This is a genomic window from Corynebacterium qintianiae (assembly GCF_011038645.2).
GTDB lineage: Bacteria > Actinomycetota > Actinomycetes > Mycobacteriales > Mycobacteriaceae > Corynebacterium > Corynebacterium qintianiae.
Window position 1 is genome coordinate 1,993,807 of the sequence record NZ_CP064955.1, and the last position, 208,630, is coordinate 2,202,436.

Consider the following 208,630-nt stretch of genomic DNA (forward strand, 5'->3'; position numbering starts at 1 on the left):
TAGCGCGGGGAGCACCCTATCAACGTTCGGAAACTTTCCGCAACGCTGGGCTCATCCCCGCTAGCGCGGGGAGCACCCCTTCCTGAACAGGAAGGACGAGAGCCTGCAAAGCATTCTAGACCCGACTTTAAAGCAACGCTACCGCCCCTTATAAGTCCTCCGCTGCCGCCTAGCGTTGCTCCAACCGGTGCGTCTAGCGTTCTCGCTCTGTGGCTTCTGTCGGACCATCAACGTAAAACCATCAAAGTCCTCTGGAACCCAATCGTGTCGGTGCGTCCTAAACTCCATCCCCTGCTCGTTATCGGAGGAATAGACAAGCAACGCCCTCCCGTCTTTGACAAGCAGCTCCGTACGCTCCCACAGCAAATCGCGCACGCGTGCCGACGGCCGCCCCACAAAGACCCCCGGGGAGATCTCGGCAAGCCATTTGGTCAAGTCCCCTCGGAGTCCGGCCGGGCATGCAGTGATGACGAGAACCATCATGATTCTTCAGACCAATTCACCCCGGCAGCGATTGTTTCCAGCTCGCTCCACAGCATAAGCTCGACGTCAGTGATGAGGTCGGCGTCTGATACGTCCATGAGGTACTTTAAGTCTGCAACCATTCGAGGCATGAGACGACGTTCCACCACTTTATCGCGGACTTTTCGTCGCGCCTCAACCCCGGGACTCGATGCTCCGCAAGATGCGGCGTCAAAGGCAGCGGGGATGGCAACTTCGGCTTTGTATAGGTCTGCGATGTCGTAGACAAAAGAGCGATCCGTTCCACTGTGTACGACACCGAGGGCAGGCACAAAGCCGAGGCCGGCAATTACCGCATGAGCTACTCCATATAGTGCCGCAGAAGCCGAGGTAAGGGCCTGATTGATCGGGTCAGAGGATTCGTAATCACTCGGATCATACGACCGCCTAGTCCAGCTCACGCCAGTTCGTTCTGCTTCCCTCGCGTAGATCTTTTTCATGCGTGCCCCCTCACGCCCCCGCAATTGAGCCATCGTCAGCTGTGAGACGTCCTCATCAGGGAAGCGCAGGCCGTACATCTTTCTGGCGCAATCGAGGCGCCTGCGCTGATTGGTCACAATCGCCGCCTGCGCCTCAGCCATCCGCGCCGACTTCGCGGGCGGGCGACCCGACGCGTAGAAACGAACTCCCCGCTCCCCTACCCACGTGACGGAACATCCCGCGTCCCCGAGCAGAGCCATCGCAGCATACGTCACTCGGCTGCCTGGACCCAGAAGCAGGGCTGCAATGGTCGTCGCCGGGACGTACGCAACGCCTCTCTGATCAGTAATGGTGAGCGCGTTGTTATCTCGATTAACCACGCAACGCTCCGCATAAAGGAAGCTCACCCGATCACCCATGCGAGCGAGCTCCTTGCGGGTCAGCGGAACCTCCCCTGGGGTAGCCACTAGCGCTCCACCCGCGCAAGCGTGAGCAGCCCACAGCCATAGGCCCGCGAGCGCCCGAGGCCGTCCACAAGCGTGCGTCGCAACGAGTCCGCGTCGGTGACCTCAAGCGTTCCTGTAAAACGCGCCTTGGCAATGTGGACTGCGCGTCCTTTGCGCTCAGTTCCGCGGTAGAAGCGGTCGGTCCCGCGCTCCACGACGGCCGGAACGTCAACTGCGGTCCAGCTACTGTCCTCCAAGGTCGCGGGCGCAAGCGCAAAACCTGCAGCCTCGGCTCTCTTGTACAGCCACTCGAGCTGGTGCGTTTCCGACACGTGCGCCTTTACCTTCCCGCGCTTGCCTGGCGTGGGCTCGGAGTACGTCGGGTTCGCTACCAGTTCGAAGCGCCACCTCTGTCCTTTCATAAGCGAATCGAGCATCCGACCGTAATCAGCGGACTCACCCGGGCGTGTCTCCCACCCTGCCTGTTCGACGATGTGGCGGGTGGTGGGCTTCTCGGGCCCCACAATGTAGAGCACGTGCTCGTGTTCATGCTTGTCGACGCGCCATAGCACCCGCCCGTCCGATTCATCGAGATCCGGAGGAAAGGCGGCGCGCACAGCCGCGTGCATCGCTTGGGGGTTGGTAAGCAACTTTGCCCCGCCACGGCACTTTGGGTTGATGAGTACTCGAGTAAAGGTTGTCATGCCGACACCACCGCGCTGAAAAAGTCATCGTCCGCACGGCCTAACTCGTTGTCGAATTCGACGTAGCTGGCAAGGATGACGTTTCGCCACCCGTACTTCCGGTGCCGCGGGTCGAACGATAGGGGGACGTCTTGCCGTGGCACCGCACCTGCCTCGCCCGGCGACGCATCGCGGTAGATCGGCAGCTTGACGCGCTTTTCCCGCTCCTTCTTGTGGGACGTTGTCGCGTGCCACGTGTGGTGCTGACTAAGCGCTTCTTCTGCCGGGGATTCGACCACGCCGAGTACCAGATCAGGTGGGGCAGGGCAGGAGCGGCGCCCGAGGAACAGCGGAAACGCTGGTGCATTCAGAGCCTCTGCAAGACCATCGAGAAGTTCCCGGCGCGGGGATTCGACGGCTGCGACGAATGCGGCGTCGGAAAGAAAGTAGCGCGTCACCAGCGACGCGTTAGCCGTCGGATCGACGAGCCACGGCTGGGCCGTCTGATAATCCCTAAGAAGGCTACCTGACTGATCAACCCGCACCGCCAAGGTAAGCTCTGCAAGGTCTTCCACGGGGTCCGTCCTGCGCCTACCTTGTGCGGCCGCCAACAGACCCACGATCCCGGATTTCGTCGGCGTTGCTGCCGTCGCGCGCGTTTTGAAGCGAGACTCATCGCCCCACGACTGCATAGGCCCCTTTAACAGGAGCAAAAGAGAAAATGCCGACATCGCTACTCCCCTTGAGCGGCTACAAGCGCGTCACGAGTCAGGTCCAGCAGCTCCATAAGGTTTGCTTTCTGCGCGATGCCCTCGAACGGGTTGCCGAGCTCACCGAGCGCAGCGACGAACGCCGCACGAGGCACAAACCCGTAGGTCTGCTCAATCTGCTTTTCCTCCCGCGCGAGCGACTGCGCACCGGCTAGCCGCCGCCCCACGGCCGAGGAGGTTTCCACCGGTTCCTCGAAGGCGTTGACCAGGCTCACCGGGCGAGTATCACGCACAGCGACGTATACAAGCTCCGGCAACGTCTGGTTGGCGAAAGTGTTGACCTTGCCGGTTGGAAGCGCCTTAGCAAATGCGTCGATGAAGCTGACGGCGGCCTCGCGTGCGGCTTCCGCAGATCCAATGTTCGCCTCAAGGCCGTCGACGTTGACCGAAGCGTAGCGATACAGCGTCGACGACATCATCTGCACAGTACCGATCATTCCCGCGCCGGTCTCCTGACCTTCGGCGGCGAGATCGTCCACCGCCGTGAAGTAATCGAATTCGGGGCTGGATGCGTGAATACCCAGGGCATGAGCGACTTGGACGGCAGCATCGACGTTGAAAGCGGCATCATCAGCCACCATGCGTCCGAACATCGCTACATCGACCGAGTTGTCGCCGTTTAGTGCTTCCTTTGCAGCCTTTTTGTCGATCTTCTCTCCGTCCGCCTCCATGAGCAGGTTTACTGCCTTTTCGATCTGGTGGGGGCTGAGGAACAGGAGGTAGCCAGTGCGCGGGTACGGCGACGTCTCCACCGGTTCACCCTCATCGGACTTCTTCGGCTTGACCACGGCGGTCTTGATCCCGGCGGCTTTGAAGAGCTCCTCGACGCGGGCGATGGATGTGGCATCGTCCCAGCCTGCCCTCTCATGCACAGCTTTGGCGATCTTTTCGGGAAGACGGGTCGAACGATCACCGATGGAATCGGCGGCGCCGCTTTCGTTGAAGTAGCGGCGGATCGCGCGCTTCCAGGACTGAGAAGACACGCGCTGGCGCGGCACTCCTCCGAAGATCGCAGACTTCGGCGCACCAGTGTCGTCGCGGTTGATCAGTGAGGGCGGGATGGTCTGAAGCGCGTGGACGTCAATGACAAGAGACATGATTAGATTTCCTTTTCAGTATCGATGGTGTTGGAGTTGGGGTCGGTTTTCGGCGCATTGCTCAGGCCTCGGGAAAATTCACGGCCCCAGCGGAGGAGCACACCGTTCCTGTTCTTGGGCGAGGACAGCGCGCGGAGGTCCCCCGCGAACGCCCCGTAGTCGAACCCGAGCTCCCGGGCCTTGAGAAGGTCAACCAGCGAGCGGAGGTGTACTGCGCGCGCCTCCTCGGTCGCTGCGAGCTGCATGGCGTCGAAACGCGGCTTGACGGAGTTGGAATCGCTCAGCGCTACGAGCCTCCCGCACGCCTGGGCGAAGGATTGAGCCTCGATGTGCGCTGGCCTCTTCGCGCTCTGCATGTGCCGGGCGAATAACGACAGAGCCGTGTATGCGGCGTACTCGGAGGGAGATGCGGAATCGGCCTTGCCCAGTTCAGAATCAGACAGCTGAGGGCTCAAGACCATAAGGGTCTCCTGCAGCCCGATGGGGTTCTCGTTCGCCGGGCGGGAGGAGTTCTTGCGCAGCTGCGCGAGAATCCCTCGAGCGATTGCGGCCGCTCGATCCCCCCGGGACCCGAGGTAAGACTCCTGCAGGCGCTTCGCTGTGTGGCCAACCGCTGCGCGAAGCTGCGGCCTGTTGTCCGTTGTTGTATCTGTTGTTGTATGGGTCACGTTGCGTTTTCCTCCTGTTGCTGTGTGGGCCGCGGATGAGCGAGGGGGAGATCCTTTTTCAGCTTTCTGGCTAGGGCGTCCCTGAGCCCCCCGGCGCTCACCACCGTCGGGTTATCACCTTCATTGCGAGGCGGCACGACCCTGCCGGCTATCGCCTTCGGCCCCGCGCCGGCAACGAGCTCGTTCGCCTGAAGGCGGGCGTCAGCAAGAACCGTGCGCTGCCACAGCTCGCCGGAGGTCTCGAGGCTGTCCCAATCTAGCGTGGCTAGCCAGCGATTGAACTGCGGCTCGAGGCGGGCGAGGAACTTGTCAGTCGCGTCAGCCCCGAATACGTAGTCCGCCCCGGCCGCGACGTGCAGCTGGCCAGCGAACCATCCCATGCTAGTTGCCGCCCTCATCGTTGCCTCAGCGGCGCTCCGCGCGACAAATCGTGCTTCTTGAGCCAGGTCATCATCCTCGAAGAACACCAGTGGGAGGCTGACACTCGCGCTGATGATCGTGCCAACGGACGAGGCCTGAGGGCCGTACTCCATCGAGACAATACGCAGGTCGAGGACCTCGCGTTCCAATGTGCCCTCGCGGCTCAAACTACCGAGGTTCTCTAGCGTTTTAGGCCGGATCGGCGCCAGATTCTTCTCGGTAAACCCGGGGTCCGACTGCGTAGCGATGAGCGGGTCGAGCGAGCGCCACATCGTCCTATTGAGGTCATAAGGCCGCGCGTAGTAAACGGGCTGCCCTTTCTTCGACTTGTTGGAGCTGTAGCGGTACGGGGTCATCGGGTCTTTGAGGATGTTCTTCCCTGCCTCCGGAATCTGGTCTCCGTTGCACACAAGGACCGCCGTGACGAAGCCGCCTTCGGAAAACAATCGCACTCGCCTGCTTTGCCACGTAGCCAGGTCTGCGGGGCCCATGGGGATGGGGTGGGGACGCTCGGCAGGGCCATCCGGTTGACGTTCCCAGGCTGGGAGGTCGTCATCGTTCCCGGCAAAAATCGTCTCCGGGGTCGAATTAAACAAGAGTGTCTCCAGCAGAGTCTCTCGCGTGATAACGGTTCCACCGGTCATTCCCGTCCACCCGGTGCCAATCGGATACCCTTTACCGCCTTTGACGCGGGGATCGGCGATTGCGCCCGACTTGATGCCCGAATAATCGAAGGCCTGGGTATGCACGAGCCACCGCGCAGCCTCCGCGAAGGTGAGCGAGGCGCGCCCGGAGCCGGTGCGCATGGTGAAGTAGTCGTGCTCGGCCTCAGGCACGATCCGCGAAATAGGACTGCGAGTCTTCTTCGTCGTATCCAGCGTAGCCACCTGCATGAACGGCGCGTGATCATCGAAGAGGTAGAATCGGTCCTCGTAACGATTGAGGTAGTCGAGAACGTCCTCGTCGGACCCCTTTGCCCTAAAGTGTTTCCGCTTTTCGGTGAACCATCGAGACCAGCTGAATTCGTCTCTTACCTTCCTGGACGCAAGCTGGGGCGCAAGCGCATCATGATGGGCTCGCCAAAAGATCGCGAGCAGCACGCGCAGTATTGCATAGTCCTGCGTCGGCGAATCCCCGACAATGGAGCTGGCGCGAAGGGAGCCATCAAAAAGCTGGCGGATGCCGACCGTGTGGGCCGTCCCCTCGTGGTCGTGCACCACTATCCAAGGCTCGTCCAGCAGGTTAAAGCGTGGGTCTGTCATGCAGAAGGTCCTCCTTTCTTTCGAAATGTGTGTTGGTGGTGGATGACTGTCCGCGGTTGAGGCGGTGCCCGCAGACTACGCAACGGTTCAGACATCACTGCCCCGTCCATCGCTCACGATTTCGATTCCGAGCTCGTCGGTGTAGCGCACAGTAAACCTCCCGATTGTGATCTCGCCGTGCTGATCAAGAGGAAGGGCTAGTTGCCCCTTCAGTAGGTTGCTCTGCTGCCAGCCGATAGGCGTGATCTGCTCTAGGCCGCCGACAACCGCGTCAAAGTCGTCGTCCCACCGTGTCATTCGCGCGGGTAGCCGCACGGTGCTGGCGGCGAGGTGCCGGGCCTCTTTATATGGAGGTTCCTCACTATCCTCGAAGTCCTTAAAACCACCACCATACGGGCGGTAGACGGACTCGCCCGCTACGATTGGAATGACCTCTACGGAGGGTTCTGCGTCGCGGACCTGGGCATTTCCGGCTTCCTCTCGGTCGAGAAACGCCATCGCTTGGTCGGTCAGCCCAAATAGTGCGGTAAATTGCTTCGCTTCTTCTGGAACCGGAAGCATGTATGTTCCTGCACGCGAGTGAGCTTCCACCTGACGCTGGTCGTCTTCCGCGACGGCTTCCTCCCACGCCCGCGCCCAGGCAGAAGGGATTCTGGAATCCGCAGAGTAGACCGTACGAACAAGCCCGGGGATGTCGTCGGGTCGACGGAACGTTTGCGGAAGGTTCGCGAGGGTCGCGAGTAACAGCTTGGTTCCGTAGATAGCTGCCGCGCCGGAGTCGAACTCAGGGACAGGATCGCGTCCGACGATGGCCCGCACGATCACCTGCGGAGACTGCAGACGCTTTGGGCGATCCGACTCCGGGCGTCGGTGGCGGTGAACGCGCCCGATGCGCTGAATTATTAGGTCGATAGGCGCGATATCGGTGATGAGGACGTCGGCATCGATGTCCAAGCTCTGCTCGGCAACCTGGGTCGCTACCACGATGCGCCGATACGGCCTGCCCTGTCCACGATGGGCATCGGGACCGAGCGCGGCGCGCAGCCCATCTTCCTTCTCCGCGCGCTGCCAGGCGACAAATCCCGCGTGGTGGAGCTCGGTATCGTTGGGGTACCCGGAGGCGATGCGCCGGTATGCCTCCTGAGCTCGAGCGATGGTGTTGCATATGACGAGCGCACAGCCGCCGTCGACAAGCAGCTCCCCAAGCTCGGCGGTTAAGTCGTCCAGCTCGTCGCTAAGGTAGCGGATCTCGGCGACGAGATTCGTCGGTGCGGGATCGACAGAAATGGTTTCGACGGACTCCTGAGTTGCCACGGTGATGAGGGGGTATGCGTCGCTCGGGATGTCGGGCAGTTCGGCCTCCGTGTAGGCGGCCACAAGCGCTTGGCGACGCTCCGGCGGCAGCGTCGCTGTCATCACAATCACGCTCGCCCCGTAGTACGCAAGCCAGCGAATGGTCCTCATGAGGTAATCCGATGTGTACGTATCAAAAGCGTGCACCTCGTCGAAGATCACGACCTTGCCGGCCAGCGCCACGTGCCGCAGCATGGAATACCGCTGCTTAAGCGCCATCATGAGCACCTGGTCGATGGTGCCGACGACCACGTTGGAGAGCAGACCGCGCCGCCTCCCGCTCATCCACGAACTGGCCACGACGTGCCCCTGTTTTCCGTGGTCCTTCCCGACGCCGTAATAGCGCAATTTTTGATACGACTCGGAGAGCTGGTTTTTCGAGTGCGCCAGATACATCGACGAGACGTGATCGTCTTCCACCGAACTCTCTGCCCACTTCATGACACGTTCGAGCAGCCCGTTCGCCGTCGCCATCGTCGGCGCAGCGAAGTAGATGCCTTGCGCCCCCTTCCCCATCGCCATGGCTGCGGCTAGAGCGCCTTCTGTCTTTCCGACGCCCGTCTCGGCCTCTAGAATGAGCAGGCCAGGCTGCTTAAGGTGCGACGCGGCGTCGAAAAAGGCGCGTTGCACAGGCCTCGGAGCGAACCCGAAGGCGCGCTCGAATACCCGATCTGAGCCAACGTCGGTCTTGGCCGGGGACCACGGGCCGGTAAGATCGGTGGCCTCCATGCCGCGGCACAGCCGCTCCTCCTGGGACTCGCCGACCACCATCGGAAACGCGTCCTGGTTGGAGGCGATCCAGTCTGCCATGACCACAAGGCCCGTGAGGATCTGAAGCGCCTTGACATTGTCGCCGCGGGCGTGTTCCAAGGCTTCCCGAGCGTTGGTAAGGTTTGCCATTTCGTCAAGAAGTTCGGCGTGGACCGCCTTCCACGGTGACTTGTATCGAGTCAGCGAACGCTCCTCGTTGGCCCCGTCTCCAGACGAAGGTATTCCGTGGTGCGCATCAACTACTCCGCTAAATCCGGGGTCATAACCACACTTGCGCAGCCACTTCTTGAGGATAATCCCCGAGGCCACCCCATGCGGGAACTTAGTAAGACTACGCTCGTCAGAGTTCATCTCAACTGGAAGGCCGGAGTCCCTCACGGCTGAGACAAGGTGCTCGAATTCTTCCTTGTAGCTCTGCGACTGGAAGGTAACCGTCGCCTTTCCAATGTCGTGAACGCCTGATAGCCACAGGTAGATCCGCCGCACGTCATCCTCGTCGATCTCGAGGCGGCCCGCGAGCCACTCCTTCATCCGGCGCGGCACCCAGACATCATAAACCGCCGCAGCTGCGCATGCCGTGTCGACGAGGTGCTGCGGAAGGCAGAGGTGCCCGGTTTCGTCCCCAGACTTCGCCCAGAGAGCCTTCGCTTGAGGCGATCGACGTGCAGCCCAGCCGTTCGCGCGCTGGGCAAACTCGAGGGTTGAAGGTGGTAGGTGCATTCTGCCTCCGAAGCAACGGAAAGGTGGGAGGATCAAGGAGGAGCCAGTCCCTGTGGACGTTGTCTACCTTAAACGAAGTTTCCTTTTCTGCAACCCTTTGCATGTTGCTTTCTTTAATCACTCACCAAGACCAGGTAGACTGCCCCTGGGAAGCACCAGCAGGGATGAGCCGATGCACAGGGTCGCATGGACCCGTTCCCCGCGACAGCGGGGATGGGCTCCATCTCCCCGCAGGTGGCCCCGCCGGCCTATTTTGCAAAATAGGCCGGTTTCGAAAAATAGGAAGTGATCGCCGGCGCAGACACCGACCGCCGCGAGCGGCTACCCGCGCCCTAGCGCCCGCACCTTCCAACCGGCGGCCTGCCAGGCCTCGGTGGGCAGGACGTTGCGGCCGTCGATAATGAGGCGCTGGTCCACGAGCTCGCCCGCGGCGGCCGGGTCGATGTCCCGGAACTGCTGCCACTCGGTGGCGAGGATGACGAGTTCGGCGTTTGTTAAGGCGTCATCAAGCGAAGATGCGTAATCGAGCGTGGGGAAGACGCGGCGGGCGTTGTCCATGGCCTCCGGGTCGAACACGCGCACGGCCGCGCCGGCGAGGGAGAGCTGGCCAGCCACGGCAAGTGCTGGCGAGTCGCGCACGTCGTCGGAGTTCGGTTTGAACGCCGCACCCAGCACGGTGACGCGCCGGCCGATCAGCGATCCGAGCTCCTCGCGGGCGATGTCCACGACGCGCTGGCGGCGCCGCATGTTGATGGCATCGACCTCGCGGAGGAAGGTCAGGGCCTGATCAGCGCCGAGCTCGCCGGCACGCGCCATAAACGCGCGGATATCCTTGGGCAGGCAACCGCCGCCGAAGCCGAGACCGGCGCCTAAGAACTTGCGGCCGATGCGGTCGTCGTAACCGATGGCGTCCGCCAGCTGGGTCACATCCGCTCCGACGATCTCGCAGACCTCGCTCACCGCGTTGATGAACGAGATCTTCGTGGCCAAAAACGCGTTCGCGGAGACCTTCACAAGCTCCGCGGTCTGCAGGTCGGTGAGGACGAAGGGGGTGCCGTTGGACAGGGGCGTGGCGTAGACCTCGCGTGCGATGTCCTCGGCGGTGGAGTCCTGCGCGCGGGTGCCCAGCACAATGCGGTCCGGCTCGATGGTGTCCTTCACGGCGTAGCCCTCACGCAGGAACTCCGGGTTCCACGCGATCTCGACCTCAGTGCCCGCCGGGGCAAGCCGGTTCGCGCGCTCCTGCAACGCCGCGGCGGTACCCACCGGCACCGTGGACTTGCCGAAAATGACGTGTCGGCCGGTTAGCTGGGGCACCAGGTCGTCGATAACCGCTTCGACGTAACGGGTGTCCGCGGCGTAGGAGCCACGCTGCTGCGGGGTGCCCACCCCGATGAAATGGACGTTGGCGAACTCGGCGACACGCGCGTAATCGGTGGTGAAATCAAGCCGGCCGGACGCGATGTTGCGCTCCAGCACCTCCGGCAAGCCGGGCTCGAAAAACGGCACCTTGCCCGCCTTGAGCTGGTTGATCTTGTTCTCATCCACGTCCACGCCGAGCACCTCATGGCCAAGCTCGGCCATGCAGGCGGCGTGGGTTGCACCGAGATACCCGGTGCCGATAACCGTCATACGCATGACGGCGAGTCTAGTCCCGGAAGTTCAAGTACGCCTTGGAAGGAGTGGGGCCGCGCTGCCCCTGGTACTTCGAACCGAGCCGTCCGGAACCGTACGGCGTCTGCGCGGGCGAGGACATGCGGAACAGAGCCAGCTGGCCGACTTTCATGCCCGGCCACAGGGTGATCGGCAGGTTAGCCACGTTAGAGAGCTCGAGGGTGATGTGGCCGGAGAAACCGGGGTCGATGAACCCGGCCGTCGAGTGGGTTAACAGTCCCAGGCGGCCGAGCGAGGACTTGCCTTCAAGGCGGCCGGCCAGGTCGGCCGGGAGGGTGATCTTCTCCAGCGTGGCGGCCAAGACGAACTCGCCGGGATGCAGCACGAACGCGTCACCGTCCTCGACCTCCACCAGCGTGGTCAGGTCCGGCATCTCCTGCTTTGGGTCGATGTGCGTGTAGCGCGAGTTGTTGAACACGCGGAAAAACTTGTCCATGCGCACATCGATTGAGGACGGCTGCACCAGCTCCTCGTCGTACGGCTCGATGGCGAGGCGACCGGAATCGACGGCGGCGCGAATGTCTTGATCGGAAAGAAGCACGGGACAGAGTTTACTGGGTAGGTGGTTTGTTGTTGCCGGGCCCCACGGTGCTACTATCACCTGCATTGCTTCACTGCCGGCGTAGTTTAGTGGTAGAACATCAGCTTCCCAAGCTGAGAGTGCGAGTTCGATTCTCGTCGCCGGCTCCACTTTTTCCTGCGGGTGCGCGGCGTTCCGCCTAAACCCCAACACCCCGAACTTGCAGCAAGTTTAGGGGGAATACGAGCAAGTTGACCCGTCAGGGTTTTGGGGGGAGCGGGGCACCGCCCAATTAGCGCCACCACACGAAACCCGCTACGGTGTTGTGCTGGCCTGGAACACGAGACATGTGGCGCACTGAGACTACAGTGCGCGTAAATCTGATGACGCCACCGAAGCCACTCCCCTGTACTCGTACTCCCAGAGAGGTTTCATGGCTTCCCCTACAACGCCGTCGTCAAGCGAACACGCACGCGGTTCGCAAACAATCATGGTGGCCGCCGCGCTCGCGGCTTTCATCGCCACCTTCAACGAAACGTTCCTCAACGTCGGTTTCACTCCAATCATGGCTGACCTGGGCATTAACGTCGCCACGGTGCAGTGGCTCGCCACCGCCTACATGCTGGGCGCGGCCGTGATGACCCCAACCGCCGGGTTCTTCATCACCCGCTTCGGCACCAAGCCCCTGTTCTTGGCCACCACGTCAGCGCTGATCATCGGTGGCGCCGTCACCGCCCTGGCCCCCAACTTCACCGTGCTGCTCATCGGCCGCATTATCCAGTCCATCGGCACAGGTCTGCTCGTGCCCATCGGCATGATGGTCGCGCTGACGGTCGCGCCGAAGCCGAAGATTGGCAAGTACATGGGCATCATGGGTTCGATGACCACGCTCGGGCCGTCAATAGCTATCTTGGCGTCTGGCGTGGTCCTCGAGCTCACCGGCAACAACTGGCGCGCACTGAGCTGGGTGTTCACCGCTCTGTCCGTCATCGTCTTCCTGGTTGGCCTGACCACCGTGTACAACATCTCGGACAACGCGAAGGCTCGCCTGGATTACCCGTCGCTCGCACTGGTTGCCATCGGTCTGATCGGCTTGCTCTACGGCATCTCCACCATCTTCGGACCGGCTAAGATCACGGCCGAGGCTACGTTCGTTGTTGGGCTCGTGGCGATGTGGCTGTTTGTCAGGCGCCAGGAGGTCGTCGATAAGCCGCTGATCAACCTCGCGCCGCTGAAGGTGTATCCCTTCGCCGCGGGTGTGCTGGTCAACGTCGTCGCGCTGATCATCGTGTTCTCCATGAACATCCTCGTGCCCACGCACCTGCAGAACGTGCAGGGCACCTCGGGGCTGACCGCGTCGCTGGTCCTCTTCCCCGCCATCCTGCTCGCGGCAGTCTTCGGCCCGATCGCGGGCAACATCTACGACTCGAAGGGTCCGCGCTGGCTCCTTCCCGTCGGTATGGGGCTCATGGCGGTGTTCGCACTCGCCACGGCGTACCTCATGCGTGTCGACGCACTGTGGCTGATCACCCTGGCTTACATCCCCGCCATTCTGGGCTCGGCGCTGACCATCGGCCCGGTTCAGTCGTTCGCGCTGGGTTCGCTGCCGCGCCAGCTCAACCCGGACGGTGTGACGATTTTCTCCACCAGCTTCCAGATCGCCGGTTGCGTCGGTACCGCCCTGTCCACGGGCATCTACGGCGCGGTTCTCGCCCAGGGTGACGGCGCGGGGGCGGCCAACAACGCTTTTCTTACCGTCGGCGTCGTCCTGTTTGTGCTTGCCGCCGGTGCGGTGGTCCTCGGTTATACGGGCACCCGGGCGCATACGCCTGCCGCCACCGCCCCTGCTACGGTGCAACCCGCCGATTCGCTGGTCAACGAGCTCATGAAGACCGACGTCTACCACCTCGCGCCCACCGCGACAATCCGCGAGGCCCTCCACATGTTCGTGAACAATCGCATCTCGGGTGTGCCGCTGATCAGCGACGGGCAGCTGCGCGGGTTCGTCTCCGATGGCGACGTGTTGGACGCCATCGGCGATTCAGTCCCCACCTTCACTACTCCGTACGCCTTGCTGAAGAACGAGGATTCCGCGGAATTCTCCACCGATGTGGCAGCGGTGCTTTCTCGCCCGGTGTCCACCATCGCCACCGAGTCTGTCATCACCGTCAACGTCAACGACGACCTCGGACATATCTCCTCGGTCCTGGCGGACAGGCACCTGAAGAAAGCGCCGGTGGTGGACGATACCGGCCGCGTCGTGGGCATCATCAACCGTTCCGACATCAACCGGTACCTGGTGTCCACCTACGTGGGCTCGTAGGCGATCACGCAGTACACGGCGTAATCGGCGTGCGGGAATAGGTGAACACCGCACGCCGGCCGTCGCTGTCGGGCCCGCGCAGGATGCCCCACCTGGGGTTGTAGTCCACCGCAGTGGCGCAACGCAGGGGCTCGTGGTTGTAAACCACGATCGTTTCGGTTGGGGTTTGAAACGTCACCCGGTTGCCCTCCACCGCAACGGCGTCCACCGGGAGCCAGTCCGAGGCGGGGCCATTGCCGGCTCGCAGGGCGGGAATCCAGTGGGGGCGGTGGCCGCTGCAGATGAGCGTGCACTCAGCGGCGCTGACACGCGTGCGCTCCACACCCGGTTGAGGCAGCACAACCACCTCCCCACCCTTAAGGCGCGCGGCGTTGCGGGAGGGTGAGTAGTCGAAACCCGGCGCGATGAGTGCCGTGAGCGAGAACGCCGCCTGTGCGCTGGCGAACTCCCGCACGGCCGTCTCAACCGCGGTACTGAAGGTCAGGGTCGTGGCATCGATGTTGTCTAACTGCGCCGGAACCCAGTCGTCGGGCAGGCCTGCGGGCAAAAAAGCGGACATGTCGATAGACATAGGGGTCATAGGTTTGCTCCAATCAAATCGCACTTCCGGCGCGCGGTCGCGCAGCCGGCCGATCTTCCCCCGGGAGCACCGTGCGCGACAGCGCGGTTGCTAGCCGACGAGCCGGGAGGCTTTTGAGCGTCGGACTTCTTGATCGCGAATCAAACAATAACAGACAGCTTGGTCTAGTGCAAGCCCGGGGTGGGCGGCGCCTCCGTTTTCCTCCCCCCAAATAGCTAGGTGGTCACGGATCCCTTGGCTGTGACATCTCAAATGTCACGGTGGACGAAATCGGGGTTGCGTTTCCCCAGGTGGTCACGGTCGAGAATTGCTTCACAGTGACATCTGGCCTTATCAGCGGCCTAGCCCGGCGCGCGAGGCGTCTATAAGCTGGGGTGCCATGCGCCTGACCCACCTAGCACTGCTCGGCTTGTACGCTGCCGGAGCATACATCGGTGTGAAAAGCCGACCGGTCCTGCCCTTCAACGACACCGACTTCGCGCCCGAGCACCCCACCCCGGTGCTGTACGTGCACGGGTTCACCAGCGCGACGAACACGTTCACCGTGAATGCCGAATATTTGCGCAGCCACGGGTATTGGACCTGGGGTTACGACTACGGCACGACGGAGCGACACAGCCTCGCCGCCTCCATCCCCGTCCTGCACGGCTTCGGCGACCTCAACGACCTGGTCCAGGAGCTCGGTGAGAACGTGGAAAAGGTCAAGGCCGCGACCGGCGCGGACAAAGTGGACATCGTCGCGCACTCGCAAGGTGGACTGCTAACCAAGCTCTACATCGCCGGCGGCGGGGCGAACAACATTCGGCGCGTGGTCGCCATCGGGGCGAACTTCCACGGCACGGACATCGGGGGGCTGGCGGAACGCGTCATTCCCTTCATCCAGCGCCGCCCGGGTATTGCGGAAGCCGTGGCCAGCACGAGCGCGCTGCAGCAGCTCGCGGGCTCGCCCTTCCTGGAAGAGATCGCGGACCTGCCCGACACAGACCCGCGGGTGGTGTACACCTCGATTTACACGCCGGCTGACCGCACGGTGACGCCGAACTCGTCCTCGATACTCGACAGCATCGACGGAGCCGACGTGATCAACATCGACCTGGAGAAGGCCTACCCCGGCTTCGCCCCGGTGATTCACTCACTGCTACCGCGCGACCCCAACGTCGCGGAGCTCACACGGTGGGGTCTCGAGCGCGAGGCGGGGTCTGAAAGTGACTAGGCCGCGCAGCGGAAGCCGATATGCGTGGTGGCCGAGTCTTCCGACTGGCCCTGGCGCGCCGGCGGTCGGTAGCGGTGGCAGTACTCCGGCGCGCACAGGTGGGAGCCTCCCTTGACCACCCGGCGCGGGTGGGTCTCGGCGGTTACGGTGGCCAACCGGCGCGCCTCTTCCCGTGCAGACGACGGGGCGCAACAGGAAACCGCTGCCTCGACGATGCTACGATTGGGCCCGGTGGCGAAGTACGTCGACGTCCACTCCCACACGTTGCCGATCAGGTCGGCGAACCCCCACGGATTGCGCCCGAATACCCCCACCGGGGACGCGACACCCCACCCCTGGTTCTCGTACGGAAAGCGGCCCTGCCAGGTATTCGCGCGCACCACACCGCCCGGCGCGTATTCGTTGCCCCAGGCATACACCGTCCCGGGACGCCCGGCTCGGGCGGCGTACTCCAGCTCCAGCTCCGTCGGAAGGCGCCGGCCCGCCCACCGCGCGTACGCCAGCGCGTCATCGTAGGCGACCTGCACCACGGGCCGATCCGGGATATTCGACCAGCTCACACCCCCCGGCCCGTAAGGCACGCGCCACGAAGCGCCCGGCTCGAAGCGCCACCACTGCCGCCAGTCCCGCAGATCCACCGGCCCAGCGGTGGGGATGAACACGAGGGACCCGGCTTTAAGGAGGGCGGGATCGACGTTGGGGAAGTCGTCGAAAAGCGGGGTTTGCTCCGCGACCGTTACGTACCCCGTCTCCTCCACGAACGTGGCGAACTGCGAGTTCGTTACTGGGTCTGACTCAAGAGCGAACTTATCGACGCCCACCTCGCGCGACGGGCCTTCCTCCGGGTAGAAGTCGTTGGTACCGGCGTTGAAAACGCCGCCCGGGACGCGGATTAGCTCGGTTAACCTAGGCATTTACGCATAATATCGTGCAATATGACCCGACCCACGCCGCACCGACCCAACATCCTCATCCTCTGCATGGACCAGTGGGACATGCGCATGGAACTGCCCGACGGCGTGGAGCTGCCCGCCCTGAAACAGTTAATGAACCGCGGTGTCACCCTTGACAAGCACTACTGCACCGTCCCGCAGTGCACCCCGTCACGCACCGCGATGTGGACCGGTCAGCACGCGAAGGCACTGGGCACGTGGGACAACACGGACTTTGCCTGGATCAAACCGCTCGACCCCGGCACGCCGACCATGGGCGACATGATGCGCGAGCAGGGCTATTACACCGCCTTCAAAGGCAAGTGGCACCTCTCGGACACCGGTTTCGGCGAGGCCGGTGCGCTGGAGGACTTCGGGTTCTCCGATTACCAGCTCTGGGGCGACAACTGGGGCCGCCCGCTCGAGGGCCAGGTCAAGGACGGTACCGTGGCGATGGAAACCGTCGACTGGCTACGCCACAGAGCCCCGGAGGACCAACCCTGGCTCCTCATCTCCTCAATGGTCAACCCGCACGACATCATGTACTACCTGGCACAGAAAGACGAGCTCGGGCACGAGAACGGCATCATGCGCCCCAAGCTCCACGGCCTGCCGACGATGGGCGAGCTCGAGCACTGGTGGGACCCGGCCCTGCCGGAGTCGGTTAGCGATGACCTCTCCCAGCAGCCGCTCGGGCCGAACAATTACAAAGAGTTCGCGCAGCTCAACTACACGCACGTGCCCGAGGGCCGCGAGGACATCTGGAAGCAGCGGCGCAACTACCTGGTCAACTGCATGCGGCTTGTCGACGCCCAGTTCGCCACAATCCTCGACGAGCTCACCGCCCAGGGTTTATGGGACAACACGGTAGTCATTTTCACCTCCGACCACGGCGAGATGAACGGCGCGCACGGTATGACCCAAAAGGGCGGCATCCACTACGACGAGGCCACCGTGGTCAACATGACCGCGGTTGTCCCCGGTGGCGCGCAGGGTGTGGAAACCACCGCCGTAGGCTCCCACATCGACCTGGTGCCCACTGCGCTCGCCTTCGCGGGGCTGGACAGCGCCGCCCGCGCAGAGAAGTATCCGAAGCTCCCCGGCCGTGACCTGTCTGGAGTGTTCACCGACCCGAAGGTGACTACCCCGCCGCGCGGCAGCGCCGAGGAACCCGGCGACGGCGCCCTTCTCATGTGGGACGGCCTCCATCAGCTCGATCCGCAGTGGGCGGTCACGGGCGCACTCGGCCCGCTGGTGGACCTCCCCCTGGACACAGAACTGCGCGAGGCCCAGATGCGCGAAGCCGGGGCGAAGTACGGCGCGCCCGACTTCTCCCGCCGCTCTTTCTTCCGCGCGGTGGTGGACGGCCGCTACAAGCTCGTGCGCTGGTTCGCTCCAACAGAATACGGCACACCGGCGACGGTCGAGGAGCTCTACGCCACCTCGGACGTGTCGCTGCACGACCTCGTGGCGGACCCGAACGAGTTAGAGAACTTGGGCAACAAGAACCACCCGCGTTACGACGAAGCCCTAGTCGCGCGCCTCTTAGCCAAGCTCAACGCGCTCATCGAACGGGAGCTCGGCGAGGACTCCGCGCCGATGGACCTGGACATGTTCGGTACGCGCGACGTGACCTACCGGTCCTGATCCGGGGGTGTGGCCCGCCTAGACGCAGCGAACGATCGGCTGCGGGTCGTACACCGTGGTCGAGGTGTTGCGGCTGATCTCGTTGCCGCTGAGATCCCTCACGATGCGGGTGTCCGAGGTAGTGAAACCTTGTGCACCACCGGACGGGGAGCAGCTTCCGCTAGACACGGTCACGGGCTTCGGCGAGGTGTAGTCCCACCGCCCTCCGTTGACGGACTCCACCTCGGCGGTCTTTACACCCATGAGGCTCACGGTCACTTCGCCGCCGCCGACTTCCGAGGTGATCTTGACGGGGTATGGCGAATCGTTGCGGAACTGCAGGTCGATCGCACCCTCGAACACGGTGGCCTCCCGGCCCGTCGGGTAGCGGGAAATGTAGTACGAATGCGGGGTGGAGGCTACGTCCGTCATCCCGCCGAAGTAGGCGGCGTTGTAGAGCGTGGTGGCGAACTGGGAAATACCGCCGCCAACGGCCTTGCCGGGGCGGCCGTTTTCAATAATCCCGGATTCGACGTATCCCTGCGCGGTGCCGCGGGGTCCGGTGTAGCCGTTGAGCGAGAACGTCTCCCCCGGGTTGACGATCGCCCCCTCGACCTTGCGGGCGACAACGGCGATGTTGGTCCCCGAGGCTGCGCTGTAACCGCTGGTGGTGAACGACCCGACGACCTCGTCGAAGGTGGCGCTCTGCGCTTCCTGGGTGGTGAAGTCCGCCGGGCGGTCCTTGTACTGGGCGTCCCACGTGCGCTCGGCGTCCCCCAGCAGGCGCCCATCGAAACCGGACATGGCAGCCACCCAGTCGATGACGGAGCCGTCAACCGACGGTTCGACACCGCCGCCGGGGAGCACCCGCGCGTTGCGCATCTTGGTCTCTGTGTCGGCGAGCTGCTCGCCGAGGATCCCCTGAGCGCTCTCCGCGTTCACGGCCGGCTCAATCTTCCCATCCACATTGGGGAACTGCACCACTTCGCCGATGCGGTCTTGGGCGATCACGCCGTCGACCCCGTCGTGCCCCCGCAGCGTCAGAGGTCCCGCCAGCGCGGCTTTCACCGGGCCGTCGAGCGCCTCCTTGACAGCCTTCTCACCGATCGCGGGTTCCGTCGGGTCCGCCTCGACCTCCACGCCGGCAGGGTTGAGCCAACCGGTGGTCACGCGCTCGAACAGGTGCTTCGTGTCCACCTCCTGCCCGGGAACCGGGTCGGTCACCTTCGCCTGGCCGCCCTCGATGGCGATGGCGCCGTCCGCGGGGTCGCGCCGCAGCTCCCCGGCCACGCGATCTAGCTCGGGTGCCAACGCGGCCTCGTCGACGGTGGACACAATGTCAACCTCGTGGGTGCGCAGCAACCCGGCGAGGCGGGTCAGCGGGTTGGCGGACTCTTTACCCGCGCTTTCCACAGTGGCGTCCCAGTCGATGCCGAGCCCCGAGTTAGCGGGGATGAGCTGCGTGCTTTCCGACGCCGCCGTCACCGTCACGGGCTTAGCAGCCACGTCGCCGAGCTCGGCCTCGAGCGTGGACACCGCTTCATCGTGGCCCATGCCGCCGATTTCGACGCCGCCGACGGCGGTCCCGCGGGGAACGTTGCCGCGGTTCATCGCAAGGTCGGCGAGGTAAATCGCGAGCAGAACGGCGAGCAGGCCGAGAATCGCGCCGAGGACGATCTTCCCCGCGCTAACACCGCGCCGCTCACTCCGTGCCTTTACCGTAGTCACCCGAACAAGATTACATCAGAGCCCGACATCGATTAATTGCTGCTGCGTGCGGGTGGCGGCGGCGTCGATACGCTCGGGCGGAATGAGGCCGGCGCGGACTGCGGCGGTAACCGCGTCGATGATGTAGGCGACGTCCGCGCCGGAGGACCACAGCGCCTGGTCAGCCCCGGAGGCGATCGCGTCGCGCACCGCTTCCGGGGTGGAGCGGTAATCCGTGATCCCGCGCATGCCCGAGAGGTCGTCGGTGACGATCACGCCGTCGAAAGGCGTCCCGCCCGGATAGTCACCCTCGCGAAGGATGCGGTAAGCCTCGGGGTTGAGCGAGCTCGGCACGTTCCCGCCGCCGAGGCCCGGCACGACCATGTGGCCCATCATCACCGACGCCGTCGGGCGCGCTGGCAGCAGGCGCGCGTACGGCTGCATGTCGAGGGCTTCGAGCTCGCCGAGGGGAGGCGTCGTGGCCAGGGAAAGGTGCGTATCACCGGAGGCGCGGCCGTGGCCGGGGAAGTGCTTGAACGTCGGGGTGACGCCGGCGTCGATAAGCCCCTGCGAGAACAACCCGCCGACGCGAGCGACCTCGGCCGGGTCCCCGCCGAAAGAGCGGTCACCGACGATGGGCAGGCCGGTGACGTCGAGGTCGAGAAGCGGGGCGTAATCGACGTTGACACCGTGCGCCCGCAGGGAGCGGCCGATGTCGTAGCCCGAGCCCTGGATCACCGCGTCCGTCTGACCGGCGAGCGCGCGCGGCGGCATCCACTGGCCGAACACCTGCGGGTGGCGCTGCACACGGCCGCCCTCGAAATCAACCGCGACGCTGAACGGTCGCGTGTACTCCGCGCGCAGGGCGTTGATGTTGCGCCCCTCCTGCTCCAGCAGGGCTGGGTCGGCCCACGACGGGATAAAAAGGCCGCCCACCCCCTGGTCCAACGCGTAACGCGCCTGGTCGTAGTCGGACACGCCGACCACCATGAGCGAGGCGACCTTGGCGCGCAGGTCTTCCGGAACGCGCTGCTGCGCGGAGGGTGGCGGCGGCACAAGCGTAGTGGTGTGGGTGGAGGTCACGGTGACGGTCGTCTCCACTACTGCGGGGACCTTCGGCTCGGCGGCGCAGGGGCCCACGCAGCACACCAGCGCGGCGACGAACCCGTGTGACAGCGTGAGGCGGCGGGCCTGGAACATCGACGGCCTCCTTCGCGCGCTCCCATCCAGAACGGGACTTACTGTACTCGCGGGTCGCCGTCGCAGGCGGGGAAGCCTGGTAGTATCTGCGCCATGTCTTCCGCCGCGCCGTTCCAGGATCACACCCAGGTGATGTACCGGGAAGAGTCTGTGCAGCGCCGCGCCGTCACCCCCGTAGTGGCCAGCGCGGTGATGGGAATTGTCCTCGGCATCGTCGGCGTCCTCGGCATCGCCGCCTTCTCGGGGCAGAGCACCGTGCCGTCAGGCAACGCGGTCACCGCCGACGAGGCCGTCCTCGGCGGTCCGGAGTACGGCTCCCGCCAGTAGGCGCGAATGCGCGCCCTGTTCAAGCACCCGCTCGCCGCCCACGTCATCGGTTGGGTCGCGCTGACCCTGCTGTCGTTCGCACAACCGCCTGGCCGGGTCGCCGCCGACACCAAGTTCAACCTCACCGAGAACCCCGCCGCATTCCTGGCGGGAGCGACGCGCGCCTGGACGGACCAGTTCACACTCGGCCAAATCCAGAATCAGGCGTACGGTTATCTATTCCCGCAGGGCCCCTTCTTCCTGCTCCCCCTGCCGGACTGGATACTCCAGCGCCTGTGGTGGGCCCTGCTGCTGTGCATCGCGTACTCCGGCACCCTGTTCCTGGCACGGCGCATGGGCATCCCCGGTGTCGTGCCGGCGCTGCTTTACGCGCTTTCCCCGCGCATCCTGACCACGCTGACCGCCATCTCCTCGGAAGCGTGGCCGGTCGCGCTCGTGCCGTGGACCCTGGTGCCGTTGGTGGGCCGCCGTCCGCAGGTGGCGCCGGCGCTAGTGGCCGTGGCGCTCATGGGCGCGGTCAATGCCGCCGCCACGATTGCCGCGTGCGTTCCGGCGTTCGTGCTGCTGCTGTGGCGCCGGAAGTGGCCTCAAGCCGCCTTATTCCTGCTTGGCTGCCTGCTGGTCAGCGCATGGTGGCTGGGGCCCCTGTTAGTCCTCGGGCGCTACTCGCCGCCGTTTACCGAGTTCATCGAGTCCGCGTTTGTGACCACCCACTGGCTCAACCCCGCCGAAATTCTGCGCGGCACGACCAGCTGGGCGCCGTTCGTGGACACCGAGCGATCGGGCGGATTCCTCCTGGTCAGCGAGCCCGTCTTCGTCCTCGCCACCATGGCCGTCGCCGCCCTCGGCCTCGCCGGCCTGGCGCGCGGGAACATGCCGTGGCGCGGGTATCTGGTGCTGCTTTTCGCCCTCGGTTTCCTTCTTCTGGGAAGCGCACACTACCTGCCCTCGCTTTTCGACGGCCCCCTGGCGCCATTCCGGAACCTGCACAAGTTCGACCCGCTGGTGCGCCTCCCGCTGGTGCTCGGGGTGGGCTGGGCCGTGGCGCGGTTGCGTCCACCGGGGCTGATAGTGGTTAGCCTGGTGATACTCATCGCCGTGGCCCCTGCATGGTCACTGCGCCTCCTGCCATCCGGAACGTGGACACAAGTGTCGCAGGACTGGGTTGCCGCGGGCCAGTGGCTCGACGAGCACGCCGCCGGCACCCGCACCGTCGTCATCCCACCCGCGTCGTTCGCGCGGCAGACCTGGGGGTGGCCGCGCGACGAGCCGATCCAGGCCGTCACCTCCGCCCCGTTCGCGGTGCGCGACGCCGTCCCGCTGGTCGATCCGGAGGCAATCCGCGGCCTCGACGGCCAAATGGAGGCCCTCGACGCGGACGCGCTGCGCTCCATCGGCGTCGGCGCGGTACTCGTGCGCCGCGACCTCGCCAGCGGTGCCACCGCAACCTGGCCCGGTGAGCCCACCGCGAGCTTCGGCGATATCGACATCTACATGCTCGACTCCCAGCGCGGCATGATGATCACCTCCGACGAACCCGTGCGTGTCAACGGCGGTGGCGAGGTGCTCCCGTTGCTCTGGGAGCGCTACGGCTACTTCCCCGCGCAGCTGGTGGATTCCGTCGCGCAGATTGTCACCGACACCCCCGCTGCCGCGGCGCGCAACTACGGCACCCTCGACTCCCCTGTCTCCGCTCACCTGGCGTCGCCGGAGGAGGGCTCCGACGTGCACAACCGCCTCCCCGACTATCCCTCCGCCGGCACGCGCGTCGGTGTGTCCATGGAGGGTGGCACGGCCTCCGCCTCGAGCTCCGCGGCCGACGCCACCGTCTTCGGAGGCGCCGACCCCTCCCGTTCGCTCACCGCCGCCTTCGACGGTCGCAAGGACACCGCGTGGTGGCCCGCGCCGGGTGACGACGGCTGGATCGCCTCCACCGTCGAAGGAGGCAGCGTCACCGTCACCGCGACCGATTCCACGGTGGTACGCGTGCACTCCGGTGGTTCCACGCGTGAGGTCTCGCTCGTCGCCGGCCAGCCTCGCACCTTCAGCGTGCCGGGCGACACGGTGCGTATCGAGCTGACCGAACCCGTCGGTATCGCCGAGCTCGACACCGGGGTCACCCGCATTGTGGAGGTCCCCGGAACGGCCGACACCTATTTCTTCCAGCGACTGTTGCCGCGCACCGATGTGCTGCAGCGCCGCTTCACCACAGCCGAGGCGGCCGAATGGGAGCTTTCCGCCCCCGCCACCATCGACGGAGCCGACTACTCCGGACGAGTTTTCCTGGAGGCAGGCGCCCACGAGGTGGTCACCGATGCCGAGGCGCTGACCATCACCCGCACCCGCGTGCCCACGGCGGCGTGGGACGGATTCGGGGGCGTCGTGGGGGCGTCGGCAAGCGAGCAGCTGATTCTCACCACCCGCGGGTTCAACGACGGCCTGCGCGCCACAGTCGGCGGGGTGCCCGTAGCACCCGAGCGTATCGACGCCGGCATGCAGGCTTTCCGCGTCCCACCCGGGGTCAGCGGGCAGTTTGAGATGAGCTTCGCGGGTGATGCGCCGTACCGCTGGGGTTTGCTACTGGGCGCAGTGGTGTCGCTTCTGACTGTGGCCGGGTGCCTGTGGGTGCGCTGGCGGAGGATTTCGCGGTTCGACCCCGCGAGGCCGTCCACACCGGTATCTCCCCTGGCCGCGGCGTTGTGCGTGGGCCTGCTTCCCGGTCTGTTCGCAGCGGCGCTGGCGTGGGTGGCCCGCCGGTTCACTCTCATTCCCTCGTGGGTGCTGAGCTCAGGTGCGGCCGGGTTCATGGGCTTGTGGCTCGCACGCGCCCCGTGGCCGGCGGAGAACTACGCTGGATCCTCCGTCCTCGTGCAGTTCGCGGGCTGCCTGGCAGTGGCGGCGTTGGCGTTCCCGGACGAGTAACCCCGCCTGCGGCGGGGCGCCGCCCGGACGCTCGCCCTCAACCACGGCGGGCAAACTGTGGTGTGCTCCGCCTAAACTTGCCGCAATTTCGGGGTGGTGAAGTTGAGGCGGAAGCGTACGCGCCCTCTGATCAGCCGCGCGCCCGGCACCTCGACCACCTCGTAGGAGACATACGACACCGCCACGCTGACGACGACGGTGAAGGCGAGCACGAGCGCGAAACGCCCGCTGAATACGGGCACTCCCAGCACCGGGAACGCGAACGCGAGCACCCACACGTGCCACAGGAAGATGGAGTAGGACCACTTCCCCAGCGAACGCATCGGGCCGGACGCGAGAACACCGTCACCAAGCGGGCACAGTACAAACGGCGAGACGATCAGGGCCGCAAACAGCGCGCCCAGGATCACGCGCGCGTTGAACTCCGCCGGCGACGGGTGCTGCAACCCAACAGGGCCGACAACGCCCGCGAACCACGCCACGGGAAGCGACAGCAGCGCAAAGGGCCAGCGCGGGCCGCGGTAACCCACGCCGAGGCGCTCCAGCTCCGCCAGGATCAGGCCGACCGCGAACCACAGCACGTACGACGGCGGCCAGATCTGCATGTTCACAACCGACACGTCGGCAACCAACCACGGCCATAGTAAAGAGAGGGGGATGGAAATGGCGAGGGTGAGCGTTCGAAGGGGCGTCGATAAACGGAGGTAGAGCGGGAGGACCAGGTAGAAGGCCACTTCGACGCACAGCGACCACATCTGCGTCAACCCGGCGACCAGCCCGTCGGGCGCGTAAATCTGCACCATGAAGACCTGCGCCAACGCCTGGTACCACGAGATATGGGCGAGCTCCGGCAGCGTCGCCAGCACCACGGCAACGCAGACGAGGTAGGCCGGCGCGAGGCGCGCCAGGCGGCGCCGGTAGTACCCCGGGCGGTAGCCACCGCGCGCGAGCAGGAACGCGGAGAGGGCGTAGAACACGGCCACGAAGTAGTCGAAGCGCTCCAGCACCGGGTGGTAAGTCGCCGTCTGGAACGCGACGTGCGTGGTCACGATACCGAGGGCCGCGGCAGCGCGCAGGCCCTCGAGTTCGGGAAGTAGAGTGTTAGCGATATGAACAGTGTAGGAGTCAGGCGGACGTTGGCGAAGTGCCTTGTCGTGCTCGCCGTGTGCTTCGCGCTGAACCTCATCGCCCCGGTGGTGATTTCCCAGCAGCGCACGATCCACCCCCGTGAGAGCAGGACGATCACCTTCGACGGCCCGGCATCGCTCACGGTCGAGCTGACCACGGGCAAGGGTCCGAAGTCGGGCCAGGTTTCGATCCAAGCCGCAGTTTCGCTTGACGGTGCACCACTGGCCGATTCGATGACCGCCAGCGCGTCCTCCGCCCTCCCCGTCGACGGGCGAGCGGGCCTGACGTACCTGTTCCCGTACCGGCCCGAGCGCCTCTCGTACCCGTACACCGATCCGTTCGCCCCGGAAACCTTCACCGACCCGGCGCGGATGGACTACGTGGGCCCGGGCAGCGTCGGCGGCCTGGACACGTACAAGTACCGCGCCGGTATCACTGCCGACGGGCACTCTGCGGAGAGAATTATCGACCTCCAGGTCCAGACCGGTGAAGTGCTGGATGAGACGTGGTCGGTGGCTGAGGGCCCCGTCGAGGGCCTGTTCCGCATGTCGGAGCAGTCGCGCTTCGAGGCCCACGAGCGCGCCGCGGCGGAAGTGCGCGTGTTGCACGCGCTGCAGGTGCTGGCTTGGGTGACTCGGTTCGTGGCCTTCGTGGCGCTGGTGCGGGCGGCGGTGGCGGTTGCGCGCCGATAGGCTGCTCGGAGCGTGGGCGGCCGTGCTCGTCGTCGCGGTGACGTGGCCCTTGATGGTTCCCGGGCAATCCTTCGCGCTGCGCGACATGGTGGTGCTGCCGGATATGGCTCTGACCCACGCCTCCCTCGGCTTCGGGGACCTGCCGGCGCGCAACGTCCCGCAGGACGCCGTGCTGGCACTGGTGCCGTTTCCGGTGCTGCTCGTGCGCCTGCTCGTGATCGGCTCCGCGTGCGCAGCCGCCTACGCGGGCTACCGCGCTGGCGCGAGCGTGTTCGGCCGTGCCGCCGCAATGACGGTCGCGGTGTGGAACCCGTTCGTGGTTGAACGGTTGCTGCAGGGGCAGTGGTCGCTCGCCGTCGCGGCGTGGCTGTTGCCGTTCATCGCGTTCAGCGGATCGGTGGTTGCGATGTGGGTCGCGTCTCTGACACCGACGGGTGCGCTGGCTGCCGCGAGCCTCTCCACCTCCCGACGCCATCTCCTCGCCGCGGTGCTTTTCTGCTCGCCTTGGGTGGTCACGGGGTTCTTGACCTCCGGATCGGGCACAGCATCCCCCGCTTCTGCGGCCGCTTTCGCCCCGCGCGCGGAGGAGTGGGTGGGTACGGCCGGGGCCCTGCTCGGGCTGGGCGGGATCTGGAACGCCGGAGCCGTTCCGCCCTCACGTTCCGCCGGGTTCGCCGTATTTGGCGTCTTGCTCTTCGCCGTGCTCGCCTGCGGGTGGCGGGCCGTGCCGACACGCCTCCTCGCCCTCGCGGGGCTCGGCTTCGCGGTGGCAGTGGCCTCCTGGCTCGGTCTCGTCGGGGCCGTGGTCGAGTGGTTGCCCGGCGCGGGTTTGCTTCGCGACGGCCAGAAGTGGGTGATCCTCGCCGTCCCCGCCTACGTCCGTGCGGCTGGCGCCCTGCAACCGCGGCTTGCCGCCGCCGCGTGCGCGCTCGCGCTGCTCCAAGTGCCGGACGCGCCCCTGGCCCTCGCCGCGTTGAGACCGGTAGAGGTCGCGGTGCCCGCCATCGACGACCGGGGCCGGGACGTCCTCTTTGTCGGTCGCCCCACCCTTCTCGCCCGGCCGGACGGCGTGCCTGTTGTCGACCCCGCCACGAAAGCCATGAACGTGGTCGAGTCGGGTGAACTGCGTATCGACGGCCGCCTCGCCGACGCCCCCTCCGAGCGCTGGGCGCGCGCCCACCGGGATCCGCACAATGCCGAGCTGCTCGAACAGCTCGGCATTGGCGTTGTCGCCTACCCCGACGGGCGCGTGATCGAGACGCGTGCCCCGGCCCGGGCCCTGCCGCCGCTGGGCCTGATGTTGCTGGGATTGTGGTGCGGCACACCGCTGGTTGGTACCTCAAAGCGCCCCAAGTTAACAAAAAATTAACGCGGTTTTACGTTCCTGCGACCAGGCAAAAGGCCGTATGTGATATACATCGCATCGGCTGAAGGCGCGGTGACAAAAAGATTCTACCTGCATCTTTACCCATTTCCATTGGCCAGTTCCCATAAATGGCGGAACCCAAATGACGGGCATATTGACATGACCACTTGCCACCCCTAAAGTAAACCGCAGATGAACAAAAGATTACATGGAATCGTGTAGCTCGATCCGAACCGAAAGGGTGACAACAATGACCAACGCATTCATAAACAAGGTGATCTCAAACGTCCGCGAGGACCTCGCCGCACACTACGGAGCCGCATTCTCCGATGACGTCTTCGACGCCGTCCTTCAGCGGCACCTCGCCGAGGCCACGATCACCGATTTCGTTCCAGTCCTCGTCGAGGCAGAGATGGTCCACCTCTTGGACCACCACCTCGTCGCAGCATAAATCAACACAAACTTCCAAGGAGAAACATCATGGCTAACAACATCGACTTCAGCATCATCCGCGAGCGCGCACTGCGCAACATCCGCGAAGACCTCGTCACCGAGTGGGAAGACGCCTACCCGGCAGAGGAAATCCAGGAGACCTTCGACGCGGTGAAAACCGAACACAAGAACAACGCAGTCGTTGACGACTTCGTCCCGGTCCTCGTCGAGGCCGAGATGAAGGAGCGATTGCGCTCCGACGACCTCGACGTCCCCGCGTAACCCAACCGTTCATCTGGGTCCAGCGCCCGCCCCGCATTCACCGGGGGCGGGCGCTGACGCGCGCCAGCACCTCCGCGAAACGGCGGCCTGTCTCTTCCCATGAGAAGCGCGTCGACCACTCGGCGGCACCCGCTCCGAGCCGGGCGCGCTCTGCGTCGTCGTCAAGCAAGTCCGCGATGACCTCCCGGAATTGACCCTCGGAACACACGAGCCGGCCCGTCTGACCGTCTATTACCGAGTCTTTGAGCCCGCCCGCCTCGAGGTAGCCCACGGTGGGGACACCGTGCTGGGCGGCCTCGATGACCGCGATTCCCCAGCCCTCCTTGACGCTGGGCAGCAGATGGAGGGCGGCGCGCGAGAGAACCGCGTGCTTGTACTCGTCGTTGACGTGCCCGTGGAACACCACCCGGCCCTCCAGGTCCGCTGCGTAATTGCGCAACTCGTCTTCCCACCAACCGGATCCGAGCACGTCGAGCACCACACCGTCGAGACCGCGCACCGCGTCGATCGCGTGCTCGATGCGCTTGTGCGGAACGAGCCGCGAGAGGGTGACGACGTGCACCTTGCCGTCGTCCGGGATGGTTGGCTGGCGTTGCGGCACGGCGTCGACACCGTTGTGCACCACCGCGATGTCAGCCTCGCGCACGCCCAGCTTCACCAGGTCCTCGCGCGAGGCATTCGACACCGTCACGTACTGGGCGCCCCGGTATGCGCGCGGGGCCACGCGCTTTTCCAAAAACGCTCCGAGGCGACCGACGAACGGGCCCGCGACCGGCCACTGCCGCAGGTGGCTGTGGTGGGTAAGCAGCACCGTCTCCGCCCGCGAGTACAGCCGCGCGAAGAACGGAATGCCGTTCTGGGTATCCACAATCACGTCCGGCCGGTGCTGCCACACCGCCAGCGGTGCGAGCAGGTACACCCCGTACTTGCCACCGGCGCGCTCGATGCGCAGGCCGTTCTTCCTGGTCCGCCGCGGCGCGTCCGTGTGGGCCGCCGTGCGCAGCACCACGTCGTGGCCCTGCCGGGCGAGGTACTCCCCGACCCGCTCGATATAGCGCTCGGAACCGCCGCCCTGCGGGTGGGTCATGTCGCGCCAGCACAGCAGCAGTATCTTCATACGTGTGTACCGTACCCGCCGTCTAGCCACTCTCCGCCGTTCAGTGCAACTCCTGCGCTCGTTCACCTACGAGCAGTTCCGGCCGTGTATCTTCTACACCGGGCTCGCGCGGGACACGGCCATGCTTATCGACGCCCTCTCGCGCGACCTCACCGGCTCCCCCCTGGCCGGCAAGAACGTGCTCGACGTCGGCGGAGGACCAGGCTACTTCGCCTCCGAGTTCGCGCTGCGCGGCGCTGAGTACGTCGGCTTGGAACCGAGTGTGTCCGAAATGTCCGCCGCGGGCCTGAGCGGTTACGGCGCGGTGCGCGGCGACGGCGCCGCCCTGCCCTTCGCCGACAGCACCTTCGACGTGGTGTATTCCTCCAACGTCGCAGAACACATCCCCGACTGGCGTGCAATGGGCGATGAGATGCTGCGGGTCTGCGCCCCCGGCGGGCTGGTGGTGCTGAGCTACACCGTCTGGCTCGGTCCGTTCGGCGGCCACGAGACGGGGTGGTGGCAGCACTACGTCGGCGGCGAATTCGCCCGGCGCAGGTACGCGCGGAAAAACGGCCGCCAGCCGAAGAACGTCTGGGGCGTTTCGCTTTTCGACGTCTCCGCGGCCGACGGCCTTGCCTGGGCCCGCTCGACCGGGCTCGACTTCGCGGCGTTCCCGCGCTACCACCCGCGCTGGGCGTGGTGGGTGGCGCGGGTGCCGGGGATTCGGGAGTTCGCCACCTCCAACCTGGTGGTGGCGCTCAGAAAACCCGCTCCCTAGGCGTGCTTGGCGGCGGTGACGCGCTGCTCAAGCTTGTCCAGTTGCGCGAAGATCTCGCGCGGCACGCGGTGCCCGAGCTCCTCGAGGTAACCACGCGCGTCCTCGATGTCGGTCGCCCACAGCGCCGGGTCAGCGTGGAGGGCTTCCTCCACGTCGGCGGCCGGAGCGTCGAGGCCCTCGAGGTCGAGGTCCGCGGCGCGGGCGGTGTGGCCCACAACGGTCTCGTCGGCGCCCACCCGGCCTTCGATGCGGTCGACGACCCACTTGAGCACGCGCGAGTTCTCACCGAAGCCCGGCCACAGGAAGCGACCGTCCTCGCCGCGGCGGAACCAGTTGACCAGGAAGATGGCCGGCATGCGGTCGCCGCCCTTGGCGCCCATGTCAATCCAGTGCTGGAAGTAGTCGCCCACGGCGTAGCCCATGAAGGGCAGCATGGCCATTGGGTCGTGGCGCAGGCTGCCCACCTTGGCCTCGGAGGAGGCCGCGGTCTGGCCCGAGGACAGCATGGCGCCGATCATGGTGCCGTGCTCCCAGTCGTGCGCCTGGGTGACCAGCGGGACGGTGTCCGGGCGGCGGCCGCCGAAGAGGATCGCGTCGATCTTCACGCCGTCCGGGTCGTTGAACTCGGGTGCCGCAGTCGGGCACTGCTCGATGGGCACGCAGTAGCGGGAGTTGGGGTGCGCCGCGTCGTGGCCGGACTCCGGGGTCCAGTCGTTGCCGCGCCAGTCGATCAGGTGCTCCGGGGCGTCGCCGTCCATGCCCTCCCACCAGATGTCACCGTCGTCGGTCAGCGCGACGTTGGTGAACAGGGTGTTGCCCGGTTCCATGGTGCGCATCGCGATCGGGTTGGAGGCGTAGTTGGTGCCCGGCGCAACGCCGAAGAATCCGTTCTCCGGGTTGACGGCGTAGAGCCCGTCCTCCTTGAGGTGCATCCAGGCGATGTCGTCGCCCACGACCTCGGCGGTCCATCCCTCGAGCGTCGGGGTGATCATGGCTAGGTTGGTCTTGCCGCAGGCGGACGGGAAAGCGCCGGCGATGTGGTAGCTCTTCCCCTCCGGGGAGTTGAGCTTGAGGATGAGCATGTGCTCCGCCATCCAGCCTTCCTCCTTGGCCATGACGGAGGCGATGCGCAGCGCGTAGCACTTCTTGGCCAGAATTGCGTTGCCGCCGTAGCCCGAACCGTAGGACCAGATCTCCTTGGTCTCCGGGAACTGAGAAATGTACTTGGTGTCGTTGCACGGCCACGCGACGTCGTGCGCACCCTCGGCGAGCGGGGCACCGACGGAGTGCAAGCAGTGGACGAAGTTGTCACCCTCGATCTTGTCCAGCGCCTCTTGGCCCATGCGGGTCATAATGCGCATGGACATGACAACATACTCGGAATCCGTCAGCTGAACGCCCAGCTTCGGGTTCGGGTCGGTGATGGGGCCCATGCAGAAGGGGACGACGTACATGGTGCGGCCCTTCATGGAGCCGCGGTAATGCTCGAGCATCTCCTCCTTGAGCGCCTCGGGCTTCATCCAGTTATTGGTCGGGCCGGCGTCCGCCTCTTTCTCGGTCGCGATGAAGGTGCGGGACTCAACGCGGGCGACATCGGAGGGGTTTGAGCGCGCGAGGTAAGAGTTGGGGCGCTTCTCCTCGTTGAGCTTGATCAGAGTGCCCTTCTCCACCAGCTCGTCGGCGAGACGGTCCCATTCCTCCTGGGAGCCGTCGATAAAGACCACGCGCTCGGGCTGGAACAAATCCACTGCCTCGTTTACCCAGGCGATGAGGTGCTCGTTGTCGGTAGGCGCGTCCTGCGCCAGTCCCTTAATTGCGGTGGCCATGTAGTCTCCTGCGCTTCCTGTGCTGTTGTTGTCTCGGCTGTGTCGTGCGTGTCGTTTCGGTTGTTTCCGCGTGGTGCCACAGCTGGTTATCCCCGGATACATCCCACAGGGAACATTCCCGTAGGTAACTAGCCTATCGAAATCACGTCTCTACTGGCACAACGGGATCAGATCGCCTTGCGTTCCCGGTCATAACCAGTGACACATCCCACGTCACGGACACCCGCACGGGCCCGGAACACACCCCCGAAATGGGGTATCCAATCAACCCGCCCGGGGACGGATAGCGTGTTTAGCCTGCGGAAATACCTATCCGAGGACAGTCAAACACTCAACGTCTCCCCGCCTGACCGTTTTCCCACCCCGTTTGGGGGTATCGGCGCGCCATGCCGCAGCCCTGCTTCAAACCCCGCGGAGAAACTTGCATTTGCCCACGTCATGTGGACAATTAACGTGATGAATAATTCTGATTTCTCGCCCACCGAACGCCCCGGCACGGGCGAACTTCCCCACGGCAGGCCGATGCAAACCGAGTTTGACACCGGCCTGGACTACCCGCGCCTTGGTTCGGTGACCTTCCGCCGCGGCACGCTCACCGACAACCAAGAGACGCTTTTCGACGAGCACTGGCCCCGCCTCGGGCGCCTCCTCGACGATACCCCCGTCGATGTCGATGCCTGGTTCGGACGCACCGGGCACCCGACAATTCTGGAGATTGGCTCCGGCACCGGGACCTCCACGGCGGCGATGGCCCCGCTTGAGGAGGACACCAATGTCATCGCCGTCGAGTTGTACAAACCGGGCCTGGCCAAGCTCCTCGGCTCGGTGGTGCGTGGTGAAATCGACAACATCCGCATGATCCGTGGAGACGGCGTCGAAGTGCTGGCGCGCATGTTCGGCGCGGGAACCCTCGACGGCGTGCGGATTTTCTTTCCGGACCCGTGGCCCAAAGCGCGCCACCACAAGCGCCGTATCATCCAGTCGGGCACGCTCAACCTGATCGCCACCCGCCTTAAAGCAGGCGGGGTCCTGCACGTGGCCACCGACCACGCCGATTACGCTGAGTGGATCGACGAGCTGGTAGACGTCGAGCCGATGCTGGAATTCAAGGGTTGGCCGTGGCCCGACGCTCCGCTGCTGACGGACCGCCAGGTCATCACCAAATTCGAGGGCAAGGGTCTGGACAAAGACCATGTCATCCGCGAGTACCTCTGGGTAAAGAAATAGGACCGGGAAGCAGGACGAAGCCATGCACGACCTCCACGAGATGACACACCCTTACACCCCCGGTGCACAGGCCGGCCCCGACAGCTTGTTGCTGGTCTGGGACGCACCCAACCTCGACATGGGTCTCGGCGCGATCCTCGGCGGCCGCCCGACGGCGGCGTACCGCCCCCGCTTCGACGCCATCGGCCGCTGGCTCATCGCCCGCGCGGAGGAGACCGGCACCCACATCGGTGAGCGCGTCGAGCCGGAAGCAACCGTGTTCACCAACATTGCCGCCCAGGGCGCCGATGTCGTCCGCCCGTGGGTGGAAGCGCTGCGCAACGTCGGTTTCGCAGTGTTCGCCAAGCCCAAGAGCGACGAGGACTCCGATGTGGACAAGGACATGCTCGCCCACATCACCCGCCGTCGAGACGAGGGTGTCCTGCGCGGGCTGGTCGTCGCATCGGCTGACGGTCAGAACTTCATGCCGATGATCGAGTCTCTCGTCGGCGACGGAGTACCTGTCACCGTCATCGGCTTCCACGAGCACGCCTCGTGGGCTGTCTCGAACCCCGACATTACGTTCGTGGACCTCGAGGACATCCCTGGCGTGTTCCGCGAGCCGCTCCCCCGCATCAACCTCGACCAGCTCCCAGAGGAAGGCGCGTGGCTGCAGCCCTTCCGGCCGCTATCCGCGCTGCTCAACAGCTCCCGATCCCACACCCAGTCGTAAGGGGGCCGCACGTGTTCTACAACTGGGGCAATTTCGCCTACCGCCAGCGCAGAATCATTCCGTTGGTGATCGTCGCGATCATCATCATTCTGCAGGTACTCTTCGGATCCAAGCTCGCCGAGCGGCTTTCCCAGGAAGGCTGGGAAGATCCGGGAGCGGAATCCACCGCCGCGGCCACCATCGAGCAAGACACCTTCGGCCGGGACAACTCCGGCGACGTGATCTTGCTGGTGAGCTCTCCCGACGGCGTGTCCGAGGGTGAGGTGTTCGATGCGGCAAACCGGCAAATCTCCGCGCTGCAGGAGCAGTTCCCCGCCGAAATCGAGCGCGTCACCAGCTACTTCTCCTCCCCGAACCCCCAGCAAATTACCAAAGACGGCACCCAGGCGTTTGCGGCGATCGGGTTGGCGGGCGACGGCGAGCAGACGCTGAAAGACTTCCGCACGATCCAGCCGGCGCTCGAGGCCATCGAGCTCCCGGACGGCGCGCAGCTGCAGGTCGCCGGCGCCACCGCCGTCGCCGACGCTCTGGATAAAGGAATGGCCGACGACATCGCCCGCGCCGAGAAGATCGGCTTGATCTTCGTCGCGCTCATCCTGTTGTGGGTGTTCGGCGGTGTCGTCGCCGCCGCGATGCCGCTCATCGTGGGTATCCTGTCGATTATTGGTTCTCTATCCCTGCTCGCGATCCTCGCCCAGTTCCAGCAGGTCAACGTGTTCTCCCAGTCGGTGATCACACTGCTCGGCCTCGGCTTGGCCATTGACTACGGCTTGTTCATGGTCTCTCGCTTCCGCGAGGAGCTGGACAAGGGCCTCGACGTCGATGAGGCAGTCGCAGTGACCACTGCCACGGCCGGTAAGACGGTGTTCTTCTCCGCCCTCATGGTGGGGGTGGCGCTGTCCGGCCTGTTGATGTTCCCGCAAGCGTTCCTCAAGTCCGTCGCCTACGGCGCCATCGCGGCGGTGGTCCTCGCCGCGGTTATTTCGGTGACGATGCTGCCCTCCCTTTTCGGCCTACTCGGCCGCCGCATCGACATGTGGTCGGTGCGCAAAACTTCCCGCCGCGGGCGGCGCATCGAGGACACCATCTGGTACCGCATCCCGCAGTGGGCAATGCGCCACGCCAAGCCCGCCGTCGCCGGCACCGCGGCACTACTCATCCTTCTGACCGTGCCCGTCATCGGCATCACTTTCGGCGGCATCAACGAGTCCTACCTGCCGCCCAGCCAGGAAACGCGCCAAGCCCAGGACAACTTCAACTCCTCCTTCCCAGCCTTCCGCACCGACCCCGTCAAGCTCGTTGTCACCGGTGCGGACAATGCGCAGCTTGTCGACGTCGTCATGCAGGCGCGCCAGGTCACCGGCCTGGCGTCCCCGCTGGCGCCCTCCCACCCGACGCAGGACGGCACCACGATCCTGTCGGCGCCTCTGCAAGACCGTAACGGCGGGGCGGACGTCGTCAAGCAAATGCGCGCAATCGAGGCGCCCGAGGGAGTCGAGCTCTACGTCTCCGGCACCCCCGCGATGGAGGTGGAATCGATTGAGGCGCTGCTCGAGCGGTTGCCGTGGATGGCGCTATACATGGTCGCCGCGACGTTTATCCTGATGGCGCTGCTCTTCGGGTCCATGATCCTGCCCGCCAAAGCCGTGATCATGAACGCGCTCGGCATCGGCGCCACCCTCGGATTCCTCACCCTGGTCTTTGTCGACGGCGTCGGCTCCGGGCTGTTGAACTTCACGCCGGGCCCGCTCATGAGCCCCGTGCTGGTCTTGATCATCGCGATCCTCTACGGACTGTCCACCGACTACGAGGTCTTCCTCGTCTCCCGGATGGTGGAAGCGCGGCACAACGGCGCGTCAACAGATGGCGCGATCAAGTACGGCACCGCGCGCACCGGCGGGATCATCACCGCCGCGGCCGCAATCATGATCGTCGTCGCCGCCGCCTTCGCAATGAGCGAGATCGTCATGATGAAGTACATCGCCTTCGGCATGATCTTCTCCCTCGCCCTCGATGCCACGTTGATCCGCCTACTGCTCGTGCCCGCCGTGATGCATCTGCTGCGGGAGGACAACTGGTGGGCGCCGCGCTGGGTCAAACGCGCCTACGCCACCATCGGCGAGCACTCCGAGCACGTTCCGGCACGCGCCGGTGCGCTCGCCGCCGCCCCCGCTCCACTGGCGCTCACCGCCGGGGCGGAGGGTGAGCTGCTCGACGGTGACATCGCGATCGGCGACGCGGTGGTGGACACCCACCCCGTGCGCGGTGGGGTAACCGTCGATGAGAACCGCGACCTCATCCCCTTCCACGAGCTGATGCAACGGCTTTCCCGTGAAGAGGACGGCCGCTAACCCCGTGGGATCCTCCGTGTGGCGGTGGTTGCGCTGGCTGGCCCCCCTCGTCGTGCTCGCGCTCATCGCGCTGATCTTCCGCGGCCAGCTTTCCTTCCTCGGTGAGGCGTGGGATGCGCTGTTGGATGCGTCGCCCGGCCCCGTGGCCGCGGCCATCGCGTGCTCCCTTCTGTCGATCGTATGCATGGCGGCGGTCATGCAGCTGCTCATCAACGTCGAGCGGCCGGTGGCAAGTCTCGCCCAGACCACCGCTATCACCCTGGCGTCGAACTCGTGGTCCACCTCAATCCCCGGCGGCCCCGCGGTCTCCGCCTGGCTGACGTTTCGGGTCCAGCGCTCCTGGGGAGCGACCGCGGGCGTGTGCGGCTGGTTCTTCGTTGTCTCCGGCGCCTTGTCCACGGTATGGCTCGTCGTCATCGGTGTCTCGGCGGTGTTCTTCCTCGGTGCGTCGCTGTCCGTCTCGGCGCTTGCCGGCTCTCTCGTCGTAGCCGTCGCCACAACCCTGGCCCTGTACTGGGCCACCCGCCACCCAACGGTGCTGAAACGGTGGGTTAGTTTTGTGCCGGAGCGGGTGCGCGGCCGGCTGATCTCGGTCATTGACGAAGTGTCGCGCATCCGCATGTCCGCTAGCCGGTTCGGCCTCACCGCCGTGTTTTCACTGTTGAACCGGCTCTTCGACCTCGCCGTCCTCTACTTCGCCGTGTGGGCCGTCGCCGGCACCGCCCCCACGACGACGGCGGGCCTCAACGAGACGACCCTCTCCGGGGTCACTCTCGCGTTCGTCATGACCAAACTCGCCGGGGCCGCGCAGGTCACCCCCGGCGGGGTGGGCACCGTCGAGGCGATCGCGGCTGCCGCCCTGGTCGCCGGGGGCATGACGCTTATCGACGCCACCGCAGCGACCCTGATTTACCGGGCGATCTCTTTCGCCCTCGTCACCGCCATTGGCTGGGTCGTCTACCTCGCCGCCTACGCCGGGCGCGGGCACATGCTGGGCAGGCCGGCGCAGTAGGATTATCGGGATGATCAAGAAGAGCTATGCCATCGCGGCCGATTTCGTTGCCATCGCCGCCTTCGCGCTCCTGGCGCGCGCCGCCCATCAGTCCGAGGACATGAAATTCAACCTCGCTGGCTGGTTCGAGACCTTTATTCCTTTTGCTGTCGGCGTGGCATTGGCGTGGTTGATCACCCGCAAGGACCGTGGCTGGGTGATCTGGCTCATAACCCTCGTGGTGGGCCTTGTAATCTGGGGTTTTTACCGCGACAAGCTGCCCCACTGGTCCTTCGTCATCGTGGCGTCATCGATGTCGGCTCTGCTGATGCTGGGGTGGCGCGGCGTTGTCAGGCTCGCACTGAAGCGCACCTAGCGGATCCAGTGACAAATGTTGCGCTCCCAGCCCAACAATCGTCAGTTTTCCCAGGTCGCTGCTCGGCGGGAGTGAACATTTGTCACACACCCGCCTGCAGCCACCACCGCTTTACTGGAAGGTCGAACCCCAGTTGTACAGCGGGTTGCCGGAAGAGAGACCGGCGAAGAACCAGTAAACGTAGTTGAGCAGGTCGCCTGCGATGTCGAGAGCGCTGGAAATCATGTGGTTGCCTTTCGTCGAGATTTAGAGTGGGCTGATCGAATGCTTCTTGGGAAGCTCCGTCATGTGCTTTGTGGAAAGCTGGCGCAGTGCCCGTCGGAGCGCCAGCCTACTATCTGACGGCTGGATCATCGAATCAATGAAACCACGTTCAGCCGCCACGTAGGGCGAGGTCATGTTCTCGTCGTAGAAATCCATGAACATCTTCTTCATTGCGGCGCGCTGTGCTGGATCTTCCACCGCGGCGAGCTGTTTGCCCTGGATCATGACCACGGCAGCCGCCGAACCCATCACCGCGATCTGGGCGGTGGGCCACGCGAGGTTGATGTCACCGGTGAGGTTTTTGGACCCCATCACCGCGTACGCACCGCCGTACGCCTTGCGCACGATGAGCGAGATTTTGGGCACCGTCGCTTCCGCCATCGCGAACGCAAGCTTCGCGCCGCGGTGGATCAGACCCGCTCGCTCCTGCTCCACGCCGGGGAGATAACCGGGCGTGTCCACCACGAACACCAGCGGGATGTTGTAGGCGTCGCAGGTGCGGATGAAGCGCGCTCCCTTGTCGGCGGCGTCGGCATCGATGCAGCCGGCGTAGTGCATCGGATTGTTGGCGACGAAGCCCACCGTTTTGCCGTCGATGCGACCCAAGGCGCAGATCAGGTTCTCGGCGTAATTCGCCTGGATTTCCAACAGGTCTTCGTCGTCTCCAAGTTGAACCAGCAGATCCATCATGTCGTAACCTGCGTTGGTGTCGTCGGGCATGAAAGAGTCGAGATGGGAGTCGTCCAGCTCCTCGTCCGCCGGAGCCCACGCAACAGGCGCGTCGTCGAACGTCGATGTCGGAAGAAGAGACAAGAGGTCGCGAACGTAGTCGAACGCCTCTTCCTCGCTGGCGACGACCGCCTGCACGTTTCCGTTCTTCTCCTGCTGCGAGGCGCCACCCAACTCGGCGGAGCTAATGTCCTCGCCGGTAACCTCGCGGATCACGGCGGGTCCGGTGACGTACATCTCGGCCTGACCCTCGACCGCGACAACGAAGTCGGTGGTCACAGGGGCATAGACCGCGCCGCCGGCTGATTTGCCCAGCATGATGGAGATCTGCGGGGAACGGCCGCTAATCGGCAGCTGGCGGCGCGCGATCTCCGAGTACATTGCGAGCGAAGTCACCGCGTCCTGGATGCGGGCGCCGCCGGAGTCCTGGATACCGATGACGGGACAGCCGATCTTGATGGCCATCTCCATGACCTCCGTGACCTTACGTCCGAACGTCACGCCGACGGAGCCGCCATAGACGGTCTTGTCGTGGGCGTAGATGGCGACGGGGCGGCCGTCAACGCGCCCGTAGCCGGTGACCACACCGTCCGAGTAAACAGCGTCCGGGTCGCCCGGGGTGCGGGCGAGCGCACCGATTTCAACGAAGCTGCCCTCGTCCAGCAACGCGTTGATGCGCTGCCGCGGGGTGGTCTGCCCGGCGTCGTCACGCCTTTTGCGCGACTTCTCCGAGCCCGGGTCTTGCGCCTTCTCCAGGCGCGCGCGAAGTTCGGCGAGCTTAGCGGCGGTTGACATTCTCAATCCAATCGTTCATGTGCTTGCCGACGATTCCCACCGCCGGCTCGTCCACCACAGCGAGGTGGTCGCCGGGCAGGTGCACGATTTCCAAGTCGTCCACGATAACGCCCCAACCCCCGTCCTCGTCAATGTGGGCGTAGGCGGGCTCGAGCATGATTGCGCCGTCGTGCATGCGCTCGGCGCGGAACAAAAGCACCGGCACGTTGACCCCGGCCCAACGGGAGAAGTCGAGGTTGCCGAGGATCTGGTTGTCCACGAACGACGCTCGCTGGTGCTCGAGGACACCTGCGGCGAGTCCGTGCTCGGACGCGTCGGTGGTGGCGAGGAACTCCCCGAGCATGTTCAGCACGGCGTCCTCCCCCGCGGTGTCCAGCAGGTCGTAGGGCACGGGAAAATCGAGTCCGTAGGTGTCCTTGGCAAACTCTGCGTAGCGCTCCCAGCGCTTCTTCGTTTCCTCGGGCGTGTTCGGGGTGGGCTGCGACGGCTGGGTGGTGTCAAGCAGCGCGATGAACTCCACCTTGTCATCACCCAGCTGGTGCGCGACCTCGTATGCTAAGGCTCCGCCGAAAGACCAGCCGGCGAGGACCACCGGGCGGCCGCCAGACAGCCGCTCAATGTCCGCGACGTAGGCCGCGGCCCGATCCTCGAGCGTTCCTTCGAGGCGCTCGATGCCGTAAACAGGCACGTCGCCCGCCAGGCGGCGCGACAGCGGTTCGTAGACGGAGCTCGAGCCACCCGCCGGGTGGAAAAGGAAAACGCTCGGCTTATCGACGCCCTCCCCACGCTCCCGGAACACCCGCACGTTGCCGTCTACCGGGGTCTCAAGACCCTCACGGACCTTGTTCGCCAGCGGCTCGAGAGTGCCCGCGGCGCGGACCTCGGCGGCGGTGACCTCGATGCCGGAGCGCTCGCTCAGGTGCGCGGCGATATCGGCGGCGGCATCCGCACCGATGTCCGGCAGCTCGGACGTCACCCCGGCTGCTGCGGCCCCGGCATACTTTGCCCAGGCGCCGAACACCATGCGCTCGGAGGCATCGCGCGGGGCGACGCCTACGCCTGACTTCTCTGCGGCTCTGGCCTTCGCGACCTCGGAGGCCGGATCGCGGGTCGCGGAGTTATCCGCCATCTGCTGCGGGGCGTCGGTGTTTCCGGAAACGGCCTGCTCGACGATGGTGATCACGTCGGCCACGGAGGCGTCGCGAAGCGTCTGCACCTGCAGCGGCGGGATCTGGAAGTCGTTCTCCACGCGGTTTTTGATGCGCATACCCATCAGCGAGTCCAGGCCCAAGTCGATCAGAGGAAGCTCGTTCGGGAGATCTTCCGCGTCATACCCCATCGTCTCGGAGACGATGGCGCGCAGGCGCTGCTCCACCGTCTCACCGGAGGCGGGATCCCAGCGCACAACCTCGACCTCGGGGTCGTGGATGGGTGCTGCCCCTTGGGACGCCGCGACCTCCGCCACACCCTGCGGCGAGCGGGGATGCGCCAAATCGAGGGTGGTGGCGAAACCCTCCGCGAGGAGTGAGTCACCGTCGTAGACGGTGATGCTGGTTCCGCCGAGCGAGGACGCGACGATAGTTGTCAGCTCGCCGTGTGCCGGAAGTACGCCGTGCTCCTCGGTCGCCACCACGACCGCGCCCGGGTTGACCTCGTCTACCACGGCGTCGATCAGCTGGTGCGGGCTGAACACACGGTCAGCCTGGATGGCGTAGGCAATCTTGCCTTCCGGCAGCGTGACCTTGGCACCCAGCAGCGACCCGCCACCGGAGAGCGGGCGCGCGGCCGTCCACAAGTGGTTGCGTTTGAAGGTCGTCGCAGGGGCCTCGAGCACCGGGCCCGGGCCGTAGAACCCGGTGAAGTCCACGTCAATTCCCTGGACGTACAGCTTGGCGGCCAGGTCGCGCAGCGACTCCACCTCGTCCACCTTGCGCTTGGTGGAATACAGCAGCTGCACGTCGGGTTTGCCAGCCGAGAACGCGGTGTTCATCATGCCCATGATGGCAACGGGGTTCGGCGCGATCTCCACAAACGTGGTGTGGCCGGCCGCAAGCGCTGCCTCGGTGGCATCCTGGAAGTAGACGGGCTGGCGTGTCATGCGCAGGAAATACTCGTCGTTGTGGACCGTCTCGCCTGCGGGATAGACGACACCGCGGTCGACGGAGGAGTACAGGGGCACACGAAGCGGCTGGCCGGTTAGGCCCGCGAGCTCACCGGCGAGGTCGCCCATGATCGGGTCGAGCATGCTCGTGTGGCCGGCGCCCTTGACCTGGAGCTTGCGGGCGAATCTTTCCTCAGCCTCCAGCGCGGCCACGAGCACGTCCACGGCTGTGGAAGGGCCGCCGACCGTAGTCATGCCAGGGCCGGCGTAGACAGCCGGCTCCACCCCTTCAGCCTCCGGGTGGGTGCGAACGAACTCGGCGAGCTCCTCGCGGCCGAGCTCAACCACGGCCATCGCGCCCTCGGCGTCGGTGCCCGCAATCTGTTCCTCACCCTCGCTCATCAGGCGGGCGCGGTGGCAGGCGATGCGCACCGCTTCCTCGCCGGTCAGGCCACCGGCGCCGTACGCGGCGCCCATCTCACCCATGGACATACCCATGGTCGCGGCCGGGGTAATGCCGAAGCTGGCCAGCAGGTCCGTCTGCGCCACCTGGATCGCGGTGATGGCCACCTGGCCGGTCTGGATGTCGTACGTCTGCTCGTCGTCGGCGACGATGTCGAGTACGGACCAGCCGGACTCGAATTTCACCACCTCGTCGAGCTGCTCCATGCGGCGGCGGAACAGCGGGGAAAGCTCAATGAGCTTTTTCGCCATCTTGCGGTGCTGCGAGCCGAAGCCCGAGTAAACGAACACGGGGCCCACGGCAGACGGAGCATCCGCAACGGCGATGCCCGGGGCGGTCTTGCCCTCGGCGACCATACGCAACCGCTTGACCGCTTCCTCGATCGAGGAGGCCTGCACCACCGCGGCGGATCGGCCGTGGTTGCGCTTCGCCAGCGAGCGGGCGACAGGGAAGAGATCCTTGTCGGCGCGGTCTTCCAGGTAGTCGGCCAGCGCGGCGGCCGCGTCCTTGCGCCGCGACGGCAGATGGCCGGAGACCGGGAGCGCGACCCCGGAGGCGTCGACAAGCTCGGCGCTGGGGGCGACAGGCTCGGCAGGGTAGTCGGCCGGGTCGAAGTCGGCGACGACCATGTGGGCGTTCGTGCCGCCGAATCCGAAACCGGACACGCCGGCGATGCGGCGGCCGGAGTAACGCGGCCACTCGCGCGGATCCTCGACGACCTCGATGTGGTCGGCGTTGAAGTCGACGTACTCGTTCGGGCCGACGTAGTTGACCGACGCCGGGATGGTGTCGTGCTTGAGCGCCTCGACGACCTTGATCAGTGCGACGGCACCGGCAGCGGATTCCGAGTGGCCGATGTTGGACTTGGACGAGCCGAGCAGGAGCGGGCTCGCGTTCGTGCGGCCGCGGCCGAGGACGGCGCCGAGCGCGGTCGCCTCGATCGGATCGCCCAACAGCGTGCCCGTGCCGTGAGCCTCCACCAGATCCACTTCGGCGGGGTCGACACCCGCGTCGGCGTAGGCGCGGCGCAGCACATCCATCTGCGCCTCCGGGTTCGGGGCGGTCAGGCCGTTGGAGTGGCCGTCGGAGTTGGTGGCGGAGCCCTTGATCACGCCGAGGATGGTGTCACCGGCATTCATCGCGTCCTCCACCCGCTTGAGCACGAGGACACCGGCTGCCTCTGAGCGGGTGATACCGTCCGCGTCCGAGGAGAACGCGTGGATCCGGCCCGTCGGGGAAATTACACCGAGCTCCGAGAACATCAGGGAGGCGAACGGGCTGGCCAGCACGTTGACGCCACCGGCCAGCGCGAGGTCGCATTCGCCGTCTCGCAAGGCGCGCACCGCGTGGTGGGCGGAGACGAGCGACGCGGAGCAGGCGGTGTCCACGTTGACGGACGGTCCGCGGAAGTCGAACGCGTAGGAGATGCGGTTCGGGATGATCGCCGAGGACGACCCGGTCAGCGCGTACGGGTGCGCCTGCGCCGGGTCGGCGGACATGAGCATGCCGTAATCGTTGTTGGAGGAACCCACGAACACGCCGACCGACTCGCCGCGCAGCGAACTCGCCGGGATGTGCGCGTTCTCTAACGCCTCGAAAGCGAGCTCGAGCATGATGCGCTGCTGCGGGTCCATGTTGACGGCCTCGAGCGGGCTGAGCCCGAACATCTCGTTGTCGAAGGAGGCGATGTCGCTCAGGTACCCGCCGGCGGTGTTCTCGTCCTGCAGCTTCGTGCGCATGACCGGGTCGCCGAGGTATTCGGACCAGCGCCCTTCTGGCAGCGGGCCGGTGGTGACCCGGCCGTCGATAAGCAGCTGCCAGAACTCCTCGACGCTGTCCGCACCCGGGAAGCGGCCTGCGGTGCCGACGATCGCGATGTCGCGGGTGGCTGGCGAACTCGTCGCTTCTCGACGCCCGTACTCGCGCGCCGGGGCGGCCTCCGCCTTCGGGGCAGTCAGCGCAGCGGCCAGCGCGGCAATCGTCGGATGTTGGTATGCGATGGTCGGATCCACGCGGGTGCTGAGCAAGTTCTCCAGCTCACCGGACATGATCACAGCGTCGCGGGAGGACAGGCCGAAAGACTCCAGAGGTTTCCCCGGATCGATCTCTGCGGCCTCAATGCCGGTGGCCTGGGAGACCCAATCGCGCAGCCATGTGATCAGTTCGGTTTCATTCATAGGGATCCAGCCTAACGCTCGAGGTATTTCTTCATGTTGACGCGGCGGGCGATCTTGCCCGAGGACGAGCGGTCGATCTCGTTCGGGGCGAAAAACTCGACGACGTCCGGCGAGATGCCGTGGGTCGACGTCACCGCCGCGCGGATGGTGTCCTCCGCGGCAAGGTCGCCATCGGAGGAGGCGCCGTCGGCACGCTCGACGAAGATGACGAGGCGCTCAACATCCTCACCGGGGACGGCGAAAGCGGCGACTGAGTCCGGGCGGACATGGTCGGTCGCTTCCATGACAGTGGCTTCGATGTCCTGCGGGTAATGGTTGCGGCCCGCAACAACCACGAGCTCCTTCAGGCGGCCGGTGATGTATACCTCGCCGTCGTAGATGGCCCCGAGGTCACCGGTGGCGAGCCAGTTGTCCTTCGGCAGACCCTCGCGCAGCGTCTCGTTGATCGTGTTGTCGAAGGACTCGCGGGTCTCGTCGTCACGGTCGAGGTATCCCCCGGCGACGTTCGCGCCGTGGATCCAGATCTCGCCGACTCGCCCGTCCTCGACCTCGTTGCGGGTCTCCGGGTCGACGATGACCAGATCCATCCAGCGCACCGGGCGGCCTGTGGAAGCCATGGGCAGACCTTCTGCTGCCTCCACGACGTTGCGCTGAGCCAGCTGCTCGCGGTCGAAGCGCGTGAACCGCGGCTCATCGGCAAGCGTCACAATCAGAGTGGCTTCCGCCAAGCCGTAGGCCGGACGCAGCGAGCTAAAGCGGAGACCCGCGCCCTCGAAGGCCTCCATGAACGTGTCCACACCGGCCTGGGTGACAGATTCGGAGCCGATGATCAGGCCCTCGACGGCGGAGAGGTCGACGTTGTCGTCTTCGGCGAGACGGGCGTAGCGCGCCGCGACGTCGAGTGCAAAGTTAGGAATGACCGAGTAGACGTGGATGTTCTCCGGGTCGTCGTCGCGCCGGGCGATCTGGTCGATCCAGCGCTTCGGCTGCTGCATGAAATCGCGCGGGGCCATGAGCTCCACTTCGTTGCCCAGCACGACGAGCAGCATCGAGACGATGATGCCCATGTCGTGGTGCAGTGGCAGCCAAATCGGGGCGCGCAGCGGCTGCTTGAGCTTCGCGGCAGTGTAGATCTGGATCACGTTGGTCACGATCGACTCGTTGGTCAGCACGACGCCGGCGGGCATACGCGTGGATCCCGAGGTGTACTGCAGGAACGAGGTGTCGTGAGCGGTGTCGGTGCCCTCGGGGGTCTCGAGCGGGACCCAGGACTCGGCCAGCGAGTCCGGGAGCGAATCAACGGACAGGATACGGGGGCGCTCGGCGGCGGGCAGGTCGGCGAAGTAGGAGCGCACCGCGGGGGCGCCAGCCTTGTTCGTGAGCACAGTCTTCGCGCCCGAATCACCGAGAACCGCCTTCAAGTGTTCGCCGTGCCCCGGCTCGTTCGGGTCATACAGGGGAATCGGCACCTGGCTGGCGTACATCGCGCCCATGAAGGCGAAAAGGTACTCCGGCGAGTTGGAGGCGAGAATGGCGACGCGGTCGCCTGGCTGGCCGACCTGCATCAAGCGCGCGGCGACGGCCTTGACGCGGGTGTTCACCTCGCGGCGGGAGTACTCCACGAGCTCCCCCTCCGCACTCTGAGAGAAATCCCAGTACCGGATGTTCGTGTCATCGATTTTGCCCATCTGGGCGCCCATGAAGTGCAGCATCTCGGCGAGGGCCGGGATAGTGAAGTTCTGGGGCAGGACGATGTTGCCGTCCTCGTCGATGAAGCGCTGGATGATCACGCCGAGATCCATGGGACTCCTTCAGTTCAGTCTGGGGGCAGGTTTGGTAAGCCCATTACTATATTGTTTCGCTACTGAAATCGTTACTGGGCGTCAATGACGCCGCGCGCCCAATCTACCGTCCACTGCGACGCGGTCGTGCCGGCAATCACATTAGGGTTGGATGCGTACATGGCGTGGGTGCCGTTGGCCAGCATCAAATCCCCGGCGCGGGAGATCAGGGTGCCGATGTCCTGGGGCGCGTCGCACACGGAATCGTTCGGCGCGCAAATCTCGAACGCCCGGTCGGAGACCTCGCCGAACCCGCCGGGGCGCGGCCCGCGCATCGTGGCTCCCGGTGTCACAGCGTTGACGACACCCTGTACCGGCTGGAGCGCGATCTCGGCGCCGATGCCCGGAACCTCACCACCGGGGTTGACACCCACGCCGTTCTCGCGGCGGCCGTCCGCGATCATGACAGCGCCAAGGAGCTTCTCGGGCGGGACGGCGTGCTGGCGCGTGCCAATCTGGTTGGCGATGTCACCGGCAATGACCGCACCTTGGGAGAACCCGGCGATGATGAACTTGGTGCTGGGACAGGTCTGATTGACGAACTCGAGCTCGCCGTTGGTGCGCGCGGTGCCTTCGGTGCGGGACTCGTCGTACGTCATCTCCTGGCGGCCTTGCTCCGTCTGGATGTTGCGGAACTGCGCGGTGTACGGAGTTGTCCACACCCGCACGTGGCCGATGTCGTACGCCTGCTGGAGGGGCTGCGAAATGGACAGCATGAAGCTGTAGGGGTTGGCCTGCGGGTTGAACGGGTCATCCTCGCGGCCGCTCTCCCAGGTGCCGGGGATGGAGACGAACTGCACCGCAGGGCACCATTCCGGCTCCGCGGGCGGTTCCGGCGAGCTATCCGTCGGCAGCGCGATGGGCGGGTCCAGCTCCGGCAGGCCGCCGTCGCCCGAGCGCCACTGGGCAATTCCCAGGGCGATGAGAGCGACGATGACCACGACGGAACCGACGATGAGCGGCTTGCGCACTAAGACTCCTTAACTACGGCTAGCTGGACAGCGTCAACTAGCAGAGGTGCTCGTGCGCGGTGTCGTCGATAAGCTTTGCTACTGCGTTGACATCGAGCTCGGTGCGGCGCTGCTCGATGAGCTGACCAGCCACCGCGTCACGAGTGATACTTGAACCCTGGCACACACTAAAACCTGTGCCTGTGAGTTGGTCTTCAACGCCGTGGACGTTGATTCCCTCGTTCCTGAGCGCTTCCAGGTAGGCGTCTTCCTCGGGCGAGTAGGCGGACACCTGCGACGGCACCGACTCGACCTCCTGGGCCGGCTGGTCCGCGGCCGAACCAGCGGGGGCCGGCGTCGGCTTGCGGGAGCTCGTCATGGTTGCGGGCGTCTCTCCGCTCGCTGTCGTCGTTTCTGTTTCAGCGGTTGTGCTTGTCGACGCCTCGGTCGACGTCACCTCCGAGCTGTCAACAGTGCTGGACCCGCAGGCGGACAGGGCGAGCCCTGCCGCGACCGACAAGGCGGCGAGGCTTCGTTTCATGCTCTACCTCGCCCGCTCGACGACGCGGCCGAAGACCTCGTCCAGAGTGCCGTGCTGGAAGCTGATCGTCAGACCGCCGGCGGGAATTGACTTCATGTCGGACACCGGCCAGCCCAGGCGACCCTGCTCCCAGCCGTTCTTGCCCCACTCGTCGAAGATCGCACCGTAGTAGATCACGTGGGCGCCGGTGGCCGGCGACCAGTAGATGTTGCCCTTCTCGAACTCCTGGAAGAAACCACCGTTGATCCCGCGCTCGTTGCCCCGGGGGTAACCCAGCTCAGAGGCCGCGGTGTTCATCTCGCCGTACTTGGCGCCGATTGCGCCGTGGACGATGTTGTGGCTGCCGTCCGGGTTGCGGGTGAGGTAACCGCCCTGGAACTTCTGCACGAAGCCCTTGCCGATCTCCTGTGCCTCGGCCACCGGGTACTTCAGGTCGCCGTTCTCCCAGCCGTTTTCACCCCACGCTTTGAAAATGTCACCCGGGATGGCGTATGCGCCGGTGGACGGGGTCCAGTAGATGGATCCGTTCTGGAAGTGCACGTAGCGGCCGACCCCGTCGGGAGTGGTCATTTCACCTGTGGTGGGGAAGCCTAGCCAACCCTGCGGTCCACCCAGGCCGTTGTACTTGGCCAGGATCGCGCCGAACAGCGCGTGAGCGCCGGTGTCGGCGCTCCAGTACGCGGTACCGGCACGGAAGTCCTCCGCCTTGCCGCCGGCGATGTCGTACTCGTTATTCACGCAGGATCCGATGATGCCCGACTTGGTGGCCTCCGCAATGGCGCCGACAGGCAGGCAGTCTGCACCGCGGTCTTCCGTAGGCACGCCGAGGGCGTCGGCGATGTGCGGCCACGCCTGGGTCATCTCGAACTGCCAGTACTCCCAGGAGTGGACACCGGACGGGCGGAACTTCACGATCGGCTTCACGTTGGTGCGGGAGGCGTAGTCCACGAACGTCTGGGTGGACATGCGGGAGATGACCTCGAGGCCGATCCCGGCGAGGTTGGCCGGGCCGCGGGCCACGGCGTTATCTGCGCCGAAATCGTCACGGCCGGAACCGGCGGAGACGTAGACCGTCATTCCCTCGAGCTCCTTAATGCCCAGCTTCGGGTCGTGGTCAACCCAGTCCTGCGAACCGACAGGGCCCCACATGGCCAGGGAGTCGTACCTGCCCGCGTCCATCTGTGCGGCCTGGATGGCCTGCGGCATGCCCGGGGTGGTGGTGTCGAGGTAGCCGGAGAAGGAGCCGACGAAGTCGAACAGGTGGGGGTTGCGCTCCGCGAGGTTGACCGCGGCGGTGCCGCCCATGGAAAGGCCGACGACGGCGCGCTTGCCGTTGGAGCGGAACTCGTTGTCCAGCACCGGCACGAGTTCCTTGGTCAGGAAGGTCTCCCACTGATAGTTCTTGCCGTTGTTCGGGCGCTGCCAGTCGGAGTAGAAGGAGGACTCGCCGCCGACCGGGAGGATGACGTTGACGTTCTTGTCGGCGTAGTACTGCTCGATGTTCGTCTCGATGGTCCAGCCGTTCTCGTCATCGCGCGCACGCAGGCCATCAAGGGCCCACACCTCGGGGAACTTCGCCTGGGGGTTGGAGTGCCAGTCGCGGGCGAGCAGGATCTGAACCTGCATCAACTGCTCCGGCATGGCGGCGGACTTGATGAATACGGCGACGCGGCGGTTGGTCAGCCACTCGATGCGGTCGACCGAAACACCGGCAGGAAGACCAGGGATCTGCGGGTGGCTGTCTACCTCGATCGGGGTGCGCTTCGGCGGGTCCGACGGACGGATGTTGTCAGACAGCCCCGAGCTGGAGCTCAACCCCGGGAAGCTGCTCTGGCCTACCGCCGGGACAGCTGAAGCGCCGACGATCAGCGCAGTCGGGATTGCGGCCGCGGTGAGCCAGTTGCGCCGCTGAGCCTGGCGCGGGGAACGAAGTTCACGCATGGAGGTCCTGCCTTTTCCTTTTTCGGGTCTGAATAGTTCCGTCATGCGCTCGTTCCGGGGGTTCCCCTCCCCCGGTACGCATGCACAACGATGTAATCGGTTACAACGGAGTACTTGTTACGGTACACGGAAGCTTAAGTTTCACTTGAGAGTTTATAGGAGAGACACGCCGTGTTAAAGGAGTTATAGATTGTGTCTACGCGAGATCAGTGTGAGCATCCACTGCAACGGCACCACCCGCGATACCGGAAACGCCAGCCACGCCGCCGACCCGCACGCGTAAAGGGGTTTTGGCTTCTCAGCCGCGACCACTCGAGCAATCTGCTCCGCCACGCGTTCCGCGCTGATCCCTGACCGCTCGTTGGCGTCCAACTTGTTCAGCATCCGCGTGAACTCGTCCGTGAAGTCACCGGTTTCGTCAACGTATTTGGTGCGCCGGTCCGACAGTCCCGTGGCAATCGAACCCGGTTCGACGACGGAGAACCACACGCCGAAGGGCGCGAACTCACGGCGGGCCGCCAACGCGAACCCCTTGATGGCCGCCTTGGAGGCGACGTAGCTCGAACGGTAAGCCAGCGGAAAGCTGCCCAGCATGGACCCGACCATGACCACGCGCCCGCGCCCGGCGGCGCGCATCGCCGGGGTCAACCGCTGCGTTAGGTCCACGTGGCCGATCACGTTCACTTGGAAAAGGCGCTCCACAGCGTCGCGCGGAAGCTCCTCGAAGGGCCCGGACTGTGACTCCCCGGCGTTGTTGATCAGCACTTCGGGGATGCCGTGGGCGAGGATCCCTGTCGCGCACTCCTCAATCGACGTTGGATCGTGCAAGTCCAGCGCAACGTACGTCACCCCGTCAATTGGGTCGGACACGGTGCCGGGATTCCGGGTCGTGCCGATGACACGGTAATCGGCAGAAAGCCGCTGCGCTGTCGCGCGGCCGATTCCAGAGGTGGCCCCGGTGACAACAGCGAGCGGCTTCATTAGCGCGCCCCTTACCAGGCGTTCATCACATCGAGCACGCGAGGCTTAGTCGCCTCGAGCTGGCTGCCGAACTGCTGCCAGTTGTGGATGCCGGTCGGGGTGAAGGCTTCGGTGAAGTTGATGCCGGTGGCGCGAGCCTTCAGAGACCAGAGGCGGGTGGTGAAGTTGGAGTATGCCTCGAGCGCGACGCCGGCGGCGACATGCTGCGGAAGGTAACCCGCGTCCGCCGGGCCGGGCCGGGCAGAGCCCGCGGAGATATAGACATCCGTGTTGCGCAGGTTGCCCATGTTCAGGAACGGGTCGTTCTCGAAACGAGCCGGGCTGATGACGGAGCCGTACATGGCGTTGGTGTTGTACCCGCCAGCGTCAAGCTGGGCGAGGCGGAAGGCGGTCTGCCCGCCGGGAATAGTGGTGGCGAGGTAACCCGAGAACGACAGAACCTGGCGGAACTGGTCGGTGTGCTTCGCGGCCAGGTTCATCGCGGCAGTGCCGCCCATGGAAAGGCCCAGAATAGAGTTATTGTTCGGCGCCACACCGAAGTGCTGCTGGAGGTAACCCGGGAGCTCCCCGGTGAGGAAGGTTTCCCACTTGTACACGACGGGGTTGTTGAAGTCGTAGGTCGCCGGCGCGGTCCAATCCGCGTAGAAGGAAGACTGTCCTCCCACCGGCATCACGAGAGTGATGTTGGAATCGACGTACGTCTGCGCGGCGTTGACGTCATGCAGCCAGGCGTTGGTGTACTCCGTCGCGCGGAGTCCGTCCAGCAGGTAAAGACCGGCGTTGCCGCCGCGCACGGCGGGCTGGATCTGGACCGGGATGTTGCGGCCCATCGACGGCGACCACACGTCGCAGCGCTGCACCCAGAATCCGACGGCGTCCCACTCGCAGGCGCCAGTCGCATCAGGACGAAGCCAGTCCCGGTTGGCCGCGTTGGCTTTCGGCGCGGCCACGGTCATAGACGCCGCAATGGCAAAGATAACGAGCAGCGCCGTCACAGCGCGCTTCATGGAAATGCTCGCGTTCACAGGGCCCCCTAAGGCATTGACACTAAAAGGTGACGTTGACGTTATCAACCTGTAGTGTTTCGCGCCAATAATAATGGGAGAAATCCCGTTAAAAGGAGCTGGACCACGCGACCTGCGGCCCGCCCAAACCGACGTCTTCCCCCGCATCAATACTGTTCAGGGTGGGTTGATCCAGGTACGTGGAGGGGTCGTCGTCAAGCTGCAGGCTCCTACCCCCGGTCAGGGAAAACTTAACGTTTTTCAAGAACCGGCCGGGGCTCATCGGCTCGCGGGAGGAGGCGAGGAGCTCCCGTATCTCCGAGGTCCGCAGTGCGGCGCGGGCCTGCTTAACTCTTGTGCGGTCTATCCACTCCGGCAAAGCATCAGCATCCGCCGCAGTATCAGCGATCTGCCACTCCAGGCCCAACCATCTGTCGTGCCCGATGCGCCCGTTAGGGTCGCGCGGCATCCGGGCGGCCAAGGGCGTGGCCAGGCCGACGGTGTCCAGAACCCGCATGTCCAAACCGGCGTTCATGCCGGTCATTCCCAGGTTGATCCAGTACGCGGTGAGCGGATGGTTGCCTAAGTCGGAGTCGGAGGCCATGCGGGGCAGGTGATACCAGTCGTATTTTTCGGGCGCGCCCGAGGGTGTGTCAAGCTGCGCCAGCAGCAACTGCGCCCCACCGTCGCGTGTGGCCTCGCCAATGGCGGTCGGCCAGTCGGGCATGACCTTCCACGCGAGGAAATCCTCCGCGTAGTGCGGTGCCTGGCCGGGCTCCTGCTTGGTCGCCCAACCCCAGAACTCGCGCTCGTCGACAATGCCCAACTGGTCACCCGCATCCAAGCGAGCCGTGTCAATCGGGTGCGCCTTGGCCACGATGGCACCGGACCATGCGGCGACCACCAGCCCGACTACACCGATCCGGCGCGTCAGGGGAACGACCATCACGGGAAGCAGCAGCGCGAACAGCGGCAGCAGGAGCATGCGCCCATGCATGAAGTCCCCGCCGACGCGCAGCACGTAAACAAGGTGCACGAGCCCGCACCCCGCGACGAGCAGCACAATGGTGCGCTCCCGACCATAGGACCCGATCATCAAGGCCACGCCGACACCCAGCGCCGCAGCGGCGGCGGCCCACAGTGCGTAGGGTCCCGCGAAATCCCACAGGTAAGCGAACCCGCTGCCCCAATCCGAAGCCGCCGCCGACTTCGCCACGGCCGTGTGCGGGGTGAGCAAACCGTAGTAGCCCATGCGGAAAACTTGGTAGGTCGCGGGCACCGGGAGGGCGACCAACAGGATACGCCACCACTGACGCGAATGGGCGGCGAGCAGCACCAGCCCGGTGACGCCTCCGTACAAAGCAAGCTCGGGCCTGACCAGCCACGACAGGCCCGACAAAAACGCTAGCCAAGACGCGACCCGAACACTGGCGGGGCCGTTGACAGGCTTGGCCCACCGCACAAGGAGAGCCCACCACGCCGCGAGCCAGAAGATGGACAGCCCCCACTCCAGCCCGGAGGTCGCGAAATCTCGGGCCGGTGGGAGCGCCAGGTAGATGAGGACACCGAAGGGAAGGACCGTGTCGGACCAGAACCTGCCCGCCGCCCACACCGCGATAACGCACGCGGCGACGGTGAACCCGAGCGCGAGCCACATCGCGACGTCCTCCAGCCGCGCCCGCGTGACCCACGCCGCGGCGGCGATCACGTACTGCCACAGGGTGGAAGTGTTGGCCTCTACACGCTCACCGGCGTTAAATACCGGGCCGTTGCCGGCCAGGAGGTTGCGCACGGTGCGCAGAACGATGAGGCCGTCGTCGCTCATCCAGCGGCGGGTCCACCCTCCCCAGAACGCGAAAACCCCCGCTACCAGCATGGAAGCCAGTAATGACAGGCGGGCGTTTCTATTCATTCGCGAAAGTTTAGTCAGGCCATGGCCGGGATGACATACACGGCCATCACGATGCAGAGAATCCACAGCACCGCCAGCAGCTGGAGCACCCGGTCCTCCAGCGCGATCTCGTCCGGTGCACCGCCGTGGCCTGAATCCACTTTGGCGGCGTAGCGCAGAATCGCGATGACGAACGGCACCATCGAAATCTGGTACCAGATGGAGGCCGGGCCGTGGATGGCGTTGGCGAGTTGGAAGCCCCACAGGGCGTAGGACATGACCACCGCTGTTGCGGAGAGTGTCCACACGAAGCGCAGGTACGTGGGCGTGTACCCCTCCAGGGCCTTGCGGATCTTCGCACCTGTCTCCTGCGCCAGCAGCATTTCCGCGTAGCGCTTGCCGGAAGCCATGAACAGCGAGCCGAACGCGGCCACCAGCAGGAACCACTGCGACAGTTCGATGCCCGCGGCCACACCGCCGGCCATGGTGCGCAGCATGAACCCGGAGGAGACGAGCGCGATGTCGATCACCGGGATGTGCTTCCAGCCGAAACAGTAACCGAGCTGCAGCACGATGTAGATGCCGATGACCCAGGCCAGAGCCGAATCAGTAGCCAGGAAGGAAAGCCCGATCGCGGCGGCGATGAGCAGCCCCGCCATGGCGTAGGCAAGGTTGATCGGCAGCATGCCGGAGGCGATGGGGCGAAAGCGCTTCGTGGGGTGTTCGCGGTCGGAGTCGACGTCGCGGGCGTCGTTGACCAGGTAAATCGCCGAGGCGCCGAAGCAGAAGACCACGAACGCGATGAGGACGTCGATAAGCGAGCGCGCCGTCAGACCGTCGAAACCCGCGGCGAGCGGGGCGGCGAGGACGAGGACGTTCTTCACCCACTGCTTCGGGCGCAGGCCCTTGATCATCGCGTCCGCGAGGTTCTTCGGCGGGTTCTTCTTCCGCGTGATCTCGACGCCCTCGGTGTGCGGCTCCGACTTGAGGAACGGCTCATCTTCTGCTGGTCGCGGGTGTACCGTGCTCACCGTGTCTCCTTCTCCAGGCCAATGGCCGCCTTGGCTACCCCGGCCCCGATGAGGGATCCGATCAACGTGTCTGTCGGGTAATGCACGCCAAGCACCATACGCGAAAGCATCATGACGGGGATGCCGACATACGGCAGTTTCGACCCGGAAATATCCGCAAGGTGCACCATCGCGGCCGCCGTCGACGTCGAGTGGGACGACGGGAAGCTCAGAGTCGAGGGCGTGGACACGCCGATAACGATGCGGGGGTCGGTCGGGCGCTTGCGGCGCACGATCCGCTTGAGCACGACGGAGGCTGCGTGGGCGACGAAGGTTCCCGCGGCCATCGCGAGCCACTTCCGGCGGTTTCGCTTATCGACGCCCACCCCGACGCCCGCCGTGGCAAGCCAGCCCAGGTCGTGCTCGCCGAAGTGGCTCAACGCGCGCGCGGTCCGCGCGACGGGCTCGTTGAGCAGCACGTTCTGGACGCTTACGAGCAGGTCAGCTTCACGCTTGCTCATCGAAGATCCTTCCCCAATTCTCGTGGCTTGTCAGCTCGCCCATGGCGGCAGCGTACTCGCGCTGCAGGTCCGGCCAGCGCTCGCGGATCTGCTTGTGCAGGGCTTTCGTCTGCGCCAGCAGGTCGTCGGCAAGCTGCTTGTCGCGTTTGCGGAAGGCCGCACCCGTGCCGCCCGCCGTCGAAACGGTGGCGGAATCAACGCGCGAGAGGGTGAACCACCGCGCCTCCTCAGCTGTCAGGTTGAGCTGCGGCGCCTCCCAGTGGGAGCGGTCCTCCTCCTTGCGCAGGTGCAGAAGCGCCTTGACGGCCCAGGGGATCTTCTTGATCTTGGCCAGGCGTCCGCCGATGTTGGCGGTGGGCACGCCCGGCGCACCGGTGGGGGCGGGCAGCTCGGCCGCGGACGCGATGACCTGGGCGTCCGGGTAGTCCTTGCGCACGTTCTGGATGCGCGGCAGGCTCGACTCGAGGATGTCGAAGAGCTGGTCGGGGCCGGCCAGGAAGTCCTTCATGGCCTCGATCTGGATGGCCATGGTGGAGTACTCCATGCACATGATGTGCTTGTAGGTGGACTTCAGCATGTTCTTCAGGATGCCGCCGGGGCCGACACCCTCGTGGTACATCGCCGCGACGATGAGCCTGTTGCGCAGGTGGAAGTACGCCTGCCAGTCGATCGCGTCGTCCTTGTCGGCCCAGGCCATGTGCCAGATGGCGATGCCGGGCCAGGTGACCGTCGGGAAGCCCGCCGCCTTGGCGCGCAGGGCGTACTCGGTGTCGTCCCACTTGATGAACAGCGGCAGGGGCAGGCCGAGTTTTTCGGCGACAACGCGGGGGAAGAGGTTCATCCACCAGCCGTTGTAGTCCACGTCGACGCGGCGGTGCAGCGCGCGCGAGTCGCGCTTGCGCGGGTCCATCTGCTCCTCGGGCGTGCCGACGTAGCCGAGGGGGTAGGCGGAGAAGTCGTGGTCGTAGACCGCGCGGGGGGCCGCGCCCCACATGAAGGTGTGCGGGTCCACCGCCTCGCCGGTGGTGCGCAACTGGGCGCGGTCCTGCAGGTTGAGCATCTGCCCGCCCACAAGGATCGGGCTTTTCGCGTAGCGGGCGGCCTGGACGGCCCGCAGGATGGAATCCGGCTCGATGGCGATGTCGTCGTCCATGAACAGGATGAACGGCGCGTCCGTGTTGTTCACGCCCTCGTACATGATGCGGGAATAGCCGCCGGAGCCGCCCAGGTTGCCCTGCTGGAAAATCTGCAGCTTACCGTTCAGTTTCTCCTCTGCTTCGGCGAAGTCTGGCTCGTCGGCCGGGTGATGGTTGCCCTGGTCGGGCATGAGCACATGCGTGATCGCCTCGAGCACGACAGGGTCCTCGGACAGCGCGTGCAGCGCGTTGACCGCGTCGCGCGGGCGGTTGAAGGTGGGGATGCCCACGGCCACCTGCTTCGGCTGCGGGGGGACCTCGGTGCCGTCGGGCATGATCTGCGCCTGCGGGTGGCGGTCTGCGAACCAGCCGGCGTTTTCCACGGTGGTCTCGGTGCCGGCCGTGACGTCGAACCACAGCCAGCCGCCGTCCTCGAAGTTGCGCAGCTCCAGCGGGATCTCCACGTGCTCGTCGCGCACCTCGACGCTGGCCACGCTGATACGCACGCCGTCGTGACGGGAGCGGTAGACGGAGATGGTCGCCTCGCCCTCGACGTCGAGGGCGAGGATGACACGGTCGAGCTGCGACCAGCGGCGCCAGTAGGAGGCCGGGAAGGCGTTGAAGTATGTCTCAAAGGACACCTCCGCACCGGCCGGGATATTCAGCCGGGTACGCTCCGCCCAGCTCAGGCGCTCTTTGTTCTGCTCCGCCTCGATCAGGTAGAGCATCCGGACGTCGTGCGGTTCGCCCTTGCGGGGCATCAAAACACGCGCAAGCGCACGATCAGCCTGGGCGGCGTTCGAGGTCTTTTCCACAAGTCTCACTTTCCGTTTCCGGCTCTTTCGGTCCGGCACTGAAACATTCGTGATTAAGCGTAACGGTTCGGACACGGGTTCCTCGACCGGCTCGCGGTTGGGTGGGGTTAGCCGGAGAAGAGGAGGCGCAGGCCTTCGCGGAGGTCCGCTAAGATGCGGTCGGCCTCCGCTTCGGAAACACGCAGGTTATCCAGGGTGAGGCCGTTGATGAACGCGGTAACAAGGCGTGCCTTGCGTTTTGCTTCTTCCTCGCCTTCCTCGCCTTCCTCGCCACCGAGCGCAAGGACGACGCTGTTCTGGAAGTCTTCCAGCACCTCCGTATAGAGCTTCGCAATCCAGTCCCGGGTCGCAGAGGCGGAGCCGTAGGTGACCCAGATTGTGGCGTCTTCGGAACGCACACCTCCGATCGGGAGGAGCTCGGCAAGCCTCGCCACCCAGGTTTCAAGCTTGTCTCCCCGTTCTGGAACTGCCGTTACTCGCTCTACCTGGCGATGGATGGAGCGGATGAACGCGTGCGCAAGCAGGGTGTCCTTATTCGGAGCGTGATACTGCACCGAGCCGCCGGCGAACCCGGATTCCTTCGCCACCTCCCGCACGCTCACAGCGTCGAGTCCGCGCGACGCAATGATGCGGATGGTCGCGTCGGCGATAGTCGCGGCCGATTCCGAAAACTGATGGTCCAGGGATAAGTCATTCATGATTGCGAGCCAGTCTAGAGTACCGTACGTTCGTAAGACATAATACGTTCGTATGAGAGAATCGGAGCAACCCGTGAGCTCGGTCATCCCCGTTATTGGCTTAGCGCTGCTTGACAGCCTGAGTCTGGGCACCCTTGTCATTCCCCTTGCGCTCATCGTCCACTGGCGTGCCGTTAGAGTGCCGGCGCTTACCGCGTACTTGTTCACCGTCGCGGCGGTCTACTTCCTTCTCGGGCTTGGGATGCTCCTCGGGTTCGCAGGACTGGGCTCGGTCACAGAACGCGTCACGCAGACCGACGTCTTCCCGTGGATCACGTTCACGCTGGGCGCGGCCCTTGCGGTCTTCGGCATCTTCAGCCCCGACCCCACAAAGCCCGAACCCGGGCGGTTGCCTAAACGCGCTGCCGGAACAACAAGTAGTGTGCCGAGCATGGTCGCCCTAGGCCTCGGCGCATCCCTTACCGAGGCGGCGACCATGCTGCCGTACATCGCAGCAATGGGCATTATCGGCAGCTGGGATTTCCCATCCGTGGCAAAGGCCGGGGCAGTGGGTATCTACTGTCTCATCATGATCGTGCCAACAGTCATCCTCGCTACCCTGGCGCTGCTCTTCGGCCAAAAGTTCTTCCCGCGACTCGAGCGCCTTATCCCCCGCCTCGAGTACGAGGCAAAAGTGACGCTTCTCTGGATCGCCGCCATCGTCGGCATCTACATGGTGATCCATAGCGTCCCGATGCTCCGCACCGACCTTTCCGCTCTGGAATACTCGGCCCCATGAACAGCACAGGCAATTCCTCGGGCCGCAACTACGCCGCCGCCGTGGCGCTGATCGTGTTCGCCGTCCTGTCCTTTGTGTTCCTGTCCGGGCCGACGGCCGTGTTCATCGGCGTCGCCGCCGCCGTCGCGGGCGCAGTGTTTTTGGTTATGGGCATCCAAGCCGCCAGCGACCGCCACCCCGACACGCTCGAGCAGGGCCTGTACGGCCTGCCGGAGACCCACTACGCCGACGGCGACCGCCAGTTCGGCCACGCCTCCCCGCCTGAGACGGTTGGCGACGCGGCCAGCGACGTCGACTGGGACGGGGATTTCCGCCGCGAGTTCGGCGGGGGTGATACCGGCGGCGCGCCGGAGGCTCGTCGGTAAGCAATCGAGCCCGGAGTCTGCACCATGAACACACCAACGGTCCCAACCCTCGCCCCGGATGCGCTGAAAAACGTCGTGTGCAGGGTCTGCGCCGGCACCTTCGACCTGTCAGCCACGGGCGTGTTTCCCGAGCACTTCTTCAATTTCCGGGCACTACGAAAACCTTGCAAGGCCAGCGGGCAACGCTGTGCGCACGTGAACGAACCACCGGGCAAGAAAGCAGCAAAGGCCCCAAAGAAGCAGAACCAGCCTCAGGCGCGACCGCCTAAAGAAGCCCCGACTCCGAACCTGCCTATCCTCCGGCTTACCTCAAACGGCAAAGCGGAATGCCCCGCGTGCTACAGGTTGCTCACGCCAAGCACGAACAGCACTCTGCCTGTACACAAAAACAACGGGAAGAGTTGCCGGATGAGCAACCGGGCATTCGAGTTTGTGACGCGAAAAGGCAAGGCCGCGAAGCAACCCTCGGCCACCGTGCAGCACTACACGCAGAAGTACAAGGTGCGCTCGCCGGAGGAAATCCGGAAGGAAAAGAAGAAGCAGGGCGGCCCGAGCAACCGGAAACGGGAGCAGGAACGTGAGCGTCGGCGGCAGCAGCGACGATCCGACAGCTATGCGCTCGATTGCTACGACAGCTGGGGGCAGGACGACCACAGTGTTGATCAGGGGCAAAGCGTGCGGACGTACCGCGGTGGCCTACCGGGACAGGGCAGGCGCCGGTAAGAGACGGGCACGGCACACGCGTTCCGCCAATTGAGGCAGTGTTAAGTCCGGTGTCGAAAACGGCAATGGGTCACCTGCAACCGCAGCGGCAAGTGAAACCGACCCATCCGATTCCCCGGTTTCAAAGAGGGTCATAGTCGACATCGTCATTCGCGCGAACCGGCCCGCACCCGAGTGGCTCGTCGCGTCCGCCCCAGGGGCCGTGGACCCGGTGAAGATGAACTGCCCCTTCGCCTGACGTTCATCAATAACGTGCCGCGCGAAATCCCACAATCTCGGCTGCAACTGCCATTCGTCGATGAGTCGCGGTGTGGCACCTTCAAGCAGTAGCCGCGGACCGGAGAAGATGCCCATGGCTCTGATTATTTCACGCCGGTCTTTCTACTGCCCCAACTTTGCAACAGCACCCTGGTAACGTACTTGTTCTGCGCCCTGAAGAGGGTCAGCGCGGAGTTGATCACGGGGACTCCCGCGGCGGCGAACGCCTCCAGATGGGCCATCCCCGGGAACAACAGATCCTCCAGGACCCACCCGACCACCAGATCGGGTGTGAATTCCAGGCCCGCCGCAGAGAATGACTGCACCCCGTCCCGGATATTGACCACCAGCTCGTGAGGGTGGACGCGGATCACGGAAGTGCCCCGGTCGCGCAGGGCCGGGAAGAGCACGTTGTGGTCTTCTTCATCGGTGTCGTCGCTGAGAATCACGATCAACGGTTGGTCTGGGCGGGGCGGTTCGTCGAATCGGCTCAGCATCGCACTGGGTTACCCTTCCGAGCACTCCCGTGGTCATATGCCTACTTTCTTATGTTTCTAGACATGGTAGGCGGGTGGTCCACCCCGCGCCGGGCATCCGGGAAATTCACGGCACGCGTGCCTGCGGGGCCTGCGCTGGCCGAGTAATTTCGGATTGCAAGAACGATGCAGCCCGTGGAGGACATAATGAGCACGAATTCAGACCGCAATCCCGCCGAGGACACAAACGACGCGCGCGAGCATGACGCGACTCTGTCGCCGCAGGACGACGGCGCGGCCGGGACGATGAACGACGACGAGCGCATCGACGAATCGTTCCCGGCAAGCGACCCGCCCGCCTCCTACGAGGGTGTTGAACCTACCATTTAGGAATTCATGGTCGGGGAGTTAGATGACCTTCTAGATCATCACGCCCACGATGAAGAAGATGAGCAATTCCCGAAACTGCGCACCCATCTATCCCAGGAGCAGCTCAATGAGCTCGGCAAGAAGGTGGAAATGGCTAAGAAGATGGCTCCTACCCGCCCTCATCCCAGCGCTCCACACTCAGAACTGTTCCACAAGACTGTCGGTCCCGGTGTTGGGCTAGTTGATCGACTCCGCGACACATTGATGGGCCGTGAGGCCAACTAAGCACCACCCACCTGCAGTGCGCTGGAAATCGATACAATATGGGGCAACCCACAAAAGCTAGTGGGTGTAACATGAGGTACCAGTAGCACTGAAGCCCTTTCCGTTTTCTTCCCACCCAAGGGTCGAATCTTGGACAGACGGTGGGGGTGCACAGTATTGGTTGCTAAATCCTTGCCAGTTACAGGAGAGGTGGCAACTCCGAAGACTATTTTTAAGGAGATAACAACATGTTCTTTCACAAGCAGACGTTGCAGTACCCAGCAAAACCAGAAAAACCAGACGCTGTCTACGCCCGCAAGCTCCAAGAGGTGATCGGTGGTCAATACGGTGAGATTACCGTGGCCATGCAGTACAGCTTCCAGGCCTGGAACTCTCACATCCCGGGTAAGTACCGTGATCTGCTCTTTGCCACGGCCTCCGAGGAATTCGGCCACATCGAGATGCTGGCGACTATGGTCGCCCAATTGCTGGAGAAAGCTCCGCTGGGCATCACCGAGAAAGCCATCCAGGAGGACCCAGCGGTGGCAGCCATCATCGGTGGCACCGATCTACAACAAGCCATTGTTTCCGGTGCCGGCGCCCGCCCAGTCGACAGCATGGGCAACCCGTGGAGTGGATCGTATGTCACCGCCAGTGGCAACCTGCTGGCGGATTTGACCTCTAATATCAACGCCGAGATGCAGGGGCGCCTGCAGGTCGCCCGTTTGTACCACATGACCGATGACCGCGGAGTTAAGGACTTACTTGGTTTCCTTCTAGCACGCGACACCATGCACCAAAACCAGTGGCTGGCCGCTGCTCGGGAGCTACAGGCGGAGGGCAATGAGACCCTGCCGGTCCCCAGCAACTTCCCCAAGGGCAAGGAGCACGAGGAGTTCTCCTACCAGGCCCTCAACTTCTCTGACGGCGCACATATGTCCGAGGGATCCTGGGCGTCAGGTGAAGCACCGGACGGCCTGGGTAAGTTCACCTACGTGGACACCCCACCAGAAGGCGTGCCGATGGCACCGCCGACTCACCCCGATGCGCGTTTCTACGGCACCACTGAGCTTCCTAACACCGTGGAAAAGATCGCAGGCAAGGTCCAGGAGAAGTTCAACAAGGAATAAGGCAATTTCCTTCATCACAGAAAGGTGCCATTATGACAACTAAGAATCAGTCCGATACACATACACCACCTGCTAAACGCACACCCATCCAAATCGCCGCCCTCCTCTACGGCATCGTTTTCCTTCTGGTCGGTATTGCCGGGTTCATCCCCGGTGTGACTCAGAACCTGGGTGATCTGCAGTTTGCTGGCCATGAAGGCCACGCGATGCTGCTGGGCGTTTTTCATGTCTCGATCCTGCACAACATTGTCCACCTTCTCTTCGGCGTAGCTGGCATAGCACTAGCACGTACCCCAGGTTCTGCTCGCCAATATTTGTTGTGGGGTGGCATCATCTACCTGGGACTGTTCCTCTATGGACTGTTCATCGACTATGACTCCGCAGCGAATTTCGTGCCACTCAGTGATGCCAACAACTGGCTGCACCTGGGTCTTGGTGCGACCATGGTGGGTTTGTCTTTCCTTCCCCGTCCTAAGCGCACTGCCCGCGAAACCTCGGGACCTGTTGTCACGGGGTAAGTTCTGTTTTTCACCACAATCGACTGACGGCCCCGGTCTCCCCGGGGCCGTCAGTTTTATGAGAGCTGCTTGAACAGATATCAGAGCGGTCGAGACGCTGGGGGGCAGGAGTAGTCACCGTCCCACCATATCCAGCAACGCCACACCCGGAGCCGAAATCCGCCAGCGGTCGCGGTTCGACGAGAAGCGGCTTGTTCTGCCGGGTGACGACTGCCCTCTAAGGGCGCCCCTTAGGCAACCGTCGACTCACCGAGCGGTTACCTAAGGAGATCGACGTATTTCGACCGCGCTATCATTGCGTGAATCAGCAATTCGTCCCCGTCGGAGGCGACAACCACGACAGTCTCCAAAAGTCGGGCGTGGGTGTCAAACCCGAGACGTAGTTCACGCCATTGCGCGGGATCATCGTCAAGGGGTGCGACCCATGTTGGAAATAAAGCGGCATGGATGCCGTCTTCCTCACTGATGCCGTGCTTGGTGGCAGAGGCCGCCACCCTCATGCCACGGTGAGAGCGGTGATCGCCTGGCGCATCATCTCTGAACGCGACAGATGCTTTTCGGCTGCGATCCTGTCGAGCGCCTCCAACTCCTCCGGGGTGAGACGAACCGTAACCACCTGGGAAGCTTCGGGGCCACGACCCGGACGCCCCCGTCCGCGCTTCTTCAGCGCATCGACGTCATAGCCATCCTCCGCCTCGGCAAGCCAGGCGTTCAGCTGCTTCTCGGTGATATTAACAGGCATGCAATTATCGTATTACGGAATTGGGGGCATGTCGAGCATCTCACCCAATCGCTTAAAAGAAGCTCCCGGCAACACCCCTGTAACCCCATTACTGTCTCACCGAAAAAGAAAACAACATCACACTGCCGGGGGCCAGGGGAACCGTATATTGCTTATGGTGTGAGACCCCTACTAGGCGGGAAGGTCTCCGGATTCCTTTAAGGCAGAGACATGCCTCGCAACGGTGGCTCTGGACAAACCTGTTTCCGCTTGAATTTCAGCCCACGTCGGCAACCTATCCATTTCTACCCAGAACGCAGTGATGAATAGACCGACCCGCTGCCGATTGCTGACCCCTTGCGCCTTCTTCTTGCGGTGAGTCTTTTGCAACGTCGCCCGCCGGCCTTGGGCGTATTCGCCTTCGGGGTCTGTTTCCCACCGCTGGGCGGATTTCTTTCCGCCTCTGCGGCCCATGGTGGCCAGGGCCTTGCGTTGGCTTGTGGTGGCGTAGCGGGCGGTGGGTGTGCCGTAGGAGTCGGTCTTGCCCTGGGTGACGTAGCCGCGCACACGCCGAGCCATGGTCTGGCGGTCCCGCATCGGCGGCATCTCCGGTGCCCTGCCGTCCGCGCCTTCACGTTGGGCGATGTTGTAGGCGCGCTCATAGGCGTCAATAATCGCCGCATCGGTCATCCGCTCCCCCGCTGCCCGTAGCCGGTGCGCGGTCTTCAGCGCGTGGCGAAAGGCTGTCTCGTCGCGGGCGGCGCGTCCCGGGTTGATCCAGCGCACCAGGACACCATCAACGAGATCCGGGTTGTAGCGATCCGTCTCCTCGCCCATCTCGACTTCGATCTCGTCGGCGATCGCGCGGAAAGCCTGGGCTTGCTCGCGGCGTGCCTTGACCGTCTCGATGAGTTCGCGGCCACTGGAGAACTCCTGGCGGGGCAAGACATGTTGGGGCTCGTCGGTCACCTCGCGTACCTCCCTGATGAAGTCGGACAGCCGGTCAATGCGGTGATGCTGCCGGTACCAGATATAGCGATCTGGGCTATCCCCTGTGTAGAAGGGGCTGCGGCTGAACCGGTGGGCGAAGTTCGGGTCGTGGTCCAAAAACCCGCCCAGGGTCCGGCTCGTCGCCGCCAGAAGCGCCATATTGGGGGACTTGCCGTCCTCGTCGGCGTAGACGGGGTCAATCAGCCACAAGCACTGCGCTTTGCCGCTGAGTCGGTTGATGCCCACCCAGGCCGGCCCGAGACCGCGGGTAACGAGCTGGACAAGGGTCATTATCCATAGCGAGGGTGACTCCGGGATCAGTCTCTACATTAAGAAAACTCGCTGCTTGCTGTTTCGCCGTCTCTGTTTTCCCACAGCCTTTCGGCCCCTGTATAAGGACACCACCCTGTCTGCGGAGCGATCGCTCCAATTTGGCATCCGCCAATCGTGGAATATACCCGTTCACCATACGGCAGCATAGTAGCAGCTACGAGCATCTACTTGGCGTTTTGAAAGGGGCTTGCTTGGCGTTTTGAAAACAGACCACTTGGCGTTTTGAAAGCGGTTTACTTGGCATTTGGGAAACGGGGCGGGCCAGAGGCTCGTCGATAGGCAAAGGCCCCTTACTTCTCCCACATCGAACTCGGCGCGGCGAGGGCCTTGCGGTCGCGCGCGAGGATGAGGCGGTCCAGGTCCGCGATCACCGCATCAACGTCCGCGGGGTTGTACTTGCGCTCGCGGCGCGCCTGCTGCAGTTCGCGGCTGGCAGCGCGCAACGCGACCTCCTGCAACTGCGCAGCCCCCGCGCGGGCACGGTCGAAGGCAGCCTTGCGTTCCTCCGAACCCTCGGGGTCCTGCAGGCGCTGCTCCGCGATCGAGTCGAGGCGCTCCTGCATCATCGCGTACGCCTCCGGCGCGTACTTCTCGCCGTGCTCGCGGACCGCCTTGCGCGCCGCGTCGAAGGCGCGCTGGTTCAGCTCCTCGAGCGCCTTGTCGCCGGCGGGGCCGTTTTGCAGGTCAAGCTTATCGACGAGCCACGGCAGCAACAGCCCCGGCACCACCATCGTGCAGGTGAGCACGGTCAACGCGATGACAGAGAGCTCGTGGTGGTAGCTCGTCGCCGACGCCGGGATCGCCAGCACGAGCGCCAGCGTGACCAGCCCGCGCATGCCCGCCCACGCCATGAGCAAGACCTCCTGCAGGCGCAGCGGGGAGACGTTTGTGTGGTGCTTTTTCTGGTTGATCTTGTACAGCACCCACATCCAGACAAAGCGCACCGCGAACGCGACGACGGACAGGACCACGCCCACCTTCACCGCCTGCCAGATGTGCGTGCCGGCGGTGTCGATGGCGTCGCGCACGCTCATGCCAATCAGGCCGAACGCCACGCCGGTGAACAGCAGTTCCACCGTCTCCCAGAAAGAGTGTCCGGTGAGGCGGTCCTCGGCGGTCATGGCCGAGCGCGAGGACATCTCCACCGCGGCGATGACGATCGCGATGACGCCGGAGGCGTGAATGGCCTCGCAGCCGGCATAAATGGCGAATGGGAGCACCCAGGTAAACGCGGTGCGGATCACGGAATCGGGTACGGAGTTGGCGAACATGGCGGCCAACCTGCCCACGACCAGGCCGATCAGCACCGCGGCGATGGCGGCGTAAAGGAACTGCAGGGCGCCTTTGCCGAAATCGACCTCGCCGTGCGCGACCGCGGCTGCCATGGCGACGTTGAAGGTCACGATGGAGGCGGCGTCGTTGAACAGCCCCTCCGTCTGCAGCGTGCCGGTGATGCGCTTCGGGATGCCCGCCGGGCCCGCCACTGCGTCCACCGCCACCGGATCCGGCGGGGCGATCGCGGCGGCGAGCACCATCGCGATAGCTAGGCTCAGCCCCGGCAGCATCAACATCGCCGTGGCGGTCAGCGCCGCGACGGTGAGGAACACCAGGATGATCGACATGGTCAGCACCACGTTGAGCTGGGAGCCGATTTGCCCCCAGCTCGTGCGCCGGGCCAGCGACCACAGCAGCGGCGGCAGGAAGGTCGGCAGGATCAGGTGCGGATCGATGGACACCGTGTCGATGCCGGGGATAAAGATCACCGGCGCGACCACCACGGTCAGAAGCGCCGGCCACGGCAGGCCGGTGCGCTCACCTACGGCGGCGACGAGGACGGTGGCCAGCAGCAGGCCGATTAGTGCTATGAAAGTTCCCACGGTGGGTCAGTTTACGGTTTCCGATATACGCCCCGCTACTCTGGTTGACTCGGCTCGCTTGCGTTATTATCCTTGTGTCCATCAGCTGGCCAGGAGGCGTGGTTATTTTCCACAACCTGGTCGGCGTCTTGCCTTATAAGGGGAAATAGGTTTTAGATCCAGCGGAGTAGGAACTCGACGTTCTTTTCGGGGACGGTCGCATGGATCCGTTCATGCTTCACACCGAAAACGATGTGATTAAGGCGCAGCGCGCTTACATGTGGAACGCCGCGGTCGCATCGCGCTACCTGACACGAACCGGATTCGTCGAGGTCGGTCTGCGAAATATTCTTGACGGGTCCCTCACTCACATCACGGGTTCCGACCACTGGTGGGAGGACTGCTACACGGAGTTTTCTCCGCATTGCCAGAAGAGCATCGATAAAACACTGTCGCACAAGGTCTTCGAGGGCGACTACCCGCGCGACCGCTTTGTCGCCAAATCTGAGTTTGGGCTTTGGACCTCGCTGCTGCACAAGAACAACGCCACGAACTTCCACCAGCTGGCCAACCACGCGTTTGAGGCAAGACGCGGGGAGATCTACCACTGCATGAACAGCGTGCGCCTGCTCCGGAACCGTGCTGCGCACCATGTCTGCCTCCTTGGAGATGACCACCAGGCAAACCTTCAGAAAATTGATGTCGCTTTGGAGTACATCGATCTGGACCTTCGCCGGTTTGTCGGTCAAGCGGACGACCTACAAAAGCTGTTGAATAGTTACGGCGCTTTCCTCGCCGGCAACTGTCATCCTTAGAAGCGAAGAACTAACGAAAGGGGCCTTCTGGGCGACGGCACTCAGTAACCCATTTGGAAAAATGCAGGTCAGCCTCTCTGAGGCTCAGGCTCCGCAGTCCTTTCAATATCTTTGCAACCTCGCCACGGTCGCCCCAGGCATACGCAATCGTTCCCGGCGCCACTAAGCCGTGAAATGCGAGGTGCCTGATGCCCGTTGCCAGCGGCCGCACGTCAGAACCGCCTTCGACCAAGTCAGACAGCTGCTTCTTCAGCTCATCCCTCTTCAAAAAATCTTCCAGGGCCTTGCGCAACTTGATCGCCTCATCCGGGCGGTACCAGTGCGCGATTTCCGGTGAGTCCAGTCGCACCTTCAAGTATCGCTGTCGAGTTCGTTTGCTGCGGATTCGCCGAATCCGTTGGTCCTCATCCAGTGCCGCTTCGAGCGAATCCACGGTGGAATAGGACATAGCAACCTGCAGCAGGTCGCTGTACCCCTGTGCTGTGTCGGACGTAAACCCGAACGAAACTTCCATTGTGGAGGCTGCTCGATACCGGTTTGCAAAACGCGACACCTTCGTAGGGAGATCGTTTTTCCACGGCTTGCCGGGAAAGGAATCTACATAGGTCCTATGGGCTCCCCATGCAGACGGATACCCAACTGGATAGTCGGGTTTCACCGATTCCACCCCCTAGTGGCCGCGGGGCTGCGACAAAGGCTCGCCGTCTTCGAAGAACGGGCGCAGCTGGTTATCAAACAAGGTCAGCGCGGCGGCGATGGCCATGTGCATGTCCAGGTACTGGTAGGTACCCAGGCGCCCGCCGAACAGGACACCTTTCTCGGAGGATTCCGCGGCGGCGAGGCGTCGATAAGCGAGAAGCTTCTCGCGGTCCTCGGGGGTGTTGATCGGGTAGTAGACCTCGTCGTCCTCACCGGCGAAGCGGGAGTACTCCTTGACAATCACGGTCTTGTCGGCCGGGTAGTTGTCGCGCTCGGGGTGGAAGTGGCGGAACTCGTGGATGCGGGTGTACGGCACATCCGCGTCGTTGTAGTTCATCACCGGGGTGCCCTGGAAGTCACCGGTCTCCAGCACCTCCCGCTCGAAATCGAGGGTGCGCCAGCCGAGGCGGCCTTGCGAGTAGTCGAAGTAGCGGTCGAGGGGGCCGGTGTAGACCACGGGAATGCCTTCGTGCTGCTCGCGTACGTCGAAGTAGTCGGTGTTCAGGGCGACCTCGATAAGCTCGTGCTCGGCCATTTTCTCCAGCCAGGCCGCGTAGCCGTCGACGGGCAGGCCCTCGTACGTGTCGTTGAAGTAGCGGTTGTTAAAGGTGTAGCGCACGGGCAGGCGCGAGATGATCTCCGGCGGCAGGTCGGTGGGGTCGGTCTGCCACTGCTTGGCGGTGTAGTGCTTGACAAAGGCCTCGTAGAGCGGCTTGCCGATGAGCGCGATGCCGCGCTCCTCCAGGTTGGTCGCCTCGGCCGGGTCTTTGCCTTCGCGCTGTGCTTCGATGAGCGCGCGAGCCTCATCGGGCGAGTAGTACTTGCCGAAGAACTGGTTGATCAGGCCCAGGCCCATCGGGAACTGGTAGGCCGTGCCGTCGTGCATGGCGAAGACACGGTGCTGGTAGTCGGTGAAGTCCGTGAAGCGGTTGACGTAATTCCAGACCCGCTCGTTGGAGGTGTGGAACAGGTGCGCGCCGTACTTGTGCACCTCGATGCCGGTCTCGGGGTCCCTCTCGGAGTAGGCGTTGCCGCCGATGTGTCCGCGTTTTTCCAGCACGAGCACGCGCTTGCCCAGCTCGCTCGCGGCTTGCTCCGCGACGGTGAGGCCGAAGAATCCGGATCCAACAACGATGAGGTCGTAAGTCATGGCGCCTATTTTCGCACATTTGCTTGTCGACGCCCGGTTGCGCGACACACCGGACACACCTCAAGTCTCAATACTTCCTTTAGACTTCTCCCTACCCTACAATGCACAATGATTAACTGTTTTCACACACACAACAGGAGCCCTACCGTGCAACAACGTCGACGCATCGCCCGGCCCGCGCCGGGGAAGAACCCGGTCCTGGCCGCCCTGATGTCGGTGGCCCTCATCGCAGCAGCCGCCTTCGGCGGCAGCCAGATCGTGCAGGTACAGTCCCTCGGCGGCGGGAACGTCTCCGTCGACCTGGCGAGTGAATCCTTCGCCGCCGGCGACAACATCGCCGTCGACGACGCGGCCGTGATGACGCAAGGCGGTGAGCAGGTCGAGCACCGCGTGGTCAAGGAATTCTCCCGCGAGACCCCGTTCTCAATGGTGGCACTGACCTGGGAAGGCGAGCGCGACATCGTCGCCTACGTCCGCGCCGAGCGTGCCGACGGCTCCTGGTCGGAGTGGTACCAGATGGACCCCGCGACCAACACCGCGGAGACCGCGAAGCAGGGCACTGACCCCATCTACATCGAGAAAACCAACCGCATCCAGGTCTCCACGGGAAACGTCGACCTGCTTGAGGACGGCCGCACGGAGTCCGAAGCCCCCACCACCGCCAACGACCTTGAGGCCGTGTTCATTGACGGCGGCGAAGGCACGGTCGAGGGTGACATCGCACCCGTCGCGAACACGTTCGCCGCGGGCATGCCGAAGGTCGTCTCCCGCGCCTCCTGGGGTGCGCAGAACACCGGCCGCACGCCGTATTACACGGAGCCGACGAAGGCGATCACCGTCCACCACACTGCGGGCTCCAACAACTACTCCGCAGCCGAAGCTCCGGGCATCGTGCGCGGCATCCAGGGATTCCACATCAGCCAGGGCTGGGGCGACGTGGGTTACAACGCCTTGGTGGACAAATACGGCAACATCTACGAGGGCCGCGCTGGCGGCCTCGACCGGGGCCCGATGGGTGCTCACGTCGGTTCCTTCAACGACCACACCTGGGGCATCTCGATGCTGGGCAACTACGACACCGCGGAGCCGACCGCGGCCGGCATCCGGGCCATGGGCGAGATGATCGGCTGGAAGGCCGCACAGGCCAACATCAACCCGCTGGGCAACGTCCAGCTCACCGCCAGCGGCAACTTCAGCGGCAGCAAGTTCTCCGCGGGACAGACCGGCATCTTCCCCACCATCAACGCCCACCGCGACTTCCACAACAACGCCTGCCCTGGCCGGTACCTGTACAGCCAGATGGGCGCGATCCGCACCGCGGCCAACACCAAGTACCTCCAGTTGCGCAGTGGCGCCGTGATCAACCAGCCGCCCACGCCGGGTGCGCCGAAGACGGACACCACCACGAACCCGGACGGAACCATCACGAACATCATCAGCTCCGAGGGTAGTCCGCTGGGCAAGATCTCCCTGGCCAAGCTCGCAGAGGGCGACCCAGCGGCCATCGCCGGTGCCGTTGGCACCGTCGCCGGCGTGGTCATCCTGTACATGCTCCAGTCCGGTTCCGTTCCCCAGGGCGTGACCAAGGTCGGCCAAACCGAGATCATCCCGGGCCTGAGCCTGTCCTCGCTGACCCCCTACATCGGCCAGATCCTGAAGTTCGTGGGCGGCCAAGAGGCAGCGGACACGTGGAAGCAGTTCGAACCCTTCCTCGGTACCCTGCAGGGAGCGGCCGCGGGCATTGGCGGCAACAACTTCGCCTTCTACTCCAACGGCATTGGAGTGCAGAACAACGAGGGCGAGATCTACACCCTCGTGGGCAAGATCGCCGACGCGTGGCTGCAGCAGGGGCTCGACGCCGGACCGCTCGGCCTGCCTACCTCCCAGGAGTACAACCCGGCCGAGGACGAGGTCAAGGTCGACTTCGAGGGTGGCTCGATCACCTACAGCCCGTCGAGCAACGCGGTCGACATCGACCTGAGCTCGCAGCGTTAACTCCTAACCGAGACCGTAGGAGCGTTCCACGGCGGTCTCCCACCTTTCAATGAGCCGGTCCCGGTCGGGGCCGGCCATTGTGCTGTGCCAGGTGGTGGTCTCCCCGAGCGTGAGGGGGGCGTCGATAAGCTTTGCTCCGATCCCCGCGGCCGACGCTGCCCCCATCACTGTCGTCTCGATGTTGTCCGGGCGCGCGACGCAGGCGTCGAGCAGGTCGGCCTGCATCTGCATGAGCAGCTTGTTGTCGGTCATGCCGCCGTCGACACGCAGCTCCGCGATCCGCGTTTTCGCGTCTTGCTCCATCGCGCGCACGACCTCGCACGTCTGGAAGCACGTCGCCTCCAGCGCGGCGCGCGCGATGTGGCGGCGGTCCGCGAACCTGGTCAGGCCCGAGACCACTCCCCGCGCGTCCGGGCGCCACCGCGGGGCGAAAAGTCCCGAGAACGCAGGCACGATGACCACACCCGCGCTGTCGACGACCTCGGCGGCGAGCTTCTCGCTTTCCGCCGCGCTGCGCAGGATCCCGAGCTGGTCCCGCAGCCACTGAATCAACGAGCCGCCGACTGCCACCGAGCCCTCCAGCGCGTACACCGGCTCCTCCCCCTCCACGTGGTACGCCACCGTTGTGAGCATCCCATGCTCACTGAACTGCGGCGTAGTCCCCGTGTTGAGGAGCATGAACAGGCCCGTACCGTAGGTCATTTTCGCGTCACCCGCGTCTAGGCAACCCTGGCCGAACAACGCCGCCTGCTGGTCCCCGAGCACCCCCGTGATCGGCACACCGGACAGCGGGCCGCGGCGGCGAACCACCCCGAACTCACCGACCGAAGGCCGGATCTCAGGCAGGACCGCGCGCGGGACACCCAGCTCACGGCACAAGTCATCGTCCCAATCCAGTGTGTGGAGGTCCATCAAAAGGGTGCGGCTGGCGTTGGTCACGTCCGTGACATGCACCGCCTCGTGGCCTTCGTCCCCGCGGGCCCCGCCGGTGAGGTTCCAGATCAGCCACGTGTCGATAGTCCCCGCGAGCAGTTCCCCGCGCTCCGCCCTGTCGCGCGCGCCCGGCACGTTGTCCAGAATCCACGCCCACTTCGGCGCCGCCGGGTAAGAATTGTGCAGCAACCCTGTCCGATCCTGGTAGCGGGCCGGGTCCCCGTCGTGGTTGGTGCGGGTGTCCTGCCACACGATCGCATTGTAGATCGGCTTGCCCGTCGACTTCTCCCAGATCACGGCCGTCTCGCGCTGGTTAGTCACGCCGAGCGCGGCAATGTCCTCATCCGTGATGTCGTGGCTGGCCATGGCCTCGCCCGCCGCCCGGCGCGTGTTGCGCCAGATCTCCACAGGATCGTGCTCCACCCACCCCTGCCGCGGCATGATCTGCTTGTGTTCGTACTGGGCGTGGGCGACGACCTTGCCCTCCAGGGTGGTCAGGATGAAGCGGGTCGTCGTGGTCCCCTGGTCGATCGCGGCGATGAGTGGCATGGGGACAGTGTAGTGGCGGGGAATCCGCCCCGGCGCCTCATGCCCGCACGCCGTGGGGCGCCGCACCTTGGTCATCGGGCCGCTTCATCGCGGACATCCGGGCAATTCTGCGCGACATCCCGGCGCCGTCCGGCTCCTAGAACCAGCGTTCCAGCACGGCCGCGACGCCGTCCTCGTCGTTGCTCAGCGTGACCGCGTCGGCGTAATCGTGCACGACGGGGTTCGCGTTGCCCATGGCCACGCCGAGACCGGCCCAGGCCAGCATCTCGCAATCGTTGGGCATATCCCCGAAAGTGACCACCTCCTCGGCGGCCACCCCGTAGCGCGCGGCCAAGATGGACACCCCGGTCGCCTTGTTCACACCGGGGCAGGAGATCTCGATGAGCCCCTCGTCCATGGAGTAGGTCACGTGCGCGTCGGAGGCGTCGACAACCGGGGCGACGAGGTCGAACATCTCCGCAGAATGCATGGACGCGCATCTGACCAGCAGCTTCGCGGCGGGCTGGGAAATCAGCTCGGGCACGGGCACGACACCGAAACGGGAGTCCCACGCGTCCGGGTTGTAGTCCGGCGTGACCAGGAAGACCTCGTCTTCCGGGTCGAGAGCGGACTGGCCCACACGTTCGACGCCGTAACCCCACCCGGTCCCGAGCGGGCGAAACACGGCGTCGACGTCCGCGACGATCTGCTCCATCAGCTCAGGCGCGAGTTCGAAGGAGCGCAGCACCTCGTCGGTGGCGGGGTCGTAGATCACCGCGCCGTTCGCGCACACGCAGACCGGCGTGATAGGCAGCTGGTCCAGCACGGGCATGAGCCACCTGTGGGGCCGCCCGGTCGCCAACCCGAAATTGGCCCCGGAGCGCACCGCGCGCATCACTACCTCGCGCAACCGCGGCGTGACGCGGCCCGCGCTGGTGAGGAAAGTGCCGTCAATGTCGCTGATGATGAGCCGGGGTGCCATAGTTGCCTAGCTTATCGACGCCCCCGACACACGGCTCACTTCTCGCGCCGACCGGAAGTTTTCTCTGCCTTGCGAGCGGCACGCTCCGCCTTTTCCCTCCGGTAGATTTCCTCTGCCTCCTCGGGAGTGGGGGCGGAGCCGCCCAGGGCCGCCGGCATCCAGTTTTCTCCGTCCCCGAACGGGCCGTACTTCTCGGCGTACTCGGCGCGGTTGAGGTCCAGCAGTTCTTGGACAGCCTGCTTGAGGCGCTGCGTGACCTCATCCGGCGTCCCGTCGAGGGCGACGGGGGCGCCGTAGCGGATGATCACGGGGGTGTTGGTGCGGCCGAGGCGGCGGGGCAGATCCTTGGTCCAGATGCGCTGGGAGCCCCAGATGGCGCAGGGGATCAGGGGGGCGTCGGCTCGCTGCGCGATCCGCGCCGCACCCGTCTTGAACTCGCTGAGCTCGAACGAGCGCGAGATGGTCCCCTCGGGGAAGATCCCGACGAGGCTGCCCTTCTGAATCCAGTCGACGGCGCTGTCGATGCTGTCGGCCCCCGCGGCGCGGTCGACGGGGACGTGGCGCATGGCGCGCATCATGGCACCGATGACGGGGGCGGAGAACACTTCCTTCTTGGCCATGAACCGCACGAGGCGTCGGCCGGCAACGTGCGGGCCCATGCCCGTGAAGATGAAGTCGAACCAGCCGGTGTGGTTAGCCACGATGAGGGCTCCGCCCTCCGCGGGGATGTGCTCCAGACCATGCAGGACAGCCACGGTCCCCTGCGCACGGAAAACGTTTTTGATCACGCGGATCACACCGTGGTAGAACGGATCCCGTTTCGCTTCCGCGTGCTCGGGGGGTTGAACATAGTCCGAGGGGATCTCGAACAGGCGCTGAATCTTTTTCATGTTAAGGCTCCAAAATGTCTTTGCCGACCCAGGGGCGCAGCGCTTCGGGCACGACGACGGAGCCGTCCGCGCGCTGGTTGTTCTCAAGAATAGCCACGAGCCAACGCGTTGTGGCGAGAGTTCCGTTGAGGGTGGCCGCGGTCTGCGTCTTGCCGTCCGCGTCGCGGTAGCGGGTGGCCAGACGGCGGGCTTGGAAAGTCGTGCAGTTCGACGTCGACGTCAGCTCACGGTAGGTACCCTGCGAGGGCACCCACGCCTCGGTGTCAAACTTGCGTGCGGCGGATGAGCCGAGGTCGCCTGCGGCGACGTCGATGACACGGTAGGGCACCTCGACCGCGGAGAGCATGTCGCGCTCGAGTTGGAGTAGTTTCTGGTGCATCTCCTCGGCGTCCTCGGGGGCGCAGTAGACGAACATCTCCAGCTTGTCGAACTGGTGGACGCGCAGGATGCCCTTCGTGTCCTTGCCGTAGGAACCGGCTTCCCGGCGGAAACACGACGACCAGCCCGCGTACAGCAGTGGGCCGTCTTTCAGATCGACAATCTCGTCCTTGTGAAACCCGGCGAGCGCTACCTCAGACGTACCGACGAGGTACATGTCGTCGCGCTCGAGGTAGTAGATCTCCTCGTCGTGCGCGTCGAGGAAGCCTGTTCCGGCCATGATCTCGGGGCGCACCAGCACCGGCGGGATAACAACCTTGAAACCGGCTTCGCGCGCTTTCTGCGCGGCAAGCATGAGCATGCCGAGCTGCAGCCACGCGCCGTCGCCGACGAGGTAGTAGAAGCGCGCGCCGCCGACCTTGGTGCCGCGCTTCATATCGATGATGCCCAGTGCCTCACCCAGGTCGAGGTGGTCGCGCACCTCGAAGTCGAACTCCGGAACCTCGCCCACGTGCTCGAGGACGACGAAGTCCTCTTCACCTCCGGCGGGGGCGCCTGCAATGACGTTGGAGATGCTGTACTGCAGCTTCGCCACGGCCTCCTGCGCCTCGGCCTGCGCGGCCTCAGCCTCCTTCACGCGGGCCTTGAGCTCGTTGGATCCCTCGAGCAGCGTGGGGCGGTCCTCTGGAGCGGCCTGGCCGATCTTCTTGCCGAAGGCCTTCTGCTCGCTGCGCAACTCGTCCGCGGTCTGGATGGACGAGCGGCGCGCCTCGTCCGCCTCCAGCAGCTGATCCACCAGGGAGGGGTCTTCACCGCGGGCCCGCTGGGACTCGCGCACGACGTCGGGATGTTCACGCAGGAATTTGAGATCGATCACGGAAAGTCATCCTACCCTGCCCCTGGACACGAACATCGTGGATTGTCTGGTCATAACCACCGGGGGTAGGCTTGGGCCCATGCACATCTCGGACGGGCCCGTTCCCAAGCACGCGCAGCTGCGCGCGATCTTGGAGGAGGCGTGTGTCACCGAACTTAAGCCGGGTGATCTTTTGCCCGGTGAACGCGCCCTGGAAGAGAAGTACGGCGTCAGCCGCATTACGGTGCGCCGCGCCATCGGCGACCTGGTCGCGGCTGGCCGGCTGCGCCGGGTCCGCGGAAAAGGCACGTTTGTCGCGCCGAACCCGCTGGTCAGCCGACTGCACCTGGCGTCGTTCTCCGACGAGATGAGGGCACAGCACGTCGCGGCCAGTTCGCGCATTCTCCTGTCCGGCCGCGCGGCCCCGCCGGAGTTCGTCGCGGACTTTTTCGGTACCGCCCCCACCGTCCCCCATATCCATCTGAGGCGGCTTCGGCTCGGCGACGGCGAACCGTACGCGATTGACGACGCCTGGTATAACGGCACCCTCGTTCCCGACCTGCTCGAAAACGACGTGTACAAGTCCGTATACACGCTGCTTGAGCAGGATTACGGGCTGGGCATCACGGAGGCGGACCAAACGGTCACGGCGGTCGAGGCGAGCGATGCCAACGCCTCGCTTCTCGACGTCCCGCCCGGCGCAGCCCTGCTCCACATCGTGCGCTACGCCCGCAGCGGCGCGCACCACGTGGAACTTTGCTCGTCGGTCTACCGCAGCGACCGCTACCACCTGACCACGCGGGTGGCCCGGTCGGCTGAACAATAGCAATTAGTAGTAAGGCACAATAGACGCCATGGTAACGACCACAGCCAGTGTGCGCTCCGTCCTCCTCGCCGTCGTGGCGGGAGCGGTGGCGGCGGCCTCTTACACGTTCGTCTCTGAGTCGACATCTGCCTCGTCCGCCTCACCGGGCCAGACCCAAACGGGTGTCACCGCGACCACCACGGTGGGGACGACCGGCCAGAATTCACCTGGCGCCGCGGCCCCGTTCACCACCGCCGACCAGAGCGCCTGCCTGACGTGGCAGCTCAACGAGGGCGGTTCAATCGCCGGGTTCGAGCAGACCCCGTGCGAGCAGGAGCACCGCTTCGAGGTGTCCACGCGCGAGGATCTCGCCGCGTTCCCGTCCTCCGAGTTCGGACCCGACGCGCAGATGCCGAGCCAGACGCGCCAGGCCCAGCTGCGCGAGGAGCTGTGCGGCGCCTCCACCGTGAACTACCTGCAAGGCGTGTATGACCCCAACGGGCGTTACTCCATCGCCTCCATCCTCCCGCCCGCCGAGGCCTGGGCGCGTGGGGACCGGACGATGCTATGTGGCCTGCAGGTCACCGACGCTGCCGGCACCCCGGTGCTGACGTCGGGACGCGCTGCCGAACAAGACCAGGCCCGTGTCCTCGACGTCGGCCAATGCGCCTCCACCGACGCATCGAACACGCTGCGCGCCGTCGACTGCGGGGAGCCCCACCACCTCGAAATCACGTCCGTGGTTTCCCTGGCGGACACATTCCCCGACCACACCCCGAGTGTCGAGGAGCAGGACAAATACCTGGGCGACGTCTGCACTACCGCCGCGCACGACTACCTCGGGGGCGAGGAGAACCTGTACCGAATTGCGCTGCAGCCGTTCTGGACCACGCACTCGCCCGCGGCCTGGGAGGGTGGCAGCAAGAGCGTCAATTGCGCGCTGGTGTTCGCCAACAACGGCCAGTTCGCCACGCTCACGGGTTCGGCGACGCAGGGCCGTGAGGCTTTGCGTATCGACGGCAACCCGCCGCCCGAGCGCCCCGAACGCCGCCCCCTGCGCGAGGACCCGGCCAGCAAGGCGCCCGTCGCCTCCGCGAACCAAGAGCCCGGCGCGCAGTAGCCGATGCTGGTCACGCAGGGCGAGTTCGAGACGCTGATCAATGACGCGCTCGATGAAATCCCGGAGTCTTTCGCGCGCGCCATGACGAACCTGGTGGTCCTCGCCCGCGACTTCAACGCCAACGACCCGACAATGCTGGGCCTTTTCGAGGGAGTGCCACTGACCGAGCAGCACTCCAACCACACCGGCTACCTACCGGACGCGATCTTCGTGTACAAGGAGGCCCACGAGGCCATCTGCGGCAGCGTCGAGGAGCTGCGCGAACAGGTAAAAATCACGGTGTTCCACGAGGTGGGGCACTACTTCGGGATCGAGGAGCACGAGCTGCACGAGCTCGGCTGGGGTTAACCCAGCGAGTGTTTGCCCCATTTCACAACCCGCCACGACCCGAACTCGCCAACGGGATCAATGACAAGGTAGTGGCAGTTGGGCAGGTAGGCCATTTCCGCGAAGTCCGGGTCGATGTCGGTGGCGTTCGCGGCGAACGCCCGGATTGCCCCGCCGTGCGAGATGACCACGGTGTCGCCTGCTGAGTCATGCTCAACGAGGGGAGCCAGCGCCGCCCGGTAGCGGGCGAGGAAGATGTCGAGGGAGTCGCCGCCGTCGATAAGCGATTCGAGTTCGCGCCGGTAGAAGCCACGGAAGGCCCCGTGGTAGGTCTCATGCGCTTCGCGGGTGTTCATCATCTCCCAGCGCCCGGCCTGGACCTCGTGCAGCCCGTCGAGAGCGGGGATGTCGTCGAAGTGCGCCCCGAAGGCGATCTCACCCGTCTGCTGCGCACGCAGCGCCTGCGAGGTCACCACCCGCACGGGTGAGTACTCCGCCATGATCTCGCGGCCGGCCGCCGCGGCCTGCTCGCGGCCGAGCTCCGTCAGCTCCGCACCCGGCAGCGCCGTGTCGAGATGGCGCCCGACGTTGGAGGTGGTCTGTCCGTGCCTGAGTAAAACCAGCATCTACGTGCCTTTCCGGGCCGAGGCGACCCACTCTTCCGCGGCGCGCAACCGCGCTTCGTCGACCCCGGGCTCCCCCGCCGGCTCATGCGCGCGCGGCCAGGAACCGAGGAACGTGATCGAGCTCGCCCGCAGGTAGAGGCTGCGCAGAGCCTCGGCGAGCGGGGCGTCATCAATGTGGCCCACGAGGTCCACGAAGAAATTGTAGGTGTTGCGCTCCGCCTTGGTCGGGCGCGATTCGATGCGGCTGAGATCCACGCCGCGGTAGGCGAATTCCTGCAGCGCTCCGACGAGCGTGCCGGGCTCGTTGGGGAGCTGGAACACCACAAAGGTGCGGTCGTTGCCGGTGCGCGGGGCTGGCACCCCACTGGGCCCGGCGAGCACGAAGCGGGTGCGGGCCGCCTGCATGTCGGCAACGCCGTCGGCGTGCACCTGAAGGCCGAACAGGTCCGCCGCCCGGCGCGGGGCCGCGGCCGCGTCTACCTCGCCTTCGGCCACGAGCTCCGCGGCCGCGGCGTTCGAGGCGGCTGCGTGAAACCGCGCGTGCGGCGCGTTGTCGGCCAGCCACTTCTTCACCTGCTGGTACCCGACGGGGTGCGTGGCAAAGCTCCGCGCGTCCGCGAGCTCCTCGCCCGGCCGGGTCATGATCGCGAAGGCGATCTCGAGCTCCGTCTCACCGTAAATCTGCACGCCGCCAGCCTCAATGAGCGCGTCTGAGGTCGAGGTCACCGCGCCGTCGACGGAGTTCTCGATGGCTACCACGGCCCAGTCCACCTCTCCCGCGCGCACCGCGTGCAGCGCGGCGGAGGGAGAATCCACGGGGACCAGGGCGACGTCGTCAAGCTCGAACGCCCACACGGCTTGCTCAGTAAACGTGCCGTGCGGACCCAGGAAAGCGACGCGGTTCATGCCTTAAAGTTACTGCATGCGAACACGCCCTGAGCGGATCCGCCTGGAGATCCTCATCGTCCTCGCCGTCACCTTTGGCCTCTCCGGGGCCCGCGCGGGCTTGAGGCTTATCGACGCCCTCCTGGCGCAGCCGGCCTTGAACGAGCAGCAGGTTACGCTCAATGACACGTCGTCCGACGTCTCCTGGCTCGACCTCGCGCTCCAGGTCTGCTCGGCGGCCTCGCTTTTCGCCTGGGGCGCCCTGGCGCTGTTCTTGCTGGAAGCGACCCTGCCGCGGCCGCGGTGGCGTGACTGGTTGCACGGGGCTGGCCTGGCCGCACTCATCGGCCTACCGGGGTTGGTGCTCTACGTCGTTTCGCTGCAGATGGGATGGTCGAAGGAGGTCGTGCCTACAACGGAGGCGGTGCAGGTGCCCACGCTGTTGCTGTGGTCCTTCGCCAACGCCTTCGGCGAGGAGACCGTGGTGGTGATGTGGCTGATCACGCGGCTGCGCCAGCTTGGGTGGGGGCCGTGGCCCGCCATCGCCGCGTCCTCGGTGCTGCGCGGTAGCTACCACCTTTACCAGGGAGTTTCGGCGGGATTCGGAAATATTGTGATGGGTGTCGTGTTCGGCTGGTTCTACCACCGCACAGGCAAGGTGTGGCCGCTGATCCTCGCCCACTTCCTCATCGACGCCGTCGCGTTCGTGGGCTACCAGCTGCTTTCCGATTCCTTCCTTTCATTGCTGGGGCTGTAGGCGGGTTAAACTTCACCCATGCCTTCGACACCTCACTCGAACGACCCGAGGGACAACCTGGGCGATTACGTGCTGGGCAGGGACGGAAAGCCCATCGTGGACCGCTACGGTCGCCCCGTACGCCGCCGCGTCGAACGCGCCCCCCGGCCCGAGCCCCGCCCGCGCGAGGAGGTGCCCCGCTTCGAGCGGGTGCAGCGCCCGCCCATGGACCACACGCGCCAGTACCAGCCGCGGCGCACCCCGCAGCTGCCCGAGCGCGACAGGCCCGCACCGCAACCGCGGCCTGTGCAGCAGCCGCCGCGGCGCGTCAGCCGGCCGGTAGAGCCGGCGCCCATGGCCGTGTCGCGCTCGCGCGTGCGCCAAGCGCCGCCCGCGGCGGCGCAGGCTCCGGTGCGTGCGCGGAGGCGTCGAAAAGCACCCGGCTGCTTCTCCGTATTCGCGCTCGTTGTCGTGCTCCTCATCGCCGGGGTCCTCTTCACCGACGCGCGCCTGAACCGCGTCGACGCGCTTCCCGACGAGCGCATCGCCAACACCGCCGGCACGAACTGGCTGCTCGTCGGCTCCGATTCGCGCCAGGGCCTCAGCGAGGACGACATCGCGCGCTACGGCACCGGCGGCGACCTCGGCGTCGGCCGCACCGACACGGTGATGCTGCTGCACCTACCGCGCACGGGGCCGGCGACGTTGGTGTCAATCCCGCGCGACTCCTACGTCTCCATCCCCGGTTACGGCATGGACAAGATCAACGCCGCTTTCGCCTACGGCGGGCCGAAGCTGCTAGCGACGACCGTGGAGCAGAACACGGGGTTGCGCGTGGACCGTTACGCGGAGATCGGCATGGGAGGGCTCGCGGGCGTGGTCGACGCCATCGGCGGTGTCGAAATCTGCGTCACCGAGCCGATCCAGGACCCCTTGGCCAACTTGGATGTCCAGCCCGGCTGCCAGATGATGGATGGGCCCACCGGCCTCGGTTACGTGCGCACCCGCGCCACGTCGCTCGGCGACCTCGACCGGGTCGGCCGCCAGCGCGATTTCCTCGGCGCGATTGTCGCAGAGGTCACCTCGCCTGGTGTGCTGCTCAACCCGTTTAGGGCGATCCCTCTGATGTGGGCGGTGCCCGGGCTGTTTACCGTCAACACGGGCGACCACGTGTGGAACTTGGCGCGTATCCCGCTCGCGATGCGCGGCGGGCTGAAAACGGAAACGGTGCCACTCGGTGGCTTTTTAGACACCGAGGTCGGCAACGTCATGCTGTGGGACGAAGCGGGCGCAGAGGCGCTGTTTTCGTCGCTGCGTTAGTACGCCCCGAATCGCTTTCTACTCCTACAGGATGGTGAAATGCGCACCTCGAAGTATTGAGGGAGGATTCGTAAAGAGGGCGTTCTTGTTGTGACATGGACGGTAATCTGGCGATGTGGCCCCAAGGCAAGACGGCCACTTTCGTTAGCGTGGTGTATCCGTGACTTGTGGTCGGGGACCTCCTGGATGTGAGGCGATCCGGCCGGAAATAGGCACTACTAAGACGACTATCCAGAGGGGATAGCTCGCAGAAAGCCAGTTCCGGCATCTGACTTACTCTCGACTAACTGAACCGGGGGAGCCGCTCGGATCTGCCAGCCGCTAGACGCTTGGGGTTGATTTCCTACTTCGTTGCCAAACGAAGTGCCTCACATCATCAAATCGGAAAACCGAACATTGAGATATGCCGGACGGTATCCGCCAGGATCACATCAATTTTAGTCTTTAAGGACTAAATGTACTCCCAGATGATACCACCAACACACCCTATCGCTGCTCCTAAGCCAATACGGCGAATGACGAACTTCACTGCGGTGCGCACGTCATACACTTCTCGGAAGATTGCTTCCGCCAGTGGCCCACTCTCCCAAGAGAAGCCCAAGCAAGCGCCAATAATTCGCTTTACTTCATCGGGAAGAATCCCATAGAAAGTTATGGAAGGTTCCGATTCGGAATGGCTGGAGTTCTGCGCTGAGAGCGAACCTGCGTTTCCTCCGTCTTTATCCACGAAAACAGATTCACCACTATTCCAAGTGGCGAATACTAATGGCCGAGGCAGGAACGACGAATCCATTCTTTTCCATCGCAATTCGAAGGTCGCTGGTAAGAGGCTCCGTGATACCGTCTCCCAGCTCCTCTCCCCCATGTATCGCCACCGGTGGGTAGTCACTCCCCCGAGCACATGCTTGGAATTCACGGGCACCCGCCACTCCGGATTTTACAATCGGACGCGACACCTCTCTAGCAGTGGCAGTAGCCACCGGAGCTAGCGGCACTACAAGTGCCGTGGCCAGGGAGATTACTACCAGCTTATTTTTTTTCAGTTGTATTAGATCCTCCTTGGATCGTTGACCTCTCGTACGCCTGCACCACATTCAACGCACTTAGTGTAGCGATAATCGTTGCCACTAAGGACGAGGATACGATTTGATCGCGCATCAGCCAGTTAAAAACCAGAAATGCACCTACCCCAACGGCTAGCGCAATAATCCAAGCTAAGCTTCTACTTTTTGAAGTGGCATGCCCCCACCATGCTGGAGCATCAGACTGCGGCCCATCTAGCCCAAGGGTTCTTTGAAGAGACTTTGGAGCGTGAGACAAAACATAGTCCTTCCGTCTTTGGGTTTACACGGTGCGTCGAGCCACGAAAACGAAGTTCAACAAGAGGCACTCCTGTAATCCAAGCGACTTCGCGGGGTTTGATTATACTGTGAAGATGGTTTTCATCAAGCCCTAAGCGGCGCTGTTTGGACCCGCCCCCTGATTTTCGGCAGTCGAAACCGGCATTGCGGCAGCATTTCGACAGGAACTTGAAGGAGTTTGTCTCGATGACGCTCTTCGGCGCAGTATCGTCTCCGGCGGGTCTAACCAGCGAATATAGCTACACGATGGTGATGAACAAGCTTGAAGTTGCGTAGCTTATGGCACGGAGCATTAGCCCACGTCGCACCTATCCCAAGAACCAGCGGGCTCTAATTCCTCTTAATCCCCGCAGGCAGCTCGGTCCACGTGCCGGCCGCGACCATGTCGGCCTTGCGTTTGACCCAGAAGTCCGCGCCCTTGATGCCCAGCGCCTCGGGGTCGAACTGCGGGTCGAGGCCAGCCTTCTTCTGGCGGCGGTAGTCCCACAGGCACTTCAGCGCCGGGCCCTGAATAACCAGGATTGCCAGGATGTTCAACCACGCGGTCGCGCCGACGCCGATGTCGCCGAGTGCCCACGCGGTGCCCGGGGTCGTGGTCGCGCCAATGTAGACGGACACGAGGATCAGGGCGCGCAGAATCCAGATAATCGCGCGGCGGGCGGTGTCGTTGTGCACCCAGCGGTTCAGGTAGGCGAAGTTCACCTCGGACAGGTAGTAATACGCCAGCACCGTGGTGAAGGCGAAGAATGCGATGGCCAGTGCGACGAAGGACGGGCCGATGCCAGGGGCGATGGTGTTCATGCCCTCCTGGACGAACCCGGGACCGACAGCGATGCCGTCGGGAAGCGAACCGGCGTAGCGCACGGCACCGTCCTCGGACTGTCCCTCGAACACCTTGTACATGTCGGTGGAAATAATGATGAAGGCCGTTGCAGAACAGACGAAGAGCGTGTCCACGTAGACGGCGAAGGCCTGGACGAAGCCCTGCTTCGCCGGGTGCGAGACCTCCGCGGCGGCGGCGGACTGCGGGCCGGTGCCCTGGCCAGCCTCGTTGGAGTAGATGCCTCGCTTGACGCCCCAGAGGATCGCGGCGCCGAGCATGCCGGAGAACATCGCTTCGCGGTCGAAGGCCGAGCGGAAGATTAGACCGAAGACCTCGGGGATCTGATCGGCGTTTGCGAGCATGATCCAGACGGCGGCCAGGATGTACAGGATGGCCATGACGGGCACGACAAGAGAGGCAAACGTGGCGATGCGCTTGATGCCGCCGATGATGATGATGCCGAGCAGGACCACCATGGCGAGCGCGGAGATCCACGTCGGCACGTTCCACGCGTTTTCCACGGCCGCGGCCACGCCATTGGCCTGGATGCCGGGCAGGAAGTACGAGGTGGCCAGGATCATGCTGATGGCGAAGACGATGGCGTAGACGAGAGCGAACGGCCGGGCAGCAGTGTGCGCCGCCGCCTTCTCAATGTAGAAGGCCGGACCGCCGCGGTACTCGTCGGTGTCACGGTCCTTTTCTTTGTAGATCTGCGCGAGGGTGCACTCGACGAACGAGGTAGCGGAACCGAGCAAGGCGACGAGCCACATCCAGAACACCGCACCCGGGCCGCCGAAGGCAATGGCCGTGGCAACGCCGGCGATGTTGCCCACCCCGACTCGGCCAGCTAGAGAGATCATGAGCGATTGGAACGAGGAAATGCCGGCCTCGGACTTCTCGCCTTGGGTGATCTGCTTGAGCATGTCGGGGATGCAGCGGATCTGCAGGAACAAGGTGACAATGGTGAAGTACGCGCCTGCGCCGAGGCACAGGTACACGAGCCAGTTCGACCAGATCAGGCCGTTGAGCGTGTCGATAAACCCTTCCATAGCGGGTTCCTCCTGGGGGTAAGAGGTCGGTCCCGGCTACCGCGCGGAGCGCCTGAGCTGGAATTTCCCTGGATTTCGGACCATTCGTGTGCGAATGTTGGGTTTTATCATAGGCATCTACCTATCGCGCTATAGTCGTTTCGCGAATTTTTTGCCGCCACATATGCCGTCGGTGTGCGCACAGCGCGTGGTGCTTTCATCACCGTTCCGGTGGCGCACCTGGTCTTCTGAGGGCTTTTCGCTTATCGACGCCCACCCCAACGCACCCCTACCCGCGGGCGGAGAGGTGGGCGTTGACGATGTCGTCGATAAGCCGCGCCGCGGTCTTTGCCGTGCGTGAGTCGATGTCGAAGTCGGGGTTGAGCTCGACGACATCGACGAGCGCGACGCGGCCGGTCGCGGCCACGGCGGTGACCATCGCGCGGACCTTGTCCAGCGCGACACCGAGGCCCGCGGGGGCGGACACACCGGGTGCGACAGACGCGGGGAGGAGGTCCAAGTCGATGCTGAGGTGAATCGGCCGCTTGCCGGCGACACAGTCAAGGGCGAGTTGGGCGCACTCGGCCGCGGCGAGGGCCTCGAGATCGGTGTCGAGCACGGTCCGTACGCCAAGCGCCGCGGCCGTGTCGAAGAGCACGCGGGTGTTGTTCGGCCGCGAGATGCCGAGCACGGAGTAGTCGAACTCGTCGCCCGCCAGGTCGGCGATCTGCTTGAACGGTGTGCCGGAGGTAGGGCGGTCGGCCTGGCGCAGGTCGAAGTGCGCGTCGAAGTTGATTACGCTCAGCGCCCCAAGCGCCTTCCGCGCACCGCGGTGGGAGGCGAACGACGTCTCGTGCCCGCCGCCGAGGACGACGACGAGGTTGCCGGCCGACGCGAGGTCGCGCACACACCCCGTCAGTTCCGCTTGCGCACCCTCGAGGTCGTCGCCCTGGGTGGTGACCGTGCCGGCGTCGAAACGGGCGTATTCGTCGTGCACGGCGAGGCCCCCGAGCGCTGCGCGGAGCGCCTCGGGGCCGCGGGCCGCGCCTTGGCGCCCGCCGTTGCGCTCCACACCCTCATCGGAGGCGAAACCGATCAGTGCGACCCCGTCCGCGGGCGACGCAGACGAGATGGCGCTGTGCCATCGGGCGTGCTCTGGACCCGGGCCGTCATCACGCCCACTCCACGGCTCGGGGGGACTAAACAGTGGCGCGGTGACGGTGTTCATGCTGGCTAGTGTACGTATCCGCCGGGCACCGGGTTATTGACACCCTCGACCTTGTTGCGCCCGGTGAGGTAGTACATGGCGATGCAGGCAACGCTGAACACGGCGCCCACCGCGAGCGGGAGACGGAAGTCGGGCAGCCACGCCATCACACCGAAGGTGAACAGGATGAAGGCCAGGGCGAAGTACTGGCCGAACGGCCAGAACGGCACGCGGTATTCCAGGGAGGCTTCCTCTTCCTGTGTCATGTTGCGTCGCGACGCGACGTGCGCGATCAGGATCATCGCCCACACGAAGATGGTAGCGAAGGTGGCCAGCGCGGCGATGACGTGGAACACGGACTCCGGGATGACCGCGTTAAGCACCACGCCGAGGATGAGCACGCCGAGCATGATGATGGTGGTCATCACTGGCACCCCGCGCACCGTTTTAGCCATAACGGGCGGGGCGAGCCGCTGATTGGCCAGGCCGGTGAGCACGCGGCCGGCACCGAAGATGTCGGCGTTGATGGCGGACAGTGCCGCGGTGATGACGACGACGTTGAGCAGTGCGGCGGCCCAGTTGACGCCGAGGGCGGTGAAGATTTGTACGAAGGGCGACTCTTCGCCGTTGATGGTGTGCCACGGGTTGATCATGAGGATGATCAGGATGGCAAGCACGTAGAACAGCAGGATACGGGCCGGGACGGTGTTGATCGCCTTCGGCACCGCGCGCGACGGGTCCTCGGCCTCGGTACCGGCCACACCGATGATCTCGGTACCGCCGAAGGCGAAGAGCACCAGGATGAAGGACGCGACCATGCCCCCGATACCGTTGGGGAAGAACCCGCCGTGGTTGACAAGGTTTTGCGGCCCGGAGGTGTCAGCGGTGGACAGACCAAAAATCAGGACCGCCGCGCCAGCGACGATCATGGCTACGACGGCGCCGACCTTGACGATGGTGAACCAGAACTCCAGCTCGCCGAACACGCGTGTCGACGCCAGGTTCGCCGCGCCGACCACCAGAAGTGCCGCGACGACCCATACCCAGCGAGCGACGTCAGGGAACCAGAACCCCATGTAGATGCCGATGGCGGTGAGGTCAGCGAGCGCCACGATGAGCATTTCGAAGGCGAACATCCACCCGGTGAGGAAGCCCGCCGCTCCACCCAGGTGGGCTCGGGTGTATTCCGCGAACGAGCCGCGCACGGGGTGGCGCACGGCCATCTCGCCGAGCGCGCGCAGTACGAAGTACACCACGGCGCCGCCGAGCAGGTAGACCAGCAGAACCGAAGGCCCCGCGGCCTGGATCGCGCCGGCGGAGCCGTAGAACAACCCGGTGCCGATCGCGGAACCGAGCGCGATGAAGTGGAGGTGGCGCGAGGTCAGGCCGCGTCCCTCGGTGTGGACCGGGGTGCCACTGGGCTGAATCGTTGTCATGGCTGGGAAGTGTAAGTCACGTTTCAGCCCCGCTGTGATTCGTCTTTCTTTATCCTGTCTCACATGCGAGACTCGTCGTATGCCCCAAGTACCCGCTGCCCGCAACGCGCTGCGCATCCTCACGCTGCTTTCGCTTAGCGACGCCCCCTTATCCGCCGCCCGTATCCAACGCGAATTGGATCTTCCCCGCTCCTCCACCTACCACCTGCTGCGCGAGCTCGAGGCCTCCGGTTTCGTGGTGCACCTCTCCAACCCCGGCACCTACGGGCTGGGACTTGCCGCCTACCGGATGTCCGCGGCCTACACCACCCAGCAACCCCTGGTGCGCCTGGCCGCAAAAGACCTAGAGGCCATCGCGGTGTTTGTCGGAGGGTCTACACACCTGTCGCGCATGGCCGGCTCCGAGATCGTCTACCTCCACGAGGCCCGCGCACCGAAAGCAGTCTCCTTGGTCACGGAAGTCGGCGTGCGCCTGCCCGCCTTGTCCACGGCTTCGGGCCGGATCATGGTGGCGCACCTGCCCGAGGCGGAAGTCAAGGCCGTGTTTTCCGCCTCCGGCGAGCAGCGCGCATACCGGGAGGGGAAGGACCGCCTTATAGCGGCGCGTCAACGCGGGTGGGACGAGGAACGCGAGGAAGTCTCCCGCGGCCAGGAGACGGTGGCCGTGGCCGTGCTCGACCACCTGGGACGCCCCGCTGCCGCGCTCGCGGCAACGTTTGCGGCGGGATCCAGGGACGATAGCGAGCGCGCAGAGGTGGTGGGCCGCCTGTCGGCCGCTGCGCGGCGGGTGGCGGGGAAGTTTTTTGGTGGGGTGTAGGTATTTGAGCCACCCAATTCGACATCGCTTAGGCTTGTGTCCTCGATTCCCGTGCAAGAATCCGATCAGTTCCCAGTATGAAAATCGTTGGTCTTGCACTCTAAGGTCAATCAGGCGCAGCTATTCAACGTTCATTAACCCATGCGTGTGCGGGTGAGCGACCTCGGTGAACACCCCACTGAACCCGCTGTCGCGCGACGTGCCAGGCAGCGGAATACTCATCTGTCCCCTTGCGCCTAAGACATTTACCTCCTCCAGGCACCGCTTACAGTTGCTCGAGAATCTGAAAGAACTGCGAGCTCGTATATGCACCCTCCAGCGGTTCGACACCGTCTTGGAAGACCATATAGTAACGAAACCTCTCACCGGCCATGGACGCCCATTTGTTTCCGAGCCGAACCTTGCGCCGTGAGTCATCGTTCTTTAACTGCGCACCCTTGGGCTCAACGACGACAACGGTTCTGCTGGTGGTCATAAGGACGAAGTCCGGGTAGTGGTTGATCGGACCGTTGATGCAGAACCCTCTTCGCTCGATATTACGGTGCCACCACAGGATATTGTCCATTCCGGAGAAGCGCCCAGCGAACTCCATCTCATCGTTGTTCATCCGGTCTTCCGCCTCGTATAGCGATCCGCCAATCAATGAACTGGATTGAACCGGTTGAATGACCGGTGGGAACGTGAAAGATGGATGGACGGCAATGTGACGGGTTTCGATGTCCTGGTAGAACTTCTTGAATTTGTGGTCATCGAGCAAACCCCGGATCTTGGGCCCGAACCCCGGATAGTGAATACGGGGGATGCGGTTAGAAAACAGATTTCAGTGTAGCCGGACACCGTTGTTCGAACACCTCTGGCACGAGATATTTACACTAGGGCTCAGGCCCCCTCCGAGCTTCTCCCGCCAGAGGCGGCATAGGCCCACCGCGAACCGCTAAAGGGTGGCTAGATGCAGGAGGAAATTACGCGTCCCCACAGCAACCCCACACAGCACCCGACAACACTTGACCTAGATGGATGCGAGCTTCTGGTTGATCAGCGTGTTGAGAGAAACCCCCTCGGTCTTAGCCGCAATCACCAGCCTGCGGTGCAGCGACGGAGAGGTCCGAACGTTAAACCTGCCGGAATAGGACCTCCCCCCGAGAGGTGCGGGAATCTCCTCCCCTGAGAGCTCCATGTCTTCGACGACCTCGGCGACCAGTTCAAGCAGTCCTGCCTCAGCCTCCTGTCGATCGGGAGCCAGCCACGACAACGAGGGGAATTCGGCCACGGTGGCAACGTACTCTTGGTCCTCCTCAGACCAGGAGACCTGATAGGTGTACTTGTTAATATCCATTTGTTCTACTCCTCCTCTTCTCGATTGCTAGTGGACAGCTTGTCTATCGCCTGAAGCACCTGATTCACCTGGTAAGGCTTCGCCTTACCGTGGTCATTCTGGATGTTAACGCGGGGGTTTCCGGGCCAGGGTGTCTTGTAGGTCTTGTGAGATGTCTTCGTTGAGCTGCGGCTCTCAAAGTAGTGGTCACATACATTTTCCAGCTCGGAAAACCTTATGCCGGCGGGGGCTCTCCTCATTTTCGCCACAATCTCGTCAATACTGCTGCCCATGCGCCAATAGTACCGCATATAGCACCACGAAGCGTGGTACCAATTATGGCACTAGAGCAAAGCAGAGCTGTCGGTCGCCCAGCGGCTCGAATGGGCCCATACGTGCCACCAAGACTCCGAAAGAGACAAGGCAGCCCAACCCCTTTAACCGGCCCCCGGGTAGGCAGCAGAGTGACACTGTTCAAACACGCACCCACCGGCTACACTTAACCCTCGTCGCGTCTGGCTGTCGCGCGCTCACTATCCCCGGCCCGTATTGGGGCTTGTTTCCGCACGCAACTTTAAGGACAGTCATGACCATTACCTACCCCTCCACCGTCACCGTCGGCATCGGCGCCCTCTCCATTGACGAGGTCGTCGCCGTTGCCCGCCACGGTGCAAAGGTCGAGATCGACCCGGCGGCGCTGACCGAGGTCTCCGCCACCCGCGACCGCATTGAGGAGCTCGCCAACGACCCGACCCCGGTCTACGGCATCTCCACCGGCTTCGGCGCGCTGGCCCGCCGCCACATCCCCGAGGCCATGCGCGCCCAGCTGCAGCTTTCCCTCGTGCGCTCCCACGCCGCCGGCTCCGGCCCGGAGGTGGAGCAGGAGGTGATCCGCGCGCTGATGCTGCTGCGCCTGTCCACCCTGTGCACCGGCCGCACCGGTGTGCGCCCCGTCGTCGCCGAAACCTATGCCGCCGTGCTCAACGCGGGCATCACCCCCGTCGTGCGCGAGTACGGCTCCCTGGGTTGCTCCGGCGACCTCGCCCCGCTCGCCCACTGCGCGCTCGCCCTGCTGGGTGAGGGTGAGGTGCGTGTCAACGGCGGCGACATCGTCCCGTCCGCCGACGCCCTCTCCGCCGCCGGCATCGCCCCGCTCGCCCTGAAAGAAAAAGAGGGCCTTGCCCTGATCAACGGCACCGACGGCATGCTCGGACAGCTCTGCCTGGCCATCACGGATCTGCGCGCCGCGGCCAAGGTCGCCGACATCGCCACCGCCATGACCGTGGAGGGGCTGACCGGCACGCTCACCGTCTTCGCCGATGACCTGCAAAAGTTGCGCCCGCACCCGGGCCAGGCCGACGCCGCCGCCAACATCCGCACCGTCGCCGCGGGATCCGCCATCCTCGAAGCGGCCGCAGCCGAGTTCAAGGAGAAGCAGGTCCAGGACGCCTACTCCGTGCGCTGCGCACCGCAGGTGGCGGGCGGTTTCCGCGACACCCTCGCCCACGCCGAGCTGGTGGCCAACCGCGAACTCGCCTCCGCCGTGGACAACCCGGTTGTCGCCCTCGACGGCCGCGTCAGCTCCAACGGAAACTTCCACGGCGCGCCGGTGGCGTACGCGCTTGACTTCCTGGCGATCGTGGTCGCCGACCTGGCGTCGATTAGCGAGCGCCGCACCGACCGCTTCCTCGACACCGCCCGCAACCGCGGCCTCAACGCATTCCTCGCCGACGACCCGGGCGTGGACTCCGGACACATGATCGCCCAGTACACCCAGGCGGGCATCGTCAGCGAGCTCAAGCGCAACGCCAACCCGGCCTCCGCCGATTCCATCCCGTCCTCGGCTATGCAGGAGGACCACGTTTCCCTGGGCTGGTCAGCGGCCCGCAAGCTGCGCCGCAGCGTCGACGGCCTGCAGCGTGTCCTCGCCGTGGAGATCCTCACCGCGGCGCGCGCGATCGACATGCGCGGGGCCGAGGCCGCCCCCGGAACGAAGGCCGCCATCGACGTGCTGCGCCGCGTCGTGGAGGGCCCCGGTACCGACCGCTTCCTTTCCCCGGAAATCGAGCACTCCGTTGCTCTGGTCAAGGACGGCACCTACCTCGATGCCGTGGAAACCGCAGTGGGCGATCTGCGTTAATTAACTCTGAGCTGGAAAATTAGGCGGGTGTCTCATATACGAGACACCCGCCTCTGTTTTGCCCTTTCTCGTGTCTATAGCCCCCGCTACTCTCAACGCGAGACATGACAAGTGTCACACCACTCGCGCAGCTCGCCCACGGCAGAGGGGACAGCCCCGGGAAACCGGCCCGAAACCAACGGCACGACAGCGTCGCGAGCACGTCACGCACAGAAGGGAATCGACATGACCGAGAAGAACTGGTCCGAGGGAGCGCGCGAGGTCCGCGCACCACGCGGCACCGACATTTCCGCCAAGTCCTGGCAGACCGAAGCCCCGCTTCGCATGCTGCAGAACAACCTCGACCCCGAGGTCGCCGAACGCCCCGACGACCTCGTCGTCTACGGTGGCACCGGCCGCGCCGCGCGCAGCTGGGAGGCGTTTGACGCGATCGTCGATACGCTCAAGGACCTCTTGTCCGACGAGACCCTCCTGGTCCAGTCCGGCAAGCCGGTCGGCGTGTGGAAGACCAACGAGTGGGCTCCGCGCGTGCTCATCGCCAACTCCAACCTCGTAGGCGACTGGGCCAACTGGGAGCACTTCCGCGAGCTCGAGGACGAAGGCTTGATGATGTACGGCCAGATGACGGCCGGGTCCTGGATCTACATCGCCACCCAGGGCATCCTGCAGGGCACCTACGAGACCTTCTACGCCGTAGCCAAGAAGCGTTTCGACGGCACCCTCGCCGGTACCCTCACCTTGACCGGCGGCTGCGGCGGCATGGGCGGTGCGCAGCCGCTCTCCGTCACGCTCAACGGCGGTGCCTGCCTCATCGTCGACGTCGACGAGACCCGACTGAAGCGCCGCCAGTCCAAGCGCTACCTCGACGAGGTCACCACCGACCTGGACGAGGCAATCCGCCTGGTCACCGAGGCTAAGGAGGCCAAGAAAGCCCTGTCCGTGGGCTACGTCGGCAACGCCGCCGAGGTCTTCCCGGAAATCCTGCGCCGCCACCGCGCCGGCGAGCTGACGGTGGACATCGTCACCGACCAGACCTCCGCGCACGACCCGCTGTCCTACCTGCCGTCCGAGATCGCCTTCGAGGACTGGCACTCCGAGGCCTCGGCCGACCCGGTCACCTTCACCAAGAAGGCACGCGAGGCCATGGCCGCGCAGGTCCAGGCCATGGTGGAGTTCCAGGACTCCGGTGCCGAGGTGTTCGACTACGGCAACTCCATCCGCGACGAGGCCCGCAAGGCCGGTTACAACCGCGCGTTCGAGTTCCCCGGCTTCGTTCCGGCCTACATCCGCCCGCTGTTCTGCGAGGGCCTCGGCCCGTTCCGCTGGGTTGCACTCTCCGGCGACCCGGAGGACATCAAGGTCACCGACCAGGCCATCAAGGACGCCTTCCCCGACAACGAGCACCTGCACCAGTGGCTCGACGCCGCCGAGGAGTACGTCGAGTTCGAGGGCCTTCCCGCGCGCATCTGCTGGCTCGGTTACGGTGAGCGCGCCAAGGCTGGTGTGATTTTTAACAACCTGGTCAAGGAGGGCAAGGTTAAGGCCCCGATCGTCATCGGCCGCGATCACCTCGACTCCGGTTCCGTCGCCTCCCCCTACCGCGAGACCGAGTCCATGCTCGACGGCACCGACGCCGTGGCCGACTGGCCGTTGCTCAACGCCATGACCGCGATCTCCGGCGGCGCGACCTGGGTGTCCATCCACCACGGTGGCGGCGTAGGCATCGGCCGCTCCATCCACACCGGCCAGGTCACGGTGGCGGACGGTACCGAGCTCGCCGAGGCGAAGCTCAAGGCCGTGCTCACCAACGACCCGGGCATGGGTGTCATCCGCCACGTCGACGCTGGTTACACCCGCGCCTACGAGGTGGCCCAGGAGCGCGGTGTGCGCATCCCGATGGAATTCAAGGCACGCGACTAGGGTTCACACCATGGCTACCCTCTTTACCGGCATTTCCGAACTGCGCACCGTTTCCACCCTCGGCACGATCAAGAACGCGGCGCTCGTCGCCCGTGACGGCGTGATCGAATGGGTGGGGCCCGCCTCCGAGGCGCCAGCCGACTTCGACGGCGAGACCGTCGATTTCGGCGGCCGCGCCGTGCTCCCCGGCTGGGTGGATTCGCACACCCACATGGTGTTCGACGGCAACAGGGCCGCGGAGTTCGAGGCGCGCATGGCCGGGCAGTCCTACGCCGCTGGCGGCATCGCAGTGACGATGGAGGCCACCCGGTCGGCGGGCTTCGAGCGTCTCGACGCCCTCGTGGCCGAGCGTGTCGCCGCGGGCCACGAAGGGGGTACCACGACGTTCGAAACCAAGACGGGCTACGGGCTGGATGTGGAATCGGAGGCGGAGGCCGCTCGCGTAGCCTCTCGCCACGTCGGCGATGTGACCTTCCTCGGCGCTCACCTCGTCCCCCCGGGCGAGGACGCCGAGCGCTACCTCGACGACGTTGTCGGGCCGATGTTGGACGCCGTGAAGGACCACGTGCAGTGGATCGACGTGTTCTGCGAGCGCGGCGCGTTCGACGAGGCACAGTCGCGCCGCGTGCTCGAGGCCGGCAAGGCCGTTGGGCTGGGCGTGCGCGTGCACGGCAACCAGCTCGGCGAGGGCCCGGGTGTGGCACTGGCCGTCGAGATGGGCGCGGCGAGCGTGGACCACGTTAACTACCTCAGCGACGAGGACATTGCGGCGCTGGCTGGTTCCGAGACCGTGGCCACGCTCTTGCCCGCGTGCGACCTGTCCACCCGCGAGCCGCTCGCGCCCGCGCGACAGCTTGTCGACGCCGGCGTGACCATCGCAATCGCCAGCAACCTCAACCCCGGCACCTCGTTTACGTCCTCAATGAACTACTGCGTCACCACCGCGGTGCTGCAGCAGTACTTGGCGCTCGACGAAGCGATCGCCGCGGCAACAGCAGGCGGCGCGAAAGCGTTGCGACGCCACAACGTCGGCAGCGGCAAGGATCCCCAGGGCCGCCCCGCCAAGGGCACTCTGGTACCCGGCGCGGCCGCCGACCTGCATGTGCTGGATGCGGACAACGCCATCAATCTGGCCTACCGCCCCGGCATGCCGGTGACGTGGCAGACGTGGGTTGCGGGTGAGAAGGTGTACTCGGCTTAAACCAGCGCGAAGATCAGAATCTTCTTCTTGTCTTCAGGGTCGAAAGCTAGACGACTGAGTGTGTAGGCCACGAATAAAAGCGCGAGGAGCTTAACCCCGCACGCCCAGTACGGCACGTGGTCGTCGCCGAAAAGCGCCGGATCAACCGTCAGGATTCCGGCGGCGACGGCGGCCAAACCCCAACTAAGCCCCTCGCTTTTGCCAGTAGTTCCAGTAGCTTCCGTAGTCAATCGCCTCTCCTAACTGCTTTGAGCGATATCTGATTTCGCCGCCTCTTCGACGCTATAACCAGCTAGGAAGGGGTGCATGCCTACCCGTGAAGAGGGGACATTCGTGCACACCGATTCGGGGGGCGCTGTCTAAATCGTCACCTGGCGGGACTTGATGTTGTCTAGCTGCTTGCGCTCCTCGACGCTGAGCTGGCCATCATTGGTGTATTCGGCCGCGATCTCGGCATCCAACTTCTCAAGCGCGCTCGTGTAGCTTGCCGCCTCCACCGACGGGTCGATGTCCCACACCGGCACGACGACTCCGTGGGTGCGGAAGACACCAGCGAACTTGCTGCCCTCGCCCACGTGCAGCTCGCCGCGCGCGGCAATGCGCGCCAGCGCGGAAAGAATCTGGTTCTCGTTGTCCTCGGTGCGCACCCAGCGGATGTGGCCCTTGCCCCCGCCCGGGTTCACCCACCAGACGGAGCCCGGCACGCTGGCCTTGATTTGCGTTGACGGGATCACTGCGTCGTTCGCGCGCGAGAGCGCCTGCGCAACCTCGGCCGGCACGTTCGCACCCTCCGGGAACCACCAGGTGAAGTTCTGATGTTCGGTGATCGACAGCGTCGAGGCGGCGTCGATAAGCGAAGTGAGCTCGGGCTGGCTGCCGTCCGCAACCGTAGACTGCAGTGAATCACCCGGCTGAGCTGCGAGCACCCAGTTCAGCGCGTACGCGAGGTCGCGGCCCGGGTTTTGCGAATGCGACGCCACCTGTAGGGCAACGAATCGCTCGCCGCCGTCGGCCTCGGAGCGTCGCAACGCAGCACCGGCCCCGGGCAGCACCGTCACGATGTTGACGGGCTCGCCCTTGACCTCCACCTTGGCCACCGCCGAGGGCACAAACTCCTGCAGCGCCACGAGGTCAGCCTCCGCCGCGAGACCGCCGTAGGGCCGGGGATCCTTCTGCAGCGCCTCGCGCTCAGCGGCGCGGGCGGCGAGCTTCGCTTGGCGACGGCTCATGCCCTCCGGCAGCTCATCTACGCCAGCTTTTTTGCGGTTCTTCTTAGCCATGGACCCCGATGCTACCCGACCAGCGAGGAACCGACGCCAGCCTGGGCGAGCGTCTCTATTGCGAGGTGCGGCAGGTCGGTGGCGAAGACGTCGACGCCGTTGTCGCGACACCACAACATCTGCTTCGGCAGGTTCACCGTCCAGGTGTAGGTCTTCAACCCCTTGAAACCCAGGAGCTCCGGCTTCGCCTGCAGGTGCGACAGCGCCGGGCCCACCCCGTACGGGCGAGAGAGCATGTGGTTTCCCTTGTTCCACTTCTTCTCGCGCAACCGGAAGAGATAGTACGTCTCCAACTCCGGGGCAAATTCCGTGAAGTAGCGCATCGCGCGGTGGGAAAACGAGATCAGGTGCACGCGCTCCGATTCGCGCATGCCCGCGTAGTGCAGCACCCGCAGGGTCTGCTCGTCTACCTCCGGGCCGTAACGGGTGGGGTGCTTCGTCTCAATGTAGATGTGTTTGTCCGGGTAGTCCTGCATAAGCTCGAGCAGCTCCTCCAGCCGCATGATGCGCTGCGGGTTGTCCTTCGTGCCCGCGTTGAGCCTCCGTAGCTCGGAGTAATCGGTGGCCGACACCCTGCCGCGCCCGTTCGTGGTGCGGTTGAGAATCGGATCGTGGAACACCACAAGCTGGTTGTCCCTAGTCAGACGCACGTCGCACTCGATGCCGTGGATGGGCAGCTTCAGTGCTTCGTCGAACGCCTGGAACGTCTGCTCCGGGTAGAGCCCCGAGGCGCCGCGGTGGGCGACGATGTGCGTCGAGTGGCGTGTCTCAGGCTTGTGAGCTGAGGTGTTGCTCGTCAGGATCGTCACGTCTGTTTAACCTACAACCGGTTGGGCGGTTCCGCGACCGGAGAACGCGCCCCTGCGCATCCCGGCGGAATTTGCCAGAATGCTCTGTATGCCCCTGCGTCTATCCCCCTTGCCGCGCTTCCCGCTTCGTGCTGTGCTGCGCAGCCGTGCCCAGAACTCACCGACGCTGGACCAGGCAATCGAGAACGCGAAGCAGCGTTTCACCTTCAGCCGGCACGGCATTTTCGCCGCGCCGCTGATGGTTGTCGAGGTCTGGGCGGATTTGACCCCGGGTTTGCGGCTTCGGGGCCTGCGCCGGTTGCCGAAGAACTACGGGCCGGGTGTCTTAGGCGCGGAAATCGCGACCTGGGGAGCGATTTCGCCGTCTCTTCTGCCCCACAGCTGGTGGGCTGTGGCCGCCAATGTCGCTATCTGCCAGGGCGTGGGCCACGCGGCGGGGAACCTGGTCAACCAGACCGTTGCCCGCGGCGTGCGCTCGAGCGGAATCGTGCGCGACCCCCGGGTGGGGCGATGGTCCAACACCGCGCTTCATTGGGGGATGAGCATCGTCACCACCGCCACCTTCATCCAGTCTGCGCGGCGCCACGCCAAGCAAATCGCCATGGTCGGCGGTGACGACGAGTTCAAAGTGTCGGAGTCGCTGATCGGCATTACCGTGGGAACTCTGGGATACGGTGCGATTCTCGCCACAGGAGAGGCCCTGCAGTCTGTGATCGACACGGCCGCCGAGCTGCTGGGCAAGCGCCTGCCGCCCGTTACGTCGTGGCCTCTCGCGGTCCTCGCGGCGGGCGGCCTTTTCGCCCTTTTCACCGACAGGTTGGTCATCCGCAGTTTCCTCTCCCGGGCGTACAAGCAGGCGGAAGAGTTGGACCGCGAGTTCATGCAGGGTGCGGACCGCCCTGCTGAACCGGAGCGGTCAGGTTCCGTCCACTCCGAGGAGAGCTGGGCCACCATGGGGCGGCAGGGGCGCGCCGTGGTTGCGGGCGGGCCGCGCCGCCGCGACATCGAGCTGGTGATGCGCGACCGTGCCAAGGAGCCGATCCGGGTGTTCATCGGGCTTGACGACGCCCGCTCGTACGAAGACATGGTGACCGCCGCGCTGTGTGAAATGGATAGAACGAACGCGTGGTCGCGCCGACACATCGCGGTGATGTCCGCGGCCGGCACGGGGTGGATCAACGACTTTTTGACCTCGGGTTTTGAGTTCATCGGCCGCGGCGACACCGCGATTGTGGCGATGCAGTACTCCTATTTGCCGTCTGCGTACTCCTACCTGGCGGACCGCGATTCCCCCGTACGCTCGTCGCGCCTACTCATCGAGGCGATTCGCGGGCGTCTGCGAGAAATGCCCGAAAGCGGCCGCCCGATGCTCTACGTCGCCGGCGAATCGCTGGGCGCGTACGGTGTGACGGACGCGTTCGACACAGTCGAGGAGTTCCTCGACGGCATCGCGGGCGGGGTGTTCACGGGTGTGCCGGGTTTCGCGCGCAGCCACACCGAGTTGACGCTCAACCGCGACCCGGGCAGCCCGCAGCGGCTCCCCATTGTCGACGGCGGCCGGCACATCCGCTTCGCGGCGCACCCGAGCCATATCGATCACGATTTCGAGGGTAAGCCCTACGCCAGCGAGTGGGAGGCGCCCCGCGCCGTGTTCGCGCAGCACGCCTCGGACCCAGTGGTGTGGTGGGACTGGAAGCTCATCTTCCGCGTGCCGGACTGGCTGAACGAGCCCGGGTCCCGCGGAGTTCCTGCGCCCCGTGAGCAGCACCTCGACGTCCCGCACACCCTCCGCTGGGCTCCGTTCGTCACGTTCTGGCAGGTCGGCATGGACCAGCTGGCTTCGAAGGGCTTCCCATCGCCGCACGGGCACAACTACCACGACGAGACGGTGGCCTACTGGTCGGCGGTGATGTGCAGCGAGGATTCAACGGAGCGAATCGGCGACATCGCGCGGTGGATCCACCGCGATGCGACCAAACTGCGCCGCCCGCCTGGTGGGTTCGCGAACCGCCACGGCTACTGACTCCGGCTAAATGCCGGTTAGATGCCGCAGGCGATTCCCGTGGAGTGGTGCGGGCAGTAACCGTTCGGCACCTTGTGCAGGTACTGCTGGTGCTCGTCCTCGGCGAGATAGTACTGCGCGCCTGAGCGCACCTCCGTGGTGATCGGCCCGAGCCCTGCCTCGGCGAGCTGCGCGCCGTACTGCTCGAGCCACTCCCGAATCTGGGCGGCCTCCTCGTCGGTGTCCGTGTAGAAGGCGGAGCGGTACTGCGTGCCCACGTCGTTGCCCTGGCGGAAACCCTGGGTGGGGTCGTGCGCCTCGAGCCCGGCGCGCACGAGGTCTTTCAACGAGACCACCGCGGGGTCGTAGACCACCTCAACCAGCTCCGTGTGGTTGGTCTTGCCGGTGCACACCTCACGGTAGGTCGGGTTGGGGGTAACCCCGCCGCCGTAGCCGGCGGAAGTTGCTTCCACCCCGTGCATCTGCCAGTACAGCTTCTCAACTCCCCAGAAGCAGCCGAGGCCGATCAACAGCCTTTTCTGCCCCTCCCGCCACGGACCGGTGATAGGGGTGCCCAGCACGGCGTGCGGGCGAGGCTGGGCGAGCACGGGTTCAGCGCGTCCCGGTAGCGCGTACTGCTTGTCGACGAGCTCTGGCCGGCGTCCGTAGAGAAATCCCATACTCCCCTCAACGCCGCCAGCGCCGCCGTTGTTCCCGGGGACACGTCCCACGAATTTTCCCTATCATGGGCCACGTAATCGAAAGCAACCGAAAGGACGATTGAAACAATGGCTGTTTACGAGCTTCCCGACCTCCCCTACGCTTACGACGCGCTGGAGCCGCACATCTCCGCCGAGATTATGGAGCTGCACCACACCAAGCACCACGCGAATTACGTCAAGGGTGCCAACGCCGCTCTCGAGGCGCTCGAGGCTGAGCGCGACGGCGCGGCAAACGCGGACACCCTGCGCGCCCTGTCCAAGAACCTGGCGTTTAACCTGGGCGGCCACACCAACCACTCCATCTTTTGGAAGAACATGGCCCCGAACGCCGGTGGCGCCCCCGTCGGCGAAATCGCTGAGGCGATCAACCGCGACTTCGGTTCCTTCGAGAAGTTCCAGGCTCACTTCGAGGGTGTCGCCAACGGTCTGCAGGGCTCCGGCTGGGCCGTGCTCGGTTACGACCACATCGCTGGCCGCCTCATTATTCAGCAGATGACCGACCAGCAGGGCAACATCTCCGTGGACTTCACCCCGGTGCTCATGCTCGACATGTGGGAGCACGCCTTCTACCTGCAGTACAAGAACGTGAAGGCCGATTACGTCAAGGCCTTCTGGAACGTTGTCAACTGGGGCGACGTGAACGAGCGCTTCACTTCCGCAGCCAAGTAAGCATGTAGTACCGCTTGCTTGATAGGCCCCCGCCCCGGCACCTGTGCCGGGGCGGGGGCCTAAGCTTGTCTGCGTGAAGAAGGGCACGGGCGAGTACAGGAGAGCGACGCTAGCGATGTTGGCGGTCGGCCTCGCCATCTTCAACTCCTTGTACGCCACCCAATCTCTGCTGCCAGTGCTTTCGACGGAGATGGGCATAGCCCCCTCCACAGCGGCGCTGACGGTGTCCGTCGCCACGGGCGCCCTCGCGGTCTTCGTCGTCCCGTTCTCCATCCTCTCGGAGAAGTACGGGCGCGGCCGCATCCTCGTCATCTCGGCGTTGTCGGCCACCCTCATCGGCTTGACCCTCCCGCTCGCGCAATCGGCGGGACAGCTCATCGCGCTGCGCGCAGTGCAAGGGGCGATGATCGCGGGCGCGCCGGCAGTGGCCATGACGTGGCTCTCGGAGGAGCTGGACAGCGATGACCTGCCCGGCGCGATGGGTCTCTACGTTGCGGGCACCACGATTGGCGGGCTGACTGGCCGGCTCATCCCCTCGGGACTGATCGAGTTCACCTCGTGGCGGTGGGCCCTGCTAGCTTCCTCGGTGTTCGCCGTCGCGCTCGCGGTTACGGTAGCGGTCATCCTGCCGAAACAGCGCAACTTCACCCCTAAGGAGTCAATCCGGCCCGCGTCCGAAGCACGCGTGACCATTGCCCACCTGCGGAATCCACGGCTGCTGGCGCTCTATGCCACCGCTTTCATCGGCATGGGCGTGTTCGTCTCCATGTACAACTATTTCGGCTACCGCGCCATTGACCACTTCGGTCTGCCCGCGTCATTGGCGGGCCTGGTGTTCGTGATGTACCTGTCGGGCACGTGGTCCTCGGCCCGGGCGGGCTCCCTTGTCGGCCGCTTCGGGCGCGGCCGCGTGGTGCTCGCTGGCGCTGTGCTCATGCTCGCTGGCGCGGGCGCGGCGGCGAGCGGGAACTTGTGGGTCACTCTCGTCGGTCTTCTGCTGTTCACCGCGAGCTTCTTCGCCATGCATTCGACGGCCTCGGGATGGGTAGGTCAGATGGTGGACCACGACCGGGCGGAGGCGTCCAGCCTGTATCTTTTCGCGTATTACATGGGCTCGTCGCTTGTGGGGGCGGCGACGGGCGCGGCCTTCGAGGCGCTGCCCTGGTGGGGGTTCATCAGCGTGCTGGCCGCGCTTTTGTCCGTCCTGGTCGCCGTGGCCCTCGCCCTAGCGCTCAGGGAGCGACGTCGGAAATAAGCGGCACCCCGGGCGCACCGTCGGTGAGAAATTGGCGCACGGCCCGGGTCGCGCGGCAGTCGTCTTCGTTGTAGCGCAGGAGCATCTCGCGCGCGGACGCGTCCCCCAGCCGCGCAGCCCGTCGCAGTGCCACGGAGCGTTCACCGTCGACGTCGTCGTCCTCCCACTCGAACCCGACGACGGGACCGAGCACTTTGAGGCCCAACCCGTCGGTGCCCACCAGCTGCCGCCTGACGTGCGCGAACACGTCCACCCACTCGTCGGAGGCGATGAACTCGCGCACCTGCTCCTCATCCGCCGAGCCGAACCGCTTCGCCGAGGACTTCAGCCAGTGGTTCTCACCACCCGCCGCGTAGCAGTACGCCGCAAAGGTCTTGCCCTCGGCGCTGGCGCGGGCGCGCTCGGACATGAGCCACTCCCAGAAGTCGCCGAAATTGGCCTCCTCCCACTCTCCACCGACCTCGTCCCACGTCGCGAAGGGCCTGTAGGTTTCACCGTCGAACGTCCCCCACAGGTAAGCCCCCTGGTCGAGGTAAGCCTCCATGTCGATGTCGATCTCTACGTCGGCGCGCGGAACGGTCGTTACCGGCACGCGCTTGAGCACTGGAATGTTGTCGCGCCACGCACGCGCGATAGCGGAGGGCTCGCCGATGCGGGCGTCGATAAGCGATTGCACCGTATCCAGCCCCGCGTCGCGGTAGCTGTCGGCGCGACCGCCCGGGAACACCAGGGAGATGTCGTCCATCTCCTCGAGCCTCGGCTCGCACAACGGCCAGAAGCGGCACGACGCGCACTGCTTCAGGCGGCGCGGCTCCATCGGGATCGGCGCGTTGAGCGTCTCTATCAGCGGCTGGATGAAGCGTTCCACAGGTGCGAGGTACGCGCGCGAACGGTCTTGGCCCACCAGCGCGGCGCGGCCGTCGGCGAAATCCCCGAGCAGCAGGTGCGCCAGGGCGAGTCGGTACCCGTCGGAGGTGTGGTGGCGCAGCTTCGCCCCCGTCGGAAGCGGCGCGCTGAGCGAGAGGCGGTGTGTGGGCACGACATCGAGCTTCGCGCTTGTCGACGCCCGGGCGACGCGGTGGTTGGAAATCATCACGGGCATGTACGTCTTGGTGCCGGTCTCCGTCCGCGCGAGTATGTCGATCTCCGCGACAACGTCCACCCCCTCAATTCGGCCGGTCAGCACCCCGTTGGTGATCAGGTGCGCACCGGCCTTCAGGGCGGAGCGGGTGCGCGCCTCCAACTCTGCGACTGTGTCCGCCGGGTCGAGGTCGACGCGCGTGAACACCTTGCCCCTGCCGTCACCCAGCGCACGCTTGACCGGAAGAGATGACAAAACGGCGGCGCGGCCCGCGTCAATCTGCGGCTGGCGGGCCAGGGACTCAGGCAACGGCGGCACATCGGGGTGGGTGTGGCGCTGGCGCAGGCGGTAACGGCAGCCCACCAGATCGGAGGCGCGGACAAGATGAATTTCGCTCACAGCGCTCCCAATCCTATAGGCCCGTTGACAGGTAAGGTAGGTCACATGGGAATCATCGAAACGATCCGCAAAAACCGCGCAAAGACCAAGGCGGACATTAAGGCAGCCGAGGTGCGTGCCCGTCAGCTGGCCAAGAACGAGGCAAAGCAGGAGCACCGCACCGCAAAACTCCTGGACAAGGCCGAGAAACGCCTGCTCAACGAGGAGAAGAAGGGCCTGAAGCGCAAGCGCAAACACGAGAAGAAGCTCGCAGAGACCCAGCTCAAGCGCATCGAGCAGTCGGGCCTGACGCAGAAAAAGGCGAAGAACTGGGTAGGCGCGGCACGCGTCCTCGTCCCTGTTCTCCTGCCGCTGGCGTACAAGGCGATGACCTCTTACCAGCAGAACCGCATCGAGTCCCGCGCGAACACAATGGGCCTGAGCTCGCAGGATCTGTCGCGGTACTCGGGCCGCGGCGCGGAGCTCAAGGCCCGCATCGACGCTCTGCGCGGCAACACCGACAGGCTCCACGACACCCCGGCCCTGTCATCCAGCTTCATCAAGGATGTCGATGTGCGTCTCGACGAGCTGGAGCAGGCCGTGCGCAACGCCGAGCGGCTGAACCCGGAGCAGCAGCGTCTCGCCCACTCCTCCATTGAGCGCGAGCTCGACGAGGTTACCGGTGAAATCCAGGAAAAGACCAGCCGCTAGCAGCTGTCTTTAGAGCACTCCCTGCTCGCGGGCTGAGGCCACGGCCGAGGTACGCGAGCGCACCCCGAGCTTGTCGTAGATGTGCACGAGGTGGGACTTCACGGTCGCCTCGGAAAGCATGAGATCGTGGCCGATCTCCCGGTTCGACGCGCCACCGGCGACAAGCTGCAACACCTCCAGCTCGCGCGGGGTGAGCGAAAACCGCGGGGTGCGGTCACGCGTTTCCAGGCGCGTGCGGACGACGAGCGAGAGCGCAGCGTCGCCACGCGCGGCGGAGCGCACAGCCGCCACGAGCTCCGCTGGGGGGGCGTCTTTGAGCAGGTACCCGACGGCCCCCGCCTCGATCGCGCCGAGGATGTCCGCGTCCGTGTCGTAGTTTGTCACCACCAGGACCTGCGGCGGGTTGGCCATCGTGCGGCGGATCTCGGCGGTCGCCTCCGCACCGGTGGTCACCTTCGCGCCCTCGGCTCCCGCGCCGAAGCGCAGGTCCATAAGGATGACGTCGATGCCGCCGGCCTGGGCTGTCGAGATCGCACTTTCCGCCGTCGCAACCTCGCCGACGACCTCGATGTCCTCGGCCTCTTCCAACACGGCGCGGAGCCCGAGCCTGACTATCTGGTGGTCGTCCGCCAGCAGCACACGAATCATTAGCCCTCCTCCATCTTTTGGTTGATGTTACCCGGCGCCTCAGCTGGGACCGCGACCGACACCGCGGTCGGTCCGCCGGGGGCGGACTCCACCACTAGTTCCCCGCCCAGCTCCTCAGCCCTAGTGCGCATGGCCGACAGACCGAGGTGTCCGAGACCCGTCGGGGAGTTCTCCAGAGCCGCGGGGTCGAAGCCACGGCCGTTGTCCACCACGTCCAAGCGCACGTCATCCGGGTTGTAGGTCAAGGTGACGCGGATTCTCGACGCTCCCGAGTGCTGCACTGCGTTGGACACTGCGCCCTGCGCGATGCGCAGCAACCCAGCCTCGCAGCGCATGGGTAGCAACATCGGCGATCCGTCCGACTCCACCTCGATGACGGTGCCGCCCACCTCGGAGAAATCCCGCGCGATCCGCCCGAGCGCCTGGTGCAGCGATGCCTCCGTCAGAGGCGCCGGGGTGAGCGCGGCAATCATCGCCCGCGTTTCCGCCAGGTTGTTGGACGCCGCCCGTCGCGCCGTCTCAATGCGCGACTTCGCCGGCGCGAGGGCTGTTGGACCCAGGCCCGTCGCGGCAAGGTCGCGGTCCGCGGCGTGGAGCAGCATCTGGATGCTCGAAAGGCCCTGCGCCACCGTGTCGTGTATCTCATGGGCGAGGCGTTCGCGTTCCTGGGCCACACCGGCCTCCCGCTCCGACGCCGCGAGTTGCTTTCGCGTGGCCAGGAGCTCGTCGATAAGCGCCTCACGTTCCCTGCTCACGCGGGCGATGGTGGTGAACGCGTAGTTGGTGGCGATGACCACCAGTGCGGAGAGCACCGGGCCAATCACGCCTCCCACCGTAAGCCCGGTGGGAACCTGGGCACCGACCGAAATCCCCAGGCCGAGGGCGACCCAGACCACACCGCGCCAGTCGTTGAACGTGCGCAGGTAAACGAAGAAGAGGATAAACACCCAGTAGACGGCCAGCGGTGTGACCATCATGTCGGCGATCCACACCCCCGTCAACGCCATGAGCCACCCGGCCTGGGCAACGCGCCCCCATCGCGGCATGTCCACGAGGCCGTAGAACAACAGGAACGAGAATCCTGTAACCAGGACTATGTGGAGCAGCGCGGAATTCAGCGGCATGCGCAGCAGAGCGGCCAGCGAGATCACCAGCAGCGATACCGACAGCACCGTGATTCCGGTGTCAAGCGCCTTGTTATCGGCGATGCCCGGGGGCTCCTTGCTCACCATCACTAGTCTGGAGCTCATGCGCAATACATTACCCACCCGCGGGCACCATCTATCCGCCGTCGCCGCAGCGGTGGCTGCGGCCGGGGTCGTCGCCGGTTGCGCCGCCGATCCCGCAGGTGAGACCCAGGTGGAACCCTCGGCTGAAACCGCGGTAGAGCCCGCGGCCGCCCCGGCGGATCAGGACCTGCCCGTCACCGAGCTTCCCGTCACCCAACGGGACCCGGCCGGCCAGTGCCCGTACCTTGACGCGCAGTGGGTCGCGGAGGCGAACGGGCAACGGGTGACCGGCGTCGGCGTGGACCAGCGCTTTGACACCCCCGCCTGCCAGTTTTGGTCATACCCGGAAGATCCGATGCTGACGGTGCTGGTCAGGCACATGGGCAGCGCGGAGGACGCGATGGCCGTTGTGGATTGGGCGGCGCCCGTAGAGCACACCGAGCCCGCGGACGACCCGGAGGGTTGGAACGGTGGCCGCCACGGCGGCGGCGCTGTGCCAGGCCGGGAGGGCGCGGTGTACTCCGTGGCGAAGGGGCCCGTGGCCGTGACCGTGTTCTCCAACCAGAACGAGTCGGTCAAGGCTCAGGTTGTGGCGGAGCAAGTTATCGCTACCCTGGGCCTGTGACCGTCCCCCACCTGATCCGCGTGGCCGCTGTCGTCCTCCGCGACGACGCCGGCCGCGTGCTCTGCGTGCGTAAAGTGGGCAGCCCCCGCTTCCAGCTCCCGGGTGGCAAGCCGGAGGGGGACGAATCCCCCGTGGACACCGCACTGCGCGAGACGCGGGAGGAGGTCGGCGTCGAGATTGACGCCGAGGAGCTGGGATTCGTCGGCGATTTCACCGCCCCGGCCTCGAACGAGCCAGGGTTTCAAGTCAGCGCGTCGGTGTTCATCCGCAGGCCCGCCGCGTCGGGGGAGATGCCCTGCGAGCCGGTGGCGGCCGGGGAAATCGAGGAGGTTGCCTGGATCGACCCGCGGGATTGCGGCATCCGGGGTCTCGCGGGCCTCGCGCCCCTGCTCGCCCGCGAGGTCTTCCCTGCGTTGCGCGAACGCGAGGTGGACGCGGTTTCCGTTTTCGCCGGAGCGAACCCTGGCACAAACCCGGTTAACCTGACGCTGGCGGCAAACTTGGGCGAGGCCCTGGCGCGGGGCGGGATCACGCTGGTGTACGGCGGTTCCCGCCTCGGCATCATGGGGCGCGTCGCCGAATCCGCAACCTCGGCCGGGGGGCGGGCCGTGGGTGTGCTCACCAACCATCTGGCCAGCCGTGAGCTGCGCTACGAAGGCCTCACCCGCCTGGAGATGGTGGACACACTGGCCGAGCGCAAGCAGCGCATGAGCGAGCTTAGCGACGCCGTGATCGCCCTGCCCGGCGGCGCCGGTACCCTCGACGAGTTATTCGACCAATGGACAACCCAGCAACTCGGCTACCACAGCAAGCCGATCGGCCTGCTCGGCACCGAGTTCTGGGCTCCGTTCGTTGCTATGATCGACCATATGATTTCCCAAGGGTTCATCCGCCCCGCCGACCGGGCGTCCCTCATCCTTTCCGATGACGCCGACGAGCTGTTAAATGCCATGCGCCGCTGGGTTCCGCCCGTCCCGAGGTGGATGTGATGCGCCGCGCGGTGTTCGTGGTCGCCTGCTCCACCGTCGCGCTCGTTCTCGCGGGGTGCCAGTCCGAGCCGATCGACCACGTTGGCACCCACACCTCCGTCGCGTCTCCGCTAGGTGTGACTCCTACCCTCGACCCCGACCCGACGAGGGTGCAGGCCACCGCAATGGCGCACGCGATCGAGATGGACCCGTCCGACATCGATGTCTACGTCGCCATGGGCGACTCCTACGCCTCGATGGGCTCCGCCACCGGCGAGAAGGCGGACCCGAGCTTCTGCTCCAGCTCGGCAGACAACTATCCGAAACAGCTGGCCCGTATCCTCGGCAAATCCGTGGAGTTTGTCGACGCCACTTGCCAAGGATCGACAACTGAAAACGTGGAGGGACCGCGCATCGTTCGCGATGAGGACGTGGCCATCAAGCCGCAGATCGACCAGCTGCGTAGCGACGCCGACCTGATCACCGTTTCCATGGGCGGCAACGACATGGGCTTTGCGGACATCGCTCGCTGCATCAACGACATGATCGCGGGCGCGGACCGCAACTGCGCCGACGAGTTCGCGCTGCCCACCGCGACGCGCCTGGCGGAGCTGCCGGGCAAGCTCACCGAGATGCACGCTGCGATCCGCGACAAGGCTCCCGGCGCGGTCGTCGTCGCCACGGGTTATTCGCCTCTGGTGTCAACGGAGCAGCAGTGCGCACTAACCGATTCCATCGGGCGCGAAGGCGTCGAGTGGGCGGTGTGGCTCACCGCAGCGATCAACAACATTGTCAAGCAGTCCGCCGAGGCGAGCGGGGCAATCTTCGTGCTCCCCGAGGATGTGGAGTACCACACCTCGTGCGCCGTCCCCAAGGAACGGTGGGTGGCCGTCGACGGGGAGGAGACCAACTCCTACCCCGCCCACCCCACGCCTAACGGGCAGCGGGAGATGGCCGAAACCGTCGCCGAGGTCATCGGCCGCTAGGCGCGCTCACACCACCACGTCGTTGTAGGGCATCAGCGTGGACACCCACGGGAATACAACCTCCATGAGCAAGAAAAACACCGCGACCACAAGAGCGAGGGCGATCACCGCCTTCACCGGGGCCGGGCCGGGTAGCGTGCGCCACAGAGCTTCGTACAACTAGCTCACCTCCGTCATTGCCGACGGCGGGCCGCCGGCCTTGTTCAATACTTCAGTCTGAATGGCGTGGATAATCATGCGCTCCGCGTTGGAGAACTGCGGGTGGCACGTTGTCAGAGTCATGATTCCCTCGGCACCCGGCGCCACCTCCGTCGTCCCCGTCCCCGGCACAGGGTTGAGAACGCTGACGTCGTTGGGCAGCGTGATGTGGCGGCCGTGCACGCCGGAGTAGTCACCGCCGACAACACGATCCGCCTGTCCACCTCCGAGGCACGGGGCTGCCTCCCGCGCCCGCTCGGCCGGGTCGCCGGACATGGGCAGAACCCGGTAGGTGACCCACTGCGTCTGCCTCTCCACCACGATGGCGTCGCAGGTGTTGAGTTTGCCCAGGTCGTTGAAGGGCGCTCCTTTACCCACCCGGTGGCCGGCGACCGCGAAGTTTCCCGGCTGCCCCGGCATCTGAGTGTCCGGGTACCGCCCAGGGCCCGCCAGGAGCTCCTCCTCGTCGACGCCCTCGATAATTGCGAACTGGTAGTCCGAACCGAACACGGGAATGTACATGCGGGCGAACGCGTCACCCAATTCCGGGGTAGTGGTGGTGCGCGGGTTCACCCACTGCTGCTCGAGGGTCTCCTGGGCGTCGTTTTGTAACGTGGCCGAGGCCAGGTTGGTCCAGAATGCCTCATAGAAAGCGAACAGGAGAAGGAGCACACCGAGCGTGAGCAGCACCTCACCGGCAACCTGGCTCGGGCTGGTGCGCCGTCTCACCCGGGTCGCGGGTGTGGGGTGGGTGGTGGGCATGGCCTAACATTAACGCAGTTGCCCGGTCGACCAAACAGGTGGTTTTTGCCCGATGATTGAAGCCTTTGTCTATCCCGTCTCCGCGGTGATGAAATTCTGGCACTGGCTGCTTGCAGGCGTGTTCGGCGTAGAGAGCTCCCATTCGTGGGTCGCCTCCGTGATCCTCCTGGTGGTGACGATCCGCGGTCTCATTGCCCCGCTGCAGTGGTACTCGTACAAAACGAGCCGTCTGCTGGTCCTCATGCGCCCGTACCTGGCGCGGATCGAGAAGAAATACGCAGGCCAGGTCACCGCCAAGAGCGTGAAGGAGAAGGAAAAGGCGAAGAAGGCCCTGCACAAGGAATACAGTTTCAACCCCTTCGCCGGGTGCGTCCCGGCTCTTCTGCAGCTGCCGTTCTTCCTCGGCCTATACCGGCTTCTCCTTTGGATGGCGGTGCCGTCCTCGTCTGCCGGTCGCTCACTGGGCGTGCTCAGCCCAGCGGAGGTCGAGTCCTTCCGGGAGTCCACGCTCTTAGGAGTCCCGCTGCCCGCCTACATGTCCATGAGCCCCGAGCAGTTCGCGCATCTGGGCACGACGCTTGACAGCGTCCGTTCGCTCGCGGTCCCAATGCTCACAGCCGCCGTGTGTTTCACCACCTTCAACCTGGTTCTCTCCCAAATCCGTCTACGTTCCACGATGGAGTGGGAGAACCCCATGTCGCACCGCATCTACAAATTCGTGTGGGCGATGGTGCCGCTGGCCGCGCTCGGCATCACGATGGCAGGTCTGACCGGCATCGTGCCCATCGCACTGCTGCTGTACTGGGTCAGCGGAAACTTCTGGACCTTCCTGCAGACGATCACCCTCTGGACCCTTGTGGTGAGGGTTCTTCCGCTTGACGACGACCACGTGGCGCACATGGCGGAAGCGAAAGACGCCGAGTTGGAGCGGCGCCGTGCGAAACGAGAAAAGCAGCGCACGCGCCGCCGGAAAAAGATGTCCGTACTTACCCGACCTGCAACGTTCCCATCAGTGCGCCGCGAGCTTAAGGAAGAGAAGGCGGCCGAAAAGGCAGCGAAGCTGGACGCGAAGGCGGAGAAGAAGCGGCTTTCGGCGGAGCGCAAGGCGGCTATCCGAGAGGCCAACAAGCGGGAGCGCGGCGCTAAGAAAGAAAATACTCAGATGGAGTAATCCACAGGCGGAGCGCCGAGGAGATCCGTGGCGAGCTGCCGTCCCGTTTCCAGGGGACCGACGTCACGGAGGAACCGCGACCCAGAAAGCCCGCCCTCGAGGAAAATGAGCAACTGGTCAGCCTGTGCGTCCGAAGCGTATCCGTTTTTGGTGGTGAGCAGCTGCGTCATTGTCGAGTGCAGCCACTCGCGGTGGGCGGTCGCCGTCGCGACGATCCGGTTCTCCGACTCGGTTTCCGGCCGCGGGTACTCGGTGGCAGCGTTGAGGAAAGGCGAGCCGCGGAAGTCCTTCTCTGGCTCCTCCTCAATGGCCATGTCAAAGAAGGCGAGGATCTTCTCGTCCGCCTCCGTCGTGGTGCCGGTGCGCGCCTGCCACCGGGCGCGGTATTCGTCGTCAAGCTTTTCTAAGTAGGCGACAACCAGGTTGTCCTTGGAACCGAGCAGCGAGTACAGCGAGGCCTTTGCAACGTCGGCCTCCCGCAGGATGCGGTCGATGCCGATAACGCGGATGCCCTCCTCTGTGAACAGCTTCGTCGCGGCATCGAGAAGTCGCTGACGCGGGCTGGGCCGGTTTCGGCGGCGGGTGGGGGCCTTCTTCTTGCCCGGAGAGCCGGTTGTCACCTATACCCCTTTTCATTGGATGGGATTCGGATTACCACTCTCAATATAGACATACCGGTACGTTCATACCAGTTCGCGTGAGCATAGAAAACGACCCCCGCGGTGCCAAGCGGCACCTGGGGGTCGTAGCCAGCGAATATTAGCGACGCGAGCCGGTGAACATGTTCACCAAGGTGAGCAGGATAACCGAGCCGATGAGGCAGGTGATGAAGCTCATGAAGATGTTGCTCATCGGGTCCGCCATGAACAGTCCGAGCAGCCAGCCACCGAGAAGACCGCCGATGATACCGACAACAATGTTAAGCACGACGCCCATCTGAGCGTCGCGACCCTTAATCATGGACGCGATCCAGCCAGCAATGCCGCCGATGATGATCCATCCCAAAAATCCCCAAGTCATGATGTATGTCCCTTCGATATAGTTTCAAACAGCTCTTCAATTATCCATTGTTTTCACTGAATGTGCCATGCCACTCCCTTACCGTTTGGTAACGAGTCAACACCAATCAGCTTCCGGGCCGGACAACCATCATCGGGCAGGGTGCGGACTGCAGCAGCGCGCGGGACGTGGAGCCGAGCAACATACCCTTGAATCCCCCGCGTCCGTGGGAGCCGGTGATCAGGAGCTGGGCGCCCTCGGCGGCTTCGGTCAACGCGCGCACTGGGCGATCGCGGGTGATGACTTTCTTGACGCTCACGTCCGCGTACTGGTCCTCGAATCCAGCGAGATAGGCGGCGAGCTTCTCTTCCTTCTCCTGCTGCATGGCGTACCAGTAGTCGTCCGTGATGGCGTAACCCGCGCCCGGGCCCTGAATGGGGGCATCGATCCACGTGTGGACCGCCACTAACCCGGCGCCACGGGCGCTCGCCTCCTCGAACGCGACCTCGGTCGCGCGCTTGGACACATCGGAACCGTCGACGCCCACGACAACCGGGCCGTACTTGTTATCCTCGTTGACATTGTTGTCTTCGCGGACCACCACGACCGGGCAGTTTGCATGGGAGACCACCGCACCCGACACGGAACCCAGAACCATGCCGGACAGGCCACCGAGACCGCGGGAACCCATCACGATCATCGTCGCGTCATGGGACATCTCCAGGAGCATGTCAATCGGCGAGCCCTCAGCGACCGAGTGGCCGATCTTGATGTCGGGAGCGACACTCAGCGCCAGTTCACGGGCGCCGTCCACCTTTTTCATGGTTTCGTGCTGGAGGTCGTCGAATAGCTCCTGCGGGGGAACCATGCCCTCGGCGTAAAGGAACTGGGGCATCGTATAGCTCGCAGCGAGCCGCAGGGGAATATCGCGCTTAGCGGCGGTATTGGCTGCCCAGCGAACTGCGTTGTCGGAGGCTGCGGAGCCGTCTACGGCGACGATGACAATGTCTTCGCGTTCTGCGCTCGTCATTTAAAAAACGCCCTTCCGGTAGTCAACGGACTCCGGTGCGGGCGTCTAGGAGATGAACCCGTCGCACTCGTACCGGAGTGCTTTCACACTTCCCATACTAGCGGGTTCAGCTTCTCCTAACGGGGAATTTCGACCGGGTGGGCGGCCTCGGCGTTGGCCGGGTAGAAGATGTTGTAGAACAGCTGCGCGAGGTCAAAAAGGACCTTGCCGATACCCTCGGAGGAGAATTCGATTGCCGGGGCGAGAATTGCGTTGAAATCCATGGGCTAAACTTAGCGCACATTATGCGGAGAAAGAACTCCAGGAACAAGATTCCTCTTCCCCCGCGCGACGGCCTTGGGGCTAGCCGCGTGCGCCTTTCCGAAGGAGAGCCCGTCTCCGCATTTGCCGTCCTCTCGCGCGTTATCGCCGAACAGCGGCACAAACACCCCGAGGACGACGAGCAGGCCGTGCTCGAACGCTTCGCCTCGGGCGAGGTCGTGCTTCGCGACGGCTCCCCGCTCGCCCCGGACACCCCCATCACACCCGGCACTGACGTGTTCTTCTACCGCCGTCCCGCCCCCGAGACTCCAGTGCCGTTCACAATTGACACCATCTACGAGGACGATTCCCTTCTCGTGGTGAGCAAGCCCCCGTTTCTCGCCACAATGCCCCGGGCCGCTCACATCACCGAATCGGCCACCGTTCGCCTGCGCAGGGCAACCGGCAACGAGGAGCTCACGCCGGCGCACCGCCTAGACCGCATGACGTCCGGCCTGCTCCTTTTCACTAAGCGAGCGTCTCTCCGCGGTGCGTATCAGGAGTTGTTCGCCCGACGTCAGGTACGAAAGCGGTACGAGGCCATCGCGGAGTACAGGGGGATTAGTGCTCCAGCGAGGTGGGAGCACCACATATCCAAGCGCCACGGCGAGGTTGCCGCTGCAATCATCGCCGACGCGGCTCCCAACGCACTGACGAACCTCCTAGAGGTTTCGCTTATCGACGCCCCCGAAATGCAGAAAACCCACCACACACAGCAACCCATTGCTCGATACCTGCTGGAACCAGTGACCGGGAGAACGCACCAGCTGAGGGTACAAATGAATGCCGCTGGCGCTCCCATCCTCGGCGACCCGATTTACCCGGCAGTCTCTCCGTTTGGCGAGGAGGATTTCACCGTCCCGATGCGTCTGGCATCTGTCTACCTGGGTTTCCCCGATCCCATCTCGGGCGAGCTGCGAGAGTTTTCAGGACCGGGGTTCAGCGCGGGCTGCGTTTCCATTTGAGAAGGTAGCCGATCGACCGTGAGCTGGCGCCGCGGATCGACCCCACGGCTCCCGTCGCGAACTGTCTCGTGCCCATTTCTTTTCCCAGGAGGTCTGCAACTGCGGAGTCCGCATTGCGTACTTTCTTGTGGTCAATCCGATGTTTCCGCAGGAACTCTGCCGTGGCGGAGTAGGTTGCGATGCTCCTATATTGTGTCAAGCGCTTTTCAGAAATTTTTCGTAGGCCGATGCTAATTCCGTCAACGGACGTTTTCCAGTCTCGATGTCACTGATCCTCGCCGGGGCACACCCCAAATGCTTCGCTACAACCACCTGGGTGAGATGCTTCGCGATACGCAGTTCTTTCAACTCATCCCGACGAAGATCCCTGGGCTGTGGCGTACTGCGCCTGGTGCATATGACCCGGTAGATCTCCCGGACGATCGCGCGCTTCAGGCAGCGAATAATCTCCCTTTTCGACAACCCCTCCTCGGTACGCCGGGCGACGTACTCCCTGGTGCGCTGGTCACACTTCATCCTCACCATAGCGATTCGGTACAACGCTGAGTTCGCCCGCCGGTCACCACCACGATTGAGCCGGTGCCGGTTGGTTCGCCCAGAGCTTGCCGGCAGTGGAGCCACTCCACATAAGTGCGCCAGCGCTGCTTCGGAGTGGATGCGCTCCGGATTATCGCCGATGCTGATCAGCAGATCAGCGGAAACAAGAGCCCCACATCCCACGATGTTGCTGACATGGGGATTGATCACTGACACCAGGGCAGCGATCCGGGTTTCCAGCTCATCGCACTGCACCCGCAATGCGCGGTAGGTCGTGGCCAGAATCTTCAGGCTGGTCAGCACACCATTTCGCGGATCAGTAACATCCGACGACGGTCGGCAGTACACCAACGCGTTGACCAGAGTGTGGTTGGTCATCGTGGCGTAGCGGGTGCGGATGTCATCAGGGGCTGTGACCAGCAACGACTTCATCGTTGTGATGAGTTTCGCGGTGGTGGACACCAGCTGTTTCCGGGTGATCTGTAACGCTCGTAACGACTCCACCGGGCCCGTGGAATCTTTAGGCGTGCTCAGCCCTTCCCCGGTCAGGACCTGTCGCGCGGCGGCCAAAGCATCCACCGGATCTGATTTCCCGTCCCGGCGTCGAATGCTGCGGGCCGGGCGCAGGACTTCAACGACCGTGTAGCCACGGTCTATGAGGTGCCGGGTTAATCCGGCACCGAAGGAGTTGGCTCCTTCTACTCCGACGGCGCCGACACCGTGCTTGCTGAGGAACTCGGCGAGGTGTGTGTAGCCGGGCCTGGTGGTGGGGAAGGTTTCGGTGGCCAGGTGCCGGCCGGTTGGGGTCACCGCGGCGACGGTGTGGGTGTCGGTGTGGGTGTCGACCCCGGCGACGGGGCTTGCGGAGAGGTCGATGTCTGTGGTCATGGCTGTCAACGCTTTCGCATAGGGAAGTGATGAAGGTAGCCGCTGATCCGAGGGTTCGAGCAGACAGGACACTGATGGGACTACTACTATGGCACCTGCCGGGGTGGTCACGGTGAGAGGTCACGCTCCTATGAGGTCATGACCGAATCGCCGGATCGCGGTGCGGGGCGAGAACCAGCCCGGAAGACAGATCGCAACGAAGGCACACAATCAGATTGTGGCCAGTCCGTTAGTGGGTCATTCCGGATGGTTCTTGTCCCGCACTCCCATTATCAGTGTCCTTTAGCGTGGTGTATCTGTAGCTGCCGGTGACGACCTCATGAATGCACGAGGCGACCACCGCAGTACCTTTCGAATCCGTAACCACACTTCCTCAAAAGGGAAACCACGATGGCCGCTGGCCCCCATTCTATCGACCCGACCACCTACCTCGACGAACTACTGGCCCAAGCCTCCCCGGACCTGATGCGCGAGATGCTCCAAGGGTTCATCAACCAGATCCTGTCGACCCAGGCCGACCAAGTCTGCGGCGCCGACTACGCCACCGTTAGTGATGCGCGCACCAACGTCCGAAACGGCTACCGCCACCGCGACCTCGACACCCGGGTCGGCACCGTCGACGTCGCCGTGCCCAAACTCAGAACCGGCTCGTTCTTCCCGGACTGGCTGCTGGAACGGCGCACCCGGGCCGAACGTGCCCTGACCACCGTGATCGCCACCTGCTACCTGAAGGGCGTGTCGACGCGCCGGATGAACGACCTCGTCGCCACCCTGGGGATCAACAACCTCTCAAAATCGCAGGTCTCCGAGATGGCCAAAGATCTCGATCAGATGGTGGAAGATTTCCGCACCCGACCCCTGGATACCGGCCCCTACCTCTATGTTTCCTGCGACGCGTTGACCATGAAGGTGCGTGAAGGCGGACGGGTCGTGAAAACCTCCGTGCTGCTGGCCACCGGCGTGAACGCGGAAGGCTACCGCGAACTACTCGGCATGCAGGTCGCCACATCCGAGTCCGTGGCCTCCTGGACGGGTTTCTTTCGCGACCTCAAGGCCCGGGGCCTAAACGACGTCTACCTGGTCACCAGCGACGCACACGTGGGCATCCAGCACGCCATCGGCGAGGCACTGCCGAACGCCTCCTGGCAACGGTGTCGCACGCATTTCGCGAAGAACCTCTCCGGACTGGTGCCCAAAAGCCAATGGCCGACCTTGTCGGCGATGTTCCACACGATCTTCCAACAACCGGACGCCGCATCGGTGTGGAACCAGGCCCGGGAAGTAGTGACTTTCTGTGAGCAGAAGTTCCCGCACGTGGCCGACTACCTGGAAGAAGCCCTGGATGAGCTACTCGCGTTCACCCACGCCCCGAAAGCAGTGTGGACGAAGGTCTGGTCGAACAACCCCACCGAGCGGTTGAACCGGGAGATCCGCCGGCGCACCGACGTCGTGGGGATCTTCCCGAACCGAGATGCCGTCGTGCGCCTGGTCGGGGCGGTGCTGGCTGAGCAGCACGATGAGAAGGATCCAGCAGAAGCGCTACATGTCGCTGACGGCCCTGGACCAGACGAAGACCATGATGAACGCCAACGTCATCGACGCCGGCGACACCACTCAGGAGGTCGCATGAGCCAGTCGCAACACCGGGCTCGTGCCGGTCCCTGAGATCGTCATGCTGCCTGTTTTATCGAAAGGGCAGATACACCACTCGCGTGGACTTGACCTTTGGTGTCGGAGCCTGGTGCCGGAGTTTGGGTCCGCATTGCGAAGTTTTTGTGTCGGCCCGTTGCGGGGCTGATTACTCACGATCACTGAAACTGCGGTGTCAGCGTTGCGGAGCAATTAGGCGTGCCCGTCCGGTTGTTTTCGCAGGAACTCTGCCGTGGCGGAGTCCGCATTGCGGAGTTTTCGTGTCGGCCCGTTCTGGGGCTGGACGACCTGAGGCTCGGCAGCGGCGGAGTCTGGTGTCGGGCCCGGTGTCCGCTTTGCGGAGTTTGGATGTCGGCTTACGGTGGGGGTTTGATTGTCGGTCGTTGTTGCCCACGGTGTGGGTTGTTGGTGGGGTGCTGAAAGCCCGCAACCGGTCCACCGTGGTGGTGGGGGTTGCGGGCTTTGGTGTTGATGAAGTTGTTGGGTCGGCGGTAACTTACTCTCCCACCCCCTCCCGGGGGCAGTACCATCAGCGCGGGCGGGCTTAGCTTCCGGGTTCGGAATGGGTCCGGGCGTTTCCCCGCCGCCATCAACCACCGACACATCTTTTAAGGTGTGTCGCTTGTGTGCGACAAGTATTTTGTTGTTGTGGTCCACTTGTTTCCACCCGTGTGGGTGGTTTGGTGGTGGTTGTGTGGTGTGTCAGATACTGCATAGTGGACGCGTGCGGCTTTTATTGTTGAAACACTGTTGTGTTTTGTTTGGGCCGTTGATTCGTTGTTTTTTGTTGGTGTATTAGTACCAGTCACCTCCGGTAGTTGCCTACTGTCCAGATCTGGCCTATCAACCCCATAGTCTGTGGGGAACCTCAAAAGAAACCTCATCTTAAAACAGGCTTCCCGCTTAGATGCTTTCAGCGGTTATCCCTTCCGTACGTAGCCAACCAGCGGTGCTCCTGGCGGAACAACTGGCACACCAGAGGTACGTCCGTCCCGGTCCTCTCGTACTAGGGACAGCTTTCTTCAAGTTTCAACGCGCGCGGCGGATAGAGACCGAACTGTCTCACGACGTTCTGAACCCAGCTCGCGTGCCGCTTTAATGGGCGAACAGCCCAACCCTTGGGACCTACTCCAGCCCCAGGATGCGACGAGCCGACATCGAGGTGCCAAACCATCCCGTCGATATGGACTCTTGGGGAAGATCAGCCTGTTATCCCCGGGGTACCTTTTATCCGTTGAGCGACACCACTTCCACACGTTGGTGCCGGATCACTAGTCCCGACTTTCGTCCCTGCTCGACATGTACGTCTCACAGTCAAGCTCCCTTGTGCACTTACACTCTTGCACCTGATTGCCAACCAGGCTGAGGGAACCTTTGGGCGCCTCCGTTACTCTTTGGGAGGCAACCGCCCCAGTTAAACTACCCACCAGGCACTGTCCCCAACCCAGATCATGGGCCAAGGTTAAGGTATCCACTACGGTCAGAGTGGTATTTCAACAACGACTCGGCCACCACTGGCGTGGCGGTTTCACAGTCTCCCACCTATCCTACACAAACCGCACCGAACACCAATACCAAGCTATAGTGAAGGTCCCGGGGTCTTTTCGTCCTGCCGCGCGAAACGAGCATCTTTACTCGTACTGCAATTTCACCGGGCCTGTGGTTGAGACAGCAGGGGAGTCGTTACGCCATTCGTGCAGGTCGGAACTTACCCGACAAGGAATTTCGCTACCTTAGGATGGTTATAGTTACCACCGCCGTTTACTGGGGCTTAAATTCTCCGCTTCGGTATCACTACCTAACAGGTCCTCTTAACCTTCCAGCACCGGGCAGGCGTCAGTCCGTATACATCAACAGTATGTCTTCGCACGGACCTGTGTTTTTGATAAACAGTCGCTCCCCTCTATTCTCTGCGACCCCACCCGCTGCCGGCCGTTAAAGGCCTTCACCGGTGGAGGTCCCCCTTCTCCCGAAGTTACGGGGGTAATTTGCCGAGTTCCTTAACCACAGTTCACCCGACCGCCTTAGTATTCTCTACCTGACTACCTGTGTCGGTTTCGGGTACGGGCCGTGCACACACTCGCTAGAGGCTTTTCTCGGCAGTACAGGATCACCCACATCACCCCAAAGGGGCTACGCGTCACGCCTCACACATATGAACCGAAGCATTTCACTCACAGTTCGTGCCACACGCTTGCACCACAATCCAATAAGTGGCTGAGCTACCTCACTGCGTCACCCCATCACTCGGCTACTACGGATCAGGCCCCACGCATCACAACAACCCACACGTCAAAGACGCGCATGGTTGCCGATCAGGGTGGTTAGTATCACCGATTCACCCTTGGGCGCGTATGCACGGGTACGGGAATATCAACCCGTTAACCATCGACTACGCCTGTCGGCCTCGCCTTAGGACCCGACTCACCCTGGGAAGACGAACTTGACCCAGGAACCCTTAGTCATCCGGCGGATAAGATTCTCACTTACCACTCGTTACTCATGCCTGCATTCTCACTCGTGCACAGTCCACAACCCCTTACGGTACTGCTTCACCCCATACACGACGCTCCCCTACCCATGCTAAAAGCATGCCGCGGCTTCGGCGGTGTACTTGAGCCCCACTGAATTGTCGGCGCGGAACCACTCGACCAGTGAGCTATTACGCACTCTTTCAAGGATGGCTGCTTCTAAGCCAACCTCCTGGCTGTCTTCGCGATCCCACATCCTTTTCCACTTAGTACACCCTTAGGGGCCTTAACCGGCGATCTGGGCTGTTTCCCTCTCGACTATGAAGCTTATCCCCCACAGTCTCACTGCCATGCAACACTTAAACCGGCATTCGGAGTTTGGCTGACATTGCTAAGATGATAGTCCCGCTCAACCAACCAGTAGCTCTACCTCCGGCAAGCTCACATAACGCTGCACCTAAATGCATTTCGGGGAGAACCAGCTATCACGGAGTTTGATTGGCCTTTCACCCCTACCCACAACTCATCCCCTCAGTTTTCAACCTAAGTGGGTTCGCGCCTCCACAACCTCTTACAGCTGCTTCACACTGGCCATGGGTAGATCACCCCGCTTCGGGTCCAGGACATGCCACTACAACACCCTCTTAGGATTCGCTTTCGCTACGGCTACCCCACCAGGGTTAACCTCGCGACATGCCGCTGACTCGCAGGCTCATTCTTCAAAAGGCACGCCATCACACACACGAGGTGCTCTGACGGATTGTAAGCGCACGGTTTCAGGAACTATTTCACTCCCCTCCCGGGGTACTTTTCACCATTCCCTCACGGTACTATCCACTATCGGTCACACTGAGTATTTAGGCTTACCGGGTGGTCCCGGCAGATTCACAGCAGATTCCACGAGCCCGCTGCTACTCGGGACACAATCAACACGCTGCCATGCATTTTCACGTACAGGGGCTCTCACCCACTACGGCGCACCATCCCAAGTGACTTCCGCTAACACACAACACACGCGCACAAAGTCGACAGCCTTCGTACAAATCGCATCCCACAACCCCACACACGCAACCCCTGCCAGGTATCACACGCACATGGTTTAGCCTCATCCACGTTCGCTCGCCGCTACTAGCAGAATCATATTTTATTTTCTTCTCCTGCGGGTACTGAGATGTTTCACTTCCCCGCGTCACCCCCACACAAGCTATGAATTCACCTGCGGGTAACACCACATAACTGGTGCCGGGTTTCCCCATTCGGACATCCTCGGATCAACGCTTAGTTGGCAACTCCCCGAGGCATAACGCAGCCTCACACGTCCTTCATCGGCTCAGCATGCCAAGGCATCCACCGTACGCCCTTAATAAAAAACACACAAAACACTAAGGCACACACACAAAACACAATTTCAAGAATAAAGATGCTCGCGTCCACTATACAGTTCTCACACACCACACCCACACCCACCGCACGCGCCCCAACAAGGAACACACACGACACAATGCAGGCCACACGGTAACAACACATCTGCTGCACCAGAAACCCAACAGCATGCCAACACACCACAATCATTTTTTGCCTGCAACCATCAATTGCACACCAGCGCGACACAAGCACAACCATTTCCAACGATCATGCCGGCATGCATCCACCCGGATTTCATACTTCGGCGGCAGTCACACACACGGCGACTCAACCACCCACGCACACCACACACCACCAACAACTGTCAGCAGCACACAATGTGACTCACAAAAACAAAAGCTCCTTAGAAAGGAGGTGATCCAGCCGCACCTTCCGGTACGGCTACCTTGTTACGACTTCGTCCCAATCGCCGATCCCACCTTCGACAGCTCCCTAACAAGTATGGGCCACTGGCTTCGGGTGTTACCAACTTTCATGACGTGACGGGCGGTGTGTACAAGGCCCGGGAACGTATTCACCGCAGCGTTGCTGATCTGCGATTACTAGCGACTCCGACTTCATGGGGTCGAGTTGCAGACCCCAATCCGAACTACGACCGGCTTTCAGCGATTAGCCCCACCTCACAGTGTCGCAAACGCGTTGTACCGACCATTGTAGCATGTGTGAAGCCCTGGACATAAGGGGCATGATGATTTGACGTCATCCCCACCTTCCTCCGAGTTAACCCCGGCAGTCTCTCATGAGTCCCCACCATCACGTGCTGGCAACATAAGACAAGGGTTGCGCTCGTTGCGGGACTTAACCCAACATCTCACGACACGAGCTGACGACAACCATGCACCACCTGTACACCAACCACAAGGGAAACCGTATCTCTACGGCGATCTGGTGTATGTCAAGCCCAGGTAAGGTTCTTCGCGTTGCATCGAATTAATCCACATGCTCCGCCGCTTGTGCGGGCCCCCGTCAATTCCTTTGAGTTTTAGCCTTGCGGCCGTACTCCCCAGGCGGGGCGCTTAATGCGTTAGCTACGGCACGAACCCCGTGGAAGGGACTCACACCTAGCGCCCACCGTTTACGGCATGGACTACCAGGGTATCTAATCCTGTTCGCTACCCATGCTTTCGCTCCTCAGCGTCAGTTACTGCCCAGAGACCTGCCTTCGCCATCGGTGTTCCTCCTGATATCTGCGCATTTCACCGCTACACCAGGAATTCCAGTCTCCCCTACAGCACTCAAGTTATGCCCGTATCGCCTGCAGTCCCACAGTTAAGCCGTGGACTTACACAAACGACGCGACAAACCACCTACGAGCTCTTTACGCCCAGTAATTCCGGACAACGCTCGCACCCTACGTATTACCGCGGCTGCTGGCACGTAGTTAGCCGGTGCTTCTTATCCAGGTACCGTCACTTACGCTTCGTCCCTGGCGAAAGGAGTTTACAACCCGAAGGCCGTCATCCCCCACGCGGCGTCGCTGCATCAGGCTTGCGCCCATTGTGCAATATTCCCCACTGCTGCCTCCCGTAGGAGTCTGGGCCGTATCTCAGTCCCAATGTGGCCGTACACCCTCTCAGGCCGGCTACCCGTCGACGCCTTGGTAGGCCATTACCCCACCAACAAGCTGATAGGCCGCGAGCTCATCCCATACCGCAAAAGCTTTCCAACCACACACCCACATGTGATTCCTATCCGGTATTAGACCCAGTTTCCCAAGCTTATCCCGAAGTACAGGGCAGATCACCCACGTGTTACTCACCCGTTCGCCACTCGAGTACCCCGCAAGCAGGGCCTTTCCGTTCGACTTGCATGTGTTAAGCACGCCGCCAGCGTTCATCCTGAGCCAGGATCAAACTCTCCACAAAAACATTTCAGCAGAAACATCCAGGCGTGAAAAGCCCAAACCCAACCACAACAAAAACCACACCACCAACCCCACAACAACAACCGCAGGGCCAGCAGCACTGGCACAAAATCCTAAAATTCACTAGCAAAAACTAGCCACCAGCCCTCACAATCCGACGAGGAAAAACCAAGAGCCAGCAAAAAACGCGATCCGAAAACCGCACACCATGGCAAAACCACGAAGCAATGCCGCCATCAAAGGTTCACGACACCACCACCGGCACACACCCACCCACACACAACACAACGTCACACGCAGGCAGACACACCACAATGCACAACCAACAAACCACAAACAAAAAAGTACATTGGCACACTATCGAGTTCTCACACAACACACGCACACCCAACCAACCACGACAACCATCGCAGCCAATCAAAGGAGGCACCAGCGGTAGTTTTCCTGTCCGCCATCTCACCAGAACCACTCCGGCGGGGCGTTGTCGGTCTCGCTGACTCACACAAAGTTACACACCCCCACCACCAAACACAAACCCGCAGCTAAAACCCACAAAACCGGCGCGGGAACTAGCGGTACATTCCGCGACTTTCTGCGACTCTTCTGATGAGGTCGTCGAGTGACTCTCGGGTGTGGCCGAGCCGCAGCGCCTCATCGATCATGGGTGCAATGAAATTTCCGGCGAGCTCATGGCGGCGCTCGTAAAGGATCACGTCCCTTGCCCGGGGGGTGACAAACATTCCTATTCCGCGCCTCTTCTCCAGCACCCCGGCGTCGACAAGCAAAATGAGCCCTTTTCGCGCGGTTGCGGGATTGATCTCATGGAACGCGGCAAGCTCATTGATTGAAGGTGCCCTCTGGCCGGCTTGTAGCGAACCGTCGACGATCAGATCCTGGACAAAGCGTCCTACCTGAACAAACAGGGGTTCAGCTTCAGAATTCACAGCGCCCGTCTCCCTCAGGTTAGCTAGTCTTGTAACTAACCATATATGTTCGGAACGATTCTTGCGGATGGGCCGTTGTATAGACGTAAACAGTCCTTTTTGAGCGATTTTCCCTGCTCATCGTCGGCACCTGACGCGGGTAACGGCAATCGTGCACACTGGGATACGCAAACGAAAAAATATTAGAAACAAAGAATCGGAATTTAGGAGCCATGTTTGAACGCACACTCGTGTTCGTCGACACTTCATACTTACTCGCGAGCTTTTACAACTCGTGGGAAATCGGCGCCCGCGCACAGTTAGAAATCGACCTTCCCGAGGTCGTAGCAACCCTCGGGACGATGGTCTCCCATCAACTGCATCAACCCATCCACCGCCAGTATTGGTACGACGGTATTCCAGACTCGGGGCCCCACCGCTACCAGCGCGCCCTCCGCACGTGCGACGGTGTGCAGCTGCGCACTGGCCAGCTCATCGAGTGGGGTGAGCGACGCACGCAAAAGGGCGTCGACACGCGTCTCGTGGCCGACCTCGTTGTTAACGCCACCCGGCACCAGTTCAGCGACTTCGTGCTCGTCTCCGGGGACGCCGACATGATCCCCGGGGTCGACGAGGCCACCAATCACGGCGCCCGGGTCCACCTTTACGGTTTCGGCTGGGACTCCATGTCATCCGCGTTGCGCCATGCGTGCGATACCACGACCATCCTGGATCCCCGCGAAGACTTTGCGGACGCTATGCAGCTTCAGGTGCTCGAGGGACCGCTACCCCCGGTGATTCGGGAACGACCGCTCAACGACGCCGAACCGCTCGACAGCGATCACGGCCCCACCGCAGTTCCTGGTTTCAGCCCGGACCCGCTGCGAGCCGAGGCAGGGACCGTCGCGACGCCACGCCTCGAGGGTGCGAACGGTTCCGGAGGAGAGGTGGTGCCGGATCCCGAGAAGCCTGCCAGCGACATCCCCGCCGGGATCGAAGAACCCGACATGTGCGACGAGCCGTCGGAAGCCGAAGTGGAGGCGATGACCGAGGCGAGCAAGCCCGGCAACCGCCATACGCCTTCACCCCTTGATATGGCCGTCGGCTCGCCCAAACCCACACCGAAGCCGTCAATGATGGCGCCCAGGCGCAAGCTCCGCTCCCGCTACGTCCCCCTGCCGGAGGAGGTGTGGACCTCAGCTGGCTTCCAGACCCCCTTCGACGTCGGCCAGCAGTACGCCACCTGGTGGTACGACAACGCGGCGTCGGCGGAGCAACGGGACAAGGCTCACATGCTCTCGGGCGGCGGCCTTCCACCCGAAATTGACCGGCCGCTGCTTCAGTTCGCTTGCGAGACACTCCACGAATACACGCTCAGTGAGAACCAGCGAGTGAACCTGCGCGACGGGTTCCACTCCGGGATTCGAAGGGTGCTCATCAACATCCATCGCGAGTAGGGTGACGCGAAAACGGACTGCAGGAAGATGCGCCCGCAGTCCGTTTGCCCTGTATCCCTAGCTGTTGCGTGACTCGTCGGTCGCGTCGTCGGCGACGTACTGCTCGGCGTCGGCAAGCGCCTTCTCAACATCGGCCTCACCCGCGTCCGCCGCACGCTCGGTGCTGCCCGCCTCGGGTAGCTCGCCGGCTGGCTCACTGGCTTCTGCGGCCTCGAGCTGGTTGCCGCCCATCGACGCCCGGATTTCCGCGAGACGGTTCGACGCGGCGATATCGGTTCCCCCGGCCTCGATCTCCGCCATGCGGTCGGTCATGGAGTCCTTTGTCAGCTCCTGGGCGCCTAGGGCGTTGGCGTAACGGCGCTCGATCTTGTCACGCACCCCGTCGAGGGTGGGCGCGTTGTCATTGCCACCGACCTGATTCATGCTGTCCATGGTCGCGGCGGTCTGCTCCTGCATCTTCGCCTGGTTCAGCTGCGACTCCAGCTGGGAAACCTGGCTGAGCTGTTCCTGCAGCCGTGCCTCGGACTGCTTCTGCTTCTGCTGCGCCTCGGTCGCGGCCTGTTCGGCCGCCGAGTAGGCCTGCTTCGTCTGCTCGAGTTCCTCTTCAACAGAGACGAGCTGGGAGGCGATCACCTCGGCGGTGGCGTTGAACTGCTGTGCTTTCTCCGCATCACCGGAGGCTGAGGCCTTGTCGGCGGCCTGGATCGCGGTGCGGGCTTTATTCTGGAGGTCTTCCTGGGATTTAATCAGCCGCTCAAGCTTCATCTGCAGCTGGTTGCGGTTGCCAATAATGTTTGCGGCATGCTGGCTGAGCTCAGCGTGCTGCTTCTTGGCGCCAGCGACCGCCTGCTGAATCTGCACCTTGGGGTCGGCGTTCTGGTCGATCTTGGTGTCGAACGACTGCATCAGGTATTTCCAACCCTTGCTAAATGGGTTTGCCATGGCCTTCAAATCCTTTCATCGGGTGCTACCTCGGTTTGAGTCTACGCAAAAAAGTGCGCCCACCTCGGAAGGTGGACGCACTCGCAAGATTCGGCTGAGGCTAACCCTGCTGGTTGTTCTGTTCCTCGATCTGGCGGCGCACCTCATCCATGTCGAGCGCCTTGACCTGGCTGACCAAATCTTCGAATGCCGCCGGCGGGAGCGCGCCAGACTGGCGGAATACCATGATGCCGTCACGGAAAGCCATCAGCGTCGGAATCGCCTGGATCTCGAGCGCGGCGGCGATCTGCGGGTTCGCCTCGGTATCCAGCTTGGCGAAGGTCGCGTCCGGGTGCGCCTCGGAAGCCTTCTCGAAGGTCGGCGCGAACTGCTTGCACGGCCCGCACCACTCCGCCCACGCATCGACGATTACCGTGCCCTCGGCGGAAACCGTCTGCTCGAAAGTGTCCTCGGTGACGTCAACGGTAGCCATGTGTCTCTCTCCTAACTTCGTTTTCTAATGTTGTTCGGTTCCAACCCTAGCAACGCGGCGTTTATTCCCGGTTAACATGGCAATGACAGCAACCCGAGTGGAAGGACAAGATCATGGCGGTTCGCCAGTTCAACGTTGAAGGAATGACCTGCGGCCACTGCGAGGCGAGCGTTAAGGAGGAGGTGCTGGAGATCGACGGTGTCACCGAGGTTTCCGTGGATCACACCACAGGCGTCTTAGAGGTGGCGGGCGAGGGGTTCTCCGCCGAGGAAGTCTCCAAGGCGGTGCACGAAGCTGGATATTCCCTGGCTTAAACCTTGATTGGATACCCCGAGGGGGTATAGGGTGGGGGCGTGACCGCCCCTAACGCCGACGCACTCAAGAACCTTGAGCACCTCGAACACCTCGATCTCGGTGTTACGGGGATGACCTGCGCGTCGTGCTCCTCGCGTGTGCAACGCAAGCTGAACAAACTCGACGGGGTCGAGGCGACTGTCAACTTCTCCACAGAAACTGCCGCCGTCGACTTTGACCCGTCCAAGGCCGACGCGGACACACTCATCGACACCATCCGCGGAGCCGGGTACGACGCCTTCCCGATGAACGCGGAAATCGTCGCCGAACCGGAGGTGGGGGCGTCGACAAGCGATGCCCTTGACGAAGCACGCGACCGCACCGCCGCGCAGTTGAAGTTCACGGTGATTTGGACAGCGATTGTCTCGCTACCTGTGATGCTCGTGTCGATGATCCCGGCCTGGCAGTTCATGAACTGGCAGTGGGCGGCCCTCGCCGCGACAACGCTGGTGTATTTCGCGGGCGGTGCCGTGTTCCACCGCAGCACCCTGACCAACCTGCGCCACGGCGCAGCCACAATGGACACGCTGATCACCCTCGGCACGACCGCCGCTTATGCGTGGTCGGTGTGGGCGCTGTTCGTCGGAAACGCTGGTGAGCCCGGAATGGTCATGGAGATGTCCCTCCTTCCGGGTTCCTCGCACGGGGCGATGGACGAAATCTACCTCGAAACCGTCTGTGTGGTGATCACGTTCCTACTGCTCGGCCGCTGGTTCGAGATCCGCGCGAAGGGCCGGTCCTCGCAAGCACTGCGGGATCTGCTGAGCATGGGCGCGCACGAAGCGTCTGTGCTTCGCGACGGTGCCGAGGTCCGCATCCCCGTCGACCAGCTCGCCGCCGGCGACCAGTTCGTAGTCCGCCCCGGTGAAAAGATCCCCACGGACGGCACGGTTGTTTCGGGGCGCTCGGCCGTCGACCAGTCAATGCTAACCGGCGAGTCGGTCCCGGTGGAGGTGTCTGAGGGCGCGAACGTCACCGGCGCGACCCTGAACACGTCCGGCCGACTCCTCGTCGAGGCCACCCGCGTCGGGTCGGAGACCACTCTGGCGCAGATGGCCCAGTTGGTCAAGGACGCCCAGGCCGGAAAGGCCCCGGTAGAGCGGCTGGTCGACCGAATTTCCCAGCTATTCGTGCCGGCGGTCATCGTCATCTCCCTGCTGTCTCTCCTCGGCAATCTCCTCGCCGGCCACGACACCGTCACGGCGTTCACGGCGGCGGTCGCGGTCCTCATCATCGCCTGTCCGTGCGCACTGGGCCTGGCCACGCCGACCGCCATCTTGGTCGGCACCGGCCGCGGCGCCCAGATGGGTCTGCTGATCAAGGGCCCGGAGATCCTCGAGTCGACTCGGCAGGTGGACACCCTAGTCATGGACAAGACCGGCACGATCACCACCGGTGATATGGGGGTGGACGCCGTCGTACCAGCCGAGGGCTGGGATGCCGGCCGGGTCCTGTCGCTCGCCGCCGCGGTGGAATCCGGCTCGGAGCATCCCATCGCGCGGGCCGTGGTCCGCGCCGCACCCTCCGCACCCGAACCTACGGAGTTCCGCAACGAGGCGGGTGTGGGCGTCAGTGCGCTTGTCGACGCCCACACTGTGCGCGTCGGCCGTCCCGTCGGCGGCCTCGGGAATCTCGGGGATCTCGCGCCCGCATTCACCACCGCGCAGCAATCGGGAGCGACCCCGGTTGTCGTCGAGGTCGACGGTGAACCAGTCGGCATCGTCTCAGTCCGCGACAAGGTGAAAGACAATTCCGCGGGCGCCATTGCGGCACTGCGCGAGCTCGGTCTCGAGCCCCACATGCTCACGGGCGACAACGCCGGCGCGGCAAGGGCTGTCGCGACGGAAGTGGGGATTGACGCCGCCAACGTCACTGCCGGTGTGATGCCTGAGGACAAGGTCGTGGCAGTCAAGCGGTTGCAAGCCGAGGGAAAGCACGTGGCCATGGTAGGCGACGGTGTCAACGACGCTGCGGCGCTCGCTCAGGCGGATCTGGGCCTCGCGATGGGCGCTGGCACCGACGTCGCTATCGAGGCTTCCGACATCACCCTCATGAGCAACTCCCTGGTGTCCGTCGCCGACGCGATCCGCCTCTCACGGCGCGTTCTGCGCACCATCAGAGGCAACCTGTTCTGGGCGTTCGCCTACAACGTGCTGCTCATCCCCGTCGCGGCCGTGGGGTTGCTCAACCCGATGCTCGCGGGTATCGCTATGGCATTCTCCTCCGTCTTCGTTGTCGTCAACTCTCTGAGACTCCGCAGCTTCCGCTCCGTGTCGCAACACCGCGCATAAAAGCCGGTGGGCACGGGGGTTTGCCGGTGTAGCATTCCCGTCTGTGACCTCAGCGACATCTGGATACTCAACCGCCGGTGCGGACCTGACACGCACCGAGCGCCTCGACCGGTTGCCCGTGACCCCCAAGCACCGTCGCCTCCTTATCGGATCAGGCGTCGGCTGGGCCCTCGACGCCATGGACATCGGCCTAGTGTCCTTCATTATCGCCGCCCTCGCGGTGCATTGGGACCTGGATAAATCGACAACCTCCTGGATTGCGTCGGTTGGATTCATCGGGATGGCCATCGGCGCGTCCTTGGGCGGCCTCCTCGCGGACAAGCTCGGCCGCCGGCAGGTGTTCGCGGCCACTCTCCTGATTTACGGCATCGCCACGGGCGCTTCGGCGCTGGCCACTTCTGTCGGCGCGCTCATGGTGTTCCGGTTCATAGTCGGACTCGGACTCGGCGGCGAGCTCCCGGTAGCATCCACCCTGGTCAGCGAGTTCTCACCCCGTCGCGTACGCGGCCGCATGGTGGTTCTCCTTGAAGCCTTTTGGGCGGTGGGATGGATTGCTGCCGCGGTGATAGGCACATTCGTTGTCGCCCACAGTGAAACCGGGTGGCGATGGGGCCTGGCGTTAGGTGCGGTGCCGGCGCTTTACGCCGTTGTGGTGCGCCTCGGGCTCCCCGAGTCGGTTCGCTTCCTCGAATCCAAGGGTCGACACGAGGAGGCGGAGGCCGTCGTACAATCGTTCGAGGTCGAGACTTCGCCCGCGGACTACGACATCGACCCGGAGGAAGAGCCCGAAAAGGTCACGGGCGGCATCTGGGGCACGTCCCTGCGCAAGCGCACCTTGTCGTTCTGGATTGTTTGGTTCTGCGTCTCGCTCGCCTACTACGGGGCCTTCATATGGATCCCCTCGCTGCTGGTTTCCCAAGGCTTCACCCTAGTGAAGTCCTTCACCTTCACGCTCATCATCACCCTAGCCCAGCTGCCGGGCTACGCGGCGGCCGCGTGGCTCATCGAGGTGTGGGGGCGCAGGAAGACGCTCTCCGTGTTTCTGGCTGGCTCCGCCGCGGCAGCGCTCCTCTACGGACTCGCCTCCGCCGAGTGGCAGATCATCGCCGCGGGCTGCCTACTGTCGTTCTTCAACCTGGGCGCCTGGGGCGCTCTGTACGCCATCGGCCCAGAGCTCTACCCCACCGCGATCCGCGCCACCGGCACCGGCGCGGGCGCCGCTTTCGGGCGTATCGGGTCGATCCTCGCGCCGTTGCTTGTCCCGCCCGTGCTCGCGTTCGGCGGGACAGTTGCCGTGTTCGGCGTTTTCGCCGCCGCCTTCACGATCGCCTGCGTCGCGGCCTTTACGTTGCCGGAGCAGCGTGGTCGTGTGCTGAACTAAGAAGCTGTCAGCCGAAGAGCCTTCTCAGGCGGCTTCCAAACCCGCCCCCGCGCGAGCTCGTCACTACCTCATCGATTGCGTCGATGTCGCGCGGCAGGTTGTACAAGACAGTGGAGTCACCGGTGTCGGCGACGGTAATGCTGTTGTCGAGGCTGGCTACCGTGCGCGCGCACGGCTCGGATGCGTTGATACGTCGCACGGACATTGTTCTCTCCCCTGGGTGGTTATCGTGGCGGCCGCCGGATGTGGCGTAACTAACAGCGAGAATAACCCACTGAACTCGCCGTGTCACCGCAGCTTAGCCTTTGCTAACCCCCGCCCCTCCGTCCCTACTCAGCCGCGGGCCATATTGACGAATCGGGAGTAGTGCAGCTGGTGCGCCACCGGGATGGTGTCGATCGGGCCACCGCGATGCTTAGCCACGATGATGTCGGCCTCACCCGCACGCTCGTCATCCCTGTCCTGGGAGTCTGGTCGGTAGAGCAAGAACACCATGTCCGCGTCCTGCTCAAGAGAGCCAGACTCGCGAAGGTCGGCGAGCTGGGGCTTCTTGTCGGTTCGGGACTCGGGCCCGCGGTTGAGCTGGGAGATCGCGATCACCGGCACCTCGAGCTCCTTGGCCAGCAACTTGAGCTGGCGGGAGAACTCGGAAACCTCTTGCTGGCGCGACTCGACCTTGCGGCCGGAGCTCATCAGCTGCAGGTAGTCAAGGACGATCAGGTCGAGGCCGTGCTGCTGTTTCAGGCGCCGCGCCTTGGTGCGGATTTCCATCATCGTCAGGTTCGGTGAGTCGTCGATGAATAGCGGAGCATCCTGGATCTCGGTGAGGCGCGTGGTCAGCTTCTCCCAGTCCTGCTCCTCCATCTGACCGGAGCGCATCGCGGAGAGCTTGATCTCGGTTTCAGCGGAGAGCATGCGCATGGTGATCTCGGAGGCGCTCATCTCCAGCGAGAAAATGACCGAGGTCTTGCCGTGGTTGATGGAGCACGACCGCATGAAATCCAGGGCCAAGGTGGACTTGCCCACGCCCGGACGCGCCGCGATGATGATCATCTGGCCCGCATGGAGGCCGTTGGTAAGACTGTCCAGGTCCAGGAAGCCCGTAGGGACGCCACGGTCGAGGGCTCCTCCGCTCTCAATTGCGGTGAGCTCGTCGATCGTCGGCTTGAGCAAGTCCGATAGCGCCTGATAATCGGCGCTCGTCTGCTTCTTCGAAACCTTGAAGACTTCCTGCTGCGCCCTGTCCACCAGGGCCTCGATCTCCATCCCCTCCGTCCCCTCGTAACCGAGCTGCACGACGTTGGTTCCCGCATTCACCAGCTGGCGCAGGAGGGACTTCTCCGTGACGATCTCGGCGTAGTAGCGCGCGTTCGCGGCGGTGGGCACGCCGGAAATGAGGGTGAGCAGGTAGGGGGCTCCCCCCACCCTCTCGAGCTGGTTGAGGCGGTCCAGGCGTCCGGACACGATGAGCACGTCGATGTCGGAGCCGCTGGAGTACAGGTCGACGATCGCATCGAAGATCAGCTGATGGGCGGGGAAATAGAAGTCTTGGGCGCTGAGCTCGTCAATAACCTCAGCCAGGGTGTTGGGGCTGAGCATCATTGCGCCGAGAACGCTGCGCTCCGCCTGCTCGTCGTGCGGCGGCTGGCGGTATTCCCGCAAGTCGTCCCGTGAGCGGTTGAAATTCGAGCCGCCGCGGTAACGGGTTGATCCGCCCCGTGAAGCGCCCGGCTCAAACTCCTCGGCCGGCTCAGGCGGCGGCACGAAGTCCTCGGAATCATCAAAGCTAGCGACGTGGTCTCCAGCAGCCAATGTGCACCGTCCCTCCCGTAGTCAACGAACCGGGCATGATCTTACAGTGCCAACTCGACAACCCCTTTTTGCGAAGTAAGCAGGGAGCTCCAAAAAGGTGATTATCCACAAGACATGTGGATAAGTTGTGGAGTGCTCTGCGGCAACCTCCCACTTCCGGACTCGGCTTGTGGGCAACCTGTGCACAACCCAATGCTCCACCTCGACTTTTATAGTAAACGCCCTGTATACACCACTTTTATTCGGATCGTTCGACATAGAAGATTCCGTGAATAACTTAACCACCACGAGGTTTGACTCTTGCACTCGAGAACGCTATGGGCCGTCGATAAGCGGGCTCTACGCGAACTTATCCACAGCCGTCCACACACTCGGCGGGGGCCGCAGGGCCATGGCCCACCCGCGTAACTGGAAACCGCTTTCACCAGGTATTTATCCGTAGGCTTGATGGTGTACACAGCAGTTAACACAAGGAGATTCGCATGAAGGCCGTTCGCCACATTGGCTACCACACATTCCCCGAAATCAAAGAGGTAGAGAAACCTACCCCGGGCCCGGGTGAGGTCCTGCTCAAGGTTGCCGGCGCCGGTGCCTGCCACTCGGACGTGGCCATTTTACACGAGTTCGACGAGGGCCTGAACCCGCAGATGGACCCCGAGTTCACCCTGGGCCACGAAAATTCCGGCTGGGCGGAGGAGCTCGGTGCGGGCGTGGAGGGCATCGAGCTCGGTGCCGCCTACTTGGTCTACGGGCCCGTCGGGTGCGGCATCTGCCGCGCCTGCACCCGCGGCCAGGACACCTACTGTGAGCATGCCGCCGCGATGGACTACGCAGGTATCGGCCTAGGCCGCGACGGCGGCATGGCCGAATATGTTGTTGTCCCCGCGCGCAACCTAGTCCCGCTGGGTGACGCCGACCCGATTAACGCCGCGCCGCTTGCCGACGCTGGCTTGACCCCATACCACGCCATCAAGCTCGCCCTGCCGCACCTTAGCGGCGGCGGCAAGTACGCCCTGGTTATTGGCCTGGGCGGCCTCGGCTTGATCGGCGTGCAGATTCTCAAGGCTCTGACCGGCGCCACCATCATCGCCACAGATATGAAGGAGGACGCGATGGCGGAGGCCGAGAAGCTCGGCGCCATCACTGTCCCTGGCGGCGAGGGCCAGGTCGAACGAATCCGTGAGATCACGGGGGGCAAGGGCGTCGACGCGGCGTTCGACTTCGTCGGCGTCGGTGCGACCGTCGGCACCGCCATGAAGTCCGTCGCACGCCAGGGCCGTGTCACCATCGTGGGCATCGGCAACCTCTCCCCCTACGAGTGGGCGTTCCTGACCACCCCGTACGAGGCCGAACTAGTGAACACGTACTGGGGCACCGTCGGCGAACTCCATGAAGTGGTCGACATGTACAAGGCGGGCCAGATTGTTCCGCAGGTCGCCACGTACTCGCTGGACCAGGCGCTTGATGCTTATCAGCTGCTGGTAGACGGCAAGGTTTCCGGCCGCGCTGTCATCGTCCCCCACGGCCACTAGGCACGGTGCGGTACCCTCGGTTCCGTGTTCGTCGACAAGGTGCGTGTCGAGGGGGTCCCCTCCGGTTATCTCGCCGCGCTCCCCGCAGTGCGCTCGCTTAGCGACGCCCCGCTGACGCTCACCCGGCCCGTCACCGTCTTCACAGGTGAGAACGGGGCGGGCAAGTCGACTTTGGTCGAGGCCCTCGCCGTGGCCGCCGGTGCAAACCCGGAGGGTGGTTCCCGCAACGCGCAGTTCACTACTTCGGTGGACCCGGTCTCGAAACTGTCGCAGCACATCGTGCTCACGCGCTCGCGCAATGCGCGCGATGTCTTCTTCCTGCGCGGGGAAACGTATTCCGGGCTTGCGCGCTACTACGAAGGATTGCCGGGCGACCCGCTCGCAGGGATGGCCAAGCTCAGCCACGGCCAAGGGTTGATGCACCTGGCCCGCGAGCGCTTCGGCGCGGGAGCCCTCCTGTTTCTCGACGAGCCGGAGGACGGGCTCTCCGTCCTCGCCCAGCTCGAGCTTCTGGGGATCCTGTGGCATCTTGCCGACCGGGGCTCCCAAATCATCATGTCCACCCACTCCCCCGTCCTCCTCGGCATCCCCGGTGCGCAACTGCTCGAAGTCGGGGCGAGGGGGATCGCGCCAACCGCGTTCGAAGAGTCTGAAGCGGTGAGAGCGTGGGAGGAATTCATCACCGACCCTGTCGGAACCGCGAGCTTTCTGGTGAAGCCGTGAGGCCGTTCATCAAAGCCGTCAGCCTCCGCGACGAACTCCGGGCCACGGGGTGGGTGCTCGAAATACCTGCCGTCGCGCATCTCTTGCGCCGCGGCCGCCTCGACCTGTCACACCCCGTCACCGTCATCACCGGTGACAACGGGGTGGGCAAATCAACGCTGCTCGAGGGCATCGCCCGCGGTTACGGCTTCAGCACCCAGGGCGGGGCCTATCGAATCGAGACGGCCGGGTACCCCGATCCGCTATTCGACGTGCTGTGGGTGCAGGCGACTACCCGTCCGAAACAGGGTTACTTCCTGCGGGCCGACACCCACTTCGACCACGCCACGGAACTGGGGCCGGACGGCCCGAGCGCTCGCAACCTGCACCACATGTCCCACGGAGAGTCCGTATTAGCTGTCGTGGAGGCGTTCGTCCGAGACGGCGTTTACCTCCTCGACGAGCCCGAGTCTGGGCTTTCCGCCGTACGTCAGATGGCGCTGCTCGCGATGCTCCACCGCCTCGCGGACAAGGGTGCGCAGTTTATTATCGTGACCCACTCCCCCATTCTGCTCGCCATTCCCGGTGCACACATTATCGAAATCACGCGCGAGGGAATCAACGAGGGAGTCGAGGTGGAGGCCACCACGGCGTTTCGGGCGATGCGAGACTGGCTGGCGAACCCAGCCGGTGTCGCAGACTTCATGGTCGAAGTAACCGACTCCTAGCGGTTCTTACCCACACCCCGTGCCACAAGCCAACCGCCTGCGCTGAAGGAGGCTATCGCCGTCAGGTAAGAGATCGCGCCCCACGCGAAAACGATGGCGAGCACGCCAGCGGCAACGAGAATGATTCCGAGCGTGATGTCCTGATTGCCGGTGGTGTTGTTGTTCGTGGCCATGGCTCAACAATAATGTGGCGCGCACGAAGGCGCGGGCCCCACTCCTCACAAGTGGGGCCCGCGCCGAATGCTGTTGTCGTTGGACCGCGTTTGTGCGGTCGTCGTCAAGCTGCTTTTACGCGCCTACGACCTCGAAGTTCACCTTGCCCTCCACGTCATCGTGGAGGTTGACCTTGACCTGGTAGCCACCGGTCTTGGTAACAAGACCCTTCGGCACGTCGATGCGGCGCTTGTCCAGGGACGGGCCGCCAGCAGCCTTGACTGCGTCGGCGATGTCACTGGCCTGCACGGAGCCGAACAACTTGCCGGCTGCGGAGGTGCGAACCTTGACTTGGACGCCCGAGAGCTGGTCGAGCTGATCGCGCAGCTCCTTGGCGTGGTCGAGGTCGCGCACCTGGCGGTCAGCCTGCGCGCGCTTGATGTCTTCGATCTGCTTCTCTGCGCCGCGGGTAGCTGGGATAGCGAGACCGCGCGGGAGCAGGAAGTTGCGTCCGTAGCCGCCCTTGACCTCGACGATATCGCCGGGTTCGCCGAGCTTGTCAACGGCAGCGGTGAGGATCAGCTTCATGAATCCTAACCTTCCTAAAGTTGAAAATGGGGATGTGTGTAAACGGGTTCAAGCGTTTAGAACGGGGGCTCGTCGTCCATCCCACCGAAGCCACCTGCCGGCGGCGCGGAGTTCCACGGATCGTTCTGCGGCTGCTGTTGGTTGCTGCCCCTGTTGCCGGACTGCTGGCCCTGCTGGCCAGAATTACCGCCGGAGAAACCACCCTGGTTCCCTCCGCCGAAGCCTCCCTGGTTGCCGCCACCTCCGTAACCGCCGGAGCCGCCCTCACGCGGTGTCCGGGCTACGTTAGCGGTAGCGTACTTCAGGGAAGGGCCGACCTCGTCGACCTCGACTTCGAAAACGGTGCGGTTCTCACCCTCGCGGGTCTGGTAGGAGCGCTGCTTCAGGCGGCCGTTGACAATCACGCGCGTGCCCTTGGTCAGGGATTCCGCGACGTTCTCGGCAGCCTGGCGCCAGACATTGCAGGTCAAGAACAGGGCTTCGCCGTCCTCCCACTGGTTGGTGTCACGGTTGTACGTGCGCGGAGTGGAGGCGATGCGGAAATTTGCCACTGCGGCACCGCTCGGGGTGAAACGCAGTTCCGGGTCGGCGACAAGGTTGCCGACAACGGTGATGGGGGTGTCTCCCTGTGCCATGGTCTTGAGCCTTTCGAGATGTGGTCCGTTTGGGTAACGAGCCTATCCGCTCTTACTTGTCGGTGCGCAGAACCTTGGTGCGCAGAACGCCTTCGTTCAGGTTCAGGACGCGGTCGAGCTCAGCGACGGTCTCCGTGGAGCAGTCGAGATTGACGACGGCGTAAACGCCCTCTTCCTTCTTGTCGATCGGGTAGGCAAGTCGGCGCTTACCCCACACATCAACCTTTTCTACCGTGCCGTTGTCCTTGCGGACGATCTCCAGGAACTTGTCCAGGGACGGGGCAACGGTGCGTTCATCCTGCTGCGGATCGAGGATAATCATTACTTCGTAGTGACGCACGGACCTCATCACCTCCTATGGTCTGTTAATGGTTTCGGCCACCGCCCTTTAGCGGTAGCAGGAGGGTCGTTGCGTCAAGCAACCCCTCCACCCTACAACACGCAGGTGGCGGGGCAAAATGCTTATCGACGCCCGGTGGTCCGACCCGCCGTCTAGGAGATGCCGGGATTGGGCACGGCTACGAATACGGCGAGGAACACCGGGATGACGGTGATGAAGACAAAGGCCGCGATACCCAGCCCGACTGCCAAAGGGGTCCGCCGCCACTTGGCTACGGCGAGGAACGCGACCGCAATCAGCACGAAGCCGATGACGATGGAGACGATTCCGAGGGTGGTTGCCGACATCACGCGGGGACCTTCCTTTCCTCCCACTCCGCGGGCCGGGTTAACAGCGGATCCTTGCCGTTGTGCGCCTCCAACACCTTGTCGTGACGGCGGCCGAGCATCTGCTGGACGACGAGCACCATCATGGCGATAATCAGGCCGTCGCGTGCGAGCACCACGACGTTGAGGATCTCACCCGGAATACCCTTGTTCTCCGTACCGAGCATGTGCCACATGAGGATGGGCCAGACGAGCATATCCACAGTCATCCATGTGGCCAGCAGCCGCCAGTGCGGCAACGCCAGGACGGCGGGGATGACCAGCCACAGCGAGTACTGCGGGCTCCACACCTTATTGAACAATAGGAAAAAGGCCACGGTGAGGAAGAGGATCTCGGCCACACGGGGATCCCTGGGCGCCATCAGCCCGATAACGGCTGTGAAGATGCAGCCACCCAGGAACAGAAGCAGCGTGACCGTGTTGAGGATCTCCGGGGTGCCACCACCGGAGTCGAACCCGGTCCAGCCGACAGCGCGGGACGCGACCGCGTAGATGGTGGTCCACTCCCAGGAACGCTCCGTGTTGAGCCGCTGGAACTCACCCCACGCCTGTGGGTTGCGGAGGTACACCGGCAGGTTGACGGCCAACCATGTCACCGCGGCGGCGAAAACCATCTTGAGAAATGGTCCCCAGCTCCGCTTCCGGATGGCAAGGACCAAGTAGGCACCGAGGGCGAACAGCGGCCACATTTTGAACGCCGTGCCGAGGCCGATGAGGGCACCCGCAAGCCAGAACTTCCTGTTGCGCGCCGACAACAGCGCCGCGACGAGGAAGAAGATCGAGGGGATATCCCAGTTCGTGAACGCGTGCATGATCAGCAGCGGGGAGGCGACAACGAGCAGCGTGTCCCAGATGCGGTTACCTGTGAGTTCCGCGACCATGCGCGCGGTGATAACCCAGATCACAGACATGACGAACGCGGTGAGGTAGAAGTACCAGCCCACGTCCGGCAGGAATTTGTCAACGAGGAAGTAGGTGTTGCGGCTGATGAAGCCCATGACGTTCTGGAAAATTCCGGCCAGGACCGGGTACTCCATGTAGCGTGTCAGGTCGCCTTCGACCCATGAGTAGTCGTAGACGAACCCGGGCTGGTCGAGGCCGCGCCCGCCGAAGAGCGGGACGATGTCGTTGTAGCAGAACGACGTGTACTGGCGGTTGCCGTCCCAGTTCAGGCGCAGCACGCCGTTCTCGTCGGGGCGGCCGCCTGCGCAATTGGCCTTCGCCAGCGCGGCGAACGCGAGGAACACCCACGCGACAGTGAAGACGGCGCGCAGCGGCGACCAGAACCGGGCACGCCCGATAGGAGCGAAACGGCCCATGGGGCCACCGAGGAAATCTACCCAGCCGCGGGCCATCGGCTCGGTTCGGCCTGGCTGGACGCGGTGTGCCGGATCCGCCCACACTCCGCGACTCGTCTGCGCTACCGTCTGGCTCGAATTCTCCACGGCTCGACGCTACCCCAGAACGTCGTTGAGGAAGTCCTGGACGGGATCCGGAACTACCGGTGCGGGTGCAGGTGCGGGGGCCGGGGCAGGTGCGGGCGCGGCGGGAGCCGGCGCGGGTTCTGGGGCGGGCGCAGGCGCCGGTGCGTTTCCACCGCCGGTGCCGTAACCGGTGCCGTAACCGCCACCCCCTCCGTAGCCGTAGCCGTTACCTGTTCCGTAACCGGTGGAGTAGCCCCCAGACCAGCGCGAACCACCCAAGCCCGTCCCGCCGCTGTAGGCGTTGATACCCCAGTACACCGGCGTCGCGTCGGGGAACTGGACAATCTCCTTGCCCTCGAGAGCGGAGTCCATCACGTCCTTCCAGATCTTCGCGGGGGTGCCGGAACCGTACATGTTTCCGCCCCACTCGTTGAAGATCGCCGAGGTGTTGTCCGCCGTGCCGACCCACACCGCCGTGGCCAGCTGCGGGGTGGCACCGACCATCCACGTGTCCTTGTTGTTCCCGGTGTCGCCAAGCTGTGCGGTACCGGTCTTCGCGGCAGCGGGGCGGCCGCCCGCCAGGGTCGCATTGGCGTAGCCGACGACGGTCTGGAGCGCCTCGTTGGCGTTGTCCGCAACCTGCTGTGCCACCCCGCGCTCGGCGTAGGAGTTGTCCATCTGGAAGAGCACCTCACCTCGGGCGTCCTCGACACGCTCGACGAAGTAGGTCGGGTGATGTGAGCCACGGTTAGCCAGGGTCGCCATTGCGGTCGCCATGTCGAGCACGCGCGATTGGTACTGGCCAAGCACGATACCCTCGTACGGTTGCCCGCCGTTCTCCCGCAGGGTCTCGGGGATACCGGGAATAGAACGGGCGACGCCGAGAGCGTGCGCCATGTCCGCAGTGTCCTGGGTGGTGTTGTCCAGCTCGTCCTGGATGCGCAGGTACGCGGTGTTCGACGACGTCTTCGTCGCGTCAAGCATCGTGATCATGCCGCCGCCTCCGCCGTCCCAGTTGGTGACAACGTTGTTTCCGGGCAGGGTCACCGGCGAGGAGTCGAAAGTGGCGGTCAACGGGATGCCCTGTTGCAAGGCGGCGGCGAGGGCGAAAATCTTGAAGGTCGAGCCGGTCTGCAGCCCGGCGTTGGCGTAATCCCATCCACTCGGGTCGTCACCGCCGTAGTAGGCACGCACCGCGCCTGTTCCCGGCTCGATGGAGACAACTGCCGCGCGGGCGTCGTCCTGGAGGCTGGCCAGACGGTCGCGGGAGACTTGCTCGGCCTGCTCCTGGATGGCCGGGTCGATGGTGGTGGTGATTTGGAGGCCGCGGTTGGTCACGTCGTCCTCTGTAATGCCGATCGTCTTGAGTTCCTCCATTACCTGGTTCTTAATCAGGCCGTTCGCGCCGGTGGCCTCGGTGTAGGCGGAGTAGGTGGATGGGTCGCGGGTCTGGGGGTATTCCAGGGTCTCCCGCTCCTGCGGGGTCATCTCCCCCATTTCGACCAGTCCGTCCATGACGTAGCTCCAGCGGGACTGCGCACCTTCCGGGTTATTCCACGGGTCTAGCTGGCTCGGCAGCTGGATCGAGGCGGCCAGTACACCTGCCTCCTCCACCGTCAGCTCGCTCGTCGGCTTGTCAAAGAAAGCATGCGCGGCGGCCTCGATGCCGTAGGCGTTACGGCCGAAGTAGACGGTGTTGAGATAGGCGGAGAGGATGTCCTTTTTGTCCCACTCGTTGGTCATCTTGATGGAGTAGACCAGCTCCTTGGCCTTTCGCTCGTAGGAGTGCTCGTTGCCCACCAATGCGTTCTTCACGTACTGCTGGGTAACCGTCGAACCGCCGCCCGCGGACGAGTTGCCAGTCAGCTGGCCGATCGCCGCGCGGGCGAAACCGGTGAAGGAGAAACCAGAGTTGGTCCAGAAGTCACGGTCTTCCGCTGCGAGGACCGCGTTCTGCACGTGCGCGGGCACTTCCTCCAACGGAATCTGGACGCGGTTGCCTTCCGCGGGGACCGTGCGCGCTAACTCGGTTTGACCGTCCGCGAAGTAGATGTTTGAGATCTGGGCGGAGTCGATCTCCCCCGGCTGGGGAATCTCGGCCCGGGCGTACTGCCACGCAAACCAGGTCGCCGGGATCGCGGCGAGGAGGAGCAGGAAGAGCAGTGCGGCGAGGAGCCACTGACGCGTGCGGGAGCCTTTCAGCTTTGCCGTTGCTATTCGGTTGGATCCTGCCCCGGCCTCCCGGGAGCCGCCAGCCACACTATCTTCGTTTTTTGCCACGTGATTTCCCTGCGCGCTTCCTCCCACACGCGCCCATGGCGCGGGCGCATGAGGGGCTGTCCTACTGGATTGATTGCTAGGTGACAGATTACTGCGTTAGCCGCGAAATCACACTACTGGGACAGCTGTGACTTCCTTGAGGAGATGGTTCCACCGGCAGTGCCCGCAGACCTCGACCACGTGGACTGTCACCGGGCCCACTTCCGAAACAATGCGGTCGATCTCCTCTTCACTGCGCGCCGTGCCCGAGCGCCGACCGAGGTTGTCACCGTAGATCCAGGAGACCTCACGCATCGGCTCGCTGCATATCGGGCACGCGCGGGGTGTGACGGTTCCGTGGTGGTCCGCAGCGGCCCGGAGCAGGAAATCGGCGTCGCACACGTCCTCGGGTCGCACTCGTCCTTTTCGAAAATCCTTCAGCGTCATGCGTCGGCGCCACTCGTGCGAAACTTCCCTGCTGTAGGCGAACACGCGCCCTATCGTACCGGGCCGGGGCAGTGTTATGATTTGCGGACAGTTAGTTTCGACAACGTAAGCCGAGGAACGCATGGCACATAACGAATCCGCGGAGAACCCCGCCACCACAGCGCCGGACCCGTACGCCATTGCAAAGCGCATCCGTCCCGCAATGACGAGCTTGTACGTCATGTACTTCCGCAACGCGCAGCAGTCCGACCTCACGGGACCGCAGCTTTCCATCATGACGAGGCTGCAGGAGGATGGACCTTGCCGCATCAACCGCCTAGCGGAAGCTGAAGGCGTGCGGATGCCGACCGCCTCCAACACCGTCAACCAGCTCGAGAAGCGCGGGCTCGTGCGACGCATCCGCGACGAGTCGGACCGCCGGGGCGTCAGCGTCGAAATGACTCCCGAAGGAGACGCAGAGCTCAGCCGCGTCGGTGAAGAGCGCACCAAATACCTGAGCGACATGCTGGGTTCTCTGCCCGAGGACGATCTTTTCCGTCTGGACGAGCTCGCAGAGATTGTGAACATCTTGGCGGATAACTATGTACACGACCGCAGTGCGGACTCAAAAGAATAAGGCCTTATGATGGGGGTCACCTTCTTGTCAACCCCAGGTAACCCGCATGTCACTTTGGCCCGATTCCACCCATTCCGCGTGGGCTGTTGATTCCGACAGCCCACTGCGGATCGTCGCCGGATGGAACGAGGCCGACACCGAAACGATGCAGCTCGCGTGCTGGCTGGGAAAGTCGACGCCGATCAGCGTACAAGTCGTCGCCAGCGCCCCAACGACGTGGAAGTCCCCGGGAACAGCCAACGAGCGGGTGTTCCGGAAATGGCTGCAGGAAGAGTCCGAAACTTTCGCGCAGAAGGCGCACTCGTTGCTGAAGAAGCATGTCGAAAGGAACCAGTGGGCGGCACAGCCGGCGCGCATGATGGCCTCGACAAACGAATGCGCGTCACTGCAGCAGGCGGCGCAAGATTTTGGGGCGGATCTCGTGCTGCTCGGATCGCGCGCGGGTAGACCAAAAGGAACCTTTTTCATCTCGTCCGCCGCTGACACCCTGCTGGAGACGGCCCCGCGGCCGCTGGTTGTAGCACCGAAGAACCTTCGGTTGTCCAAGAAGGGGGTCACGCGCGTGAACTACCTCTTCCTCGGCCGCGACGGATTCCACCACGACTCGGGATTGCAGAGCGCCGCTGGATTGGCGGTGCGGATGGGTGTGCCGATCCGGTTGATCGTCATGTCCCCCGACACCCTGTCGGAGGCCGATTTCGACGCGAGTATCGATTCCCCTAACAACACCGCCGAATGGTACGAATCCTCCCTCGGCCAGCTCGATCATGTGCGCGACACGGTAATCGAGTCCGTACCGGCCGCATTACCCGCCGCTCACTCCGCCTCGACAAGCCCGCTCGTCGTGGAGGCGGAGGTGGCAGTCGGCCGGGGCTGGAAGAAAGCGGTGCACTCCGTGCAGTGGAAGAAGGGGGACCTAGCCTGTTTTGCGTTCCGCCACCAGAACCAGCTGAAACGCGTTTTCTCGCACAGCTGCACCGGTGCGTTCCTACGCCACGTCCCCACCCCGGCCCTTATCTTTCCGCGCTCGACTGCATAGGGTGGTGGGCATGCAGCACCACAGCGAGGAGCACCCGGAGAATTTCCGCCCGGCCCCCACCGACCGCTACAACCGGGTCCGCCCGGAACCTAGATCGTTTGACGAGCTCGCGTCCGGCCCGGATCCGTTGGAGGTGGAGCGCCGCAACCGGGCGTCGACACGCGAGGCTTTGATGTACGCTGCCGGAACTGTTCTTACGACCTTCGCAGTAGCTTTCGTCCTCGCGCTCGTCTCGCGGTTGCAGGGTGGCCCGCTTTGCGACGTCGGCGATGCGGCCTGGCTGTGCACCCCCGGGTGGAGAATGTGGTGGGCGGTATTGTCCTCGATCGTCCCGGTCGCAGGCCTGCTGGGCTGCGCCGTGATCATGGTGCGCAAGCTCAACCGCTACGAGCGCTGGGTCCCATGGATGGGCGTGTTCTGGTTGCCCATCGTGCCGTTCACCATGTGGTGGCTCACGGTTACGATCGGCATCATCGCGCTCGACAGCGCCCGCTAACTACCCGGCAGCGTTAGCGCCCGCCGCAGCGCATTCCGCGCAGTAGGGGTTTTCGGCACGGCAGGCATCGCAGCTCAGATATTGGCTGCGGCAGTGGGGCTCGTTGTCGCAGTTGTGGAACTGGTTCGCGGCCTCCCCGCAGTGGGCGCAGTAGCCGAGCTGCACGTAATCCGGGTCGCCGGGGGCTCCGAACTCGGTGTGCATGCGCTTGTCGAAAACGTAGAGCGAGCCTTCCCACAGACCTGAGTTGCCGTACTTTTCCCCGTAGCGAACGATGCCGCCGTCGATCTGGTAGACCTCCTGAAATCCCCGGTTGATCATGAGGCTCGAGAGAATCTCGCAGCGGATGCCGCCGGTGCAGTAGGACACCACGGGTTTGTCTTTCATCCAGTCGTACTTGCCCGATTCGAGCTCGGTGATGAAGTCGTGGGTGGTTTCCACGTCCGGAACGACCGCGTTCCTGAACTTCCCGATTTCCGCCTCGCGGGCGTTGCGGCCGTCGAAGAACACAACCTCCTCCCCCTTCTCGGCGACGAGCTCGTTGACCTCCTGCGGTGAGAGGTGGGTACCGCCGCCGACAACGCCGTGCTCATCAACCTTGAGTTCACCGGGCACGCCGAATGCCACAATTTCATCGCGCGCCTTCACGCTGAGCTTGGGGAAGTCGTCCTTGCCGCCCTCGGACCACTTGAACTCCATGCCCCGGAAATACTCTTTGGTCTTTCGCGCATAGGTCTTGCAGGCGTCGATATCCCCGCCGACGGTTCCGTTGATCCCGTCCTTCGACACGATGATGCGCCCGTGCAGATCCAGCCCTTCACACAGGTCCCGCTGCCACAGCCTAACCGCCTCCGGGTCGACGATGGGCTGGAACTTGTAGTACAACAGGATCTTGCTGGTCATGGCCTACAGAGTTTAGAGGTCGTACATCCGAAACGAAATTGCGGGCGTCTGCGCGCACCCACGCTGTCAGAGGGTGCAAGCTCGAGTTCCATGCGCCCGAGCCTACCCATTGTTCCAGCTATTTCTTGTGGTAAAGCGCTTTCTTCCAGTACTTCGGCTCGGACGTAACCAGCACGCCGAGGTTGCGGAAGATGCCCTCATCCACGGAGCCGAGGATGGTGGTGGTGTGCGCGTCGCAACCGCGCAGCCGGGGAAGCTGCTCCAGGGCGCGCGCCGCGTCGGGGTTGCGCGCGGCGGAGGCGGACAGGGCGATCAGCACCTCGTCGGTGTGCAGCCGCGGGTTCGACGAGCCGAGATAGGTGGTCTTGAGCGACTGGATCGGTTCAATCGAGTCCGGGGACAGCAGGTGCACCTCATCCGGGATTTCCGCCAGCGCCTTCAAGGCGTTGAGGAGGACTGCGGCCGACGGCCCGAGCAGGTCGGACGTCTTGCCGGTCACAATGCGGCCGTCCGGAAGCTCGAGCGCGGCACCAGGCTGGCCTGTGGACTCGGCAACCTCAAGGGCCGGTGCAACGACCACACGCATGGACACTGAACACTCGGCCTTACGCATCACGTTGGAGATGCGGTCGGAGAAGGTGGAATCGCGGTCGGACCGGCGCTCGTCGACAAGCTCTTTGAGATAGCGGCGGATGATCTCCTGCTCGGCGGCGTGGCGGCACGCCTCGTCGTCTGAAATGCAGTATCCGGCCATGTTCACGCCCATGTCGGTTGGCGACTGGTACGGCTCTTCTCCTGTCACCTCTTTGAGCAGGGACTTCAACAGCGGGAAGACCTCGATGTCGCGGTTGTAGCTGGACACCTTCTCCCCATAGGCTTCGAGGTGGTACTGGTCGATGACGTTAATGTCATCGAGATCGGCGGTCGCCGCCTCGTACGCCAGGTTCACCGGGTGCGACAGGGGCAGATTCCAGATAGGGAACGTCTCGAACTTGGCATAACCGGCGGGAATGCCGCGCTTATGCTCGTGGTACACCTGCGACAGGCAGGTCGCGAGCTTGCCGGAGCCCGGGCCCGGCGCGGTCATGACGATGAGGTCGCGCGTGGTTTCCGCGTACTCGTTGCGGCCGAAACCCTCCTTCGACACGATGCGCGCGGTGTCGTTCGGGTACCCGGGGATGACGCGATGGCGCGAGACCCTCAGACCGAGTCGCTCGAGGCGCTCCACAAAGGCCTCGGCCGGGGCATTACCGGGCTCCAGTTGGGTGACCACGACGTTCTCAACGAGGAATCCCCGCTCGCGGAACACATCGACCAGGCGCAGAACGTCGTCTTCGTAGGTGATGCCGAGGTCGGCCCGAACCTTCTGGCGCACGATGTCGCCGGCGTTGACGCACACCATGATTTCGACTTCGTCCTTGATGCGTTCCAGCATCGCGATCTTGTTGTCGGGGGTGAAGCCGGGCAGGACACGCGAGGCGTGGTGGTCGTCGAAAAGCTTGCCGCCCATCTCTAGGTAGAGCTTCCCGCCTATCTCCGCCCGCCGGGCGCTAATGTGCTCCGACTGCATTTCGATGTACTTTTCACGGTCAAAACCGATGGCGTACGGCATGAGGGCGCCTTTCTGTCGCGCTAAAGAAATAACGCCTCCCAAGTCTAGCGCGTATAGGCGCTAACGCCCCCACCCCGACACTGTGAGATTTGTTGTACCCGGGGTCGGGGGCCGTTCGCGACTCCCAGACTACGCCAGGCCGTGGACCTGCTTGAACTCGCGGCGCTTCGCGTGCAGGATCGGCTCCGTGTAACCCGACGGTGACTCGGTGCCCTTCAAGATCAGGTCCTTCGCAGCCTGGAAGCCGATGGACTGGTCGAAGTCTGCGGCCATCGGCAGGTAGTTGGCGTCACCCGCGTTCTGCTCGTCGACGACCTTGGCCATCCGTTCGAGCGACTCGATGACGTCCCGCTCGGAGACCACACCGTGGACCAGCCAGTTCGCCAGAATCTGAGAGGAGATGCGCAGGGTCGCGCGGTCCTCCATGAGGTCGACGTTGTGGATGTCCGGCACCTTGGAGCAGCCGACACCCTGCTCGACCCAGCGCACCACATAGCCCAGGATCGACTGGCAGTTGTTGTCCAGCTCCTCGCGCTTTTCCTCGTCAGACCAGTTGTCGCCGTCGGCAACCGGGACAGTGAGGATGTCATGGAGGCTGTCGCGACGACCGTTGCTCCGCAGTTCCTCCTGGATAGCGGACACGTCGACCTGGTGGTAGTGGGTGGCGTGTAGCGTCGCACCCGTCGGCGACGGAACCCATGCGGTGTTCGCGCCTTCCTTCGGCTGGCCGATCTTCTTCTCCACCATTGCGGCCATGTGCTCGGTCTCGGCCCACATGCCCTTGCCGATCTGGGCGCGACCCGGCAGACCGTGCTCAATGCCCGCGTCGACGTTGTTGTTCTCGTAAGCCTGCTTCCAAGCGGCCGTCTGCAGGCCCGCCTTGCGCACGAACGGCCCGGCGTACATGGAGGTGTGGATCTCGTCACCAGTGCGGTCGAGGAAGCCGGTGTTGATGAACACCAGACGGTCGGCCGCGGCATCGATGCAGGCGTCGAGGTTGACCGAGGTGCGGCGCTCCTCATCCATCACACCGACCTTGACGGTGTGCTGCGGCAAACCGAGGATCTTCTCCACACGGTCGAAGATCTCGTTGGAGAAGGCAACCTCTTCCGGACCGTGCTGCTTCGGCTTGACGATGTACATGGAGCCGGTGCGGGAGTTGCGGTGCGGGTTGTCCTCGCGGATGCCCGGGATGGCGGAGGCAACGGTGATCAGACCGTCGAGCAGGCCCTCGGGTACCTCCTCGCCATCCACGAGGATGGCCGGGGTGGTCATGAGGTGGCCGACGTTTCGGCACAACATCATCGCGCGACCGTGGAGGCGGACCTCGTCGCCGCCCTTGGCGGTGTAGTAGAGGTCATCTTCCTGGGTGCGCTCGAAGGACTTGTCGCCCTTGGCCACGGTCTCGGAGATATCGCCCTTGTTCAGGCCGAACCAGGTGGCGTACGCGGCGGCCTTGTCGGTGCCGTCGACTGCCGCAGAGGAGTCCTCGAAATCCATGATGGAGCTCACAGCGGCCTCGAGTACGACATCCTTGACGTGCGCCTTGTCGCCCTTGCCCACCGGGTGCTCCGGGTCGATCTGGATGAGGATGTGCAGGCCGTTGTTGCGGAGCACGATGGCTTCGGGGTTCTCCGCGTTACCCTGGTAACCGACGTAGACCTCGGGTTTCGCCAGCCCCACCCCGTTGGTGCCGATGGTGGCACGGAACTCACCACCCGAGACGGAGTACTTCTCCACGTCGGAGTGGGATGCCCCGTCAAGCGGAACCGCCTTGTCGAGGAAGTCGCGCGCCCAGGCGATGACCTTGTCACCGCGCACCGGGTTGTAACCCCTGCCTGGCTCGGCACCCCCGTCCTCCGAGATGACGTCGGTACCGTACAGAGCGTCATACAGGGAGCCGAAGCGCGCGTTGGCGGCGTTGATGGCGAATCGGGCGTTGGTGATGGGCACCACGAGCTGCGGACCCGCGACCTCGGAGAACTCCGGGTCGACATTCTCGGTGCGGATCTGGGTGTCGCGCGGCTGCTCTACGAGGTAGCCGATTTGGCGAAGGAACTTCTCGTGCTCCACCGGGTCGGGTCGACCTGGGTTTGCACGGTAGTACTCGTCCATCTGGCGCTGCAGATCGTCGCGGCGCTCGAGCAACGCCTTGTTCTTGGGGGTCAGGTCAGCGAAGTAGCTCGCGGCTTCTTTCCAGAACGTGTCCGCGTCCATGCCGATCTCGGGCAGGAGAGTGTCGGCGACGAAGTCGTGCAGCGGCTTGGCCACCTGCAGGCCAGCAACCTGGACGCGTTCGGTGCGGTCCTCGAACGTGGGAGTAGTCATAAAAGCGCGTTCCTTTCAGCGAGAGTTCCTAATGTTATGTAGGACTTTCTACCCGAGGTTAGTGAGGCCGGTCACGGAAGTAAACGAGTCTCAGGGCTTCGCAACCCTCGACCACCCCCGTTTGTTTTTTGGTTTATCCCGCACCCGGTACCGCTACCCCGCTTGACACCCCCTCCCGGTTGTGCCTGCAAACGCGCATAAAATGCACCCACGCAGGGCAAGTTCCACCGCGCCGGGCGGGGTGCGGGGGTGAAGCTTAACAAAGTTAACAGATCTGACCCGTCCCCCCGTGCGAAAACTAACACGGCAAAGATGTTGACGCAGATCACCCCCGAAGCAATACTGGTAACAACGTCACCCGTTCAGTGTCGCAATTCACAACCGGCGTGATTGGCAAGCAATGGCACAATTTTCCCACCGAAAGGGGCAAGCATGACCACCAACACCGGCAAGGCACGCACCGCAGCCGAGATCCAGAAGGACTGGGACGAGAATCCCCGCTGGGCAGGCATCCAGCGCGACTACACCGCCGAGCAGGTCGAGAAGCTCCAGGGCACCGTCGTCGAGGAGAACACCCTCGCAAAGCGCGGCGCCGAAATCCTCTGGGAGGGTGTCACCCAGGGCAACGGACAGTACATCCACGCTCTCGGCGCCCTGACCGGTAACCAGGCTGTGCAGCAGGTCCGCGGCGGCCTGAAGGCCATCTACCTCTCGGGTTGGCAGGTCGCTGGCGACGCCAACCTCTCCGGTCACACCTACCCAGACCAGTCCCTGTACCCGGCGAACTCCGTGCCCAACGTTGTCCGCCGCGTCAACAACGCGATGCTGCGCGCCGACGAGATCGCCCGCGTCGAAGGCGACACCTCCGTCGACAACTGGGTCGTCCCGGTCGTCGCTGACGGTGAGGCCGGCTTCGGCGGCGCCCTCAACGTCTACGAGCTGCAGAAGGCCATGATCGCAGCCGGCGCCGCCGGCACCCACTGGGAGGACCAGCTCGCTTCCGAGAAGAAGTGCGGCCACCTCGGCGGCAAGGTGCTCATCCCGACCCAGCAGCACATCCGCACCCTGACCTCCGCTCGCCTGGCAGCTGACGTCGCCAACACCCCGACCGTCGTCATCGCCCGCACCGACGCCGAGGCAGCAACCCTGATCACCTCGGATGTTGATGAGCGCGACCAGCAGTTCCTCACCGGTGAGAAGTCCGCAGAGGGTTACTACTACGTCAAGAACGGCATCGAGCCCTGCATCGCCCGCGCGAAGAGCTACGCTCCGTACGCCGACCTGATCTGGATGGAGACCGGTACCCCGGATCTCGAGCTGGCCAAGAAGTTCTCCGAGGCCGTCAAGGCCGAGTTCCCGGATCAGCTCCTCGCCTACAACTGCTCCCCGTCCTTCAACTGGTCCAAGCACCTCTCCCCCGAGGAGATCGCGAAGTTCCAGAAGGAGCTCGGCGCAATGGGCTTCGCCTTCCAGTTCATCACCCTGGCTGGCTTCCACTCCCTCAACTACGGCATGTTCGACCTGGCCCACGGCTACGCACGCGAGGGCATGACCGCCTTCGTCGACCTGCAGAACCGCGAGTTCCAGGCTGCCGAGGAGCGCGGCTTCACCGCCGTGAAGCACCAGCGCGAGGTTGGCGCAGGCTACTTCGACTCCATCGCCACCACCGTGGACCCGAACACCTCCACCGCAGCCCTGAAGGGCTCCACCGAGGAGTCTCAGTTCTAGTCCCACCTTTAAGGAACTAGCACGTTTTGAGAGAGGGGAAGCCTGTGAAGGTTTCCCCTCTTTCGCCTACCACCCGAATTTCCAAGGAGAGAACCGAGATGCCTTCCTGCATGACAACCGCAGACATCGCCGACCTCTACGGCGACCAGGAGCAGCTGGCAAGCTGCGACACACAGTTCTTCAACTACGGCGGAAACACCGAGTTCTGCGGCGAGATCGCCACCATCAAGTGCTTCCAGGACAACGGCCTGGTGAAAAAGACTTTGAACTCCCCCGGCAACGGCCGCGTGCTCGTCATCGACGGCCACGGCGGGCTGCACACCGCGCTGATGGGCGACATGATCGCGCAGGCCGGCGTGGATAACGGCTGGGCCGGTGTTGTCATCAACGGTGCGATCCGTGACTCCGCGGAGGTGGCGAAGATGCCCTTCGGTTGCAAGGCGCTCGGCACCAACCCGCGCAAGTCCGCCAAGGACGGTGCGGGCGAGCTCAACGTGCAGGTCTCCTTCGGTGGAGTGGTTTTCCACCCGGGCCACTTCCTCTACGCCGACGCGGACGGCATCGTGGTCACTGCAGAGGCGATCGACCACTAAGATCGGCTAGATGCCCGAAGGCCATGTCATACACCGGCTCGCCGCGCACCTGAACTCCAGGTTCCGCGGCGGGCCGCTGGCTATTTCTTCACCGCAGGGCAGGTTCGAGACTTCGCTTATCGACGCCTCGTCCCTCGCCCTGGCCGAAGCCCACGGCAAGCACCTCTTTATGACGTTTTCCACCGGGCACATCGTCTACGTCCATCTGGGCCTGATTGGCAGTTTCCGCTTCGAGCCGGCAGCGGACGTGTGGGGACAAATCCGGTTGCGGCTGGTCGCGGGCGAAGAGGCCGCCAACCTGCGCGGCCCCCAGTTCTGCCGTTACGTCTCCCCCGCCGACATGCAGGGCATCCTCGACCGCACCGGTGAAGACCCGCTGCGCGAGGATGCCGCGCCCGCGGACCTGTTCGCGCGGGTGGGGGCGTCGAAACGCGCGATCGGCTCGCTCATGATGGACCAGAAGATGTTCGCGGGTGTCGGAAACATCTACCGGGCCGAGGCGCTGTTTCGCCAGGGCATCTCCCCTTTCCTGCCCGGTAACGCGTTGACGCGGGTGGAGTTCGACGCCATCTGGGCGGACCTGGTGGCGCTGATGCGCTACGGCGTCGACCACGGGCGCATCGACACCGTGCGCGACGAGCACTCGCCGGACGCGATGGGCCGTGACCCGCGCAAGGACGACCACGGCGGCGAGGTGTACGTCTACCGCCGCGCCGGTGAGCCGTGTTTCGTGTGCGGCGCGCCGATCTCGGTGCGCAAGGTTGAGGGGCGCAACCTGTTTTGGTGTCCTGGCTGCCAGCCGGGAGGGTGAAACGTCACGGTGAGGGCATTTTGGGGCGCGTTTCCCCAGGCGGTCACAGTGAGGAAACGCTTCACAGTGACATCTCTCCTACAGTGGAACCATGTTGGCCTACACGTCTGACCAGATCCGGGCGGCCGAGCAACCGCTCCTCCACGCCCAGCAGCACCCCGACGAACTGATGCAGCAAGCGGCGCACGCCGTGTTCCAGGTCGCCGGCGTGATGGCTCCGCACGGGAGGGTCCTGCTGCTGGTGGGCAAGGGCGGCAACGGCGGCGACGCCCTTTACGCCGGAGCGGAGTTGGCGATGACCGGGCGCGCGGTGGACGCGCGTCTCGTCTTCGGCGAAGCCCAAGGCCGCGCGCGAGAAGCGTTCGAGAACGCGGGCGGCACCGTCATCGATCAGCCCGGCGACGAATACTCGCTACTCATCGACGGTGTACTAGGCATCGGCGGTGCGGGGGACCTGCCGGAGGAGGTCAGGCGGGCGACCGAGGGCGCAAACGTTCTAGCGGTCGACGTGCCGAGCGGAATCAGCGCAGACACGGGAGTGCGGGGTAAGAACCACCTCAGCGCTAACGTCACTGTGACGTTCGGCGGATGGCGCCTGGCACATGGGCTCGCACCGGAATGTGGCACTCAACTGCTCGCCGACATCGGCGTCACCGGACGCAGCCTCAGAGACGAGCTGTCAAAGGTGGCGGGCACCCCGATCTACCGGGCATCGGGACCCGAACGAGAGTGGCCGGAGGGCATCACCCAGTTGCGACCTGCGCGGGTCCGCAACCCTGAGCCCGGCTTTTACGACGACAAGTACACCGGGGGCGTCGTCGGCATCCGCGCGGGCAGCGGCACCTACCCCGGCGCCGCGATCCTGAGTACCGCGGGAGCTGTCGCGGCGACTCCGGGTATGGTGCGTTACGCTGGGCCGCAGGCCCTCGAAGTAGTCCGCGCTCACCCCGAAGTGGTGGCCACTGAGACACTCGAGGACGCCGGGCGCGTACAGGCATGGGTGTTCGGACCCGGCGCGGGCACGGACGAAGCTGCACGGCGGGAGCTCGAGTGGGTGCTGAGCCAAGAGGTCCCCGTGCTTATCGACGCCGACGGTCTCACGGTCCTGGAAAAACACCAGTGCCTGCGGGAAATCACCCTTAAACGGGGAGTGCCTACCGTCGTGACACCCCACGATGGGGAGTTTCAGCGTCTCAGCGATGCAGCCGGTGTGGGGGACACTGATCGCTTCCACGGCGCCATCGAACTCGCTGAGACGCTCGGGTGCACCGTCGTACGCAAGGGCCGCGCGACTATCGTCGCCCACCCCGACGGCAGCGCCGAGGTGATCGACGCCGGAAACTCCTGGGCCGCCACACCCGGTTCCGGCGACGTGCTTGCGGGGATCATCGGGGCGCGCATGGCGCGCGACGGGGCGCAAGATCCACAGCGCGCGACCGAAGGCATCGCAGCGTCCGCGTCAATCCACGGGCAGGCCGCGTACCTCGCGGCGCGGAGCGAGTGGGGCGACGCCCAGACGTCGGCAAGCGAGATTGCGCGGCATGTTCGGGCGGCGACGGCTAGATTGGTGCGGTGAGATTACCCGTTGTCCCGTTGGCCGCGATGAGCTTCGCGGCATTCGTTTACGTCACGTTCGAGATGTTCGCCGTGGGTCTGATTACCCCCATGGCCGCCGACCTCGGCGTGACCGAGGGGCGGATCGGGCTGTTGATGACGGTCTACGCCGCCATCGTCGCGGCGGTGACCATCCCGCTGATGCACCTCACGCGCAGGTGGGACCGGAAACCCCTGTTCACCGGGACCTTGATATTCTTGCTGGCAGGGGTAGTGCTCCAGGCGCTCGCCGTGAACTACGCGATGCTGGTTGTCGCACGCGTCGCTGCGGCGCTGACGCACGGGTTGTTCTGGTCGCTGGTCAACCCGATGGCGGCGCGGCTCGCCGCCCCGGGGCAGACGGGCAAGGCGGTGGCCGCGGTGTCTATGGGTTCGACGATGGCGCTAGTGTTCGGTTCACCCGCCGCGACGTTTATCGGCGGGATGATCGGCTGGCGCAGCGCGACGTGGGTGCTGGGCGTGTTCGTGGTGGCGTCGTTTGCGGTGCTGGTAGCCACGTTGCCGCCGATGTCCGCGGTCGTGCCCGGCACCGCGGCGCGTGGTGAGGGGGAGCGATCCGCTATCCCGTCGCTGGTGGTGTTTCTCACCCTGGCGGTGACCGCGCTGTTCACCACCTACACCTACCTGGGTCTGATTGTGGAGAACACGTCCGGGCCGGTGTGGGTCGCGGCCGGGTTGTCGCTCTACGGAATCGTCGGCATCGTCGGGGTGCTGTGGGCCGGGCGCCGCGTGGATAAGCGCATGATCCGCCTCAACGTCGCGCCGACCGCGGTGATGGTCGTTTCCGCCGGAATCGGGCTCGCCGCGCTGGCGCTGGAGGGGACCGTCGCGATGGCGCTCACCGCGCTGTTCATCATTGTCTTCGGCATCGGCGCCGGCGCCTTGCCCACGGTCGCCACGACCATCTTTCTCTTCGCTGGGGGTGCGAACCAGGACCGGGCATCCGCGATCTACGTGGTCACCTTCCAGGTGGGCATCGCCGCTGGCTCGGCGCTCGGGGCGGCGGCCGTTGACGGGGGAGTGCTGGCGGGCACGCTCGTCTCTACCGCCGTCTTAGCGGCAGCTGCGGGGGCGGTGCTGGCGCTGTGGTCGCGGCCGATTCTGCGGTAGGAAACGCTATTAAACCCCGCGCCCGGCGGGGCACGACACGTGTAACCTTAGTGGTGGTTTAGTCCCCGCGCTCTCCCCGTGAGGAAGACGACCATGCCGACCTCTCTTACTCGCATTGCCGCCGCCCTCAGTTCCGCCTTCGCCCTCACCGCCTCCGCCTGCTCATTCGCTCCGGAGCAGTCGGGGAACGAAACACCCGCACCGACCACGACAGTTACCACGAACACGTTCCTTGACACCCCTGCCAATTCTTCCGGTGAGCCGCCCATAAGCACGGAACCCAAACAGCTGGTAGCCCCGGCCGGGGCTCCTGCGCAGGCACCCCGGGGTGACACCGCGAGCCGCCCCGGCAACCTGAACGGGCAGGACGTCACCGTCTGCACCGCCGGGGACGGCTGGGGGGTATCAGAGCTCGCGGTGAACGCGCACACGAGCTGCGACTTCGCGTTCAACGTTCTCGGAGCCATGGCGGAAGGCGTCCCAAGCACCGAGAATATTCGCAACTACCTCCCGAGAACGGTCAACGCGAAGAGCCCGGTGACCGGAAAGTTCTACGAGATGTACTGCGCCGATAACGGTGTCGGGATCATCACGTGCACGGGCGGGAACAACGCCGAGGTCATTCTCCAGTAGGGCTGCTACACCCGCGCGTGCTCGAGCGAGGTAACGCGACCGTCCCTGACCTCGACCACGCGGTCGCGCTCCGAGATTAGGGAGCGGTCGTGGGTGACGAACGCGCCGGCGATGTTGTTCTCCTCGATCAGGGTGCGCAGCAGGGCAACGATCTCGTGGCTGCGTTCGGAGTCGAGCGCGGCGGTGGGCTCGTCGGCAAGCACGAGCTGGGGCTCGCCCATGAGAGCGCGGGCGATGCCGACGCGCTGGCGCTGCCCGCCGGAGAGCTGCTCCATCTTCCGGTCGCCGAGGCCCTCGAGGCCGACGGCGGCAAGGAGCTCGTCGGCACGGTCCCGGCGCGGCGAGCGTCCGCGCATGTGGTCGGTGACCAGAAGCTGCTCGCGCACGTTGAGGGCCTTAATCAGGTTGGCCTGCTGGAAGATCATGCCGATCTTATCCAGCCGCACCTTGTCGTCGACGGGTTCACCGCAGACGAGCACCTCGCCCGAAGTGGGCGTAATCAGCCCGGCGGCCGCGGAGAGCAGCGTGGACTTGCCCGAGCCGGACTCGCCGACGATGAAGGTCAGGTGGCCGGGATCGGCGGTGAAGGAGACGTTGTCGAGCGCGGTGAGGGTGCGGTCGCCGTCGGGGTAGGTGACGGTGACGTTGTTCATTTCCAGGTTCTTGGTGTGCATTTAAGCGATACCTCCGAGGGCTTGCTGCGGGTCGATCTTGGTGATGGAGCGGGTGGCCAGCCAGGCGCCGGCCATGCCGAGCGCCCACAGCGCGAGCGGCGGGCCGACGATGGTGAGCGCGCTGAGTGCGAACGGGGCGGCCTGTGCGGCGGCGAGGCCGAGACCGAGGGCAATGACGGCACCGCCGATGACGCCGACGGCGAGGATGAGCGCCGCTTGACCGAGCGCGTCCTTGCGCAGGTAGCTACTCGACGCCCCGAGCGCCCGCAGGATGGACAAGTCGCGGGTGCGCTGGATCGTCCACACGGTCAGGAAGGCGACGGTGACCACCGCGGCGATGGCGTAGAGGAAGCCCTGGATGAGCTTGAGTGAGCCCTGCTCGGAGCCGTACGCGGGTAGCGCGTTGAAGGACTTCTGCACGCTCATGCCGGAATCGTCGCTATTGAGCAGCACCGTACCTGCCGCGTCGGTGTGCATTGCGGCCTGCCACGTCTCGGTGGGTACCCACAGGACGGGGGAGTGGGAATAGTAGAGGTCGTCCGCATTTGAGCCCACGCTTATCGACGCCCCTCCGACGCCAACCTCCTCACCGTCAGCGAGGCCGAGGGACTCGGAGGCCACGGCGGTGTCACCCATAACCCCGCCCGTGGGCAATTCGGTGCCTTCGGGCAGACCGAGGACTGCAGCGGAGATCTCCGTGCCGTCGGCGGTGGTGAGCATGGTCTGGCCTGTGCCCAGCGGGATCGCGTTGGATGGGACGTCGCTAAGCGAGATGCGTGAGGTGGAGTACGAGGGGTCCTCCATGTCGCTGAAGGTGACAGATTGGGGGTTGAGCGCTTCGAGCGCGGATGTGTTTTGTTTGCCCAGGCCCGCGGTGAGCCCCGTCAACATGACCACGAGCAGGGTGATCAACCCGACGACACCGACGATGAGGCTGAAGCGGCCCAGGGCGCCTTTGATTTCTCTGATTCCTACGAACATGGTTTAAGTGTGGCGCTGAGCAGGGGTTCTCTACATCGCTAGCGCGGTTGAACTTGGGATCAACCGATCGGTTGATCAGGTGGCGGAGAGGGCGTTTATTGTGTGTACGTGACGATGCCAGAGGGCTTCTTCGTGCCAGCCCGTGCTCACGCCCACTACCCTTGAACCCCGTGAGCAACACCAACCGGATCCTCGTCTTTCTCCGCGTCAGCCTGCACGTGCTCGTCGCGGTTCTGCTCGCCGTCGGCATGGTCAGCGCGCGCGGCAACGTCGCCGCACTGTGCCTGGGCGCACTCTTCGCGGTGGTGTACCTCGCGGGCACGGTCTACCACAACGAGGGCAAGCCCTACACCCCGGCGGTGGCGTACCTGTGGCTGGCGGTGACTGCCGCGCTGTGGGTGGTGATGGCGCTGGTCTCGCCCACCTTCGTGTGGCTGGAGTTCCCGCTTGTCATCCTCGTCAGCTACCTGCTTCCAGTAGGCCCGGGTTTGGTGCTCTCCGCCGCTGTTCTCGCATTCACCCTCACGGTCACGGGACCGGAGAGCGGGGTAGGCGGGCTGGTCGGGCCGACTATCGGTACCGCCATGGCGCTCCTGATCTTCTACTCCTACCGCGCGCTGCGCGCCGAGGCGGAACACTACAAACAGCTCGTAGTGGACCTGCAGGCGGCGCAGATGGAACTGGCCGCCGCCGAGCACGAGGCGGGCGTTTCCGCCGAACGCTCGCGCATGTCGCGGGAGGTGCACGACACCATCGCACAGGGTCTGAGCTCCATCGTTTTGCTCGGTCGCGCCCTAGACAAGCAGCTGGACCAGCAGCTCGACAACCCCGCCCAAGCCCGTGAGACGCTCACCACCATTCGCTCGACGGCGGCAGACAACCTTGCCGAGGCGCGGCGCATCGTCGCAGGTGAGACCGGCCCCCTCGAACCACTGCCCGCGCGGGTGGAGCGCCTCGCCCACGCGGCGGAGGAACGGCAGCGCGCCCTGGGCACCCCATTAGAAGTCCGCGTCAGCGTCGTCGACCTCCCCGAACCCGCCGCCGGTGTCGCTGAGCGCGTCGTGCGAGAGGGTCTGAGCAACATCGTGCGCCACGCGGGGGCGACGCGTGCTGTGGTGACCGTCGATAAGCTGGGGGATCAGGCGACCGTCGACGTCTTCGACAACGGCCGCGGCATTACCGGTGAGGAGGGTTTCGGCCTGCGTGGACTGCGCTCCCGCGTCGCCGAGGCCGGGGGCGAGCTGACCGTCGAGGGCAACGTGCTCGCCGCCACCCTGCCCATCAAGGAGCGCTGACATGATCCAAGTAATGCTTATCGACGACCACCCCATCGTCCGCGCCGGCTTACGCGCCGTACTGGACTCGTTTGGTGACGTTCACGTTGTCGCCGAAGGCTCCTCGGGCGCCGCCATTGACACGATGCCTGACGGGGTTGACCTAGTCGTCTCCGACATCCAGATGCCCGAGGTCGACGGCATCGAAGTCACCCGCCGCCTCGTCGCCGCCGGAGGCCCGCCCGTGCTGATCCTGACCACCTACGACACTCAGGCCAACGTGCTCGCAGCCGTCGAGGCGGGGGCGCTGGGCTACATGCTCAAGGACGCGCCGGAAGCGGAGCTGCACGCCGCTGTCGTCTCCGCGGCCGGAGGGCAGCGGGCGCTCTCGCCGCAGGTGGCGGGCGTGCTGGCGGAGCGCGTGATGCATCCCGACCAGGCGCTGTCGGCGCGCGAGATCGAGATCCTCCAGGCGCTGCAGACGGGAGCGTCGAATCGCGAGATTGCGGGCTCCCTGTTCATCTCCGAGGCGACCGTGAAGACCCACCTGATCCACATCTACGCAAAGTTAGGTGTGGACAACCGGACGGCGGCCGTCGATAAGGCTCGCGAGCGCCGCATCATTTAGGCTTTTCCCATGGCTTCCATCACCGTCGTCGGCTCCATCAACGCGGACCTGTTCGTTCTCGTCGACCGCCATCCGCTGCCAGGGGAGACGCTCCTCGGCCGCGACGGTGGCATCTCCGCCGGGGGCAAGGGTGCTAACCAGGCCGTTGCTGCTGCCAACTTGGGCGCGGTGGTGCGGATGATTGGCGCGGTGGGGACCGACGCGTACACCGAGCCAGCGCTGGAGCACCTGCGTTCCTCGGGGGCGGATCTCAGCTCCCTCGGGGTGGTGGAGGGGTCGACCGGTCTGGCGGTGATCACCGTCTCGGACGACGGGGAGAACACCATCATTGTGATCGGCGGCGCGAACTCGGCCGTCGACGGCAGCTTCGTCGCGGACCGGCGCGAGGCGGTGGAGCGTGCGGACATCGTCCTGCTGCAGGGCGAGATCCCCGTTTCCGGTTTCTCGCAGGCGGTTCACCTGGCGACGGGGCGCGTCGTGGTCAACCTAGCCCCCGTCGTCGACGTGCCGGCCGCCGACTTGTTGCGGGCCGATCCGCTGGTGGCGAACGAACACGAGGCGGGATTGATTCTGACTCAATTAGGCGCGCCCACGGTCCCGCGGTCCGAGGAGGAGATGGCCCTTGCTCTGCGCGAGCTGGGTTTCACCTCCGTTGTTCTCACCCGCGGCGCACGCGGGGCAGTCGTCGCCGAGAGTGACGCCGTGACCCCGATCCCCACCCCGGCCGTCGAAGCAGTGGACTCCACGGGAGCCGGCGACGCCTTCGTCGGCGGGCTGGTCCACCGCCTCGCTGAGGGCGATCCGCTCGTCAGCGCCGCGACGTACGCAGCGCGCGTCGGCGCATTTGCGGCAACCCGGCGCGGAGCGCAGGCCTCGTACCCGACCAGCGCTGACGTGCTTCCCTAACCCTCTCTAACCTTCAGCAGGCTGGCGCGTGAGCGTCAGCAAGCCGGTCAGCGCCACACCCGCGCACACCACAATCGAGGTGGCCATCGCCAGCATCGGGTTCGTCCCCAGCGCAACCAGCGGCGGGACGGAGCCGGCGACGAGGAACTGGAAGAACCCCATCGCACCGCTGCCGGCGCCCGCGCCGATGTCGCGGACGACTTCCACACCCAGCGCCGTGGCGTTGGCCATGATGCCCCCTGCCATGAGCGAGAGCAGGGCGAGCGTGGGCACCGCCAGCACCAGGATCGGGCCGGTGAGCGCTTGGAGGACGAGGGTGGCGCCGGCGAGGGCGTCCATAATCAAAGCCCCTATGAGGGCCCGGCGCGGATGGACGCTCGAGACCAGCCGCATGTTCGCCGCGTTGGAGAGCGGAATGAGAAGCGCCATGGAACCGAAGATCAACGAGTACGTCGTCGGTGAAACCCCGAGCTGGCTCTGCAGAACCAGCGGGGAGGCCGCGATGTAGGAGAACAGCGCACCGAAACCCAGGCCCGAGGCCAGCATGTAACCGATGAACGCGGGGCGCGCCAGGCAGCGCGCGATGCGGGGGAACAGGCCACGCAGTGCGTTGCCGGAGCGGCGCTCGGGCGGGAGCGTCTCGGGAAGGAAGAAGGTGGCGACCGCGATCTGCGCGATGTTGAGCGCCACGAGCGCCCAGAAAACACCGCGCCACCCGCCGGCCGGCAGCAAGACGCCACCGACGACCGGGGCGATGGCGGGCGCGAATCCGGTGATCGCCATGAGCGCGGAGAACAGCTTCGCCGCCTCGCGGCCGCGGGCGACATCGGGGATCACCGCGCGGGCGACCACCATCGTCGACCCGCCGGCAAGGCCCTGGATGAAACGCGCGGCGATGAGCAGCTCGATCGACGGGGCGACGGCGCACAGCACCGACGCCGCGAGGAAGAACACCGAGCCGATCAGGATCGGGCGTTTGCGTCCCGTGCTGTCGGACAGCGCACCGAACAGCAGATTGCCCACCGCCATGCCGAGCACGAAACCCGTGATGGTCAGCTGCGCCATCACCGGTGTGGTGCCCAGGTCCGCCTGCAGGGTGGGCAGCCCCGGCAGGTACATGTCGATGCCGAACGGACCGGCGGCGGTTAGCAGGGCGAGGGCGACGAGCAGGCCGCCGGTCATGGTATTCACCGGTTCATCTGTACCCCTCTGGATGGGGGGTGGCAAAATGTCGGCCGGGTGAGCCGCGCGCGATGACGGTGCGCCGTTTCGCCTCGCGCCCGGTGATTGGGTACGCGGGCGTGGGGGCCGGGGGAGTAGATGCTCGGTTTGGGGTGCTCAATTTAGCTTTTTCGACGCACAAAAGTCCAGGTGACTGCGCACGCCCAGTCATTCGTTGAGCACTGCAAACTGAGCACTGCAAACTGAGCACCGCAAACTGAGCACGGCAAAGCGCGCGGTGCAGGCTAGGTGCGGCCAGTTGCTTTACTGAGCCGCGGCCAATTACCGCGTCGGAAGGAGCGCGCGCAGCTGGGCCGTGATCTGGTTGATGATCGGGCTCAGCGCACCGCCGATCGCGCCACCGAGCTTGGCAACGATCGCGCCGACAGCCGCGATTGCGCCGATGACGCCGACGATGATGCCACCGCCGAAGGAAGCAATGCTGCTGCCCGCCTTGGAGGAACCACCCGCAGCGGTGCTGCCACCCTGGGACGATGCCTTCCCGTGATCGGCGCCGCGGGCGGTCAACCACTGGTCCGGGCCGATTGGGTGGTCAACCATCCGGATCTCACCGATGTTGCCGTACCAGCCGTCCTCCTCGTGGCCCTCCCACGCCGAGGTGCCGAGCAGCCACTTGAAGCCGTCGCCGGCCATGCCCTGCGGGCCGTAGCCGTCGCGCAGGATCGGGGCGCCGTCAACGTACATGGTCACGGACTTGTCCTCCGGGTCGTTGACCACGGCAACGTGCATCCATTGGCCCTTGGGGACCTCGTGACTCCAGTTGGAATGCCCCTCGTAATTGTCACCGAGCGCCCACCAGCGCAGCTCAGTCAGGCTGGATACGCCGAGCATCTGGGCCGGGTCGCCGTCGTCGATGCCGGCTTCCTTACCAGCGTCGGTACCGGAGGCGTCGCGGATCAGCGCATTGGACCAGCCGTGCACATCAGGGTTGAAATCCTCGTCGAGCTTGAGGAAGGCCTCGACTGTGTAACCGTTTTCGAAGTTCTCGGAGTTGATCGGGGCACCGGCGGCGGTCTCGAAGTACGAGACTGCCTGTTCGCTGACGGCCTTGTTCCACTTCAGCGAACCCTTGTCGGAGGACAGATCGTGTTTGTCGGTGGAGTAGGTGATGGACTCGTCCGACGTGCCCGGGGTTAGCGGCACGCGGGTCATGTCCTGGCCGAATGCGACGTCCGGAATCACCGACCCGACGGGGACCTCGTCGCCGTCCTCGAACCCCTTGCCCTGGAAGGTCGCGTGGCCCGGGCGCCAGTGCACAGCGGTGCCCTCGACGACCGGGTAGTCGGTGGTGGACTCAGGCAGGTCACCCTTTTCGACGGTGAACGGCACATAACCCTCGGTGACGATATCCTTCAGGCGGGCGGTGTAGTCGGGGTCGTTGGCGTCCCCAATCGTCCAGGAGTCGTTGAAACCGTTGAAGCGCTCAGCGAAGTCGATCGGCACGGAGTAGGAGTCACCGGAGCCTTCTGGCATGAGGTGGTCGAAGCGGGTCAGCTGGTCGTAGTCCTTGCCCTGCACCCACGGGGAGAACGCTGTCATATCCAGCTTGTTGCCGGTCAGGTCGAACTGGAGCATGCCGGTCAGGCCGTTGCCGCCCAGGTAGGCCATCTGGTAGTCCTGCAGGATGTTGATCACCTGGTGGCCGGCGTCGTTCGTGCTCAGGTGGTAACCGGCTCCGTGGTGGTGACCGGAGATGGTGAGGAAGATCTGGTCGTTCTCGCGGATGAAGTCATCCCAAAGGTGCTCGCCGTAGGACTCGGAGAAGAACACGTTGCCGGAGCCATCAATGTTGGAAATCTCGTGCGCGGTGAGGATGACCGGCAGCGTCGGGTTGGCGTCGATAATGCTCTGCGCCCACTCGAGGGTGGCATCGTTGGCGCGCCAGCCCAGTGCCAGGACAAGGTACTTCTGGCCCTCGGCCTCGAAAATATGGTACTCGGAGTCGACGGGTTGGTTGGCTTCACCTCCGTAGATGCCCGGGGCCTGGAAGCGGCCGCCGAAGGTCTCGTTCTGCCCCGCCCGCGACTCGGGGAAGTAGGACTCGAACGCGGACTTGCCGTCCTCGAACACGTAGTAATCGTGGTTGCCGGGCAGAACCGAGTAGTCCAGCTGCGCGTCCTCCAGGTTCTTCATGGCGCCGGATGCGACGTCCCAGCTCTCACGCACCTTCGCCTGATCCACCAAGTCACCGAGGTGGGTGACAAACTCGGTGTTCAGCTCGCCCTGATGGTCGGCGAGGAACTGTGTCTGCACGTTGAAGGGGTTGGACCCGTAGCGGTCGTTGAAGATGTCACCGGCGGCCTCCGTGCCGTAGCGGGAGTAGAACTGGGTATCCGGCAGCACGCCGAGGGTGAAGCGGGAGCCGAGGTCCTGGGCGTTGGCCGGGGTGAATGCCAACGGCGTCAGCGGGGTGACGAGGGCCAGGGTGAGAGCGGCGGAGATCTTCTTGCGCATAAATCTTCCTTCACGTGATGAGTGGGAACGGACCGGGGCGCCGGTGCCGCAGGAAACGATAAGACTTCCAGGTTTCTCCTATATGAACCGCAGGTGAAAGGTAGAAACAATCCGAATAAAAGTGCACACGCCCACAAACTCCCAGTTTGCCGGGGCAGCGGGGCCCCGTGCACACCTCATTCCACAACCGCCCTTCGCCACCCAGCGCAACTCCGTACGACCAGTATTGTTAGCAACCATGATCGTCTCGCTGCTGATGACAATCGAAGGCTCCCAACCCGTCATCTCCCGCCTGGTCAACGTGGAGGATTCCATGCACCTGGGGGCGCTGTCGCACGTCATCGATGCCGCGTTCGGGTTCTCCGGCGGTGAGAGCCACATGTACATGACCACAGGCAACGGAGCCCGGGAGGTCATCACTAGCAACCCCAGCGAGGGAGAGCGCGCCGAGTCGGACACCACGGTCGCCGCGATGCAGCCGATGACCTATGTGTACGACCCCTCGGCGAATTGGAACATTCACGTCGAGGTTCTGGGCACCTCGCGGCTCGACGGCCCGACGCCGCTGCTTATCGACGCCCACGGGCCCGACGTTGTCGAAGCCTGCAACGGCCCGTCGCTGATGTGCAAGTTCCACATCGAAGCGCGCCGCATCGCCGCCGGCCTGGACCCGAATATGGAGGTGGCCCCGCTTTTGCTCAGCTTCCTGCCCGTGATGAGCCCCGAGCGCCTACTGCAGCGCCTCACTCAGGCGGACCCGGTGACCGTGGCGGAGCGCATCAGCTTCGTCGCGGAGGACCTGATGATAGATTCGGCGAGCCACATGGACGAGGATCCCCGCGCTCCCCAGTTCGCCGCCGAGTTCGAGGACTTCCTGGATTCCCGCCCGGACCTGATGGAAATCATGGCGCTGGACCCGAACCCGGAGCACAACCCGGCGCTGCTTGCCGCCATGGCCGGCTTCTTCGAGGAAAAGCTCGGGGATCCCGCGCCGGCGCCGCTCTACCCCGACTTCGTCCACGACACGATTGTGGCTGTCCTCGGGCATTTTGCCCAGCCCGTCAAGCTCACGGCAAGCGGGAATCTGCCGTCTCGCGTTGTGCGCGCCGTAGGCCGCGAACTGGGCTACGACATACCCCAGAAGCGGCCCCGCGAGGCCTCGCTGCCGCTGCTGACCACCACACGGTCAATTCTCACCGCGGCCGGCCTGCTGGTGGACAGCGACGGCACCGTCCGACTCGGGGAGTACGGCGAGCTTCTGCTGGAGGGCAGCGCAAACCTCGACGAGCTTAACGACGCCCTGCGCCGCGGTTTCGAGCACACCCTGGGCACCCAGGAGTGGCGCGCCATGGTGCGGTGGGTCGCCAAAGAGAACGACATCATCGAATCCGGCCCGCAGAGCGTCCCGGCCGACCTGCCGGGCACGTACAAACTGCTGGAGGCGCTGCGCGTCGTGGAGGAGTCGGAGCGCCCACCCGGGTTCTACGTCACCCACGGCGGCTATTTGCTCATCGAGCGGATGCTAGGCCTGGATGAGCAGTAGCAGGAGTCCAATACCGCCGAGCAGCGTGAGCATCAACGTCATCAACCCCACGCCAAGCACGTTGGGGGAGGCGTACTCGCGAGAGAGCTCCACCGCCTCGGTGCGGTAGGTGCGCCGGTTGACCAGGATAAGCGCGATCGAAAGAGCCGCCAGGAGGATGATCGCGGAGAACACGATGTCCGGGTACGGATCGGACCAGCGCAGGAGCGTAACGGAGCACACCATCATCGCCAGTGCGGTGCGGGTCCAGCTCAATGCGGTTCGCTCGGGTTGCAGCCCCGCGTCGGATACCGGGATGCTCACAGCAGCCCCATGAACACCACGGCGGACGCGATGAAGATGCCGATGCCGAGGGCCGGGATGATGGCGGGCGCGGGCAGCGGATCACCGCGGCGCATCGCGCGCTCCACGCGCACCCAGCGCAGCGCCGCCCCGAGGGAGATCGCCATTCCGAGCAGGATCACCACCGCGGCCGCGACGGTACGCAGACCCGGCGGGATACCGGGGATTTGGAACGCCTCCAGCGCGATGCCTCCGGCCAAAAACGCGAGCGCGGTGCGCGTCCAGGCAAGGAACGTACGCTCGTTGGCGAGGGTGAAGCGCGGGTCCGGTTCGTCACCGTCGGGAAAAACGGCCTCGGTGAACCATCCGCGTTGCTCGCTCATGGTGGCCCAGTCTAGACCAGCATCGCGGCGACGAACGGGACGATGATGACGACCGCACCGGCGGCAATAACCCAGGTCGCTGTCATCCGGTCCCGCAACCCAAGCGCAACCGCCGCCAACCCGCCGAGCGCCGCCCCCGCGGTGTTGAAGATCAGGTCGTCGACGTCCGAGTAACCGGCCGCGAAGACGAACTGGGTGATCTCGATACACAAACTCAAGGCGACACCAATCAACGCGCCGCGCCTGGGATTGCCCGCCAAGAAGCCGACGGGCAGGAAAAGCCCGAGGTTACCGAACAGGTTGAGCCACGGCCCGTACCAGATGGACGGGTTCCAAAACTCGTCGAAGGGGACGATGCGGATCTCCCGTCGTGCCTGGACGGCGCTATTCCACAGGTCACCGACCTCCACGTACGCCTTGCCCATTGTGTAAAGGACGACAACGGCGATAACCAGCAACCACGCCACAGCGGCGAGCGCTGGCGGAGTCGCGCGGCGGGTCGTGTCAATCATTTCTCACACCGTAGCGCCTCCACCTGACCCTGCGGTGGACGTAGGCTGGGAGTATGAAACAGACTTTGCTGGTGACGGAACATGGCCCCGAGATTGTCGAAACGCGCGAGGAGTTCGCTGGGGACGGCGACACCTTGATTGAGGTCACGCACTCTTCGGTGAACTACAAGGACGCGATGGCGCTCGGGGGGATCAAAGGAATCCTGCGCGATGTGAACATGGTGCCGGGCATCGACGCCGTGGGCACCGTCATCGAATCACCCACTCTTGCGCCGGGCACGCTGGTCACGGTCAACGGATGGGGCATCGGTGAGCGCCGCCACGGCGGTTACACCCCGCGCATGCGGATCGACGCCGCCCACGTCAACGCCGTCCCTTCGCTTTTCGACGCCCCCACGGCCGCAGCCCTCGGTACCGCCGGCTACACCGCCGCCTTGTCGGTGGCCGGTTTCGAGCGCGCCGTGGAGGCCAGCTCGCAGGAGATCTACCCCAACGGCGAGGTCCACGGACCCGTGCTGGTGACGGGTGCAACCGGCGGGGTGGGTTCCGTCGCGGTGCAGATCCTCGCCGCGCGTGGTTACGAGGTGCATGCGATGACGGGCCGCGTCGACGAGTACCGCGGTTACCTCAGCGAGCTCGGCGCCGAGGAGATCGTTGACCGCGCCGATTTCACCGAGGCCGGCAAGCCGCTGCAGAAGTCGCGTTACGCGGGTGCGATCGACACCGTCGGTTCCACTGTCCTGGCCAACGTCATCGCCCAGCTTGGGTGGGGCGGAGTGGTCACCGCCTGCGGCATGGCCGCCGGCAACGATCTGCCGGCCTCCGTTCTCCCGTTCATCCTCCGCGGCGTGCACCTCGTGGGCATCAACTCCGTGGATGCGCCGAACGACCTGCGCGAGGAGGCGTGGGACCTCCTCGCACAGGCCGTTGATCTGGATCTACTCCGCTCCTACACCTCCACCGTGGATCTGAACGGAGTGCTCGAGGTGGGCGCGAAACTTCTGGACGGCGCGCATCACGGGCGCACCGTCGTCACGCTTTAGAGCGCTGCCTGGGGCTCGGTCGGAACCGGGCCTCCCGAGACCTGGCGGTAGGCATAGGCCATGGCAAGGATGCTGGCCGGGGTAATTATCGTGGTCACCACCGAGAATGCGAACGGAATGAGAGCCGTTTGCAGATCGGGGGCCATTGAGGTCGCAACTGCAACGAGGGCCGTCACTAGTCCTGCTCCAACGAGCAGCGCGCCGGAGATCAGGGAAAACACGAGAATCCGGCCGTAGTTGCGGGTGCCCGCCTTGAAGCCCTCGGAAAAAGCGTTGCCGAACGTTGTGGCGTTGTCCGCCGCGTACCACGTCTGGAACATGAACAGCGGTGCGATAAGCAGCATTGCCAGGAAGGTCAGACCAAGCATGCCCAGGACCGGGCCCAGGATCGGAAGGAGCGCCTCCGGGTCGTTCTCAATCTGGACCGGGTCCAACGTGTCTACGACTTTCGCGATCGAGCCAGCGAAAAACAGGGCAGAGATGAGAACGAGGACAAGGAGAATCACAAACGCGACCGCGCCGAGCAGCACCATCATCCCCAAGGTCGGTCCGTACGCGGGCGCTTTCATGCCATCGAACTTCCAGCGGCGCGACAGAGTTTGCAGGAGCGCGAACGAGTACGCGAACGGGTAGAGGAAGAGCAGGACGATCTGCAGGAAGCTGCCGAGCAGTGGCAGGACGAGACTGACGAGCGCCGGCACCAGCGCGGCAATGAGACCGATCACGATCCAGGTCTGCCAGTTGGCGAAGGTCTGCTTGAAGCCGAAGCCCCACGCCTCCAGCGGGTTCATCTTGCCGGTGCCCTTGACGTGATGCCAGCCGTTGGCGTCAGGGTTGTTGACCGGGTGGGGCTGCACTCCGTCGCCGTAGGTGCCGTCAACAAGCGTGGTGCCGTGGAACTGAGTCGCGCCGTGACCCGCCGCCGCGGCGTTCACGTCGAAGGCATCGTAACCGCTGTAGCCGCTGTTTCCGCCGGGCTGATCGGACCCGTAGCCGTTGTATCCGTAGTTGGGAGTCTGGTTCGCAGCGTCCGGGGTGCCGTAGGTGCCCTGACCATACGTTCCTTCGCCGAAGTTCTCAGGGTGGTTGTTGTCCCGCGGATCGGGTCCGCCGGGGTATGCGGTTGACATCGATTGAGCCTTTCGTCGTGAAACAAGTGCTTGTCGTGACGGTAAGAGAATACCAGTGCCACGAATCGACGCACTTGGGCCCGGCCCGGGGGTTACTTCACGACCAGGTTCACCATGCGGCCCGGAACGACGATGGTCTTGACCACGTTTTTGCCCTCGAGGAGTTCGGCCACCCGGGCGTCGGCAAGCGCGGCCTGCTCCATCGCGCCCTGGTCGGCGTCGGTGGGCACCTGCACTCGGGCCTTGACCTTGCCGTTGATCTGCACCGGGACCTCGACGGTGTCGTCGACAAGCAGTGTCTCGTCGAACTCGGGGAACGGCTCGAAGGTGACGGTGCCCTCGTGGCCGAGGCGCGACCACAGTTCGTCGGCGATATGCGGGGCGAGCGGAGAAACCATCTGCACGAGCGGAACCACGGCGGCGCGGGGGACTGGGCCGGAATGGGTCTTGGTCAGGTAGTTTACGTACTCGATGAGCTTGGCCACGACGGTGTTGTCGCGCAGGTTCTCGTAATCCTCCCGCACCCCCGCGATGGTGCGGTGCAGCGCCTTTGCGTCCTCGGAGGTCAGCTCTATGTCGGTGGCGCGCAGCTCGCCCGTCTCCTCGTCGACCACGAGGCGCCACAGGCGCTGGAGGAAGCGGTGCGCGCCGACAACATCCTTGGTGGCCCAGGGGCGGGAAGTGTCGAGGGGGCCCATGGACATCTCGTAAACGCGCAGTGTGTCGGCGCCGTAGTCGCGGCCGATCTCATCCGGGGCGACGGCGTTCTTGAGGGACTTGCCCATCTTGCCGTACTCCTGGTTCACCTCTTCACCCTGGTAGAAGAACTTCCCGTCGCGCTCCTTCACCTCGGCCGCGGGAACGTACACGCCGCGGGAGTCGGTGTAGGCGTAGGCCTGGATGTAACCCTGGTTGTACAGGCGGCGGTAGGGCTCACGAGAGGTGACAAAACCGAGGTCGAACAGCACCTTGTGCCAGAAGCGGGCGTAGAGCAGATGCAGCACGGCATGCTCGACACCTCCGACGTAGAGGTCGACGCCACCCGGGTCGTTCTCGCTGCGCGGGCCGGTCCAGTACCGCTCGTTCTCCAGCGCGCAGAACTCGTCCTGGTTGGTCGGGTCGACGTAGCGCAGCTGGTACCAGGAAGAACCTGCCCACTGCGGCATGACGTTGGTGTCGCGCGTGTAGGTCTTCTCACCGTCGCCGAGGTCGAGGGTGACGGTGAGCCAGTCGGTCGCCTTGGCCAGCGGGGGAGCAGGCTCGGAGTCCGCGTCGTCGGGGTCGAAGGAAACCGGGTTGTAGTCCTCCACCTGCGGCAGCTCGACGGGCAGCATGTCCTCGGGCAGCGAATGCGCCTGACCGTTCTCGTCGTAGACGATGGGGAAGGGCTCACCCCAGTAGCGCTGGCGCGCGAAGAGCCAGTCGCGCAGCTTGTACTGGATCTTCTCCTCGCCGGCGCCGTTCGCAACGAGCCAGCCTATCGACGCCTCAATCGCGTCGTCCTTGCCCATCCCGTCAAGGTTGAGACCCGCCTCGTTAGCGGAGTTGACGTGCGGGGCGTCACCGGTGAACGCCTCCTCTGACACGTCGGACTCCAGCACCGGCACAATCGGCAGCCCGAAGACGGTTGCGAACTCGTAGTCGCGCTCGTCGTGCGCGGGCACAGCCATGATGGCGCCGGTGCCGTAGCCGGTGAGCACGTAATCGGCGATAAAGATGGGCACCTTGTGCCCGTTGACCGGGTTGACGGCGTAGGAGCCGAGAAAGACACCGGTCTTTTCCTTGTTCTCCTGGCGCTCCACGTCGGACTTCGCAGCGATGGTGCGCTTGTAGGCGGCGACGGCCTCCGCGGGCGTCGCCTCGCCGTTCGTCCAGGCGGGGTTGACGTTGTCTTCGTACTGGGCGGCGGTCAAGACGTCGACAAGCTCGTGCTCAGGCGCGAGCACCACGTAGCTCGCGCCGAAGAGCGTGTCCGGGCGGGTGGTGAAGACCTCGATCGCACCGGCGTCGGAGGTGAACGCCACCTGCGCACCGCGGGAGCGGCCGATCCAGTTGCGCTGCATGGACTTGACCTTTTCGGGCCAGTCGAGCAGCTCGAGATCGTCGAGGAGGCGGTCCGAATAGGCGGTGATCCGCATCATCCACTGGCGCAGGCGCTTGCGGAAGACGGGGAAGTTGCCGCGCTCCGAGCGGCCGTCCGCGGTGACCTCCTCGTTGGCCAGCACTGTGCCCAGGCCCGGGCACCAGTTGACCATGGAGTCGGAGAGGTACACGAGGCGGAACTCGTCGATCGCGGCGTGCTTCTCGGCCGTGGTCAGGTCGCCGAAGTTGCGGCCGTCCTTGGTCAGGCGGGCACCCGTCATCAGATCGCGCACGAGGTCCTCGATCGGGCGGGCTTTCTGCTGCTCCTCGTCGAACCACGCGTTGTAGATCTGCAGGAAAATCCACTGCGTCCAGCGGTAGAAGTCCGGGTCCGTCGTGGCCACGGCGCGGCGGCGGTCGTGCCCCAGGCCCAGCGCGTCGAGCTGGCGGGTCATGTTCTCGATGTTCGCCTCGGTGGTCTTGCGCGGGTGGGTACCCGTCTGGATCGCGTACTGCTCCGCGGGCAGTCCGAACGCGTCGTAACCGAGGGTATGAAGCACGTTCTTGCCCAGCATTCGGTTGTAGCGGGCGAAGACGTCCGTGGCGATGTAACCGAGCGGGTGGCCCACATGCAGGCCGGCGCCGGAGGGGTAGGGGAACATGTCCTGGACGTTGAGCTTGTCCCCGGGCAGCTGCGCACCCGTGGCTAGGTCACCGACGGGGTTGGGCGCTTCGAAGGTGCCGTTGTCGCGCCAGTAGCCCTGCCACTTCTTTTCGATCTCGTTTGCCAGGCCGGCGGTGTAGCGGTACGCAGGTCCCTCGCTCGCAGTAGTCATGGCTACACAGTGTAGTAGGTGGGTACGACACGGCTTCAGAACGAGGGAATGCGCGCGGGAGGAAGTTTCGGCTACCTTATTATTCGACCGTTCAATCCGGAAGGACCCCCATGCGACATATGCTCACCATCCTCACTGCCGCGGTGCTTGCCACCATGGCCGCCCCGGCAGCTTCAGCTCAGGACGTTTTCGACGGCGGCCGCATCGCCGGCGCGTCTTCCCAGATTGTCCCGGAGGGGCTGCCGGTTCCCGGCGGCGAGCTCCCGGAGCACCCCGCGCCGGTGGACCTCGAGCGCTACGCCGGAACTTGGTACCAGGTCGCGGCCGTGCCGCAGCCGTTCACTTTGCAGTGCGCGTATGACACCAAAGCGGACTACGCGGTGGTGGACGCGACGACCATATCAGTGCGCAACTCGTGCGGCACCTTGGTTGGGCCGGGGTCCGCAATCGAGGGGGCGGCCACAGTGCGTGGCGACGCCTCCCTGCGCGTCAACTTCCCCGGCGTGCCCTTCCAAGACCCGAACGGCCCGGTCAACTACCGCGTGACGTATCTTGCCGACGACTACTCGCTGGCCATCGTCGGCGACCCGTACCGCGCCTCCGGGTTCGTCCTCTCACGCACTCCGGGACTCACGCCGGAGCAGTGGAAGCTGGCCCGCAGCACGGTGGAATCCCGCGGCTGGTGGCCCTGCGCGTTCCTTACCGTGCCCATGACAGGCGGGCGGGGCGACGTCGTCCCCCTCTGTGTGCTGTAGATGTTGTAGCCCGCTTCCCACCAGCCACCTGCGCCGCTATTCCTGCGGCCGCTCCTCCCAGGCGAGCTCGCACCCCAACGCGTCGAGTACGTCGAAGGCTTCGTCCGCTCCTTTACACAGGGCCTCCCCGGCCGCGGTGATATCCACCACCGCCGTATCGTCGTCGGCCGACACCTCCTGCACAATCCATCCGTCGCGACCACGCACTCCGAGCTCATCTGCCGGCAGATCCTCCATCCACTCCATCACCGCCTCACGCGGGTGGGGCCCGGTCACGGTGAGGCGCACGCTTGTCGACGCCCCCTTGTCCACGTTGCTGGTTTCAAAGCGCTGGTTCATGCAAGCTAGCGTAGCGACGCGACAGGAGAAGGATCCGGCACCGGTGAAGCTGTGCCAGATTGAGGAGTGAACACGGCCGCCTTGAAATGTTTCTATACCTAACTACCCTGGGCCCTGTCAGCACCAGACATACGACTGAGGAGTAAAAACATGGATCTGAGCAAGCGTTTTGACGGTAAGTCCGTCGTTATTACCGGAGGCGCCGTGGGCCTGGGGCTTGCGGCTGCCGAGCGTATCGCCGCCGAGGGTGGCGACCTCTTCCTCGTGGACATGAATGAGGAGGGTTTGGCCAACGCGAAGAAGTCTCTCGAGGAGACGTTCCCCGGTGTGAAGGTTGAAACCTTCGCGGCCGATGTGTCTCAGGAGGCTGAGGTCAAGGCGTACGTCGCTAAGGCGATCGAAGTTCTCGGCAAGATTGACGGTTTCTTCAACAACGCCGGTATTGAGGGCAAGCAGAACCCCACCCACCAGTTCGGCTCCGATGAGTTCGCCCGCGTTATAGGCGTCAACCTCAACGGCGTATTCTTCGGCATGCAGGAAGTACTGAAGCACATGAAGGAGCGCGGCTACGGGCGCGTGCTCAACTCCGCATCCGTCGGCGGCATTCGCGGCGTGGGCAACCAATCCGGTTACGCGGCCTCTAAGCACGGGGTCGTCGGCCTGACCCGAAACTCCGCACGCGAATACGGGCAGGACAACATCTCAATCAACGCGATCGCACCCGGCGCGATCATGACGGACATGGTCCGCCATTCTTTGGAGCAGATGGGTGGCGAAAATTGGGAAGAGGTTGGCAAGGAATTCGTCAAGGCCAACCCGACCAACCGCTTCGGCAAGCCGGAGGAGGTTGGCGCGCTCGTCGCCTTCCTGCTGTCCGACGACGCCGGTTTCATCAACGGCACCGTTATCCCGATCGACGGCGGGCAGCACGCGATGTACTAAGCAATGCTCAATAGTCGCGGGCCGCGGGTTCACTTCGGCCCGCGGTTTCGCTTTTAAGGCATTGCAACAATGAGATCGATCAAGCCAATCCCCAAGATGTCACCGAGGGCATGCGCCACCACGAAGGGGTATATGCGTTGCGGCGGCCACCGGCGCGCAACCGCGTAGAAAACCGCACCGAAAACAACACCGATGAGCAGCGCGTTGAAAACCCCCTGATACGTGTGGAAGGAGGTTCGCACGAGAAACGAGTACGCGACTGCCCACCGGTGCCATTTCACCGGGAGGGAGAGGCAGATTGCGAGGAAGAAGAACTCCTCGTAGAAACCATTAAACATCGAGTAGACGAGCAAGAAGGGGTCCGCACCCACCCCCTCGGGAGGTTCTCCCACCACCGCAGCGACACCACCCGAACCGGTAATGCGGCCGCGAAGGGTGTACACGGCGTCGAACAGCAGGCCGCACCCCGCGAACAGCCCGATTCCGAGAACTGTCCCCTTGAGCGTCGGCCGCATCGTCCAGCGAGCGAGCTTCACGCGACGAACACAAATGTAGGTGATAGCGACGGCGAGGAGGGCACCCTGTTGAACCAGGGCGTTCCAGTTCGACCTTGTAGTGAACTCCGACACTGCGCTGGCGGGCGAGTCAGGCGCAGCAGGGACAACGCCACCCCTCATCACCGACGACACGATGGATGTCCCGAAAAACACCGCCGTCAGCGCGACGAGGTCCCACCATGTCATCGTGTTTGCCGGACGTGCTAGACGGCTGGCCCCGAGTCGCTTCAAGCGGCTCCGTGGTGTCACTGCAGGGTCCTCGATGCTGTAACTTCGGAAGCGATAGAAATATAGCGGCCTCCGAATCAAATCCGTTGCTATTAAGCTATGGTCAGTTTCCTGACAGCAGCACTGATCCGATTGGGAGGGAGCGCTCATGCTCCGCAGAATTATTAAGCCCGTGATCCTCACCGCCGCGGTGGTCATTACCGTCACCATCGAAACGCCGGCAATGGCGGCACCTGCCCCGGCCAATTTCGGAACTACCGCGCCGCGCACGAGCATTACTTTCACGCACACCCCGACCGGCAACACGGTGGGCACTCCGAATGAACACGAATCCCGGCCCGGGCTTTCTATTGTGAAGTTGTACATCGCTGATTACGTCTACGACCACGGCACCGATGCGGACAAAGCGGATGCGTTTCGGATGTTGCAGGTGTCCGACGATGGCATTGCATCCGCCCTGTACGAGAGGTACCCCGATTCCATTGACTCGACGAGCCGAAAGTACGGGTTGCACGACACCCACGCTGCTCCGCACTGGGGCTACAGCACGACGTCGACATATGATTCAACGAGGTACCTGGAAGCGCGCAAGCGCGACCACGGCGTTGCGGACCCGATCCTCACCGCCTTAGCTACCGCCGCCCCTGTTGCGGCCGACGGGTACCGGCAGGACTACGGGACCTCGCACTTACCGGGTGTAATAGGCACGAAGTGGGGCTGGTCGGACGACCGGTCCACCATCCACGCCACGGCATCGTATGGCACGGACTTCAGCGTGTCAGCCCACACCTACGGTCCCGCAGCGCAACTCACCGGGGATGTTCTTGGCGCGTTCGCTGGCGGTTATGGGACGCTTCCCGGGCCATCCCCGGCGAACCAGGCAATCACCGATGCCGCCCACGGCGCACATGCCACGGTGAACGGCATCGCCGGCGCCATCAGCACGGTCCCCGGTTCCAGCGACGCAGCGGCACACAGCGCGGCACAAGCGCACCAAGCAATTGAGAGTGCCACGGACCAGGCGCGGCGGATGGCGGAGCGGTTTGCCGGTTAACTCCCGGGTCGCCGGGAACGAGCACAGGTTGCTTATCGACACTTAGCGCACGGCCACATTGAAGATGACACACACGATTGGTGCCCACTGTGCCGGCCCGCTGCGAGCTTGTGGCAGGGCTCCTATGCGCGCTTCGGGCCCGCAAGATCGTAAAAACCTTTACCCGACTCCCATCCGAAGCGGCCCTTGTCCAAGTACTCCTCCTTGATGGTCTGCAGGAATCGCGCCTGCCATTCGGGTGCGGTGCCGCTTTCTACGGAGTTGGTACCAATAGCGTAAATCGTGCGCAGGCCAATCATGTCCATGAACTCAAACGGACCCATTGGCGCGCCGGTCGACACCCTCCAATCTGCGTCGATGTTTTCAATCGTTGCGTAGCCCTCCGCCCACAGTTCCTGCGCTGCGCGCAGAAGAGGAATGAGAAGCGAATTGAGGATATAACCTGGCTTTTCTTTCTTCAGCACAACCGGAACCATGCCTATTTGCTCGGCGAACTCTGTAAGAGTGTCGACCAACTCTGGGCGCGTCCCCGCGTGTGGCATGATCTCAGCGATATTGAGAACCCAAATGTTGTTCGCGAAATGGAGGTTGAGGAAGTCTTCCTCGCGCCCGCTAGCCGGCGCAAGCTTGGACGGCAGCATGGTCGAGGAGTTGGACACGAAGATGGCCCCTTCTTTCGCAGACGCGCCTACTCGTGACCAGACGTCGTTTTTGATATCAATCCGCTCAGGCACTGCCTCGATAACAAGGTCGGAGTCTCGGACCGCCGCCTCGAGGTCGGAGGTCTGCGTTAGGCGCTCACGCGCTGCTGCGATGCTGCGCTCGGAGGAACCCTCGACGTCTTGGAGGTAACGCTCCTGGAAAGAGTCGAAGCGCCCCTTCGCTGCAGCAATAGCCTCGTCATTAATGTCCCAAGACACCACATCAAAACCCTTGTAGGCAGTCTGGAACGCGATCTGCGCACCGAGAACGCCGGCGCCGAGAACGGTCACGTTTTTGATGGTGGGCATTGTTAAGCTCCTTTTTTTGCGGTGATCCTTACACCTGTAACGGTAAGCCTGAACGCGGTGGTTTTCAACCATCCACCGCGTCGCTCACCGTGGCCGTCGCCACGAGGAACACCACCGAGACTTCGCCTCACGGAGACCGCATGTAGAAGACCGCGGCAAACTCTTGGAGCTCCACCGCAGTGACCGGGCGGTGAAGGTGCCGAGGAGACCTCATGTCATGGTGCGCAGGCGTCGGAAGCGGGCGAGACGCGGCCTGGCCCGTTAGTCTGGAAAGCAGCTGACTTATTTTCCTCCCGCTAGGAGACGCGATGCCGAAACCCACGCAGCACATTGTCCGCACTACCGACGGCGAGAAGTTAGCCGCTTTCACCTACGGAGATCCGGCGAATCCACCCCTCGTACTCATCCATGGATATCCAGACGACCACGCAGTGTGGGCGAAAGTTGTTCCGCGTCTCGAGCATCGTTTCCATGTCGTTGCGTACGACGTGCGCGGGGCGGGGGAGTCCACTCATCCGCGATCGATGCGCTCCTATCCCTTATCGCAGCTGGAATGCGACCTTGCTTCCGTTGCCGATCAGGTTCTCCACGGCCGACCATTCCACCTGGCAGCCCATGATTGGGGATCCATTCAGTCGTGGGAAGCTGCGACTGACCCCGGGTTTGGCGGGCGAATCCTGAGCTTTACCTCGATTTCGGGTCCGTGTCTCGACCACGGCGCCCACTTGGTGCGCCGCCTCGCAACCCGCCCTCTGAAATTGGCGAAGCTGCTAGCGCCGTCCTGGTATATCGGTGTATTCCATCTGCCGGTTCTTGCACCGGCGTTCTGGAAGTTTGCTACGCCGCAGCAGTGGCGGAGACGGGTATGCAATCTCGAAGGCACCGACGATATACCTCTGAACCCCAATGCAGACAAGAACGGTCGCTTCGGAGTCGAGCTTTACCGAGCGAACGTGGTACCTCGCCTAGTGGCCCCTCGCAACCGGTATGCGCAATGCCCTGTTCAAGCGGTTGTTCTTACGCGCGATAACTTCGTTAGACCGGAGTACATCGATGAAATGCGCCGCTGGGCGGACGATTTAGAGGTTACTGAGATTGACTCGAACCACTGGGCGGCACTGAGCCACTCGGCCGACGTTGCCAAAGCGATCGGTGACTTCGCCTTGCTCAACCACAATTAATTAGTACCCGCTTGACCCGCCGGCCCCCGAGAAGCCCGAGCTGAACGAGGAGTTGGTGCTCGACGACTGCGCCGCCTGCTCCGCCTCCACGTTGGAGGTGTGCCAGCTGTTGAGGGCCACGTAGGGAACGTAACCGGAGTAGTAGTAGTTGGTGTCGTAGATCGTGGGGCGCACCAGCTCGTTGTGCTCCTTGACGTCGCTGAACTGCTTCTTCTTCACCACCTCGAGGATGGCGCGGTAGTCACCGAGCACGCGCACGAACCTGTCGAGGAAGTCCGGGGCCTCGGGGTTGCGGTCAAGCTCGTTGATTCTGGCCTCCAGCTCGGCGAGCTCGGCTTCCAGCTTCGGATCCGTCACGCCTAGGCGGGCCTGCATGACATCTTCACGGATCGCGGTGAGGTCGGAGCGGCGCGCCGCGGCGTCACCGTTCTCCACCTTGAAAAGGCGGTTGATGTTGTCCTCGGCGTTGGAGGTATGGCGGATGGATTCGGCGGCGCTCGCAAGCTGGGTGCGGTGAGAGTAGACCTGCTTGTCGTCGTTCATGTCGATGCCGCCGATTCCGCCTGCTCCCGACACGGTGTCGTGCATGCCGAGGAAGCGGTCGCGGACCTCGGCCCACTGCTTGCGCATCTCGTTGTCGGCGAAAGCACTCGTGAGCGAGTTGGCGCGCACGTCTACCTCGTTGAGGCGCTGGCCCAGCTGCGCGTACTCGCGGGTCACCAGCTCGTAGTCCTCGCGTCCCTGCGCGATCGCCTTCTTCCGGCGGTTCGCGGCGGCGACGGCAATCGAACTGCCGGCTAGACCTATGCCACCGGCGCCGATGCCGGCACCGACGCTGGCGCCGATCCGGTCATCGACGGCAGAATTGTGGTCGTAACTTTCAATGTCTTGGGCGTTCATCGCCTTATTGGCGCCGGCGAACATGGCGGCGGGGATGTTGTTGTCGCGCATGCCGGGCTTCATCGCGTCGTTGACGCTCTCCAGGCGCTCACCCTCGCGCAGGTGCAACTGGTCCGCGACATCCTCCCCGGCGAAGGAGAAGACTTGCCGCTGTTCGGTACCGGCGCCGATGATCAGCACCCCGTCGGCGAACTTGTCGTTGCCGATTTCATCGGGGTAGTTGTCGCGCATAAACTCCTCGACGGTGTCATTAACGTTGTCGTGGGACTTGTCGAAGACCATCCAGTGGAGGGTTTTCACGGTGGAGGGGGCGCTGAGACGCTCGGCGCTCTCGAGCATGCGCGCCTCGTCACCGGGGGCGAGTATATCGTGCGGGTCGTTGATAACAACCCGGGGCGCTCCGATTGTCTGCACCGCGAACTGGTCGCGCTCTGGCACATCGATCTGGCTGGCCACCTAGCCGCCTGCACCCAGACCCAGAAGGGCGGTGATGCCTACGATTGCGCCAATCTGATTCATGCTCGCCATGCCCCGCATCCTACGCCCGTCTATGACGGGGAGTGTAGGTCAAAACGGCTCCGCGACGGCCCGGCCGATGATCACGGTGCCAGGCTCGATCATCTCCGGCAGGTTCGCCTCCACCATGTCAAGTGAGTCGCCCGTGAGAAACCAACCGGACCACGCCTCTTTCCCGGGGGAGAAGAACTGGTCGCCCTTGCCGATGATGTTCAAGGTGGCGTCGCGTAGCCACAAAGGGCCGACGAGGGCCGAGTGCTCCGTTCCCTCGAGCCGTGTCAATCCGGGTTGGTAAGCGATGACGTGGGAGCGCGTGAGCAGGGCGTCGAAAAGCGAATGCACGTGGGGGACCGCGGCCTCGGTACCCAGGTAAGCGACCGTGACCAGAGACAACTCCGCAGCGCCCACGCCGTCGCGCGTGTCTAGGCCGGTCAGGCCGCCGAGGGCGGAGGGGAAGCGGGCAGCGGCGAAGGGGTCGTCCATGAAGAAGATCTCGATGCGGTTGTCGCGGTCAATGCCGTTGAAATCGACGAGCGCGTTGAGCTCGTACAGCTTCATTGAACCGGGGTCCCGCAGATTGCCGTAGGCAGCTTCGGTGCGCAGGTCCCACAAGATGAACTCGTCCTCGACGGGGTGGGGCCGCGGTGATAGGGCGAGGATTTCCGTGCCACTGGCTGACACACGTTCGCGCCAGATGTCGTAGGCGATGCCGAGGTCTTCGTCGTGGGCGATGAAGTGGGTGGTGACGATCTCGGCGGACATAGTTATCAGGATACCGCCCGGTACGAATGCGATGTTTCACGTGAAACATGGGAGTAGATTGAGGGGACACCCACCACTACGGATCGTTCGGCACGTACCTGCCGATGGAGGAGAACTCATGGCTACCGTCACCTTTGACAACGCAACCCGCGTCTACCCGGGGGCAGACACCCCGTCGGTTGACGCTCTAAGCCTGGACATCGCGGACGGGGAGTTCCTCGTCCTCGTCGGGCCGTCCGGCTCCGGCAAGTCAACCGCCCTGCGCATGCTTGCTGGGTTGGAAGAGACCAACGGTGGCCGGATCCTGATCGGGGACAAGGATGTCACCACCCTGGAACCAAGGGAGCGAGACATCGCCATGGTGTTCCAGAACTACGCTCTCTATCCGCACATGTCCGTGCGCGAGAACATGGGTTTCGCCCTCAAGCTCGCCGGGATGGACAAAGCTCAAATCAGCGAGCGCGTTGAGGAAGCCGCTCGCACCCTGGACCTCACCGACTACCTCGACCGTAAACCGAAGGCGTTGTCCGGTGGCCAGCGCCAGCGCGTGGCCATGGGCCGCGCCATCGTCCGCGAGCCGCAGGTCTTCCTCATGGATGAGCCCCTGTCCAACCTCGACGCCAAACTGCGCGTGCAAACCCGCACGCAGATCGCCAGCCTCCAGCGCCGCATGGGTGTGACCACCCTCTACGTCACCCACGACCAGACCGAGGCGCTCACCATGGGCGACCGCATCGCCGTACTCAACTTCGGGGTGCTGCAGCAAGTGGGCACCCCGCGCGAGCTGTACGACACCCCGCGCAACGTATTCGTCGCCGGCTTCATCGGCTCGCCGGCGATGAACATCGGCACATTCACCGTGGACGCCGCGTCGCGCACCGCCCGCGCAGGAGCCGCGAGCATTCCGCTTGACGACGCCCTCTTGAGCGCCATCACCCCAGCGGACAACAACCAGGTCGTCCTCGGCTTCCGCCCGGAAGGGCTCGAGCTTGTCGGCGAAGACGCGGAGAACACCATTCCGGTAGTGATTGATTTTGTCGAGGAGCTCGGCTCGGATTCCTACCTCTACGGCCACCTCGCAGGGGGCGGTTGGGTTGAAGAGAACAGCCCCGCGGGTGAGACGGGCTCTATCGTGTTGCGCACGCCCCCGCGCACCGACGTCCGCGAGCGAGATGTCGTCCACGCCCGCATCGCACCGGGTGGCCTGCATGCGTTCAGCGCGTCGACGGGTGAGCGCATTTAGCCCATGTTTCACGTGAAACATGACCCATCGTTAAACCCCGCCACTCTGCCAAAAGCGGAGGGCGGGGTTTTCGTATTGCCAAGTTGTAGCGCGACTACGCGCGGGTGGAGCCGCTCTCTACTCGAGAGGTGGGGGTGCTGGGGGAGGCGTCGTCAAGCTCGCGCGTCTCATCTTCGAGCTGGTAACCCTGGATGCGGCCAGCGGCGAAGCGGTTGACGATCAGTGCGATCGCACCGTCGCCCGTGACGTTCGCCGCGGTGCCGAAGGAGTCGACGACGATGTACGCGGCGATCATGAGCGAGATCGCGGACTCGTCGAAACCGAGGTTGGACTGCAGTAGGCCAACGGCCGCCATGATCGCGCCGCCGGGAACGCCCGGAGCGGCCACCATCATGATGCCGAGCAACAGCAGGAAGCCCAAAATCTGGCCCGCGGAGACATCCATGTGGCCCATGTAGACGATCGCCAGGGCGTAAAGGGTGATCTTCATCATCGAACCGGACAGGTGGATAGTCGCACACAGCGGGACCACGAAGCCCGCCACGTTCTCGTCAACCTTGTTCTTCAGTGTCGATGCGTAGGTGACGGGGATGGTCGCGGCGGAGGACGAGGTGCCGAGCGCGGTGAAGTAGGCGGGCAGCATGTTGCCCAGCGCGGTGATCGGGTTGCGGCCGGCGATGATGCCAGCGACGACGTAGAGCAAGAGGATGATCACAAGGGTCATTACCACGGAGAGCAACAGCACGGTGCCGAACGCGGCCATGGTGGAGCCGAAGTTGTCGTTCATTCCCAGGTTGAGGAAGGTGCCGAAGATGTAGATCGGCAGCAGCGGGATGACGAAGGAGGTGACCACCTTCAGGATCACGTTCTGCAGCTCGTCGAGTACGCGGTACATGTTGTCTGACTTCACGGCGGTCATCGCGATGCCGATGACGAAGGCGAGCAGCAGCGCGGACATGACGGCGAAGGGTGCCGGCATCTCCACTTCGAAGAACGGCGACAGCCCGCCGGCTTCGGGGTCGGCGACGTCGGTGTTCAGTGTGCGGTCGCCGAGCAGGGAGGGGTAGAGCGCGGACGCGGTGCCCCAGGCGATGAGGCCCGAGATGATCGTGGAGGCATACGCGATGCCGGCAGTCACGCCGAGCCACTTGCCCGCACCCTTGCCCAGCCCTGCGATAGCAGGCGCGATGAGCGCGAAGATGAGGACCGGCACGAAGAAACCGAGGAAGTTCGAGAACAGGCCGTTGAAGGTGACGAAAACCCGGGCCAACCATTCAGGGAAGAAGAGGCTGCAGACGATGCCCAGGACGATCGCGACGACGATCCAGAACAGCAGCGAGCTGAGGATTTTGGATTTCATAGCTTGTATTGTGACCGATACCATATGCCCCGGACAACTGACACCCCCGCTCACGAGGTCACGGGCGACGTTTATGCTTGAGACCATGAATCTGCTCGTCGGCATCCTCTACATCGTCCTCGCGCTCGTGCTCCTCACCGCCGGGGGCATGGCAACCGCAGGCAAGCTGCCCGGCAATTCTGTCTTCGGCCTGCGTATCGCGGCGGTGCGCAAAGACAAGTCGATCTGGGACCAGGCGCACAAGGTCGCCGGGCCCTTCGTCGTCTTCGCCGGCGTCGCACTCGCCTTCGGCGCGGCGTTCGCCTTTATCGCGAGCGGTTGGCTGTGGGTCGCACCCGTCATCGCGTTCATCATCGCCGTGGTCGCGCTCTCCGTCGCGGGGAACTTCGGGGCCCGCGCCGCCTCGCTTATCGACGCCGCCCGTGACGAAGCAAACAACCAGCCCGCTCAGACCGCTCCGGCACCCCAGGTCAACCTCGACGCGCTGCGCAACGCCGCCTCAAAAACGGACGGCCAACGGGGCATCTAGAAATTTCTGTGGGGTGGAGAGATGTCACAGCGAAGGAAATGTCCGACGCGTTTTCCCAGGTGGTCACAATCCAGGAAAGCTTGACTGTGACATCGGGCGGATGATGTATTCGCAGACGCGCCCGACCCGGAACTTCCCACAGAACGGTTGCGCTATCCCACCCATTAAACTACGCTTTTCGATGTGACTTCAACGAGCTCCTTGACCCAGTGGTGGTGGCGCGCGTAAGCGGCGTGCCACCGGCGTTGAATCTCCCCATGGCCCGCCAGCTTGGACAAACCAGGCACCGCGGGTCTTTTGCTACCAGTACCCTCGGTGCAGAGAACACAAACCAAGGATGAACTGATGAGCAACCCCCCACCCGAGGTCAGACGCGTGGACGTGAAGTACCACTCCAACGCCTCCAACTTATTCGCCCACCTGGGCGGGACAAAAGCGGTAGATGCCGTCCTTCTCGAGTCCGCGGACATTACCACGAAGTCGGGTCTCCAATCCGTGGCGGTGCTGGGGGCGTCGATACGCGTCACCTGCAATGGCTCCCGCGTGCAAGCCGTGCCACTGACTGCCTCGGGTGAGGTCGTCGCCCGGCGGCTGAGCGAACAGCTGGAGCAGTACCGGGTGGGGGAGAACACCTACGAGTTCCCCTCGTCCGATGCCGCCGACGAGCGGGAGCGCCTCACCGCCGTCTCCAGTGTCGAGGTGCTGCGTGCCCTGACAACGCGTGCGGGGTACCAGGAGGGAGATTTCCCCTTCCTAGCCGGCGGCATGGCTTTCGACTACCTTGCCACATTCGAAGACCTCCCCGCCGTGGGTGAATCCGCGAACGGGTACCCCGACTACCAGTTCGTGCTGGCGGAGACGCTGCTGCGCATCGACCACCAGTCGCGCACCGCGTACCTCACCGGGATAAGCTTCGACGGCACCGAACCCGAGCTTGACGACCTGGTGGAACGCATCGGTTCCGCCGACCCCGACGACACGCATGCCTACGAGCCCGCCGAGCACCCGAGTACGACACTCACCGTGACCGCCGACATCACCGACGAACAGTTCCGTGCCGACGTGGACAAACTCAAAGGCGACATCTACAACGGGGACATTTATCAGGTCGTGCCAGCGCGCACCTTCACCACCGCGTGCGTGGACGCGTTCGCGGCCTACCAGCGGCTGCGCGAGACCAACCCGTCACCGTACATGTTCTATGTGCGCGGCGTGGGCCGTGACGGCGCACCGTACGAACTCTTTGGCGCCTCCCCTGAGTCCAACCTGAAGTTCAGCGCAGCCACCCGCGAAGTGCAGCTGTACCCGATCGCTGGCACGCGGCCGCGTGGGCTCAACCCCGACGGCAGCGTCAACCACGAGCTGGACACCCGCATGGAGCTGCAGCTGCGCACCGACGCCAAGGAAGTCTCCGAGCACACAATGCTTGTGGACCTCGCGCGCAACGATATGGCGCGCGTCGCCGTACCCGGCACCCGCCGCGTCGCCGACCTGCTGCAGGTCGACCGCTACTCGCGGGTCATGCACCTCGTCTCCCGGGTCACGGCCACCCTGGCCCCGGACCTCGACGCGCTCGACGCGTACCGTGCCTGCATGAACATGGGCACGCTGACGGGCGCGCCAAAAATCCGCGCCACCCAGCTGCTCCGCGAGCTCGAGGGCACGCGCCGCGGGTCGTACGGCGGGGCGATCGGCTACCTTTCCGGCACCGGGGACATGGACAACTGCATCGTGATCCGCAGCGCCTACGTGACGGGCGGCATGGCCGCGGTACAAGCCGGGGCCGGGGTTGTTCGCGACTCGAACCCGCAGGCGGAAGCCGACGAAACGCTGCACAAGGCGTATGCGGTCCTCCACGCCATCGCGCTCGCTGCTGGAGCCCAGCTGGAGGTCATCGCATGAGCGGCATAGTTCTCCTAGACAACCAGGATTCCTTCGTTTACAACCTCGTCGACGCTCTGCGCGACTTCGACGCCACCGTCTACCGCAACACGGTTCCGGCGAGCCGGGTGCTCGACGCCGAGCCCGACCTCATCGTGCTCTCACCCGGCCCGGGATATCCCGCGGATGCCGGCAGCATGATGGAGCTTATCGACGCCGCCCAGGGCCGCATCCCGGTTCTCGGTATCTGCCTCGGCTTCCAGGCACTGGTCGAGCACTTCGGTGGGCGGGTACAGCCGTGCGGCCCGGTGCACGGGGCGTCGATAAGCATGGAACTCGAACCGGCAGGGATCAACAGCGGGCTCTTCAGCGGTCTGACCACTGACGACTCGCCTGGCGCCGACGGCCACAGAGTCCCCAGAGTCCCCGTCGCACGCTACCACTCGCTCGGCACCGTGGACATGCCGGTCGGCATGCACTCGCTCGCACGCACGGACACACAGCTGGGCCGCGTGGTCATGGCCGCGCGCAGCGACGACTATAAGTCGATTGGCCTGCAGTTTCACCCCGAATCCATCCTCACCCCCGCGGGCCCGCTCATCATCGAGCGCTGCGTGGCCGAACTGATGAAAGGACGCTAACCATGGCGAGCGACAAATCCCTGAATATACTGAAACGCTTCCTGGACAACCCCGCACCCACGCTCGAGGAAGCCGTCGAGGCATTCACCCCGCTGACCATCGGCGACTACGACGACGTCCACATTGCCGCGCTGCTGGCCACTGTGCGCACCCGCGGTGAGACCTTCGCGGACGTCGCCGGTGCCGCGCGCGCTTTCCTCGCCGCCGGTCGCCCATTCCCCGTCACCGGAGAGGGGATCATGGACTCCGCGGGCACAGGTGGCGACGGTGCGAACACCATCAACATCTCCACTGCCGCATCGCTCACCGCGGCGGCGGGAGGTGTGAAGATGATCAAGTGCGGCAACCGCTCGGTGTCTTCGAAATCCGGTTCGGCCGACGTCCTCGAGGCGCTGAACATCCCGCTGGACCTCAATCCCGAGCGGGCGGTGCGCCAATTCGAGGCGGCTAACTTTACGTTCCTTTTCGCCCCGGCCTACAACCCCGCGATCGCGCACGTGCAGCCGGTGCGCAAGGCGCTCGGCGTGCCCACTCTCTTCAACACGATGGGGCCGCTCTTGAGCCCGGCACGCCCGGAGTTCCAAATAATGGGAATCGCCCGACCATCTATGGGGCCTATTGTGGTGGAGACCATGAAAGAACTGGGCAGGTCACGAGCCCTGGTGGTGCACGGTGCTGGCACCGACGAGATCGCCGTGCATGGAGAGACCACGGTGTGGGAGCTGCGCGATGGCGAGATCACGAACTACACCGTCACACCGGACGACCTCGGTGTGCACACGCACTCGCTCGAAGACCTGCGCGGCGGCGACGGTGAGGAGAACGCCCGCCACATGCGCGCGACTTTCGCGGGGGAGGGGCCGGATGCGCACCGCGACGCCGTCGCGGCGACCGCCGGCGCGATGTTCTACCTCTACGGCAAAGCAGACTCGATCCGCGAGGGTGTCGACCACGCCCAAGGGTTGCTGAGCGACCGTACCGTCGAAACGTGGCTACGCAACCACGAGGAGGCCGATTACAGTGACTAAATTACCTACGGTTCTTGAGGGGATAGTCCAGGGCCGTTTTCGTCACCTTGACGAAATTAAGGCCCGTCTGACGGGCGTGGATCTCGCTACCTTGCCGCGCTCAGAACGCTCGCTATACAATTCGCTCGCCCGCGGAGGAACGCAATTCATCATGGAATGCAAATCCTCCTCGCCCTCACTCGGCACGATCCGCGAGCACTACGAGCCGGGCGAGCTCGCCTCAATCTACTCCCGGTACGCCGCGGGCATCTCGGTGCTGTGTGAACCGGACAAGTTCGGGGGAGACTACGACCACCTCGCTACCGTCGCCTCATTAACCCATCTTCCGGTGCTGTGCAAAGACTTTATCGTCGACGAAATTCAGGTGTACGCGGCGCGCTACTTCGGGGCCGACGCCATCCTGCTCATGCTGAGCGTGCTTGACGACGCCTCCTACACGCGGCTCTCCACGCTCGCGGAGCACCTGGGACTGGACGTCCTGACGGAAGTAATCGATGAGGAGGAAGCGGGGCGCGCCGCTCGCCTTGGCGCGCGGATCTTCGGAGTGAACCACCGTAACCTGCATGACCTTTCCATCGACCTCGAGCGCTCCGCTCGGCTCGCACCCCTCGCTCCGGAGGGAGCGCTTATCGTCTCCGAATCCGGGGTGCGCGATGTCGCGACGGTTCGTCGTCTCGGCAGCCACTCCGACGGATTCCTTGTCGGCTCCCATCTCACCGGCCAGCCGGACGTGGACCTTGCTGCACGCATGCTGGTCTACGGACCGAACAAGGTGTGCGGGCTCACTTCGTTGTCTGCGGTGCAGGCAGCGCGCGCTGCGGGTGCCGTCTACGGCGGCCTTATCTATGAGAGCCCGTCCCCGCGCAATGTTTCACGTGAAACATCGGCGGAAATTATCTCCCACGAGCCGCACCTGAAGTACGTCGCCGTCTCGCGAAGGACTAACGGGTGGGCCGAACTGCTTCAAGACGGTGTTCACGCCGTACAGGTCCACGCCCCTTTCCAGGGCTCCATTGACGCAGAAATCGACCTAATGGACAGCGTTCGCTCCCAGGTAGGCGACGGGGTCGAGGTCTGGCGTGCGGTGTCCATGACCCGGCCGGAGGGTGCTCAACTGTCCACCGCTCTCCTCGGGAGCGCCGACAAGCTCGTGCTCGACGCCCAAGACGGCGGATCCGGCGCGCCTTTTGACTGGAACGAGGTGCCGGAGGACGTGAAAGATCACGCTCTGCTTGCTGGCGGCATAGGCCCCCAAAATGTGGCGGACGCCCTGCGGGTGGGCTGCCTTGGTGTCGACCTCAACTCGGGAGTCGAATACCCGGCAGACGCGGGGGAGTGGGCCGGCCGCAAGGACTCCGCGGCCTTAAGACGCACGTTCACGACTATCCGAAATTTCCACTTCTAAGGAACTGACTATGGCTGAGATATTCAAGGACGGCGGGCGCACTATCCTGCCCGCTTACTACGGCGAGTTCGGCGGGCAGTTCGTCCCCGAATCACTGCTCCCCGCTCTCGACGAGCTGGAGCGGGCGTTCGTCACCGCCTTCAACGACGAAGAATTCATGACCGAATACCGCGCACTGCTTCGCGACTACCTCGGTCGCCCAACCCCGCTCACCGAATGCCGTAACCTGCCACTTGGCGGCGCAAACGCACGCATCTTCATGAAACGCGAGGACCTCGTCCATGGCGGAGCTCACAAGACCAACCAGGTGATAGGCCAAGCGCTCCTGGCGAAAAAGATGGGTAAGAGGCGCATCATTGCCGAAACCGGTGCCGGCCAACACGGCACCGCCACTGCGCTAGCATGCGCACTGCTGGGCCTCGATTGCGTCGTCTACATGGGCGTGGAGGACATGGCCCGCCAAGAACCCAACGTGTACCGCATGCGGCTCATGGGCGCCGAGGTCGTGGGAGTGAACTCCGGATCAGGCACCCTCAAGGACGCGGTAAACGAGGCGCTGCGCGACTGGACCGCCACGTTCCACGACTCCCACTACCTCCTGGGCACCGCCGCTGGCCCGCACCCGTTTCCGAAGATGGTCAAAGAGTTCCACCGCATCATCTCCACGGAGGCACGGGCGCAGATACTGGATCGCATTGGCAAACTACCCGACGTCGTGGTCGCGTGCGTCGGAGGCGGTTCCAACGCCATCGGCATGTTCGCGGACTTCATCGACGATGAGGGAGTCGAGCTCGTCGGCGCCGAACCCGGCGGCGAAGGGTACGGCGTGGGCAGACACGGCGCGGCCATCGCGGCCGGAACGGTGGGTATTCTCCACGGCACGAAGTCCTACCTCATGCGCGACGAAGACGGCCAGGTCGAAGAGTCCTATTCCATCTCCGCCGGTTTGGATTACCCGGCCGTCGGCCCCGAGCACGCGCACCTGGCCGCATCCGGCCGCGCCCAGTACGTCCCCGTCACCGACGGCGATGCGCTCAAAGCATTCCAGATGCTGAGCAGGTACGAAGGCATTATCCCCGCGCTTGAGTCTTCGCACGCCTTCGCCTACGCGCTGCAGCGCGCCGCGGAAGCGCCGGCGGAGGGCGAGCCGCTTACTATTCTGGTCTCGCTCTCGGGGCGCGGGGACAAGGACGTCGCCCACGTGCGCAAGAACCTGGACGAGCACCCCGAGTTCCTCATCGACAACGCAAGGGAGCAGTAACCATGACCCGCTACGACACCGCGTTTGCCGCGCTGAAAGAGAAGAACGAGGGAGCGTTCGTGCCCTTCATCATGCTCAATGATCCAAGCGTGGAGGACTCGATCGAAATTATCTCCGCCGCGGTCGAGGCTGGCGCCGACGCCCTCGAGCTCGGGGTGCCCTTCTCCGACCCGGTGGCCGACGGCCCCGCGATCCAGAAAGCGCACGTTCGCGCCCTCGACGGGGGCTCCACCGTACGCAAGGCCCTCGACGTGGTCCGTGAGATCCGCTCCCGCTACCCGGACCTTCCCATCGGCATGTTGATTTACGCCAACGTGGCCTACGTCCGTGGGGTGGATCGTTTCTACCGCGAGTTTGCCGAGGCCGGTGCAGACAGCATTCTGCTTCCCGACGTCCCGGTGCGCGAAGGCCGGCCGTTCGATACCGCCGCCTTGGAGGCAGGAATCGATCCGATCTATATCGCGCCCGCGAAAGCGTCCGCCGAAACCTTGGCGGGTGTCGCCGCCCACTCGAAGGGATACATTTACGCCATCTCGCGCGACGGTGTGACCGGTACCGAACGCGAGTCCTCCGTGGAGGGGTTGCGCGAGGTGGTTGAGAACGTCAACAGCTACGGCGGGGCACCCGTTCTGCTCGGTTTCGGCATCTCTTCGCCCGAGCATGTCCGCGCGGCTATCGACGCGGGCGCAGCCGGGGCCATCTCGGGATCGGCCATCACCCGCATTATCGACGCCCATACCGAGGGCGAGCACCCCAATCCGGGGCGGGTCCGCGACACGGAGGCGCTGAAGCAGGAGCTGACATCCTTCGTGTCAGCTATGAAGCAGGCTACTATCGCATCATGACCTGCTCCCGCCGCCTATTTCTCCTCGGTACCGCAACCAGTTTCGCTGGCGCGTTCCTCGCCGCGTGCGGTCAAGAACCCACCGAAGACGTGGCCAAGACTGCCGTGCCCGTCGGCGGTTCGGTGATCCTGGACAAGTTCATCATCGCCCAGCCAACCGCCGGCCACTACGTGGCGTACTCCGCCACCTGCCCTCACGAGTTCAAGAAGATCACCGTCGCCCAGGGCGACACCGTGCGTTGCACGGCGCACGGTTCTACCTTCAACATCAACGACGGTTCTGTCGTGTCCGGGCCTGCGGTCCGCGGCCTCCGCGAGGTTCAACTGTTGGAAGAGGGCGACCGTCTCGTTGCCGAGGACGCCCAAGCGTAATTAAGTCCGCTTGTGGGGCACGGTCTTCGTAGACTGTGCCCCATGTTCTCATTTCTCAAAGATCCCCTCATCCAGGGCATCCTCGCGGCAGCGCTACTTGCTGTCCTCATTCCGGCGAGCGGAACCTTTGCCGGCGCCTTCGACATCTCAACCAAGCTCGCCATCGCGCTCCTGTTCTTTCTTTACGGCGCGCGCCTATCCACCGAGGAGGCCCTGCGGGGTCTGGCGAACTGGAAGCTCCACCTGACTATTCTCGCGTTCACGTTCATCGTATACCCGCTGATCGGTGTTGCCCTGCAGCCGTCGACCATGTTCATCAGCGCCCCGATGTACCAGGGGATCCTCTACGCCATGCTGGTGCCCTCAACGGTGCAGTCTTCCGTGGCGCTCACAGGCATTGCGAAAGGCAACATCTCCGGTGCCGTCGTGGCAGCAAGCGTATCTAGCCTCGTCGGCGTCCTCGCCACACCTCTGCTTGTGATGCTGCTCATGGGCGCGGGAGGCGGCATTAAGGTCGACGGCCGCGTGTTCATCAACATTGCTTTGCAGCTGCTCCTCCCGTTCGCCCTCGGCCAGCTCACCCGCAACTTCCTGCCCAAAGTGCGAGAGTTCGCCGCGAACAAGGCGACCAAGCAGGTCGACCGCGTCTCTATCTGGATGGTTGTCTACGCCGCGTTTTCCAAAGGCATGGTCGCCGGGGTGTGGGAAGAGGTGTCGGTCTGGGAAATCGTGTTCCTCATTGTCTTCTCCTTCGTCCTCGTCTTGGCCATGCTGTGGCTCACGCGCGCTGTTCCGCGGGCCCTCGGGTTCGGCTACGAGGACACGGTGGCCATCCAGATGTGCGGCACCCAGAAGTCCCTCGCCGCCGGCCTGCCGATGGCGTCGGTCATCTTCGGGGGAGCGGCCCTGGGCATCCTCATCGTCCCGCTCATGATCTACCACATGATTCAGCTCATGATCTGCTCAACCCTGGCGGCGCGCTACGCTCACAAGGCCCCAGCAACCACTTAAGGAGACGTTTCACGTGAAACATTACGTCCGCATCCATTACGCGGAACCGGACCTCGGCGGAGAACTGCTCAACATCGCCGAGCTCGAGGACGTCACGGAAGTTGAGTGCACGATGCTCCGCATGATCGAACTCGACCCGGCGGAGACCATCACGGGCATCTACGCGGAGGGTCGCGTGGTCGGCCGGGCTAACACACCGATGGGGACCGTGCCGCACCCGGACTCCTACGGCCAGTTCGACGGCATCACCGCCACGCGGATTTCCCGGGACGAATTTGAGGGGTTGTGGCAGGAAGCCCTCCACAAGCTCGGCTTGCCGGGCGCCTAGGGAACCAGCTTCAGCAGCCACAGCCGCGAGCAACCCAGAGAACTCAGTTGTCTTCCAGGTTCTCAGGGAATGTGGCGAACAGCGGCAGCGGCATCGCTTGGCGACGCAGCACGTCCCCCCACAAGTCGGCGGCCGCCGGGGCGATAACGTCGGACGGCAGGGCTGGAGCGACGAACCAGTCGCCGCGGGCAATCTCGTCGTGCAGCTGGCCCGGCGCCCACTCGGCGTACCCCGCGAACAACCGGAGGGCGTCGACAAGCTCGCCCAGCTCATCGGGTGAGCAGCGCAAATCCACCTGCGCGAGCCGGTTCGCCAGGCGGGTGAGTACCGCGTGGTCTTCGATGACCACTCCGTTGCGGGTCACAGCGACCCCGACCGCCGATTGCGAGCCCACGGGACCGCCCAGATACAGCGCCTGCGGCTGCGCGACCATATCCACCCACTCGGGCAGCACGTTGTGCACGGCCACCTCGCTTCGTCGGTTGAGGATGACTCCGAGGGTGGAACCCGCGCTGTGGTCGATGATGAGAACGACAGTGCGGGCAAACTCGGGCGAGATCATGCCCGGCGCTGCCACGAGCAGCATGCCGGGGGCCGGGTCGGAGCGCTCGAGGCCGTTGAATAGGCGGTCAGCGTAGAAGAATTCAGGCATTTTCCTGCTCCCACCATCGCTTGAGCTCGGCAATGGCCTCCTCGCGCTCGAGGGAACCGCGCTCTAAGCGCAACTCCTTCATGAAGCTCCACGCCCTACCCACGTCGGGTCCGGGGGAGAGCCCCAGGATGGACATGATCTCGTTGCCGTCCAGATCCGGCCGCACGCGCGCGAGATCCTCCTTCGCAGCGAGCTCCTCGATGCGTTCCTCGAGGTGGTCGTAGGTGCGCTGGAGGCGCTTGGCCTTCTTCGCGTTGCGCGTAGTGGAGTCCGCGCGTACCAGCTTGTGCAGACGCGGCAAGAGCTCACCCGCATCGGTAACGTAGCGGCGCACAGCTGAGTCCGTCCACTGGCCCTCGCCGAAACCGTGGAAACGCATGTGCAGGTAGACGAGCTGACCGACGTCCTCGACGACGTGCTTCGGGTACTTCAAGGCGCGCATCCGCTTACGGGCCATCTTCGCGCCGACAACCTCGTGGTGGTGGAAGGACACCCCGCCACCCTCCTTGACGGCGCGGGTGGCGGGTTTGCCGATGTCGTGCATCAGCGCCGCCCAGCGTAACTCCAGGTCGGGGCCCCCATCCTCGAGTTCGGTCGCCTGGCGCAGCACGGTAAGGGAGTGGCGGTAGACATCCTTGTGCTGCATGTGCTCGTCAGTCTCCAGCTGCAGCGCGGGGACCTCCGGCAGGATGTGCCCAGCGATGCCAGTGTCCACCAGCAGGTCCATGCCCTCCCACGGGCGCGCGCCCAACATGAGCTTGTCCAGCTCGGCCTGGACGCGCTCGACGGTAATGCGGTCGATCTCGCCGGCCATGTCGCGCATGGCCCCGAATACCCGGTCCGCCACGGAAAAACCGAGCTGGGAGACAAACCGGGCAGCGCGGAGCATGCGCAGCGGATCGTCGCGGAACGACACCTCGGGTGCCTGAGGGGTGTCCAGCCGCTGGCGGAGCACGTCGTCGAGGCCGCCGACGGGATCGTGGAAGGCCGGGGACATGCGCCCGCTGACAAGCGAGAGCTCGATGGCCATCGCGTTGCAGGCGAAGTCGCGGCGCACGAGGTCACCCTCGAGGGTGTCACCGAACGTGACCTCGGGGTTGCGCGTCACCCCGTCGTAGAGATCGGACCGAAACGTGGTGATCTCGATCTGCTGGCCCTGCTTGACGGCCGAGACGGTGCCGAACTCGATGCCCGTGTCCCAGGTCTTCTCGCCCCACTCGCCGAGAATCCCGGCAATGACCTCCGGGCGCGCGGAGGTGGTGAAGTCGAGGTCGTTGCCCAGCCGGCCCAGCATCGCGTCACGCACGGGCCCGCCGACAAGGTAGAGCGACTCGCCGCGCTCGTGGAACAGCGTCGCCAGCGGCTCGAGCAGCCCAGAGAGCTTATCGACGGCCCCTTGAGCCCGCGCCAGCAACGCAGCGGCGGCGTGAGGGTCGTCGGGGGAGGGGAGATCGAAAAGCTGGGGGTAGGTCTCAGGCGTTGTCACCCCGCCAACGATACCCGGCGCGCACACGCACCTATAAATACCGAAAACGCCGCGCAGGCAGATACGATAAGGCGGATGACTGACAACTCCCGCCCCACGCCGGGCCCGGGCCCGACTGAGGGCGGCCGTGCCGGCGGTGGGGGCGACAACGGCTCACGCCCGCGCAAGAGGCGCCGGCGCGGGTCTCGGCCTGCCTCGGGCGCGGCCGAATCTAGCGGCAACGGCCAGGGTGAGAAGGAGCCCAAGGACGGGGGAGGCAACCGCCCGGGACGCAGGCGCCGTGGCCGGGGCAAGGGGTCACACCAATCGCAGCAATCGCAGCAGTCGCAGCAGTCGCAAAAATCCCAGAACCCCCAAACCTCCCAGCGCTCCCGTGACGCGGGTAATGGCGACGAGCCAGGTGACAAAACCCCGAGGAAGAGCGGCTCCGGTCGCGGCCGCGGCTCGGGGCGCGGGCGGAACCAGCGGCAGAACACCAGCCGCTACCGCCAGAACCAGCGCCATTCCCAGTACGCGAACACCGCCATTGAGACGCGGGACGAGACCTCCGCGGGCGGCCTCGTCGTCTCCGGCATGGCGGAGGCCGTCGGTGCGGACGGCAGCGTGGACATGTCGCGCATCTACGTCGCGCTCATCGGACGTCTCGACCGCCGCGGTCGCCTCTTGTGGTCCATGCCGAAGGGCCACGTTGAGGAGGGTGAACACCAGTGGTCCACCGCCCAGCGCGAGGTGTGGGAGGAAACCGGCATCCGAGGCGAGGCGTTCGAGGAGCTCGGGGTGATCGACTACTGGTTCGTCTCCGACGGCGTACGCATCCACAAGACGGTGCACCACAACCTCCTGCGGTACGTCGACGGCATCCTCAACGACGAGGACCCCGAGGTCACGGAGGTGACGTGGGTGCCCATGAGCGAACTCATCGAGCACCTGGCCTACGCCGACGAGCGCAAGCTCGCCCGCATCGCCTACGACCGCATGCCTGACCTGGCAAGAAAGGAAGCCGACGCCGGAAGGGCGACACCGCGATGAGGCGCCCTCTCGCCGCCGGCACGGCCGCGCTGCTCCTCGCCGCCGCCGCGACACCGATGGCGGAGGCGCAGCAGACACAAGCGCAGGCCCAGGCACAGCCCATTCCCCTTCACCCCGACAACCCCGCTGTCGCCGATCAATGGGTCAACCCCGCCGTCCGCCCCGGGGAGGGGGAGACGGCCCAGGTTAGACTGCAAAGCTCCCCGGCCGTGCTGGGCGCCCATGACCCCCTGAGAGTGGCCCTGCTGGTGACCAACACCTCGGATGAGCCCCTCCAGGGACTCACCGTGACTCCACGGCGCGGACCGGCAACGGGGTCTGTGATGGACCAGCGGGTCGCCGCGGTGGCGAACCCTCTCGAGTACCAGGTCGTGGGCAGCGAGGTGGGCGTCGATACGCGGCTCGAGCCCGGCGAGAGCACCGAGCTGGAGCTGACGATCACCGAGGACGCGCTGCCGCTGCCCGGTATCTCAACGTATCCCATCATGTTCGTGCTCAGCGCGGTCAACGGAGCGCTTCTCGACACTGAGCGCTTCCACATCTCCATCCGCGGCACGCCCGACAACGCGCAGCCTGCCGGCATGACCGCGCTGTTCCCCGTTACCGCCCCCGTCGACATCGTTCCGGGTGAGACCGGTATCGCCCCCGGTGAGCCTCCGCTCATCCTCGCCAGTGAGGGGCTCGCGGAACAGCTCGCGCCGGGCGGGCGTTTGAGCTCGCTTATCGACGTCTACGCCGACGCCACCTCCCAGCCCGCCGTCGCCGAATCCACCTGTCTCGCTCTGGACCCGGCCCTCATTCAAACCGTCGACCGGATGGCCGGCGGGTACACGGTCGCTGACGAGCGTCCCGACCTGGTTGAGCCGCCACGGCGCCTGCGCGACTCCTGGGGCGGCGCCAAGGACAATGCTTCGGGGGAGCCCGGCCGCGGCGCAGCGGACGCCCAAGCGTGGCTGGACCGCGTCACTGCGCTTGCCGCCACCCAGTGCGTCGTGGCGCTGCCGTGGGCCAACACTGACCTCAATGCGGTCGCGCGCACCGGCGACGTATGGCTCATGCGCGAAGCCGTTGAACGCGGCCCCGCGACCCTCAAGGAAATCCTGGAGACGGAGAGCCTCACCAACACCGTGGTCCCGGGCGCGGGGTACGTGGTGCCCGGTGTCCCCGCGGCGCTGGGCTGGGCCGACCACTCCCGGTCCACCATCGACGACGAGGGGATGCAGGGTTCCTGGGAGCGCGCCCAGGGCACCGGGCCCACGCACAGGTCGGGCCCGGCGGACCCCGGAAACGCGACCGCGCTCGACCGCGGCGATGTGCCATCTATCGCCGACTCCGCGGCCCCCGAACCGGCGCGCCCGGTGCAGGTACTCGTCGCCTCCGGCACCGTCACCCACCCCGAGGAGCACCGCTTCTCCTGGGCCGCCCCCGGGGTCATGGCCGTGGAGTACCAGGACTCCCTGGCCACGGTGCTGGCCACGGTGGGCGAGCACCCCGAAACCACGGGCTACTCCGCCGAGGAGCCGCGCTACGACTACACACGCGACTCGCCCAAAGCCCGCTCCGTCAACGCCGCCAGCGCCGTCCACCTCGCAGCGCAGTCGGCGTGGACCTACCCGCCGGCATCCCCGGCTCCGGAAAGGGCACCCGCTCGGCAGGAGCCCGCGCCGATTTTGCTCAACCCGCCCGCGACGTGGGACGCGTCCAGCGCGGGCGACATCATGGCGGCGGTCCGCGACGTCATGGCCACGGGAGCGGCGCGGCCCATGTCCCTGGGGGAGTACCTGGCCGTACCCGACGGCACCGCGGTCCCCGCCGCCGATGCGGTGGGCAGCCCCCACAGCGACCCGACGATCTTTAGCGACACCGAAATCCTCACCGCGAGCCAGCAGTCCCGCTTCATCAACGATCTCTCCGGACTCTTGGTGGCGGACCCCGCCATCGCGCTGTCGCGCTACGGGTTCACGCTGCCACTGCGCCGCGACCTCCTCACGGCTCTGACCGTGAGCGGCAGGCGCGCGTACACCTACTACCCCCTCGCCGAGGAGGCCACGCGCCAGCGGCTGGCCGGTAGCCGCGACACCCTCAACGCGCTTCGCTCAGCCATCGCGCTGATTCCTCCCGGCAACGTCTACACGCGCACGTCGCCGGCCTCGCCCCTAGTCATCGTTGCGCGCAACGGATTGCCCCTGCCGGTGGACACCACAATCCGCTATCACGGGCCGGAAGGCGCAAAGCTCAACGTGCCACCCACGTTGCGCATCCCCGCTTACGGCTCGATCACCATATCGATGACCGCCGACCTCCCCGAGGAGCCGGGCGGCACCGACCTGCGCCTGTTCCTCGCGACGCCGCAGGGCGGGCAAATTTCCGAACCCGCCGACATCACCGTGCGCACCTCGGGCGCCGCGCTGCGCGGCTGGGTGATCCTCGCCGCGCTCGCCGTGTTCCTCGCCCTGATGCTCCTGTTCACGGTGGGCAGGAGGCGCCGCCAGAGCCCGCCCCCCGACTCACCACCGCACCGCAGCAGGCCGTAGCAACACCCGAACAGGAGAAACCCCGTGACTCAGCAGAACCCGAACCAGCAGCAGGCTGGGCTGCGCCGGCGCATCGTCACCCCGGCACCGCCGGCCCCCGTGCCGGTTCTGCGCGAGACCCCGCCCGCCCCGGTGGAGGAGGAGCGGGACCGGGACCGTTCCGCGTTGACCATCAGCCCCTCGGGTGAGGCCCTCGACATCCCGCGGGCACCTGAACCGGTGGAGTCGGCCGCCGCCGGGGAGGGCACCGCCACATCCAACTCCGACGTCGTGCGCTCCACCGGCTCCATGGCCGTGGCCACCCTGCTGTCGCGCATCACCGGGTTCATCCGCACCGTGCTCATCGGCGCCGCGCTCGGAGCCCCCGTCGCCTCCGCCTTCAACACGGCGAACACTCTTCCCAACCTCATCACGGAGATCGTGCTGGGCTCAGTACTCACCGCCCTCGTCGTGCCGGTGCTCGTGCGTGCGGAGAAAGAGGACCCGGACAGGGGCGCGGCGTTTATCCGCCGCCTGTTCACCCTCACGTTCACCCTGCTCGTCGTAGTCACCGTCCTCGCGGTGGCGACGGCTCCGCTGCTGACTCGGATGATGCTGGACGAAGACGGCGAGGTCAACGTGGTGCAGTCCACCGCCTTCGCCTACCTGCTACTGCCGCAGATCTTCTTCTACGGCATGTTCGCTCTGTTCATGGCCATCCTGAACACGAAAGAGCACTTCCGGCCCGGGGCGTGGGCACCGGTAGCCAACAACGTGGTGTCCATCGTGGTGCTGGCGCTCTACATGGCTGTGCCGGGGGTGCTTAACCCGGCCACGCCAGCGTCGACAAGCAATCCCCACGTCCTGCTACTCGGCATCGGCACGACCCTCGGAGTGGTGGCGCAATGCGCCATCATGCTGCCCGCGTTACGCAAACTCGGCATCGATCTGCGCCCGCTGTGGGGTATCGACGCCCGCCTGAAATCGTTCGGCGGGATGGCGCTTGCGATCATCGCCTACGTCGCCATCAGCCAGGTCGGGTACATTGTCACCACCCGCATCGCCTCCGTCTCCGACAGCTCCGCGCCGATCATCTACCAGCAGCACTGGATGCTTCTGCAGGTGCCTTACGGCGTCATCGGCGTGACGCTTCTGACCGCCATCATGCCGCGCCTGTCACGCAACGCGGCCGACGGGGATGACCGTGCCGTGGTGCGTGACCTGACGCTGGCGACCAAGCTGACCTTCATCGCCCTGATCCCGATCATCGTGTTCATGACCGCGCTCGGCCCGGACATCGGCCACGGCCTGTTCGCCTACGGCAACTTCGATGTCGAGCACGCGCGCATTCTCGGACTCGCGATCAGCTTCTCCGCCTTCACGCTGATTCCCTACGCGCTGGTCATGCTCCACCTGCGCGTGTTCTACGCCCGCGAGGAGGCGTGGACACCGACGTTCATCATCGCCGGCATCACCGCTGCCAAGGTCGTGCTCTCCATGATCGCACCGCTGGTCGCAGTCGATACGTCCATGGTGGTCATCCTGCTCGCCGCCGCAAACGGTTTCGGCTTCATCGCTGGAGCCGTCATCGGCGCCTTCCTGTTGCGGCGGAAGCTGGGCACGCTGGAGACGGTCTCCGTACTGCGCACCTCCGCGTGGGCGCTCGGCTCGGCCGTCGCCGGCATCGCCGCCGTGCTCGCCGTCAAGCTGCTGCTGAAGAACGGGCTGGGCCTGGACGTGCCACTCTTACTCAGCACCGGTCTCGGGCTCGCCGGTTTCGCCTCGATCGGTTACATCATCGAAATCGCCCTGCAGGGCCTCCTCTTCCTCATTATCACCGGTCTGGTGCTGTCACGCTCCGGCCTGCCCGAGGTGCAGAACCTCGGCCGCGCCCTGACCCGCGTGCCCGGCCTGGGCCGCTTCATCCGTCCCGACGAGGACAAGGCCCTCGAGGTGGGTGAGGTCGACCCGCGCGACGTGTCCACCCAGTTCCTGGCCGCCGATTCCTTCAACGCCTCGCCCGTGCCGCCTCCCATGTCGGCCGGCGTGGTGCGCGGCCCGCGCCTTGTGCCGGGCGCCGCCGTTTCCGACGGCCGCTTCCGCCTGATCCGCGACCACGGCTCATCCCAGTCCACCCGATTCTGGCAGGCCCGCGAGCTGTCCACGGGTAAGACCGTCGCGCTCACATTCGTCGACACCTCCGGGACAGCGCCGATGGCGCCGCCGACACCGCGCGAAGCCGCGATCAACGCCGCTGGCGTGGTGCGCCGCACCCGCAAGCTGGCCGGCCTCGCCCACCCCGCGGTGGCGGACAACATCCAGATCCTGTCGTACCGCTCAGGTGCGCTCGTGGTGGCCGACTGGGTTCCCGGCTCCAGCGTCAAGGCTGTCGCCGAAGCGGGCCGCACGCTGCACACCGAAGCCGTCGCCCACGCCCTGGCTCCGCTCGCCAGCGCGCTGGGCGCCGCCCACGAAGCCGGTGTGCCGCTCGGGCTGGACAACCGCAACCGCCTGCGCGTCTCCTCCGACGGCGTGGTCCGCCTCGCGTTCCCCGCCGTGCTTCCCGACGCCTCCCCCGAGGACGACGCCGGAGCCCTCGCCGCCGCACTGGAGCTGCTCTCCGCCGATGTCAGCTCGTCCGGGCTCGAGGAGGTCACCGCCGAGGCGCGCGCGCTTGCCGACGCCCCCACTACCGGGCCCGATGACTTCCGCGCTCTCGCCGGCACTTTGGAAAAACTCAGCCGGGCGAACGCCGCGGACGGCGACAGCGACACCGGCACGGAGCGGGGCACAGGCGACGATGGTTACGGAGAGGATCTTTTCCACGAGCCGACCGTCGAACCCGCACCCGAACCCCACGTCGAACCGGCGGAGCTCAGCGGCGGTTTCGGGCGCCGGGACTACCGTCCCATCTCGCTGCTGTTCATCTTGCTGCTCGCCATTTCGGCGGTCATGCTCATCGCAGCCCTGACGGCGTACCTCGTACGTACCCTCGGCGGCGACACCCCCAACGCTCCGATCGCGCAGCCGACCACCACGGCGCGGACGACCGCGACGGCAGAACCCACCGGGGTGGAGGTAGTCATCGGGAACCTCAACGCCAGCTTGTGGGGCGGTGCCACGGCGGCGCCCGCCCAGCTCGCGTTCGACGGTGACACCACCACAACGTGGAGCGGGACGCCCGGCTCCGGGTTAACGGCCACCACGAACCCGGGTGTGTCTTTCCTGCTCAACCAGGTCATCGTCACCGCCCCGACCACGGGTGCCGACTACCAGGTGTACGGCATCCCCGAATCGGCGGCCGGCGAGCAAGAGCTCTCCGACCTGCCCGAGCTCGCCAGCGGCAAGTTCCAGCTCGGTCAAAACTCCATCGACGTCGACCACGATGGCCGGCTGCGCGGCGTGGTGGTGTACTTCCCCAACAAGGCGGGCGCCCCGGCAGACGGGCCGGTGGAGCTGCGCGAGATCGCGCTCATCGGCAAAACGTTCTTCTAGCCACCGAGCGGTGTCACTCAATTGTGCGCCGCCCTCGCGTGGCGCCGCCCCGGCTCCGGCAGACTAGGCAGCGCAGGAGCATTCGGGGGATCACATCGGGGGACGTGACATGGAGCGGACAGACCAGCAGCTGGTGGAGGCATACAAGGCGGGGGATCCGCACGCGTTCGCGCAAATTGTGCGCAGGCACAAACCGCGGCTGGCCTACATCGCGCGGCGCTACGCCAGAAACGAGCAGGACACGCAGGACATCTTGCAGGAGGCGTTGTTCAAGGCGTCGAGAAGCATGCACACCTACCGTTCGGAGGCGGCGCTCTCGACGTGGCTGCACCGCCTTGTCATGAACACGGGTTTTGACCACGTCGCCGCCACGCGCAAGCGCTTGCGGGATGTGAGCATCGATGACACCGAGCGCGTCTCCGCCGACGTCAACCCGCTGCTTTCTCACGACCCGACGGCCGGAGTGGACCGCGCGATCGTGCTGCGCCAGGCCATTGAGGCGCTGCCCGCCGCGCAGCGCACGGCCCTGTTGCTTATCGACGTCGCGGGACTCACCGTCGAGCGGGCCGCCCGCGAGATGGGTGTGAAACCCGGAACGGTGAAGTCGCGCCGTTCCCGCGCGCGCGACGCGGTGGCGAAGGCGGTGGGCGACACCGGCGCGCGGGCCGTCTAAGCGAAGGGCCGGGCGGGCAGTACACTGGCCCGGAGATACTAGAGAACTTCGGGAGAGATGCACCGCCATGACCAATCCAGGCTTCAACTTTGTTGTGCCCACCACCAACGAGCCCGATGAGACCGCCAAGGCCGCTTCCATTGACACCGCGGCGAATGAGGTGCGCGACCTCATCGTGATCGGTTCCGGACCCGCCGGCTACACCGCCGCCCTCTACGCAGCACGCGCTGAGCTGAAGCCCCTGGTGTTCGAGGGCTACGAGTTCGGCGGCGAGCTGATGAACACCACCGAGGTGGAAAACTACCCCGGGTTCCAGAACGGCATCATGGGCCCGGACCTGATGATGGAGATGCGCGCCCAGGCCGAGCGCTTCGGTGCCGAGCTCACCCCGGAGCTGGTCGACCGCGTCGAGCTCAGCGGCGACGTGAAGAAGGTCTACGTGGGGGAGACGGAGTACCGCGCCCGCGCCGTCATCCTCGCCACCGGCGCCGCCCCGCGCTACCTCGGCATTCCCGGCGAGGCCGAGCTGACCGGCCGCGGTGTGTCCACCTGTGCCACCTGCGACGGGTTCTTCTTCAAAGACCAGCACATCGCCGTTGTCGGTGGCGGCGACTCCGCGATGGAAGAGGCCAACTTCCTCACCCGTTTCGGGTCCAAGGTCTCTATCATCCACCGCTCCGAGAACTTCCGCGCCTCCCAGATCATGCTGGAGCGCGCCCGGGCAAACGAGAAGATCGAGTTCGTCACCCACACCATCGTCGAAGAGGTTGTCGAGGCCGGCGGCAAGGTCGCCGGGCTGAAAGTGAAGAACGTGCAGACGGGGGAGAGCTCCGTGCTCGACGCCACCGCGATGTTCGTCGCCATCGGACACGACCCGCGCTCCGGTTTCCTCGGTGGCCAGGTCGCGACAGACAAGGCCGGTTACGTTGCGGTGGAGCAGCCGTCGACCAAGACGAACGTGCCGGGCGTGTTCGCCTGCGGCGACCTGGTGGACAACTACTACCGCCAGGCCATCACCGCGGCCGGCTCCGGTTGCCGCGCGTCCATCGACGCTGAGCACTACCTCGCGGGGCTACAGTAATGGGTATGCACGCACCGATTGATGTCACGCAGGCAACCTTCAAGTCCGAGGTTGTGGACGCCGAAATGCCGGTGGTAGTGGACTTCTGGGCCCAGTGGTGCGGCCCCTGCAAGAAGCTCAGCCCCCTCCTGGACGAGATCGCGGACGAGATGGGCGGGGCCGTGAAGGTGGTCAAGGTCGACGTCGACGCCGAACGCACCCTCGGCGCGATGTTCCAGGTCATGTCGATCCCGACGGTGATGATTTTCAAGGACGGCGCGGCCGTCGACACGCTCGTCGGGCTGCAGCCGAAGGACGAGCTCGTTTCGCGGATTCAGCAGCAACTCTGAGTAATATAAAGTTCTCTTTGTGTATGCCCGACCAGCCCGAAGAAAGGCGCCCAGTGACTGAAGTTCTCCGTGTCGGCGATTCGAGCGCCCGCGTCGCAGAGGTGCGCTCGACTCTCGCACGGCTGGGCATGCTCGACGGGTACGACGGCAGGGTCGGGGAGTGGAACTCCCGGCAGTTCTCCCGCGAGGAGCTGTTTTTCGACGCCCACCTGGCGGAGTGCGTCAAAGCCTTCCAGCAGTCCCGCGGCATCGTCCCCACCGGTGAGATCGACACCGTTACACTGCGGGAGCTGCGCGAGGCCTCGTACACCCTCGGAGCCCGCGTGCTCTCGTTTCGCCCCGGCCAGGTCATGGTGGGCGACGACGTGCGGCAGCTGCAGCAGCAGCTCCAAGAATTGGGCTTCTATTCCCACCGCATCGACGGCCACTTCAACAGGAAAACGCACGAGGCCCTGGTGAACTACCAGCTCAACTCGGGTTTGCAGGATGACGGCGTGTGTGGGTCCGACACCTTACACGCCCTGAGCCTGCTGGGCCGGCGCATCACGGGCGGCTCCGCCCAGGCGATCCGCGAGCGTGAGCGCGTACGCCAAGCCGGGCCCCGCCTGTCCGGCAAGCGCGTCGTGATCGACCCGAGTTTCGGGCTGGCGGACACCGGTATGACCGTTAACGGCCCCTACGGCGACATCACCGAGGAGGAGATCCTCTGGGACCTCGCCCAGCGCGTCGAGGGCCGCATGGTGGCCGCGGGCATGGAGACGATTTTTTCCCGCCCCCGCGGTGACAATCCGTCGCCGAAGGCGCGCGCCGAGCTGGCCAACAGCTTCAGCGCCGACCTGATTATCTCGCTGCAGCTCGATCGCTACCACAACGACAAGGCCAACGGCGTGGCCACCTTCTATTTCGGCTCCGAGCTCGGCGCGTCCTCGATGACGGGTGAGACCCTCTCGGGATTCATCCAGCGCGAGATTGTTGCCCGCACCGACCTGCGCAACTGCTTCAACCACGGCCGCACCTGGGACTTGCTGCGCCTGTCCAAGATGCCGGCGGTGGAGGTTGTCGCGGGTTACCTGACCAACCCGGACGACGTGAAGATCGTCGCTGACCCGCGCCAGCGCGACGCCATTTCTGAGGCCATCGTCGTGGCGGTCAAGCGCCTCTACCTGCTCGAGGAAGACGACAAGCCGACCGGCACCTACTCGTTCTCCGACCTGCTGCGCCAAGAACGCGCGATGTAAGTCACGGAAAGCTACGGGCAGTCAGCCGCCCACGGGGATCTCAGCCAGCAGGTCGGCGACTTCCCGCGCAGTCAGCATGTTGTGGGTGGGCGGCAGCTCCAAGCGTAGCCGCGGCACCACCGGATGCTCGCGGATGACGGTAAACCCCGCCGACTCCAGGATGGAGACCTCCACCAGCCCGATTGAGCTCGCCTCCCGTGCGATGCTGGCGCTCATGGCCGAGGCGGGCTCATTGGCGGGGTCGAAGCCGAACACTTCGAGGGCATCCGCCCCGCGCTGTGCGGCGGCCATGATAACGGCGTCGAGCAGGACGGATTCCCAGCCGCGCCGCAGCGCCGCGGTGTCGATATGCAGGCTGGTAACCAGCCATGCGTCATGGCTCGCAGGAGCCGTGGGCATCCGCACCGCGCCCGGGGCGTCTGCCGCGGGGCAGAACAGCACGGTCGCAAAAGCGCCCACCGAGGAGCGGGCCTCCGCGATGCTGAAACCCACCGTCCCCTGAGCGAAGGCGCGGGCCACCAGCCACGCGCCTTTGTCGGCTTCGGGGAGGGCGTGGGTGTAGGCGTCGCTAAGCGGATCAAGCTCCCAGAAGGTTGCGGTGGCCGTGCGGCGGTGGATGCGCGCGAGCGTCTCGTGCGTGACCGCTACGACGCTGGCCCGCGGGGAGCTCGATGCCGCCGCCACGGCCGAACCTTACTGCCCCTGGATGAGCGCCATGATGCGCTCGAGGTCGTCCCGGTCGCCGAACTCCACGACGATCTTGCCCTTGCGCTTGCCCATGGTGACGGAGACCTTGGTGTCCCACTCATCGGCGAGGCGCTCGGCGGCGTGCTCGAGGAACTCTGGCTGCGGCGCAGGCTCGCGCTTCGGTTTCTCCGGCTCGGCTCCCTGCCTGTTCAACAGGGTGACGGCCTCCTCGGTGGCGCGAACACTCATGCCCTCTGCCACGACGCGGTCGGCCAGCTTCTCCTGCTCCTCCGCGCCCGCCTTGAGGCCGAGCAGCGCCCGGGCGTGCCCGGCGCTGAGCACGCCCGCGGCGACGCGCCGCTGCACCGCCACCGGAAGGTTGAGCAACCGGATGGAGTTGGTGATACGCGGGCGGGAACGGCCCAGGCGGTCTGCCAGCTGCTCCTGGGTCACACCGAATTCCTCGAGCAGCTGCTGGTACGCGGCTGCCTCTTCCAGTGGGTTGAGCTGGACGCGGTGGATGTTCTCCAAAAGGGCGTCGCGGAGCATGTCCGCGTCGTTGGTTTCCCGCACGATGGCCGGGATGTGTTTCAGGCCGGCCTTGGACGACGCGCGCCAGCGCCGCTCGCCCATGATGAGCTCGAAACCCTCCGGGGTCTCGCGCACCACGATGGGCTGGAGCAGGCCGAACTCTTTGATCGAGTGGACCAGCTCCGCCAGCTCATCTTCGTCGAACACCTGGCGCGGCTGCTTCGGGTTCGGGAAGATCTCGCCGACCGGGATTTCCTGGTAGCGGGCACCCATCGGGATGGCGGACTTGGGGCGCTCCGACTGCGTGGCGACGCTGGGCGCACCCGGAATGACCGGCGCACCCGCAACCCGCTTCGTGGCACGGTTGCCGGTGCCAGCCTGCCCGCTCGTGCCGCTCGAGGTGCCGCCGAGGATCACGTCCGCGGCGCCGTTGCCGAGCCTTCCGGTCTTGCCGGTCTTGTCCATGGTTTCGACGGACTCGGTGCTAGACGGGATGAGGGCCGCCAGTCCGCGGCCGAGACCGCCCTTGCGTTCCTGTGCCATGTGCTTACTCTCCGTCCTCTCCACTGTCCTGCGAGCTATTTAGTTGTTCGGCCACCTCGGGGCTGACCCCGATCGGGCCTGTGGACTTGTGCGGCTGGAAGTCGCCGCGGTGTGCCAGCTCCCGCGCCGCGTCGAAGTAGGCGAGCGCCCCGCGGGACCCAGGGTCGTAATCGATCACGGTCTGGCCGTACCCGGGGGCCTCGGACACCTTCACAGAGCGGGGGATGACGTTGCGCAGCACGACCTCGCCGAATTGGGAGCGCACCTCGCCTGCAACCTCCTCAGACAGCTTCGTGCGGGCGTCGTACATGGTCAGCAGGATTGCCGAAATGTGCAGGTTGTGGTTCAGGTGCTCGCGGATCATGCCGATATTCCCCAGCAGCTGGCCGACCCCTTCCAAGGCGTAGTACTCGCACTGGATGGGAATAAGTACCTCATCCACCGCCGTCATCGCGTTGATGGTGAGAAGGCCCAGCGAGGGCGGGCAGTCAATGAAGACATAGTCGAACTGGTTGTCCTCCAGGAAGCCGCGGCGGATCGCGTCGTGGAGGCGGTACTCGCGCCGCACCAGGCTGACCAGCTCAATCTCCGCGCCCGCCAGGTCGATGGTGGCCGGGATGCAGAACAGGTTGCCGTTGCCGGGCGACGGCTGCATGGCGTCGGCAGCTTCGGCCTCGCCGATGAGAAGCTCGTAACTCGAGGTCGTGCCCGCGCGATGCTCCACGCCGAGTGCGGTCGACGCGTTGCCCTGTGGATCCAGATCGATCACGAGTACCTTCAGGCCCTGACGCGACAGCGCGGCGGCCATGTTTACCGACGTGGTGGTCTTGCCCACCCCGCCCTTCTGATTGGCCACCGTGAACACGCGGGCCGCGTCGGGGCGCGGGAGGGTGTCTGTGCCGGACACCACGCGCGCGGCGCGCCGCGCCGCCGCAGCGATGGGGGTGTCGTCCCACTGCTGGTCGTCGTTGTGCTCCTCCGTCATGCGCGCGGCCTCCCGGTCGTTCCCCGAATCATCCATGCCAACTCTAGTGCGTTCGCCTGATGCGGATAAGCGTGGTCGGCTGCTCCAGCACGGTGCCGCCGACGGTGAAAATTTCGGCCTCGCCGCCTTTCGCCCGCTTGATGTCGCGGGCGTCACGCTCAAGTTCCTCGCCGACCGATTCACCCTTCATTGCGATCATCGCGCCGCCGACCTTGACCAGAGGCAGCGACCAGCTAGCAAGCTTGCCCAGTGGGGCGACCGCGCGGGACGTCACAGCGTCGAAAAGCGCCCTGCCCTGTTCCTCGGCCCTGCCGCGCACGACGGTGACGTTGTCCAGACCCAGCTCCTCCACAACCTCACCCAGGTAAGTGGAGCGCTTGAGTAGCGGCTCGATGAGCGTGACGTGGAGGTCGGGCCGGGCGATCGCCAGCGGAATGCCGGGTAGTCCCGCGCCCGAGCCGATGTCGGCAACGCTGCACCCCTCATCGAAGGCCTCCGAGATGACGGCGCAGTTGAGCAGGTGGCGGCTCCAGAGACGGTCCACCTCCTTCGGACCGATGAAACCGCGCTCGGCGGCCACCGTCGCCAGCGAGTGATGGTAGGCCTCGGCCAGCGGCAGACGCTCGCCGAATACTGCGGCTGCGACGGAAGGAGTGGGGGAGGGCTGCGACATGGTACCGACTCTAGTAAACGGCCCCGACATAGAAACAACCGCCGTCCCAGGCGATGGGGCGGCGGTTGACGGGGGCGTCGCTGGGCGAAAGGCTACTTGCCCTGCTTGCGCTGCTTCTTCGTGCGCTTGTCCACCTTGCGCGCGGCAACCTCGGGGGCGGAAGCTCGTTTGGCCTCGCGCTTCTGCTCGTCCTCGATGGCCTCTTCCTTGTCCATCTTGTCGAAGACGATGCGCGACTGGAAGAACGTCCACACGTTGTTGGCGAGCATGTAGAACAGCAGGCCGATGTGCCAGAGGAAGCCCGAGGCGAGGATCATGACGGGGAAGACCCAGAGCATCATCTTGTTCATCAGCTGCATTTGCTGCTGCATCATCTCGGCCTGCTCACCCACGGGGGCGGCCACCTTGCCGGCCGCACGGCGCTCGTTTTGGCGCTCAATGGACAGCCGGGCGTTGAGGTGCGTGAAGACAGCGGAGATGATCACCAGTGGCAGACACACCATAACGATGTCGGTGCGCGTGAAATCGAGTCCGGTAAACGCGGCGAAGGCGTCGGCCGGCATCGACATGTAAGCCGAGAGCGGCACACCGAAAAAGTCGGCGTCCAAGAAGGAACGCACGTCTTCCGGGGAGAAGATGTAGTTCGCGGTGTTCCGGTTCTGCTCGACCGACATGCCGAGCTGGCCCGGGCCGGTGCCCGTGCGGTTGAACGAGCGCAGCACGTGGAACAGACCGATGAACACCGGCATTTGCACCAGCGGCACGATGCAGGAGGCGAGCGGGTTGGTGCCCATCTCCTTGTACAGCTTCTGGGTCTCCTGCGCCATCTTTTGCTGGTCGTTCTTGTATTTGGCGCGGATCTCCTGCATCTTCGGCTGCATTTCCTGCATCCGGCGCATGGAACGCATCTGGTTCACCATCGGCTTGATCAGCAGGACGCGGAGGGTGAAGGTGAGGAAGACGATCGCCAAAATCCAGGCGATGCCGGAATCGGGCGAGAAGACGAATCCGAAAATTTTGTGCCAGAACCACAGCACCGCTGAGATTGGCCAGTAAATGAAATTCAGCACGTGAGGACGTTACTCCTAATCAGTCTCGGGTTCGGCCGGATCGACGCTTCCCGGCACGGGGTCGTATCCGCCCGGATGCCACGGACCGCACTTGCACACGCGGGCGGTGGCCATCAGGCTTCCTTTCGCTGCCCCGTGGCGGGCAACTGCTTCCAGCGCGTATGCGCTGCACACCGGCACGAATCGGCAGGTCCCACTCATCTTAAGGGGTGAGAGGTATTTTTGGTAAAGGCGCACCAGCCCTACGAGGCCTTTCGCCGGCGCTGAGGGTGCCGGCGGTATCTCCCCGCCGAGGAAGTTGTAATAGGCCACTAGCTGCTCTTTTGCTTGGCCAGCTTTTTCAGCGACGCGGCCGCGGCCTGCTCGAAGTCTTTCTTGAGCTCCGCGCTGGTGGCCTCAGCGGCAGGGGGTAAAGCGCGCACGACGATGTCGAGTTCCCGCGCGAGCTTGTCGACGCCGCCGAGCAGCACATGCCGCAGCCTTCGCGAGACGCGGTGCCGGACGACGGCGTTGCCGACCGCCTTAGACACGACGAGCCCGAACCTCGGACCGCCGGCCAGGGCGATGTCGGTTCGGGCTGATATGTGCACCACCAAGGTGCGGGACCCGGAGCGGGTGCGCGCCGACATCGTACGGCGAAAATCCGCAGACGACGTCAGCTTGTGCGCCTCGGGTAACACGGGCTTGTTGTTCCGGCGCTAAGGGGCGCCTACGCCGTGAGGCTGGAACGGCCCTTGCGGCGGCGTGCGGAAACGATGGCGCGGCCGGCGCGGGTGCGCATGCGGGCGCGGAAGCCGTGCTTGCGTGCGCGGCGACGGTTGTTCGGCTGGAAAGTCCGCTTGGACACGGAGAACTCCTTGAGATGTGTGCGACGGCCAGCGGCTGCGTTCCCGTTGCCGGAATATGCGGCCTCCCGGGGCTGTAGGCCGTCCCGGCGAGAAAGTTGAAGGTGAGATGCGGCGTTGCTTCCGCGTGGAGGGCGGAGGCGCTTTCGCGTGCCCCACCTGCGCCGACTCACCTTGTGTATCTGGTGGCCCGGTGCACTGCGCCGGTGGTGCTCTCAAGCACATCGGATATAACCAATGTGACAGACCATGCCAGACTACGCCACCGCACAAGGGGCGCACAAATCGGCCCTCCCGGTAGCTTCCTGCCCGGTGAGGGGTTACCCCCGTAATAACAAGGTTGTGGTTTTGCCCAGGTCGGGCCGCGAAACGCCGACACTTCCAGCGGTGCTGTGGGATCCCT

189 protein-coding genes, 1 tRNA gene, 3 rRNA genes, 1 pseudogene, 1 CRISPR repeat array and 1 riboswitch (1 of these 196 cut by a window edge) are annotated in these 208,630 nt (G+C 64.5%); of the genes and pseudogenes, 86 read left to right on the forward strand and 108 right to left on the reverse strand.

Annotation, left to right across the window (positions count from 1 at the left end):
• A CRISPR array of direct repeats spans nt 1-76; the repeat unit is 28 nt; unit sequence GGCTCATCCCCGCTAGCGCGGGGAGCAC; it begins 3,311 nt to the left of the window's first position.
• 62 nt (nt 77-138) lie between these two features.
• The 10 genes from cas2e to dcd all read right to left on the reverse strand — a co-directional run bounded on the left by cas2e (nt 139) and on the right by dcd (nt 11,347).
• The gene (gene cas2e, locus G7Y29_RS09705) at nt 139-483 is read right to left on the reverse strand and encodes a type I-E CRISPR-associated endoribonuclease Cas2e (protein ID WP_165002376.1); all 345 of its coding nucleotides are present in this window, start codon (nt 481-483) and stop codon (nt 139-141) included.
• Nucleotides 480-1,409 carry a type I-E CRISPR-associated endonuclease Cas1e gene (cas1e, locus tag G7Y29_RS09710; protein WP_259806886.1) on the reverse strand — a complete coding sequence of 310 codons (930 nt, stop codon included), beginning with the start codon at nt 1,407-1,409 and terminating at the stop codon, nt 480-482. The genes cas2e and cas1e overlap by 4 nt, the downstream gene beginning before the upstream one ends.
• Nucleotides 1,409-2,092: a type I-E CRISPR-associated protein Cas6/Cse3/CasE gene (gene cas6e, locus G7Y29_RS09715; protein ID WP_165002377.1), complete on the reverse strand. Its 684-nt coding sequence runs from the start codon at nt 2,090-2,092 to the stop codon at nt 1,409-1,411. Before cas6e ends, cas1e begins: the two co-directional genes overlap by 1 nt.
• A complete protein-coding gene (gene cas5e / locus G7Y29_RS09720) occupies nt 2,089-2,802 on the reverse strand; it encodes a type I-E CRISPR-associated protein Cas5/CasD (protein WP_165002378.1) in 714 nt (237 codons plus the stop codon). The genes cas6e and cas5e overlap by 4 nt, the downstream gene beginning before the upstream one ends.
• Nucleotides 2,803-2,804: 2 nt before the next feature.
• A complete protein-coding gene (gene cas7e / locus G7Y29_RS09725; protein WP_165002379.1) occupies nt 2,805-3,938 on the reverse strand; it encodes a type I-E CRISPR-associated protein Cas7/Cse4/CasC in 1,134 nt (377 codons plus the stop codon).
• Nucleotides 3,939-3,940: 2 nt separating this feature from the next.
• Complete coding sequence (gene casB / locus G7Y29_RS09730; RefSeq protein ID WP_165002380.1) at nt 3,941-4,606, reverse strand: type I-E CRISPR-associated protein Cse2/CasB; 666 nt, start codon at nt 4,604-4,606, stop codon at nt 3,941-3,943.
• Entirely contained in the window at nt 4,603-6,288 is a 1,686-nt protein-coding gene (gene casA / locus G7Y29_RS09735; RefSeq protein ID WP_165002381.1) for a type I-E CRISPR-associated protein Cse1/CasA, read from the reverse strand. The genes casB and casA overlap by 4 nt, the downstream gene beginning before the upstream one ends.
• An 87-nt stretch (nt 6,289-6,375) precedes the next feature.
• The gene (gene cas3, locus G7Y29_RS09740) at nt 6,376-9,132 is read right to left on the reverse strand and encodes a CRISPR-associated helicase Cas3' (protein ID WP_165002382.1); all 2,757 of its coding nucleotides are present in this window, start codon (nt 9,130-9,132) and stop codon (nt 6,376-6,378) included.
• Between the two features lie 321 nt (nt 9,133-9,453).
• A complete protein-coding gene (locus tag G7Y29_RS09745) occupies nt 9,454-10,770 on the reverse strand; it encodes a UDP-glucose dehydrogenase family protein (RefSeq protein WP_165002383.1) in 1,317 nt (438 codons plus the stop codon).
• A 10-nt stretch (nt 10,771-10,780) separates the two neighbouring features.
• The gene (dcd, locus tag G7Y29_RS09750) at nt 10,781-11,347 is read right to left on the reverse strand and encodes a dCTP deaminase (RefSeq protein WP_165002384.1); all 567 of its coding nucleotides are present in this window, start codon (nt 11,345-11,347) and stop codon (nt 10,781-10,783) included.
• A gap of 75 nt (nt 11,348-11,422) precedes the next feature.
• Here dcd and G7Y29_RS09755 point away from each other — a divergent pair.
• Both G7Y29_RS09755 and G7Y29_RS09760 read left to right on the forward strand, forming a co-directional pair.
• Nucleotides 11,423-11,496: transfer RNA gene (locus G7Y29_RS09755), tRNA-Gly, on the forward strand.
• A gap of 263 nt (nt 11,497-11,759) precedes the next feature.
• A complete protein-coding gene (locus tag G7Y29_RS09760; protein WP_165002385.1) occupies nt 11,760-13,649 on the forward strand; it encodes an MFS transporter in 1,890 nt (629 codons plus the stop codon).
• Between the two features lie 4 nt (nt 13,650-13,653).
• On the opposite strand, the gene G7Y29_RS09765 is transcribed toward G7Y29_RS09760, so the two are convergent.
• Nucleotides 13,654-14,229, reverse strand: a complete 576-nt coding sequence (locus G7Y29_RS09765) for a hypothetical protein (protein WP_165002386.1) — start codon at nt 14,227-14,229, stop codon at nt 13,654-13,656.
• A 15-nt stretch (nt 14,230-14,244) separates the two neighbouring features.
• Nucleotides 14,245-14,364: riboswitch (SAM riboswitch) on the reverse strand.
• 244 nt (nt 14,365-14,608) lie between these two features.
• On the opposite strand from G7Y29_RS09765, the gene G7Y29_RS09770 reads away from it, so the two are divergent.
• On the forward strand, nt 14,609-15,442 hold the full coding sequence (locus G7Y29_RS09770) for a lipase family alpha/beta hydrolase (RefSeq protein WP_165002387.1): 834 nt from the start codon (nt 14,609-14,611) through the stop codon (nt 15,440-15,442).
• Here G7Y29_RS09770 and G7Y29_RS09775 read toward each other — a convergent pair.
• Nucleotides 15,439-16,356, reverse strand: a complete 918-nt coding sequence (locus tag G7Y29_RS09775) for a formylglycine-generating enzyme family protein (protein WP_165002388.1) — start codon at nt 16,354-16,356, stop codon at nt 15,439-15,441. The genes G7Y29_RS09770 and G7Y29_RS09775 overlap by 4 nt on opposite strands.
• Before the next feature lie 21 nt (nt 16,357-16,377).
• On the opposite strand from G7Y29_RS09775, the gene G7Y29_RS09780 reads away from it, so the two are divergent.
• The gene (locus G7Y29_RS09780; protein WP_165002389.1) at nt 16,378-18,021 is read left to right on the forward strand and encodes a sulfatase-like hydrolase/transferase; all 1,644 of its coding nucleotides are present in this window, start codon (nt 16,378-16,380) and stop codon (nt 18,019-18,021) included.
• A gap of 18 nt (nt 18,022-18,039) precedes the next feature.
• Here G7Y29_RS09780 and G7Y29_RS09785 read toward each other — a convergent pair whose 3' ends face one another.
• Complete coding sequence (locus tag G7Y29_RS09785; RefSeq protein WP_165002481.1) at nt 18,040-19,611, reverse strand: VanW family protein; 1,572 nt, start codon at nt 19,609-19,611, stop codon at nt 18,040-18,042.
• A 132-nt stretch (nt 19,612-19,743) separates the two neighbouring features.
• On the reverse strand, nt 19,744-20,907 hold the full coding sequence (locus G7Y29_RS09790; RefSeq protein WP_165002390.1) for a glycoside hydrolase family 3 protein: 1,164 nt from the start codon (nt 20,905-20,907) through the stop codon (nt 19,744-19,746).
• A 132-nt stretch (nt 20,908-21,039) separates the two neighbouring features.
• Here G7Y29_RS09790 and G7Y29_RS09795 point away from each other — a divergent pair, with 132 nt between their 5' ends.
• Nucleotides 21,040-21,234, forward strand: coding sequence for a DUF2613 domain-containing protein (locus tag G7Y29_RS09795; protein ID WP_249399852.1), 195 nt, complete (start codon nt 21,040-21,042; stop codon nt 21,232-21,234).
• A 6-nt stretch (nt 21,235-21,240) separates the two neighbouring features.
• Entirely contained in the window at nt 21,241-24,156 is a 2,916-nt protein-coding gene (locus G7Y29_RS09800; RefSeq protein WP_165002391.1) for an alpha-(1->3)-arabinofuranosyltransferase domain-containing protein, read from the forward strand.
• Nucleotides 24,157-24,227: 71 nt separating this feature from the next.
• Here G7Y29_RS09800 and G7Y29_RS10890 read toward each other — a convergent pair whose 3' ends face one another.
• Nucleotides 24,228-25,205, reverse strand: a complete 978-nt coding sequence (locus G7Y29_RS10890) for an acyltransferase family protein (protein ID WP_249399751.1) — start codon at nt 25,203-25,205, stop codon at nt 24,228-24,230.
• 60 nt (nt 25,206-25,265) lie between these two features.
• Here G7Y29_RS10890 and G7Y29_RS10895 point away from each other — a divergent pair, with 60 nt between their 5' ends.
• From G7Y29_RS10895 to G7Y29_RS09820, 4 genes are all read left to right on the forward strand, one after another.
• Nucleotides 25,266-25,976: a porin PorA family protein gene (locus G7Y29_RS10895; RefSeq protein ID WP_165002217.1), complete on the forward strand. Its 711-nt coding sequence runs from the start codon at nt 25,266-25,268 to the stop codon at nt 25,974-25,976.
• The gene (locus tag G7Y29_RS09810) at nt 25,963-27,345 is read left to right on the forward strand and encodes an MmpA family trehalose lipid delivery protein (protein WP_165002392.1); all 1,383 of its coding nucleotides are present in this window, start codon (nt 25,963-25,965) and stop codon (nt 27,343-27,345) included. The genes G7Y29_RS10895 and G7Y29_RS09810 overlap by 14 nt, the downstream gene beginning before the upstream one ends.
• A gap of 247 nt (nt 27,346-27,592) precedes the next feature.
• The gene (locus tag G7Y29_RS09815; protein WP_165002393.1) at nt 27,593-27,793 is read left to right on the forward strand and encodes a three-helix bundle dimerization domain-containing protein; all 201 of its coding nucleotides are present in this window, start codon (nt 27,593-27,595) and stop codon (nt 27,791-27,793) included.
• Nucleotides 27,794-27,822: 29 nt separating this feature from the next.
• On the forward strand, nt 27,823-28,056 hold the full coding sequence (locus tag G7Y29_RS09820; RefSeq protein ID WP_165002394.1) for a three-helix bundle dimerization domain-containing protein: 234 nt from the start codon (nt 27,823-27,825) through the stop codon (nt 28,054-28,056).
• 37 nt (nt 28,057-28,093) lie between these two features.
• Here G7Y29_RS09820 and G7Y29_RS09825 read toward each other — a convergent pair whose 3' ends face one another.
• Nucleotides 28,094-29,173, reverse strand: coding sequence for a glycosyltransferase family 4 protein (locus tag G7Y29_RS09825; RefSeq protein ID WP_165002395.1), 1,080 nt, complete (start codon nt 29,171-29,173; stop codon nt 28,094-28,096).
• A gap of 4 nt (nt 29,174-29,177) precedes the next feature.
• On the opposite strand from G7Y29_RS09825, the gene G7Y29_RS09830 reads away from it, so the two are divergent.
• Nucleotides 29,178-29,933, forward strand: coding sequence for a class I SAM-dependent methyltransferase (locus G7Y29_RS09830; protein WP_165002396.1), 756 nt, complete (start codon nt 29,178-29,180; stop codon nt 29,931-29,933).
• Here G7Y29_RS09830 and G7Y29_RS09835 read toward each other — a convergent pair.
• Nucleotides 29,930-31,759, reverse strand: a complete 1,830-nt coding sequence (locus G7Y29_RS09835; protein WP_165002397.1) for a phosphoenolpyruvate carboxykinase (GTP) — start codon at nt 31,757-31,759, stop codon at nt 29,930-29,932. The genes G7Y29_RS09830 and G7Y29_RS09835 overlap by 4 nt on opposite strands.
• Before the next feature lie 456 nt (nt 31,760-32,215).
• Between G7Y29_RS09835 and trmB the strand changes: the two genes are divergently transcribed.
• Genes trmB through G7Y29_RS09860 form a run of 5 tightly spaced genes read left to right on the forward strand, consistent with a single transcriptional unit; the run spans nt 32,216 to nt 37,416 of the window.
• The gene (gene trmB / locus G7Y29_RS09840; protein WP_165002398.1) at nt 32,216-32,986 is read left to right on the forward strand and encodes a tRNA (guanosine(46)-N7)-methyltransferase TrmB; all 771 of its coding nucleotides are present in this window, start codon (nt 32,216-32,218) and stop codon (nt 32,984-32,986) included.
• A gap of 22 nt (nt 32,987-33,008) precedes the next feature.
• Nucleotides 33,009-33,698 carry an NYN domain-containing protein gene (locus tag G7Y29_RS09845; protein WP_165002399.1) on the forward strand — a complete coding sequence of 230 codons (690 nt, stop codon included), beginning with the start codon at nt 33,009-33,011 and terminating at the stop codon, nt 33,696-33,698.
• A gap of 11 nt (nt 33,699-33,709) precedes the next feature.
• Nucleotides 33,710-36,049 (forward strand): MMPL family transporter, encoded by a 2,340-nt coding sequence (locus tag G7Y29_RS09850; protein WP_165002400.1) that lies wholly within the window; start codon nt 33,710-33,712, stop codon nt 36,047-36,049.
• Nucleotides 36,030-37,061 carry a lysylphosphatidylglycerol synthase transmembrane domain-containing protein gene (locus tag G7Y29_RS09855; protein ID WP_249399752.1) on the forward strand — a complete coding sequence of 344 codons (1,032 nt, stop codon included), beginning with the start codon at nt 36,030-36,032 and terminating at the stop codon, nt 37,059-37,061. Before G7Y29_RS09850 ends, G7Y29_RS09855 begins: the two co-directional genes overlap by 20 nt.
• 10 nt (nt 37,062-37,071) lie before the next feature.
• Complete coding sequence (locus G7Y29_RS09860) at nt 37,072-37,416, forward strand: DUF3054 domain-containing protein (protein ID WP_196820148.1); 345 nt, start codon at nt 37,072-37,074, stop codon at nt 37,414-37,416.
• A 246-nt stretch (nt 37,417-37,662) separates the two neighbouring features.
• On the opposite strand, the gene G7Y29_RS09865 is transcribed toward G7Y29_RS09860, so the two are convergent.
• The 13 genes from G7Y29_RS09865 to G7Y29_RS09925 all read right to left on the reverse strand — a co-directional run bounded on the left by G7Y29_RS09865 (nt 37,663) and on the right by G7Y29_RS09925 (nt 57,274).
• Entirely contained in the window at nt 37,663-39,204 is a 1,542-nt protein-coding gene (locus G7Y29_RS09865; RefSeq protein WP_165002401.1) for an acyl-CoA carboxylase subunit beta, read from the reverse strand.
• Complete coding sequence (locus G7Y29_RS09870; RefSeq protein WP_165002402.1) at nt 39,188-43,945, reverse strand: type I polyketide synthase; 4,758 nt, start codon at nt 43,943-43,945, stop codon at nt 39,188-39,190. Before G7Y29_RS09870 ends, G7Y29_RS09865 begins: the two co-directional genes overlap by 17 nt.
• Before the next feature lie 11 nt (nt 43,946-43,956).
• The gene (locus G7Y29_RS09875) at nt 43,957-45,747 is read right to left on the reverse strand and encodes a FadD32-like long-chain-fatty-acid--AMP ligase (RefSeq protein ID WP_165002403.1); all 1,791 of its coding nucleotides are present in this window, start codon (nt 45,745-45,747) and stop codon (nt 43,957-43,959) included.
• A gap of 71 nt (nt 45,748-45,818) precedes the next feature.
• Entirely contained in the window at nt 45,819-46,757 is a 939-nt protein-coding gene (locus G7Y29_RS09880) for a cutinase family protein (protein ID WP_165002404.1), read from the reverse strand.
• Nucleotides 46,758-46,794: 37 nt separating this feature from the next.
• Nucleotides 46,795-47,277 carry a hypothetical protein gene (locus tag G7Y29_RS09885; RefSeq protein ID WP_165002405.1) on the reverse strand — a complete coding sequence of 161 codons (483 nt, stop codon included), beginning with the start codon at nt 47,275-47,277 and terminating at the stop codon, nt 46,795-46,797.
• A 3-nt stretch (nt 47,278-47,280) separates the two neighbouring features.
• Nucleotides 47,281-49,218 carry an alpha/beta hydrolase-fold protein gene (locus G7Y29_RS09890; RefSeq protein ID WP_165002406.1) on the reverse strand — a complete coding sequence of 646 codons (1,938 nt, stop codon included), beginning with the start codon at nt 49,216-49,218 and terminating at the stop codon, nt 47,281-47,283.
• 183 nt (nt 49,219-49,401) lie between these two features.
• Nucleotides 49,402-50,199, reverse strand: a complete 798-nt coding sequence (locus G7Y29_RS09895; protein WP_165002407.1) for an SDR family oxidoreductase — start codon at nt 50,197-50,199, stop codon at nt 49,402-49,404.
• A gap of 11 nt (nt 50,200-50,210) precedes the next feature.
• Nucleotides 50,211-51,206: an alpha/beta hydrolase gene (locus G7Y29_RS09900; RefSeq protein ID WP_165002486.1), complete on the reverse strand. Its 996-nt coding sequence runs from the start codon at nt 51,204-51,206 to the stop codon at nt 50,211-50,213.
• A gap of 106 nt (nt 51,207-51,312) precedes the next feature.
• Nucleotides 51,313-53,115 (reverse strand): DUF2339 domain-containing protein, encoded by a 1,803-nt coding sequence (locus G7Y29_RS09905; protein WP_165002408.1) that lies wholly within the window; start codon nt 53,113-53,115, stop codon nt 51,313-51,315.
• 14 nt (nt 53,116-53,129) lie between these two features.
• On the reverse strand, nt 53,130-54,125 hold the full coding sequence (locus tag G7Y29_RS09910; RefSeq protein WP_165002409.1) for a decaprenyl-phosphate phosphoribosyltransferase: 996 nt from the start codon (nt 54,123-54,125) through the stop codon (nt 53,130-53,132).
• Entirely contained in the window at nt 54,122-54,625 is a 504-nt protein-coding gene (locus G7Y29_RS09915; protein WP_165002410.1) for a phosphatase PAP2 family protein, read from the reverse strand. Before G7Y29_RS09915 ends, G7Y29_RS09910 begins: the two co-directional genes overlap by 4 nt.
• Complete coding sequence (locus G7Y29_RS09920; RefSeq protein WP_413228024.1) at nt 54,612-56,585, reverse strand: glycosyltransferase; 1,974 nt, start codon at nt 56,583-56,585, stop codon at nt 54,612-54,614. The genes G7Y29_RS09915 and G7Y29_RS09920 overlap by 14 nt, the downstream gene beginning before the upstream one ends.
• Before the next feature lie 98 nt (nt 56,586-56,683).
• Nucleotides 56,684-57,274: a TetR/AcrR family transcriptional regulator gene (locus tag G7Y29_RS09925; RefSeq protein ID WP_165002411.1), complete on the reverse strand. Its 591-nt coding sequence runs from the start codon at nt 57,272-57,274 to the stop codon at nt 56,684-56,686.
• Between the two features lie 52 nt (nt 57,275-57,326).
• Between G7Y29_RS09925 and G7Y29_RS09930 the strand changes: the two genes are divergently transcribed.
• From G7Y29_RS09930 to G7Y29_RS09940, 3 genes are read left to right on the forward strand one after another with little or no spacing between them, the layout of a single operon-like run.
• Nucleotides 57,327-58,052 carry a GAP family protein gene (locus G7Y29_RS09930; protein ID WP_249399753.1) on the forward strand — a complete coding sequence of 242 codons (726 nt, stop codon included), beginning with the start codon at nt 57,327-57,329 and terminating at the stop codon, nt 58,050-58,052.
• On the forward strand, nt 58,049-58,417 hold the full coding sequence (locus G7Y29_RS09935; protein ID WP_165002412.1) for a hypothetical protein: 369 nt from the start codon (nt 58,049-58,051) through the stop codon (nt 58,415-58,417). Before G7Y29_RS09930 ends, G7Y29_RS09935 begins: the two co-directional genes overlap by 4 nt.
• Before the next feature lie 24 nt (nt 58,418-58,441).
• Nucleotides 58,442-59,140 (forward strand): hypothetical protein, encoded by a 699-nt coding sequence (locus G7Y29_RS09940; protein ID WP_165002413.1) that lies wholly within the window; start codon nt 58,442-58,444, stop codon nt 59,138-59,140.
• Here G7Y29_RS09940 and G7Y29_RS09945 read toward each other — a convergent pair.
• The gene (locus G7Y29_RS09945) at nt 59,114-59,494 is read right to left on the reverse strand and encodes an AAA family ATPase (RefSeq protein ID WP_235933548.1); all 381 of its coding nucleotides are present in this window, start codon (nt 59,492-59,494) and stop codon (nt 59,114-59,116) included. The two genes, G7Y29_RS09940 and G7Y29_RS09945, sit on opposite strands and share 27 nt — an antisense overlap.
• Nucleotides 59,495-59,502: 8 nt before the next feature.
• Entirely contained in the window at nt 59,503-59,895 is a 393-nt protein-coding gene (locus G7Y29_RS09950; protein WP_165002414.1) for an ATP-grasp domain-containing protein, read from the reverse strand.
• Between the two features lie 186 nt (nt 59,896-60,081).
• Between G7Y29_RS09950 and G7Y29_RS09955 the strand changes: the two genes are divergently transcribed.
• From G7Y29_RS09955 to G7Y29_RS09965, 3 genes are all read left to right on the forward strand, one after another.
• Nucleotides 60,082-60,264: a hypothetical protein gene (locus tag G7Y29_RS09955; protein WP_165002415.1), complete on the forward strand. Its 183-nt coding sequence runs from the start codon at nt 60,082-60,084 to the stop codon at nt 60,262-60,264.
• 491 nt (nt 60,265-60,755) lie between these two features.
• Entirely contained in the window at nt 60,756-61,637 is an 882-nt protein-coding gene (locus G7Y29_RS09960; protein ID WP_018016577.1) for a manganese catalase, read from the forward strand.
• A gap of 32 nt (nt 61,638-61,669) precedes the next feature.
• On the forward strand, nt 61,670-62,155 hold the full coding sequence (locus tag G7Y29_RS09965) for a DUF4383 domain-containing protein (protein ID WP_018016576.1): 486 nt from the start codon (nt 61,670-61,672) through the stop codon (nt 62,153-62,155).
• A gap of 496 nt (nt 62,156-62,651) precedes the next feature.
• Here G7Y29_RS09965 and G7Y29_RS09970 read toward each other — a convergent pair whose 3' ends face one another.
• From G7Y29_RS09970 to G7Y29_RS09980, 3 genes are all read right to left on the reverse strand, one after another.
• Nucleotides 62,652-62,897, reverse strand: coding sequence for a ribbon-helix-helix domain-containing protein (locus G7Y29_RS09970; RefSeq protein ID WP_165002417.1), 246 nt, complete (start codon nt 62,895-62,897; stop codon nt 62,652-62,654).
• Nucleotides 62,898-63,068: 171 nt separating this feature from the next.
• Nucleotides 63,069-64,157, reverse strand: a complete 1,089-nt coding sequence (locus tag G7Y29_RS09975) for a replication initiation protein (protein WP_196820149.1) — start codon at nt 64,155-64,157, stop codon at nt 63,069-63,071.
• Nucleotides 64,158-64,489: 332 nt separating this feature from the next.
• Complete coding sequence (locus tag G7Y29_RS09980; RefSeq protein WP_165002418.1) at nt 64,490-66,076, reverse strand: cation:proton antiporter; 1,587 nt, start codon at nt 66,074-66,076, stop codon at nt 64,490-64,492.
• Nucleotides 66,077-66,276: 200 nt separating this feature from the next.
• Here G7Y29_RS09980 and G7Y29_RS09985 point away from each other — a divergent pair, with 200 nt between their 5' ends.
• Nucleotides 66,277-66,870 (forward strand): hypothetical protein, encoded by a 594-nt coding sequence (locus G7Y29_RS09985; protein WP_165002419.1) that lies wholly within the window; start codon nt 66,277-66,279, stop codon nt 66,868-66,870.
• Between the two features lie 10 nt (nt 66,871-66,880).
• Here G7Y29_RS09985 and G7Y29_RS09990 read toward each other — a convergent pair whose 3' ends face one another.
• Both G7Y29_RS09990 and glf read right to left on the reverse strand, forming a co-directional pair.
• On the reverse strand, nt 66,881-67,384 hold the full coding sequence (locus tag G7Y29_RS09990; RefSeq protein ID WP_165002420.1) for a hypothetical protein: 504 nt from the start codon (nt 67,382-67,384) through the stop codon (nt 66,881-66,883).
• A 156-nt stretch (nt 67,385-67,540) separates the two neighbouring features.
• On the reverse strand, nt 67,541-68,719 hold the full coding sequence (gene glf, locus G7Y29_RS09995; protein WP_165002421.1) for a UDP-galactopyranose mutase: 1,179 nt from the start codon (nt 68,717-68,719) through the stop codon (nt 67,541-67,543).
• A gap of 147 nt (nt 68,720-68,866) precedes the next feature.
• Between glf and G7Y29_RS10000 the strand changes: the two genes are divergently transcribed.
• Nucleotides 68,867-70,714, forward strand: a complete 1,848-nt coding sequence (locus tag G7Y29_RS10000) for an N-acetylmuramoyl-L-alanine amidase (protein WP_249399754.1) — start codon at nt 68,867-68,869, stop codon at nt 70,712-70,714.
• 3 nt (nt 70,715-70,717) lie between these two features.
• Here G7Y29_RS10000 and glpK read toward each other — a convergent pair whose 3' ends face one another.
• The 4 genes from glpK to serS form a co-directional block, all read right to left on the reverse strand.
• Nucleotides 70,718-72,196 (reverse strand): glycerol kinase GlpK, encoded by a 1,479-nt coding sequence (glpK, locus tag G7Y29_RS10005; protein WP_165002422.1) that lies wholly within the window; start codon nt 72,194-72,196, stop codon nt 70,718-70,720.
• Nucleotides 72,197-72,332: 136 nt separating this feature from the next.
• The gene (locus G7Y29_RS10010) at nt 72,333-73,157 is read right to left on the reverse strand and encodes an HAD family hydrolase (protein WP_165002423.1); all 825 of its coding nucleotides are present in this window, start codon (nt 73,155-73,157) and stop codon (nt 72,333-72,335) included.
• Between the two features lie 35 nt (nt 73,158-73,192).
• A complete protein-coding gene (locus G7Y29_RS10015; RefSeq protein ID WP_165002424.1) occupies nt 73,193-74,047 on the reverse strand; it encodes a lysophospholipid acyltransferase family protein in 855 nt (284 codons plus the stop codon).
• Nucleotide 74,048: 1 nt separating this feature from the next.
• Nucleotides 74,049-75,302: a serine--tRNA ligase gene (gene serS, locus G7Y29_RS10020; RefSeq protein WP_165002425.1), complete on the reverse strand. Its 1,254-nt coding sequence runs from the start codon at nt 75,300-75,302 to the stop codon at nt 74,049-74,051.
• A 79-nt stretch (nt 75,303-75,381) separates the two neighbouring features.
• Here serS and G7Y29_RS10025 point away from each other — a divergent pair, with 79 nt between their 5' ends.
• From G7Y29_RS10025 to G7Y29_RS10035, 3 genes are read left to right on the forward strand one after another with little or no spacing between them, the layout of a single operon-like run.
• A complete protein-coding gene (locus G7Y29_RS10025) occupies nt 75,382-76,107 on the forward strand; it encodes a GntR family transcriptional regulator (RefSeq protein WP_165002426.1) in 726 nt (241 codons plus the stop codon).
• A gap of 28 nt (nt 76,108-76,135) precedes the next feature.
• Nucleotides 76,136-77,206 (forward strand): septum formation family protein, encoded by a 1,071-nt coding sequence (locus G7Y29_RS10030; protein ID WP_165002427.1) that lies wholly within the window; start codon nt 76,136-76,138, stop codon nt 77,204-77,206.
• A 3-nt stretch (nt 77,207-77,209) separates the two neighbouring features.
• Entirely contained in the window at nt 77,210-77,554 is a 345-nt protein-coding gene (locus G7Y29_RS10035) for a metallopeptidase family protein (RefSeq protein ID WP_165002428.1), read from the forward strand.
• Here the strand turns inward: G7Y29_RS10035 and G7Y29_RS10040 are convergent.
• Together G7Y29_RS10040 and pheA are read right to left on the reverse strand one after the other, a co-directional pair.
• Nucleotides 77,551-78,159, reverse strand: coding sequence for a histidine phosphatase family protein (locus G7Y29_RS10040; protein WP_165002429.1), 609 nt, complete (start codon nt 78,157-78,159; stop codon nt 77,551-77,553). The genes G7Y29_RS10035 and G7Y29_RS10040 overlap by 4 nt on opposite strands.
• On the reverse strand, nt 78,160-79,065 hold the full coding sequence (pheA, locus tag G7Y29_RS10045) for a prephenate dehydratase (protein WP_165002430.1): 906 nt from the start codon (nt 79,063-79,065) through the stop codon (nt 78,160-78,162).
• A 16-nt stretch (nt 79,066-79,081) separates the two neighbouring features.
• Between pheA and G7Y29_RS10050 the strand changes: the two genes are divergently transcribed.
• Nucleotides 79,082-79,801 carry a CPBP family intramembrane glutamic endopeptidase gene (locus tag G7Y29_RS10050; RefSeq protein WP_165002431.1) on the forward strand — a complete coding sequence of 240 codons (720 nt, stop codon included), beginning with the start codon at nt 79,082-79,084 and terminating at the stop codon, nt 79,799-79,801.
• Between the two features lie 18 nt (nt 79,802-79,819).
• A complete protein-coding gene (locus G7Y29_RS10055) occupies nt 79,820-81,100 on the forward strand; it encodes an LCP family protein (protein ID WP_165002432.1) in 1,281 nt (426 codons plus the stop codon).
• 451 nt (nt 81,101-81,551) lie between these two features.
• Here G7Y29_RS10055 and G7Y29_RS10060 read toward each other — a convergent pair whose 3' ends face one another.
• The 4 genes from G7Y29_RS10060 to G7Y29_RS10075 form a co-directional block, all read right to left on the reverse strand.
• The gene (locus tag G7Y29_RS10060) at nt 81,552-81,827 is read right to left on the reverse strand and encodes a hypothetical protein (RefSeq protein ID WP_165165382.1); all 276 of its coding nucleotides are present in this window, start codon (nt 81,825-81,827) and stop codon (nt 81,552-81,554) included.
• A 964-nt stretch (nt 81,828-82,791) separates the two neighbouring features.
• A complete protein-coding gene (locus tag G7Y29_RS10065) occupies nt 82,792-84,333 on the reverse strand; it encodes an alanine/glycine:cation symporter family protein (RefSeq protein ID WP_165002434.1) in 1,542 nt (513 codons plus the stop codon).
• A 268-nt stretch (nt 84,334-84,601) separates the two neighbouring features.
• The gene (gene hutG / locus G7Y29_RS10070) at nt 84,602-85,540 is read right to left on the reverse strand and encodes a formimidoylglutamase (RefSeq protein ID WP_165002435.1); all 939 of its coding nucleotides are present in this window, start codon (nt 85,538-85,540) and stop codon (nt 84,602-84,604) included.
• 5 nt (nt 85,541-85,545) lie between these two features.
• Nucleotides 85,546-86,955 carry an amino acid permease gene (locus tag G7Y29_RS10075; RefSeq protein WP_165002436.1) on the reverse strand — a complete coding sequence of 470 codons (1,410 nt, stop codon included), beginning with the start codon at nt 86,953-86,955 and terminating at the stop codon, nt 85,546-85,548.
• 79 nt (nt 86,956-87,034) lie between these two features.
• Here G7Y29_RS10075 and G7Y29_RS10080 point away from each other — a divergent pair, with 79 nt between their 5' ends.
• Nucleotides 87,035-87,772, forward strand: a complete 738-nt coding sequence (locus G7Y29_RS10080) for an IclR family transcriptional regulator (protein ID WP_235933595.1) — start codon at nt 87,035-87,037, stop codon at nt 87,770-87,772.
• A gap of 265 nt (nt 87,773-88,037) precedes the next feature.
• Here G7Y29_RS10080 and G7Y29_RS10085 read toward each other — a convergent pair whose 3' ends face one another.
• From G7Y29_RS10085 to G7Y29_RS10095, 3 genes are all read right to left on the reverse strand, one after another.
• A complete protein-coding gene (locus G7Y29_RS10085) occupies nt 88,038-88,529 on the reverse strand; it encodes a hypothetical protein (RefSeq protein WP_165002438.1) in 492 nt (163 codons plus the stop codon).
• Between the two features lie 252 nt (nt 88,530-88,781).
• Nucleotides 88,782-89,108, reverse strand: a complete 327-nt coding sequence (locus tag G7Y29_RS10090) for a type II toxin-antitoxin system HicB family antitoxin (protein WP_165002439.1) — start codon at nt 89,106-89,108, stop codon at nt 88,782-88,784.
• 5 nt (nt 89,109-89,113) lie between these two features.
• A complete protein-coding gene (locus G7Y29_RS10095; protein WP_165002440.1) occupies nt 89,114-89,380 on the reverse strand; it encodes a toxin HicA in 267 nt (88 codons plus the stop codon).
• A 293-nt stretch (nt 89,381-89,673) separates the two neighbouring features.
• Here G7Y29_RS10095 and hutH point away from each other — a divergent pair, with 293 nt between their 5' ends.
• From hutH to hutI, 3 genes are all read left to right on the forward strand, one after another.
• Complete coding sequence (gene hutH / locus G7Y29_RS10100) at nt 89,674-91,227, forward strand: histidine ammonia-lyase (protein ID WP_165002441.1); 1,554 nt, start codon at nt 89,674-89,676, stop codon at nt 91,225-91,227.
• 225 nt (nt 91,228-91,452) lie between these two features.
• Entirely contained in the window at nt 91,453-93,147 is a 1,695-nt protein-coding gene (hutU, locus tag G7Y29_RS10105; RefSeq protein ID WP_165002442.1) for a urocanate hydratase, read from the forward strand.
• A 10-nt stretch (nt 93,148-93,157) separates the two neighbouring features.
• Nucleotides 93,158-94,348 carry an imidazolonepropionase gene (gene hutI / locus G7Y29_RS10110; protein WP_165002443.1) on the forward strand — a complete coding sequence of 397 codons (1,191 nt, stop codon included), beginning with the start codon at nt 93,158-93,160 and terminating at the stop codon, nt 94,346-94,348.
• On the opposite strand, the gene G7Y29_RS10115 is transcribed toward hutI, so the two are convergent.
• The 3 genes from G7Y29_RS10115 to G7Y29_RS10125 all read right to left on the reverse strand — a co-directional run bounded on the left by G7Y29_RS10115 (nt 94,345) and on the right by G7Y29_RS10125 (nt 96,437).
• Nucleotides 94,345-94,578 carry a hypothetical protein gene (locus tag G7Y29_RS10115; RefSeq protein WP_165002444.1) on the reverse strand — a complete coding sequence of 78 codons (234 nt, stop codon included), beginning with the start codon at nt 94,576-94,578 and terminating at the stop codon, nt 94,345-94,347. The genes hutI and G7Y29_RS10115 overlap by 4 nt on opposite strands.
• A gap of 129 nt (nt 94,579-94,707) precedes the next feature.
• On the reverse strand, nt 94,708-95,628 hold the full coding sequence (locus G7Y29_RS10120; protein ID WP_165002445.1) for a DUF5926 family protein: 921 nt from the start codon (nt 95,626-95,628) through the stop codon (nt 94,708-94,710).
• An 11-nt stretch (nt 95,629-95,639) separates the two neighbouring features.
• Nucleotides 95,640-96,437, reverse strand: coding sequence for a glycerophosphodiester phosphodiesterase family protein (locus tag G7Y29_RS10125; protein ID WP_165002446.1), 798 nt, complete (start codon nt 96,435-96,437; stop codon nt 95,640-95,642).
• Nucleotides 96,438-96,525: 88 nt separating this feature from the next.
• Here G7Y29_RS10125 and G7Y29_RS10130 point away from each other — a divergent pair, with 88 nt between their 5' ends.
• Nucleotides 96,526-98,460 (forward strand): alpha/beta-hydrolase family protein, encoded by a 1,935-nt coding sequence (locus G7Y29_RS10130; protein ID WP_249399755.1) that lies wholly within the window; start codon nt 96,526-96,528, stop codon nt 98,458-98,460.
• 17 nt (nt 98,461-98,477) lie between these two features.
• On the opposite strand, the gene msrA is transcribed toward G7Y29_RS10130, so the two are convergent.
• Nucleotides 98,478-99,119, reverse strand: coding sequence for a peptide-methionine (S)-S-oxide reductase MsrA (gene msrA / locus G7Y29_RS10135; RefSeq protein WP_165002448.1), 642 nt, complete (start codon nt 99,117-99,119; stop codon nt 98,478-98,480).
• A gap of 108 nt (nt 99,120-99,227) precedes the next feature.
• Between msrA and G7Y29_RS10140 the strand changes: the two genes are divergently transcribed.
• The gene (locus tag G7Y29_RS10140) at nt 99,228-99,830 is read left to right on the forward strand and encodes a superoxide dismutase (protein ID WP_165002449.1); all 603 of its coding nucleotides are present in this window, start codon (nt 99,228-99,230) and stop codon (nt 99,828-99,830) included.
• A 115-nt stretch (nt 99,831-99,945) separates the two neighbouring features.
• Nucleotides 99,946-101,085 (forward strand): MFS transporter, encoded by a 1,140-nt coding sequence (locus G7Y29_RS10145; protein ID WP_165002491.1) that lies wholly within the window; start codon nt 99,946-99,948, stop codon nt 101,083-101,085.
• Here the strand turns inward: G7Y29_RS10145 and G7Y29_RS10150 are convergent.
• Nucleotides 101,063-102,565, reverse strand: a complete 1,503-nt coding sequence (locus G7Y29_RS10150; RefSeq protein ID WP_249399756.1) for a TM0106 family RecB-like putative nuclease — start codon at nt 102,563-102,565, stop codon at nt 101,063-101,065. The two genes, G7Y29_RS10145 and G7Y29_RS10150, sit on opposite strands and share 23 nt — an antisense overlap.
• A 45-nt stretch (nt 102,566-102,610) precedes the next feature.
• Here G7Y29_RS10150 and G7Y29_RS10155 point away from each other — a divergent pair, with 45 nt between their 5' ends.
• Nucleotides 102,611-103,255 (forward strand): DUF6474 family protein, encoded by a 645-nt coding sequence (locus tag G7Y29_RS10155; RefSeq protein WP_165002450.1) that lies wholly within the window; start codon nt 102,611-102,613, stop codon nt 103,253-103,255.
• Between the two features lie 9 nt (nt 103,256-103,264).
• Here G7Y29_RS10155 and G7Y29_RS10160 read toward each other — a convergent pair whose 3' ends face one another.
• Complete coding sequence (locus G7Y29_RS10160; RefSeq protein ID WP_165002451.1) at nt 103,265-103,903, reverse strand: response regulator transcription factor; 639 nt, start codon at nt 103,901-103,903, stop codon at nt 103,265-103,267.
• Nucleotides 103,903-105,153, reverse strand: coding sequence for a sensor histidine kinase (locus tag G7Y29_RS10165; RefSeq protein WP_165002452.1), 1,251 nt, complete (start codon nt 105,151-105,153; stop codon nt 103,903-103,905). Before G7Y29_RS10165 ends, G7Y29_RS10160 begins: the two co-directional genes overlap by 1 nt.
• Here G7Y29_RS10165 and G7Y29_RS10170 point away from each other — a divergent pair.
• The 3 genes from G7Y29_RS10170 to G7Y29_RS10180 are packed head-to-tail and all read left to right on the forward strand — an operon-like array spanning nt 105,152 to nt 107,711.
• Nucleotides 105,152-105,757 carry a DUF2020 domain-containing protein gene (locus G7Y29_RS10170; RefSeq protein ID WP_165002453.1) on the forward strand — a complete coding sequence of 202 codons (606 nt, stop codon included), beginning with the start codon at nt 105,152-105,154 and terminating at the stop codon, nt 105,755-105,757. The two genes, G7Y29_RS10165 and G7Y29_RS10170, sit on opposite strands and share 2 nt — an antisense overlap.
• Nucleotides 105,754-106,746, forward strand: a complete 993-nt coding sequence (locus G7Y29_RS10175; protein ID WP_165002454.1) for a TIGR00730 family Rossman fold protein — start codon at nt 105,754-105,756, stop codon at nt 106,744-106,746. Before G7Y29_RS10170 ends, G7Y29_RS10175 begins: the two co-directional genes overlap by 4 nt.
• Nucleotides 106,746-107,711, forward strand: coding sequence for an SGNH/GDSL hydrolase family protein (locus G7Y29_RS10180; RefSeq protein WP_165002455.1), 966 nt, complete (start codon nt 106,746-106,748; stop codon nt 107,709-107,711). Before G7Y29_RS10175 ends, G7Y29_RS10180 begins: the two co-directional genes overlap by 1 nt.
• 6 nt (nt 107,712-107,717) lie before the next feature.
• Here G7Y29_RS10180 and G7Y29_RS10185 read toward each other — a convergent pair whose 3' ends face one another.
• Nucleotides 107,718-107,870 (reverse strand): hypothetical protein, encoded by a 153-nt coding sequence (locus G7Y29_RS10185; RefSeq protein WP_165002456.1) that lies wholly within the window; start codon nt 107,868-107,870, stop codon nt 107,718-107,720.
• On the reverse strand, nt 107,871-108,671 hold the full coding sequence (locus tag G7Y29_RS10190) for a class E sortase (protein ID WP_165002457.1): 801 nt from the start codon (nt 108,669-108,671) through the stop codon (nt 107,871-107,873).
• Nucleotides 108,672-108,723: 52 nt separating this feature from the next.
• On the opposite strand from G7Y29_RS10190, the gene yidC (G7Y29_RS10195) reads away from it, so the two are divergent.
• On the forward strand, nt 108,724-109,842 hold the full coding sequence (gene yidC, locus G7Y29_RS10195; RefSeq protein WP_165002458.1) for a membrane protein insertase YidC: 1,119 nt from the start codon (nt 108,724-108,726) through the stop codon (nt 109,840-109,842).
• On the opposite strand, the gene G7Y29_RS10200 is transcribed toward yidC (G7Y29_RS10195), so the two are convergent.
• The 4 genes from G7Y29_RS10200 to G7Y29_RS10215 all read right to left on the reverse strand — a co-directional run bounded on the left by G7Y29_RS10200 (nt 109,830) and on the right by G7Y29_RS10215 (nt 112,134).
• Nucleotides 109,830-110,462 (reverse strand): TetR/AcrR family transcriptional regulator, encoded by a 633-nt coding sequence (locus G7Y29_RS10200; protein ID WP_165002459.1) that lies wholly within the window; start codon nt 110,460-110,462, stop codon nt 109,830-109,832. The genes yidC (G7Y29_RS10195) and G7Y29_RS10200 overlap by 13 nt on opposite strands.
• A 139-nt stretch (nt 110,463-110,601) precedes the next feature.
• Nucleotides 110,602-110,865, reverse strand: coding sequence for a GlsB/YeaQ/YmgE family stress response membrane protein (locus G7Y29_RS10205; RefSeq protein ID WP_165002492.1), 264 nt, complete (start codon nt 110,863-110,865; stop codon nt 110,602-110,604).
• 103 nt (nt 110,866-110,968) lie between these two features.
• Nucleotides 110,969-111,871, reverse strand: a complete 903-nt coding sequence (locus tag G7Y29_RS10210) for a universal stress protein (RefSeq protein ID WP_165002460.1) — start codon at nt 111,869-111,871, stop codon at nt 110,969-110,971.
• A 116-nt stretch (nt 111,872-111,987) separates the two neighbouring features.
• Nucleotides 111,988-112,134, reverse strand: coding sequence for a hypothetical protein (locus G7Y29_RS10215; protein WP_165002461.1), 147 nt, complete (start codon nt 112,132-112,134; stop codon nt 111,988-111,990).
• A gap of 21 nt (nt 112,135-112,155) precedes the next feature.
• Between G7Y29_RS10215 and G7Y29_RS10220 the strand changes: the two genes are divergently transcribed.
• Complete coding sequence (locus G7Y29_RS10220; RefSeq protein ID WP_165002462.1) at nt 112,156-113,136, forward strand: pseudouridine synthase; 981 nt, start codon at nt 112,156-112,158, stop codon at nt 113,134-113,136.
• A gap of 195 nt (nt 113,137-113,331) precedes the next feature.
• Here the strand turns inward: G7Y29_RS10220 and G7Y29_RS10225 are convergent, their stop codons facing one another.
• Nucleotides 113,332-114,561 (reverse strand): IS110 family RNA-guided transposase, encoded by a 1,230-nt coding sequence (locus tag G7Y29_RS10225; RefSeq protein WP_165002463.1) that lies wholly within the window; start codon nt 114,559-114,561, stop codon nt 113,332-113,334.
• Nucleotides 114,562-114,951: 390 nt separating this feature from the next.
• On the opposite strand from G7Y29_RS10225, the pseudogene G7Y29_RS10230 reads away from it, so the two are divergent.
• Nucleotides 114,952-116,191, forward strand: a pseudogene (locus tag G7Y29_RS10230) (IS256 family transposase).
• A gap of 503 nt (nt 116,192-116,694) precedes the next feature.
• On the opposite strand, the gene rrf reads toward G7Y29_RS10230, so the two are convergent.
• The 4 genes from rrf to G7Y29_RS10250 form a co-directional block, all read right to left on the reverse strand.
• A 5S ribosomal RNA gene (gene rrf / locus G7Y29_RS10235) occupies nt 116,695-116,812 on the reverse strand.
• A 174-nt stretch (nt 116,813-116,986) separates the two neighbouring features.
• A 23S ribosomal RNA gene (locus G7Y29_RS10240) occupies nt 116,987-120,056 on the reverse strand.
• Between the two features lie 398 nt (nt 120,057-120,454).
• A 16S ribosomal RNA gene (locus tag G7Y29_RS10245) occupies nt 120,455-121,972 on the reverse strand.
• Together the 16S, 23S and 5S rRNA genes form the textbook arrangement of a ribosomal RNA operon.
• Before the next feature lie 568 nt (nt 121,973-122,540).
• Nucleotides 122,541-122,915 (reverse strand): GntR family transcriptional regulator, encoded by a 375-nt coding sequence (locus tag G7Y29_RS10250; RefSeq protein ID WP_165003271.1) that lies wholly within the window; start codon nt 122,913-122,915, stop codon nt 122,541-122,543.
• A 212-nt stretch (nt 122,916-123,127) separates the two neighbouring features.
• Between G7Y29_RS10250 and G7Y29_RS10255 the strand changes: the two genes are divergently transcribed.
• Complete coding sequence (locus tag G7Y29_RS10255; protein WP_165003269.1) at nt 123,128-124,351, forward strand: NYN domain-containing protein; 1,224 nt, start codon at nt 123,128-123,130, stop codon at nt 124,349-124,351.
• Between the two features lie 57 nt (nt 124,352-124,408).
• Here G7Y29_RS10255 and G7Y29_RS10260 read toward each other — a convergent pair whose 3' ends face one another.
• Nucleotides 124,409-125,293 carry a PspA/IM30 family protein gene (locus G7Y29_RS10260; protein ID WP_165003267.1) on the reverse strand — a complete coding sequence of 295 codons (885 nt, stop codon included), beginning with the start codon at nt 125,291-125,293 and terminating at the stop codon, nt 124,409-124,411.
• A gap of 100 nt (nt 125,294-125,393) precedes the next feature.
• A complete protein-coding gene (trxA, locus tag G7Y29_RS10265; protein WP_165003266.1) occupies nt 125,394-125,765 on the reverse strand; it encodes a thioredoxin in 372 nt (123 codons plus the stop codon).
• A 113-nt stretch (nt 125,766-125,878) separates the two neighbouring features.
• Between trxA (G7Y29_RS10265) and G7Y29_RS10270 the strand changes: the two genes are divergently transcribed.
• The 3 genes from G7Y29_RS10270 to G7Y29_RS10280 all read left to right on the forward strand — a co-directional run bounded on the left by G7Y29_RS10270 (nt 125,879) and on the right by G7Y29_RS10280 (nt 129,791).
• A complete protein-coding gene (locus G7Y29_RS10270; protein ID WP_165003264.1) occupies nt 125,879-126,079 on the forward strand; it encodes a heavy-metal-associated domain-containing protein in 201 nt (66 codons plus the stop codon).
• A gap of 111 nt (nt 126,080-126,190) precedes the next feature.
• Nucleotides 126,191-128,410 (forward strand): heavy metal translocating P-type ATPase, encoded by a 2,220-nt coding sequence (locus G7Y29_RS10275; protein ID WP_165003303.1) that lies wholly within the window; start codon nt 126,191-126,193, stop codon nt 128,408-128,410.
• Nucleotides 128,411-128,453: 43 nt separating this feature from the next.
• Nucleotides 128,454-129,791, forward strand: a complete 1,338-nt coding sequence (locus G7Y29_RS10280) for an MFS transporter (RefSeq protein ID WP_165003262.1) — start codon at nt 128,454-128,456, stop codon at nt 129,789-129,791.
• Nucleotides 129,792-129,798: 7 nt separating this feature from the next.
• Here G7Y29_RS10280 and G7Y29_RS10285 read toward each other — a convergent pair whose 3' ends face one another.
• Both G7Y29_RS10285 and dnaB read right to left on the reverse strand, forming a co-directional pair.
• Entirely contained in the window at nt 129,799-129,996 is a 198-nt protein-coding gene (locus G7Y29_RS10285; protein ID WP_165003261.1) for a hypothetical protein, read from the reverse strand.
• A 128-nt stretch (nt 129,997-130,124) separates the two neighbouring features.
• The gene (gene dnaB / locus G7Y29_RS10290; protein WP_165003259.1) at nt 130,125-131,603 is read right to left on the reverse strand and encodes a replicative DNA helicase; all 1,479 of its coding nucleotides are present in this window, start codon (nt 131,601-131,603) and stop codon (nt 130,125-130,127) included.
• Nucleotides 131,604-132,085: 482 nt separating this feature from the next.
• Between dnaB and G7Y29_RS10295 the strand changes: the two genes are divergently transcribed.
• From G7Y29_RS10295 to G7Y29_RS10305, 3 genes are read left to right on the forward strand one after another with little or no spacing between them, the layout of a single operon-like run.
• Nucleotides 132,086-133,135, forward strand: a complete 1,050-nt coding sequence (locus tag G7Y29_RS10295; protein ID WP_165003257.1) for an NAD(P)-dependent alcohol dehydrogenase — start codon at nt 132,086-132,088, stop codon at nt 133,133-133,135.
• 24 nt (nt 133,136-133,159) lie between these two features.
• Nucleotides 133,160-133,858: an AAA family ATPase gene (locus G7Y29_RS10300; protein WP_165003256.1), complete on the forward strand. Its 699-nt coding sequence runs from the start codon at nt 133,160-133,162 to the stop codon at nt 133,856-133,858.
• A complete protein-coding gene (locus G7Y29_RS10305) occupies nt 133,855-134,565 on the forward strand; it encodes an AAA family ATPase (RefSeq protein WP_165003253.1) in 711 nt (236 codons plus the stop codon). Before G7Y29_RS10300 ends, G7Y29_RS10305 begins: the two co-directional genes overlap by 4 nt.
• On the opposite strand, the gene G7Y29_RS10310 is transcribed toward G7Y29_RS10305, so the two are convergent.
• The 8 genes from G7Y29_RS10310 to G7Y29_RS10345 all read right to left on the reverse strand — a co-directional run bounded on the left by G7Y29_RS10310 (nt 134,562) and on the right by G7Y29_RS10345 (nt 140,842).
• The gene (locus G7Y29_RS10310) at nt 134,562-134,738 is read right to left on the reverse strand and encodes a hypothetical protein (RefSeq protein WP_165003252.1); all 177 of its coding nucleotides are present in this window, start codon (nt 134,736-134,738) and stop codon (nt 134,562-134,564) included. The genes G7Y29_RS10305 and G7Y29_RS10310 overlap by 4 nt on opposite strands.
• 115 nt (nt 134,739-134,853) lie before the next feature.
• Complete coding sequence (gene rplI / locus G7Y29_RS10315) at nt 134,854-135,306, reverse strand: 50S ribosomal protein L9 (protein WP_165003250.1); 453 nt, start codon at nt 135,304-135,306, stop codon at nt 134,854-134,856.
• A gap of 56 nt (nt 135,307-135,362) precedes the next feature.
• Nucleotides 135,363-135,941 carry a single-stranded DNA-binding protein gene (locus G7Y29_RS10320; RefSeq protein WP_165003248.1) on the reverse strand — a complete coding sequence of 193 codons (579 nt, stop codon included), beginning with the start codon at nt 135,939-135,941 and terminating at the stop codon, nt 135,363-135,365.
• 52 nt (nt 135,942-135,993) lie between these two features.
• Nucleotides 135,994-136,281, reverse strand: a complete 288-nt coding sequence (rpsF, locus tag G7Y29_RS10325; RefSeq protein WP_196820150.1) for a 30S ribosomal protein S6 — start codon at nt 136,279-136,281, stop codon at nt 135,994-135,996.
• A gap of 152 nt (nt 136,282-136,433) precedes the next feature.
• A complete protein-coding gene (locus G7Y29_RS10330; protein WP_249399757.1) occupies nt 136,434-136,628 on the reverse strand; it encodes a hypothetical protein in 195 nt (64 codons plus the stop codon).
• Nucleotides 136,628-138,022, reverse strand: coding sequence for a glycosyltransferase family 87 protein (locus G7Y29_RS10335; RefSeq protein WP_196820221.1), 1,395 nt, complete (start codon nt 138,020-138,022; stop codon nt 136,628-136,630). The genes G7Y29_RS10330 and G7Y29_RS10335 overlap by 1 nt, the downstream gene beginning before the upstream one ends.
• Before the next feature lie 99 nt (nt 138,023-138,121).
• Nucleotides 138,122-140,371: a transglycosylase domain-containing protein gene (locus G7Y29_RS10340; RefSeq protein ID WP_430393279.1), complete on the reverse strand. Its 2,250-nt coding sequence runs from the start codon at nt 140,369-140,371 to the stop codon at nt 138,122-138,124.
• 108 nt (nt 140,372-140,479) lie between these two features.
• A complete protein-coding gene (locus G7Y29_RS10345) occupies nt 140,480-140,842 on the reverse strand; it encodes a DUF5318 family protein (RefSeq protein WP_249399758.1) in 363 nt (120 codons plus the stop codon).
• A 76-nt stretch (nt 140,843-140,918) separates the two neighbouring features.
• Here G7Y29_RS10345 and G7Y29_RS10350 point away from each other — a divergent pair, with 76 nt between their 5' ends.
• The 3 genes from G7Y29_RS10350 to G7Y29_RS10360 are packed head-to-tail and all read left to right on the forward strand — an operon-like array spanning nt 140,919 to nt 142,948.
• On the forward strand, nt 140,919-141,413 hold the full coding sequence (locus G7Y29_RS10350; RefSeq protein ID WP_165003241.1) for a MarR family winged helix-turn-helix transcriptional regulator: 495 nt from the start codon (nt 140,919-140,921) through the stop codon (nt 141,411-141,413).
• 46 nt (nt 141,414-141,459) lie between these two features.
• On the forward strand, nt 141,460-142,452 hold the full coding sequence (locus G7Y29_RS10355) for a universal stress protein (protein ID WP_165003239.1): 993 nt from the start codon (nt 141,460-141,462) through the stop codon (nt 142,450-142,452).
• A gap of 10 nt (nt 142,453-142,462) precedes the next feature.
• Nucleotides 142,463-142,948: a hypothetical protein gene (locus G7Y29_RS10360; RefSeq protein ID WP_165003237.1), complete on the forward strand. Its 486-nt coding sequence runs from the start codon at nt 142,463-142,465 to the stop codon at nt 142,946-142,948.
• On the opposite strand, the gene trhO is transcribed toward G7Y29_RS10360, so the two are convergent.
• The 3 genes from trhO to G7Y29_RS10375 form a co-directional block, all read right to left on the reverse strand.
• Entirely contained in the window at nt 142,949-143,851 is a 903-nt protein-coding gene (gene trhO / locus G7Y29_RS10365) for an oxygen-dependent tRNA uridine(34) hydroxylase TrhO (RefSeq protein WP_165003236.1), read from the reverse strand. It lies immediately after the preceding gene.
• A 118-nt stretch (nt 143,852-143,969) separates the two neighbouring features.
• Nucleotides 143,970-145,463, reverse strand: coding sequence for a DUF1846 domain-containing protein (locus G7Y29_RS10370; protein WP_165003234.1), 1,494 nt, complete (start codon nt 145,461-145,463; stop codon nt 143,970-143,972).
• Nucleotides 145,464-145,592: 129 nt separating this feature from the next.
• The gene (locus G7Y29_RS10375; protein ID WP_165003233.1) at nt 145,593-147,791 is read right to left on the reverse strand and encodes a malate synthase G; all 2,199 of its coding nucleotides are present in this window, start codon (nt 147,789-147,791) and stop codon (nt 145,593-145,595) included.
• A 432-nt stretch (nt 147,792-148,223) separates the two neighbouring features.
• On the opposite strand from G7Y29_RS10375, the gene aceA reads away from it, so the two are divergent.
• From aceA to G7Y29_RS10905, 6 genes are all read left to right on the forward strand, one after another.
• Nucleotides 148,224-149,519 carry an isocitrate lyase gene (gene aceA, locus G7Y29_RS10380; protein WP_165003231.1) on the forward strand — a complete coding sequence of 432 codons (1,296 nt, stop codon included), beginning with the start codon at nt 148,224-148,226 and terminating at the stop codon, nt 149,517-149,519.
• 110 nt (nt 149,520-149,629) lie between these two features.
• Nucleotides 149,630-150,112, forward strand: a complete 483-nt coding sequence (rraA, locus tag G7Y29_RS10385) for a ribonuclease E activity regulator RraA (protein ID WP_235933509.1) — start codon at nt 149,630-149,632, stop codon at nt 150,110-150,112.
• A 10-nt stretch (nt 150,113-150,122) separates the two neighbouring features.
• Nucleotides 150,123-150,923, forward strand: coding sequence for an Fpg/Nei family DNA glycosylase (locus G7Y29_RS10390; protein WP_165003228.1), 801 nt, complete (start codon nt 150,123-150,125; stop codon nt 150,921-150,923).
• A 91-nt stretch (nt 150,924-151,014) separates the two neighbouring features.
• Complete coding sequence (locus G7Y29_RS10395) at nt 151,015-152,499, forward strand: NAD(P)H-hydrate dehydratase (protein WP_165003226.1); 1,485 nt, start codon at nt 151,015-151,017, stop codon at nt 152,497-152,499.
• A 26-nt stretch (nt 152,500-152,525) separates the two neighbouring features.
• Complete coding sequence (locus tag G7Y29_RS10400; RefSeq protein ID WP_165003300.1) at nt 152,526-153,647, forward strand: MFS transporter; 1,122 nt, start codon at nt 152,526-152,528, stop codon at nt 153,645-153,647.
• Between the two features lie 93 nt (nt 153,648-153,740).
• On the forward strand, nt 153,741-154,280 hold the full coding sequence (locus G7Y29_RS10905) for a hypothetical protein (protein WP_249399759.1): 540 nt from the start codon (nt 153,741-153,743) through the stop codon (nt 154,278-154,280).
• Between the two features lie 5 nt (nt 154,281-154,285).
• On the opposite strand, the gene G7Y29_RS10410 is transcribed toward G7Y29_RS10905, so the two are convergent.
• Nucleotides 154,286-154,954, reverse strand: coding sequence for an ABC transporter ATP-binding protein (locus G7Y29_RS10410; RefSeq protein ID WP_165003224.1), 669 nt, complete (start codon nt 154,952-154,954; stop codon nt 154,286-154,288).
• Nucleotides 154,955-155,935 carry an ABC transporter permease gene (locus G7Y29_RS10415; RefSeq protein WP_165003222.1) on the reverse strand — a complete coding sequence of 327 codons (981 nt, stop codon included), beginning with the start codon at nt 155,933-155,935 and terminating at the stop codon, nt 154,955-154,957. It abuts the gene before it with no gap.
• A gap of 170 nt (nt 155,936-156,105) precedes the next feature.
• On the opposite strand from G7Y29_RS10415, the gene G7Y29_RS10420 reads away from it, so the two are divergent.
• Genes G7Y29_RS10420 through G7Y29_RS10430 form a run of 3 tightly spaced genes read left to right on the forward strand, consistent with a single transcriptional unit; the run spans nt 156,106 to nt 158,743 of the window.
• On the forward strand, nt 156,106-157,230 hold the full coding sequence (locus tag G7Y29_RS10420; protein ID WP_165003221.1) for a sensor histidine kinase: 1,125 nt from the start codon (nt 156,106-156,108) through the stop codon (nt 157,228-157,230).
• Between the two features lies 1 nt (nt 157,231).
• On the forward strand, nt 157,232-157,837 hold the full coding sequence (locus tag G7Y29_RS10425; RefSeq protein WP_165003219.1) for a response regulator: 606 nt from the start codon (nt 157,232-157,234) through the stop codon (nt 157,835-157,837).
• Nucleotides 157,838-157,846: 9 nt separating this feature from the next.
• Complete coding sequence (locus G7Y29_RS10430) at nt 157,847-158,743, forward strand: ribokinase (RefSeq protein WP_165003217.1); 897 nt, start codon at nt 157,847-157,849, stop codon at nt 158,741-158,743.
• A 6-nt stretch (nt 158,744-158,749) separates the two neighbouring features.
• On the opposite strand, the gene G7Y29_RS10435 is transcribed toward G7Y29_RS10430, so the two are convergent.
• Together G7Y29_RS10435 and G7Y29_RS10440 are read right to left on the reverse strand one after the other, a co-directional pair.
• Nucleotides 158,750-159,925, reverse strand: coding sequence for a multidrug effflux MFS transporter (locus G7Y29_RS10435; protein ID WP_165003298.1), 1,176 nt, complete (start codon nt 159,923-159,925; stop codon nt 158,750-158,752).
• A gap of 321 nt (nt 159,926-160,246) precedes the next feature.
• The gene (locus tag G7Y29_RS10440) at nt 160,247-162,439 is read right to left on the reverse strand and encodes a LamG-like jellyroll fold domain-containing protein (RefSeq protein WP_165003216.1); all 2,193 of its coding nucleotides are present in this window, start codon (nt 162,437-162,439) and stop codon (nt 160,247-160,249) included.
• Nucleotides 162,440-162,677: 238 nt separating this feature from the next.
• Here G7Y29_RS10440 and G7Y29_RS10445 point away from each other — a divergent pair, with 238 nt between their 5' ends.
• On the forward strand, nt 162,678-163,982 hold the full coding sequence (locus G7Y29_RS10445; RefSeq protein WP_165003214.1) for a plasmid pRiA4b ORF-3 family protein: 1,305 nt from the start codon (nt 162,678-162,680) through the stop codon (nt 163,980-163,982).
• On the opposite strand, the gene G7Y29_RS10450 is transcribed toward G7Y29_RS10445, so the two are convergent.
• The 3 genes from G7Y29_RS10450 to G7Y29_RS10460 are packed head-to-tail and all read right to left on the reverse strand — an operon-like array spanning nt 163,962 to nt 165,159.
• Complete coding sequence (locus G7Y29_RS10450; protein ID WP_165003212.1) at nt 163,962-164,285, reverse strand: DUF202 domain-containing protein; 324 nt, start codon at nt 164,283-164,285, stop codon at nt 163,962-163,964. The genes G7Y29_RS10445 and G7Y29_RS10450 overlap by 21 nt on opposite strands.
• Nucleotides 164,282-164,647 (reverse strand): YidH family protein, encoded by a 366-nt coding sequence (locus tag G7Y29_RS10455; RefSeq protein WP_165003210.1) that lies wholly within the window; start codon nt 164,645-164,647, stop codon nt 164,282-164,284. Before G7Y29_RS10455 ends, G7Y29_RS10450 begins: the two co-directional genes overlap by 4 nt.
• A gap of 11 nt (nt 164,648-164,658) precedes the next feature.
• On the reverse strand, nt 164,659-165,159 hold the full coding sequence (locus G7Y29_RS10460) for a VanZ family protein (RefSeq protein ID WP_165003208.1): 501 nt from the start codon (nt 165,157-165,159) through the stop codon (nt 164,659-164,661).
• Between the two features lie 53 nt (nt 165,160-165,212).
• Here G7Y29_RS10460 and G7Y29_RS10465 point away from each other — a divergent pair, with 53 nt between their 5' ends.
• Nucleotides 165,213-166,202: an acrylyl-CoA reductase family protein gene (locus G7Y29_RS10465; RefSeq protein ID WP_165003207.1), complete on the forward strand. Its 990-nt coding sequence runs from the start codon at nt 165,213-165,215 to the stop codon at nt 166,200-166,202.
• Here the strand turns inward: G7Y29_RS10465 and G7Y29_RS10470 are convergent.
• Together G7Y29_RS10470 and leuS are read right to left on the reverse strand one after the other, a co-directional pair.
• A complete protein-coding gene (locus G7Y29_RS10470; RefSeq protein WP_165003205.1) occupies nt 166,199-167,332 on the reverse strand; it encodes a DUF2189 domain-containing protein in 1,134 nt (377 codons plus the stop codon). The genes G7Y29_RS10465 and G7Y29_RS10470 overlap by 4 nt on opposite strands.
• A 92-nt stretch (nt 167,333-167,424) precedes the next feature.
• Nucleotides 167,425-170,250 carry a leucine--tRNA ligase gene (gene leuS, locus G7Y29_RS10475; RefSeq protein WP_165003203.1) on the reverse strand — a complete coding sequence of 942 codons (2,826 nt, stop codon included), beginning with the start codon at nt 170,248-170,250 and terminating at the stop codon, nt 167,425-167,427.
• A 110-nt stretch (nt 170,251-170,360) separates the two neighbouring features.
• Here leuS and G7Y29_RS10480 point away from each other — a divergent pair, with 110 nt between their 5' ends.
• Nucleotides 170,361-171,005, forward strand: a complete 645-nt coding sequence (locus G7Y29_RS10480) for a lipocalin family protein (protein WP_165003201.1) — start codon at nt 170,361-170,363, stop codon at nt 171,003-171,005.
• Nucleotides 171,006-171,041: 36 nt separating this feature from the next.
• On the opposite strand, the gene G7Y29_RS10485 is transcribed toward G7Y29_RS10480, so the two are convergent.
• The gene (locus G7Y29_RS10485; protein ID WP_165003199.1) at nt 171,042-171,344 is read right to left on the reverse strand and encodes a Clp protease/crotonase-like domain-containing protein; all 303 of its coding nucleotides are present in this window, start codon (nt 171,342-171,344) and stop codon (nt 171,042-171,044) included.
• Nucleotides 171,345-171,494: 150 nt separating this feature from the next.
• Between G7Y29_RS10485 and G7Y29_RS10490 the strand changes: the two genes are divergently transcribed.
• A complete protein-coding gene (locus G7Y29_RS10490; RefSeq protein ID WP_165003197.1) occupies nt 171,495-172,286 on the forward strand; it encodes an SDR family oxidoreductase in 792 nt (263 codons plus the stop codon).
• A 53-nt stretch (nt 172,287-172,339) separates the two neighbouring features.
• Here the strand turns inward: G7Y29_RS10490 and G7Y29_RS10495 are convergent, their stop codons facing one another.
• Nucleotides 172,340-173,029 (reverse strand): CPBP family intramembrane glutamic endopeptidase, encoded by a 690-nt coding sequence (locus G7Y29_RS10495; protein WP_165003195.1) that lies wholly within the window; start codon nt 173,027-173,029, stop codon nt 172,340-172,342.
• Nucleotides 173,030-173,219: 190 nt separating this feature from the next.
• Between G7Y29_RS10495 and G7Y29_RS10500 the strand changes: the two genes are divergently transcribed.
• A complete protein-coding gene (locus G7Y29_RS10500; RefSeq protein WP_196820151.1) occupies nt 173,220-174,125 on the forward strand; it encodes a hypothetical protein in 906 nt (301 codons plus the stop codon).
• Nucleotides 174,126-174,247: 122 nt separating this feature from the next.
• On the opposite strand, the gene G7Y29_RS10505 is transcribed toward G7Y29_RS10500, so the two are convergent.
• On the reverse strand, nt 174,248-175,135 hold the full coding sequence (locus tag G7Y29_RS10505; RefSeq protein ID WP_165003193.1) for a 3-hydroxyacyl-CoA dehydrogenase: 888 nt from the start codon (nt 175,133-175,135) through the stop codon (nt 174,248-174,250).
• 308 nt (nt 175,136-175,443) lie between these two features.
• Between G7Y29_RS10505 and G7Y29_RS10510 the strand changes: the two genes are divergently transcribed.
• Nucleotides 175,444-176,316 (forward strand): alpha/beta fold hydrolase, encoded by an 873-nt coding sequence (locus G7Y29_RS10510; protein ID WP_165003191.1) that lies wholly within the window; start codon nt 175,444-175,446, stop codon nt 176,314-176,316.
• Here G7Y29_RS10510 and G7Y29_RS10515 read toward each other — a convergent pair whose 3' ends face one another.
• Both G7Y29_RS10515 and G7Y29_RS10520 read right to left on the reverse strand, forming a co-directional pair.
• Nucleotides 176,317-177,672: a DUF5129 domain-containing protein gene (locus G7Y29_RS10515; protein ID WP_249399760.1), complete on the reverse strand. Its 1,356-nt coding sequence runs from the start codon at nt 177,670-177,672 to the stop codon at nt 176,317-176,319.
• Nucleotides 177,673-177,783: 111 nt separating this feature from the next.
• Nucleotides 177,784-178,494 carry a hypothetical protein gene (locus G7Y29_RS10520; RefSeq protein WP_165003189.1) on the reverse strand — a complete coding sequence of 237 codons (711 nt, stop codon included), beginning with the start codon at nt 178,492-178,494 and terminating at the stop codon, nt 177,784-177,786.
• 118 nt (nt 178,495-178,612) lie between these two features.
• Between G7Y29_RS10520 and G7Y29_RS10525 the strand changes: the two genes are divergently transcribed.
• Complete coding sequence (locus G7Y29_RS10525) at nt 178,613-179,737, forward strand: ABC transporter ATP-binding protein (protein WP_165003187.1); 1,125 nt, start codon at nt 178,613-178,615, stop codon at nt 179,735-179,737.
• 94 nt (nt 179,738-179,831) lie between these two features.
• Here G7Y29_RS10525 and G7Y29_RS10530 read toward each other — a convergent pair whose 3' ends face one another.
• Nucleotides 179,832-181,097, reverse strand: coding sequence for a dicarboxylate/amino acid:cation symporter (locus G7Y29_RS10530; protein ID WP_165003185.1), 1,266 nt, complete (start codon nt 181,095-181,097; stop codon nt 179,832-179,834).
• 85 nt (nt 181,098-181,182) lie between these two features.
• On the opposite strand from G7Y29_RS10530, the gene G7Y29_RS10535 reads away from it, so the two are divergent.
• The 10 genes from G7Y29_RS10535 to G7Y29_RS10580 all read left to right on the forward strand — a co-directional run bounded on the left by G7Y29_RS10535 (nt 181,183) and on the right by G7Y29_RS10580 (nt 190,397).
• A complete protein-coding gene (locus tag G7Y29_RS10535) occupies nt 181,183-181,626 on the forward strand; it encodes an SdpI family protein (RefSeq protein WP_249399761.1) in 444 nt (147 codons plus the stop codon).
• Nucleotides 181,627-181,971: 345 nt separating this feature from the next.
• The gene (locus G7Y29_RS10540; protein ID WP_165003181.1) at nt 181,972-183,528 is read left to right on the forward strand and encodes an anthranilate synthase component 1; all 1,557 of its coding nucleotides are present in this window, start codon (nt 181,972-181,974) and stop codon (nt 183,526-183,528) included.
• On the forward strand, nt 183,525-184,148 hold the full coding sequence (locus tag G7Y29_RS10545; protein ID WP_165003179.1) for a glutamine amidotransferase-related protein: 624 nt from the start codon (nt 183,525-183,527) through the stop codon (nt 184,146-184,148). Before G7Y29_RS10540 ends, G7Y29_RS10545 begins: the two co-directional genes overlap by 4 nt.
• Nucleotides 184,149-184,150: 2 nt before the next feature.
• The gene (gene trpD / locus G7Y29_RS10550) at nt 184,151-185,176 is read left to right on the forward strand and encodes an anthranilate phosphoribosyltransferase (RefSeq protein WP_165003177.1); all 1,026 of its coding nucleotides are present in this window, start codon (nt 184,151-184,153) and stop codon (nt 185,174-185,176) included.
• Nucleotides 185,163-186,581: a bifunctional indole-3-glycerol-phosphate synthase TrpC/phosphoribosylanthranilate isomerase TrpF gene (trpCF, locus tag G7Y29_RS10555; protein WP_488153995.1), complete on the forward strand. Its 1,419-nt coding sequence runs from the start codon at nt 185,163-185,165 to the stop codon at nt 186,579-186,581. The genes trpD and trpCF overlap by 14 nt, the downstream gene beginning before the upstream one ends.
• Before the next feature lie 10 nt (nt 186,582-186,591).
• Nucleotides 186,592-187,842 carry a tryptophan synthase subunit beta gene (gene trpB, locus G7Y29_RS10560; protein WP_165003173.1) on the forward strand — a complete coding sequence of 417 codons (1,251 nt, stop codon included), beginning with the start codon at nt 186,592-186,594 and terminating at the stop codon, nt 187,840-187,842.
• Between the two features lie 2 nt (nt 187,843-187,844).
• On the forward strand, nt 187,845-188,687 hold the full coding sequence (gene trpA, locus G7Y29_RS10565) for a tryptophan synthase subunit alpha (protein ID WP_165003171.1): 843 nt from the start codon (nt 187,845-187,847) through the stop codon (nt 188,685-188,687).
• Nucleotides 188,684-189,058 carry a Rieske (2Fe-2S) protein gene (locus G7Y29_RS10570; protein WP_165003169.1) on the forward strand — a complete coding sequence of 125 codons (375 nt, stop codon included), beginning with the start codon at nt 188,684-188,686 and terminating at the stop codon, nt 189,056-189,058. The genes trpA and G7Y29_RS10570 overlap by 4 nt, the downstream gene beginning before the upstream one ends.
• Nucleotides 189,059-189,100: 42 nt before the next feature.
• Nucleotides 189,101-190,069, forward strand: coding sequence for a bile acid:sodium symporter family protein (locus G7Y29_RS10575; RefSeq protein WP_165003167.1), 969 nt, complete (start codon nt 189,101-189,103; stop codon nt 190,067-190,069).
• A gap of 13 nt (nt 190,070-190,082) precedes the next feature.
• Nucleotides 190,083-190,397 (forward strand): hypothetical protein, encoded by a 315-nt coding sequence (locus G7Y29_RS10580; RefSeq protein ID WP_165003165.1) that lies wholly within the window; start codon nt 190,083-190,085, stop codon nt 190,395-190,397.
• Between the two features lie 43 nt (nt 190,398-190,440).
• Here G7Y29_RS10580 and G7Y29_RS10585 read toward each other — a convergent pair whose 3' ends face one another.
• Entirely contained in the window at nt 190,441-191,049 is a 609-nt protein-coding gene (locus G7Y29_RS10585) for a YqgE/AlgH family protein (RefSeq protein WP_165003163.1), read from the reverse strand.
• Entirely contained in the window at nt 191,042-192,463 is a 1,422-nt protein-coding gene (locus G7Y29_RS10590; RefSeq protein ID WP_249399854.1) for a CCA tRNA nucleotidyltransferase, read from the reverse strand. The genes G7Y29_RS10585 and G7Y29_RS10590 overlap by 8 nt, the downstream gene beginning before the upstream one ends.
• Nucleotides 192,464-192,610: 147 nt before the next feature.
• On the opposite strand from G7Y29_RS10590, the gene G7Y29_RS10595 reads away from it, so the two are divergent.
• From G7Y29_RS10595 to G7Y29_RS10625, 7 genes are all read left to right on the forward strand, one after another.
• Nucleotides 192,611-193,564 (forward strand): NUDIX hydrolase, encoded by a 954-nt coding sequence (locus G7Y29_RS10595; protein WP_165003159.1) that lies wholly within the window; start codon nt 192,611-192,613, stop codon nt 193,562-193,564.
• Nucleotides 193,561-196,098: a hypothetical protein gene (locus tag G7Y29_RS10600; RefSeq protein WP_165003157.1), complete on the forward strand. Its 2,538-nt coding sequence runs from the start codon at nt 193,561-193,563 to the stop codon at nt 196,096-196,098. The genes G7Y29_RS10595 and G7Y29_RS10600 overlap by 4 nt, the downstream gene beginning before the upstream one ends.
• 24 nt (nt 196,099-196,122) lie before the next feature.
• Nucleotides 196,123-199,572 carry a murein biosynthesis integral membrane protein MurJ gene (locus G7Y29_RS10605; RefSeq protein WP_165003155.1) on the forward strand — a complete coding sequence of 1,150 codons (3,450 nt, stop codon included), beginning with the start codon at nt 196,123-196,125 and terminating at the stop codon, nt 199,570-199,572.
• A gap of 109 nt (nt 199,573-199,681) precedes the next feature.
• Nucleotides 199,682-200,245 (forward strand): sigma-70 family RNA polymerase sigma factor, encoded by a 564-nt coding sequence (locus tag G7Y29_RS10610; RefSeq protein WP_165003154.1) that lies wholly within the window; start codon nt 199,682-199,684, stop codon nt 200,243-200,245.
• Nucleotides 200,246-200,312: 67 nt separating this feature from the next.
• The gene (gene trxB / locus G7Y29_RS10615; RefSeq protein ID WP_165003152.1) at nt 200,313-201,326 is read left to right on the forward strand and encodes a thioredoxin-disulfide reductase; all 1,014 of its coding nucleotides are present in this window, start codon (nt 200,313-200,315) and stop codon (nt 201,324-201,326) included.
• 5 nt (nt 201,327-201,331) lie between these two features.
• Nucleotides 201,332-201,655, forward strand: coding sequence for a thioredoxin (gene trxA / locus G7Y29_RS10620; protein ID WP_165003150.1), 324 nt, complete (start codon nt 201,332-201,334; stop codon nt 201,653-201,655).
• Between the two features lie 23 nt (nt 201,656-201,678).
• Nucleotides 201,679-202,893 carry an N-acetylmuramoyl-L-alanine amidase gene (locus tag G7Y29_RS10625; protein WP_196820152.1) on the forward strand — a complete coding sequence of 405 codons (1,215 nt, stop codon included), beginning with the start codon at nt 201,679-201,681 and terminating at the stop codon, nt 202,891-202,893.
• A gap of 21 nt (nt 202,894-202,914) precedes the next feature.
• Here G7Y29_RS10625 and G7Y29_RS10630 read toward each other — a convergent pair whose 3' ends face one another.
• From G7Y29_RS10630 to rpmH, 8 genes are all read right to left on the reverse strand, one after another.
• Nucleotides 202,915-203,577, reverse strand: coding sequence for a hypothetical protein (locus tag G7Y29_RS10630; protein ID WP_165003146.1), 663 nt, complete (start codon nt 203,575-203,577; stop codon nt 202,915-202,917).
• 9 nt (nt 203,578-203,586) lie between these two features.
• The gene (locus G7Y29_RS10635; protein ID WP_196820153.1) at nt 203,587-204,654 is read right to left on the reverse strand and encodes a ParB/RepB/Spo0J family partition protein; all 1,068 of its coding nucleotides are present in this window, start codon (nt 204,652-204,654) and stop codon (nt 203,587-203,589) included.
• Between the two features lie 4 nt (nt 204,655-204,658).
• Nucleotides 204,659-205,639 carry a ParA family protein gene (locus G7Y29_RS10640; RefSeq protein WP_165003297.1) on the reverse strand — a complete coding sequence of 327 codons (981 nt, stop codon included), beginning with the start codon at nt 205,637-205,639 and terminating at the stop codon, nt 204,659-204,661.
• Nucleotides 205,640-205,682: 43 nt separating this feature from the next.
• Nucleotides 205,683-206,312: a 16S rRNA (guanine(527)-N(7))-methyltransferase RsmG gene (gene rsmG, locus G7Y29_RS10645; RefSeq protein WP_165003142.1), complete on the reverse strand. Its 630-nt coding sequence runs from the start codon at nt 206,310-206,312 to the stop codon at nt 205,683-205,685.
• A gap of 92 nt (nt 206,313-206,404) precedes the next feature.
• Entirely contained in the window at nt 206,405-207,382 is a 978-nt protein-coding gene (gene yidC / locus G7Y29_RS10650; protein WP_165003140.1) for a membrane protein insertase YidC, read from the reverse strand.
• A gap of 15 nt (nt 207,383-207,397) precedes the next feature.
• Nucleotides 207,398-207,694, reverse strand: coding sequence for a membrane protein insertion efficiency factor YidD (gene yidD, locus G7Y29_RS10655; RefSeq protein WP_165003138.1), 297 nt, complete (start codon nt 207,692-207,694; stop codon nt 207,398-207,400).
• Complete coding sequence (rnpA, locus tag G7Y29_RS10660; protein WP_165003136.1) at nt 207,694-208,062, reverse strand: ribonuclease P protein component; 369 nt, start codon at nt 208,060-208,062, stop codon at nt 207,694-207,696. Before rnpA ends, yidD begins: the two co-directional genes overlap by 1 nt.
• Before the next feature lie 29 nt (nt 208,063-208,091).
• Nucleotides 208,092-208,229 carry a 50S ribosomal protein L34 gene (rpmH, locus tag G7Y29_RS10665; protein ID WP_006839039.1) on the reverse strand — a complete coding sequence of 46 codons (138 nt, stop codon included), beginning with the start codon at nt 208,227-208,229 and terminating at the stop codon, nt 208,092-208,094.
• Nucleotides 208,230-208,630: the final 401 nt, after the last annotated feature.

Coding starts and splice junctions, on each gene's coding strand:
- G7Y29_RS10260 (WP_165003267.1), bottom strand. CDS start 125,293: ATGGCAAACCCATTTAGCAAGGGTTGGAAATACCTGATGCAGTCGTTC.
- G7Y29_RS10330 (WP_249399757.1), bottom strand. CDS start 136,628: ATGTCGGCAACCACCCTCGGAATCGTCTCCATCGTCATCGGCTTCGTG.
- leuS (WP_165003203.1), bottom strand. CDS start 170,250: ATGACTACTGCGAGCGAGGGACCTGCGTACCGCTACACCGCCGGCCTG.
- G7Y29_RS09945 (WP_235933548.1), bottom strand. CDS start 59,494: ATGGGCATCTTCTCCGGTCCGCGGCTACTGCTTGAAGGTGCCACACCG.
- G7Y29_RS10140 (WP_165002449.1), top strand. CDS start 99,228: ATGGCTGTTTACGAGCTTCCCGACCTCCCCTACGCTTACGACGCGCTG.
- G7Y29_RS10455 (WP_165003210.1), bottom strand. CDS start 164,647: ATGAGCGAGCAACGCGGATGGTTCACCGAGGCCGTTTTTCCCGACGGT.
- G7Y29_RS10570 (WP_165003169.1), top strand. CDS start 188,684: ATGACCTGCTCCCGCCGCCTATTTCTCCTCGGTACCGCAACCAGTTTC.
- casA (WP_165002381.1), bottom strand. CDS start 6,288: ATGACAGACCCACGCTTTAACCTGCTGGACGAGCCTTGGATAGTGGTG.
- G7Y29_RS09860 (WP_196820148.1), top strand. CDS start 37,072: ATGATCAAGAAGAGCTATGCCATCGCGGCCGATTTCGTTGCCATCGCC.
- G7Y29_RS10540 (WP_165003181.1), top strand. CDS start 181,972: ATGAGCAACCCCCCACCCGAGGTCAGACGCGTGGACGTGAAGTACCAC.
- G7Y29_RS10430 (WP_165003217.1), top strand. CDS start 157,847: ATGGCTTCCATCACCGTCGTCGGCTCCATCAACGCGGACCTGTTCGTT.
- hutI (WP_165002443.1), top strand. CDS start 93,158: ATGGCTACCCTCTTTACCGGCATTTCCGAACTGCGCACCGTTTCCACC.
- G7Y29_RS10145 (WP_165002491.1), top strand. CDS start 99,946: ATGTTGGCGGTCGGCCTCGCCATCTTCAACTCCTTGTACGCCACCCAA.
- G7Y29_RS09885 (WP_165002405.1), bottom strand. CDS start 47,277: ATGAAACGAAGCCTCGCCGCCTTGTCGGTCGCGGCAGGGCTCGCCCTG.
- trxA (WP_165003266.1), bottom strand. CDS start 125,765: ATGGCTACCGTTGACGTCACCGAGGACACTTTCGAGCAGACGGTTTCC.
- hutH (WP_165002441.1), top strand. CDS start 89,674: ATGACCATTACCTACCCCTCCACCGTCACCGTCGGCATCGGCGCCCTC.
- G7Y29_RS09925 (WP_165002411.1), bottom strand. CDS start 57,274: ATGAATGACTTATCCCTGGACCATCAGTTTTCGGAATCGGCCGCGACT.
- G7Y29_RS10440 (WP_165003216.1), bottom strand. CDS start 162,439: ATGCGCAAGAAGATCTCCGCCGCTCTCACCCTGGCCCTCGTCACCCCG.
- G7Y29_RS10640 (WP_165003297.1), bottom strand. CDS start 205,639: ATGACGGAGGAGCACAACGACGACCAGCAGTGGGACGACACCCCCATC.
- G7Y29_RS10155 (WP_165002450.1), top strand. CDS start 102,611: ATGGGAATCATCGAAACGATCCGCAAAAACCGCGCAAAGACCAAGGCG.
- G7Y29_RS10220 (WP_165002462.1), top strand. CDS start 112,156: ATGCGGAGAAAGAACTCCAGGAACAAGATTCCTCTTCCCCCGCGCGAC.
- G7Y29_RS10285 (WP_165003261.1), bottom strand. CDS start 129,996: ATGTCCGTGCGACGTATCAACGCATCCGAGCCGTGCGCGCGCACGGTA.
- G7Y29_RS10010 (WP_165002423.1), bottom strand. CDS start 73,157: ATGGCACCCCGGCTCATCATCAGCGACATTGACGGCACTTTCCTCACC.
- G7Y29_RS10080 (WP_235933595.1), top strand. CDS start 87,035: ATGCCCCAAGTACCCGCTGCCCGCAACGCGCTGCGCATCCTCACGCTG.
- G7Y29_RS09745 (WP_165002383.1), bottom strand. CDS start 10,770: ATGCGTATGACGGTTATCGGCACCGGGTATCTCGGTGCAACCCACGCC.
- cas2e (WP_165002376.1), bottom strand. CDS start 483: ATGATGGTTCTCGTCATCACTGCATGCCCGGCCGGACTCCGAGGGGAC.
- G7Y29_RS10190 (WP_165002457.1), bottom strand. CDS start 108,671: ATGCCCACCACCCACCCCACACCCGCGACCCGGGTGAGACGGCGCACC.
- G7Y29_RS09845 (WP_165002399.1), top strand. CDS start 33,009: ATGCACGACCTCCACGAGATGACACACCCTTACACCCCCGGTGCACAG.
- G7Y29_RS10505 (WP_165003193.1), bottom strand. CDS start 175,135: ATGCCCACCATCAAAAACGTGACCGTTCTCGGCGCCGGCGTTCTCGGT.
- G7Y29_RS09950 (WP_165002414.1), bottom strand. CDS start 59,895: ATGCTGAGCCGATTCGACGAACCGCCCCGCCCAGACCAACCGTTGATC.
- G7Y29_RS10395 (WP_165003226.1), top strand. CDS start 151,015: ATGTTGGCCTACACGTCTGACCAGATCCGGGCGGCCGAGCAACCGCTC.
- aceA (WP_165003231.1), top strand. CDS start 148,224: ATGACCACCAACACCGGCAAGGCACGCACCGCAGCCGAGATCCAGAAG.
- G7Y29_RS10595 (WP_165003159.1), top strand. CDS start 192,611: ATGACTGACAACTCCCGCCCCACGCCGGGCCCGGGCCCGACTGAGGGC.
- G7Y29_RS09780 (WP_165002389.1), top strand. CDS start 16,378: ATGACCCGACCCACGCCGCACCGACCCAACATCCTCATCCTCTGCATG.
- G7Y29_RS10600 (WP_165003157.1), top strand. CDS start 193,561: ATGAGGCGCCCTCTCGCCGCCGGCACGGCCGCGCTGCTCCTCGCCGCC.
- glpK (WP_165002422.1), bottom strand. CDS start 72,196: ATGCCACTCATCGCCGCGATCGACCAGGGGACCACGACGACCCGCTTC.
- G7Y29_RS09800 (WP_165002391.1), top strand. CDS start 21,241: ATGCGCGCCCTGTTCAAGCACCCGCTCGCCGCCCACGTCATCGGTTGG.
- G7Y29_RS10225 (WP_165002463.1), bottom strand. CDS start 114,561: ATGACCACAGACATCGACCTCTCCGCAAGCCCCGTCGCCGGGGTCGAC.
- G7Y29_RS09775 (WP_165002388.1), bottom strand. CDS start 16,356: ATGCCTAGGTTAACCGAGCTAATCCGCGTCCCGGGCGGCGTTTTCAAC.
- cas6e (WP_165002377.1), bottom strand. CDS start 2,092: ATGACAACCTTTACTCGAGTACTCATCAACCCAAAGTGCCGTGGCGGG.
- G7Y29_RS10625 (WP_196820152.1), top strand. CDS start 201,679: ATGCCCGACCAGCCCGAAGAAAGGCGCCCAGTGACTGAAGTTCTCCGT.
- G7Y29_RS10255 (WP_165003269.1), top strand. CDS start 123,128: ATGTTTGAACGCACACTCGTGTTCGTCGACACTTCATACTTACTCGCG.
- G7Y29_RS09900 (WP_165002486.1), bottom strand. CDS start 51,206: ATGAAGCGCGCTGTGACGGCGCTGCTCGTTATCTTTGCCATTGCGGCG.
- G7Y29_RS10035 (WP_165002428.1), top strand. CDS start 77,210: ATGCTGGTCACGCAGGGCGAGTTCGAGACGCTGATCAATGACGCGCTC.
- G7Y29_RS10310 (WP_165003252.1), bottom strand. CDS start 134,738: ATGGCCACGAACAACAACACCACCGGCAATCAGGACATCACGCTCGGA.
- G7Y29_RS10400 (WP_165003300.1), top strand. CDS start 152,526: ATGAGCTTCGCGGCATTCGTTTACGTCACGTTCGAGATGTTCGCCGTG.
- G7Y29_RS09990 (WP_165002420.1), bottom strand. CDS start 67,384: ATGGAAGTTTCGTTCGGGTTTACGTCCGACACAGCACAGGGGTACAGC.
- G7Y29_RS10040 (WP_165002429.1), bottom strand. CDS start 78,159: ATGCTGGTTTTACTCAGGCACGGACAGACCACCTCCAACGTCGGGCGC.
- G7Y29_RS09785 (WP_165002481.1), bottom strand. CDS start 19,611: ATGAACCGCGGCAACGTTCCCCGCGGGACCGCCGTCGGCGGCGTCGAA.
- G7Y29_RS09890 (WP_165002406.1), bottom strand. CDS start 49,218: ATGCGTGAACTTCGTTCCCCGCGCCAGGCTCAGCGGCGCAACTGGCTC.
- G7Y29_RS09935 (WP_165002412.1), top strand. CDS start 58,049: ATGAACAGCACAGGCAATTCCTCGGGCCGCAACTACGCCGCCGCCGTG.
- G7Y29_RS10390 (WP_165003228.1), top strand. CDS start 150,123: ATGCCCGAAGGCCATGTCATACACCGGCTCGCCGCGCACCTGAACTCC.
- G7Y29_RS10460 (WP_165003208.1), bottom strand. CDS start 165,159: ATGATTGACACGACCCGCCGCGCGACTCCGCCAGCGCTCGCCGCTGTG.
- G7Y29_RS10500 (WP_196820151.1), top strand. CDS start 173,220: ATGCTCCGCAGAATTATTAAGCCCGTGATCCTCACCGCCGCGGTGGTC.
- G7Y29_RS09960 (WP_018016577.1), top strand. CDS start 60,756: ATGTTCTTTCACAAGCAGACGTTGCAGTACCCAGCAAAACCAGAAAAA.
- G7Y29_RS10520 (WP_165003189.1), bottom strand. CDS start 178,494: ATGTCCGCCGAGATCGTCACCACCCACTTCATCGCCCACGACGAAGAC.
- G7Y29_RS10065 (WP_165002434.1), bottom strand. CDS start 84,333: ATGGAAGGGTTTATCGACACGCTCAACGGCCTGATCTGGTCGAACTGG.
- G7Y29_RS09970 (WP_165002417.1), bottom strand. CDS start 62,897: ATGCCTGTTAATATCACCGAGAAGCAGCTGAACGCCTGGCTTGCCGAG.
- trpB (WP_165003173.1), top strand. CDS start 186,592: ATGGCTGAGATATTCAAGGACGGCGGGCGCACTATCCTGCCCGCTTAC.
- msrA (WP_165002448.1), bottom strand. CDS start 99,119: ATGGGATTTCTCTACGGACGCCGGCCAGAGCTCGTCGACAAGCAGTAC.
- G7Y29_RS10165 (WP_165002452.1), bottom strand. CDS start 105,153: ATGAGCTCCAGACTAGTGATGGTGAGCAAGGAGCCCCCGGGCATCGCC.
- G7Y29_RS09765 (WP_165002386.1), bottom strand. CDS start 14,229: ATGACCCCTATGTCTATCGACATGTCCGCTTTTTTGCCCGCAGGCCTG.
- G7Y29_RS10090 (WP_165002439.1), bottom strand. CDS start 89,108: ATGGATATTAACAAGTACACCTATCAGGTCTCCTGGTCTGAGGAGGAC.
- G7Y29_RS10355 (WP_165003239.1), top strand. CDS start 141,460: ATGTCACTTTGGCCCGATTCCACCCATTCCGCGTGGGCTGTTGATTCC.
- G7Y29_RS10050 (WP_165002431.1), top strand. CDS start 79,082: ATGCGAACACGCCCTGAGCGGATCCGCCTGGAGATCCTCATCGTCCTC.
- trpD (WP_165003177.1), top strand. CDS start 184,151: ATGGCGAGCGACAAATCCCTGAATATACTGAAACGCTTCCTGGACAAC.
- G7Y29_RS10160 (WP_165002451.1), bottom strand. CDS start 103,903: ATGATTCGTGTGCTGCTGGCGGACGACCACCAGATAGTCAGGCTCGGG.
- rsmG (WP_165003142.1), bottom strand. CDS start 206,312: ATGTCGCAGCCCTCCCCCACTCCTTCCGTCGCAGCCGCAGTATTCGGC.
- G7Y29_RS10025 (WP_165002426.1), top strand. CDS start 75,382: ATGCACATCTCGGACGGGCCCGTTCCCAAGCACGCGCAGCTGCGCGCG.
- G7Y29_RS10095 (WP_165002440.1), bottom strand. CDS start 89,380: ATGGGCAGCAGTATTGACGAGATTGTGGCGAAAATGAGGAGAGCCCCC.
- G7Y29_RS09770 (WP_165002387.1), top strand. CDS start 14,609: ATGCGCCTGACCCACCTAGCACTGCTCGGCTTGTACGCTGCCGGAGCA.
- G7Y29_RS10610 (WP_165003154.1), top strand. CDS start 199,682: ATGGAGCGGACAGACCAGCAGCTGGTGGAGGCATACAAGGCGGGGGAT.
- G7Y29_RS10370 (WP_165003234.1), bottom strand. CDS start 145,463: ATGCCGTACGCCATCGGTTTTGACCGTGAAAAGTACATCGAAATGCAG.
- G7Y29_RS10425 (WP_165003219.1), top strand. CDS start 157,232: ATGATCCAAGTAATGCTTATCGACGACCACCCCATCGTCCGCGCCGGC.
- G7Y29_RS09915 (WP_165002410.1), bottom strand. CDS start 54,625: ATGAGCAAGCGTGAAGCTGACCTGCTCGTAAGCGTCCAGAACGTGCTG.
- G7Y29_RS10295 (WP_165003257.1), top strand. CDS start 132,086: ATGAAGGCCGTTCGCCACATTGGCTACCACACATTCCCCGAAATCAAA.
- G7Y29_RS10530 (WP_165003185.1), bottom strand. CDS start 181,097: ATGAAATCCAAAATCCTCAGCTCGCTGCTGTTCTGGATCGTCGTCGCG.
- G7Y29_RS09820 (WP_165002394.1), top strand. CDS start 27,823: ATGGCTAACAACATCGACTTCAGCATCATCCGCGAGCGCGCACTGCGC.
- G7Y29_RS09790 (WP_165002390.1), bottom strand. CDS start 20,907: ATGTTCCAGGCCCGCCGCCTCACGCTGTCACACGGGTTCGTCGCCGCG.
- G7Y29_RS09815 (WP_165002393.1), top strand. CDS start 27,593: ATGACCAACGCATTCATAAACAAGGTGATCTCAAACGTCCGCGAGGAC.
- G7Y29_RS10375 (WP_165003233.1), bottom strand. CDS start 147,791: ATGACTACTCCCACGTTCGAGGACCGCACCGAACGCGTCCAGGTTGCT.
- G7Y29_RS09760 (WP_165002385.1), top strand. CDS start 11,760: ATGGCTTCCCCTACAACGCCGTCGTCAAGCGAACACGCACGCGGTTCG.
- rraA (WP_235933509.1), top strand. CDS start 149,630: ATGACAACCGCAGACATCGCCGACCTCTACGGCGACCAGGAGCAGCTG.
- hutU (WP_165002442.1), top strand. CDS start 91,453: ATGACCGAGAAGAACTGGTCCGAGGGAGCGCGCGAGGTCCGCGCACCA.
- hutG (WP_165002435.1), bottom strand. CDS start 85,540: ATGAACACCGTCACCGCGCCACTGTTTAGTCCCCCCGAGCCGTGGAGT.
- G7Y29_RS10180 (WP_165002455.1), top strand. CDS start 106,746: ATGCGCCGCGCGGTGTTCGTGGTCGCCTGCTCCACCGTCGCGCTCGTT.
- G7Y29_RS10215 (WP_165002461.1), bottom strand. CDS start 112,134: ATGGATTTCAACGCAATTCTCGCCCCGGCAATCGAATTCTCCTCCGAG.
- G7Y29_RS09985 (WP_165002419.1), top strand. CDS start 66,277: ATGGATCCGTTCATGCTTCACACCGAAAACGATGTGATTAAGGCGCAG.
- G7Y29_RS09835 (WP_165002397.1), bottom strand. CDS start 31,759: ATGGCCACCGCAATTAAGGGACTGGCGCAGGACGCGCCTACCGACAAC.
- cas3 (WP_165002382.1), bottom strand. CDS start 9,132: ATGCACCTACCACCTTCAACCCTCGAGTTTGCCCAGCGCGCGAACGGC.
- G7Y29_RS10270 (WP_165003264.1), top strand. CDS start 125,879: ATGGCGGTTCGCCAGTTCAACGTTGAAGGAATGACCTGCGGCCACTGC.
- G7Y29_RS09905 (WP_165002408.1), bottom strand. CDS start 53,115: ATGAATAGAAACGCCCGCCTGTCATTACTGGCTTCCATGCTGGTAGCG.
- G7Y29_RS10435 (WP_165003298.1), bottom strand. CDS start 159,925: ATGACCGGCGGCCTGCTCGTCGCCCTCGCCCTGCTAACCGCCGCCGGT.
- G7Y29_RS09875 (WP_165002403.1), bottom strand. CDS start 45,747: ATGGATCTCGGCGTGATCATCCAGCGCTTCATCGACGAGGACGGCAAC.
- cas7e (WP_165002379.1), bottom strand. CDS start 3,938: ATGTCTCTTGTCATTGACGTCCACGCGCTTCAGACCATCCCGCCCTCA.
- G7Y29_RS10335 (WP_196820221.1), bottom strand. CDS start 138,022: ATGGCCCGCGGCTGGGTAGATTTCCTCGGTGGCCCCATGGGCCGTTTC.
- G7Y29_RS10210 (WP_165002460.1), bottom strand. CDS start 111,871: ATGACGAGCGCAGAACGCGAAGACATTGTCATCGTCGCCGTAGACGGC.
- G7Y29_RS09975 (WP_196820149.1), bottom strand. CDS start 64,157: ATGACCCTTGTCCAGCTCGTTACCCGCGGTCTCGGGCCGGCCTGGGTG.
- G7Y29_RS10445 (WP_165003214.1), top strand. CDS start 162,678: ATGATCGTCTCGCTGCTGATGACAATCGAAGGCTCCCAACCCGTCATC.
- G7Y29_RS10350 (WP_165003241.1), top strand. CDS start 140,919: ATGGCACATAACGAATCCGCGGAGAACCCCGCCACCACAGCGCCGGAC.
- G7Y29_RS10510 (WP_165003191.1), top strand. CDS start 175,444: ATGCCGAAACCCACGCAGCACATTGTCCGCACTACCGACGGCGAGAAG.
- trmB (WP_165002398.1), top strand. CDS start 32,216: ATGAATAATTCTGATTTCTCGCCCACCGAACGCCCCGGCACGGGCGAA.
- G7Y29_RS09795 (WP_249399852.1), top strand. CDS start 21,040: ATGTACCGGGAAGAGTCTGTGCAGCGCCGCGCCGTCACCCCCGTAGTG.
- G7Y29_RS10575 (WP_165003167.1), top strand. CDS start 189,101: ATGTTCTCATTTCTCAAAGATCCCCTCATCCAGGGCATCCTCGCGGCA.
- G7Y29_RS09965 (WP_018016576.1), top strand. CDS start 61,670: ATGACAACTAAGAATCAGTCCGATACACATACACCACCTGCTAAACGC.
- G7Y29_RS10635 (WP_196820153.1), bottom strand. CDS start 204,654: ATGGCACAGGAACGCAAGGGCGGTCTCGGCCGCGGACTGGCGGCCCTC.
- G7Y29_RS10075 (WP_165002436.1), bottom strand. CDS start 86,955: ATGACAACGATTCAGCCCAGTGGCACCCCGGTCCACACCGAGGGACGC.
- G7Y29_RS10525 (WP_165003187.1), top strand. CDS start 178,613: ATGGCTACCGTCACCTTTGACAACGCAACCCGCGTCTACCCGGGGGCA.
- G7Y29_RS10170 (WP_165002453.1), top strand. CDS start 105,152: ATGCGCAATACATTACCCACCCGCGGGCACCATCTATCCGCCGTCGCC.
- G7Y29_RS10495 (WP_165003195.1), bottom strand. CDS start 173,029: ATGACATGGTGGGACCTCGTCGCGCTGACGGCGGTGTTTTTCGGGACA.
- rplI (WP_165003250.1), bottom strand. CDS start 135,306: ATGAAGCTGATCCTCACCGCTGCCGTTGACAAGCTCGGCGAACCCGGC.
- G7Y29_RS09895 (WP_165002407.1), bottom strand. CDS start 50,199: ATGAAGCCGCTCGCTGTTGTCACCGGGGCCACCTCTGGAATCGGCCGC.
- G7Y29_RS10030 (WP_165002427.1), top strand. CDS start 76,136: ATGGTAACGACCACAGCCAGTGTGCGCTCCGTCCTCCTCGCCGTCGTG.
- cas5e (WP_165002378.1), bottom strand. CDS start 2,802: ATGTCGGCATTTTCTCTTTTGCTCCTGTTAAAGGGGCCTATGCAGTCG.
- G7Y29_RS10465 (WP_165003207.1), top strand. CDS start 165,213: ATGAAACAGACTTTGCTGGTGACGGAACATGGCCCCGAGATTGTCGAA.
- G7Y29_RS10275 (WP_165003303.1), top strand. CDS start 126,191: ATGACCTGCGCGTCGTGCTCCTCGCGTGTGCAACGCAAGCTGAACAAA.
- G7Y29_RS10490 (WP_165003197.1), top strand. CDS start 171,495: ATGGATCTGAGCAAGCGTTTTGACGGTAAGTCCGTCGTTATTACCGGA.
- G7Y29_RS10320 (WP_165003248.1), bottom strand. CDS start 135,941: ATGGCACAGGGAGACACCCCCATCACCGTTGTCGGCAACCTTGTCGCC.
- G7Y29_RS10470 (WP_165003205.1), bottom strand. CDS start 167,332: ATGTCAACCGCATACCCCGGCGGACCCGATCCGCGGGACAACAACCAC.
- G7Y29_RS10120 (WP_165002445.1), bottom strand. CDS start 95,628: ATGGCTAAGAAGAACCGCAAAAAAGCTGGCGTAGATGAGCTGCCGGAG.
- G7Y29_RS09930 (WP_249399753.1), top strand. CDS start 57,327: ATGAGAGAATCGGAGCAACCCGTGAGCTCGGTCATCCCCGTTATTGGC.
- G7Y29_RS10585 (WP_165003163.1), bottom strand. CDS start 191,049: ATGCCTGAATTCTTCTACGCTGACCGCCTATTCAACGGCCTCGAGCGC.
- G7Y29_RS10130 (WP_249399755.1), top strand. CDS start 96,526: ATGCCCCTGCGTCTATCCCCCTTGCCGCGCTTCCCGCTTCGTGCTGTG.
- trxA (WP_165003150.1), top strand. CDS start 201,332: ATGCACGCACCGATTGATGTCACGCAGGCAACCTTCAAGTCCGAGGTT.
- G7Y29_RS10545 (WP_165003179.1), top strand. CDS start 183,525: ATGAGCGGCATAGTTCTCCTAGACAACCAGGATTCCTTCGTTTACAAC.
- G7Y29_RS10415 (WP_165003222.1), bottom strand. CDS start 155,935: ATGTTCGTAGGAATCAGAGAAATCAAAGGCGCCCTGGGCCGCTTCAGC.
- trxB (WP_165003152.1), top strand. CDS start 200,313: ATGACCAATCCAGGCTTCAACTTTGTTGTGCCCACCACCAACGAGCCC.
- G7Y29_RS10015 (WP_165002424.1), bottom strand. CDS start 74,047: ATGAAAAAGATTCAGCGCCTGTTCGAGATCCCCTCGGACTATGTTCAA.
- G7Y29_RS09870 (WP_165002402.1), bottom strand. CDS start 43,945: ATGAATGAAACCGAACTGATCACATGGCTGCGCGATTGGGTCTCCCAG.
- trhO (WP_165003236.1), bottom strand. CDS start 143,851: ATGACCAGCAAGATCCTGTTGTACTACAAGTTCCAGCCCATCGTCGAC.
- glf (WP_165002421.1), bottom strand. CDS start 68,719: ATGACTTACGACCTCATCGTTGTTGGATCCGGATTCTTCGGCCTCACC.
- G7Y29_RS10360 (WP_165003237.1), top strand. CDS start 142,463: ATGCAGCACCACAGCGAGGAGCACCCGGAGAATTTCCGCCCGGCCCCC.
- pheA (WP_165002430.1), bottom strand. CDS start 79,065: ATGAACCGCGTCGCTTTCCTGGGTCCGCACGGCACGTTTACTGAGCAA.
- G7Y29_RS09955 (WP_165002415.1), top strand. CDS start 60,082: ATGAGCACGAATTCAGACCGCAATCCCGCCGAGGACACAAACGACGCG.
- G7Y29_RS10535 (WP_249399761.1), top strand. CDS start 181,183: ATGAATCTGCTCGTCGGCATCCTCTACATCGTCCTCGCGCTCGTGCTC.
- trpA (WP_165003171.1), top strand. CDS start 187,845: ATGACCCGCTACGACACCGCGTTTGCCGCGCTGAAAGAGAAGAACGAG.
- G7Y29_RS09865 (WP_165002401.1), bottom strand. CDS start 39,204: ATGTCAACCGCCGCTAAGCTCGCCGAACTTCGCGCGCGCCTGGAGAAG.
- G7Y29_RS10905 (WP_249399759.1), top strand. CDS start 153,741: ATGCCGACCTCTCTTACTCGCATTGCCGCCGCCCTCAGTTCCGCCTTC.
- G7Y29_RS09825 (WP_165002395.1), bottom strand. CDS start 29,173: ATGAAGATACTGCTGCTGTGCTGGCGCGACATGACCCACCCGCAGGGC.
- G7Y29_RS10410 (WP_165003224.1), bottom strand. CDS start 154,954: ATGCACACCAAGAACCTGGAAATGAACAACGTCACCGTCACCTACCCC.
- G7Y29_RS10895 (WP_165002217.1), top strand. CDS start 25,266: ATGAACAGTGTAGGAGTCAGGCGGACGTTGGCGAAGTGCCTTGTCGTG.
- G7Y29_RS09940 (WP_165002413.1), top strand. CDS start 58,442: ATGAACACACCAACGGTCCCAACCCTCGCCCCGGATGCGCTGAAAAAC.
- G7Y29_RS10055 (WP_165002432.1), top strand. CDS start 79,820: ATGCCTTCGACACCTCACTCGAACGACCCGAGGGACAACCTGGGCGAT.
- yidC (WP_165002458.1), top strand. CDS start 108,724: ATGATTGAAGCCTTTGTCTATCCCGTCTCCGCGGTGATGAAATTCTGG.
- G7Y29_RS10480 (WP_165003201.1), top strand. CDS start 170,361: ATGCGACATATGCTCACCATCCTCACTGCCGCGGTGCTTGCCACCATG.
- G7Y29_RS10485 (WP_165003199.1), bottom strand. CDS start 171,344: ATGAACCAGCGCTTTGAAACCAGCAACGTGGACAAGGGGGCGTCGACA.